This is a genomic window from Tepidicaulis sp. (assembly GCF_965222285.1).
Classification (GTDB): domain Bacteria; phylum Pseudomonadota; class Alphaproteobacteria; order Parvibaculales; family Parvibaculaceae; genus Tepidicaulis.
Window position 1 is genome coordinate 2184786 of sequence record NZ_OZ244942.1, and the last position, 227009, is coordinate 2411794.

General features: G+C 61.3%; 207 protein-coding genes, 3 tRNA genes, 2 other RNA genes and 1 pseudogene (2 of these 213 cut by a window edge). 99 read left to right on the plus strand and 114 right to left on the minus strand.

Annotated features, from left to right (window positions below):
• Positions 1 to 994: the 3' portion of a prenyltransferase gene (locus ACOQOT_RS10475; RefSeq protein ID WP_420559219.1), read on the plus strand. The gene continues 92 nt to the left of window position 1, outside the view; only the last 994 of its 1086 coding nucleotides appear in the window; its start codon lies beyond the left edge, outside the window; the stop codon is at positions 992 to 994.
• On the opposite strand, the gene ACOQOT_RS10480 is transcribed toward ACOQOT_RS10475, so the two are convergent.
• A complete protein-coding gene (locus ACOQOT_RS10480) occupies positions 962 to 1594 on the minus strand; it encodes a class I SAM-dependent methyltransferase (RefSeq protein ID WP_420559220.1) in 633 nt (210 codons plus the stop codon). The genes ACOQOT_RS10475 and ACOQOT_RS10480 overlap by 33 nt on opposite strands.
• Positions 1595 to 1797: 203 nt before the next feature.
• Positions 1798 to 2643, minus strand: coding sequence for a fumarylacetoacetate hydrolase family protein (locus ACOQOT_RS10485; protein WP_420559221.1), 846 nt, complete (start codon positions 2641 to 2643; stop codon positions 1798 to 1800).
• A gap of 153 nt (positions 2644 to 2796) precedes the next feature.
• On the opposite strand from ACOQOT_RS10485, the gene ACOQOT_RS10490 reads away from it, so the two are divergent.
• The 5 genes from ACOQOT_RS10490 (at position 2797) to ACOQOT_RS10510 (ending at position 8248) form a co-directional block, all read left to right on the plus strand.
• Positions 2797 to 3714 (plus strand): protein phosphatase CheZ, encoded by a 918-nt coding sequence (locus ACOQOT_RS10490; protein ID WP_420559222.1) that lies wholly within the window; start codon positions 2797 to 2799, stop codon positions 3712 to 3714.
• Between the two features lie 107 nt (positions 3715 to 3821).
• A complete protein-coding gene (locus tag ACOQOT_RS10495) occupies positions 3822 to 4601 on the plus strand; it encodes an enoyl-CoA hydratase (protein ID WP_420559223.1) in 780 nt (259 codons plus the stop codon).
• A 155-nt stretch (positions 4602 to 4756) separates the two neighbouring features.
• Complete coding sequence (locus ACOQOT_RS10500; RefSeq protein ID WP_420559224.1) at positions 4757 to 6502, plus strand: N-acyl-D-amino-acid deacylase family protein; 1746 nt, start codon at positions 4757 to 4759, stop codon at positions 6500 to 6502.
• A 249-nt stretch (positions 6503 to 6751) separates the two neighbouring features.
• Positions 6752 to 8011 (plus strand): ATP-binding protein, encoded by a 1260-nt coding sequence (locus ACOQOT_RS10505; protein WP_420559225.1) that lies wholly within the window; start codon positions 6752 to 6754, stop codon positions 8009 to 8011.
• Between the two features lie 161 nt (positions 8012 to 8172).
• Positions 8173 to 8248: transfer RNA gene (locus tag ACOQOT_RS10510), tRNA-Lys, on the plus strand.
• Between the two features lie 33 nt (positions 8249 to 8281).
• Here ACOQOT_RS10510 and rodA read toward each other — a convergent pair.
• From rodA to purT, 8 genes are all read right to left on the minus strand, one after another.
• Positions 8282 to 9436: a rod shape-determining protein RodA gene (gene rodA / locus ACOQOT_RS10515; RefSeq protein ID WP_420559226.1), complete on the minus strand. Its 1155-nt coding sequence runs from the start codon at positions 9434 to 9436 to the stop codon at positions 8282 to 8284.
• Between the two features lies 1 nt (position 9437).
• Positions 9438 to 11312 (minus strand): penicillin-binding protein 2, encoded by a 1875-nt coding sequence (gene mrdA / locus ACOQOT_RS10520; protein ID WP_420559227.1) that lies wholly within the window; start codon positions 11310 to 11312, stop codon positions 9438 to 9440.
• A gap of 28 nt (positions 11313 to 11340) precedes the next feature.
• Positions 11341 to 11874, minus strand: a complete 534-nt coding sequence (gene mreD / locus ACOQOT_RS10525; protein ID WP_420559228.1) for a rod shape-determining protein MreD — start codon at positions 11872 to 11874, stop codon at positions 11341 to 11343.
• The gene (mreC, locus tag ACOQOT_RS10530; protein WP_420559229.1) at positions 11871 to 12863 is read right to left on the minus strand and encodes a rod shape-determining protein MreC; all 993 of its coding nucleotides are present in this window, start codon (positions 12861 to 12863) and stop codon (positions 11871 to 11873) included. Before mreC ends, mreD begins: the two co-directional genes overlap by 4 nt.
• A 92-nt stretch (positions 12864 to 12955) precedes the next feature.
• A complete protein-coding gene (locus ACOQOT_RS10535) occupies positions 12956 to 13996 on the minus strand; it encodes a rod shape-determining protein (protein WP_045444724.1) in 1041 nt (346 codons plus the stop codon).
• 230 nt (positions 13997 to 14226) lie between these two features.
• Positions 14227 to 15210 carry a LysR family transcriptional regulator gene (locus ACOQOT_RS10540; RefSeq protein WP_420559230.1) on the minus strand — a complete coding sequence of 328 codons (984 nt, stop codon included), beginning with the start codon at positions 15208 to 15210 and terminating at the stop codon, positions 14227 to 14229.
• A gap of 95 nt (positions 15211 to 15305) precedes the next feature.
• A complete protein-coding gene (locus tag ACOQOT_RS10545; RefSeq protein ID WP_420559231.1) occupies positions 15306 to 16205 on the minus strand; it encodes a hypothetical protein in 900 nt (299 codons plus the stop codon).
• 2 nt (positions 16206 to 16207) lie between these two features.
• Positions 16208 to 17413, minus strand: coding sequence for a formate-dependent phosphoribosylglycinamide formyltransferase (purT, locus tag ACOQOT_RS10550; protein WP_420559232.1), 1206 nt, complete (start codon positions 17411 to 17413; stop codon positions 16208 to 16210).
• Positions 17414 to 17595: 182 nt separating this feature from the next.
• Here purT and ACOQOT_RS10555 point away from each other — a divergent pair, with 182 nt between their 5' ends.
• The 3 genes from ACOQOT_RS10555 to ACOQOT_RS10565 are packed head-to-tail and all read left to right on the plus strand — an operon-like array spanning position 17596 to position 19558.
• On the plus strand, positions 17596 to 17907 hold the full coding sequence (locus tag ACOQOT_RS10555; protein ID WP_121879773.1) for a metalloregulator ArsR/SmtB family transcription factor: 312 nt from the start codon (positions 17596 to 17598) through the stop codon (positions 17905 to 17907).
• Entirely contained in the window at positions 17907 to 18899 is a 993-nt protein-coding gene (locus ACOQOT_RS10560; RefSeq protein WP_420559233.1) for a cation diffusion facilitator family transporter, read from the plus strand. Before ACOQOT_RS10555 ends, ACOQOT_RS10560 begins: the two co-directional genes overlap by 1 nt.
• A gap of 11 nt (positions 18900 to 18910) precedes the next feature.
• Positions 18911 to 19558, plus strand: a complete 648-nt coding sequence (locus ACOQOT_RS10565) for a cation transporter (RefSeq protein ID WP_420559234.1) — start codon at positions 18911 to 18913, stop codon at positions 19556 to 19558.
• On the opposite strand, the gene ACOQOT_RS10570 is transcribed toward ACOQOT_RS10565, so the two are convergent.
• From ACOQOT_RS10570 to miaA, 7 genes are all read right to left on the minus strand, one after another.
• On the minus strand, positions 19550 to 20221 hold the full coding sequence (locus ACOQOT_RS10570) for a hypothetical protein (protein ID WP_420559235.1): 672 nt from the start codon (positions 20219 to 20221) through the stop codon (positions 19550 to 19552). The two genes, ACOQOT_RS10565 and ACOQOT_RS10570, sit on opposite strands and share 9 nt — an antisense overlap.
• An 84-nt stretch (positions 20222 to 20305) precedes the next feature.
• Positions 20306 to 20473 (minus strand): hypothetical protein, encoded by a 168-nt coding sequence (locus tag ACOQOT_RS10575; RefSeq protein WP_420559236.1) that lies wholly within the window; start codon positions 20471 to 20473, stop codon positions 20306 to 20308.
• A gap of 22 nt (positions 20474 to 20495) precedes the next feature.
• The gene (gene ilvD, locus ACOQOT_RS10580; protein ID WP_420559237.1) at positions 20496 to 22352 is read right to left on the minus strand and encodes a dihydroxy-acid dehydratase; all 1857 of its coding nucleotides are present in this window, start codon (positions 22350 to 22352) and stop codon (positions 20496 to 20498) included.
• Positions 22353 to 22470: 118 nt separating this feature from the next.
• On the minus strand, positions 22471 to 23490 hold the full coding sequence (gene ilvC, locus ACOQOT_RS10585; protein WP_121879778.1) for a ketol-acid reductoisomerase: 1020 nt from the start codon (positions 23488 to 23490) through the stop codon (positions 22471 to 22473).
• 143 nt (positions 23491 to 23633) lie between these two features.
• Complete coding sequence (gene ilvN / locus ACOQOT_RS10590; RefSeq protein WP_045444748.1) at positions 23634 to 24143, minus strand: acetolactate synthase small subunit; 510 nt, start codon at positions 24141 to 24143, stop codon at positions 23634 to 23636.
• A gap of 119 nt (positions 24144 to 24262) precedes the next feature.
• The gene (locus ACOQOT_RS10595; RefSeq protein ID WP_420559238.1) at positions 24263 to 26020 is read right to left on the minus strand and encodes an acetolactate synthase 3 large subunit; all 1758 of its coding nucleotides are present in this window, start codon (positions 26018 to 26020) and stop codon (positions 24263 to 24265) included.
• 137 nt (positions 26021 to 26157) lie between these two features.
• Positions 26158 to 27135 (minus strand): tRNA (adenosine(37)-N6)-dimethylallyltransferase MiaA, encoded by a 978-nt coding sequence (gene miaA / locus ACOQOT_RS10600; RefSeq protein ID WP_420559239.1) that lies wholly within the window; start codon positions 27133 to 27135, stop codon positions 26158 to 26160.
• On the opposite strand from miaA, the gene serB reads away from it, so the two are divergent.
• Entirely contained in the window at positions 27134 to 28021 is an 888-nt protein-coding gene (gene serB, locus ACOQOT_RS10605) for a phosphoserine phosphatase SerB (RefSeq protein ID WP_420559240.1), read from the plus strand. The genes miaA and serB overlap by 2 nt on opposite strands.
• 63 nt (positions 28022 to 28084) lie before the next feature.
• On the opposite strand, the gene ACOQOT_RS10610 is transcribed toward serB, so the two are convergent.
• The 4 genes from ACOQOT_RS10610 to hflK form a co-directional block, all read right to left on the minus strand.
• Positions 28085 to 29524, minus strand: a complete 1440-nt coding sequence (locus ACOQOT_RS10610) for a DegQ family serine endoprotease (protein ID WP_420561936.1) — start codon at positions 29522 to 29524, stop codon at positions 28085 to 28087.
• Positions 29525 to 29760: 236 nt separating this feature from the next.
• The gene (locus tag ACOQOT_RS10615; RefSeq protein ID WP_420559241.1) at positions 29761 to 29946 is read right to left on the minus strand and encodes a DUF2065 domain-containing protein; all 186 of its coding nucleotides are present in this window, start codon (positions 29944 to 29946) and stop codon (positions 29761 to 29763) included.
• 25 nt (positions 29947 to 29971) lie between these two features.
• Positions 29972 to 30868, minus strand: a complete 897-nt coding sequence (gene hflC / locus ACOQOT_RS10620) for a protease modulator HflC (RefSeq protein ID WP_420559242.1) — start codon at positions 30866 to 30868, stop codon at positions 29972 to 29974.
• Positions 30868 to 31950, minus strand: coding sequence for an FtsH protease activity modulator HflK (hflK, locus tag ACOQOT_RS10625; protein ID WP_420559243.1), 1083 nt, complete (start codon positions 31948 to 31950; stop codon positions 30868 to 30870). Before hflK ends, hflC begins: the two co-directional genes overlap by 1 nt.
• 189 nt (positions 31951 to 32139) lie before the next feature.
• On the opposite strand from hflK, the gene ACOQOT_RS10630 reads away from it, so the two are divergent.
• Positions 32140 to 33258: an Mrp/NBP35 family ATP-binding protein gene (locus ACOQOT_RS10630; protein ID WP_420559244.1), complete on the plus strand. Its 1119-nt coding sequence runs from the start codon at positions 32140 to 32142 to the stop codon at positions 33256 to 33258.
• A 73-nt stretch (positions 33259 to 33331) separates the two neighbouring features.
• Here the strand turns inward: ACOQOT_RS10630 and ACOQOT_RS10635 are convergent, their stop codons facing one another.
• From ACOQOT_RS10635 to ACOQOT_RS10670, 8 genes are all read right to left on the minus strand, one after another.
• On the minus strand, positions 33332 to 33673 hold the full coding sequence (locus ACOQOT_RS10635; RefSeq protein WP_420559245.1) for a hypothetical protein: 342 nt from the start codon (positions 33671 to 33673) through the stop codon (positions 33332 to 33334).
• 127 nt (positions 33674 to 33800) lie between these two features.
• The gene (locus ACOQOT_RS10640) at positions 33801 to 34718 is read right to left on the minus strand and encodes an SMP-30/gluconolactonase/LRE family protein (RefSeq protein WP_420559246.1); all 918 of its coding nucleotides are present in this window, start codon (positions 34716 to 34718) and stop codon (positions 33801 to 33803) included.
• Between the two features lie 227 nt (positions 34719 to 34945).
• Entirely contained in the window at positions 34946 to 35779 is an 834-nt protein-coding gene (gene fghA / locus ACOQOT_RS10645) for an S-formylglutathione hydrolase (RefSeq protein WP_420561937.1), read from the minus strand.
• Between the two features lie 8 nt (positions 35780 to 35787).
• The gene (locus ACOQOT_RS10650; RefSeq protein ID WP_420559247.1) at positions 35788 to 36897 is read right to left on the minus strand and encodes an S-(hydroxymethyl)glutathione dehydrogenase/class III alcohol dehydrogenase; all 1110 of its coding nucleotides are present in this window, start codon (positions 36895 to 36897) and stop codon (positions 35788 to 35790) included.
• Between the two features lie 101 nt (positions 36898 to 36998).
• A complete protein-coding gene (locus ACOQOT_RS10655) occupies positions 36999 to 37397 on the minus strand; it encodes a hypothetical protein (protein WP_420559248.1) in 399 nt (132 codons plus the stop codon).
• 138 nt (positions 37398 to 37535) lie between these two features.
• Complete coding sequence (locus tag ACOQOT_RS10660) at positions 37536 to 37934, minus strand: DUF1499 domain-containing protein (RefSeq protein WP_420559249.1); 399 nt, start codon at positions 37932 to 37934, stop codon at positions 37536 to 37538.
• A 20-nt stretch (positions 37935 to 37954) separates the two neighbouring features.
• Positions 37955 to 38677, minus strand: a complete 723-nt coding sequence (locus ACOQOT_RS10665) for a dihydrofolate reductase (protein WP_420559250.1) — start codon at positions 38675 to 38677, stop codon at positions 37955 to 37957.
• A 219-nt stretch (positions 38678 to 38896) separates the two neighbouring features.
• On the minus strand, positions 38897 to 39691 hold the full coding sequence (locus tag ACOQOT_RS10670; protein WP_420559251.1) for a thymidylate synthase: 795 nt from the start codon (positions 39689 to 39691) through the stop codon (positions 38897 to 38899).
• Positions 39692 to 39821: 130 nt separating this feature from the next.
• Here ACOQOT_RS10670 and ACOQOT_RS10675 point away from each other — a divergent pair, with 130 nt between their 5' ends.
• Positions 39822 to 40988, plus strand: coding sequence for a dipeptidase (locus tag ACOQOT_RS10675; protein ID WP_420559252.1), 1167 nt, complete (start codon positions 39822 to 39824; stop codon positions 40986 to 40988).
• A gap of 9 nt (positions 40989 to 40997) precedes the next feature.
• Here ACOQOT_RS10675 and ACOQOT_RS10680 read toward each other — a convergent pair whose 3' ends face one another.
• A complete protein-coding gene (locus ACOQOT_RS10680) occupies positions 40998 to 41660 on the minus strand; it encodes a DUF1287 domain-containing protein (protein ID WP_420559253.1) in 663 nt (220 codons plus the stop codon).
• A gap of 152 nt (positions 41661 to 41812) precedes the next feature.
• Between ACOQOT_RS10680 and ssrA the strand changes: the two genes are divergently transcribed.
• The 4 genes from ssrA (at position 41813) to ACOQOT_RS10700 (ending at position 44696) form a co-directional block, all read left to right on the plus strand.
• Positions 41813 to 42176: a transfer-messenger RNA gene (gene ssrA / locus ACOQOT_RS10685) on the plus strand.
• Positions 42177 to 42379: 203 nt separating this feature from the next.
• Complete coding sequence (locus ACOQOT_RS10690; RefSeq protein WP_420559254.1) at positions 42380 to 42874, plus strand: SspB family protein; 495 nt, start codon at positions 42380 to 42382, stop codon at positions 42872 to 42874.
• A 154-nt stretch (positions 42875 to 43028) separates the two neighbouring features.
• Complete coding sequence (fumC, locus tag ACOQOT_RS10695; protein WP_420559255.1) at positions 43029 to 44420, plus strand: class II fumarate hydratase; 1392 nt, start codon at positions 43029 to 43031, stop codon at positions 44418 to 44420.
• Between the two features lie 21 nt (positions 44421 to 44441).
• Entirely contained in the window at positions 44442 to 44696 is a 255-nt protein-coding gene (locus ACOQOT_RS10700; RefSeq protein WP_420559256.1) for a ribbon-helix-helix domain-containing protein, read from the plus strand.
• Positions 44697 to 44701: 5 nt separating this feature from the next.
• Here ACOQOT_RS10700 and ACOQOT_RS10705 read toward each other — a convergent pair whose 3' ends face one another.
• Positions 44702 to 48199 (minus strand): AsmA family protein, encoded by a 3498-nt coding sequence (locus ACOQOT_RS10705; RefSeq protein WP_420559257.1) that lies wholly within the window; start codon positions 48197 to 48199, stop codon positions 44702 to 44704.
• A 102-nt stretch (positions 48200 to 48301) separates the two neighbouring features.
• Between ACOQOT_RS10705 and ACOQOT_RS10710 the strand changes: the two genes are divergently transcribed.
• The 3 genes from ACOQOT_RS10710 (at position 48302) to ACOQOT_RS10720 (ending at position 50635) form a co-directional block, all read left to right on the plus strand.
• A complete protein-coding gene (locus ACOQOT_RS10710) occupies positions 48302 to 48682 on the plus strand; it encodes a DUF4169 family protein (protein ID WP_420559258.1) in 381 nt (126 codons plus the stop codon).
• Positions 48679 to 49887: a CaiB/BaiF CoA transferase family protein gene (locus tag ACOQOT_RS10715; protein ID WP_420559259.1), complete on the plus strand. Its 1209-nt coding sequence runs from the start codon at positions 48679 to 48681 to the stop codon at positions 49885 to 49887. The genes ACOQOT_RS10710 and ACOQOT_RS10715 overlap by 4 nt, the downstream gene beginning before the upstream one ends.
• Before the next feature lie 106 nt (positions 49888 to 49993).
• Positions 49994 to 50635, plus strand: coding sequence for a TetR/AcrR family transcriptional regulator (locus ACOQOT_RS10720; protein ID WP_420559260.1), 642 nt, complete (start codon positions 49994 to 49996; stop codon positions 50633 to 50635).
• Positions 50636 to 50640: 5 nt separating this feature from the next.
• Here ACOQOT_RS10720 and ACOQOT_RS10725 read toward each other — a convergent pair whose 3' ends face one another.
• Positions 50641 to 52041: an FAD-binding oxidoreductase gene (locus tag ACOQOT_RS10725; RefSeq protein ID WP_420559261.1), complete on the minus strand. Its 1401-nt coding sequence runs from the start codon at positions 52039 to 52041 to the stop codon at positions 50641 to 50643.
• A gap of 134 nt (positions 52042 to 52175) precedes the next feature.
• Between ACOQOT_RS10725 and ACOQOT_RS10730 the strand changes: the two genes are divergently transcribed.
• The 6 genes from ACOQOT_RS10730 to ACOQOT_RS10755 all read left to right on the plus strand — a co-directional run bounded on the left by ACOQOT_RS10730 (position 52176) and on the right by ACOQOT_RS10755 (position 60184).
• Positions 52176 to 52685 carry a thioesterase family protein gene (locus tag ACOQOT_RS10730; RefSeq protein ID WP_420559262.1) on the plus strand — a complete coding sequence of 170 codons (510 nt, stop codon included), beginning with the start codon at positions 52176 to 52178 and terminating at the stop codon, positions 52683 to 52685.
• Positions 52686 to 52692: 7 nt separating this feature from the next.
• Positions 52693 to 53217: a pentapeptide repeat-containing protein gene (locus ACOQOT_RS10735; protein ID WP_420559263.1), complete on the plus strand. Its 525-nt coding sequence runs from the start codon at positions 52693 to 52695 to the stop codon at positions 53215 to 53217.
• A 72-nt stretch (positions 53218 to 53289) separates the two neighbouring features.
• On the plus strand, positions 53290 to 54981 hold the full coding sequence (locus ACOQOT_RS10740) for a chloride channel protein (RefSeq protein ID WP_420559264.1): 1692 nt from the start codon (positions 53290 to 53292) through the stop codon (positions 54979 to 54981).
• A 75-nt stretch (positions 54982 to 55056) separates the two neighbouring features.
• Positions 55057 to 57390, plus strand: coding sequence for a UvrD-helicase domain-containing protein (locus tag ACOQOT_RS10745; RefSeq protein ID WP_420559265.1), 2334 nt, complete (start codon positions 55057 to 55059; stop codon positions 57388 to 57390).
• Between the two features lie 3 nt (positions 57391 to 57393).
• On the plus strand, positions 57394 to 58320 hold the full coding sequence (locus tag ACOQOT_RS10750; protein WP_420559266.1) for a 50S ribosomal protein L11 methyltransferase: 927 nt from the start codon (positions 57394 to 57396) through the stop codon (positions 58318 to 58320).
• Positions 58321 to 58366: 46 nt separating this feature from the next.
• On the plus strand, positions 58367 to 60184 hold the full coding sequence (locus ACOQOT_RS10755) for an aminopeptidase P family protein (RefSeq protein WP_420559267.1): 1818 nt from the start codon (positions 58367 to 58369) through the stop codon (positions 60182 to 60184).
• Between the two features lie 13 nt (positions 60185 to 60197).
• Here the strand turns inward: ACOQOT_RS10755 and ligA are convergent, their stop codons facing one another.
• From ligA to rnpB, 21 genes are all read right to left on the minus strand, one after another.
• Entirely contained in the window at positions 60198 to 62315 is a 2118-nt protein-coding gene (gene ligA / locus ACOQOT_RS10760) for an NAD-dependent DNA ligase LigA (RefSeq protein WP_420559268.1), read from the minus strand.
• Positions 62312 to 63991 (minus strand): DNA repair protein RecN, encoded by a 1680-nt coding sequence (gene recN / locus ACOQOT_RS10765; protein ID WP_420559269.1) that lies wholly within the window; start codon positions 63989 to 63991, stop codon positions 62312 to 62314. The genes ligA and recN overlap by 4 nt, the downstream gene beginning before the upstream one ends.
• 8 nt (positions 63992 to 63999) lie before the next feature.
• Positions 64000 to 64782 carry an outer membrane protein assembly factor BamD gene (locus tag ACOQOT_RS10770; RefSeq protein ID WP_420559270.1) on the minus strand — a complete coding sequence of 261 codons (783 nt, stop codon included), beginning with the start codon at positions 64780 to 64782 and terminating at the stop codon, positions 64000 to 64002.
• A 200-nt stretch (positions 64783 to 64982) separates the two neighbouring features.
• On the minus strand, positions 64983 to 66014 hold the full coding sequence (gene lpxC / locus ACOQOT_RS10775) for a UDP-3-O-acyl-N-acetylglucosamine deacetylase (RefSeq protein ID WP_420559271.1): 1032 nt from the start codon (positions 66012 to 66014) through the stop codon (positions 64983 to 64985).
• Positions 66015 to 66365: 351 nt separating this feature from the next.
• Positions 66366 to 68075, minus strand: a complete 1710-nt coding sequence (ftsZ, locus tag ACOQOT_RS10780) for a cell division protein FtsZ (protein WP_420559272.1) — start codon at positions 68073 to 68075, stop codon at positions 66366 to 66368.
• Positions 68076 to 68249: 174 nt separating this feature from the next.
• Complete coding sequence (gene ftsA, locus ACOQOT_RS10785) at positions 68250 to 69560, minus strand: cell division protein FtsA (protein ID WP_420559273.1); 1311 nt, start codon at positions 69558 to 69560, stop codon at positions 68250 to 68252.
• Positions 69557 to 70564, minus strand: coding sequence for a cell division protein FtsQ/DivIB (locus ACOQOT_RS10790; RefSeq protein WP_420559274.1), 1008 nt, complete (start codon positions 70562 to 70564; stop codon positions 69557 to 69559). Before ACOQOT_RS10790 ends, ftsA begins: the two co-directional genes overlap by 4 nt.
• Positions 70552 to 71478, minus strand: coding sequence for a D-alanine--D-alanine ligase (locus tag ACOQOT_RS10795; protein WP_420559275.1), 927 nt, complete (start codon positions 71476 to 71478; stop codon positions 70552 to 70554). The genes ACOQOT_RS10790 and ACOQOT_RS10795 overlap by 13 nt, the downstream gene beginning before the upstream one ends.
• Positions 71475 to 72392, minus strand: coding sequence for a UDP-N-acetylmuramate dehydrogenase (murB, locus tag ACOQOT_RS10800; RefSeq protein WP_420559276.1), 918 nt, complete (start codon positions 72390 to 72392; stop codon positions 71475 to 71477). Before murB ends, ACOQOT_RS10795 begins: the two co-directional genes overlap by 4 nt.
• Positions 72389 to 73807, minus strand: a complete 1419-nt coding sequence (murC, locus tag ACOQOT_RS10805; protein WP_420559277.1) for a UDP-N-acetylmuramate--L-alanine ligase — start codon at positions 73805 to 73807, stop codon at positions 72389 to 72391. The genes murB and murC overlap by 4 nt, the downstream gene beginning before the upstream one ends.
• On the minus strand, positions 73804 to 75024 hold the full coding sequence (murG, locus tag ACOQOT_RS10810; protein WP_420559278.1) for an undecaprenyldiphospho-muramoylpentapeptide beta-N-acetylglucosaminyltransferase: 1221 nt from the start codon (positions 75022 to 75024) through the stop codon (positions 73804 to 73806). The genes murC and murG overlap by 4 nt, the downstream gene beginning before the upstream one ends.
• Positions 75021 to 76169, minus strand: a complete 1149-nt coding sequence (ftsW, locus tag ACOQOT_RS10815; RefSeq protein ID WP_420559279.1) for a putative lipid II flippase FtsW — start codon at positions 76167 to 76169, stop codon at positions 75021 to 75023. The genes murG and ftsW overlap by 4 nt, the downstream gene beginning before the upstream one ends.
• Entirely contained in the window at positions 76166 to 77593 is a 1428-nt protein-coding gene (gene murD, locus ACOQOT_RS10820; protein ID WP_420559280.1) for a UDP-N-acetylmuramoyl-L-alanine--D-glutamate ligase, read from the minus strand. Before murD ends, ftsW begins: the two co-directional genes overlap by 4 nt.
• A gap of 18 nt (positions 77594 to 77611) precedes the next feature.
• Complete coding sequence (gene mraY / locus ACOQOT_RS10825) at positions 77612 to 78703, minus strand: phospho-N-acetylmuramoyl-pentapeptide-transferase (RefSeq protein ID WP_420559281.1); 1092 nt, start codon at positions 78701 to 78703, stop codon at positions 77612 to 77614.
• The gene (locus ACOQOT_RS10830; protein ID WP_420559282.1) at positions 78700 to 80127 is read right to left on the minus strand and encodes a UDP-N-acetylmuramoylalanyl-D-glutamyl-2,6-diaminopimelate--D-alanyl-D-alanine ligase; all 1428 of its coding nucleotides are present in this window, start codon (positions 80125 to 80127) and stop codon (positions 78700 to 78702) included. The genes mraY and ACOQOT_RS10830 overlap by 4 nt, the downstream gene beginning before the upstream one ends.
• Entirely contained in the window at positions 80124 to 81593 is a 1470-nt protein-coding gene (locus tag ACOQOT_RS10835; protein ID WP_420559283.1) for a UDP-N-acetylmuramoyl-L-alanyl-D-glutamate--2,6-diaminopimelate ligase, read from the minus strand. Before ACOQOT_RS10835 ends, ACOQOT_RS10830 begins: the two co-directional genes overlap by 4 nt.
• 11 nt (positions 81594 to 81604) lie before the next feature.
• Positions 81605 to 83335: a peptidoglycan D,D-transpeptidase FtsI family protein gene (locus ACOQOT_RS10840; protein WP_420559284.1), complete on the minus strand. Its 1731-nt coding sequence runs from the start codon at positions 83333 to 83335 to the stop codon at positions 81605 to 81607.
• The gene (gene ftsL, locus ACOQOT_RS10845) at positions 83335 to 83694 is read right to left on the minus strand and encodes a cell division protein FtsL (RefSeq protein WP_420559285.1); all 360 of its coding nucleotides are present in this window, start codon (positions 83692 to 83694) and stop codon (positions 83335 to 83337) included. Before ftsL ends, ACOQOT_RS10840 begins: the two co-directional genes overlap by 1 nt.
• Positions 83691 to 84665, minus strand: a complete 975-nt coding sequence (gene rsmH / locus ACOQOT_RS10850; protein ID WP_420561938.1) for a 16S rRNA (cytosine(1402)-N(4))-methyltransferase RsmH — start codon at positions 84663 to 84665, stop codon at positions 83691 to 83693. Before rsmH ends, ftsL begins: the two co-directional genes overlap by 4 nt.
• Before the next feature lie 35 nt (positions 84666 to 84700).
• On the minus strand, positions 84701 to 85228 hold the full coding sequence (locus tag ACOQOT_RS10855; RefSeq protein ID WP_420559286.1) for a division/cell wall cluster transcriptional repressor MraZ: 528 nt from the start codon (positions 85226 to 85228) through the stop codon (positions 84701 to 84703).
• A gap of 318 nt (positions 85229 to 85546) precedes the next feature.
• An RNA gene (gene rnpB / locus ACOQOT_RS10860) (RNase P RNA component class A) lies at positions 85547 to 85929 on the minus strand.
• Between the two features lie 146 nt (positions 85930 to 86075).
• On the opposite strand from rnpB, the gene ACOQOT_RS10865 reads away from it, so the two are divergent.
• Positions 86076 to 87038, plus strand: coding sequence for a quinone oxidoreductase family protein (locus tag ACOQOT_RS10865; protein ID WP_420559287.1), 963 nt, complete (start codon positions 86076 to 86078; stop codon positions 87036 to 87038).
• A gap of 53 nt (positions 87039 to 87091) precedes the next feature.
• On the opposite strand, the gene ACOQOT_RS10870 is transcribed toward ACOQOT_RS10865, so the two are convergent.
• The 3 genes from ACOQOT_RS10870 to ACOQOT_RS10880 all read right to left on the minus strand — a co-directional run bounded on the left by ACOQOT_RS10870 (position 87092) and on the right by ACOQOT_RS10880 (position 89568).
• On the minus strand, positions 87092 to 87823 hold the full coding sequence (locus ACOQOT_RS10870) for an N-acetylmuramoyl-L-alanine amidase (protein ID WP_420559288.1): 732 nt from the start codon (positions 87821 to 87823) through the stop codon (positions 87092 to 87094).
• Positions 87820 to 88701, minus strand: a complete 882-nt coding sequence (locus tag ACOQOT_RS10875; protein WP_420559289.1) for a DMT family transporter — start codon at positions 88699 to 88701, stop codon at positions 87820 to 87822. Before ACOQOT_RS10875 ends, ACOQOT_RS10870 begins: the two co-directional genes overlap by 4 nt.
• Before the next feature lie 162 nt (positions 88702 to 88863).
• Complete coding sequence (locus tag ACOQOT_RS10880) at positions 88864 to 89568, minus strand: TerB family tellurite resistance protein (RefSeq protein WP_420559290.1); 705 nt, start codon at positions 89566 to 89568, stop codon at positions 88864 to 88866.
• A 112-nt stretch (positions 89569 to 89680) separates the two neighbouring features.
• Between ACOQOT_RS10880 and ACOQOT_RS10885 the strand changes: the two genes are divergently transcribed.
• Positions 89681 to 93298 carry a hydantoinase B/oxoprolinase family protein gene (locus tag ACOQOT_RS10885; RefSeq protein ID WP_420559291.1) on the plus strand — a complete coding sequence of 1206 codons (3618 nt, stop codon included), beginning with the start codon at positions 89681 to 89683 and terminating at the stop codon, positions 93296 to 93298.
• Between the two features lie 440 nt (positions 93299 to 93738).
• On the opposite strand, the gene ACOQOT_RS10890 is transcribed toward ACOQOT_RS10885, so the two are convergent.
• Positions 93739 to 94293, minus strand: a complete 555-nt coding sequence (locus ACOQOT_RS10890) for a carboxymuconolactone decarboxylase family protein (protein WP_420559292.1) — start codon at positions 94291 to 94293, stop codon at positions 93739 to 93741.
• Between the two features lie 94 nt (positions 94294 to 94387).
• Between ACOQOT_RS10890 and ACOQOT_RS10895 the strand changes: the two genes are divergently transcribed.
• Positions 94388 to 94792: a winged helix-turn-helix transcriptional regulator gene (locus tag ACOQOT_RS10895; protein WP_420559293.1), complete on the plus strand. Its 405-nt coding sequence runs from the start codon at positions 94388 to 94390 to the stop codon at positions 94790 to 94792.
• Here ACOQOT_RS10895 and metH read toward each other — a convergent pair.
• From metH to ACOQOT_RS10910, 3 genes and pseudogenes are all read right to left on the minus strand, one after another.
• Positions 94789 to 98538 (minus strand): annotated as a pseudogene (metH, locus tag ACOQOT_RS10900) (methionine synthase). The gene ACOQOT_RS10895 and the pseudogene metH overlap by 4 nt on opposite strands.
• A 10-nt stretch (positions 98539 to 98548) precedes the next feature.
• Entirely contained in the window at positions 98549 to 99466 is a 918-nt protein-coding gene (gene metF, locus ACOQOT_RS10905; RefSeq protein ID WP_420559294.1) for a methylenetetrahydrofolate reductase [NAD(P)H], read from the minus strand.
• Entirely contained in the window at positions 99463 to 100446 is a 984-nt protein-coding gene (locus tag ACOQOT_RS10910; protein ID WP_420559295.1) for an ArsR/SmtB family transcription factor, read from the minus strand. The genes metF and ACOQOT_RS10910 overlap by 4 nt, the downstream gene beginning before the upstream one ends.
• 362 nt (positions 100447 to 100808) lie before the next feature.
• Here ACOQOT_RS10910 and ACOQOT_RS10915 point away from each other — a divergent pair, with 362 nt between their 5' ends.
• Entirely contained in the window at positions 100809 to 101594 is a 786-nt protein-coding gene (locus ACOQOT_RS10915) for a VacJ family lipoprotein (RefSeq protein WP_420559296.1), read from the plus strand.
• 83 nt (positions 101595 to 101677) lie between these two features.
• Positions 101678 to 102421: an MlaC/ttg2D family ABC transporter substrate-binding protein gene (locus tag ACOQOT_RS10920; RefSeq protein WP_420559297.1), complete on the plus strand. Its 744-nt coding sequence runs from the start codon at positions 101678 to 101680 to the stop codon at positions 102419 to 102421.
• A 76-nt stretch (positions 102422 to 102497) separates the two neighbouring features.
• Here the strand turns inward: ACOQOT_RS10920 and ettA are convergent, their stop codons facing one another.
• A complete protein-coding gene (gene ettA, locus ACOQOT_RS10925; RefSeq protein ID WP_420559298.1) occupies positions 102498 to 104156 on the minus strand; it encodes an energy-dependent translational throttle protein EttA in 1659 nt (552 codons plus the stop codon).
• Between the two features lie 349 nt (positions 104157 to 104505).
• On the opposite strand from ettA, the gene ACOQOT_RS10930 reads away from it, so the two are divergent.
• The 4 genes from ACOQOT_RS10930 (at position 104506) to ACOQOT_RS10945 (ending at position 108332) form a co-directional block, all read left to right on the plus strand.
• A complete protein-coding gene (locus tag ACOQOT_RS10930) occupies positions 104506 to 106050 on the plus strand; it encodes an HD domain-containing phosphohydrolase (RefSeq protein WP_420559299.1) in 1545 nt (514 codons plus the stop codon).
• Between the two features lie 95 nt (positions 106051 to 106145).
• Positions 106146 to 106222 (plus strand) — tRNA-Ile (locus tag ACOQOT_RS10935).
• A gap of 144 nt (positions 106223 to 106366) precedes the next feature.
• Complete coding sequence (locus ACOQOT_RS10940; RefSeq protein WP_420559300.1) at positions 106367 to 107104, plus strand: SIMPL domain-containing protein; 738 nt, start codon at positions 106367 to 106369, stop codon at positions 107102 to 107104.
• Positions 107105 to 107225: 121 nt separating this feature from the next.
• Positions 107226 to 108332 carry a DJ-1/PfpI family protein gene (locus tag ACOQOT_RS10945; RefSeq protein ID WP_420559301.1) on the plus strand — a complete coding sequence of 369 codons (1107 nt, stop codon included), beginning with the start codon at positions 107226 to 107228 and terminating at the stop codon, positions 108330 to 108332.
• A gap of 22 nt (positions 108333 to 108354) precedes the next feature.
• Here the strand turns inward: ACOQOT_RS10945 and panD are convergent, their stop codons facing one another.
• Both panD and ACOQOT_RS10955 read right to left on the minus strand, forming a co-directional pair.
• Entirely contained in the window at positions 108355 to 108702 is a 348-nt protein-coding gene (gene panD / locus ACOQOT_RS10950) for an aspartate 1-decarboxylase (RefSeq protein ID WP_420559302.1), read from the minus strand.
• 137 nt (positions 108703 to 108839) lie between these two features.
• On the minus strand, positions 108840 to 109706 hold the full coding sequence (locus ACOQOT_RS10955) for a LysR family transcriptional regulator (RefSeq protein WP_420559303.1): 867 nt from the start codon (positions 109704 to 109706) through the stop codon (positions 108840 to 108842).
• Positions 109707 to 109853: 147 nt separating this feature from the next.
• On the opposite strand from ACOQOT_RS10955, the gene ACOQOT_RS10960 reads away from it, so the two are divergent.
• Positions 109854 to 111494, plus strand: coding sequence for an acyl-CoA dehydrogenase family protein (locus tag ACOQOT_RS10960; RefSeq protein WP_420559304.1), 1641 nt, complete (start codon positions 109854 to 109856; stop codon positions 111492 to 111494).
• Positions 111495 to 111551: 57 nt separating this feature from the next.
• Here ACOQOT_RS10960 and rpoD read toward each other — a convergent pair whose 3' ends face one another.
• The 4 genes from rpoD to ACOQOT_RS10980 form a co-directional block, all read right to left on the minus strand.
• Positions 111552 to 113552, minus strand: a complete 2001-nt coding sequence (gene rpoD, locus ACOQOT_RS10965) for an RNA polymerase sigma factor RpoD (protein WP_420559305.1) — start codon at positions 113550 to 113552, stop codon at positions 111552 to 111554.
• A gap of 184 nt (positions 113553 to 113736) precedes the next feature.
• Positions 113737 to 113946, minus strand: a complete 210-nt coding sequence (locus ACOQOT_RS10970) for a hypothetical protein (protein WP_420559306.1) — start codon at positions 113944 to 113946, stop codon at positions 113737 to 113739.
• 146 nt (positions 113947 to 114092) lie between these two features.
• Positions 114093 to 116009, minus strand: a complete 1917-nt coding sequence (gene dnaG, locus ACOQOT_RS10975) for a DNA primase (protein WP_420559307.1) — start codon at positions 116007 to 116009, stop codon at positions 114093 to 114095.
• A gap of 166 nt (positions 116010 to 116175) precedes the next feature.
• Positions 116176 to 116631 carry a GatB/YqeY domain-containing protein gene (locus ACOQOT_RS10980; RefSeq protein WP_420559308.1) on the minus strand — a complete coding sequence of 152 codons (456 nt, stop codon included), beginning with the start codon at positions 116629 to 116631 and terminating at the stop codon, positions 116176 to 116178.
• A gap of 366 nt (positions 116632 to 116997) precedes the next feature.
• Between ACOQOT_RS10980 and carA the strand changes: the two genes are divergently transcribed.
• Positions 116998 to 118158, plus strand: a complete 1161-nt coding sequence (gene carA / locus ACOQOT_RS10985; RefSeq protein ID WP_420559309.1) for a glutamine-hydrolyzing carbamoyl-phosphate synthase small subunit — start codon at positions 116998 to 117000, stop codon at positions 118156 to 118158.
• Positions 118159 to 118305: 147 nt separating this feature from the next.
• On the opposite strand, the gene ACOQOT_RS10990 is transcribed toward carA, so the two are convergent.
• Positions 118306 to 118644: an endonuclease domain-containing protein gene (locus ACOQOT_RS10990; protein ID WP_420559310.1), complete on the minus strand. Its 339-nt coding sequence runs from the start codon at positions 118642 to 118644 to the stop codon at positions 118306 to 118308.
• A 39-nt stretch (positions 118645 to 118683) separates the two neighbouring features.
• On the opposite strand from ACOQOT_RS10990, the gene carB reads away from it, so the two are divergent.
• Both carB and greA read left to right on the plus strand, forming a co-directional pair.
• Positions 118684 to 121992 (plus strand): carbamoyl-phosphate synthase large subunit, encoded by a 3309-nt coding sequence (gene carB, locus ACOQOT_RS10995; protein WP_420559311.1) that lies wholly within the window; start codon positions 118684 to 118686, stop codon positions 121990 to 121992.
• 197 nt (positions 121993 to 122189) lie between these two features.
• Complete coding sequence (greA, locus tag ACOQOT_RS11000; RefSeq protein ID WP_420559312.1) at positions 122190 to 122663, plus strand: transcription elongation factor GreA; 474 nt, start codon at positions 122190 to 122192, stop codon at positions 122661 to 122663.
• Between the two features lie 41 nt (positions 122664 to 122704).
• Here the strand turns inward: greA and ACOQOT_RS11005 are convergent, their stop codons facing one another.
• Entirely contained in the window at positions 122705 to 123199 is a 495-nt protein-coding gene (locus ACOQOT_RS11005; RefSeq protein ID WP_420559313.1) for an Lrp/AsnC family transcriptional regulator, read from the minus strand.
• Between the two features lie 228 nt (positions 123200 to 123427).
• On the opposite strand from ACOQOT_RS11005, the gene ACOQOT_RS11010 reads away from it, so the two are divergent.
• The 7 genes from ACOQOT_RS11010 to ACOQOT_RS11040 all read left to right on the plus strand — a co-directional run bounded on the left by ACOQOT_RS11010 (position 123428) and on the right by ACOQOT_RS11040 (position 129183).
• The gene (locus ACOQOT_RS11010) at positions 123428 to 124438 is read left to right on the plus strand and encodes a mitochondrial fission ELM1 family protein (protein ID WP_420559314.1); all 1011 of its coding nucleotides are present in this window, start codon (positions 123428 to 123430) and stop codon (positions 124436 to 124438) included.
• Between the two features lie 24 nt (positions 124439 to 124462).
• Entirely contained in the window at positions 124463 to 125092 is a 630-nt protein-coding gene (locus tag ACOQOT_RS11015) for a 2OG-Fe(II) oxygenase (protein WP_420559315.1), read from the plus strand.
• A gap of 113 nt (positions 125093 to 125205) precedes the next feature.
• On the plus strand, positions 125206 to 127170 hold the full coding sequence (locus tag ACOQOT_RS11020) for a hypothetical protein (protein ID WP_420559316.1): 1965 nt from the start codon (positions 125206 to 125208) through the stop codon (positions 127168 to 127170).
• A gap of 29 nt (positions 127171 to 127199) precedes the next feature.
• The gene (locus ACOQOT_RS11025) at positions 127200 to 127499 is read left to right on the plus strand and encodes an HdeA/HdeB family chaperone (RefSeq protein WP_420559317.1); all 300 of its coding nucleotides are present in this window, start codon (positions 127200 to 127202) and stop codon (positions 127497 to 127499) included.
• Positions 127500 to 127505: 6 nt separating this feature from the next.
• Positions 127506 to 128042 (plus strand): hypothetical protein, encoded by a 537-nt coding sequence (locus tag ACOQOT_RS11030; protein ID WP_420559318.1) that lies wholly within the window; start codon positions 127506 to 127508, stop codon positions 128040 to 128042.
• A complete protein-coding gene (locus ACOQOT_RS11035) occupies positions 128039 to 128608 on the plus strand; it encodes a hypothetical protein (RefSeq protein ID WP_420559319.1) in 570 nt (189 codons plus the stop codon). The genes ACOQOT_RS11030 and ACOQOT_RS11035 overlap by 4 nt, the downstream gene beginning before the upstream one ends.
• A 137-nt stretch (positions 128609 to 128745) precedes the next feature.
• Positions 128746 to 129183, plus strand: coding sequence for a YbaY family lipoprotein (locus ACOQOT_RS11040; RefSeq protein ID WP_420559320.1), 438 nt, complete (start codon positions 128746 to 128748; stop codon positions 129181 to 129183).
• Here the strand turns inward: ACOQOT_RS11040 and ACOQOT_RS11045 are convergent.
• A complete protein-coding gene (locus tag ACOQOT_RS11045) occupies positions 129180 to 129731 on the minus strand; it encodes a nucleoside 2-deoxyribosyltransferase (RefSeq protein ID WP_420559321.1) in 552 nt (183 codons plus the stop codon). The two genes, ACOQOT_RS11040 and ACOQOT_RS11045, sit on opposite strands and share 4 nt — an antisense overlap.
• A gap of 279 nt (positions 129732 to 130010) precedes the next feature.
• Here ACOQOT_RS11045 and ACOQOT_RS11050 point away from each other — a divergent pair, with 279 nt between their 5' ends.
• The 7 genes from ACOQOT_RS11050 to ACOQOT_RS11080 all read left to right on the plus strand — a co-directional run bounded on the left by ACOQOT_RS11050 (position 130011) and on the right by ACOQOT_RS11080 (position 136010).
• Complete coding sequence (locus ACOQOT_RS11050; protein WP_420559322.1) at positions 130011 to 130988, plus strand: calcium/sodium antiporter; 978 nt, start codon at positions 130011 to 130013, stop codon at positions 130986 to 130988.
• Between the two features lie 51 nt (positions 130989 to 131039).
• On the plus strand, positions 131040 to 131807 hold the full coding sequence (locus ACOQOT_RS11055; protein ID WP_420559323.1) for an SDR family oxidoreductase: 768 nt from the start codon (positions 131040 to 131042) through the stop codon (positions 131805 to 131807).
• A gap of 29 nt (positions 131808 to 131836) precedes the next feature.
• Entirely contained in the window at positions 131837 to 132253 is a 417-nt protein-coding gene (gene folB / locus ACOQOT_RS11060) for a dihydroneopterin aldolase (RefSeq protein ID WP_420559324.1), read from the plus strand.
• Positions 132254 to 132661: 408 nt separating this feature from the next.
• Positions 132662 to 134572: an excinuclease ABC subunit UvrC gene (uvrC, locus tag ACOQOT_RS11065; RefSeq protein WP_420559325.1), complete on the plus strand. Its 1911-nt coding sequence runs from the start codon at positions 132662 to 132664 to the stop codon at positions 134570 to 134572.
• Positions 134573 to 134661: 89 nt separating this feature from the next.
• Positions 134662 to 135279 carry a CDP-diacylglycerol--glycerol-3-phosphate 3-phosphatidyltransferase gene (gene pgsA / locus ACOQOT_RS11070; protein ID WP_420559326.1) on the plus strand — a complete coding sequence of 206 codons (618 nt, stop codon included), beginning with the start codon at positions 134662 to 134664 and terminating at the stop codon, positions 135277 to 135279.
• Positions 135280 to 135287: 8 nt separating this feature from the next.
• Complete coding sequence (gene moaD / locus ACOQOT_RS11075; protein ID WP_420559327.1) at positions 135288 to 135539, plus strand: molybdopterin converting factor subunit 1; 252 nt, start codon at positions 135288 to 135290, stop codon at positions 135537 to 135539.
• Between the two features lie 18 nt (positions 135540 to 135557).
• The gene (locus tag ACOQOT_RS11080) at positions 135558 to 136010 is read left to right on the plus strand and encodes a molybdenum cofactor biosynthesis protein MoaE (protein WP_420559328.1); all 453 of its coding nucleotides are present in this window, start codon (positions 135558 to 135560) and stop codon (positions 136008 to 136010) included.
• Positions 136011 to 136024: 14 nt separating this feature from the next.
• On the opposite strand, the gene ACOQOT_RS11085 is transcribed toward ACOQOT_RS11080, so the two are convergent.
• On the minus strand, positions 136025 to 136912 hold the full coding sequence (locus ACOQOT_RS11085) for a branched-chain amino acid aminotransferase (protein WP_045447934.1): 888 nt from the start codon (positions 136910 to 136912) through the stop codon (positions 136025 to 136027).
• A gap of 193 nt (positions 136913 to 137105) precedes the next feature.
• On the opposite strand from ACOQOT_RS11085, the gene ACOQOT_RS11090 reads away from it, so the two are divergent.
• From ACOQOT_RS11090 to ACOQOT_RS11105, 4 genes are all read left to right on the plus strand, one after another.
• Entirely contained in the window at positions 137106 to 137705 is a 600-nt protein-coding gene (locus ACOQOT_RS11090) for a MarR family transcriptional regulator (protein ID WP_420559329.1), read from the plus strand.
• A gap of 20 nt (positions 137706 to 137725) precedes the next feature.
• Positions 137726 to 138454, plus strand: coding sequence for a response regulator (locus ACOQOT_RS11095; protein WP_420561939.1), 729 nt, complete (start codon positions 137726 to 137728; stop codon positions 138452 to 138454).
• 39 nt (positions 138455 to 138493) lie between these two features.
• On the plus strand, positions 138494 to 139873 hold the full coding sequence (locus ACOQOT_RS11100) for an ATP-binding protein (protein WP_420559330.1): 1380 nt from the start codon (positions 138494 to 138496) through the stop codon (positions 139871 to 139873).
• A gap of 67 nt (positions 139874 to 139940) precedes the next feature.
• Positions 139941 to 140309: a nuclear transport factor 2 family protein gene (locus ACOQOT_RS11105; protein WP_420559331.1), complete on the plus strand. Its 369-nt coding sequence runs from the start codon at positions 139941 to 139943 to the stop codon at positions 140307 to 140309.
• Here ACOQOT_RS11105 and ACOQOT_RS11110 read toward each other — a convergent pair.
• From ACOQOT_RS11110 to ACOQOT_RS11125, 4 genes are all read right to left on the minus strand, one after another.
• Positions 140300 to 140929: a hypothetical protein gene (locus ACOQOT_RS11110; RefSeq protein WP_420559332.1), complete on the minus strand. Its 630-nt coding sequence runs from the start codon at positions 140927 to 140929 to the stop codon at positions 140300 to 140302. The genes ACOQOT_RS11105 and ACOQOT_RS11110 overlap by 10 nt on opposite strands.
• A gap of 76 nt (positions 140930 to 141005) precedes the next feature.
• The gene (gene proC / locus ACOQOT_RS11115; protein ID WP_420559333.1) at positions 141006 to 141836 is read right to left on the minus strand and encodes a pyrroline-5-carboxylate reductase; all 831 of its coding nucleotides are present in this window, start codon (positions 141834 to 141836) and stop codon (positions 141006 to 141008) included.
• Positions 141837 to 141885: 49 nt separating this feature from the next.
• The gene (locus ACOQOT_RS11120) at positions 141886 to 142389 is read right to left on the minus strand and encodes a YbjN domain-containing protein (protein WP_420559334.1); all 504 of its coding nucleotides are present in this window, start codon (positions 142387 to 142389) and stop codon (positions 141886 to 141888) included.
• Between the two features lie 245 nt (positions 142390 to 142634).
• Positions 142635 to 142916: an accessory factor UbiK family protein gene (locus ACOQOT_RS11125; protein WP_045447916.1), complete on the minus strand. Its 282-nt coding sequence runs from the start codon at positions 142914 to 142916 to the stop codon at positions 142635 to 142637.
• Positions 142917 to 143106: 190 nt separating this feature from the next.
• Here ACOQOT_RS11125 and lgt point away from each other — a divergent pair, with 190 nt between their 5' ends.
• From lgt to ychF, 8 genes are all read left to right on the plus strand, one after another.
• The gene (lgt, locus tag ACOQOT_RS11130; protein ID WP_420559335.1) at positions 143107 to 143955 is read left to right on the plus strand and encodes a prolipoprotein diacylglyceryl transferase; all 849 of its coding nucleotides are present in this window, start codon (positions 143107 to 143109) and stop codon (positions 143953 to 143955) included.
• Positions 143952 to 145043: a class I SAM-dependent methyltransferase gene (locus ACOQOT_RS11135; protein ID WP_420559336.1), complete on the plus strand. Its 1092-nt coding sequence runs from the start codon at positions 143952 to 143954 to the stop codon at positions 145041 to 145043. The genes lgt and ACOQOT_RS11135 overlap by 4 nt, the downstream gene beginning before the upstream one ends.
• Positions 145044 to 145066: 23 nt before the next feature.
• The gene (gene pgeF, locus ACOQOT_RS11140) at positions 145067 to 145831 is read left to right on the plus strand and encodes a peptidoglycan editing factor PgeF (protein WP_420559337.1); all 765 of its coding nucleotides are present in this window, start codon (positions 145067 to 145069) and stop codon (positions 145829 to 145831) included.
• 96 nt (positions 145832 to 145927) lie between these two features.
• Positions 145928 to 147064 carry a hypothetical protein gene (locus ACOQOT_RS11145; RefSeq protein ID WP_420559338.1) on the plus strand — a complete coding sequence of 379 codons (1137 nt, stop codon included), beginning with the start codon at positions 145928 to 145930 and terminating at the stop codon, positions 147062 to 147064.
• Between the two features lie 205 nt (positions 147065 to 147269).
• Positions 147270 to 148202, plus strand: a complete 933-nt coding sequence (locus ACOQOT_RS11150) for a ribose-phosphate pyrophosphokinase (RefSeq protein ID WP_420559339.1) — start codon at positions 147270 to 147272, stop codon at positions 148200 to 148202.
• A gap of 205 nt (positions 148203 to 148407) precedes the next feature.
• Positions 148408 to 149055, plus strand: coding sequence for a 50S ribosomal protein L25/general stress protein Ctc (locus ACOQOT_RS11155; protein WP_420559340.1), 648 nt, complete (start codon positions 148408 to 148410; stop codon positions 149053 to 149055).
• A 29-nt stretch (positions 149056 to 149084) separates the two neighbouring features.
• Positions 149085 to 149705, plus strand: coding sequence for an aminoacyl-tRNA hydrolase (pth, locus tag ACOQOT_RS11160; protein ID WP_420559341.1), 621 nt, complete (start codon positions 149085 to 149087; stop codon positions 149703 to 149705).
• A gap of 5 nt (positions 149706 to 149710) precedes the next feature.
• The gene (gene ychF, locus ACOQOT_RS11165) at positions 149711 to 150808 is read left to right on the plus strand and encodes a redox-regulated ATPase YchF (RefSeq protein ID WP_420559342.1); all 1098 of its coding nucleotides are present in this window, start codon (positions 149711 to 149713) and stop codon (positions 150806 to 150808) included.
• Between the two features lie 12 nt (positions 150809 to 150820).
• On the opposite strand, the gene ACOQOT_RS11170 is transcribed toward ychF, so the two are convergent.
• Complete coding sequence (locus ACOQOT_RS11170) at positions 150821 to 151183, minus strand: bleomycin resistance protein (protein ID WP_420559343.1); 363 nt, start codon at positions 151181 to 151183, stop codon at positions 150821 to 150823.
• A 105-nt stretch (positions 151184 to 151288) separates the two neighbouring features.
• Between ACOQOT_RS11170 and ACOQOT_RS11175 the strand changes: the two genes are divergently transcribed.
• Genes ACOQOT_RS11175 through ACOQOT_RS11185 form a run of 3 tightly spaced genes read left to right on the plus strand, consistent with a single transcriptional unit; the run spans position 151289 to position 152939 of the window.
• Positions 151289 to 151762 (plus strand): MaoC family dehydratase, encoded by a 474-nt coding sequence (locus ACOQOT_RS11175; RefSeq protein ID WP_420559344.1) that lies wholly within the window; start codon positions 151289 to 151291, stop codon positions 151760 to 151762.
• Entirely contained in the window at positions 151759 to 152265 is a 507-nt protein-coding gene (locus ACOQOT_RS11180) for a MaoC family dehydratase (RefSeq protein ID WP_420559345.1), read from the plus strand. Before ACOQOT_RS11175 ends, ACOQOT_RS11180 begins: the two co-directional genes overlap by 4 nt.
• Complete coding sequence (locus ACOQOT_RS11185; protein WP_420559346.1) at positions 152262 to 152939, plus strand: dienelactone hydrolase family protein; 678 nt, start codon at positions 152262 to 152264, stop codon at positions 152937 to 152939. The genes ACOQOT_RS11180 and ACOQOT_RS11185 overlap by 4 nt, the downstream gene beginning before the upstream one ends.
• A gap of 155 nt (positions 152940 to 153094) precedes the next feature.
• On the opposite strand, the gene ACOQOT_RS11190 is transcribed toward ACOQOT_RS11185, so the two are convergent.
• From ACOQOT_RS11190 to petA, 7 genes are all read right to left on the minus strand, one after another.
• Positions 153095 to 153772, minus strand: coding sequence for a class II aldolase/adducin family protein (locus ACOQOT_RS11190; RefSeq protein WP_420559347.1), 678 nt, complete (start codon positions 153770 to 153772; stop codon positions 153095 to 153097).
• Positions 153769 to 154872 (minus strand): S-methyl-5-thioribose-1-phosphate isomerase, encoded by a 1104-nt coding sequence (mtnA, locus tag ACOQOT_RS11195; RefSeq protein WP_420559348.1) that lies wholly within the window; start codon positions 154870 to 154872, stop codon positions 153769 to 153771. The genes ACOQOT_RS11190 and mtnA overlap by 4 nt, the downstream gene beginning before the upstream one ends.
• A complete protein-coding gene (locus ACOQOT_RS11200; RefSeq protein ID WP_420559349.1) occupies positions 154873 to 155400 on the minus strand; it encodes an adenine phosphoribosyltransferase in 528 nt (175 codons plus the stop codon). It lies immediately after the preceding gene.
• A gap of 22 nt (positions 155401 to 155422) precedes the next feature.
• Positions 155423 to 156301, minus strand: a complete 879-nt coding sequence (locus ACOQOT_RS11205; protein WP_420559350.1) for an S-methyl-5'-thioadenosine phosphorylase — start codon at positions 156299 to 156301, stop codon at positions 155423 to 155425.
• Between the two features lie 120 nt (positions 156302 to 156421).
• Complete coding sequence (locus tag ACOQOT_RS11210) at positions 156422 to 157261, minus strand: cytochrome c1 (protein ID WP_420559351.1); 840 nt, start codon at positions 157259 to 157261, stop codon at positions 156422 to 156424.
• Between the two features lie 18 nt (positions 157262 to 157279).
• A complete protein-coding gene (locus ACOQOT_RS11215) occupies positions 157280 to 158701 on the minus strand; it encodes a cytochrome b (protein ID WP_420559352.1) in 1422 nt (473 codons plus the stop codon).
• Between the two features lie 11 nt (positions 158702 to 158712).
• A complete protein-coding gene (gene petA, locus ACOQOT_RS11220; RefSeq protein WP_420559353.1) occupies positions 158713 to 159288 on the minus strand; it encodes a ubiquinol-cytochrome c reductase iron-sulfur subunit in 576 nt (191 codons plus the stop codon).
• Positions 159289 to 159594: 306 nt separating this feature from the next.
• Between petA and ACOQOT_RS11225 the strand changes: the two genes are divergently transcribed.
• The gene (locus ACOQOT_RS11225; protein WP_420559354.1) at positions 159595 to 160065 is read left to right on the plus strand and encodes a tRNA (cytidine(34)-2'-O)-methyltransferase; all 471 of its coding nucleotides are present in this window, start codon (positions 159595 to 159597) and stop codon (positions 160063 to 160065) included.
• Here the strand turns inward: ACOQOT_RS11225 and hemN are convergent.
• Positions 160062 to 161387, minus strand: coding sequence for an oxygen-independent coproporphyrinogen III oxidase (hemN, locus tag ACOQOT_RS11230; protein ID WP_420561940.1), 1326 nt, complete (start codon positions 161385 to 161387; stop codon positions 160062 to 160064). The genes ACOQOT_RS11225 and hemN overlap by 4 nt on opposite strands.
• A 246-nt stretch (positions 161388 to 161633) precedes the next feature.
• Here hemN and hemF point away from each other — a divergent pair, with 246 nt between their 5' ends.
• Positions 161634 to 162521 carry an oxygen-dependent coproporphyrinogen oxidase gene (gene hemF / locus ACOQOT_RS11235; RefSeq protein WP_420559355.1) on the plus strand — a complete coding sequence of 296 codons (888 nt, stop codon included), beginning with the start codon at positions 161634 to 161636 and terminating at the stop codon, positions 162519 to 162521.
• A 13-nt stretch (positions 162522 to 162534) separates the two neighbouring features.
• Positions 162535 to 163011, plus strand: coding sequence for a YbaK/EbsC family protein (locus ACOQOT_RS11240; RefSeq protein WP_420559356.1), 477 nt, complete (start codon positions 162535 to 162537; stop codon positions 163009 to 163011).
• Between the two features lie 154 nt (positions 163012 to 163165).
• Here the strand turns inward: ACOQOT_RS11240 and ACOQOT_RS11245 are convergent, their stop codons facing one another.
• The 4 genes from ACOQOT_RS11245 to ACOQOT_RS11260 all read right to left on the minus strand — a co-directional run bounded on the left by ACOQOT_RS11245 (position 163166) and on the right by ACOQOT_RS11260 (position 166100).
• A complete protein-coding gene (locus ACOQOT_RS11245) occupies positions 163166 to 164413 on the minus strand; it encodes a CCA tRNA nucleotidyltransferase (protein WP_420559357.1) in 1248 nt (415 codons plus the stop codon).
• Between the two features lie 135 nt (positions 164414 to 164548).
• Entirely contained in the window at positions 164549 to 164812 is a 264-nt protein-coding gene (locus ACOQOT_RS11250; protein WP_420559358.1) for a DUF6111 family protein, read from the minus strand.
• On the minus strand, positions 164809 to 165441 hold the full coding sequence (locus ACOQOT_RS11255; protein ID WP_420559359.1) for a CoA pyrophosphatase: 633 nt from the start codon (positions 165439 to 165441) through the stop codon (positions 164809 to 164811). The genes ACOQOT_RS11250 and ACOQOT_RS11255 overlap by 4 nt, the downstream gene beginning before the upstream one ends.
• Positions 165438 to 166100 (minus strand): DUF1285 domain-containing protein, encoded by a 663-nt coding sequence (locus ACOQOT_RS11260; protein WP_420559360.1) that lies wholly within the window; start codon positions 166098 to 166100, stop codon positions 165438 to 165440. Before ACOQOT_RS11260 ends, ACOQOT_RS11255 begins: the two co-directional genes overlap by 4 nt.
• Before the next feature lie 208 nt (positions 166101 to 166308).
• Here ACOQOT_RS11260 and ACOQOT_RS11265 point away from each other — a divergent pair, with 208 nt between their 5' ends.
• Genes ACOQOT_RS11265 through ACOQOT_RS11280 form a run of 4 tightly spaced genes read left to right on the plus strand, consistent with a single transcriptional unit; the run spans position 166309 to position 173213 of the window.
• Positions 166309 to 167307, plus strand: a complete 999-nt coding sequence (locus ACOQOT_RS11265) for an AAA family ATPase (RefSeq protein ID WP_420559361.1) — start codon at positions 166309 to 166311, stop codon at positions 167305 to 167307.
• Positions 167308 to 167333: 26 nt separating this feature from the next.
• Positions 167334 to 168323, plus strand: coding sequence for a DUF58 domain-containing protein (locus ACOQOT_RS11270; RefSeq protein ID WP_420559362.1), 990 nt, complete (start codon positions 167334 to 167336; stop codon positions 168321 to 168323).
• Positions 168324 to 171137: a DUF4159 domain-containing protein gene (locus ACOQOT_RS11275; RefSeq protein WP_420559363.1), complete on the plus strand. Its 2814-nt coding sequence runs from the start codon at positions 168324 to 168326 to the stop codon at positions 171135 to 171137. It abuts the gene before it with no gap.
• A gap of 9 nt (positions 171138 to 171146) precedes the next feature.
• Positions 171147 to 173213 (plus strand): hypothetical protein, encoded by a 2067-nt coding sequence (locus tag ACOQOT_RS11280; RefSeq protein WP_420559364.1) that lies wholly within the window; start codon positions 171147 to 171149, stop codon positions 173211 to 173213.
• A 20-nt stretch (positions 173214 to 173233) separates the two neighbouring features.
• Here ACOQOT_RS11280 and ACOQOT_RS11285 read toward each other — a convergent pair whose 3' ends face one another.
• Both ACOQOT_RS11285 and ACOQOT_RS11290 read right to left on the minus strand, forming a co-directional pair.
• Complete coding sequence (locus ACOQOT_RS11285; protein WP_420559365.1) at positions 173234 to 173749, minus strand: GNAT family N-acetyltransferase; 516 nt, start codon at positions 173747 to 173749, stop codon at positions 173234 to 173236.
• 159 nt (positions 173750 to 173908) lie between these two features.
• Positions 173909 to 174280 carry a hypothetical protein gene (locus ACOQOT_RS11290; protein WP_420559366.1) on the minus strand — a complete coding sequence of 124 codons (372 nt, stop codon included), beginning with the start codon at positions 174278 to 174280 and terminating at the stop codon, positions 173909 to 173911.
• Positions 174281 to 174509: 229 nt separating this feature from the next.
• Here ACOQOT_RS11290 and ACOQOT_RS11295 point away from each other — a divergent pair, with 229 nt between their 5' ends.
• Positions 174510 to 175424 (plus strand): SDR family NAD(P)-dependent oxidoreductase, encoded by a 915-nt coding sequence (locus tag ACOQOT_RS11295; RefSeq protein ID WP_420559367.1) that lies wholly within the window; start codon positions 174510 to 174512, stop codon positions 175422 to 175424.
• 75 nt (positions 175425 to 175499) lie between these two features.
• On the opposite strand, the gene ACOQOT_RS11300 is transcribed toward ACOQOT_RS11295, so the two are convergent.
• Positions 175500 to 176417 carry a LysR family transcriptional regulator gene (locus tag ACOQOT_RS11300; protein ID WP_420559368.1) on the minus strand — a complete coding sequence of 306 codons (918 nt, stop codon included), beginning with the start codon at positions 176415 to 176417 and terminating at the stop codon, positions 175500 to 175502.
• A 159-nt stretch (positions 176418 to 176576) separates the two neighbouring features.
• Between ACOQOT_RS11300 and wrbA the strand changes: the two genes are divergently transcribed.
• Positions 176577 to 177173 carry an NAD(P)H:quinone oxidoreductase gene (wrbA, locus tag ACOQOT_RS11305; RefSeq protein WP_420559369.1) on the plus strand — a complete coding sequence of 199 codons (597 nt, stop codon included), beginning with the start codon at positions 176577 to 176579 and terminating at the stop codon, positions 177171 to 177173.
• Between the two features lie 34 nt (positions 177174 to 177207).
• Complete coding sequence (locus ACOQOT_RS11310; RefSeq protein ID WP_420559370.1) at positions 177208 to 178209, plus strand: glutathione S-transferase family protein; 1002 nt, start codon at positions 177208 to 177210, stop codon at positions 178207 to 178209.
• 12 nt (positions 178210 to 178221) lie between these two features.
• Here ACOQOT_RS11310 and ACOQOT_RS11315 read toward each other — a convergent pair whose 3' ends face one another.
• On the minus strand, positions 178222 to 178614 hold the full coding sequence (locus tag ACOQOT_RS11315; protein ID WP_420559371.1) for a hypothetical protein: 393 nt from the start codon (positions 178612 to 178614) through the stop codon (positions 178222 to 178224).
• Between the two features lie 102 nt (positions 178615 to 178716).
• Positions 178717 to 179697, minus strand: a complete 981-nt coding sequence (locus tag ACOQOT_RS11320) for a calcium/sodium antiporter (protein ID WP_420559372.1) — start codon at positions 179695 to 179697, stop codon at positions 178717 to 178719.
• A 138-nt stretch (positions 179698 to 179835) separates the two neighbouring features.
• Here ACOQOT_RS11320 and ACOQOT_RS11325 point away from each other — a divergent pair, with 138 nt between their 5' ends.
• Positions 179836 to 181263, plus strand: coding sequence for an amidase (locus tag ACOQOT_RS11325; protein ID WP_420559373.1), 1428 nt, complete (start codon positions 179836 to 179838; stop codon positions 181261 to 181263).
• Between the two features lie 15 nt (positions 181264 to 181278).
• On the opposite strand, the gene ACOQOT_RS11330 is transcribed toward ACOQOT_RS11325, so the two are convergent.
• Positions 181279 to 181716, minus strand: coding sequence for an NUDIX domain-containing protein (locus ACOQOT_RS11330; protein WP_420559374.1), 438 nt, complete (start codon positions 181714 to 181716; stop codon positions 181279 to 181281).
• A gap of 132 nt (positions 181717 to 181848) precedes the next feature.
• Between ACOQOT_RS11330 and ACOQOT_RS11335 the strand changes: the two genes are divergently transcribed.
• From ACOQOT_RS11335 to ACOQOT_RS11365, 7 genes are all read left to right on the plus strand, one after another.
• Complete coding sequence (locus ACOQOT_RS11335; protein ID WP_420559375.1) at positions 181849 to 182709, plus strand: class I SAM-dependent methyltransferase; 861 nt, start codon at positions 181849 to 181851, stop codon at positions 182707 to 182709.
• A gap of 96 nt (positions 182710 to 182805) precedes the next feature.
• Positions 182806 to 183462: a hypothetical protein gene (locus ACOQOT_RS11340; RefSeq protein WP_420559376.1), complete on the plus strand. Its 657-nt coding sequence runs from the start codon at positions 182806 to 182808 to the stop codon at positions 183460 to 183462.
• Positions 183463 to 183598: 136 nt separating this feature from the next.
• Positions 183599 to 184132, plus strand: coding sequence for a response regulator (locus tag ACOQOT_RS11345; protein WP_420559377.1), 534 nt, complete (start codon positions 183599 to 183601; stop codon positions 184130 to 184132).
• A gap of 16 nt (positions 184133 to 184148) precedes the next feature.
• The gene (locus ACOQOT_RS11350) at positions 184149 to 184715 is read left to right on the plus strand and encodes a hypothetical protein (RefSeq protein WP_420559378.1); all 567 of its coding nucleotides are present in this window, start codon (positions 184149 to 184151) and stop codon (positions 184713 to 184715) included.
• Between the two features lie 14 nt (positions 184716 to 184729).
• Positions 184730 to 185236 carry a response regulator gene (locus ACOQOT_RS11355; RefSeq protein ID WP_420559379.1) on the plus strand — a complete coding sequence of 169 codons (507 nt, stop codon included), beginning with the start codon at positions 184730 to 184732 and terminating at the stop codon, positions 185234 to 185236.
• A gap of 175 nt (positions 185237 to 185411) precedes the next feature.
• Positions 185412 to 186545, plus strand: coding sequence for a ferritin-like domain-containing protein (locus ACOQOT_RS11360; RefSeq protein ID WP_121879945.1), 1134 nt, complete (start codon positions 185412 to 185414; stop codon positions 186543 to 186545).
• 142 nt (positions 186546 to 186687) lie between these two features.
• A complete protein-coding gene (locus ACOQOT_RS11365; protein WP_420559380.1) occupies positions 186688 to 187680 on the plus strand; it encodes a DUF2971 domain-containing protein in 993 nt (330 codons plus the stop codon).
• Positions 187681 to 187743: 63 nt separating this feature from the next.
• On the opposite strand, the gene ACOQOT_RS11370 is transcribed toward ACOQOT_RS11365, so the two are convergent.
• From ACOQOT_RS11370 to ACOQOT_RS11380, 3 genes are read right to left on the minus strand one after another with little or no spacing between them, the layout of a single operon-like run.
• A complete protein-coding gene (locus tag ACOQOT_RS11370; protein WP_420559381.1) occupies positions 187744 to 188244 on the minus strand; it encodes a GNAT family N-acetyltransferase in 501 nt (166 codons plus the stop codon).
• An 18-nt stretch (positions 188245 to 188262) separates the two neighbouring features.
• Positions 188263 to 188688, minus strand: a complete 426-nt coding sequence (locus tag ACOQOT_RS11375) for a DUF1801 domain-containing protein (RefSeq protein WP_420559382.1) — start codon at positions 188686 to 188688, stop codon at positions 188263 to 188265.
• A gap of 15 nt (positions 188689 to 188703) precedes the next feature.
• Entirely contained in the window at positions 188704 to 189345 is a 642-nt protein-coding gene (locus ACOQOT_RS11380) for a TetR/AcrR family transcriptional regulator (protein ID WP_420559383.1), read from the minus strand.
• Between the two features lie 70 nt (positions 189346 to 189415).
• Here ACOQOT_RS11380 and ACOQOT_RS11385 point away from each other — a divergent pair, with 70 nt between their 5' ends.
• The 12 genes from ACOQOT_RS11385 to ACOQOT_RS11440 all read left to right on the plus strand — a co-directional run bounded on the left by ACOQOT_RS11385 (position 189416) and on the right by ACOQOT_RS11440 (position 199354).
• Positions 189416 to 190036 carry a hypothetical protein gene (locus ACOQOT_RS11385; RefSeq protein ID WP_420559384.1) on the plus strand — a complete coding sequence of 207 codons (621 nt, stop codon included), beginning with the start codon at positions 189416 to 189418 and terminating at the stop codon, positions 190034 to 190036.
• Between the two features lie 147 nt (positions 190037 to 190183).
• Entirely contained in the window at positions 190184 to 191812 is a 1629-nt protein-coding gene (locus tag ACOQOT_RS11390; protein ID WP_420559385.1) for an acyl-CoA synthetase, read from the plus strand.
• A 140-nt stretch (positions 191813 to 191952) separates the two neighbouring features.
• Positions 191953 to 192537 (plus strand): hypothetical protein, encoded by a 585-nt coding sequence (locus ACOQOT_RS11395; protein ID WP_420559386.1) that lies wholly within the window; start codon positions 191953 to 191955, stop codon positions 192535 to 192537.
• 125 nt (positions 192538 to 192662) lie between these two features.
• The gene (locus ACOQOT_RS11400; RefSeq protein WP_420559387.1) at positions 192663 to 193850 is read left to right on the plus strand and encodes an acyl-CoA dehydrogenase family protein; all 1188 of its coding nucleotides are present in this window, start codon (positions 192663 to 192665) and stop codon (positions 193848 to 193850) included.
• Between the two features lie 46 nt (positions 193851 to 193896).
• Positions 193897 to 195039: an acyl-CoA dehydrogenase family protein gene (locus ACOQOT_RS11405; protein ID WP_420559388.1), complete on the plus strand. Its 1143-nt coding sequence runs from the start codon at positions 193897 to 193899 to the stop codon at positions 195037 to 195039.
• 175 nt (positions 195040 to 195214) lie between these two features.
• Positions 195215 to 195448 (plus strand): AMP nucleosidase, encoded by a 234-nt coding sequence (locus tag ACOQOT_RS11410; RefSeq protein WP_420559389.1) that lies wholly within the window; start codon positions 195215 to 195217, stop codon positions 195446 to 195448.
• Between the two features lie 65 nt (positions 195449 to 195513).
• The gene (locus ACOQOT_RS11415) at positions 195514 to 195948 is read left to right on the plus strand and encodes a hypothetical protein (RefSeq protein WP_420559390.1); all 435 of its coding nucleotides are present in this window, start codon (positions 195514 to 195516) and stop codon (positions 195946 to 195948) included.
• 39 nt (positions 195949 to 195987) lie between these two features.
• Positions 195988 to 197166 (plus strand): NAD(P)/FAD-dependent oxidoreductase, encoded by a 1179-nt coding sequence (locus ACOQOT_RS11420; protein ID WP_420559391.1) that lies wholly within the window; start codon positions 195988 to 195990, stop codon positions 197164 to 197166.
• 44 nt (positions 197167 to 197210) lie between these two features.
• Positions 197211 to 197435: a SlyX family protein gene (locus ACOQOT_RS11425; RefSeq protein WP_420559392.1), complete on the plus strand. Its 225-nt coding sequence runs from the start codon at positions 197211 to 197213 to the stop codon at positions 197433 to 197435.
• 28 nt (positions 197436 to 197463) lie between these two features.
• A complete protein-coding gene (gene arfB / locus ACOQOT_RS11430) occupies positions 197464 to 197889 on the plus strand; it encodes an alternative ribosome rescue aminoacyl-tRNA hydrolase ArfB (RefSeq protein ID WP_420559393.1) in 426 nt (141 codons plus the stop codon).
• The gene (locus ACOQOT_RS11435; protein WP_420559394.1) at positions 197879 to 198550 is read left to right on the plus strand and encodes an RluA family pseudouridine synthase; all 672 of its coding nucleotides are present in this window, start codon (positions 197879 to 197881) and stop codon (positions 198548 to 198550) included. Before arfB ends, ACOQOT_RS11435 begins: the two co-directional genes overlap by 11 nt.
• Positions 198551 to 198586: 36 nt before the next feature.
• Positions 198587 to 199354: a GNAT family N-acetyltransferase gene (locus tag ACOQOT_RS11440; RefSeq protein WP_420559395.1), complete on the plus strand. Its 768-nt coding sequence runs from the start codon at positions 198587 to 198589 to the stop codon at positions 199352 to 199354.
• On the opposite strand, the gene ACOQOT_RS11445 is transcribed toward ACOQOT_RS11440, so the two are convergent.
• The 3 genes from ACOQOT_RS11445 to ACOQOT_RS11455 all read right to left on the minus strand — a co-directional run bounded on the left by ACOQOT_RS11445 (position 199348) and on the right by ACOQOT_RS11455 (position 207250).
• Positions 199348 to 203589 carry a translocation/assembly module TamB domain-containing protein gene (locus tag ACOQOT_RS11445; protein ID WP_420559396.1) on the minus strand — a complete coding sequence of 1414 codons (4242 nt, stop codon included), beginning with the start codon at positions 203587 to 203589 and terminating at the stop codon, positions 199348 to 199350. The genes ACOQOT_RS11440 and ACOQOT_RS11445 overlap by 7 nt on opposite strands.
• Before the next feature lie 145 nt (positions 203590 to 203734).
• Entirely contained in the window at positions 203735 to 205591 is a 1857-nt protein-coding gene (locus ACOQOT_RS11450) for an autotransporter assembly complex protein TamA (RefSeq protein WP_420559397.1), read from the minus strand.
• Positions 205592 to 205750: 159 nt separating this feature from the next.
• Positions 205751 to 207250: a flavin-containing monooxygenase gene (locus ACOQOT_RS11455; protein WP_420559398.1), complete on the minus strand. Its 1500-nt coding sequence runs from the start codon at positions 207248 to 207250 to the stop codon at positions 205751 to 205753.
• A 187-nt stretch (positions 207251 to 207437) separates the two neighbouring features.
• Between ACOQOT_RS11455 and ACOQOT_RS11460 the strand changes: the two genes are divergently transcribed.
• A complete protein-coding gene (locus ACOQOT_RS11460) occupies positions 207438 to 210155 on the plus strand; it encodes a bifunctional acetate--CoA ligase family protein/GNAT family N-acetyltransferase (protein ID WP_420559399.1) in 2718 nt (905 codons plus the stop codon).
• Here the strand turns inward: ACOQOT_RS11460 and cobA are convergent.
• The 11 genes from cobA to ACOQOT_RS11515 all read right to left on the minus strand — a co-directional run bounded on the left by cobA (position 210152) and on the right by ACOQOT_RS11515 (position 224565).
• On the minus strand, positions 210152 to 210913 hold the full coding sequence (gene cobA / locus ACOQOT_RS11465) for a uroporphyrinogen-III C-methyltransferase (RefSeq protein ID WP_420559400.1): 762 nt from the start codon (positions 210911 to 210913) through the stop codon (positions 210152 to 210154). The genes ACOQOT_RS11460 and cobA overlap by 4 nt on opposite strands.
• 13 nt (positions 210914 to 210926) lie before the next feature.
• Positions 210927 to 213590 (minus strand): molybdopterin-dependent oxidoreductase, encoded by a 2664-nt coding sequence (locus ACOQOT_RS11470; protein ID WP_420559401.1) that lies wholly within the window; start codon positions 213588 to 213590, stop codon positions 210927 to 210929.
• A complete protein-coding gene (nirD, locus tag ACOQOT_RS11475; RefSeq protein WP_420559402.1) occupies positions 213590 to 213949 on the minus strand; it encodes a nitrite reductase small subunit NirD in 360 nt (119 codons plus the stop codon). The genes ACOQOT_RS11470 and nirD overlap by 1 nt, the downstream gene beginning before the upstream one ends.
• Positions 213946 to 216393, minus strand: a complete 2448-nt coding sequence (nirB, locus tag ACOQOT_RS11480; protein ID WP_420559403.1) for a nitrite reductase large subunit NirB — start codon at positions 216391 to 216393, stop codon at positions 213946 to 213948. The genes nirD and nirB overlap by 4 nt, the downstream gene beginning before the upstream one ends.
• The gene (locus ACOQOT_RS11485; protein WP_420559404.1) at positions 216390 to 217187 is read right to left on the minus strand and encodes an ABC transporter ATP-binding protein; all 798 of its coding nucleotides are present in this window, start codon (positions 217185 to 217187) and stop codon (positions 216390 to 216392) included. Before ACOQOT_RS11485 ends, nirB begins: the two co-directional genes overlap by 4 nt.
• A gap of 9 nt (positions 217188 to 217196) precedes the next feature.
• Entirely contained in the window at positions 217197 to 218132 is a 936-nt protein-coding gene (gene ntrB / locus ACOQOT_RS11490) for a nitrate ABC transporter permease (RefSeq protein WP_420559405.1), read from the minus strand.
• A 9-nt stretch (positions 218133 to 218141) separates the two neighbouring features.
• Entirely contained in the window at positions 218142 to 219587 is a 1446-nt protein-coding gene (locus tag ACOQOT_RS11495) for a CmpA/NrtA family ABC transporter substrate-binding protein (protein WP_420559406.1), read from the minus strand.
• Positions 219588 to 219626: 39 nt separating this feature from the next.
• Complete coding sequence (locus ACOQOT_RS11500) at positions 219627 to 220862, minus strand: hypothetical protein (protein ID WP_420559407.1); 1236 nt, start codon at positions 220860 to 220862, stop codon at positions 219627 to 219629.
• 268 nt (positions 220863 to 221130) lie between these two features.
• Positions 221131 to 221727, minus strand: coding sequence for an ANTAR domain-containing response regulator (locus ACOQOT_RS11505; RefSeq protein ID WP_420559408.1), 597 nt, complete (start codon positions 221725 to 221727; stop codon positions 221131 to 221133).
• A gap of 118 nt (positions 221728 to 221845) precedes the next feature.
• Positions 221846 to 222454: a molybdenum cofactor guanylyltransferase gene (mobA, locus tag ACOQOT_RS11510; protein ID WP_420559409.1), complete on the minus strand. Its 609-nt coding sequence runs from the start codon at positions 222452 to 222454 to the stop codon at positions 221846 to 221848.
• The gene (locus ACOQOT_RS11515) at positions 222451 to 224565 is read right to left on the minus strand and encodes an ATP-binding protein (RefSeq protein ID WP_420559410.1); all 2115 of its coding nucleotides are present in this window, start codon (positions 224563 to 224565) and stop codon (positions 222451 to 222453) included. The genes mobA and ACOQOT_RS11515 overlap by 4 nt, the downstream gene beginning before the upstream one ends.
• Positions 224566 to 224842: 277 nt before the next feature.
• On the opposite strand from ACOQOT_RS11515, the gene ACOQOT_RS11520 reads away from it, so the two are divergent.
• On the plus strand, positions 224843 to 225469 hold the full coding sequence (locus ACOQOT_RS11520) for a GNAT family N-acetyltransferase (RefSeq protein ID WP_420559411.1): 627 nt from the start codon (positions 224843 to 224845) through the stop codon (positions 225467 to 225469).
• On the opposite strand, the gene ACOQOT_RS11525 is transcribed toward ACOQOT_RS11520, so the two are convergent.
• From ACOQOT_RS11525 to ACOQOT_RS11535, 3 genes are all read right to left on the minus strand, one after another.
• Positions 225448 to 225524 (minus strand) — tRNA-Met (locus ACOQOT_RS11525). The genes ACOQOT_RS11520 and ACOQOT_RS11525 overlap by 22 nt on opposite strands.
• A 93-nt stretch (positions 225525 to 225617) precedes the next feature.
• A complete protein-coding gene (locus tag ACOQOT_RS11530; RefSeq protein ID WP_420559412.1) occupies positions 225618 to 226475 on the minus strand; it encodes an ion transporter in 858 nt (285 codons plus the stop codon).
• 58 nt (positions 226476 to 226533) lie between these two features.
• Positions 226534 to 227009, minus strand: partial view of a class I SAM-dependent methyltransferase gene (locus ACOQOT_RS11535; protein ID WP_420559413.1) — the 3' portion only. It continues 256 nt past the right edge of the window; the window shows 476 of its 732 coding nt (coding positions 257–732); its start codon lies beyond the right edge, outside the window; the stop codon is at positions 226534 to 226536.

Consider the following 227009-nt stretch of genomic DNA (forward strand, 5'->3'; position numbering starts at 1 on the left):
GATCCCCTGGTATGACGGCGGGGTGATCGACCCATGGAACCACACCGAAGCGGCGATGGGTCTGGCAACCCTGGGCGAGACGGAGGCCGCGCGCCGCGCCTTCCGTTATCTCATGGAAACCCAGCTCGAAGACGGCTCCTGGCACGGCGAGCTTGGCAGCGCGGTGCCGATGGACGAAGAAGAACAGCGTTTCACCGGCGATGAGGAAGACGTGCCCGATCCCATAAGGGACACGAATTTCGCCGCCTATATCGCAACCGGTGCCTGGCATCATTATCTGCTCGACGGCGATCTTTCCCATCTCAAAACGCTTTGGCCGCATGTCAAAGCTGCCATCGACTGGGTGGTCGCCCATCAAAGCCCCCATGGCGACATTCGCTGGGCGGCTGACGAGCCGCGCACGCCCGAAGACGATGCGCTGATCACCGGCTGCTCGTCGATCTATAAGAGCCTCGAATGCGCTATCTTCATTGCCCAGCGTCTTGGCGAGCCGAGCCGCCACTGGGCCGAAGCGCGCATGAAACTCGGCGAGGCCTTACGCGAAAAACCCCACCGCTTCGACCGCACCTGGGAGCCCAAAGACCGCTTTTCCATGGACTGGTATTACCCGGTGCTGGCCGGCGTCTTTACCGGCCAGGCGGCGCGCGACCGGCTCGCCTCAAAGTGGGATATTTTCGTTGCCGAAGGCAAAGGCTGCCGCTGCGTGCTCGACCAGCCCTGGGTGACGGTCGCCGAATCCGCCGAGCTGTGCCTGGCGTTGCTCGTTTCCGGCGAGCGCAAAAAAGCCGAAACGCTGCTTTCCTGGATCCATCAATGGCGCGCCGATTGCGGGGCTTATTGGATGGGCTATCAGTTCGAGAATGCCGTTGCCTGGCCGGATGAAAAACCGGCCTGGACCGCCGCCGCCGTCATTCTGGCGACCGATGCCGTGATCGGCATGACGCCCGCCGCGCCGCTTTTCTCAGGCCGCCACCTGGCCGAGGCGGCGGAGTAAGCGCAGCGATTTCACCGCAGAAATTTCCTCGAAGAAGTTCGACGCCAGCGCCATCTTGTAAATCTCATATGGCGGGCGCCCGCCATCTTCCGGGTTCGGAAAAACATCGTGAATGGCGAGAATGCCGCCCGGCTTCACGAACGGTGCCCAGAGCCGGTAATCGTTCAAGGCGTGTTCCATCGCATGGCCGCCATCGATGAACACCATGGCAAGCGGTGTCGCCCAGCCGCGCGCCGCAACCGTTGACGGCGCGACCAGCGGCACGACGGTATCTTCAAGCCCCGCCCGGCGCAGCGTTTGGCGGAAGAGCGGCAGCGTATTGAGCAGCCCGGTCTCGGGATCGTAAAGCTCGCTGTCGTGATGCTCCCAGCCGATCTGGTTTTCTTCCGACCCGCGGTGGTGATCGAGCGCGAAAAGCACCGAGCCTGCCTTCTGGCAGGCGGCGCCGAAATAGACCGTCGACTTACCGCAGTAAGAGCCGATCTCCAAGCAAGGCCCGAGCGCACCAGCCTCCAGCGCCGCGCCGTAAAGCGCTTCGCCTTCTTTCGGGTCGAGAAACCCTTTCACGCTTTCTGGATCGATGGGCAGAGAAATACTCATAGAAGTGCTTTCGAAGATTTTTGCGGGGTTTTTAATACGTCATCCCGCGACTTGTTCGCGGGATCCATTGGCCTTTCAAGACATAAAAGAACAGGTGATTTCGAGCAGCATCGCAGCGTTTACACTCGTTTTCCCCCAACCAGCCGGAATGCGAGTGGACCCCGCGAACAAGTCACGGGGTGACGGTGACATTTTATGCCCCCTCACCGGTCCGCCACCAGGCGGGCGCGCTGTTCCCCGAGCCCGTCGATGCTCATGACGATCTCGTCTCCTGCTTTCAGAAATTGCGGCGGCTTCATGCCCGCGCCCACCCCGTCCGGCGTGCCCGACGCGATGATGTCGCCGGGCAAAAGGCTCATGAATTGGCTAAGATAGGAAACGAGCTTGGCCACCGAATGCAGCATATCGCTTGAGCGGCCGTTCTGGCGCACTTCGCCGTTCACCAGCGTGCGCAGCGTCAGGTCCTGCGGATCGGCAATCTCATCCACCGTCACGAACCAGGGGCCGATGGGGCAGAACGTGTCGCAGCTTTTACCCTTGGTGAACTGGCCTGCCCGGTTCTTCTGAAAGTCGCGCTCGGAAACATCGTTGAGGATGACATATCCCGCGACATGGGACAGCGCCTCTTCTTCGCTCACATATTTTGCAGGCGCGCCGATCACCACGCCGAGCTCGACTTCCCAGTCGGTCTTCGTGGAGGTCCGCGGAATGACGATATCATCATAAGGCCCGTTAATGGCGCTCACGGCTTTCTGGAAAAGCAGCGGCTCGCTCGGCACGTCGGCGCCGGTCTCGCTTGCATGCATTTTGTAATTGAGGCCGATGCAGAGAATTTTGCCGATCCCCGTCACCGGCGCGCCGAGGCGCTGGCCTTCCGGGGCAAGCGGCAATTTCGCCGGATTGATCTTGGCGAGCTTCGCAAGCCCTGCCGGCTCGAGCACGCAGCCGGCAATGTCGTCCACATGGCCGGAAAGGTCGCGGATGCGTCCTTCTTCATCCAGAATACCGGGCGTCTCATCGCCGCGTTTGCCGTAGCGCACCAGTTTCATCCGACGCCCTTTCTTAACCGTTTCTTACCAAGAAGACCGTTGCAAAAGCCGACTTTCCGGTTTTGCCCGCCCCTTTCTCCCGTTTCATCAACCAAAAGGCAAGAAAATCAAAGTTTACTATGAAAAAGCTTACATGGTTCGAGAGGATCCGCCATGTCTGAACCGGCAGCCGCCCGGAAGGCGCAAAGGTCAGAAGATGCAGAGTTCGAGGCGATCGAACAAGCCGTGCTGGACACCCCGCGCGGACGCTGGTTTCTGAAAGAATATGCACGGCGCAACCGCCATGCCGATACGCGCGAACTTGCCAGCGCCATCGAGAAGCTGGGCCGCGCGGCACTCGTCTCCGCAGAGCAGACCCATCTCGACGTGATGCGCCGAGAGCTGCAGGAAATGAGCGCATCGATCCAGCAGACGCGCTCTGAGATTGCCGCCATCAAACCGGCGGACGAGGCCTCCGAAAACCGCATCATGGCGGCGACCGAGGAACTCGACGCCATCGTCACCGCAACCGAGCGGGCCACATCCGATATTCTGGGCGCTGCCGAACGGCTGCAGGAGATCGGCGAGAAGCTGCGCGCACAAGGCGTCGATGAAGAGCTTTGTGAGGAGATCGACACCCACGCCACCAATATTTTCATGGCCTGCTCGTTCCAGGACATTACCGGCCAGCGCACGACGAAAGTCGTCAATGTGCTGCGCTATCTCGAGCAGCGCGTGAATGCGATGATCCAGATCTGGGGCGTCTCCAACAAAGACGGCCTGCAGGCGCCCGAAATCCGGGATCTGGACCAACGCCCCGACGCGCATCTGCTAAACGGTCCGCAAGCCGAAGGCCAGGGCGTGGATCAGGCTATGATCGATGCCATGCTGGACGGCGATGCCGCGACGCTGGAAGAAAAGATCGACAAAGTGGCGGCCGCCATGGAAGCGGCTGCACCCGAGACGCCAGCCCAGGTTCAGGTCCCGGCCCCTGCCGCAGCGGAAAAGGCGCCTGCGCCTGCCGAGGCCAAACTGCCTGCCGAGGAAGATACGCCGATCGATCAGGACGATATCGACGCCCTCTTCGACTAAGGTCTTCTCCCGGCCAATCAATCCCTGACAGCAGCCTTTCGGCTGGCTCTCCCGCCTGCTATCAAAGGGCATTGCAATGCTCATAAGCAGAAAACAGGGAGAGCCCCATGTCCGACACCCTTCTCGTGGAAAAAGAAGGCGGTATCGCCACCGTCACGCTGAACCGCCCCAATGCCATGAACGCGCTGTCGCGCGAGCTGCGCGCCGCGCTTGCAACCACTTTCGATGAACTGGAAGCGGACCCTGAAACCCGCGTCGTCATTCTGACCGGCGCCGGCGACCGTGCCTTTACCGCCGGTCTCGACCTGAAGGAACTGGGCTCAGGCGGCGGCAATTTCTCCACCCAGGCCACCATTACCGATAAAGACCCCGTTACCTCGATCGGCAAGTTTTCCGGCCCGGTCATCGGCGCCATCAACGGCGTGGCTATTACCGGCGGCTTTGAAATCGCCCTGGCCTGCGATGTGCTCATCGCCTCGGAAAATGCCCGCTTCGCCGACACCCATGCCCGCGTCGGCATTTTGCCGGGCTGGGGTCTCTCGCAGAAGCTCTCCCGTCTGATCGGCATTTACCGCGCCAAAGAGCTTTCGCTCACCGGCAATTTCATCGGCGCCGAGCAGGCCGCCGAGTGGGGCCTCGTCAACCGCGTCGTGCCGCATGACGAACTTCTGCCCACTTGCCGCCAGCTTGCCACCGACATGCTCTCGGTCGTGCCCGAATGCCTGCCCGCCTATAAAGCGCTGATCGATGAAGGTTTCGCCCAGAGCTTCGGCGAGGGGCTGAAAACCGAAGCGCGGGTTTCCGGGGAAGCGAATACGAAAGTGTCCTCCTCCGCCATCGAGGAGCGGCGCGAAGGCATCCGCCAGCGCGGCAAGTCCCAGGCTTAAGCCCCTCCCGGCAGAAAGCCTTACGCAGCGTCACCCTGCCTTGAGGCAGCACGGGCCGTCCTTCGGGACGGCCCGTTTCGTTTCGGCCCTCTTTCCTCTAAACTCTCTTCAAAAGAGAGCAGCCGGTCACCGGCGCCAATTGGAGGAGAGGTTTCATGTACGATCTGGTTATCCGGGGCGGCACCGTTTATGACGGCACCGGCAGCGCGCCTTTCAAAGCCGACATTGCCGTTAAAGACGGCCTTATCGCCGAAATCGGTGAGGTTGCGGCCAGGGGCAAAGAAGAGATCGATGCCGCAGGCCAGATCGTGACCCCCGGCTTTGTCGATGTGCATACTCATTATGACGGCCAGGTCACCTGGGACCCTTATCTGCAGCCATCCACCTTTCACGGCGTCACCACGGCAGTGATGGGCAATTGCGGCGTCGGCTTCGCCCCCTGCCGCCCGGACCGGCATGACTGGCTGATCGGCCTGATGGAGGGCGTCGAAGATATTCCCGGCACGGCACTTGTCGAAGGCATCAAATGGAACTGGGAAAGCTTCCCGGAATATATGAATGCGGTCGAAGCCTCCCCGCTTGCCCTCGATGTCGGACTGCAGGTGCCGCACGGAGCCCTGCGCGCCTATGTGATGGGTGAGCGCGGCGCACGGCTCGAACCGGCAACGGCTGAAGATACGGCTGAGATGGCGCGCCTCGTCAAGGAAGCGCTGGAAGCGGGCGCGCTTGGCTTCTCCACCTCACGCACAGAAAAGCACCGCGACAAACACGGCGAACACACCCCGACTTATAAAGCCGAGCAAGACGAGCTGCACGGCATCGCCAAGGCCATGGGCGAGAGCGGCAAAGGCGTACTGCAACTCATCGCCGACTTCCGCGATGTCGACCGGGAATTCGCCATGCTGCGGGGCATGGTGGAAATCTCCGGCCGGCCCATGTCCATGACGATCGAGCAGGACGACCGCTACCCCGACACCTGGAAGAACGTGCTGCGCAATATCGAAGAGGCTGCCGAAGCGGGACTTCCCGTCAAAGGCCAGGTGCCGCCGCGCCCGACCGGCGTGCTGCTCGGCCTTTCCTCCTCGCTCAACCCCTTCCTAATGCACCAGACCTTCCGCGAGATTTGGCACGCCCCGCTTGAAAAGCAGGTGGAGGCGCTGCGCGATCCCGCCTTCCGCGCCCGGCTTCTGGCTGAAGAGCCGGACTATCCGGCAGGTGAAATCGTCACCATGCTCTGCACCGCCTATCACAAGATGTATGAGCTCGGTGATCCGCCGAACTACGAGCCCTCGCCCGAAGACAGTGTCGGCGCCATGGCGGAGCGGGACGGCAAACCGCCGCGCGAAGTGCTGCTCGATCTCATGCTGAAGCGGGACGGCCATGCACTGCTTTACTTCCCGCTGATGAACTATACCGGCGGCAGCCTCGACGATGTTTATAAGATGATGACCCATAAACACACCGCCTTCGGCCTTGGCGATGGCGGCGCGCATGTGGGCATTCTCTGCGATGCGAGCTTCCCCACCACCATTCTCACCCATTGGGGCCGGGACCGCACACGCGGGCCGAAACTGCCGCTCGAATGGCTGATCAACCGGCAGACACAGGCCAATGCCGAACTGGTGGGCCTGCTCGACCGGGGTGTCCTGGCGCCGGGCATGAAAGCGGACATCAATGTCATCGATTTCGATGGGCTAAAGCTGCGCGCACCGGAGATCGTTTACGACCTGCCCGCCGGCGGCAAGCGGCTCATTCAGAAGGCGGAAGGTTATACCGCCACGATCATCTCCGGCACCATTGCCTTTAAAAACGGCGAGCCGACCGGCGCGCTGGTGGGCAAACTGCTGCGCGGCGCAAAGCCCCGCCCGCAAGGGGCCCGGATCGGCGCGGCTGCCGACTAACCCGCAGCTTTCATTCCTATCGCGAGTGGCGGCTTCTTAGGAAGCCGCCATTCTTTTGCGTAACGCGACAAATGCGCAGATTGCGAGCCCATGGCTACACCGGAAAACGGATTTTAACCTTTGGTAAACTATCGCAAATCACAGTTTCACCTGAGGCAAAGCGTAACCGAAATTTCAACGAGGGCTTAAAGCGGGGCATCGAAACTTTCCGGCAAGCGGCACCATTGGGGGTGCCCTTGGGAGATTGTCATGCTTTCGTCAGTATGGAATTGGCTGACCGCTGAACAAGGGTATACCCCGCACGGGTTTTGCCTCGTCTGGGACCCTGCGCTTGTCTGGATTCACGTCGTCTCCGACGCGCTGATTGCCCTTGCTTATTTCTCCATTCCCGCCGTCCTGTTCATCGCCGCGCGCCGCCGCCCGGACATGAACCCCCACGGCGTGCTTTATCTTTTCAGCGCCTTCATCATCGCCTGCGGCGTCACCCACCTTTTCGGGATCGCCACGATGTGGAGCGCGCTTTATGCGGCCGAAGGGGTGGGAAAAGTCATTACGGCCACGATTTCCGTCATCACGGCAATTCTGCTCTGGCCACTGCTTCCACCGCTCCTCAATTCCCCTTCCCGGGCGGAATTGAAGAAAGCCCATTCGGACCTTGAAGCGCTGAATGAAAATCTAGAGCGCATGGTCGAGGAGCGCACGCAGGCCCTTCAGGAAACCTCTCAAAAGCTGGAAGCGGCGCTCGCTCAGGCCAAGCAAAGCGCGCAGGAGCGCACCTTGTTCTTCGCGACGATGAACCATGAGCTGCGCACCCCGCTCAATGCCATTGTCGGCTTCACCGATATGCTGGAGACCATGTGGGACAAGCTGCCCGAAGACCGGCGCCGCGATTATCTGAGCGACATTCGCGCCGCCGGCCTGCGCCTTAGCGGGCTCGTGACCGAAATTCTGGAAATCGAACGGCTGAAGGAAAGCCCGCGCGCCGCCAAGGAAGGCATCCGCTTCTGCGTTGCCGAAGCCGCCGCCAACGCGGTGAAACTGCTGGAAGGCCCGATCGGCGCAAGCCGGGCCCGTATCACCCTCGACATTCCGGATAACATCGAGCTGGAGGGCTTTCCGCAGGATTTCGAGCGGATTTTGACGAACTGCCTTTCCAACTCGATCAAATATTGCGACCGGCAGCCGGAGGTCGAAATCACCGCGCGCCTGACGCCCGACGACCGCGTCCGGGTCATCGTCTCGGACAATGGCATCGGCATCCCGAAGAAAAACTTGCGGGAAATCTTCGAGCCCTTCCGCCGGTTCCACGAACAGACCCACCCCGGCATCCAGGGAACCGGGCTCGGCCTGCCGCTGATCCGCGAGCTGACCGGCCAGTTTGGCGGCACGGTGAGCTACCAAAGCACGGAAGGCAAAGGCACCGCGGCGATCCTCACTTTCCCGCGCTGCGAGGAGCCCTCTCCCCGTTCCGCCGCGAACGATACAGCCTCCCCGGCGCTGCCGGCCTGAGCCGGTCAGATCTGAGCCGGCCCTGCGCCGCCCGGCGGGCCCCGTCTAAGGATTAGCAGGCCCGTCTAAGGATTAGCAGGAAAGACTGCGCCAGATGATGGCTGGACAGCGCCCGGCGCCTTTGCTATATCGCGTGCCTCTCCGCCGCTTAAGCGGCATGGGGGCGCATAGCTCAGATGGTAGAGCAGCTGACTCTTAATCAGCGGGTCCAAGGTTCGAGTCCTTGTGCGCCCACCACTTCCCTCCCCAAAGACAAAAGCCGGACTGGCCCTACCAGAAGGCGCTGGGATTGCGGGTAATTTCTGTATTCCGGTGAATATAGACGCTCATTAGAAGGCCGAAGCCGAACAGCAGCGTCAGCATGGCCGTGCCCCCATAAGAGACGAGCGGCAGCGGCACGCCCACCACCGGCAACATCCCCATGACCATCGCCACATTAATGCAGATATAGAGGAAGAAGTTGATGGTCACGCCCATGGCGATGAGCCGGCCGAACTGGTTGCGGGTCTGCAGAGAGACACTAATCCCGAAGAACAGCACCATCATGTAAAGCCCGAGCAGTGCGATACCCCCGGCAAGGCCGAGCTCTTCGGCCAGCATCGTGAAGATGAAGTCCGTATGTTTTTCGGGGAGGAAATTGAGATGCGCCTGCGTGCCTTCCATGAAGCCCTTGCCGAAGAGCCCGCCCGAGCCGAGCGCGATCTTAGACTGGAGAATGTGATAGCCCGCCCCTAGAGGATCGCTTTCCGGATCAAGGAAGGTGAAGACGCGCCGCTTCTGATAATCATGCAGCATGTTCCAGGCGATGGGGAGCGCGGCAAGCGCGCCCACCCCGGTAATGATGAAATAGCGCCAGGCAAGACCGGCGAGGAACAAAAGCGCGACGCCGACCGCCCCGAGCAGCACGGCCGTGCCAAGATCCGGCTGCTTCAGGACAAGCGCCACCGGCGCGCCGAGCAGAACCGCAGGCACGAATAGATTGCGGACGCGCGACACTTCTTCATGGGTCAGCCCGTGAAAATACCGCGCCAACGCCAGGATCAGCGTGATCTTCATGAGCTCCGACGGCTGCAACTGAATGATCCCGAGATTGATCCAGCGCTGCGCGCCCATGCCCTTGAAGCCGATGAACTCCACCGCCACAAGCAGCAACAGCGCGCCGGTATAAGCTGGATAAGCAAGGTTCATCCAGAGCCGGATATCGATAAAGGCGGCTACGAACAGAATGACGAGGCCGATGCCGAAACGCACCATCTGCCGCGACGCCCAAGGATCGAAACTGCCATCGGCCACCGAATAGAGCATGGCAAAGCCGAGGCTCGAAATCGCGAAAAGCAGCAGTAGAAATCCCCAGTTGAACTCCAGGAACTTGTCTTTCAGGCTGAGGTCGCGCCCGCCGCCGGATGAGAAAAACGCATCGACCATCTCAGCCCTCCCGCCATTCGTTGGACCGGCGCATCGCGATCTCGCGCTGCGGGTGGCGTTCCAAAACTTTTTTCATGACATCGCGCGCAATAGGCGCCGCTGTGCCCGAGCCTGACGAACCATGCTCGACGACAACCGAGATCGCATAACGCGGTGCATCCACCGGCGCGAACGCAATGAAAAGCGCGTGGTCGCGCTGGCGCCATTCCAGATCTTCATTCTTGAGCACGCCGGATTCGCGTTCGGCGCGGGAAATACGGCGCACCTGCGCCGTGCCCGTTTTACCCGCAAGCTCCATGCCCTCTTCGGTGATGCGCGAGCGGTAGGCCGTGCCGCCCGGCACGTTGGAAACCGAATCCATCGCTTTACGTACCAGGGCAAGACCAGGCTGGGAAAAGCCGAGTTCGGGGTAAGGCCCATGCTGGTCAAGCTCGCTGCCCACTTTGCGCACGATGCGCGGCGTGACGGCCTTGCCGCCATTGGCAAGACGCGCCGTCATAACCGCAAGCTGCAAGGGTGTCGTCAGAAGGAAGCCCTGCCCGATGCCGGCAATCAGCGTCTCGCCCTGATGCCAGGGCTCGCCGCGTGTCGCCCGCTTCCAGCCTTGGCTCGGCACGAAACCTTTCTTCTCGCCCGGCACTTCAAAGCCCAGCGTATCGCCCAGGCCGAAGCGGCGCGCCATCGCCTCAATCCGGTCGATGCCGATGCGTTTGGCGACTTCGTAAAAGTAAACGTCGCAGGAATGCATGATCGCGTCATGCATATCCATGGCGCCGTGACCGTGTTTCTTCCAGCAGTGGAAATCGTGGCTGCCGAGCGAATATTTGCCCGAGCAGAAAACCTTGTGATTGGGGTCGATCATCCCGCTTTCGTAAGCGGCCAGCGCCACCACCGGCTTGAAGGTGGAGCCCGGCGGATATTGCCCGGCAATAGACTTGTTCAAAAGCGGGTTGTAAGGATCGTTCAGCAGCGCATCCCACTTCTTTTGCGAGATGCCGACATTGAAATCATTGGGATCGAAGCCGGGCGCGGAGACGATGGCAATCACATCGCCGTTGTAAATATCCATCACAACGACACTGGCGGATTCCCCGCGCAGCCGCTCCGTCGCCAGTTTCTGTACTTCCATGTCGAGCGTCAGCGAGACTTGCGCACCCGGCACGCCGGGGTCTTTCGCCAGCTCGCGGATCACCCGGCCATAGGCGTTGACTTCCACATGGCTCGCCCCGGCCCGCCCGCGCAGCTCCTGATCGAGCTCGCGCTCAATGCCGCTCTTGCCGATGCGGAAACCGGGCAGTTTGAGCAACGGGTCGTCCTTGCCTTCAAGATCCTTTTCCGAGACGGCCGCCACATAGCCCACCACATGAGCAAGATCGGGCCCATAAGGATAATGGCGCGTATCGCCCACATCCGGCACGATGCCCGGCAAATCGGGCTCGTGAATATTCACTTCCGCAAAAGTTTCCCAATCGAGGTTCTCCGCCACAAGAATGGGCAGGAACGAGGGAGAGGTGCGCGCATCCTTGATGATACGCGCGCGCTGACGGTCCGGCAGCGGCACGATGCGGGAGAGTTTATCCAGTGTCGCTTCGATATGCGGCGTCTGCTCGGGCACCAGCATGACACGGAAGTTCTGCCGGTTGGAGACGAGCACATCGCCGAAGCGGTCCACGATCTCCCCGCGCAAGGGAGCAAGCAGACGTTTATTGATGCGGTTTTCCTCGGCCAGCATCGTGTACTCGCCGGACTTGATGATCTGCAGGTAATACATGCGGCTCGCCAGCGCGGTGAAGGCGGCAAATTGCAGCCCGCCGATCAGCGCGGCGCGGCGGGAAAACGTCTTGTAACGGACGTTATCCTTGCCATCCATCAGCATGAAACCCGGACCCTCCTGAACTCAACTATCAAATCGACGGCGCCAGTATGCGCTCGACGCGTGCAAAAAGTGTAGCAAAGATCGGAAACAGCGCCACTGTGACGATTAACTGTAACAATACCGGCCCCGGCGGCAGCACCCGGCCATAATAAAGCGAGGCAACGCTCCAGGCGATAGTTCCGGCCAGAAGCGCGGTCAGCGCGAACCCGGTCCAAAGCACCAGCGGCACGCGCCCGGCAAAGACCAGACGCTGCGTCTGCACCACCCCGTAAATCACCACATAGGTAAATGCCCAAAGGCCTATGGGCCCGGCGCTGAGCAAATCCTGCAGCAGCCCCACCGCAAACACCGCGTAAGGGGGAAAGGTTTCCGGCTGATGCGCCGCCCAGAAATAAACAGCCATCAGCGCGAAGGCCGGGGCAACTTCGATCCCGACGATAGACCCCAGCGGCACGAAGGTCAGAAAAACGCAAAACAGCCCGACCAGAAACGGCAGGGTCAAAAGCGCCAGCTTGCCGGCCCGCGCGGCGGGCGTCGGGCCGATTGTCTCTTTCGGCTTCATTGGCCAGCCCCCCCGGCACCGGCAAGCGAGCCGCGCACCGCAGCGCCGCCTGCAGGACCGCCAACCGAACCGTTTTGACCGGCAGCGGAAGGCTGGCCTTCTTCCCCTTCTTCGCCGGGCACCGGCGCCGTCAGTTTGGCGGGCGGGTTCTGTTCCGGCACATCCATGGGGAAGCGGTATTGCAGCACACGGACCATATCGAGCCGGTTACGGTTCGAGAATGTCTGGACGCGCAGATCGCCGTTTTCGGTCTGGATCACCGTGCCGACCGGCAGCCCCGGCGGCATTAGCCCGCCATGGCCGGAGGTCACCACATGGTCACCAGGCACGACGCCGGAGCCGGCGGGCAGAAATTCCAGTTTCGGCCAGACCGTGTTGTCGCCGGAAAGCACCGCGCGCTGACGTGTCGGTTCGATGGTGACGGGCACCCGGCTGTTAAGGTCGGTGAGCAAAAGGATGCGGCTTGCCCGCTCGCCTGAGGAAACGATACGCCCGATCAAGCCTTCGGAATCGACCACCGCCTGGCCGCTTTCAACGCCGTGCTCATGACCGAGATTGACGATGAAGGTTTCAACGAACGGCCCGCCCGTATCGCCGATCACCCGGCCCGTGACGTAATTGATGGAGGGGTCGAGCTGCACATTGAGCAGCGCTTCATAGCGGGCAAGACGCGCCTGCAGCTTCAGCGCCTTTTCCTTCCATGTCAGAAGTTCGGCATTTTCCTGGCGCAGGCGTTCGTTCTCGTCAAAGACATAGGCGAACTCATCCGTCCGCTCGACAAGGCGTCGGCCGGCGGCGACGGGGCGCGAGCCCAGCTCCAGCACCGGCGCGGCAAGGTCAGTGACGACCTGGCGGGCCTGATCGAACACATAGGTTTCCGCCCGCCCCAGCAGCAAAAGCGCCACGGCGAGCGTCACCATGAAAATCAAAGAGACGCGGTTGGAAACCCCGAGGATCGGCGGTGCTGGCCGGCTAAATGAATCCTGCACGGATCACCATCCCCCATGCTTATCAGGAAACAACGGCTGGCCTTCCCCGGGTCAGGGCCCGAGCGAGGGCCCGCATGAGGATCAGTTCCCCGTCAATAAACGGAGCTGAGCACGTGTTTCATCGTCTTGATGTGTTCCAGCGCTTTGCCCGTTCCGAGCGCGACGCAGGAAAGCGCATCATCGGCGATGGAAACAGGCAGGCCCGTTTCTTCACGCAGTACCTGATCCAGATTGGTCAACAAAGCGCCGCCGCCCGTCAGCACGATACCCTTATCCACGATATCGGCCGCCAGTTCCGGCGGAGTGGCTTCCAGCGCCACTTTCACCGCTTCCACAATAGCACCGACAGGCTCTGCCAGGCTCTCGGCAATTTGTCGCTGGCTGATTTTGATTTCCTTCGGCACGCCGTTCATCAAGTCACGGCCCTTTATCTCGATCGCCATGCCTTCCCCATCGGCGGGAATGGCGGCGGAGCCGACTTCCTTTTTGATCCGCTCGGCGCTCGATTCGCCCACAAGCAGGTTATGGTTGCGGCGGATGTAAGCGATGATCGCCTCGTCCATCTTGTCGCCGCCCACACGCACGGAGCGCGCATAAACGATGCCGCCGAGCGAGAGCACGGCCACTTCCGTCGTCCCGCCGCCGATATCGACGACCATGGAGCCGGTAGGCTCGGTCACGGGCAGGCCCGCGCCAATGGCCGCAGCCATCGGCTCTTCGATGAGATGCACGCGCCGGGCGCCGGCGGACAGTGCCGATTCCTGAATGGCGCGCCGCTCCACCGCCGTCGAACCCGAGGGCACGCAGACCACGATCTGCGGATTGGCGAAAGAGCGCCGGTTATGCACCTTACGGATAAAGTGCTTGATCATTTCCTCGGCGACTTCGAAATCGGCAATCACCCCGTCGCGCATGGGGCGGATCGCCTGAATGTTGCCGGGCGTGCGGCCCAGCATCATCTTGGCCTCGTCGCCGACGGCCAGAACCTGTTTTTTGCCACCTTTTTCGATGATCGCAACGACCGACGGCTCGTTCAGAACGATTCCGCGTCCTTTGACGTAAACCAGCGTATTGGCGGTGCCCAGATCGATCGCCATATCGGCGGAGAGCATTCCGAGAAGACCGGAGAGCATATTCTTATCGTTCCCCAAAATTTTGATGGCCAGGGAGGCCTTCGGACAGACGGAGTCGACCGCCGTAAATTGCGAGTCAGTTTCGGCAATTATGGTGGCTAAATGGTTAATAAGCTAAAAAAGACGGCATAAAAAGGGCCGTTCGCGGATTTTATCTTCCGCAGCGAAAAAGAATCCGTTCTTTCGTCTTTCCGCTCATCACGTTCACGCGAAGCACGCCCGTGATTAGATCAGGACGCAGCCTGCTGTCCGGCCGCCCGTCCCTGCACGCCGTCAAGCGGGATCTCCGTCACCTGGCCGCGCCCTTCAAGCTCGCCCCGCTTGGCTTTCAGTTCGCCGACGAGGAAGTCCATCACCGTGCGCACATGGCCGAGCTGAGCAAGATCGTTGCGTGTCAAAAGCCAAAGCTCGAGGGAGCCGACAATCTCCGGCCCGAAAACCCGTTCAAGGCCCGGGTCTCTATCGCCCAGAATGCAGGGAAGCGCGGCAAGCCCGCAGCCTGCCCGCGCCGCTTCCGCCCGCGCCGCCGCGCTGGAGGAACGAAAGAGCGTATTGGCGGGCTTTTCCGCCCGCGACAGCCACCAAACGGGCCCAAGCGGCGTTTCGGAGCGGGGAAAACCGATCACGTCATGACCCGCCAGATCGCCCATTTTACCGGGCCGCCCGCGCTCGGCGAGATATTCCGCGCTCGCATAAAGGCCGAAGGCGAGATCACCCACCTTGCGCATCAGCATATCGCCCTGGGTGGGCCGCGCGGCGCGGATCGCGACATCCACATCTTTAAGCGGATTTGCGATGCGCGGGGCGGCGGAAGCGCCTGAGAGCATCGGATCGGTCAGAAGCTCGATATCAAGCCCGTCATGCTGATCGCGGAAGGCGCGCAGTGCCGGAGCAATAACGGAGGCGGCAATCACCTCACCCGAGGCAAGGCGCACCGTGCCCTGCGTGCCTGCGGAAGCCGACGCCGTGAAATCACGCTGCAGGGAAGAAAGCCGCCGATCCACCGGATCAAGCGCCTCCATCAGCTTTTCCCCTTCCAGGGTCAGCCGGTAGCCGGTGCGCTCGCGCTCGAAAAGCCGCGCGCCCAGATCCTCTTCCAGCGAGGAAACACGCCGCAAGACCGTGGTCGTGTTGACGTTGAGCTGCTGCGCCGCGCCCGACAGGCTGCCAGCACCCGCCACCGCCAGAAAAAACCGCAAATCGTCCCAGTTCATTGCCCGGCCCTCATTGATCGTGCCGCGGCAAGCCTAGCGCGCGGGCCGGGCCTCTTCACTCGATTTTTGCAATAAAGGTTATGCGTTTATGCAAATCAGACGAAATCGGGGTTTTTGGCAAGGTTTTCCGCCGCTTTTGCCTCCGCTTTAAGGCGCCTGAGCAGGGAAAACCCCTCTCTCAGCAGCTTCTGCTCCACCTCTGCGGCTGCCGAAACAGGCAGGAAGACCCCAAGTTCCAGCACCGCCTGACCGGCCGCCGTCAAATGCAGGTTGAGCTCCGGCTCGACGGAGAAGACGGTGGAATCGGTCCGCTTGGCCAGACGCTTGGCATGGGCCTCGGCCTGCGCGCGGTAGGGTGTAACGGCCTTGGCCGCGATCTCGCGTAGGCCCTTTTCCGCCGCTGCCGGGTCCACCTCATCGGCCAGCGGAAACTCGACGCTGTGGCGGATGAAATCCCCGACAAAACTGTAGCGCTTGACCGGCGAGGTCAGAAAAACGCTGTTGGGCAGCGTAACGATGCGGCCCGTATAGCGGCCGATCTGCGAGCCTTGGCCCACTTCCAAAAGCGTGGTGGTGAGAAGATGCCGCTCCAAGACCTCGCCCCGGTGCTCGCCGATGCGCACTACCTCGCCAGGCTCCGCCGCCTCGCCGCTGCCCCGGATCACCGCGCCTGCAAAACACATGAGGAGTTCTTTCGTAGCAATCGCGATGGCGGCGGCCACGGCGGCAAGCGAGAGCGCGAAGGTGCGCAGCTCCGGCGCCCAGATGATGACGATGCCGATAACGCCGATCACCAAAAGGCCGAGACGGAGCTGGTCCTGAATACGCCGCTTCATCTGCCGCGGCAGGCGCTGGCGGCGGCGCAGAAAATGCCCGGCAATAGCGCGGATCGCCAAAAGCGCGCCGATCAGGATCAGCGTATTGAGAAGCTGCGGGCCCCCTTCGGTGAAGAACCGCCAAAGCCCCTCGCCTATCCCTGCGATCTCCCGTTCCATGCTTACTTCGCCCCTTTCACCGGACGTACCTTGCCTGCGGCAAGAACAGCGCGGGCGCGCGCTTCGTTCACATCGCTCCCGCGCGCCAGCGCCACGCCCATGCGGCGGCGCTCGAAGGCTTCGGGCTTGCCGAAGAGCCGGATATCGGCGCCGGGTACGCCAAGCGCTTCCTCGACGCCTTCAAAGGCAATGCCTTTTTCTTCCAGGCGGCCATAAATCACCGCGCTGGCGCCCGGCTCACGCAAGGACGCGTCGACCGGCAGCCCCAGAATAGCGCGGGCATGAAGCGCAAACTCGCTTTGATATTGCGTGGCCAGCGTCACGAGCCCCGTATCATGGGGGCGCGGGCTCACTTCGGAAAACCAGACGTCTTCGCCTTTGACGAAAAGCTCGACACCGAAAATCCCCCGCCCGCCGAGATTGGCGGTCACTTTGCGTGCAATTTCTTGCGCCCGCTCGCGCGCCTTTGCCGGCATCGCCTGGGGCTGCCAGCTTTCCACATAATCGCCCTTCTCCTGGCGGTGCCCCACCGCGTCACAGAAAAAGGTCTCCACTTCGCCCGAGGCGCCAAGCGCGCGCACGGTGAGCTGCGTGATTTCATAATCGAAATCGACAAGCCCCTCGACGATGACGCGCGGCCGCGCCACGCGCCCGCCTGCCATGGCATAATCCCAGGCGGCCTCGAGGTCCTCTTCCCGCGTCACAAAGGATTGCCCCTTGCCGGAAGAGGACATGACGGGTTTGACGAAACAGGGGCAGCCGATGCCGCCCTTCACCGCCGCTTTCAGCTCTTCAGCGCTCGAAGCGAACGCATAGGCCGAAGTCGGCAGACCGAGCTCTTCGGCGGCGAGCTTGCGGATGCCTTCCCGGTTCATGGTGAGCTGCGCGGCCCGCGCCGTCGGAATGACCTCGGCAAGGCCTTCCGCTTCGATCTCCGCCAGCATGTCCGTCGCAATCGCCTCGATCTCCGGCACGATGAGATGCGGGCGCTCTTTTTCCACCAGCGCGCGGATCGCCGCCCCGTCCGTCATGTCGATGACATGGGCCCTATGCGCCACCTGATGCGCGGGGGCATTTTCATAGCGGTCGACGGCAATCACCTCCCCGCCGAGACGCTGCAATTCGATCGCTACTTCTTTGCCAAGCTCACCCGAGCCGAGCAGCATGATCTTCGTCGCCGACGGGCTAAGCGGTGTTCCGATACGCATAAGGCCTCCTTCTGTTGCCCCTCTTTTACCCAAGGGAAAAGAAAGGGGCCAGCAGGCCGTTGCGCTTATCGCTCTTTCTTGCCCTCACCATTCCATGAGGATGCCGCATGGACCCCGGCCAACCCTTGACTCTCCGATCAAAACCAACATATAAACACCTATTCATATATCGAGAGGTCGAGATGTTGAAACCCCTCACCCAATTGGCCGATGACCACACCGCCGTCCTTGCGGATATGTTCAAGCTGTTGGGCGATCCCTCGCGGCTGAAAATCGTCATCGCGCTTTTGGACGGGCCGCTTTCCGTCGGCAGCATTGCCGAACGGCTCAGCCTCTCCCCCTCTCTCGTCAGCCACCATCTGCGTCTCCTGCGCGCCGCGCGCATCGCAAGCCACGAGCGCCGGGGCCGGCAGATGCTCTATAGCGTTCACGACCATCACATCCGCTGCGTTATCGAGGACATGGTCGAGCATGTAACGGAAGGCGCGGATTGATGGCAGCCGAACTCGGCCACACCCATAGTCACGGGCACGATCATCATCACGGCCATGACCATGCCCATAGCCATGGGGGGCACAGCCACGCCCCGCAGGTCAGCCACGAGAATGAGCGGCGGGTTTTCTGGGCCATGCTGCTGACCGGCGGCTTTATGGTTGCGGAAGTTGTGGGCGGTCTCATGTCAGGCTCCCTCGCGCTGATCGCCGATGCCGGGCACATGGCAACGGACGCCGCCTCGCTGCTGCTTGCCTGGTTCGCCTTCCGCCTTTCCCGCCGCCCGGCGGACGGCGCGCGCTCCTACGGCTTTTACCGGGCCGAAATTCTGGCCGCCTTCGTCAACGGCCTCGCCATGATCGCGCTTGTCATCTGGATCGCTTATGAGGCCGTCACCCGCTTCTTCCAGCCCGTGGAGGTCCTGGGCGGCCTGATGCTCGCCGTTGCCGCCGCAGGTCTCCTCGTCAATATCGCCGCCTTCGCCCTTCTTCATGGCGGGGCGGGCGACAATCTCAACATCAAGGGCGCCGCCGTCCACGTCATGGGCGACCTTCTGGGCTCGGTCGCCGCTATTGCCGCTGCCGGCATCATCCTTTGGACTGGCTGGATGCCGATCGACCCATTGCTCTCACTTCTCGTTGCCCTGCTCGTGCTGCGCAGCGCCTGGTTCATCACCAAGCAGTCCGCGCATATTCTCATGGAAGGCACGCCGAGCGATCTGAACCTCACCGAAATGCGCAACGACCTTTGCGGTCATGTTGAAGGCGTGGAAGACGTGCACCATCTTCATGCCTGGTCCCTGACGCAGGAACGGCCCGTCGTCACCCTTCATGCCCGCATCAGCGAGGCGGCGGATGGCGACAAGGTTTTGCGCGACATCAACACCCGTCTTGCCGAGGTTTTTTCCGTGAGCCATGCCACCGTGCAGATCGAGCGGGAAAGCTGCGAGGGAGATTGCGCCCCGCCCCCAGAGACGGCAAAAGCCGCACATTGAAGGAGCCTCCCATGTCCGCTGGATGCGATGATTGCTGCGCCGCCCCCACTTCGGGTGAAATCGACAAACCCTTTCGCCGGGCCTTGTGGATCGCGCTTGTGCTGAACGGCGTTATGTTCGCGGTTGAGCTTTATAGCTCCTTCCTCGGGCGCTCCGTTGCGCTGCAGGCCGATGCGATGGACTTCCTCGCCGACGCCGCGAACTATTCCATCTCGCTTTTCGTGCTCGGCATGAGCCTGCGCGCCAAGGCCATGGCCGCGTTCATCAAGGCGGGCACGATGAGCCTCTTCGGCCTTTGGGTGCTGGGCATGGCGCTTTACCGCGTGCTGCAGGGCGGCGCGCCCGAACCGTTCATCATGGGGCCCGTCGCGCTCCTGGCACTTACCGTCAATGTCGGCGTCGCCTTTCTTCTCTTCGCGCACCGTGAAGGCGATGCGAACCGGCAATCCATTTGGCTCTGCTCGCGCAATGACGCCATCGCCAATCTCGCCGTCTTCGCCGCCGCCGGCCTTGTCTGGACGACGGGTCAGGGCTGGCCCGACATTCTGGTCGCCGTGCTGATCGCCGCCCTCGGCCTTTCTTCCGCCTGGCGCGTTATCCGCCAGGCAAAGGGCGAATGGCGGGAGGGCGCAAGCCCTGCCCCGCACCCTTCAGTGTAATGCACCGAGCGCCGCCTTGAAGCCGCTTTCGGGGCTGGAGAGAACCGGGATGCCGCCTTCGCCGAGCAATGCAGCGGCGGGCGCCATGGAGGCTTGCGCCAAAAGGATCGCCTGGCAGGAACAGCTTGCCTCCCGCAGCCGGGCCGCGATGGCGGCGTGATAATCGCCGAGCGCGCCCTTCTGGAAAAGCGGCCAAAGATCGAAAAAGACATGGCCGGAAACCTCGATCTCCTTGCCCGCCGCCTTGGCCGAAGAGCGCACCAGCTCCATGGTCGGCTCTAGCGTCGCCTCCAGGCACGCGGCAACGGCAATGCGCCCGCCCTTGCCCGCCGCTTCATCCGCCATCGGCCGGTCGATGCGCATGATGCGCGTGCCCTCGAATGACACTTCCTCGGCGACGGGCGCGAGCGTCGAGCAGGTGAGAACCACCACATCCGCCCCGCGCGCCGCTTCCTTGAGTAAAGCCTCGCCCGTGTGAATGCGCAGCGCCGGCGTCAGCCCGCCCGCCTTTTCCGCCTGTTTAAGCAGATCTTCCCGCACCACATGGCGCAGTTTCAGCCCCGGCGCCAGCCGGTCGCGCAAGTTCTCGAACGTATTTATGTGCAAGGGCGAGGTATGTAAGAACGTCACGCGTTCCGGTGTGCCCCTATCAGGCGGTGTCATCTTTTTCTCCATCGGCTCAAAGAAAAAGCCCGCCGCGATCATCGCGGCGGGCCTTTATTCCAGTGTCGGCTCTGCGTGATCGCGCTATGGGGCGGCTTTGCCCGCGAGTTTAACGGCGGCGAGTTTCACTGCCGTTACAATGGCGATCACGGTTTTGGCGGCCAAAAGGCGCGCGGAATGGGCAGCTTCGCTTTTCAGCGAGCCGTTCAAAGACCGGGGCGCAAAGGCGCCATATGCCCATTCCTGTGTCATGAAGCGCAATCTGCACTAAAACTTACTTGCGTTCAATCTGAGAAACGTCCCGCACCGCACCGCGCGCGGCATTCGAGACCATCGCCGCATAGGCGCGCAGTGCCTGCGAGACCTTGCGCGGGCGCTCCTCGGCAGGTTTCCAGGCATCGGCGCCCTTGGCTTCCATGGCCGCGCGGCGCTTGGCAAGTTCCTCGTCCGAAAGCTTCACATTGATCGAGCGGGCGGGAATATCGATCTCGATCAGATCGCCCTCCTCGATGAGCCCGATATTGCCCCCTTCCGCCGCTTCCGGCGAAGCATGGCCGATGGAAAGGCCCGAGGTGCCGCCGGAAAAACGCCCGTCGGTGATGAGCGCGCAGTCTTTCCCGAGCCCCATGGATTTGAGGTAGGAGGTCGGATAGAGCATTTCCTGCATGCCCGGCCCGCCTTTCGGGCCCTCATAGCGAATGATCACGACATCGCCCGCCTTGATGTCGCGCTTGGTGATGCGCGTAACCGCCTCTTCCTGGCTTTCGCAAACCCGCGCCAGACCGGAAAACTTCCAGATGCTTTCATCGACGCCCGCCGTCTTCACGATACAGCCTTCCTCGGCGATATTGCCGAAGAGCACGGCAAGGCCGCCTTCTTTCGTGAAGGCTTTTTCCACCGAGCGGATGACGCCGCTGTCCCTATCCGTGTCGAGATCGAGATAGCGGCTCTGCTGGCTGAAGGCGACCGTGGTGCGCACCCCGCCCGGCGCCGCCTTGAAGAGCGTGCGCACCTCTTCGGAATTCGTGCGGGAAATATCCCACTTGTCGAGCGCCGCGCTCATGCTCGGCTCATGCACGGTGGAAACATCGCCGTGGATAAGCCCGCCGCGCTCGAGCTGGCCGAGAATGGACATGATGCCCCCCGCCCGGTGCACATCCTCGATATGCACGTTCTGAACGGCGGGCGCGACTTTCGAAAGACACGGCACTTTGCGCGAAAGCTCGTCGATATCCTTCATCGTGAAATCGACGCCCGCTTCATTGGCAATGGCGAGCAGGTGCAGGATGGTATTCGTCGAACCGCCCATGGCAATGTCGAGCGTCATTGCGTTTTGGAAGGCCTTGAAGGTCGCGATGCCGCGCGGCAGCACGCTTTCATCGCCCTGCTTGTAATAGCGGTCGGTCAGCTCGACGATCTGCCGGGCCGCGCGCAGGAAAAGCTCCTTGCGGTCCGCATGGGTGGCAACGATCGTGCCGTTTGCCGGCAGCGCAAGACCGAGCGCTTCGGCAAGGCAGTTCATGGAATTCGCCGTGAACATGCCCGAGCAGGAACCGCAGGTCGGGCAGGCGTTTTTCTCCAACTCATCCACTTCCTCGTCCGAGCGGTTGGGGTTCGCCCCTTCGATGATCGCATCGATGAGATCGACCGCGATCTCCTTGCCGTCGACCACCGCCCGGCCCGCTTCCATCGGCCCGCCGGTCACGAAGATCGTCGGCACATTGAGGCGCATGGTCGCCATCATCATGCCGGGCGTGATCTTGTCGCAGTTGGAAATGCAGACCATCGCATCGGCGCAGTGGGCATTGACCATATATTCGACCGAGTCCGCGATGAGATCGCGCGAGGGCAGCGAATAAAGCATGCCGTCATGGCCCATCGCGATCCCGTCATCGACGGCGATGGTGTTGAACTCCTTGGCAACGCCGCCCGCCGCCTCGATCTCCCGCGCCACCATCTGGCCGAGGTCCTTGAGGTGCACATGGCCCGGCACGAACTGGGTGAAGGAATTCACCACCGCGATAATCGGCTTGCCGAAATCCTCATCCTTCATGCCTGTCGCACGCCACAAACCGCGCGCGCCGGCCATATTGCGGCCATGGGTCGTCGTTCGGGAACGGTAAGGGATCATCTTCGCCTCTGTCGATTGCGGGTTGCCGGTATTAAATAGGGCCGGTCCGGTTTTGAAAAAGGCCCGCCGCGCTCTTAGCGGGCGGGCCCTGTCCATAAAAGGCTGCGCCGTAAGAGCGTCAGTTCTTTTCCTTGTCCACCATCTTCGTCTCGGCAATCCAAGGCATCATGGCGCGCAGCTTCTCGCCCACTTCTTCGATGGGGTGCGCGGCATTGCGGGCGCGGATCGCTTTGAACGAGGTCTGGCCGACTTTGTTTTCCAGCATCCAGTCGCGGGTGAAGCGGCCGGTCTGAATGTCCGTCAGCACTTCTTTCATCGCCGCTTTCGCTTCAGGGCCGACAACACGCGGACCGGAAACATATTCGCCGTACTCGGCCGTGTTGGAGACCGAATAGTTCATGTTGGCGATGCCGCCTTCATAGATCAGGTCGACGATCAGCTTCACTTCGTGCAGGCATTCGAAATAAGCCATTTCCGGCGAATAGCCGCCTTCGGTCAGCGTTTCGAAACCGGCTTTGATGAGCTCGACAAGACCGCCGCAAAGCACAGCCTGCTCGCCGAAAAGGTCGGTCTCGCATTCTTCCTTGAAGGTCGTCTCGATGATGCCGGCGCGGCCCCCGCCAATGGCGGACGCGTAAGAAAGGCCGAAATCATGGGCATTGCCCGAGGCATCCTGATGGATGGCGATGAGGCAGGGCACGCCCGCGCCGCGCTGATATTCGCCGCGCACCGTGTGGCCGGGGCCTTTGGGCGCAACCATCAAAACGTCGATATCCGCGCGCGGTTCGATGAGATTGAAATGCACGTTGAGGCCGTGGGCGAAGAGCAGCGCCGCACCCGGCTTCATATTGTCTTTCAGGTGCTCGTTATAGATATCGGCCTGCAGCTCGTCCGGCGTCAGCATCATCAGCGCGTCGGCCCATTTGGCGGCGTCGGCAACCGACATGACCTGCAGCCCCTCGCCTTCGGCTTTCTTTGCCGAGGACGAGCCCGGACGCAGCGCCACGGCCACTTCCTTCACGCCGCTGTCGCGCAGGTTCAGCGCATGGGCATGGCCCTGGCTGCCGTAACCGATGATGGCGACTTTCTTGCCTTTAACGAGGTTCACGTCCGCATCGCGATCGTAATAAACGCGCATGGCTCCTATCCTTCCAATTCTCCGCCGGACTTACCCGGTCAATTACCGCGCGAAGCGGCGCTCTTTCATCTTCACATCTCATGAGGCGGCAGGCCGCCCCCGAATTCTCTCATCTCTAATTCTGCCGTCTTTCACCCGGCCGCTTACATGGCTTCCGGGCCGCGGGCGATGGAGACAACGCCGGTCCGCGTCACATCCACCAGGCCAAGACCCCGCATCAGCCCCACGAAAGCGTCGATCTTTTCCGGCGTGCCCGTCACTTCGAAAATGAAGGACGTATGGGTCGTGTCGATCACGCGGGCGCGGAACGCATCGGAAAGGCGCAGTGCCTCCACCCGCTTCTCGCCCGTGCCGGCAACCTTCACCAACGCCATTTCCCGCTCGACGGAGGGCGCCTGCACGGTCAGATCGACCACCTTGTGCACCGGCACCAGCCGTTCGAGCTGGGCCTTGATCTGGGCGATGACCATGGGCGTGCCCGACGTTGCAACCGTAATGCGCGAGGTATGCTCGGCATGGTCCACTTCGGCCACGGTCAGGCTTTCGATATTGTATCCCCGGCCCGAAAAGAGCCCGACCACACGCGCCAGGACCCCTGCCTCGTTGTCCACGAGGACGGCCAATACATGGCGTTCTGATTTTTCTTCACTCATGTTCAGTCCTGCGATCGGCCCCAAGCGGGCTCTTCTTCATCGTGTGGTCCGCCCCATCGGGGGCCGTCCCGGGCGGCTTATAGCCCATTCATCTTGGAAAGCGAAGCCTTGCCAGCCCGTCAGACCAGCATCTTGCCGGCTTCCGTCACCGTCGCCCCTTCCGGATCGTCGCCCAGGATCATTTCGTTATGCGCGGCCCCGGACGGGATCATGGGGAAGCAGTTTTCCATCTTCTCCACCACGCAGTCGAAAATCACCGGGCCCGGCGTTTCGATCATTTCCATGATCTTGGCATCGAGCTCGTCCGGATGCGTCGCCCGGATGCCGTGCCCGCCATAGGCTTCGGCCAGTTTGACGAAATCGGGCAAGGCCTCCGAATAGGAGTGCGAGTAGCGCCCGCCATGCAGAAGCTCCTGCCACTGGCGCACCATGCCCATATATTCGTTGTTCAGGATGAAAATCTTCACCGGCAGCATGAACTGCACCGCCGTCGACATTTCCTGCATGTTCATCAGGATCGAGGCTTCCCCGGCAATGTCGACCACCAGCGCGTCCCGGTGCGCAACCTGCGTGCCGATCGCCGCCGGCAGGCCGTAGCCCATCGTGCCGAGCCCGCCCGACGTCATCCAGCGGTTCGGTTCCTCGAAATGATAATGCTGCGCCGCCCACATCTGGTGCTGGCCGACTTCCGTGGTGATGAAGGTCTTGCGGTCCTTCGTCAGCTCGTAAAGCCGCTCCACCGCATATTGCGGTTTGATGGAGGTCTCGCTTTTGACATAGGCCAGCGACTTGCGCCCGCGCCAGGTCTCGATCTGCTTCCACCAGGTCGAAAGCGCGCTCTTATCGGGCTGGCTGACTTTCGACTTCCAGACCCGGATCATGTCTTCAAGCACATGCGCGCAGTCGCCGATGATCGGCACATCCACATGCACGTTCTTGTTGATCGAGGAGGCGTCGATATCGATATGGATCTTCTTCGAATGCGGCGCGAACGCATCGAGGCGGCCCGTCACGCGGTCGTCGAAACGCGCGCCGACGCAGATGATAAGGTCGCTATCGTGCATCGCGTTATTGGCTTCGTAGGTGCCATGCATGCCCAGCATGCCGAGCCATTGCGGATCGGCCGCCGGATAAGCGCCGAGACCCATCAGCGTCGAGGTGATCGGATAACCCGTGAGCTTGACGAACTGGCGCAGAAGCTGGCTTGCCATGGGGCCGGAATTGATGACGCCGCCGCCGGTATAAAAGACCGGCTTCTTCGCCGCCGCGATCAGGTCCACCGCCCGGTTGATGGCGCTCATGTCGCCTTTCACCTGCGGGCGGTAGGTCTTGTGAGACACCTGCGCCGGGGTCTTGTATTCGGCAGTCTGGAACTGGACGTTCTTCGGAATGTCGATGACGACGGGTCCCGGCCGGCCATGGGTGGCGACATGGAAGGACTCGTGCATGACCCGCGCCAGTTCATCGGCGGAATTGACGAGCCAGTTGTGCTTCGTGCAGGGCCGGGTAATGCCGACCGTGTCGCATTCCTGGAAGGCGTCGGTGCCGATGAGATGGGTGGCGACCTGCCCGGTCAGGCAGACGAGCGGAATGGAATCCATCAGCGCGTCCGTCAGGCCCGTCACGGCGTTCGTCGCGCCGGGGCCGGAGGTGACGAGAACGACGCCCGGTTTGCCGGTGGAGCGGGCATAGCCTTCGGCGGCGTGAACCGCGCCCTGCTCATGGCGTACTAGAATGTGCTCGATGTCGTTCTGCTTGAAAAGCGCATCATAGATGGGAAGCACCGCGCCGCCCGGATAGCCGAAAATCACTTCGACGCCCTGATCGACCAGAGCTTTGACGACGATTTCTGCACCTGTCATTTCACGGGCGGCCATGGGTCTTTTCCTTTGAAGCGCGGCGGAAGAACACCCTTCCGCTCAAACAAATCTCCGCGGCCCCCGGTGACGGTTAACCCCGCGAATTCCGGGGTTTTCCGGCACTCAGCCGCGGAAAACGGGCGCAACCTACCCCCTCACCCGGAGGGGGTCAACCCAAAATCGTCAATAAATGAAAAGATTTCCTGAATTTGACTTTCCATTTCTTGCGCAGAAAGTCTTTTCCACGAAATCATCTGATGCCGAAACCAGGTGCTCTGGCGCTTGGCATATTGCTTTGTCTGGGTCTTGGCCTGCTCGATGGCCGCTTCCAGCCCAAGCTCCCCGGCTATATGCGCCAGCAGCGGCGGCACGCCGAGCGCCTTCATGGCGGGCAGGTCCGGGCTGAGCCCCCGCTCGAAAAGTGCCGCCACTTCATCGAGCGCGCCCTCCCCGATCATCTGATCGAAACGCCGGTCGATCCGCGCCCGCAGCCAGGTGCGGTCCGGATCGAGCACGAACCCGGCGCTCGCCCCGTCAAAAAGCGGCGCCCCCTTCTGCTTTTGCCAATGGGAAATGGGTTTGCCCGTCGCCTCCAGCACTTCAAGCGCCCGGGCGGTGCGCTGCGGGTCGGTCGGGGCGATCTTTGCCGCAGCCTCCGGGTCGGCGCCCGCAAGCCGCGCATGAGCGCGGGCAAGGTTCTCGGCGACTTCCGCGCGGATGGCGGCGCGCACCTCTTCTGGAATGGCGGGCATCTCGGAGAGCCCTTCCACCAGCGCTTTGAAGTAAAGCCCTGTCCCGCCCGCAAGGATGGGCAGCTTCCCCCGTCCCTCGATCTCCGCGATCTTGGCCGCAGCCATTTCCGCCCAGCGCTGCGCCGAGCAGGTCTCGGCAGGATCGAGCACACCGTAAAGATGATGCGGCTGCTGCGCCTCTTCGGCGCGCGAGGGCCGCGCCGTCAGCACGCGAAGCCCGTCATAAACCTGCATGGAATCGGCATTGACGATTTCCCCGCCGAGCCGGGCGGCCAGTTCCAGCGCCAGCGCGGACTTGCCGCTGGCGGTCGGGCCTGCAATAAGGAGCACGCGGGGCCGCGGCCCCTTTTCCTCATTCCCTATTTTCGGATCCGGCTTCATGCGCAACGTCCTGACACTAATCGGTTCACCTAGGCAAGCCCTGACGCAGGATCATAGTAAAGCCGTTGCCGCTGCGCTGAACCTGGGTGCGGAACCTGCCTGGCTGAAAGAGGGTTACGCCTGCGACTTTACGCTGGAAGGCATGGAGGCCGAAAGCAGCGAGGAAAAAGCGCGCCAGGCGCTTGCGGGAGAGGCCATCGACGTGGTGGCGCAGCCCCTCGCCCACCGGCGCAAGAAGCTGCTGGTTGCGGATATGGATTCCACCATCATCGAGCAAGAATGTATCGACGAGCTGGCGGACGCGCTCGGCATCAAGGCGCAGATCGCCGAGATCACCGAGCGGGCGATGCGCGGCGAGCTTGAATTCGAACCGGCGCTGCGCGAACGGGTGGGCCTTCTCAAGGGCCTCGGCATCAGCGAGCTTGAGCGCGTGCTGGAAAACCAGATCACCGAAATGCCGGGCGGCCGGGCCCTCTGCGCGACGATGCGCGCCCATGGCGCGACCTGCGCTCTCGTCTCCGGCGGCTTCACCTTCTTCACCTCCCGCATCGCCGAGAAAGTCGGCTTTCAGCACAATCAGGCCAATGTGCTTTTGATGGAAGACGGCAAGCTGACCGGCAAGGTGCAGGAGCCGATCCTCGGCCGCCAGGCAAAGCTCGACGCGCTTCTGTCTTTCAGCGCCGAGCTGGGGCTCAAGCCGGAAGAAACACTGGCCGTGGGTGACGGGGCAAACGATCTTGCCATGATCGAGAAGGCAGGCATCGGCGTTGCCTATCACGCCAAGCCCGTCGTGGCCGCCGCTGCGCCGGCCCGTATAGATCACGGCGATCTGACTTCTCTGCTTTATCTGCAAGGCTATAGCGAAGCGGAAATCACCGGCCTCTGATCCCGCGCCAAAGAAAAAGGCCCCGCGATGCGGGGCCTTTCTTTTAGCTCACGGCAGAAAGCCTCAGCCTTCCTCGATCCTGACCGCGATGAAGCGCAAGTCCCCGGCGGTCGAGACCAGCAGTAGAACCGAGCGGCGGCCCTTTTCCTGTTCCGCCTTCACCTGTTCCACCACATCGGACGGCGATTTCACTTTTTCCTGCGCCACTTCGACGATCACATCGCCGGGGCGGATGCCTTTTTCCGCCGCAGGGCCCGCCGGATCGACGGAGGTGACGAGCACGCCGTCCACATCGTCGGTCAGGTTGAAGCGGCGGCGGCTATTGGCATTGAGCTCACCCAGGGCAAGGCCGAGCGTCAGCGTCGGCTCATTGCTCTTTTCCGCGTCGGGTTTTGCGCCTTCCGCTTTCGCTTCGGCTTCCTCAAGGCGGCCCACCGTCACGTCGAGCGTCACCTTGTCGCCGCCGCGCAGCACCGTCGTTTCCACTTCTTTGCCGATCTTCGTATCCGCCACGATGCGGGGCAGATCGCGCATGCTCGGCACATCGTTGCCGTTAAAATCGAGGATCACGTCACCCGCCTGAATGCCCGCTTCTTCCGCCGGGCCGCCGGGGGTGACTTCCGCCACCAGCGCGCCTTTGGCTTCATCCATGCCAAGGCTCTCGGCGATCTCATCCGTCACGGTCTGAATGCGCACACCGAGCCAGCCGCGCCGCGTCTCGCCATATTCCTTCAGCTGCTCGATAACCGGCATGGCCGTTGCCGAGGGAACGGAAAAGCCGATGCCGATGGAGCCGCCCGAGGGAGAAATGATCGCGGTGTTCACGCCGATCACCTCCCCTTCGAGATTAAAGAGCGGGCCGCCGGAATTGCCCCGGTTGATGGAGGCGTCCGTTTGAATGAAATCGTCATAAGGGCCGGCATTGATGTCGCGGTTGATCGCCGAGATGATGCCCGCCGTCACCGTGCCGCCGAGACCGAAGGGGTTGCCGATCGCCACCACCCAGTCGCCGACGCGCGCTTTCGTCGAATCGCCCATCTTCACGAAAGGCAGCGCGCTGTCGGGTTTCACCTTCAGAACCGCAACATCGGTTTTGGGATCGCTCCCGAGCACTTCCGCCGCCAGCGTCGTGCCGTCGGAGAAGTTCACCTTGATCTCGTCGGCCTGCTCGATGACGTGATTATTCGTGATGATGATCCCGTCCGGGTCGATCACGAAGCCGGAGCCGAGCGACTGCACCTTGCGCGGAGCCTGGGCACCCGGCTGGCGCTGAAGAAAATCTTCGAAGAATTCATTGAAGGGCGAGCCTTCCGGCAGGCCCGGCACCGCGCCGCCCGGCACACCCGTTTTCAGGGTCTGCGAGGTGGAGATATTGACCACCGCCGGGGACAGCTTTTCGGCAAGATCGGCGAAACTTTCCGGCGCCCCCCGCGCAAAAGCGGGAGCGGCATAAAGCGCCAACACGATTGCCGTCAGAGCCGCGAGCGCGGTCAGCACACGCATGATACCGGGCGCAGCATCCTGCCGTTTTGCCACTGCCGAAGTCTTCAACCTTGCCATAAACACATCTCCTGATTGCGGCACTCGTCATACTAAGCCGCTATGCCGGCCCGGGAATAAATGGGGAGATCGGAAAGCTAGACACCGGAAAGCCGAATACGCCCCCGTGCCCTGCTGGCCAGCCCCTGCCCGTTCACTTGCCCATCCTGGGACAAAATATGGACGAAATGAGGCAGAGCCTACCCCCGCACCAGCCAGACGATCAAAAAACCGGCACCGAGCGCCGTCAGCCCGGCGAAACGCAGATTGGCCTCGGGCATCTCTTTCGCCCGCTCCATCATCCGCTTCACGCCGCCCGGAAAGGCGGCATAAAGGGCTCCTTCCAATGCCAGAAAGAGCCCTATTGCTGCCCATAGGTCACTCATGACCGGGGTTTCCCATGGTTAAGGATCACCGGCGCCCCTGACCTTCCTCATCCTTGAAATATTGGAAGAAGTCGGACTCGGGCGAAAGAATGAGCGTCGTGGAATCGCCCTTCAGACCGTCCCGGTAGGCTTGCATGGACCGGTAGAAGGCGAAGAAATCCTCGTCCTGGCCAAAGGCCTGGGCAAAGGTGCGGTTCCGCTCGGCATCGCCCTCACCGCGAATGCGTTCGGCATCGCGCTGGGCTTCGGCCAGAAGCACCGTCACATCGCGGTCGGCGCGCGAGCGCACACGCTGGGCCGTTTCCTGGCCTTGCGCGCGGAACTCGGCCGCTTCCCGCTCACGCTCGGTACGCATGCGCCGGTAGATCGCTTCACTGTTTTCGGTCGGCAGGTCGGCCTGGCGGATACGCACATCCACCACTTCCACACCGAATTCCTGAGCTGCCTGATTGAACTTTTCTTCGATCCGCTGCATGAGCTCGGCCCGCTCGTCACGCACCAGCGCTTCGAGCGTCGCTTCACCCAGAACGTTGCGCAGATTAGAGAGGAAGATCGGCTGCAGCTTGTCGCTTGCCTGCCGCATATCGCGCACGGACTGATAGAATTTCAGCGCGTCCACAATGCGGTAACGGGCAAACGCATCAACCACCAGCCGTTTCTGGTCGGAGGTGATGATCACCTGTCCGCCTTCCCCGCCGATCTGGCGCGAGGAGGTCAGGTTCAGAACGCGCTTGTCGATGTAAACCACGTTCTGAATGAAGGGCAGTTTGAAATGCAGGCCCGGCTCGCGTTCCTGATGTTTCACATCACCGAACTGAATGACGAGCGCCTGCTGCGTCTCATCGACCGTATAAACGGAGGAGAGCCCGATAATGACGGCGGCTGCGGCAACAATGGCCGCGACGATTGCGCTGGCTTTCATTACTGAGCCTCCTTCTTCTGCGATGCGCCGGGCGAAAGCTGGTTAAGGGGGAGATAGGGAACGGGACCGGCGCCGCCTGCCTTCGGATCGACGACGATCTTGTTCATGCCGCTCAGCACCCCTTCCATAGTTTCCAGATAGATACGCTTACGTGTGATGTCCTTAGCGTTCTTGTATTCGTTATAGATCGCCAGGAAGCGGTCCGCCTGACCTTGCGCCTCGGCAACAGTCTGCTCTTTATAAGCTTCGGCTGCCTGAAGGATCTGATCGGCTTCACCGCGCGCCCGCGGCACCACTGTATTCGCGTAAGCTTCGGCCTCGTTGCGCAGCCGCTCCTGGTCGGCGCGCGCTGCCTGCACATCACGGAAAGCATCTTCCACGGGCTTGGGCGGGTCGACCGACTGAAGCTGCACTTCGACGATCTGAATGCCTGCGCCGTAGTCGTCCAGCGTCCGCTGCACCAGTTCCTGCACTTTCTGCTGCACTTCGTTACGCTGGGTGGTCAAGAGCACCTGCAGGCCGGAAGAACCGACAATCTCGCGCATGGCGCTTTCCGCCACCGCTTTGACGACCGTATCCCGGCCTTCCACATTGAAGAGATAGTCCTGCGCGCTTGCGATACGCCACAACACCACGAAATCCACATCGACGATGTTTTCATCGCCCGTGAGCATCAGGCTCTCATCGGCGCTGTCGCCGATATTGACCCGGTTCACCTTGGTCACGGAGGGGGAATAGACCGTCTCGATCGGATAAGGCAGCTTGAAATGCAGCCCCGGACCCGCCGTGCGCACCGCCTCGCCGAAGCGCAAGACCACGCCCTGCTGGTCCGTATCGACCCGGTAAAAAGAGCTCCAGCCCAGAAGGCCGAGCAGAATCAGCCCGACCACGATGAGGCCGCCGCCCCCGCCGCCACCGGACGGCAGAACGCCCTTGAGCCGCTCCTGGCCTTTGCGGATCAGATCCTCCAAATCCGGCGGCTCCTGCCCGCCCCGGCCGCCGCCGGAAGGAGGTTGACCCCAAGGCCCACGATTGCCGCCATTTTGCCAGCCACCGCCGCCGCTCTGATTGTTCCAGGGCATTCAGCTCTTCCCTTAAATGTTGCGCTGTCGGTTCCGTTCGCTTGCCGCGCCCGGCCGGTTTCACCCCGCCGGACCGCACAAATTCTTATGCTGCCTTTGGAAAAAGGCCTTGAGGGGTTATATGACAGGCAGACCACCCGCGCAATCAAAGCCCCCTTCAGGGATATAGGAAGAGGACCGGCAATATCCATGTCTGTAACACGGGAAGACGTCCTAAAAACCCTATCGACCGTTACCGACCCCGAAACCGGTAAAGACGTCGTGAGCGCGGGCATCGTGCAAGGCGTCGTCGTTAAGAACGGCAATATCGGTTTCTCCCTCGAAATCGACCCGAAAGAGGCCGAGGCGAAGGAACCGCTCCGCCGTGCCTGCGAAGAGGCGGTCAAGCAGATCAAGGGTGTCCTCTCCGTGACCGCGGTTCTGACCGCCCATAGCGACACCCCCTCCGCCTCTCGCCCGGCGCCCGCCGCACCGAAACGTGCGCCATCGGCACAACCCGGCCCGCAAAACATTCCCGGCGTCAAAGCAATCGTCGCCGTGGCGAGCGGCAAAGGCGGCGTCGGCAAATCGACGCTTGCGGTTAACCTCGCCCTGGCGCTCGGCCATCTCGGCATGAAAGTCGGCCTGTTGGACGCGGATATTTACGGGCCCTCAGTGCCGCGCATGATGGGCCTTTCCGGCAAGCCGCAGGTAAGCGAAAACAAGAAACTCCTGCCGCTCGAAGCTTACGGCATCAAGACCATGTCCATCGGCTATATGGTCGATGACAGCACCGCCATGATCTGGCGCGGGCCGATGGTGCAATCGGCGCTGACGCAAATGATGAGCGAGGTCGACTGGGGCGAGCTTGACGTGCTGATCGTGGACTTTCCCCCCGGCACGGGCGATGCGCAGCTGACCATGGTGCAGCGCGTGCCGCTTGCCGGCGCCGTCATCGTGTCGACGCCGCAGGAAATCGCGCTGATGGATGCGCGCCGCGGTATCGCCATGTTCGAGAAAACCCATGTGCCCGTCTTCGGCATCGTGCAGAACATGGCTTATTACGAAGCGCCAGGCTCGGGCGAGAAGACCTATATTTTCGGGGAAGGCGGCGCAAAGCGCGTGGCCGAGGAACTGAAGGCCGATTTCCTGGGCGATGTGCCGCTCGTGCCGGACATTCGCGCAGGCATGGACGAGGGCAAGCCCATCGTTGCCACCGATCCGGGCAGCAAAGCGGCAACGCCCTTCATGGATATCGCAACGCGCCTTGCCGCCAAGCTTTATGAGGAAGGCGGCGCACGTAAGCCGCCAAAGATTTCCATTTCATGAAGCGCGCCCGCTCAAAAGAAAACGGCCGGTCCCGCAAAGGACCGGCCGTTTCGTTTTGTAGTAGCCCGAAAGATCAGCGCCCTTCTTCGAGCGATGCCGTTTCGGTTACGCCCGCCGGGTTCGTCAGCTCCCACGTATCGCCAACGGAACGGCTTTCCGCCGAGGTGCAGTAAGGCTCGTTCTCGCCGGACGTGAAGCAAACCTCCTCGCCCTTCATTTCCCAGGTGCCTTCGACGCTAGTGCCGTCGGCCAGTGTCTGACTATAGGTGCCGTCTTCATTGATATGCACCTGGCGCTCGCCGCTTTCCGGATTATTCACGACCACGGTGTTGCCGTAGAAACTGGCCATCGGATCGGCCATGGCAATGCCGGTCATGGACGCAAACGCAAACACAAGAGCTACGATGAAACGCATCTCTTTCCTCCTCGGTTTATCCTGGATTTCCCCCAAAAACGCGAGGCATGCTGACATGCGTTAACCATAAGGACAAGGGTAAATCTGCACCCGGACGAAACAAATCCGGGTGCAGCGTTTTTCGCGCTTACTTGTTATGGAAGTTGAGCGGCAGCCCGGCGCGCGGCCAAGTGCATTTCACAAGACGCCCCGTGGACGACAGCGTCAGATACGCCGTCTTCAGGTCCTTACCGCCGAAACAGATATTCGTGGTGATGAAATCGCCGGTCGCGAAATGCTCGATCTTCGCACCGTCCGGCGAAATGGAGGTAATGCCGCCATTGAAAATCGTCGCGACACAGACATTGCCTTCCGCATCGACTGCCAGCGAGTCGAAGAAATTGAGCCCCTGCGGCGCGCCAACGAAATTGCCAGGCAACGGCCCGTCACTTTTCTTGATGACGCCCGGCTTTTCGATGTCGAAGCCCCAAAGCCGGCCCGGCACCGTGTCGGCCACATAGACGGTCTTTTCATCCGGCGAAAGGCCGACCCCGTTGGGGCTTTCGAGCGGAAACACCGCTTCGGTGATCATCGACCCGTCGGGTTTTGCATAATAAAGCGCGCCGCGGTCCTTGATGCGCCCGCGCGACTTGCCAAGATCGGTGAACCAGAACCCGCCTTCCTTATCGAAGACGATATCGTTCGGCCCGTTCAAGGGATTGCCGCCGCATTCGGTATAAAGCGTGTCGACTTTGCCGGTGGCCAGATCGACGCGCTCGATGCGCCCGCCCGAATAATCCGGAGCGATGTCACCCGGAATGGTCAGCCCGTCCCGGTGATGCCATTCAAAGCCGCCATTGTTGCAAACATAAACCGCACCGTCCGGCCCGATCGCCGCGCCGTTCGGCCCGCCGCCGAGATCGGCGATGACGTCGACTTTGCCGTCTTCGCTGACGCGGCTGAGCGTACCGCGCTCGATCTCCACCAGAATGACGCTGCCATCATCCATGGCGATCGGCCCTTCGGGAAATTTCAGACCGCTGGCAATTTCTTCCATCTCGAGCATGAAGCCCTCCCTGATTTTTGTGTTTATAGGAGGCATTCTGTCAGGCCGCTGCGCTAATGACTAGGGGAGCGGACGCCACAACCATTTGCGGCGCACTATGGACCCCGGGACAAGCCCGGGGTGACAACTGTGCGGGTGAGAGGCACTGCTCCGCTGCACACACCAAGTGTCACCCCGGGCTTGTCCCGGGGTCCATACGGCCTACGCCCATGCCGCAGCGTAAGAGATCAGCTCAGCCGCACGCGGTGAAATTCCAGATGATCTTCGATGAAGGACTGAATGAAGAAATAGGAATGATCATAGCCTTCCTGCCGGCGCAGGATGAGGCGCTGGCCCGCCTTCTCGCAGGCTTCCTCGAAAAGCTCGGGCTTCAATTGTTCTTCGAGAAACCCATCGGCAAGCCCCTGATCGATGAGAATTTCATCGAAGGCATAGCGCGCCGCGCCGCTCTCCATCAAAAGCGCCGCATCATGCGCGGCCCAGGCGGCCCGGTCCTTACCGAGATAGGCGCTGAACGCTTTCTCGCCCCAGGGGCAGCGCGTCGGCGAGACGATAGGCGCAAAGGCGGAGACGGAGCGGAAAAGATCCGGATGTTTCAGCGCAAGCGTCAGCGCGCCGTGCCCACCCATGGAATGGCCGGAAATTCCGCGCCGTTCCATATCGAGCGGAAAGTTCGCGCTCAGCACATCCTGCAAATCGCGGGTGATGTAGCTTTCCATTTTGAAATGCGCCGCCCAGGGTGCCTCGCGCGCATCGAGATAAAAGCCCGCGCCCTGGCCGAGGTCATAAGCCTCGTCATTCGCAACGCCCTCGCCGCGCGGGCTCGTATCGGGCGCGGCAATAGCAAGGCCAAGCTCACTTGCCTTGCGGTAAGCGCCCGCCTTGTTGGTGAAATTATCTTCCGTGCAGGTAAGGCCCGAGAGCCAGACAAGCAGCGGGAACGGCCCCTCCCCCTCCGGCAGGAAAAGCGAAAAGCGCATGGACGTGCCCGTTGCCGCCGAACCGTGGCGGCAAATGAGAACGCGCCCGTCAAAACAGCTGTGCTCTTCGAGAATTTCCAGATCGCTCATCAGTAAACCACGACGGAACGGATGGAATGGCCCTCATGCATGAGATCGAAGCCTTTGTTGATCTCTTCAAGCGGCATCGTATGCGTGATCAGATCGTCGATATTGATCTTCCCGTCCATATACCAATCGACGATTTTCGGCACGTCCGTGCGCCCGCGCGCGCCGCCAAAGGCCGAGCCTTTCCAGGTCCGCCCCGTAACGAGCTGGAAGGGCCGCGTCGAAATTTCCTGGCCCGCGCCCGCAACGCCGATGATGACACTCTCACCCCAGCCCTTATGGCAGCATTCGAGCGCCTGGCGCATCGTGTCCGTGCGCCCGATACATTCAAAGCTCCAATCCGCGCCGCCGCCCGTCAGTTCCACAAGATGGGCGACAAGATCCCCGCTCACTTCTTTCGGATTGACGAAATCGGTCATGCCGAATTTTTCAGCGAGCGGTTTCTTCGCCGGATTGATATCGACGCCGACGATCTGATCCGCGCCCACCATCCGCGCGCCCTGAATGACATTGAGCCCGATGCCGCCGAGCCCGAACACGACGACCCGCGCGCCCGGCGTTACCTTGGCGGTGTTGACCACCGCGCCGATGCCGGTCGTCACGCCGCAGCCGATATAGCAAACCTTGTCGAAGGGCGCGTCCTCACGGATTTTCGCCAGCGCGATTTCCGGCAGCACCGTGTAATTGGCAAAGGTCGAGCAGCCCATGTAGTGAAAGATGGGCTTACCCTTATAGGAAAAACGGCTCGTGCCGTCCGGCATCAGGCCCTGGCCCTGTGTCGCGCGGACCGCCTGGCAGAGATTGGTTTTGGGATTGAGGCAATACTCGCACTCCCGGCACTCGGGCGTATAAAGCGGGATGACGTGATCGCCCGGCTTGAGCGAGGTCACGCCCGGCCCGCATTCGACGACAACGCCCGCCCCTTCATGACCGAAGATGGAAGGGAAAAGCCCTTCCGGGTCCTCGCCCGAAAGCGTGAAGGCGTCGGTATGGCAAATGCCGCTCGCCTTGATCTCCACCAGAACTTCGCCGGCTTTCGGCCCTTCCAGTTGAACCGTCTCGATCTCAAGCGGTTTTCCTGCTTCGAAAGCGACTGCCGCGCGCACGTCCATGGGGGCTCTCCCTAATTGGGTTCTGATTCCGGCGGGCATTGTCGGCAGCCAGCCCTCAACATGCAAGGCCGGGTCTTGGGCAAAGAGGCGAAAAGCGCGCGCTACCAGACCGTCTCGAAACTTTCTTCCAGATAACCGAGCCAGCTTTCCACCCGGTATTTGTTGCCGCCGAAATCGGGCAGCGCCGTTTCGGAGCGCGAATAAATGGCGATGCTGGATTTGCCCTCGCCTTCCGCGCAGGCCTGGAAGGTCACGATCTCGGGCAGATTGAGAAAGAAGGAGCGCTGCACATAAGTGTGCTGGCCTTCTTCTTTGTCCTGCAGCCGCTCGATCATGCCGGGCTCGAGCTTGATAAGCCGGAGAAGCCGTTCCTCAAGCGCTTCGGGCGGCGCACTGAAAACGGGTGAATATCGATGCGGCACCGCCGCCTGGCAAAGGCCTTGCGGCGCGACGAGGTAATGGCTGGCGGCAAAAGGAAGGGTCAGTGTTTCAAATTCCATGGGGCACGCGCTCTTGTCTAAAGGCGCGGCAGGCCACCACGAACTGCCGGATCTGTTGCGGAAACTCTCTCTACGCACACGTTACGCACTGATACCCGCGCTCTTAATGTGGCGCTTGTCCCAGCCGGCGCGGACCTCTCACCCCTGCCGCCGCACTGTCTCTTCCAGCTTGGCGAGCCAACCGTCGATCCGCTTCTTATTCGCCCCGAGGTCAGACCAACCATAGACCGAGCGGCTGTAAAGCGCGAGGGTGGATTTGCCGCCCTCCACTTCCAACGCCTCGAACGTGATCCAATCGGGAAAACCGAGAAGCGCCGTGCGCTGAACGAATTCATGCTGGCCAGGCGCCGTTTCCACATTGCGCCGGCGCGTGCGCGGCTGCTTGAGAACAAGATCGCTCATCAACGCGTCGAGCTTTTCGCGGCTCATGGAAAAAACCGGGGCCGTGCGATGGGGCGTCGCGTTCTCGCAAAGCCCTTCCGGGGCGACGAGATATTGGTTGGGAGAGGGCTTGAGTTTTAGAACTCGAAAATTCATGGATACGAATTCGCCCACGCTTATGTGCCGGTCAAAAGTTCCGATAATACACCTTGAGCACTCTCTTCCTCACGAACGCCACAGGAGTTTGCTGGTAACGCTTGATGCGATTTCAGGAACTCAATCATCTCACTGCTATCAGTAAGGAACTCTTCAGACCAACGCCGGCGGTCACGTTTTACCTTTCGTTCAAACACGATATACCGAGTTGGATAGTCATCGTTTTCAGAGGCTGGCAACTCGTCTTCTTGCGTGGCCTTCCATTCCTTTGCTTCAAAGGAATAATTAAAATGCGCATCGCCTTCTATGTTGTCTGCCAACACTTCTGTTAGATGAATCTTGTTAAACAAGTCATGAAAAGCCTTATAGATCTCAGCGCCTCCAATAACGAAAAATTCGTCCTGCCCATGCAACATTGTATAAACGTCTGCGAAGAACAGAGCAGACTCTCGATCTTTTGCCCAAATTAAGTTGCAGTCTTTCCCCCACAAACTTTGATGTTGATCAAAGCCAGCAGTTCTCGACAAAACAATATTCAATCGGTTTGGTAGAGGCCGCCCGATAGACTCCAAAGTTTTACGACCCATGATAATGGCGTGATTGGACGTTATTTTTTTGAACCTCTGTAAATCGGTTCTCAAATGCCATGGCATCGAGTTCTCACAGCCAATCACATGCCCGGGAGCACTTCGCGCAACTACGTACGCAATAGATGGCATTGGTATTTGAACGTTTTTTACCATGAATGTGCCGCGCCCCTAACTTTGAATAGCCCCCCATTTGGCTACCAAAGCCGCCCCTCTCTGCAGGCAAATAACGATAGCATAATGGTAGCGATTCATAGAGCGATTCGAGACAAAAAACCGCCTAGACCGCCAAATGCTAGCTGCTCGGAGGAAAACAAAGAATTACTAGCCGCTCGGCTAGCAGATAAACGAGGCAAAATAAACTGAAAAATCAGTCTAAACCGCGACCGGGGCGGCGATATGCGGGTGGGGGTCGTAGCCCACCAGCTCGAAATCATCATAGGTGAAGTCGAAAATGCTCTTCACATCCGGATTGATCTTCATCTGCGGCAAGGGGCGCGGGTCGCGCTGAAGTTGCTTGTCCGCTTGTTCCAGATGATTGAGATAAAGATGCGCGTCGCCGAATGTGTGGATGAACTCGCCGGGCTTGAGCCCCGTTACCTGTGCGATCATCATGGTGAGCAGCGCGTAAGACGCGATGTTGAAGGGCACGCCGAGGAAAATATCCGCCGAGCGCTGATAGAGCTGACAGGAAAGCTTGCCGTCCGCCACATAGAACTGAAAGAGGCAGTGGCAGGGCGGCAGCGCCATGTGGTCGACATCGGCGACATTCCAGGCCGAAACGATAAGCCGGCGCGAATCCGGGTTGTTCTCGATCTGCTGAATGAGGTTCTTGATCTGGTCGATCTTCGTGCCGCCCGGCGCGGGCCAGCTGCGCCATTGATGGCCGTAAACGGGACCGAGATCGCCGCTCTCATCCGCCCATTCATCCCAGATGCGTACGCCGTTCGCTTTCAGATAGGCGATATTCGTGTCGCCCGCCAGAAACCAGAGCAGCTCGTGGATGATGGATTTCAGATGCAGCTTCTTCGTCGTCACCAGCGGGAAGCCCTCCGAAAGATCGAAGCGCATCTGGTGGCCGAAGACGGAGCGCGTGCCGGTGCCGGTCCGGTCGGACTTTTCCACCCCTTTGTCGCGCACCAGCCGCATCAGATCGAGATATTGCTGCATCGGGCCCTTCCTGATTCTTTCGCCCGCCAGTCTAGCGCCCCCGCTCCGCTTGAGCCAGAATGGCGGCCAGCAGAGGGGCGCAAGAAATGCCCCGCCCGGCAAAAAGCTGGGGAAAAATGGGGAGCAGAAAGTGAAAAAAGCAGTTTTGATCGGGCTCGGCCTTGTGGTGGCCGCCGCCGTCGCCGCCCTTGCCATCGTGCCGGGCTATCTGGAAAGCACCACGAATGTGGTCGAGGAACACGCCCCATACGAGATCGGGGAGGCTTCTTCCGCGCTGCATGAAAGCCTCGTCATCGCCGATCTGCACTCCGACACGCTGCTCTGGGCCCGCGATCCCTTGTCGAGAGCCGATCGCGGCCATGTAGATGTGCCCCGCCTCGTGGACGGCAATGTGGCGCTGCAGGTCTTTTCCGTCGTCACCAAAGTGCCCCAGGGCCTGAACTATGACGAGAACACCGCTGACAGCGACCAGATCACCCTGCTTGCCATGGTCCAGCGCTGGCCGGCCCGCACCTGGCGCAGCCTTCTGGAGCGCGCGCTTTATCAGGCGGACAAACTAAAGGCCGCAGCAGAAGACGCCCCCGAGGCGCTGAAAGTCGTGCGCACGAAAGCCGATCTGGAAGAAGTTTTGAGCGCGCGGGCCGAAGGCAAGGAGATCGTCGCCGGGCTGCTGGCGACCGAAGGCCTTCATCCGCTGGAAGGCGATGTCGCCAACGTCAAAGTGCTTTACGACGCAGGCTACCGGATGATGGGCCTGCATCATTTCTTCGACAATAAGCTGGGCGGCTCGCTGCACGGGCTTTCGGGCGCCGGGCTGACCGATTTCGGCAAGGAGGTCGTGCGCGAGCTGGAAGCGCAAGGCGTCATGATCGATGTCGCCCATTCCTCCCCCGCCGTGGTGGAGGATGTGCTGGCGATGACGGATGGCCCGATCTTCGTGTCCCACACGGGCGTTAAAGGCGCCTGCAACACCGCGCGCAACCTCGAAGACGATCTGATGAAACGCATCGCCGAACGCGGCGGCGTCATCGGCATCGGCTATTGGGACGGCGCGGTCTGCAAGATCGATCCGGCGAATGTCGTCAAATCCCTGCGCTATGCCGCCGACCTTCTGGGCGCCGATCATGTCGGCCTCGGCTCGGACTATGATGGCGGCACGACGGTTCTTTTCGACACATCCGAACTTGCCATCCTGACGGAGGAAATGCGCAAGGCCGGTTTCACGGATGAAGAAATCCGCAAGATCATGGGCGGCAATGTCATCCGCGTCTTCAAGGAGCAATTGCCTGCGGGCTAAACCCGCCCGTCAAACGGCAAGCGTGCGGAAACGGAAATGGCCCGTCTCGGGGAAAAGCCCGAGCCAGTCGCCATATTCCGTGCCGCGGCCCATGTTGTGAATGATGCGCCGGCGCCCGGTGAGCGGTGAGGTTTTCGCGCTCACCACCACGATATGCGGGCGGCCGAAGACGTTCTGCGTGACAAGATCGCCGGGCTTGTAACTCCCGTCTTTCACCTCCGCTCCCTGGCGGGCGAAAAACGCGGCAAGGTTCGGCACGCGCCGGTGGTCGATATTGGGGTCGGGTTTTTTCAGACCCCAATGGGGCGGATAGTCGGCAAACGCGGCGCGCATGTCCTCATGCACGAGCTCCTGCAAATCGAGGCCGAGCCCGGCCCGGTAGGCGCGGATCACCACGTCTGTGCACACGCCCCGCTCCAGCGGCACATCGCCGCCCGGATAATCGAGCCGGGCATAGGAAGGATCGTAGCGCCGGGTGACGCCGATCTGGGCCTCCGCCGCGATGATGAGCTGGCGCGCGGGTTCTGGCAGATCCTCACCCAAAACCGCGCCGGGCGCGTCCCCCGCCTCGGACGAGCCGGCGCAGCCGGGCATGGAAAAAAGCGCGCCGCCCGTCAAAGCGCCGCTGAAAAGAGTGCCGAAGCCGCTGAGAACCTTCCTGCGCGTTATCATCGCACCGCCCTTTATTCTTAAAGTCAGTGCCCCGCGCCCGAAGGCATTCAAACGGCGGGAAATGGCGGCAATGGGGAGCAAAAACGGCAAGAATGTGCCGGGCGCAGGCTTGTTGCAGAAAGCACAAGACTTCCTTCGGTCAGGCGCCCTTCACCCTTTATTTGCGGCTCATGATGCTTATATTACGGCTGTCGGCATTGCCGACTATGGCGATAAACGGACTACGCAATAAGCCTATCGGACCCGGGGGCAGTACCCGGCGCCTCCACCAATATCCCCGCGCTTGAAACGGTTTTGCGGGCTTCAGGGGGGCGAAACAGGATCGACGAGGGTGTAAAGGTAGTTTTTTCGCTCGGCATGGTAGCCACCGTTATCGGGCCAAACTTGATAGTTGCCAACGACAACTATGCTGAAGCACGTCTCGCTGCCTAAGCAGTGCGACAGCTTCGAATTAAGCCCTAGCCGTTAGCACGGTTAGGCGGGGTTCGAGGGCACCTGGCAACAGAAGCCCTCACTTAATTTCCCTCCGGTTTTGCGCGCGCCTAAGCGTCTTTCGGCAATTTGCGGCCTATATAAGGTTAAAGCTGTGGCCGCGCGGCAACGCCGCTTTGACACCGCTGCCCGGATGCACTAGCTCCCTTGCCAGCCCGCCGGGGGCAAGGCAGGCTTGCAAAGCGGCAAAATCGGCAGATTCGGCAAAAGGTTGAGGTTGAACACCCATGGCTGACACCCCCTCCCAAGATCTCATGCGCTACGATTTGATGGCGCAGGAAGCGCTGAAAGGCGTGGTGCGCAAATCGCTGGAGATTGCGGGCAAGGAAGGGCTGCCGGGCGAGCACCATTTCTACATCTCCTTCCGCACCGATGCGCCGGGCGTGCAGATCTCCGACCGGCTGAAAGAGCAATATCCGGAAGAAATCACCATCGTGCTCCAGCACCAGTTCTGGGATCTCGACGTCTCCGAAAAGGGATTCTCGGTCAATCTCTCCTTCAACAAAGTGCCGGAACGGCTGGTGGTGCCCTTCTCCGCGCTTCTGGGCTTTTTCGACCCTTCCGTCCAGTTCGGCCTGCAATTCGCGCAAGGCGAGGACGCTGCGGCGGATGAGGAACTGGAACCGGCGCAAGAGCCGGGCACCGAGGATGCCGAAAGCCCGGCGCCCGGTGAAGCGGGCGGCGACGTGGTCAGCCTAGACGCCTTCCGAAAGAACAAATAACGCGCCCGCTTGGGCTCTCTCCCTACCCGCCGGCAAGGCAGCGCACGGTCCCCCGCTTGGCGCTCCCGCTCCTGCGTGCTAAATCAGCCTCCAAAATCGCCCATCCGCCTGGTGCGGGAGGGCCATGACGCCGTATTTCAGGGAGATCCCACTCATGAGCAAGACCCGCACCGAGACCGATTCCTTCGGCCCGCTTGAAGTGCCCGCCGATAAATATTGGGGCGCGCAGACGCAGCGCTCCCTCGGCAATTTCAAGATCGGCGGCGAAACCATGCCGAAGCCGCTCGTACGGGCGCTCGGCGTCATCAAGCGTTCGGCGGCGCTCGCCAATATGGCGCTCGACAATATCGACCCGAAAATCGGCCAGACCATTGCCGAGGCCGCGCTGGAAGTGGCCGAGGGCAAGCTCGACGATCATTTCCCCCTCGTCGTCTGGCAGACGGGCTCGGGCACTCAGTCGAACATGAATGCGAATGAAGTCGTCTCCAACCGGGCGATCGAAATGCTGGGCGGCACGATGGGCTCGAAAGACCCGGTCCATCCGAACGATCATTGCAACCGCTCGCAATCCTCGAACGACACCTTCCCCACCGCCATGCATATTGCAGCGGCCGAAGAGATCACGCACCGCCTCGTGCCCGCGCTGCAGCAGCTGCGCAATTCGCTGAACGACAAGGCAGAAGCCTTTAAAGACATCATCAAGATCGGCCGCACCCACACCCAGGATGCAACGCCGCTGACGCTCGGCCAGGAATTTTCAGGCTATGTGGCGCAGGTCGAAAACGGCATCCGCCGCGTGGAAGCGGTTCTGCCCGCGTTGCTGGAACTTGCCCAGGGCGGCACGGCGGTCGGCACCGGCATCAACGCCAAGATCGGCTTTGCGGAAAAGTTTGCCGAAGAAGTGGCGAACTTCACGAAGCTGCCCTTCATCACCGCGCCGAACAAGTTCGAAGCGCTGGCAACGCATGATGCCTGCGTGGAAGCCCACGGCGCGCTGAACACCGTTGCCGTTTCGCTCTTCAAGATCGCCAACGATATCCGCTTCCTGGGCTCCGGCCCGCGCTCGGGCCTCGGCGAATTGCAGCTGCCCGAAAACGAGCCGGGCTCGTCCATCATGCCGGGCAAGGTGAACCCGACCCAGTGCGAAGCCTTGACCATGGTCTGCGCGCAGGTGATGGGCAACCACACGACGGTGACCTTCTCCGGCAGCCAGGGCCATTTCGAGCTCAACGTCTTCAAGCCCGTGATCGGTTACAATGTGCTGCAGTCCATCCGCCTTCTGGCCGATGCGAGCGTCAGCTTCGCGGAAAACTGCGTGGACGGCATCGAAGCGAACCGCGATCGCATTGCCGATCTCATGGAACGTTCTTTGATGCTTGTGACCGCGCTGGCGCCGAAGATCGGTTATGACAACGCCACGAAAATCGCCAAGACCGCGCATAAGAACGGCACGACGCTGCGCGAGGAAGCGGTGAAAGGCGGGTATGTGACGGAAGAAGAATTTGACCAGACCGTGCGTCCGCAGGATATGATTGCCCCTCAGTAATTCAGGGCAAAGGGAGCGGGTTTGAGCAAAATCGTCAAACGCTCGGTCAGCATTGCAGGCCACCGCACCAGCATTTCTCTTGAGCGTCCCTTTTGGGAAGGCTTGAAGGAACTGGCCTGCTCCCGCAAGGTTTCGGTCAACGAACTGATCCGCCAGATAGACGCGGGGCGCGAGGAAGAGGAAAACCTCTCAAGCGCGCTCCGCGTTTTCGTTTTCAAGGAAATAGTGCCGGCAAGAGCGTGCGCTGCGCCTGAAGAAGACGGTGAACCCGGCTAACGCCTTCAAGACGCCTTGTCGGGCCGGGCCTGCGGGCGTGGCGCTTCGGGCAAAGTCCCTTCATCGGACGACACATCGCTTGAAGGCGCATTGTCATTTGCGGCTTCGGGCGAAGCCGCTTCCGGTTTTTTCTCCGGCGTCTCGATCAGTTCTTTTAAATCTTCCGGCAAGTCTTCCACGCCCGCATCCTCTATCTGCTTTTCGAGCAGGCGCCGCGCCATGAAGGCCTCCACCGCCACGGTATCGAAGCGGCTTTGCAGCGCGCGCAAGGGCCCTGCGGAAACGAAGCCAAGTGCGGGCACGCCTTCGGGCGCGGAGAGCGGCAGGGTAAGTTCCGTGTCGCCATGAAGACGCGGCAGATCGATATAGGTTTTACCGGTGGCGCCGGGGCTGAGCGGGATATCGAATTCGGCATCGACCGTTTGCACCAGTCCCTGCTCGACATTGAGCGGCGCGGCAATGCGCGTTACCGCCGTTTGCCCTTCCTCGAGCGTGCGCTCTTTCAATGCCGCGAAATCTTCTATGTCTTCCAGCTCCGCAAGCCCCATCGAAAAGGCGTCGAGATCGAAACCGTTGAAAACGCCATTCTCGAAAAGCAGCTGACCGCTGCCGCCGAGCGAGGAGACGAGCGCGAGCCAGGAGCGCCCCTTGCCTTCCATCTGAAGACTGAGGCCGAGCTCGCCGCGCCCGGCGCTTTCCCCTAAGGCAAGACCTGTGGCCTGCGCCGCATCCGCCGATTCCAGCGATAGCGTCACGCCGATACCGGGCTCGCTTTCCCCGCCTTCAAAGCGCATGCCCATGGTAAGCCGGCTATCGGCAAAAGTGCCGGTGAAAGGGGTGAGCGACAGCACGCCGCTTTCGACACTCGCCCGGCTTTCCGCGTCCCCGATGCGCAGACCCGCAAGCTCCAGGAGGTCTGCTTTCACATTGAGCTCGGCGGTAAAATCCCCCAGCACCGACCAGTCGAGCGGCGTTGTCGGCCAAACATCGCCGGGCGCAACGCCTTCGGCGAAAACCGGATCAAGCGACAGACGGGAGAGTTCGATATTGCCGGAAAGGTGGCCCGGCGTTTCGCCCGCCGCCATTTTCCAGCCAAGCGTGCCCGAGGTGCGGAACGTGCCCGCTACCGCCTCAAGCCCTTCGACCTGAAACGCCCCTTCTTCAAGCGCCACATCGCCGCCGGCAACGACGCCGCCGCCTGCCCCATTACGGGTGAGCAGCCGCATCAGGCCCGCCGCCTCGCCTTCGTTCCAGCCGAAGCCTTGCACCAAAGCCTCAAGGCGCGGCGCGGAAATATCGACGCGGCCATCAAATTTTTCCGGCGGCCAGGCGAGCGCGCCGCCAAGCTTGCCTTTGGAAGATATATGAAAGCCATTGGCCGTCAGCCGTGCGCCAACCTCGTAAGAGCCGCCTTCCTCGCCTGCCCCTTGCAGACGCAGCTCGCCGTTTTCGCTGACCTCTGCACCGGGCGCAAAGCCGAGCTGGCGCAGCAGCGCGGCGCTGCTTTCATTGGTGAGCGAGAGAACGCCATCATAAAAGGCTTTGCCTTCTTTTTCACGGCGGCGCTTGATCAGCGCTTTCAAGGAGCTTTCAGCCACCCGCCCTTCAAGATCGATGCTGGTGAAATGGCCTGCGCCGTCATCCCCGGCTTCGGCTTGAGCTTCGAAATAGACCGACAGTGGCGCGTAGCCCGCCTTCTGCCAATTCTCATCGATCAGCCCGAAAAAGGAGGTGCCGGCCTGCGGCGCATCGATGCGGCCCTGCAGCGCGCCGAGCGGTTCATCCTCGATCCCGGCAAGGCGGCCGGAAAGCGACAGCGACGCGCCGCTCGGATCGGCAAGGCGCACATGATCGATGGCAAGCGCGCCTTGGCGGAGCGCTGCTTCCGCATCAAGCTCGGCAGCCTGCCAGTCTTCGAATGTCACGTTCTGCCCCGTCGTCACGAGGCTGATATCGCGCTCGCTTGCCATCTCGCGCGGGTCTTCGGGCAGAAGCGCAAGGAGGGGCGCAAGCGGGGTCAGGTCCACATCGCGCCCATGCGCCTCGATGCTGAGCGCCTGACGCTCGACACGGGCAAGCGAAAAGCCGCCGCGTAAATTTTCTTCCACCGCCCCGCTCTCGCCCGCAGGACCGAGTGCGGCCTCGATATTATAAAATTGCCAAAGCGTATCGGAGAGGGCGAGCGTGCCTTCCAGATTGAGCGCCGCGGCCCCGCCATTGCCGTTAACCGGCGCCGTGCCTGCAAGCCAGGATGAGAAGAGCTGCGCGTTGGGCGCGCGCAAATTGAAGGTACCGTCATAACGGGTCTTGCCGCCCGCTGCCTCACTGCGGCGCCCGCGCATTTCAAGGCGCGCGTCATGGGGCAGTTTGAGCGCAGCTTCCGTCAACCGCCAGACACCTTCTTCCCGCATCAATTGCGCCGAAAGCTCTTTTGCGGAGCGCTCGCAGTAAAGCACACCGTCAGCTTTTATCGCGGCCTCGAAATCCATATCGGCAGGCAGATAAGACAAAAGCCCGGCGACGGCTTCACCGGTTTCGGGACCTGCAAAATAGGGATCGAGCGTGAGGGAGACGGCGGAAAGATCGAGCGCAGCGCGCGGCGTGCCGGACAGGCTGAGCACCGCCTCGCCTTTCAGCGTGCCGCCCGGAAGGTCTGCCACAAGCGTGCGCAGGCGCGCTTCGTTTTCCCCGGCAACGAGCCCCGCGTTGACGTTGACGAGCGGCTCGCCCTTTTCCTTCATTCCAGCCTGGGCCTGGAAAGCGCCGTCGAGCCGGCCCGCACGCGAGAACTCAGTCGCGATGCCCGAAAAGCTGAGACGCGAGCTGATTTCCGGATATGAGAGCGCCGCAGTAACGGGAAAGGCTTTCGTGCCGGCAAACTCGCCCACCGCAAGCTCCACCTCGCCTTTGGTACCGCCTTGCGTGAAAGCGACATCCGCCCGGAGCGGCCCTTGCAGCGAGGCGGCGGAGAAAGTGCCGTTGATGCCGGCAAAGCTCACCTCCCGCCCGGAGCGCAAGTCGCGGTACTGCAACGTGCCGCGCTCGAGCTGCGCGCTGGTCAGGCTGACCGATTTGGGATCGACATAACTGTCTGCGCCGGGATCGGAAACATTGATGGGCGAGCTCCAGTCAAGCCGCCCGTCTTCATCCACTGTCACATTCAGCGAAAAATCGGAAAGGCGCACATGCGTCACCTCGACATCGCCGCGCAGAAGTGGGGCCAGCGCCACTTCCCCTTCCACGGAGCCGATGTCGGCAAGCGGCGCGGCCTCGGCTGCAGCATCAGCCTCGCGTAAGGCAAGACCGCCAAGCTGAAAACGCGGCGCGGGCAAAAGCACGAAATGAATGTCACCGGAAACTTCCGCCTGCCAGCCCGTGGCTTCGCTCAGACGGCTCTCGATTTCACCGCGAAAAGAATTCCAATCGACGAAGCTCGGGCCGATCAGCGCAGCAAAGAGAACGACAACGATAAACGCGGCAATATAAGACAGTACGGAATTCACGCGCCCTCCCCGACTGTCATCGCAAGACGACCCCTTCGGTCCGGTCTATGGATTTGAAGGTGGCGGCCCCCACAACCTGCCACAGACATTCAACGCCCCTATATGCAGGGCCCCTTTTATTCAGAGCCCTTGTATTTGGCAAAGCCCGGCTTGATGGTATGTCAGATGCCGGTCTTCAGCGGGGAAATTATGGGTTCTGACAAAGGAAATATAGTTAATTTCTCGGATTTCCGGCAAAAATCCAAAAAATCCGGCAAGAAAGAGACCCGCCAGGAAAAAGCGGCGAAGGCCGCCGCCAACCGCGTGCGCACCGGGCGCACGGGCGCGGAAAAGAAAGCGGCCAAGCTGCTCAAAGAAAAAGAACGCCGCCTGCATGAAGGCCGCCGCCTTACCCCGCATGGCGACCTGCAAGGAGAAACGGCGAAAGTGCCCGCAAAGAGCGCGAACCCTGAAGACGAATCGGGAGGAACCGAAGAGACATGACAAAGGCGCAAACCTCGCCAGCGGAACCCGCCGCAGGCCCGCTTTCGGGCATCAAGATCATCGATCTGACCCGCGTGCTTGCCGGGCCCTACTGCACCATGGTGCTTGCCGATCTCGGCGCCCGCGTCATCAAGGTGGAACTGCCCGAACGCGGCGACGATGCGCGCCATATCGGCCCCTTCATCGACAAGAAGTCGGCCTATTTCATGTCCGTCAACCGGGGCAAGGAATCCATCGCGCTCAACCTGAAGCTCGAAGAAGACCGGGAGATTTTCGAAGCGCTTTTGGAAGATGCCGATGTGCTGGTGGAAAATTACCGCCCCGGCACCATGGAAAAACTGGGCTATGACTGGGAGCGCCTGCATAAGCGCTTTCCCCGCCTCATCTTCGCCTCGGCAAGCGGCTTCGGCCAGACCGGCCCGTACCGGGAAAAGCCCGCCTATGACATGGTGGTGCAAGGCATGGGCGGTATCATGAGCCTGACGGGCCATCCGGGCGGCGAGCCAACGCGGGTCGGCACCTCGATCGGCGATATTGGCGCGGGGCTTTTTACCGCTCTTGGCATCGTCAGCGCACTATACGAGCGCACAAAGAACGGCACGGCCGGCGGAGAGGGCCGCCGCGTCGATGTTTCCATGCTCGATTGCCAGATCGCCATGCTGGAAAACGGCATTGCCCGTTATTTTGCGACCGGCAAGGTGCCGGGCCCGCTCGGCGCGCGCCATCCTTCCATCACCCCGTTTCAGGCGTTCAAGGCGAAAGACGGCTATCTGACCATCGCGGCTGGCAATGACGCGCTTTTCACCAGGCTTTGCGAGCTATTGGGATTGCCCGGCCTTGCAGGCGATGCGCGCTTTACCTCCAATGAAGCCCGCTGCCAGAACGTCGAGGCGCTGACCGCGGCGCTCGAAGCGCGGCTGACCGGCGAACCCGCCCGCCATTGGCTGACGCTGCTCGGGGATGCGGGCATTCCCTGCGGCCCCATCAACAATGTCGAGCAGGCGCTGAGCGACCCGCAAGTTCTCTTCCGCAATATGGTGGTTTCGACCGAAGACCCGGATGTGGGCGAGGTGCGCATGGCGGGTAATCCCGTCAAAATCTCCGGCTTTGCGGACCCGGCGGCCCGCCCCCCCGCGCCCGAACTCGATTCCGGCCGGGAGCGGCTTCTGGCCGAGCTTAAAGCCCGGAAAAAGGCCGCCGAATAGCGCAAAAATGAGCGTTTCCTTGCGAAAATCCGCCCTTCCCGTAGGTGACTGACCAGTCAGTAACATGTATGATCGGCCCCGTAATCCAAAACCGGGGATGGTCGCCATGGAATACAAGGACAGGGTGGAAGCGGCATTGGGAAAAGGCACGGTGCGCCGGCGCAGCGACAGACCGCAGGCCATTATCTCCGCGGCGATCCGGCTGGTGGGAGAGCACGGCTTCGCCAATACCCGCCTTGAAGACGTGGCCGAGGCGGCAGGCGTGTCCAAAGCCGCGATCTATCTTTATTTCGAAAGCAAGGAAGACCTGTTCTTCGCCCTGGTGCGCGAAGGCGCCCTGCCCACCGTCGCGGACACCAATGCTGCCGTTGCCCGCCATGAAGGCTCGCTCTCCGATCTCCTGCAAGAAATCATTCTCGGCATCGGCCATCTCATGGCGCATACGGAGCTCGGCACGATCGTGAAGATCGTCGCCGCCGAAGCGCGCAATTTCCCCGAGCTCGTCACCTATCACCGCGACGAGGTGGTGGCGCGCGCCATGACCACGATCTCAGGCGTTATCGAAAAAGGGATCGCCACGGGCGAGTTCCGTCCCTGCGATGCGCGCGCCCAGGCCGCGCTGTGCATATTCCCGGTACTGATGAATGGGATCTGGATGAATTCCATCGGGCCCGATCCCAGTATCGTCGATCCCGATGCGCTTTTGAAAGCGCATGCCGAAACCTTTATCAGGGGCCTCGCCGCTTAAGCGGCTCAAAATCCGGCAAGCTTGCCGGGATTGAGCAGGTTTTCAGGATCGAGCGCCTGCTTTACCGCCCGCATCAAGGGCAGCGTGTCGCCATGCTCTTCGGCAAGAAAGCCTTGCTTGCCCGAACCGATGCCATGCTCGCCGGTCGAGGTACCGCCAAGCGCGAGCGCCCGTGCCACCATCCGGTCGTGCAGGCGCTTGGCTTCCGCCACCTCCCCCGCATCGTCCGGATCGATCAGCATGATCGTGTGGAAATTGCCGTCCCCCACATGGCCGACCAGCGGCGCAAGAATGGAAGAAGCATCGAGATCGGTGCGCGTTTCACGGATGCAGCGGGCAAGCTGGGAAATCGGCACACAGACATCCGTCACCATGCCGTTCTTGCCGGGCGCCAGCGCGCGGGCGGCGTAATAGGCATTGTGCCGGGCTTCCCAGAGCCGGTTTCTGTCTTCCGCCTTCACCGCCCAATCGAAACCGCTGCCGCCATGGGCCGAAGCGATCTCCCCGAACTGAGCGGCCTGTTCCTCGACGCTTTTCGCCGAGCCGTGAAATTCCAGAAAGAGCATCGGCTGTTCAGGCAAGGAAAGTTTGGAATAAGCGTTGCAGGCGCGCACCTGCAACGCATCCAGGATTTCGATCCGCGCCACCGGCAGGCCGCATTGAATGGTCTCGATGACGGAGGCGACGGCGCCTTCAATATCCGTAAAGGCGCAAACGGCGGCAGCCATGGCCTCCGGCACGCCATAAAGTTTCAGCGATACTTCGGTGATGAGACCGAGCGTGCCTTCCGAACCGATAAGCAAATGCGTCATGTCATAGCCGGCGGCGGATTTGCGCGCCCGCCCGCCCGTCTCGATCACCTCGCCCGCCGCCGTCACGGCTTTGAGGCTGAGCACATTCTCACGCATTGTGCCGTAACGCACCGCATTCGTGCCCGAAGCGCGCGTTGCCGCCATGCCGCCCAGTGTCGCATTAGCGCCGGGATCGACGGGAAAGAAAAGGCCTTTATCGCGCAGCTCTTCATTCAGCTGCTTGCGCGTAACGCCTGCCTCCACCCGCACGTCGAGGTCTTCTGCATTGACCGCCAGCACCCGGTTCATGCGCGTAAAATCGAAAGAGATGCCGCCGGAAGGTGCAGCCACCTGCCCCTCGAGCGAGGTGCCTGCGCCAAAGGCGATGATGGGCGTGTTATGCGCGCGGCAAAGTTTCACCGCTTCGGCCACTTCTTCAGTGCTTTCTGGATAAAAAACACCGTCGGGCGCTGCCGGGATATGCCAGCTTTCATCGCGCCCATGCGCCTCGCGCTGCGCGGCGTTGCGGGAAAACCGCTCGCCAAAGCGCGCGGCAAGCGCCTCAAGCAAGGCGGCCGGCGCATGGCGATTTTCTGCGGCGGGGTGAATGTTCATCGATAACTCCTGCGGGCAGGCTAATCCCTTCGCGCGCCGCGGCCAAGCACGGATGAAACCTTGCACCCGCCCATCAAACTCCCCACTTTGACAAGGCGCCTGCGCCCGCAAAAGATAGACAAAAGGAGCCAACCATGCCGGACCAAGCGAATTCTCCCGCCGCACCCTATGTAACGCCGACCCGCAAGGTCGAACCGGCATGGATCGATTATAACGGCCATATGAACATGGCCTATTACAACCTTCTCTTCGACAATGCGCTCGATGCGCTGTTCAACGATCTCGGCATCGGCTGGGACTATACGAAAGAGGGCAAGTTCTCCTGCTTTATCGGCGAGATTCACGTGACCTACGCCCAAGAACTCAAAGAAGGCGACCCGGTGCGCATCGAATATCAGCTTCTCGACTGGGACGAGAAACGCATGCATTATTTCGGCAAGATGTATCACGCCGAAAAAAATTATCTCGCCGCGACCTCCGAGCAGATCAGCCTCCACGTCAGCCTGGAAACCCGCAAGACCGCGCCTTTTCCGGCCCATGTGCAAGAAAAACTGGAAAGTCTGATGGATCGGCACAAATCTCTTCCCGTCCCTGCCGAAGTCGGCCGTGTGATCGGCATCCGGCGCAAGAAAGAGAGCGCGTAACCTGCCCATGAGACTGTTCCCCGCTGCATCGCTTCTGACCTTTGCTTTTTTCCTGGCGCTAACGGGGGCCGGATTTGCGCCGAAGGCGGAGGCGCTGGCCAATTGTTCCGCCCCGCCTGCGCCGGGTGTGGATTGGAGCCGCTGCGTCTTCGGGGAAGTCGCCTATGAAGAAGCGGACCTTTCCGGCGCGCGGCTGGTGGGCGCGCGGCTGAAACATTCCGCCTTCCCGGGCTCCAATTTCACCGATGTGGAAGCGCGCGGCGTGAAATTCGTCAGTTCCGATCTGAAAGGCGCGCGCTTCGACAAGGCTGACCTGACGGATGCGGACATGACGAAAGCAAAATTGCAGGGCGCGAGCTTCAAAGGCGCCAAACTGCGCCGCACCCGCCTTTTCCGGGCGAACCTGCAGGGCGCGGATTTTACGGCCGCCAATCTCGATCAGACCGACTTCCTCCATGCCGACCTGACGGGCGCCACCTGGACCGACGGCAAGCATGTCTGCGGGGAAGGCTCCATCGGCCGGTGTAAGTAAGCTGCCGAAAAATCTTGCAAAGACCTCGCTAACCCCTTTCAGCTAGGGTAAACCTCCTACTGGAGGTTGCGGATGGGTGAGCAGCGGACCGATTGGCTGAAACGGGCAGCAGACCGGCTCAAAGGTCTGTTCCGCCCGTTCCTCAACATGTTTCTCGACCGGCCGATCGAGGAAAATCTGCGTGAATTCTGGGCCGAGCGGCATGTGGTCGTTTGGCTGGCCGCGCTCGCCGCCGGCATCATCGCCGCCTACGGCACCATCGCCTTCCGCTTCGCCATTGCCGGCGTGCAGTTCTTATGGATCGGTAGCGGGCGGGAAGCCATCACCTCTCTTCTTTATGAAACGCCCTGGTGGCAGGTCATGGCGGGGCCCGTGGCCGCCGGTCTTCTGGTCGGCCTCGTCATTGATTTCTGGCTGCCGGGCAAACGCCCGCGCGGTGTGGCGCAGGTAATCGAGGCGGCGCATCTGAATAGCGGGCGCATGCCCTTCCGCGAAGGAATGGTAAGTGCCGGTCTTGCCGCCATATCGCTCGGCGCTGGCGCAAGCGCGGGCCGCGAAGGTCCTGCGGTGCATCTGGGCGCAACACTGACGTCCAAAATCGCAACCTACCTCAAGCTACCGCCAGACATGAGCCGCGTGCTGCTTGCGTCCGGCGTTGCAGCGGCGGTCTCGGCCTCCTTCAACGCGCCGCTTGCGGGCGTGCTCTTTGCCCATGAAGTGATCCTTGCCCACTACGCCCTGCGCGCCTTCGTGCCGACCACCATCGCCTCCGTCGTCGGCACGGCGATCGTGCGCTTTCATATCGGCGATCAACCCGCCTTCTCCCTGCCTGACTATGTAATCATGTCCTACTGGGAGTTTCCGGCCTTTGCGCTGCTCGGCGTCGTCTGCGCTGTCGTTGCCATCAGCTTCATGATGTCCTCTTTCGTGGCCGATCATATTGTAGGCAAGATCCGCATCCCGCTCTGGACGAAACCGGTTATCGGCGGGTTTCTGATCGGCGCCATCGGCCTGCTCTTTCCCGAAGTGCTGGGGGTCGGCTATGAAGCCACCGACAATGCGCTGAAACAGAATTACGGGCTCTGGCTGCTTATCGCCCTTGTGGCCGCCAAGATCATCGCCACGGCGATCACGCTTGCCGCCCGGTTCGGCGGCGGCGTCTTCAGCCCCTCGCTCTATCTCGGCGCCATGGCGGGCGGTGCCTTCGGCATTGTGGCAGCCAGCATCTCTCCCGGCCTTGCCTCCGAACACGGCGTATATGCCATTGTCGGCATGGGCGCGGTTGCCGCCGCCGTCCTGGGCGCGCCGCTTTCTTCCACCATCATGGTTTTCGAGCTGATCGGCACTTATGAGGTCGCCGTGGCGCTCCTCCTTGCGAATTCCATCTCCACCGCGCTGACACAGGCCGTGATCGGCAAGAGCTTTTTCCATTGGCAACTCGAACAGCGCCATCTGCACCTGCATGAAGGCCCCCACCGGCGCGTGCTTCTTTCCCTTCATGTGCGCGATCTCATGACATGGTATGACACGCCGCGCCCGCAATCGGACCTCGAAGAAGACAGCGAATCGCCGAAGCCCCCACGTCTCGTGCCGAGCGACAATCTGGGCAAGGCGCTGGGCCTCATGGAGAACCGGGAGCTGAGCACCTATCCCGTCTCCCATCCCGACGATTCCGGCATGATTGTCGGGGAAATTACCGAAAAACGGGCGCTTCGCGCCTTCAATGACGCGCTGATCATGGCAACCCGCGAAGAGCACCATTAGGCCCTTCCCGAAGAGGCCCTAAAGGGGCCGCCGCAAGCTGGTTTTCCGCGCCGGAAATGAGTAAGGTCCGGCATCATGCCGCAAGACGATCCCTTTGACCTTGGCGCGATCCCGGAAGAGGAAACCGCCCGCTCCATCAGCGCCGCTGCCAGCGCCGGCATGCGCCCGCGTTATCTGCAAGGGCTGAACGCCGAGCAGCAAGCCGCCATCGAGGCGCTGGAAGGCCCGGTTCTGGTTCTGGCCGGGGCCGGCACGGGCAAAACGCGGGTTTTGACGACCCGCCTTGCCCACCTGCTTGCAACGCGCAAGGCCTGGCCGGGGCAAATCCTCGCCGTGACCTTCACGAACAAGGCTGCGAGGGAGATGCAGGAGCGCATCGGCCGGCTCATCGGCGGGGTGGTGGAAGGCATGCCCTGGCTCGGCACGTTCCACTCCATCGGCGCGAAAATTCTGCGCCGCCATGCCGAGCTTGTCGGCCTGCGCTCCGATTTCACGATCCTCGACACGGACGATCAAATCCGTCTGCTCAAGCAGCTCATCGAAGCGGAAGGCATTGACGAGAAGCGCTGGCCGGCGCGCCGCCTTGCCGCCCATCTCGACACATGGAAGAACCGCGGGCTGACGCCGGACCAAGTGCCCCAGGGCGAAGCCTTTGCTTATGCCAATGGCAAGGGCGCGGAGCTTTATGCCGCCTATCAGGCGCGCCTTAAAGTGCTGAACGCGGCCGATTTCGGCGATCTTCTGCTCGAATGCCTGCGCCTCTTTCAGGAGAACCCGGATGTACTGGCGGAATATCAAAACCGCTTCCGCTACATGCTGGTCGATGAATATCAGGACACCAATGTCGCCCAATATCTCTGGCTGCGCCTGCTTGCCCAGCAGCATAAGAATATCTGCTGCGTGGGCGATGACGACCAATCGATCTATGGCTGGCGCGGGGCGGAAGTCGACAACATCCTGAAATTCGAACAGGATTTTCCTGGCGCGAAAGTCATTCGCCTCGAACAGAATTACCGTTCGACGCCGCATATTCTGGGTGCCGCCTCCGGCCTTATCCGCGCTAATGAAAGCCGGCTCGGCAAAACGCTCTGGACCGAGCTTGATGAGGGCGAGCGCGTCACCGTGCAAGGGGTCTGGGACGGGGAAGAGGAAGCCCGCCAGATCGGCGAGAAAATCGAAGACATGATGCGCGAGGGCCATCCCTTGCACGAGATCGCCATTCTGGTGCGCGCGAGCTTCCAGATGCGCGAATTCGAAGACCGCTTCATCAATCTCGGCCTGCCCTACCGGGTGGTGGGCGGCCCGCGCTTTTACGAGCGCATGGAAATTCGCGACGCCAACGCCTATTTCCGCCTGATCGCGCAGCCCGATGACGACCTGGCCTTCGAGCGGATCGTCAACAAGCCGCGCCGGGGCCTTGGCGACAAAGCCGTTCAGACCCTGCGCCAGCTTGCCCGCGCGCAAAACATCTCACTGATGCGCGCGGCCCGTCTTCTCATTCAGTCCGAAGAGCTGAAACAGCCGGCGCGGCGCAACCTCACCGCCTTTATCGAAATGGTGGACCGCTGGCGCCATCTCATGGCCAGCATGCCGCATACGGAGCTTGCCGAAATCGTGCTCGATGAATCGGGCTATGCCGAGATGTGGCAGAACGACAAATCCGCCGATGCGCCGGGCCGCCTCGACAACCTGAAAGAACTCGTGCGGGCGATGGAGCATTTCGAGAACCTGCTGGGCTATCTCGAACACATTTCCCTTGTCATGGATGTGCAGCAGTCGGAGAGCGAAGACAAAGTCAATCTCATGACGCTCCACTCGGCAAAGGGGCTGGAATTCGACACGGTTTTCCTGCCGGGCTGGGAGGAAGGGCTGTTCCCGCACCAGCGCGCGCTCGATGAATCGGGCCTGGCGGGGCTGGAAGAGGAACGCCGTCTTGCCTATGTCGGCATCACGCGGGCGAAGAAACGCGCCCATCTTTCCTTTGCCGCCAACAGACGCATTCACAATCTCTGGCAAAGCGCCATTCCCTCCCGCTTCATCGACGAGCTGCCGCGCGAGCATGTGGAAGTGCTGGAAGCGGAAACGGGATACGGCTCCTATCAAAGCTTCGGGCAAAGCCGTTTCGAACACAGCTTCGAGACAAGCGATTATGGCAGCCCCGGCTGGCGGCGCGCCCAGGCGCAGGCCCATGGCGGGGCGATGCGCACGAGGGCGCCGCAGATCGAAGCGCAGGCGGAACTTGTCGCTACCTCCGATCCCTCGGCCTCGCGCTATGAAGTGGGTGAGCGCATCTTCCACCAGAAATTCGGTTATGGCCGCATTCAGCTGATCGACGGCAACAAGCTGACCGTGAATTTCGAAAAAGCTGGCATCAAGAAAGTCATCGACACGTTCGTGGAGCGCCACTAGGCCATGTCATCCCTACCGCAAGAGACCGAAGCAAATGCCGGTCAATGGAAAGCCACTCTGGTGCTGGGCGCGGACCTCATCAAAGAAAATCTTGCCGATGCGCTGTCCGATTTCTGGCAATGGATGGTGGAGCCGGAGCCCGTCGCCCTTTCGCTTGTAGAAGTCGAAGAAAATGCGAGCTGGGCCGTCGAGGCCTATTATCTCGATGCGCCGGACGAAGAAGCGCTCACAAAAGCGCTCTCGCCTTTCTTTGACGAACATGGCGCGGCGATGCCGCCGCTGAAGGTCGAGCAATTGCCCGACCTCGATTGGGTCGCCCGTTCCCTTGAAGGGCTGACACCCATCGAAACCCAGCGCTTTTTCATTCACGGCGCCCATAACCGCGATGTGCGCCCGGCGGGCAAATATACGCTTGCCGTGGAAGCAGGCCTTGCCTTCGGCACGGGGCATCACCCGACGACCTATGGCTGCCTGACCATGATCGAGGAAATCGCGCGGCGCCGCCCTATCACGAACGCGCTGGATCTCGGCTGCGGGACGGGGCTTCTCGCCCTTGCTCTTGCCCGCCTGACACGGCGCAAAGTGCTGGCGAGCGACATCGACCCCGTGGCGGTCAAAGTGACGAAGGAAAATGCGGCCGCCAACGATCTCGGCCCTTTTATCGAGGCGGTAACGGCGCGGGGCTTTGCCCATGCGCGGATCACCCAGAAAGCGCCCTTCGATCTCATCGTTGCCAATATTCTCGCCCGCCCCCTCGTTTCCCTTGCAAGGGACATGGAGCGGCATCTGGCGCCGGGCGGGGAGATTATCCTTTCCGGCATTCTGGAAACCCAGGAAAACATGGTGGCGAGCGCCTTCCGCGACCAGGGGCTGCACCTTTTCCGCCGCCAGATTATCGGCGATTGGGTGATCCTGCATCTGAAAGGCTAAACGCCTCCCTCTTGACCTGCCAGCCGCCGGAGCACACTTTATTCTCATGTTTCAGACATATGATGACAGTGCAGACCCCACCCTCGGCGCGGCGCGTGTTGCCCGCCTGCGCGCCCTTTTAAAGGAAGAGGGCCTTGCGGGTTTTCTCATTCCCCGCGCCGACGAGCATCAGGGCGAATATGTGCCCCCGCGCGCCGAGCGCCTGAAATGGCTGACCGGCTTTTCCGGGTCCGCCGGCATGGCCGCCGTGCTGGAAGAAAAGGCTGCCGTCTTTGTCGATGGACGCTACACACTGCAGGTACGCGAGCAGGTCGACACGGAGATTTTCGAGACATGCCACATGGTGGATATGCCGCTCGGTACCTGGCTCGCCAAGCACCTGAAAGGTGGCGCAAAGCTTGCCTATGATCCCTGGCTGCACACGGTGGACGGCGTAGCGCGGCTGAAAAAAGCGCTGGCCGAAACAGGCGCCGAGCTTGTGCCTGTTACCGAAAATCTCATCGACCATATTTGGGAAGATCAGCCCCCGCCCCCCGCCGCAAAAGTTGAAGCCCATAGCACGGAGCTTGCCGGGGAAGCGGCGCAGGAAAAGCTGGCGCGGGTGGCCAAGGTGCTGGAAGGCAAGAAGGCCGATGCCGCGGTCCTCACCATGCCGGATTCCATTGCTTGGCTTTTCAATATTCGCGGCGGCGACGTTTCCCATACGCCATTGCCGCTTTCCTTCTCCATTCTGCAGGCCGATGGCAGCGCCGATCTTTTCATCGACAGCGCCAAGCTGAGCGATGAGACGCGCGCGCATCTGGGCAATGTCGTCACGCTGCACGAGCCGGACGCGTTTGGCGTCAATCTCGGCGAGCTCGGGGAAAGCGGCGCCCATGTGCAGATCGATCCGGCTAGCTGCGCGGACTGGATCAACGACAAGCTCATCGCTTCCGGCGCCAAAGTGCAGCACGGCGCGGACCCTTGCGAGCTGCCGAAGGCCTGCAAGAACGAGCGCGAGGTGAAAGGCGCGAAAGACGCCCATGAACGGGACGGCGCGGCGCTTGTCCGTTTCCTCGCCTGGCTCGATGCCAATGCCCCGCTCGGCGAAGTGGATGAGATCTCGGCGGCCAAGCAGCTGGAAGCTTTCCGCGCAGAAACGGGGGCGCTCAAAGACATCAGCTTCGACACGATTTCAGGGGCGGGCGAGCACGGCGCCGTCGTCCATTACCGGGTAACGGAAGGCACGAACCGCAAGCTCGATGTGGGCGAGCTCTATCTCGTCGATTCCGGCGCGCAATATCTCGACGGCACGACGGATGTGACGCGCACCATCGCCATCGGCAAACCGTCGGCGGAAATGAAAGACCGCTTCACCCGCGTCCTCAAAGGCCACATCGCCCTTTCCATGGCCCGCTTTCCGGAAGGCACGACCGGCGCGCAGCTCGACGCGCTTGCCCGCATGGCCCTCTGGCAGGCCGGGCTCGACTTCGACCATGGCACGGGCCATGGCGTCGGCTCTTATCTGTCCGTTCACGAAGGCCCGCAGCGCATTTCAAAGGCCGGGCACGAGCCGCTCCGCCCCGGTATGATCGTCTCCAACGAGCCGGGCTATTACAAGACCGGGGCCTACGGCATCCGCATCGAAAACCTGCAAGTCGTCACCCCCGCGGCCATGATCGATGGCGGCGAGCGGCCCATGCTCGGGTTTGAAACGCTGACCCTTGCCCCGATCGACCGGCGGCTGATCGACCCGGCGCTTTTGAACACGGATGAACGCGCCTGGCTCAACGCTTATCACGCGCGGGTGGAAAAGGTGCTGACGGAGAAACTTACAGATGAGCAGGAACGGGCATGGCTGAGCGAGGCCTGTCGCCCTGTCTAGGCTCTCTTGAAAGTCAGTGGCCTTCGATCAGATCGAGCCAGCCCTGCTCGTCCAATATCTGAATATCGAGCTCCTGCGCCTTTTTGAGCTTCGAGCCTGCGCCCGGCCCGGCTACCAGAATATCGGTCTTGGCCGAAACGGAGCCTGAAACCTTGGCGCCAAGCGATTCAGCTTTGGCTTTGGCTTCCGAACGGGTGAAAAGCTCCAGCGAGCCGGTAAAAACAACGGTCTTGCCGGCAACGGGCGAGCCCGTTTCCTGCGCCTCGAGCGGCTCGGGCGCAACGCCTGCGGCAAGCAGCGCCTCCACCGCTTCGCGGTTATGCTCTTCCTGGAAGAAATCGACGACTGCCTCGGCCACCACCTCACCGATCCCGTCGATGGATAAAAGCTCCTGATAGGCTTCGCTCCCGGGGGCGCTCGCCTCTTTCATCGCCGCCATCAATGCTTCGATGCTGCCATAGGAACGGGCAAGCAGCCGCGCCGTCGTCTCGCCGATATGGCGGATACCGAGCGCGAAAAGGAAACGGTCGAGCCTGACCTTCCGCCGCTCCTCAATGGCCGCGAAAAGGTTCTTGGCGGAGGTATCGCCCCAGCCTTCCTTGTCCTTCAGCTTTTTCAGGCTTTTCTTGTCCCGCTCTTCCAGCGTGAAAATATCCGCCGGGCGCATGATCCGCCCGTCATGATAAAAAGCCTCAACCTGCTTAGCGCCCAGCCCTTCGATATCGAAGGCATTGCGCGAGACGAAGTGCTTCAGCCGCTCCACCGCTTGCGCCGGGCAAACAAGGCCGCCCGTGCAGCGGCGCACCGCATCGGGCTTGCCGGTCTTCGGGTTGATCTCCCGCACCGCATGAGAGCCGCATTCGGGGCAGGTCTCGGGAAACTCATAAGGCTTTGCCCCTTTCGGGCGATGTTCTTCCATCACCCGCACGATCTGCGGAATGACATCGCCTGCCCGCTGCACCACCACCGTGTCGCCGATGCGCACGTCCTTACGGGCAATCTCGTCTTCATTATGGAGGGTCGCATTGGAAACGACGACGCCGCCAACGGTGACGGGCTTGAGCCGGGCCACCGGCGTCAGCGCGCCGGTGCGGCCCACTTGAATGTCGATAGCCTCCAGCACCGTCACGGCCTGCTCGGCGGGGAACTTATGGGCGATCGCCCAGCGCGGGCTGCGCGAGACGAAACCGAGCCGGCCCTGCAGGTCCAGCCGGTCGACCTTGTAAACGATCCCGTCAATGTCATAGCCGAGCGTGGCGCGCTGCTCTTCAACCTCGCGGTAAAAGGCGAGCATTTCTTCCGCACTGGCGCAGCGGCGCATCAAGGGGTTGGTAGCAAAGCCCCAGCGGCCCATCGCCTCGATAACACCCATCTGCGTGTGAGCCGGCAGACCGCTCACATCGCCCCAGGCATAAGCGAAAAAGCGCAAGGGCCGCTGACGGGTGATGCTGGAATCGAGCTGGCGGAGCGAGCCCGCGGCGGCATTGCGCGGATTGGCGAAAATCGGCTTGCCGTCTTTTTCCTGACGCTCGTTCAACGCCGCAAAATCCGCGTGGCTCATATAAACCTCGCCGCGCACCTCGAAGACCTCCGGCATGTCCCTAGCCTTCACCTCCAACGGAATATCGCCGATGGTGCGCAGATTGGCGGTAACGTTCTCCCCCTCCCGCCCATCGCCGCGCGTTGCGCCAAGCACGAACTTGCCCTTCTCATAGCGCAGCGAGGCGGAAAGCCCGTCGATCTTGGGCTCGGCGGTAAGGAAAAGCTCTTCGCCTTCCTTAAGGTTCAGGAACCGGCGGATGCGGGCGAGAAAATCTTCCAGGTCTTCATCGGAAAAGGCATTGGAAAGAGAAAGCATCGGCACCTTGTGCACGACTTTCTCGAATTTTTCCGATGGCGCCGCGCCGACACGCTGGCTCGGACTGTCCTCACGGATAAGGCCGGGAAAACGCTTTTCGATTTCATCGTTGCGCTGACGCAGCCGGTCATAGTCCGCATCGGAAATCTCCGGCGCATCCTCGCCGTGATAAAGCGCATCGTGCCGGGCGATCTCTTCGGCCAGCCGCTCGAGTTCTCTCGCCGCTTCTTCTTCGGAAAGATCGGCAACTTTTATTTTTTCTTCCACGCTCACTCCGCGCTCCCGATCAGCCTGTCCGCGGCAGCGCGCGCTTCTTCCGTCACCGTGGCGCCGGCCAGCATACGGGCGATTTCCTCACGCCGGTCGGAGCTTGAAAGGCGGGCGACCTGCGTTGCGACCGGCGCGTCCTTGGATTTGCCCTTTGCGGCTTTGGAAATGCGCAAATGGTGGTGCGCCCGCGCGGCCACTTGCGGTGAATGGGTGACGACCAGTACCTGAGCTGTGCGGGCAAGCTCGGCAAGGCGCACGCCCACGGCTTCCGCCACCGCGCCGCCGACACCGCTATCCACCTCATCAAAAATCAGCGTCGGCGCGCTGCCTGCCGAGGCAAGCGCGACTTTCAGCGCCAGGATGAAGCGCGACAGCTCACCGCCCGAGGCGATCTTGATCAACGGCCCGAGCGGCGAGCCCGGATTGGTGGCAATGAGGAAGGACACACGGTCTATGCCCTCCGCCCCGCCCTCTTCCGGCGGCAGCGTTTCCACCCGCGTATGGAAAGTCGCTTTTTCAAGTTTAAGAGGCACAAGCTCGCGGGCGACGATCTTATCGAGTTTTTCCGCTGCCTTAACGCGCTTGTCGGAGAGAAGCTGAGCTGCCTTGGCATAGGCTGCTTCCGCCTCGCCCACGGCTTTTTCATAACGCCCGAGCGCTGCCGCCCCATCGTCGATATCGGCAAGCTCGGCGGCCATGCGCTCCTGCAACGCAGGCAGCTCGTCGACCTGGACATTGTGTTTGCGGGCAAGCGCGCGCAGGGCAAAGAGCCGGGTTTCGGTATGTTCCAGCCTGTCGGGATCGAATTCGAGCCCGCGCACTGTATCATCAAGCAGCGCTTCGGCCTCGCTCGCCTCGGCCAGCGTGCGCTCCAGCGCGGCAAGCACCGGTTCGAGCCGCCCGGCAGCCTGAGGCGCGGCCCGCTCCAGCCGGCGCATGGCAAGGTTGATACGCGCGTCGAGCCCCGCATCGCCGGCCAGCGCCTGTTGCGCAGCAACCAGTTCCTCGGAAATCTTTTCCGCATGCATCAGCAAGGAGCGTTCTTCGGCGAGTTTTTCTTCTTCGCCCTCTTCCGGCGCGAGATCGGAGAGCTCTTCGAGCGCATGGGTGAGGAAAGCGCGCTCCGCTTCCGCACGCTCAAGGCGGGTCCGGTGAGCGTTCAAAACCGACTGGGCTTCTGACATCGCCTTGTAGGCGCTGCGCACGGCCTGCGCTTCTTTCTCGCAATGGGCAAAAGCATCGAGCACCGCACGGTGGCCCGACACATCCAGAAGGCCGCGCTCATCATGCTGGCCGTGAATTTCCACAAGCCGCTCGCCCACCTCACGCAGCAGCGCCACACTGACCGGCTGATCGTTGATGAAAGCGCGGGTGCGTCCATCCGCCGTTTGCACCCGGCGCAGGATAAGATCGCCGTCGCTGGAAAGCTCCTGGGCAGCCAGAAGCGCGCGGGCGGGATGATCGCCGCCCACGTCAAAGATAGCGGTGACGGAACCCTTGTCCGTGCCTTGCGCCACAAGCCCCGCATCGGCGCGGGCGCCCATGGCAAGGCCGAGCGCATCGAGAAGAATGGATTTACCTGCGCCCGTCTCACCCGTCAGCGCGCAGAGCCCGCCTTCAAGCGTAAGATCGAGCCTATCGATCAAAACGATGTCCCGGATGGACAACGCGACAAGCATGTCCGCCCCTAAAAAACGGATTTCCACGCCTGGCTGATCCAGGACGCTTCGTTTTCCTTCGGCTCAAGTCCCTTATCGGCCAGCAGCGCATAACTGTCTTCATACCAGCGGCTGCCGGGGAAATTGTGCCCCAGGATCGCCGCCGCCGTTTGCGCTTCCGGCGCAATGCCGAGCGAGAGATAGGCTTCGGTGAGCCGGTGCAGCGCTTCGGGCGTGTGCGTCGTCGTCTGGTAATTCTCGATCACTGCACGAAAGCGGTTGATCGCTGCCAGATAGTTGCGCTGATTGAGGTAATAGCGCCCGATCTCCATTTCCTTGCCCGCAAGGTGGTCGATCGTCAGTTCCAGCTTCAGCTGCGCATCGCGGGAATATTTGCTGTCCGGATACCGGCGCAGCACTTCCAGAAGCGCGGCATAAGCCTGCTCGGTAATCTTCTGGTCGCGGCGCACATCCGAAATGCGCTCGTAATAGGAAAGCGCGACAAGGTAATGGGCATAAGAGGCCTCATCGCCGCCCGGATAAAGCGCAATGAAACGCTGGGCGGCGAGAATAGCCGTGTCGTATTCATTGATCTTGTAATAGGTATAGGCGGCCATCAGCATGGCCCGGCGCGCCCAAACCGAATAGGGGTGCTGGCGCTCCACCTCGTCGAACTCGGTCGCAGCGCGGCGGTAATCCCCCGCTTCCAGGTAATCGAGCGCCTTATTGTAAATGGCCTCGACGGGGCGCTCTTCATAGGCGATTTCTTCTTCACCATCGGAGGAGCAGCCGGCAAGCACGAGCGCGGCCATTACGCAGAGCACAGCCGGAAACAAACGGCGGCCTGCCCCACCCCTCAAGAAATCAAAATACGGCACGTAACGTTTCCATTCGTTGCTGAAACGGGAATCGGGTGCATCGCCCCTTCGAGGGCGCGACTATAGCAGGGCTGAGCGCCGCGCCATAGAGCCCGCAAGGGCCGTTTTGGGGGATTTTGAAGGGAAAGCCCGGCTCAGTCCGCCGAAACTGCGGCAGCCAGGGCCTCAAGGCCTTCTTCGGCGCGGGGGGTCAGCGCCACGAATTCCCAGGCATCCGGCGCGGCAAAAAGCGCCCGCAGGATCTGGTTGTTGAGGGCATGGCCCGCGCGCACGCCCCGGTAGCGGCCGATCAGCGGGGCACCGGCCAGCGCGAGGTCGCCCACCGCGTCCAGCACCTTGTGGCGCACGAACTCGTCGGCAAAGCGCAGGCCTTCTTCGTTCATCACTTCTTCGCCGTCGATGACCACGGCGTTTTCCAGCGAGCCGCCCTTGGCAAGGCCCATGGATTTGAGAAGCTCATAATCCTTGTAGAAGCCGAAGGTGCGGGCTTCGGAAAGCTCCTCGGCAAAAAGCTCGGCATTGATGTCAGCCGTATAGCTCTGCTGCCCGATCACCGGATTGTCGAAATCGATGTCGAAGGAGATGGAGAACCCGTCTGCCGGAAGAAGCTCGGCCTTTTTCAGGCCCTCTTCCAGGATGACGGGCTTCAGAATACGGATGGCAAGGCGCGGCGCGTCCAGCTCGCGGATGCCAGCCTGGCGGATCGCCTTGACGAAGGCGGCGGACGAGCCGTCCATCACCGGCACTTCCGGCCCGCTCACTTCAACGATCAGATTGTCGATGCCGCAGGCGGCCAGCGCCGCCATCAAATGTTCGACCGTGGCAACGGTCGTGCCTTTTTCATTGCCCAGCACCGTGCACATCGTCGTCTCGCAAACCGCATCGAAGCGGGCGGGAATATCGGTGAGCGTGCGGTCGATGGAGGAAAGGTCGGTGCGGCGGAAAACCACGCCGGTATCGGCAGCGGCCGGTTTCAGCACCAAACGGGCGTCCTCGCCCTTGTGCAGGCCGATGCCTTCAATCTCGATTGCGCGGGAAAGCGTGGTCTGGAAAGCGGAACGGTCCAGCGATGCAGCGGAAGGGGTTTCGACGGAAGCCGGGGCACAGGCTGCGCCTGCGCTGCCTACCGGTTCGATCCCGTTCATGTCCATTTCCGTCTTACGCACGCTCGTCGTCCTTTCGCCGCCGGAAGCGGCACACTTACTCATTCAGCTTGTGGGCTTGAGGTTTTCACCCAATGCCGCCCGACCCTTCGTCTTTCGGTCTTTATGACCCGACTGCAAGTCAAGCTCGCTGCCCCCTCGCGCCCGGCACCTGCCCCCGCAGATCCTTACCGGGCACTCTTCTTGTAACAATCCGGCACAATCGCCTCAAATAACTCTTTATTTCGATATGTTACACTTCGAACTAACTCATAAGCCTTTGATTTTAAACAATAATGGCCTGGTCCGGAGCGGCATCCGAACCAGGCCATCAGGCTGACATGGAGAGCAAGCCCCCCAGGTTTGGCGCGCGGCTTAGTTAGCCTGGCGCCGGAGGAAGGTTGGAATTTCCAACTGGTCTTCCTCATAGCTGGGCTGAATGAGCCCCTCTTCGGAGGGAACAGCCCGTTTTTGTTGCACCGGCTCGCGCCGGGTCTCCGTATCGCGCACCGCGTCGGGAGAGATCACGGGCTGGGCAGCCGTAGCGCGGGCGCGCACCGGCGTTCCCTGGCCCAGAACCGGCTCGCGCCGCGGGGCTTCGTTTTCGGTTTCCTGGCGGCTCTTACGCCCGCCGGCCAGACGCTCGAAGAAGCTGGGCGCCCGTTTCACCGTCCGGCTCTGCGGCACCGGCTGGGGCCGCTGGCCGAGGAAGGACGGCATGTCGTCCTTCGCCGTGCCTTCCACCCGGTCGAGCCCTTCGGGGATATAGGGCCGCTTCGGCGCCTTTTGCTCGGAAAGCGAGCGCGGGGCTTCACCCGGCTTGTGGATGATCACCTCGGCCTCGAATTCCTTCGGGTCGAAATACGCATCGTTCCGGCCTTCCGTTTCCGACTGAACGTGATCGGCAACCGCTGAGGCCACTTCCCGGAAGGAGGTTTCCTCTTCCCCTGCACTCTCATACTCCGGTTCGGGCGTGGAAGCGGCAGGCGCTTCCTGCATCCGAACGTCTTCCGTCCGTTCTTGCGGCGCCTCAGGAGCCTGAGCGGCCTGAGGAGCAGCCTGCTGGCGGGCCACCGCTTCCACCGGCCGGCTTTCGCGCGGCTGGCCCAGCATGGCTTCTTCCACATCGATGCCTGTCGCCACGACGGAGACGCGCATGGAGCCGTTCAGATTGCTGTCGAAGGTCGAGCCGACAATGATATTGGCATCCGGGTCCACCTCGGAGCGGATGCGGTTTGCCGCTTCATCCACTTCATAGAGGGTCAGGTCCATGCCGCCGGTGATGTTGATCAGCACGCCGCGCGCGCCTTTCATCGAAACTTCGTCAAGCAGCGGGTTGGAAATGGCCGCTTCCGCCGCTTCGATGGCCCGCTTCTCGCCTTCGGCTTCACCCGTGCCCATCATGGCTTTGCCCATCTCGTTCATCACCGTGCGCACATCGGCAAAGTCGAGATTGATGAGGCCCGGCTTCATCATGAGGTCGGTAATGCCGGCCACGCCCGAATGCAGCACCTCATCGGCCATGCCGAACGCGTCGGCAAAGGTCGTGCGCTCATTTGCCACCCGGAACAGGTTCTGGTTCGGGATGATGATCAGCGTGTCGACATATTTCTGAAGCTCTTCGATGCCCTCTTCGGCAATGCGCATACGGCGCGAGCCTTCGAACTGGAAGGGCTTGGTGACGACACCGACGGTCAAAATACCAAGGTCGCGGGCCGCGCGGGCAATGACGGGGGCGCCGCCCGTGCCCGTGCCGCCGCCCATGCCGGCCGTAATGAAGACCATATGGGCGCCTTGCAGATTGTCGTTGATCTCCGCCATGGCTTCTTCGGCCGCCGCGCAGCCGATTTCCGGACGCGAACCTGCGCCCAGACCTTCGGTGATGTTCTCGCCGAGCTGAATGCGCCGGTCGGCAGAGGACATCTGCAGCGCTTGGGCATCCGTGTTGGCGACAACGAAGTCGCAGCCTTCAAGGCCGGCCTCGATCATGTTGTTGACCGCGTTCCCGCCGGCACCGCCGACACCGAATACGGTAATTCTGGGTTTCAGTTCCTGGTTCTTCGGGACAGTGAGATTGATGCTCATGTCAGCCTCCTCGTGAGTATCAAAAGTTCCGGATGCTTTTATGGGGTGCCGCCGCCGCGGCGGCCTTTCCCGCACATCCGATGCCGCAATCAAAACTTCCGTCAGTTCGCCCCGGCGCTGTTTTTGCCGCTTCACAGCAACCGGAAGCAGTCGCGTTCCGGGTGGGACGTTCCATTAGAAGTTCTCCTTCAACCAGCGGCCCAATCGCCGCAATTGCCCGCCGGAATGTTCCGGATCGGGGTCTTCACCGCCCGAGAGAATCTCGAGCGGAGAAACTTGTGAATAGGCAAGAAGCCCTGCGCATGCCGCAAAAGCCGGTCCTGCCGTGGATTCGGCAAGGCCCGTCACCTTCAAGGGGTGGCCGACCCTTACCTGCTTGTCCAAAATCCGGGCGGCGAGCTCGCGCGCGCCATTGAGCTGCGCCGCACCGCCCGTCAGCACCACACGTCGCCCCGCGATGCGGCCGTAACCGCTCGCCTCGAGCCGGTCACGGACAAGCTCGAGCGTCTCTTCGAGTCGGGGCTGGATGATCCCCGTCAGCATGGAACGGGGAATGTGATTGGCGCCGTCTGAATCGGATTCTCCCACCTGCGGCACGTCGATCAGTTCCCGCTCGTCCGAGGGGCTCGCCAGCGCGCTGCCGTAAAGAGTCTTCATTCTTTCCGCATGCGCGAGCGGCGTCGACAAACCGCGTGCAATGTCGTTTGTAATGTGAATACCCCCAATTGGAATCACATCGCAATAGACCATTACACCTTCGAAGAAAACGGCGAGCGATGTCGTGCCGCCGCCCATATCGATCAGCGTTACGCCGAGGTCTTTTTCGTCTTCCACCAGTGCCGAAAGCCCGGCGGCATAAGGCGCGGCGGCAATGCCGGCAATGTCGAGATGGCAGCGTTCGATGCAAAGCGCCAAGTTGCGCAGCGGTCCTTTGACCGCGCTGACCATATGCACTTCAACGCCGAGCTGTTCACCGAACATGCCCTGCGGCGCGCGCACTCCCCGGCTGCCATCCACCGCGTAATTGACCGGGATGGCGTGCAGCACGTCGCGTCCTTCGGGCTTATAATGCACGCGGGCATGGGCAAGCAGGCGCTGCACGTCCTCATCGCTGACCGCCTGACCCGTGAGCGAGGATTTGACCGCCACGGTCTGGCTTTTCAACTCGCCGCAGGAGACCGAGACGACGACCTCCTTCACCGTGATCCCGGCCATGCGTTCGGCGGCATCGACGGCAACGCGGATCGCCTCTTCGGTCTCGTCCATGTTGACCACCGCCCCGCCGCGCATCCCGCGCGAGACCTGATGGCCGATACCGAGCACCCGCACCGGGTGCAAACCGTCGGCCATGCGCCCCGGCTCGATCTTGGCGATGAAGCAGGCGATCTTACTGGTGCCGATATCCAGCGCCGTGACGATACCCGGCCGGCTGGAGGAAACGGGACGGCCCTGCATGTTCTTATTCCCGAGGCTCATCATATTCATGTCGCGCTCCCCTTGGCACGCTCGCGCCCAAGATCGTTCACGCCGGAAGCGGCACGGCGGGCCGCTGCATCGGGAGTGAGACGGATGGTAAAGCGGTCGGGCAGACGCAAATCGATTGCCTCGATATCGCGCGCCAGCACCCGGTGGCTGTTTTCGATGGCAACGAGTTCGGCAAGCGCGCGTTCCACATGCCGCTCGGGCAGAAGCACATCGACACCGTTTTCAAGGCGCAGGTTCCAGCGCCGGTCCCCCACCCGCACGGCCGCGCGCACCCGCGAATGCAGCGCCGGCCATTGCGCCAGAAGTTCCTGAATGACGGGCGCCTCATCGGCGGCCCCATGACCGACGACAAGCGGCAGATGGGCATAATCCTCGATATGGTTTTCGGTGATCGGCTGACCTTCCCTGTCCACAATGGCAAGACGCCCGCCCCGCTGCCAGACGGCATAGGGCACACGTTCGTTCAGTTCCACGTGAATACGGTCCGGCCAGAAGCGCGTGACGCTGGCCGAGGCCACCCAGTCAAGCCGCTCGAGCCGTTCGCGCGCCGCTTCCACATCGACAAGGAAGATCGACATGCCGCGCTCGACATTGAGCGCCTGCATGACATCACGCACCGGTGTGCGGTCACGCCCCTCCACCGTCACGTCCTGCACGGAAAAGCCTGCGCCCGCGATCATGCGGTGCGTGCCGGCCACAAGAGAGCTGCCGGCGGCTGCGAAATGCCCGCCGACCATGAGCCCGTAAAAGACGGCAAAGACCACCAGCATGCCTGCCAGCGCGGCAAGCGGCATGGCCGAAACATTGCCGCTGCGCAGCGCCGAGAAGAAACGCGACAGACGGCTCGGCGGACGCTGTTTACGCCGCCCAAATTCACGCGCCTTTTTACGCGGCTTGCCCGGCGCTGCCGCGCTCACCTTGCGGCGGTTCGCCGTGCCCCCTTTGCGGGTGCGCGGGCTTGCCTGCGCTTGGCGCTTGCTGGTTGAGCGTGTCACCGGCGGCATGACGCATCCTCCACCATCCAGGAAACCAGATCTTCGTAGGAATAACCGGCGCGGGCGGCGAGCTCGGGCACGAGCGAGGTCGGCGTCATGCCCGGCTGCGTGTTCACTTCCAAGAGCACCACGCCGCTCGCACCTTTCGTTTCATCGAACCGGAAATCGGCCCGGCTGACACCGCGGCAGCCCAGCGCCTCATGCGCGGCTTTCGTCACCGCCTGCACATGGGCATAAATATCCGCCTCGATGGGCGCGGGCAGAATGTGATCGGAACCGCCCGCCTTGTATTTCGCCTCATAATCGTAGAAAGCGGTATTGGCGACGATCTCTGTCACATCGAACATTTCCTCGCCCATCACGGCGCAGGTCAGCTCGCGGCCAGGGATATAACGCTCCACCATGACGAGCTCACCGAGGTTCCACTTCTCCGAGCTCAGCTCCGCTGGCGGGCGGTTCTCACCCTGACGCACAATGTGAACGCCGACGCTCGAGCCCTGATTGACCGGCTTGATCACGTAAGGCGTGTCCATGACATGACCCTTGGCCGCTTCGGCGCGCGTCACGACAACGCTTTCCGTGACGGGCAGGCCCGCGGCGCGGAAAATGTGTTTGGCCATCTCCTTGTCCATGGCAAGCGATGAAGCCAGAACGCCGGAATGGGTGTAAGGCAGCTCCAGAATTTCCAGGACGCCCTGCACGCAGCCATCCTCGCCCCACTCGCCGTGCAGCGCATTGAAGACCACATCGGGGCGCAACTCCTGCAAAACCGCCGGCAGGTCATGACCCGCATCGATCTCGCTCACCCGGTAGCCTGCGCGGCGCAGCGCATCGGCACAGCCCTTGCCGGAGGAAAGGCTGACTTCCCGCTCCGCGCTCCAGCCGCCCATCAGAACGGCGACATGGGTGTTCTTCCCGCTCATGCAGCCTCTCCGATGCGTTTGATTTCCCAGTGCAGCTCGATACCGCTTGTCTTTTTCACCCGCGCGCGCACTTCCTCGCCCAGCGTTTCGATATCGCGGGCCGTCGCATCGCCGGTATTGATGAGGAAATTGCAGTGCATTTCCGATACCTGCGCGCCGCCGACTTTCAGCCCCCGGCATCCGGCGGCATCCACAAGTTGCCAGGCCTTGCCGCCTTCCGGATTCTTGAAGGTCGAGCCGCCCGTGCGCGATTTGATGGGCTGCGCGTTTTCCCGGTGCTCCTGCACCTCCGCCATGCGTTTGGCGATGGCGTCTTTGTCTCCCTTGCGCCCTTCAAGGATCGCGGAAGTGAAAATCAAATCGCCCGCTACGTCCGTATGCCGGTAGGAAAAGCCCATATCGGCGGGCGTAAGACGAATGATCTCGCCCTGCCGCGTCACGGCTTCCGCCTCGACGAACACGTCTTTCGTTTCCCCGCCATGGGCGCCCGCATTCATGCGCAGCGCGCCGCCGATGGAGCCCGGAATACCGCGGTAAAATTCAAGCCCTTCAATGCCCGCTTCCATGGCCGCGCGCGAGACCATGGCATCGAGCATGGCCGTGCCGACTTCCAGGCGCGTTTCGCCGATTTTGCGTGCACCCGCAAAGGCGCGTCCGAGACGGATCACCACCCCTTTGACGCCGCCGTCGCGGACCAGAAGGTTGGAGCCGACACCGATAACCGTCACCGGCACATCCGCCGGGCAGCCTTTCAGAAAAGCGGCAAGGTCATCCCGGTCCGCCGGGCGGAACAGCACTTCGGCAGGCCCGCCGACACGGAACCAGGTAAACTCGGCCAGCGGCGCGTTCTCGGTAAGCTCGCCGCGCACCTGCGGCAGCCGCGCCATCAGGGAAGAAGCCTGAACAGCATTCATGCGCCCCCTCCCTTCAGTTTTTTCAAATCCTCGGGCAGCGCATTCGCCCATTGCGTGATACTGCCCGCACCGAGGCAGACCACCATGTCGCCGGGCTGGGCCATATCGGCGATGAGGCCCGGCAGCTCTTCCGGTCCTTCGAACGCCATCACGTTCCGGTGGCCCCGGTCCCGCAGGCCTTGTACGAGCGCGGCGCTGTCAAAGCCTTCGATCGGGCTCTCGCCTGCCGCATAGACCGGCGCGACCAGCACCGTGTCGGCATCGTTGAAGCATTGGCAGAATTGATCGAAAAGATCGCGCAGGCGTGTGAAACGGTGCGGCTGAACGACAGCGACGATTTTACCCTCGGCCGCGGAGCGGGCGGCCTGCAGCACGGCGGAAATTTCCACCGGGTGATGGCCGTAATCGTCATAGACCTGCACGCCGTTCCATTCACCCGTGCGGGTGAAGCGGCGCTTGACCCCGCCGAAACCTTCCAGCGCCTTGCGGATCGTTTGGCCGGGCACACCCATTTCGCTGGCCGCGCCGATGGCCGCAAGGCTGTTGAGCACATTATGCGTGCCGGGCATGGGCAGTTTCATGCCGGGCATCTCGATCACCTCACCCGTGCGGCGCTTCGTGATCGTGACGTCGAAGACGCTGAAGCCGTTTTCCGTGCGGATATTGCTGGCGCGCACATCCGCCTGCGGGCTCGTGCCGTAAGTCACGACCCAGCGGTCTTTCACCTTGCCGATCAACGCCTGCACTTCCGGATGGTCGATGCACATAACCGCAAAGCCATAGAAGGGCACGCTTTCAACGAAATTCAGGAAGGCCTGACGGATCGCATCGAAACTGCCGTAATGGTCGAGATGTTCCGGATCGACATTCGTCACGACCGCAATGGTCGAGGGCAGTTTCAGGAAAGTGCCGTCGGATTCGTCCGCTTCCACCACCATCCAGTCGCCGTCGCCAAGGCGTGCATTGGTGCCGTAAGCATTGATGATGCCGCCATTGATGACCGTCGGGTCGAAATCCGCCGCATCCAGAATGGAGGCGACCATGGAGGTTGTCGTCGTCTTGCCGTGCGTGCCGCCAATGGCAATGCAGGATTTCAGCCGCATCAGCTCGGCCAGCATTTCCGCCCGGCGCACGATGGGCATCATCCGGGCGCGCGCTTCCACAAGCTCGGGATTGTCCGGCTTGATCGCCGTGGAGACGACCAGCACCTGCGCTTCGGCAATATTCTCCGCTGCATGGCCGATATCGACCGCAATGCCGAGCGCGCGCAGGCGCTTCACGTTGGCGCTGTCGGCCACGTCGCTACCGCGCACCTTATAACCGAGATTGTGCATGACCTCGGCAATGCCGCTCATGCCGATGCCGCCAATCCCCACGAAATGGATGACGCCGATATCAAGAGGTGCCGGCTTCATCGCGCATACTCCTTCACACTGATCCGTTTGAGGGCGTTCTCGCCCGCATCTTTGCCGCCGGGCAGCGCCTTCGCCGCGCCGCGCGTGCCAAGACGCTGTGTTTTTCCAAGCGCCAGACGTTCGACCAGATCGGCAAGGCGCGTCACCGCATCGGGCCGGCCCTGCTTCAGGGCCGCCGCTGCCGCCGAGGCCAGCACATCCGGGCTGTTCATCAGTTCGGTGAGCCGTGCAGCCAGCGCGCCGGGCGTGAAAACCTCTTGCTCGATCATCCAGCCCGCTCCACTCGATGAGAGAAGCTCGGCATTCGCCTTTTGGTCCTGATCGATGGAATGGGGGAGCGGCACGAGGAGCGAGGGACGGCCGATCACCGCAAGCTCGCTTACCGTCGAGGCCCCTGCCCGCCCGATCACGAGATGGGCGCGGGCAATGCGTGCCGGCATGTCATCGAAGAAGGAAGAAAGCTCCGCCTCGATCCCGGCTTCCTCATAAGCGGCTTTGACGCGGGCGAGATCTTCTTCCCGCGCCTGCTGCACGAGTTTAAGGCGATTGCGCAACACTCCCGGCAGCTGAGTAAGTGCCGCCGGCACCACATCGCTCATCACCCTTGCGCCCTGACTGCCGCCGGTAACAAGCAAATGGAAAGGTTCATCCGCGCGCGGCGCCTGATAAGGCGCGCCCGCTTGGGCCATGGCCGCATCGCGCACCGGATTGCCGGTCACTTCGACCTTATGAGCATCCTGCGCGCGCAGATATTTCGGCGCTTCAAACGTGGAGGCCAGCGCATCGACGAAACGCGCGGCGAGCCGGTTCACGCGGCCAAGTACCGCATTCTGTTCATGCACGCATGTCGGGATACGCCGCGCAGCAGCCGCCAGAACCGGCGGCAGCGTCGGATAGCCGCCAAAGCCGATAACGGCGCTCGGTTTGATGCGCCCGTAAATCGAATAGGACTGCGCGGTGCCGGAAAAGATTTTCCAGAGCGAGGAGAGCACCCCGGCAAGACCGGGCCCGGCAATCGTTGCCGCCGGCACCGCATAAATATCGGCCTGCGGGAACCAGTGCTCGAAACGCTGTACGCGTTCATCCGTCAAGAGCACCACCTCGTGGCCGCGGCGGCCGAGCTCCTGCGCCAATGCCTGACCGGGAAAGAGATGGCCGCCAGTGCCGCCCGCGGCGATCACGATGGGTCCGGGAAGGTGAAGCTTATCCGCCGTCATGCGAACGCCCTCCCCATTGCCATGGGCTGGGCGAGAGATGCGCCCGCCCGCCGCCGGGTGAGCGCCAAAAGCATACCGAGCGTCAGCGCCACCGCCAGAAGCGAAGAGCCGCCATAAGAAATGAAAGGCAGCGTCATGCCTTTGGCAGGCAGAAGGTTGACGTTCACCGCCATATTGATGAGTGCCTGCACGCCGATCAGAAGCACGAGGCCTGAGGCTGAAAGCTGCACGAAAAGATCGCTCTCGCCCCGCGCCCGCATCAACGTGCGCACCACGATGAAACCGAAAAGGCCGATGATCAGAAGTCCGGCAAAGACGCCGTATTCTTCCGCCGCCACCGCGAAAATAAAATCCGTATGAGCGTCGGGCAGAATGCGCTTCACCTCGCCCTCGCCGGGCCCGCGCCCCAGAAAGCCGCCTGCCTTGAAGGCATCGAGCGCCCGGTCGATCTGATAGGTGTCGCCCGATTCCGGGTTGATGAACCGGTCCACACGGCTCGTCACATGCGGCACGAAGCTATAAGCCATAAGCGCACCGGCCAGCGCCACCGTGCCGATGGAGCCGATCCAGAACCAGGAAAGACCGGAGAAGAAGAAGAGCGCCACCAGAATGATCGTGAGCAGCGAGAGCTGGCCGAAATCGGGCTGCATCACCAGCACGAAGGCCGTCGCCCCGTAAAGACCAAGCGCAAAAGGCACGCCTGCGATCTTCTTGCGCGCGCCTTCGGCAAAGAGCCAGGCGACCAGCACCACGAAAGCCGGCTTCATGAATTCCGACGGCTGGATCGAGAACGGTCCGATGCTGAGCCAGCGCGTTGCGCCCTTGATCTCGGGGCCCACAGCGAGCGTCGCCAACATAAGAAAGAAAGCCCCGCCAAAAACGATGAGCGCAAGGCGGCGCACCTGGCGGACGGAAAGCATGGAAACGCCGATCAGGATGATCAGCGCCGGCACCAGGAAAATCATCTGGCGATAGACGAAATGGAAATTCGGCAGGTTGAGCCGCTGCGCCACCGCCGGGCTTGCCGCCAGCGAGAGCACGATGCCGAGCACGATGAGCCCGCCAATCGCCAGCAAGGTCCAGCGGTCGACGGTCCACCACCATTCGCTAATCGGCGTGCGGTTCGTGCGGGAAAGGCGCATCATGGCGTCACCTCCCCGGCCGTTCCGGCTTCTGCCTTGCCAAGCCGCGCCAGCACCGCCTTGCGGAAACTGTCGCCGCGTTCTTCGAAATTGGCGAACTGATCGAAGGAAGCGCAGGCTGGTGCAAGCAGCACGACTTTGTCCATGGGCGCCGCATCACTCGCCGCATCGGCATGGGCTTTGGCGACGGCACTGCCGAGCGTACCGGCCAGCACCGTTTCCACCTTGCCGCTCAAGGTTTCGGCGAAAGCTTCCGCCGCCTGGCCGATCAGATAGGCCTTGCGGATACGCGGAAAGAACGGCTCGAGCGGCGCGATACCGCCTTCTTTCGCCACGCCGCCCGCAATCCAATAAATATTGTCATAGGTGCCGAGGGATTTTTCCGCCGCATCCGCGTTCGTCGCCTTGCTATCATTGACGAAACGCACACCCGCCTCTTCGGCCACGATTTCCATCCGGTGGGCAAGACCGGCGAAGCTTTCGAAGGAATCGAGGATCCGGTCGCGCGGGAAGCCAAGGCTGCGCCCCACCGCATAGGCAATGGCGGCATTCTGCCAGTTATGCGCGCCTGCCAGCGTTTTCATCGGTTTCAAATTGCCGACGGTGACACACTGCGTGCCCGTATTGTCGTATAGCACCCCGTCGAGCACATAGATGCCCCGGCCGATCGCCTTGCCGACGGAAACCGGCACCACCCGCTGCAAGCCCTTACCGAGGAGACGTGAACAGATTTGCGCGCTGGCAGGCGTGTCGATGCCGATCATCGCATCGTCCCCTGCCGCCTGACGGGCGAAGAGTTTCTCTTTGACCGCCGCATAGCCATCCAGCGAGCCATGACGGTCGATATGATCCGGCGTGATGTTCGTCAGAATGCCGATGCTCGGGTGCAGATGCGGAGCAAGGTCGATCTGATAAGAGGAAATCTCGATCACATAGACCGTATTGGGACGCGGCGCGGTAAGCTCCAGCACGGGCTTGCCGATATTACCGCCGACCTGCGCATCGCGCCCGCAAAAAGCCGCCATATGCCCGATCAGCGCCGTGGTCGTCGATTTGCCATTCGTGCCTGTAATGGCAATGAAAGGCACTTCCGTCTCTGCCGCATCGAGCGCCATCTGAAAAAGCTCGATATCGCCGATGACCGGCACATTCAGTTTCTTCGCGCGCTTGACGACGTCATGGGGCTCGGGATGCGTGAGCGGCACGCCGGGGCTGAGAAGCAGCGCCTCGATGCCGTGCCAGTCGCCCGAATAAAGATCCTTGACGGCAAAGCCTTCCGCTTCCGCCTCCGCGCGCCGCGTTTCATTGTCATCCCAGACCAGCACCTCCGCCCCGCTTTCACGCAAGGCGCGCGCGCTCACTAGCCCCGAGCGGCCAAGCCCGAAGACGGCGATACGCGATCCTTGATATTGCGGCACGTTAAGCATGGGACTGAACGCGGACTCCTATCTAATCTTCAACGTGGCAAGGCCGGCAATGGCGAGCACGACGGCGATGATCCAAAAGCGGATCACGATGGTCGGCTCGGCCCAGCCTTTTTGCTCGAAATGGTGATGCAGCGGCGCCATGCGGAAGACGCGCTTGCCGGTAAGCTTGAAAGAAGCGACCTGCACGATGACGGAAACGGCCTCGAGCACGAAAAGCCCGCCGATGATCGCCAGCACGATTTCGTGCTTCGTTGCCACGCTGATAGAGCCGATGGCCCCGCCCAGCGACAGCGAGCCCGTATCCCCCATGAACACCATGGCAGGCGGGGCGTTGTACCAGAGGAAACCGAGCCCCGCGCCGAGGAGCGCGCCGCAGAAGACGGCAAGCTCGCCCGTTCCCGGCACGAAATGGATCTGCAGATAATCGGCAAAGACGCCGTTACCGACGAGATAGGCGATAAAGCCGAAGCTCGCCATGGCGATCATCACCGGCACGATGGCAAGCCCGTCGAGCCCGTCCGTCAGGTTGACCGCATTGGAAGCGCCGACAATCACGAACACGCCGAAGAGAATGAAGCCGAAAATGCCGAGTGGCAGCAACACATCCTTGAAGAAAGGAATGGCAAGCGAGGTGGAAAGCGGCGATGCGCCCACCCGCGCGATCGCATAGACCGCGGCGAGCGCGATCATCGCCTCGAAGAAAAGCTTGATCTTACCGGGAACGCCCGCCGTGTTGACCTTGGCGACTTTCATATAATCGTCGGCAAAGCCGATGGCCCCGTAACCGAGCGTGACGAGCAGCACGATCCAGACATAAGGATTGGCAAGATCGCCCCAGAGCAGAACCGCCGGCACCATGCCGAGCAGGATCAAAAGTCCGCCCATGGTCGGCGTACCCTTTTTCGTCAGAAGATGGGACTGCGGCCCGTCTTCGCGGATGGGCTGACCCTGGCTCTGTCGCGCGCGCAGCCCCTCAATCACCATGGGGCCGAGCAGAAAGCTGACAAGTAATGCCGTAAACATCGCCGCACCCGTGCGGAACGTGATGTAGCGGAAGACGTTGAAGACGGATACTTGATCCGCATAGTCGGTAAGCAAGTGATAGATCATGCGCGGCCCCTTTCCGGCAGATCCCTGCCATCCCCATTCAGCTCACTCAGCGCGGCAACGATCACGGCCATTTTCGAGCCGAGCGAACCTTTGACCATCACGGCATCGCCCGCGCGCAGCTGCGCCAGAAGCGGCTCGACGAGCCCTTCGGAAGTTTCCGTATGGAAGACATCGATGGCGCTGCCTGCCGCATCGCAAAGTTTTTTCATGTGAGGGCCGCAGGCATAAAGCTGCGCCACACCAGCCTCAGAAAGCGCACCCGCGAGGCCCGCATGCAGCGCGTCCGACTGCTCCCCAAGCTCCAGCATGTCGCCCAGCACCGCAATGCGCCGGCCCTGCCCGCGCGGCTGCGTTTGCCCTAGGGCGGCGAGCGCGGCGCGCATGGAAGCGGGGTTGGCGTTATAGCTCTCATCGATCAGCAGGAAATCGTATTTGCCGCCTTTGATATGCCGGCGCCCGCCGCGCCCGGAAGGCGGCGTCAGATCGGCCAGCTTCAGCAGCGCGCGCGCCATATCGCCCTCCACTGCCTTGACGGCGCCGAGAACGGCCAGCGAATTGAGAACGATATGCTGCCCCGGAATGCCGAGCTTATAGGTCACCCCTTCCCCGGCAACGGACGCGCAGACGCAGGAACAGGCTTCATGCAGCACAGACTTTTCAAGATGGATATCCGCTGCCTCATCCGCCCCGAAGCTGAACAGGCGGACATTCGGCACTTTCTCCGCCACCGCCTTCAGCCGCGCAAAATGCGGATTGTCACGGTTTAGAATTGCCGTGCCGCCCGCCTTAAGGCCTGCAAAGATTTCCGCCTTTGCATCGGCGATTTCTTCAACGCTGTTGAAGAACTCAAGGTGCACCGGCTCGACCGTCGTAATGATGGCGACATCGGGCTCTACCATTTTCGAGAGCGGGGTGATTTCCCCGGCGTGGTTCATACCGATTTCGAAAATGCCGAATTCCGTTTCCTCAGGCATGCGCGCCAGCGACAGCGGCACACCCCAGTGATTGTTGTAAGAGGCTGCCGACGCATGGGCCCGGCCCTGACCGGCGAAAATATGCAAGAGCGCTTCTTTCGTGCCCGTCTTACCGACGCTGCCCGTCACCGCGATGATCTTGGCTCTGGCGCGCGCGCGGGCAGCCCGGCCGAGCGCCTGAAGCGCGGCAAGCGTATCCTCGACGATAAGAAGCGGACCGGCGGCGCGCATTGCATCGGTCGGGCGCGAAACAAGCGCTGCCGCAGCCCCCGCTTCGAAGGCTTTGCCGACATAAGCATGGCCGTCGCTATTGTCGCCGTCGAGCGCCACAAAAAGATCGCCCGGCTCCAGCGTACGCGTGTCGATGGAAACACCGCTTGCCGAGAACGCCGCCGTCAGCTCGCCGCCTGTGGCTTTCACTGCCTCCTCACCGGTCCAAAGCGCGCTCATGCCTGCCCTCCCATTTTCTGAAGAGCAGAAGCAACCGCTTCATGATCGGAAAAAGGAACGGTCTTCGCACCGATCGTCTGGCCCGTTTCATGGCCTTTACCGGCAACGACAAGCACATCGCCCGTGCCAAGCGCTTCCATGGCAATGCGGATCGCCTCGGCCCGGTCGCCGATCTCCACCGCCTCCGGCGCGCCTGCCATAATTTCCGCGCGGATCGCAGCCGGTTTTTCGGAACGCGGATTGTCGTCGGTCACGAAGACACCGTCGGCAAGTTCGGCGGCAATCCGGCCCATTTCCGGGCGTTTGCCTTTATCCCTGTCCCCGCCGCAACCGAAAACGGCAAGCAGCCGCCCCTTGGCATGGGGGCGCAGCGCGTTCAGCGCATTGGCAAGCGCGTCGGGCGTATGGGCATAATCGATGAAGACGCTGGCGCCGTTTTCAAGATGCGCCGCCTCTTCCAGCCGCCCGCGCACACCGCGCAGCGAGGAAAGCGCTTCGAATGTTTTGCCTGCTTCCGCGCCGCAGCCGATGACGAGCCCGGCTGCGACAAGCGCGTTCGATGCCTGAAACTCACCGACCAGCGGCAGATCGATTTCGTAATGTTCGCCCTTATGGATGATCTGCAGCGTCTGGCCGCGCGGATGCGCGCGCACGCCTTCAAGGCAAATGTCCTGCCCGCGCCGCCCGACCGCAATGATCCGGTGCCCGCGCGCCCAGGAGACGGCTTCGAACTCGGCAAACTGATCGGCATCGGCATTGAGCACCGCCACGCCGCCCGGCCCCATCACCTCGCCGAAAAGCCGGAGCTTGGCGTAAAGGTAATCGCCGAACGTGGCGTGATAATCCATATGGTCGCGGGTGATATTCGTGAAGGCTGCCGCCGTGATTTTCACCCCGTCCATGCGATGCTGTGCCAGCCCGTGGCTTGAGGCTTCCATAGCCAACATAGCGATGCCTTCGCCTGCCAGCGCCGCGAGTTCTTTTTGAAGGCGCACCGGGTCCGGCGTCGTAAAGCCAAGCGGGCGCGTCTCGCCCGCCGCCTCGATGCCGAGCGTGCCGAGGCTTGCCGCCTTCAGCCCCTGCAGTTCCCAGAGCTGGCGCGTGAAAGAGGCAATGGAGGTCTTACCGTTCGTGCCCGTGACAGCCGCCACCGTTTCAGGCTGAGCGCCATAAAAGCGCGCCGCCATCAGCGCAAAGCGCCGGCGGGGATTGCGGTCGATGAGATGCGGCACAGTCAATGCGTCGGCGCCGGTCTCAGGCCCGCTCAGGATCGCGGCGGCGCCTTTATCCAGCGCATCGGCAATGAACTTGGCGCCGTCCACATTCACGCCGGGCAGAGCCGCGAACAAATAGCCGGGCGCGACCTCACGGCTATCCGCCGTCAGGCCGGCAATGTCCACCCCGTCCCCATTGGGGAGGGCGGCGCCCGGTCCTATCAGTTCGTTCAGCTCCATGACCTGCGTCATTCCTTTCAGCTTCATTCAGCCCGGATCAGGCTGGCTTCCTGCACCGGCGACACCCAGCGCTCGGTGGGCTTCACGCCCAGGAGCGGGGCAATACGCTGCACGATGCGCCCGGTAAGCGGGGCGGCATTCCAACCAGCCGTTGCATATCCAAAGGTTTCCTTCGTGCCTTTCGGCTCATCCAACACAACCAACATGGCAAATTGAGGGTCATTTGCGGGGAAAGCGGACAAAAATGAGGTGATGAGAGACTTTTTCGAATAGCCGCCCGCCACAGCCTTTTCCGCCGTGCCGGTTTTCCCCATCACCGGATAACCCGGCACATCCGCATTGCTCCCGGTGCCTTCTTCCACGACAAGGCGCATCAGCGCGCGCATCGCAAGACTGGTCTTTTCTGAAATGACCTGCGGGCCTGCCGCCGGCACCTTTTGGCGCAGGAAGGTCGGTGTCACCTTGTAACCGCCATTGACGAGCGTCGCGCCTGCCGCCGTGACCTGCAGCGGGGTAACCGAAAGCCCGTGCCCATAGGAAATCGTCATCATCGAGATATCGGTCCAAGGATGGGGCAGAAGCGGCGTACCCGATTCCGGCAACTCGATCCCCGCGCGCGTCAACAGGCCGAGCTTACCCAGGAAAGCCCGGTGCTCTTCCCGGCCCACATCCATAGCCATTTTCGCAGTGCCGATATTCGAGGAATGCATGAAGATTTCCGGCACCGACATCCAGCGGCGCTGGGCGTGATAATCATTGATCGTGAAACGAGCAACACGGATCGGCTCGCGCGCATCATATTCCTGGGCAAGGCTCACCCGCCCGCTTTCAAGTGCCGCCGCCGTGGTGAAAGTCTTGAAGGTCGAGCCCATCTCATAAACACCGAGGCTTGCCCGGTTGAAGCGGGCAAAATCGCTTGAGGCCGTGGGATCGTTCGGGTCGAAATCGGGCAGCGAGGCCATCGCCATCACCTCGCCAGAGCGCACATCGACAACGACACCGGAAGCCGCCTTGGCGGAAAAGGTTTTCATCGCCTCCGACAGCTCGCCGGTCAAAATGTGTTGCACACGCAGATCGATGGAAAGATCGACGGGCTTGCCCTGCTCTGCCTCCGCGCGCGTGTCGAGATATTTTTCGATGCCGGAAATGCCGCGATTGTCGATATCCACATAGCCGAGCACATGAGCAGCAGCGCGGCCGTTCGGATAGACCCGCTTCAGCTCGCGGCGGAAATCGATCCCCGGAATACCGAGATTATGAATGGCATATTGCTGGCGCGGCGAAAGATCCCGCTTCAGCCAGACGAAGGCGCGTCCGCTGGAAAGATCGCCGCGCAGCTTTTCTTCATCGAGTTCCGGCAGCACACGGGCGATCTGGCGCGCCGCTTCCACAGGAGAAAGCACCTTGCGTGCATCGGCAAAAAGCGAAGCGGTGATGATATCCGTCGCCATGATCTCGCCGTTCCGGTCTACGATATCGGGCCGGGCGGCCTGCACGGGCGCGGGCGGCACATAAGCATGGCGCACATCGGCGTCAGAAGCTGCGCCCAAAAGCGTAAGACGCCCCGCCACAACGGCGAAGGCGCCGACAAAAAAGACGAGAGCCAGCGAAAGCCGCCGCCGCCCACCATCCAGCACCCGCGCTTCGGGCTCATATGCGCTGGAGGAAGCAAAATCCGGCCGGGCGATCATGTCATAGCCGATACCTGCAACCCGCGGCCCACGCCCTTGCTGAGAAGAAAATCCGCGCGCCATCACTGCACCCCCGTGCTTGGGGCAATGCCCGCATAGCCGCCGAGCGCCCGGCGCCCGGCCGGACCGAAGAAATCTTCATCGCGCGGCGGCATCGGCAAATCGTCGAAGGTGGCGATCTGCGAGGCATGGAGCGGCGCAAGCTGCAAATGGCGGTCGGCCAATGCCTGCAGGCGGTCAGGCTGCGTCAGATAGGAATGCTCGGCCCGCAACACGCGGATCGCGTCTTCCTCGTTCAAAATATCCTGCTGCAGCTTCGCCTGCGCATTTTCCTGCGCATCGATGCGGTACTTCACATTGTAAAGCACCACCGAGAGCGCGATGACGAGGATGAAGGAAAGAGCGTTCAAGAACCGGATCATAGCGCGCCCTCCAGTTGCGGCGCTTTGCCAAGACCGAGCGAGGCAAAGTCGAGCGGCAAGGCCGGTGCGCCGCTGCGTACACCTGCGCGCAGCTTCGCCGAACGGGCGCGGGGATTATCCTGAGCCTCCGCTTCGCTTGCCGCCCGCGCGCCGCGGAAGAGCAGCGAGAAGGAAGCCGGCGCCCCCTCTTCGGGCAGCGGCATATGCCGGGAGACGGCGCGCTGCGCGCTCGACCGCTCGGCCAGGAATTTCTTGACGATCCGGTCTTCCAGCGAGTGGAAAGCGACAACGGCAAGGCGTCCGCCTTCGCGCAGAAGATTCTCCGCGCCGCTCAAACCCCGTGCCAGCTCGCGCAGCTCGTCATTGACGAAAATACGCAAAGCCTGAAACGTGCGCGTTGCCGGGTGAATGCGCGAAGCGCCCCGCCCGCCCACGGCGCGCGAGACGATCTCGGCAAGCTCGCCCGTGCGCGTGATCTTTTCCTTGCCGCGCGCCTGCACGATGGCGCGGGCAACGGCGCGGGACTTCTTTTCTTCGCCATAGATGAAGATGATGCGCGCAAGCTCGGTTTCTTCGCATTCATTGACGACATCGGCCGCGCTCGGCCCGGCGCTCGCCATGCGCATGTCGAGCGGCCCGTCGGCCATGAAGGAAAAGCCGCGCTCGGCCTGATCGAGCTGCATGGAGGAGACCCCCACATCGAGCGCGACGCCATCCACCGCCGCGACGCCGCGCTCGTGGAGCAAGGCCTCCATATCACCGAAACACCCTTCAACGAGGGTGAGACGGCCGCCAAATTCCTTTTCGATCACGCGCCCGCGCGCCAGCGCTTCCGGGTCGCGGTCGATCGCATAGACCTTGCAATCAGCTTCTTCGAGAATGGCCCGCGTATAGCCGCCTGCCCCGAAAGTTCCATCGACATAGATCCCGCCATCTTTGGGCGCCAGACAGTCGAGCACATCGCGAAGCATCACCGGCACATGAAGGGCGGATGGTTCACGTTCGCTCACTGCGCACCTCCACTCTGGCCGCCACCTTGCCCGCCGCTGCTGGGCGGCTGCACGGTGCGCGAGCCGGTCAGCGCAGAAAAAGCGTCGGACAAGAGCCCCGTATGGCCGCTTGCCTGGCGCAGCGCCTCGGCGCGGAAGGCCTCATAGCCGCTCGGGCTCCAAAGCTGGAACTTGTTGGTCATGCCCACAAAGGTCACCTGATCCGTGATCCCGGCGTGATCCATAAACTCGCGCGGCAGCACCACGCGCCCGTCCCCGTCGAACATCAGATCGACCGCGTTACCCACCAGAATGGCGGCGAGCTGGTCCCGCTCCGGCGAGAACGGCGGCAGCTTGTTCAAAATGGCATCGATTTCTGCGGTGAAGGCCGGCCCGCCCCCTTCCAGGAACTGCCCGAGGAAGGAGGGAAAACACGTCATGCCGTTGAAACCCTGGGCCGCAACGACCGCACGAAATTTGGCGGGGACGGAGACACGGCCCTTGGCGTCAACTTTATTCGTGAATGTGCCGCGAAAGGACTCCATCGCCCGCCAAATCCCCCATTCCGGGTTGAAGGCTCCCCCCGCCTACAGAGCCCGGTCTACCGCCCCTCGTACGGGACATCATGGGATACCATGGGAAATCATGGGTAGTCAATGGGATTGGATAGGTATTCGGCGGATTTCTGCGGGTTTACACTGTCTTAACGAAGATGGCAAAACGCAATATATTTGAGAACATAAATAGAACAAAAGAATAGATTCTATGAGCGCCCATAGCGTCCCGGCCCGGGCCATGGATGCCCGCCCGTTACCGCGGCCGCCCGCTAAAGGGCAGTTCCTTGCCGTTTTATGGAAAAATCAGGCGTCAGATGGCCTGTAAGCCGGGTTCTGTGCCGGCAAGCCGGCGACGGCCATTCATCTGGGACACCCGTTGCCGGATGCCTCGCGCGACCAACCCGGATGGAGCCTGAAAACGGGCTTGCTCATTGAAGAGCTCCATCCCTATTAGGTCTTGCTCCCGGTGGGGTTTACCGTGCCGCCCCTGTTGCCAGGCGCGCGGTGCGCTCTTACCGCACCCTTTCACCCTTACCCCGCCTTGCCCGAAGGCTACGCGGGGCGGTTTGCTTTCTGTGGCACTTTCCCTGGGGTCGCCCCCGCCGGGCGTTACCCGGCACCGTGTTTCCATGGAGCCCGGACTTTCCTCCCCGCCCCTTTCGGAGCGGAGCGGCCGTCCGGCCATCTGACGCGGGGGGAAAGTGGGCTGCCCTGCCTTCCGCGTCAAGCGCCAGCGCAGTTTCCCTTGCGTAAAATTCGGCTCTATTGGTTGCGCTTTGCAACCTGCCGCCCCACATGAGCGCCATCCAATTATCAATCAACACGAGGAAACACCATGAAAGCTGCTGTGCAATATGAACTCGGCGGGCCCGATGTGCTGCGCTATGAGGAAATCCCCGATCCCGTCTGCGGCGAAAACGATGTCCGCATCCAGGTCGAGGCGGTCTCCATCGAAGGCGGCGACACGCTGCACCGGGCCGGCACGCCGCTGCCCGCCAAACCCCATGTCGTGGGCTATCAGGCCGCCGGCGAGGTCATCGAAATCGGCAAAAACGTCAAAGGCTACGAACTCGGCCAGAAGGTCGTCACCGTCAATGCCTTCGGCTCCCATGCCGAGCAGCGCGTGGTGCCCTATCTCACCGCCTTTCAAATTCCGGACGGCCTCTCGGTGGAAGAAGCGGCCACCGTGCCCATCCCCTTCGGTACCGCCCATGACTGCCTTTTCGAATTCGGTCACCTGAAGAAAGGCGAGACCGTCCTCATTCAGGCGGGTGCCTCCGCCGTCGGCCTTGCCGCCATTCAGCTTGCCAAGCGCGCGGGCGCGACGGTCATCGCCACGGCGTCGGATGAAAAGAAACTCGAAACAGCAAAGAAACTCGGCCTCGATCACGGCATCAATTACGTCACCCAGGACCTCGTGAAAGAAGTCATGCGCCTCACGGACAACAAAGGCGTCGATCTCGTCGTCGATCCGGTGGGCGGCAGCACGCTGGAAAAGAGCATCGCTTCGCTCGGCCATCGAGGCCGTATCTCCTGGATGGGCAACGCCGGCCGGGAAAAGATCACTTACGACCTTTCTTCCCTTTCACAAGGCAACCGCTCCATTACCGGCATCTTCTTCGGCGGGGAAATCATTACCGACCGCGTGCAAAAGCTGGTGCGCGATCTTCTGGCCGATATCGCTAAAGGTGAGCTGAAAGTCGTGCTCGACAAGACCTTCAAGCTTTCAGAGGCTGCCGAGGCGCATAGCTATATCGAAAGCCGTAAAGCGGTCGGCCGTGTGCTGATGAAACCCTAAAAAGCTGCGCCGCGCCTTGCGCCGGAAGGTGTGAGGCGCGGCTGCGCTTTTCATTACCCTGCCAGCGCGTCACGCAGCAGCCGGAGCGTTGCAACCGTCGACACATCGGCAATGCCATCGACCTGCGCCGGGCGGAAATGGCGCTGAAAAGCCTTCACCACCGCTTCGGTTTTTGCATCGAAGACGCCTAGTACCTCAATCCCATAACCATAATCGGCAAGCTGAAACTGCAGCTCGGCCACCGTATCGCCCCTATCGCCCCGCTGCAGCACGGGACCGTCCACGATGTCCTGAGGCGCGACCCAATGACCGACCCCGGCCTTTGCAAGCCGGGCCCAGGGAAATTTTTCACCGGGGTCCGCCTTGCGCTCCGGTGCGACATCGGAATGACCGAGCACCCTCGCGGGCGTGATTTTGTGGCGCACTAGAATATCGAGACACAGCATCTCGACAGCGGCGACCTGCGCGACCGGGAAATCCGGATAACCGAAATCATGGCCGCCATTGACGATTTCGATGCCGATGGAACAACTGTTAATGTCGCTTTGCCCGCGCCAGCTTGCAACACCCGCATGCCAGGCGCGGCGCTCCTCAGGCACAAGGCGCAAGACACGGCCGTCTTCTTCCACGAGATAATGCGCGCTCACCTTTGCGCTTGCATCGCAAAGCCGCTCCCGCGCGGCCTCGCCCGTCTCCATGCCGGTGTAATGCAGAAGCAGCATGTCGATGGGCGCACGCCGTTCTTCATGGTTCGGCGACGGGCACTCGGTGATCTGGAGGCTCATGCCTTGGACTCCATTGCCGTCGGCACACCTTTCTTTGCCTGGCGCAGCGTCACGATGAAGACGCCGACCAGTGCCACCGCCGCGCCGATACCCATGCGCAGCGTCAGCGTTTCCCCGAGCAACAGCACCGCAAAGGTCACGGTAAAGAGCGGGGCAAGCAGCGTCAGCGGCGCGGTTTGCGAGACCTCATAGCGTTGCAGCAGATAATAAATGCCCGCATGGCCGACCAGGCTGGAGGCAAAGGCCACATAGAAAATGCCCGACCATTCCAGCAGCGAGGCCGAGGTAATAGTGGCGAGCTGATCCTGCTCAGCGACAAGCGAGCCGGCCAGCAACAGCGGACAGGCGATGACCGCCACCCAGGCCTGCATTTCGAAAACGCCGACATTCTTGATCTGCCGCTGGAAGATCGTCCCCACCCCGCCCACAAGCGCGGAAAAGAACAGCACGATAACGCCGGTCAGATAATTGAATACCGCAGGATCGAAGCTGATGATGGCGATGCCGCCGAAAGAAAGCGCAATGCCGGCCCAGCGCCGCCAGGTGATGAGCTCTTTCAAGAAAATCACGGACAGGATGGTGGATATCGGCACGCCGAGCTGCGTGACGATGGCAACGACGGAGGCATCCGCGAGCGACAGACCGATAAAGAAAAGCCCGAAGCCCAAGGGCCCCGCGCAGAGCGCAATGATAATGACATCGCGCATGCGCCCATGGTGGATCTTCAAGAACGGGAAAAGCACCAGAATGATGAGCCCGAAGCGCAAGGCGGCAAAAAGAAACGGCGGAAAATGCCCGAGACTCACCTTGCCCGCGATCAAGGCAAAGCCCCAGATCAGGTTGATCAGCACCATAAACGCAAGGTGTTGAGGGGTCATGGGCGCACCGGCAGGGAGAGAGGAAAAGACGCTCGCGCTCTCCCCCGCGCACGGCGCCGAAAACAAAGCCCCGGGGCATGCCCGGGACCGGTTCTAAGCCTTCTAGCCTGTCGCCGCGCCAAGCGCAAAGCCTGCGCGGCAGAAAACCTGGAATTGGTCCCCTTAAAGCCCGCGGGATTTGGCGATGCGGCTATAGGCTTCCGTGATCTTCTTCAACTTTTCTTCCGCCATGTCGACGAATTCCTGCGGCACCCCGCGGGCGACCAGCGTGTCGGGATGGTTTTCCCGGGCAAGGCGCCGATAGGCCTTTTTCAGGTCCTCATCGGAAATCTCCGGCGTGACCCCGAGGATCATATAGGGATCGTCGCTCTCCCCGCCAATATGCGAAAGCTTGATGCGCTCGAACTCGAAATCGGAAAAGCCGAAAATATCGGCCACCGCATAGAGGAAATCGAGCTCGCTCTGCAGCACTTTATTGTCCGCCTTGGCGATGTGAAAAAGCGCATCCATCACGTCTTCCAAAACGCCCGGATTGGCCTTGTAGATGGAAGCGACCTGCCGCGCATAAGCCTCGAAGCCCGCCACATCCTGCTGCGCGATCTTATAGACCCGCGCGACATTCGCCCGCTCTTCCGGCGGCACCTTGAAGACTTCCTCGAAAGCGCGAATCTCCGACGGCGAGACGATGCCGTCCGCCTTGGCCATTTTGGCGGAAAGCGCAATGAGCGCGACGGCAAACACGACCTCGTCGTCCCGCAAGGGGCGGTCGATCACATAATGACCGGCCACCACGCCTAGCAAGGCTCCGAGGGGCCCGCCCGCAGCCAAACCGGCAGCGGCACCCGCGACTTTTCCCCAAATCGACATGAGCGGGACATTAATGCGATTTGCCGCAGGGTGCGACTGCCAATTGGCCGCACTTTCCGCCAAAGATCCTTCCATATTTGCACGGGCCCCAAGCTGTGGCAGGTTCCGCCTCATGAACCGGCAAAACGCATCTTCCCGCTGGGATTTCTGGATCGACCGGGGCGGCACCTTCACGGATATCGTGGCGCGCCGGCCGGACGGCACGCTGACGACTCACAAGCTGCTCTCGGAAAATCCGGGCCAATATGAAGATGCCGCCCTGCAGGGCATCCGCGATCTTCTGGGGCTTGAAAAAGAGGCCCCTATCCCCTCCGAGTGCATCGGCGCCGTGAAGATGGGCACCACCGTCGCCACCAACGCGCTTTTGGAGCGCCGCGGCGAGCCGGTACTTTTTCTCTCCAATAAAGGCTTTGCCGATGCGCTGGCGATCGGCACCCAGGCGCGCCCGCATCTTTTCAAGCTGAAGATCGAAAAGCCCGAAATGCTTTACGCGAAGGTGGCCGAAGTGCCGGGCCGCATGAGCGCGGAAGGTGAAGAGCTCGAAGCTTTCGATGAGGCGGAAACACGCCGTGTGCTGCAGGAAGCCTATGACGAAGGCCTGCGCGCCCTCGCCATCTGCTTCATGCATGCCTACCGCTATAGCGACCATGAAAAACGCGCGGCCGAGCTTGCCCGCGATATTGGCTTTACCCAGGTCTCGGCGAGCCACGCGGTCAGCCCCCTCATGAAATTCGTGCCGCGCGGGGACACGAGCGTGGTCGATGCTTATCTCTCCCCCATTCTGCGCCGCTATGTGGACCGGGTGGCGGGCGCTATCGGCGAAAAGGACGATGCCGATTGCCGCCTGATGTTCATGCAATCCTCCGGCGGGCTGACGGATGCGCATTTCTTTCAAGGCAAGGACGCGATCCTTTCAGGTCCTGCGGGCGGGGTCATCGGTGCGGTGGAAACGAGCGCCATGGCCGGCTTCGACAAGATCATCGGCTTTGACATGGGCGGCACCTCCACCGATGTCTGCCACTACGACGGCGCGCTCGAGCGTTCTTTCGATACGGAAGTTGCGGGCAGTCGCCTGCGCGCGCCGATGATGCAGATCCATACCGTGGCGGCGGGCGGCGGCTCGCTTCTGACATTCGATGGCGCAAGGCTGCGCGTCGGTCCGGCCTCCGCCGGCGCCGATCCCGGTCCCGCCTGCTACCGCAAAGGCGGCCCCCTTGCCGTGACGGACGCCAATGTCATGACGGGTAAATTGTTGCCGGAGTTTTTCCCGAGCGTCTTCGGCCCGAACGCAGATGAACCCATCGACCGGCAGGCGGCGGCAGAAAAATTCCGCGCGCTGGCAAAAGAGATGGGCAGCGGCATGAAGCCGGAGGAACTTGCCGACGGGTTCCTCGCCATTGCCGTTGAAAACATGGCCCAGGCGATCAAGAAGATTTCCGTGCAGCGCGGCTATGATATTTCCGATTACGCGCTGACCTGTTTCGGCGGCGCGGGCGGCCAGCATGCCTGCCTCGTTGCCGATGCGCTCGGCATGTCGAAAATTTTCTTCCATCCTTTCTCCGGCATTCTTTCGGCCTATGGCATGGGCCTTGCCGATCTCAGCGCTTCGCGCGAGCAAGCCGTGGAAAGGCCGCTTGCGCGCGAGAGCGAGGCAAAGCTGGACGCGCTTCAGGCGGAGCTGGAAGCCGCCGCCCGCGCCGAAATCAAAGCGCAAGGCATTGCGGGGGGCCGCAACACCGCGGCCTGCCGCCTGCACCTGCGCTATGAAGGCACGGACACCGCCCTTCTCATTCCCCGCGCGGGGCTTGCCGAAACCAAAGCCCGCTTCGAAGAAGCGCACCGCCAGCGCTTCGGCTTTCTCACCCCCGACAAAGCCATCATCGTCGAAGCGCTTTCGGTGGAATGCGCCGGGCGGGACAGCCAGGTTGAAGAAAAACTCGAAGCCGATACCCCCCGGCACGGCCCGCTCCACCCCGCCGCCGAAACCGAGTTCTTTTCCGGCGGTGCCTGGCACGGGGCAAAGGTCTTCCGGCGCGCGCAGATGCGTCCCGGCGATGATGTAGAAGGCCCTGCCATCCTGATCGAGGATCACCAGACCATCATCATCGAGCCCGGCTGGAAAGGCACGGTGACAAAGCATAATCACATCGTGCTGTCCCGCACGGCCGCGCTGCCTAAAAGGCGCGCCATCGGCACGAAAGCCGATCCGGTGATGCTAGAGATTTTCAATAACCGTTTCATGTCCGTTGCCGAGCAGATGGGTTTTACCCTCGAAAAGACCGCCCATTCGGTAAACATCAAAGAGCGGCTCGATTTTTCCTGCGCCATTTTCGACAAGACCGGCGCGCTCGTCGCCAATGCGCCCCATGTGCCCGTGCATCTGGGCTCGATGGGCGCCAGCGTCGAAACCGTTATCGCGCAGAACCCGGATATGGCGCCGGGCGACGTCTTCGTTCTGAATGCGCCTTATAATGGCGGCACGCATCTGCCCGATGTGACCGTGATCGCCCCCGTCTATGATGAGGCGGGCAAAGAAAAACTCTTCTATGTCGCAGCGCGCGGCCACCAGGCTGACATTGGCGGTATCACGCCGGGTTCCATGCCTGCCCATTCAAAGTCCGTGGAAGAAGAAGGCATCCTGATCGACAATTTCAAACTCGTGGAAAAAGGTACCTTTCGCGAGGAGGCGATCCGCGAGCTTTTAAGCAGCGGGCCCTATCCTGCCCGCAGCCCCGATCAAAATATCGCGGACCTGCGCGCGCAGATCGCGGCCTGCGAAAAAGGCGCACAGGAACTGCGCAAGCTTGCTGCGCAATTCGGCCTTGAAACGGTGAATGCCTATATGGCCCATGTTCAGGACAATGCCGAGGAAAGCGTGCGCCGCGTTATCACGCGCCTCAAAGACGGTTCCTTCGAACAGGAAATGGACGACAGCGCGCGCATCAAAGTCGCCGTCCGCGTCGATGAAAAGGCCCGCAGCGCCTCTATCGACTTCACCGGCACGAGCCCGATGCAACCGACAAACCTCAACGCGCCTTCCGCCGTGGCGCGCGCCGCCGTGCTTTATGTCTTCCGCTGCCTCGTCGACGATGAAATCCCGCTGAATGAGGGCTGCCTGAAACCGCTGGAACTCATTATCCCGGAAGGCTCGCTTCTCTCCCCCACCTATCCGGCAGCCGTTGTCGGCGGCAATGTGGAGACGAGCCAGGCCGTAACGGACGCGCTGTTCGGCGCGCTCGGCACCATGGCAGCCGCGCAAGGCACGATGAACAATCTCACCTTCGGCAATGCGCGCTATCAATATTATGAAACGATCTGCGGCGGGGCGGGTGCGGGCCCGGATTTTCCGGGCGCCGATGCCGTCCACACCCATATGACGAATTCGCGCCTCACCGATCCTGAAATTCTGGAATGGCGCTTTCCCGTCATCCTGGACGGCTTTTCCATCCGCCAAGGCTCGGGCGGTGAAGGCGCGCAGCGCGGCGGCAACGGCATCGAGCGGATCATCCGTTTCCGCGAGCCCATGGATGTTGCGATCCTCGCCACGCACCGGCGCATTCCCCCCTTCGGCATGGCGGGCGGGGCGCCCGGCGCGCTCGGTGAAAACGCGCTGCGCCGCGCGGGCGGCAAGGAAGAGCCGCTCGCCGGCGCCGTGCAGGTTTCCTTGCAAAAGGATGAGGCCATCATCATCCGCACGCCGGGCGGCGGCGGTTATGGGCCGCCCCGCTAGGCTTTTCCCGTTAACCTCTGCCGATTAACGGGGTCCGTTAAAGCCCAGCCGCCCCTTAACACTTTCCGGCAAATTGCCGCAGGGTCCGCACCCCGCTCCCGTTGAATCAAGCACTTACCGCGCCTGCGAAAATTAGGGTCCTCCCCCTCCGGCAGCGCAGCAACGAATCTGTTTGGAAAGACAGGGTTAACCATGCACACTTCTGGGGCGACAATGCGCAACCAACCGAGACGGGAGTCCCCCATGAGAAACATGCTCTCGATTCGAGTTGAGTACCTATTCCCCTGCATGGTCATGGTGTTTATCGGCGCTGTGACAGTCGGGTTCATTTGATCTACCCCTGAGGATTTACCTCTGACGGGGCATCTCGCAGAACAGCTGAAAGGGCCCGGAGGCATGCCGGGCCCTTTCTCTTTGGGCCTTTCGCTCTAGGACTTGGCTCAAGCGCTTTCGGGAAAGCGCGCGGCATACGTCTCAAGCGGCAGTTTGAGCCCGTTCACCACGAACGACACCATGTGATAAAGCCCGGCAAGCACCACCATTTCGATCAGCTGCTCGTCGGAGAAGGCCTCTTTCAGCCGCGCCCACAGCCCATCGCTTAGCGTCTGCGTGCGGTGCAGCTCATCCACCAGTTCCATGATCAGTTTTTCCTCCCCGCTCCAGCAGGAAGCGGAGGCGCCGTCCGCTGCCACAGTCGCGGCGATTTCTTCAGCGCCGAACCCCACTTTCTCGGCAAAGAAGGCGACATGGACGCCCCACTCATATTCCCCGCCGCAGAGCCCGCAGGCCCGGTCGATAACAATTTCCCGCTGGCGCATCGTCAGCGTGCCTTTGTCGAGAAGGCCGCCCGCCATAAAACGGCGGAAGACGCGCGGGTTGCGCGCCAGCGTGCGGAACAACACCAGTGGCTCCACGCCTTCCGGCATCAGCCGGGATAGCGTTTCTTCCATGTCTTTTTCATATGGCTGCACGGCCGGGTCGATACGGGTATTCATTGCATGCTCCATTGCTACGTTTTAAGTAGCAAAAGATTTACGCTTCTTTTTCCGTAGCGCAAGACCTAAAATGCCGGAAACAGGAGAGGACGAGATGGCACCGCCCGGAAAAGCCCAAAAAACAGCGAAGAAACCCGCGCCGAAAGCCGGGAAGAAATCCGCCCCCCGGCCCGGCCGCCCGGTCCGCGGCTCGGCGACGGGCCGGCCCGTCATGGCGCTGATCGACCTCATCGGCCGGCGCTGGGTCCTGCGCATTCTCTGGGAACTGCGCGGCGCGCCCCTCACCTTCCGCGCTTTGCAGGAGGCATGCGGCGGCATTTCGCCGAGTGTTCTCAATGCGCGCCTTGCCGATCTGAAGGAAACCGGACTGCTTGAACATGAAGAGGCCGAAGGCTACCGCATGACGCAATTGGGGCGCGAGCTGACCGAGCAGCTCACGCCCCTAACAGGCTGGGCGGAACGCTGGGCCCGCCAACTCGAAAAATCGCGGAAGCCTTAAGCGGCGACTTCCTCGCCCGGCGTGTAATTGAGGATCGGGGCAAGCCAGCGCTCGGCATCTTTGACGCTCATGCCCTTGCGCTTGGCATATTCCTCGATCTGATCTTTCTCGACTCTGCCGACACCGAAATAATGCGCCTCCGGGTGCGCGAAATAGAGCCCGCTGACCGACGAGCCCGGCCACATGGCAAAGCTTTCGGTAAGCTCGATGCCCGCATTCTGTTCAGCGTTCAAAAGGTCGAAAAGAATGCGCTTTTCCGTGTGATCGGGCTGAGCGGGATAGCCCGGCGCCGGGCGGATGCCCTGATATTTCTCTGCGATCAACTCTTCATTCGTCAGCGTTTCATCCGGCACATAGGCCCAAAACTCCTTGCGCACGCGCTGATGCATGCGCTCGGCAAAGGCTTCGGCAAACCGGTCCGCCAGGGCTTTGAGGAGAATGGAGCTGTAATCGTCCTTTGCTTCTTCAAAACGCCGGGCAATCTCGTCTTCCCCGTGGCCCGCCGTCACCGCAAAGCCGCCGATATAATCGGCAATGCCCGTGGCCTTGGGCGCGATGAAATCGGCAAGCGCGATATTGTAGCGGCCTTCTTTCTTCGCCATTTGCTGGCGCAGCGTATGCAGCACCGCCAATTCCCCGCTCCGGCTTTCATCCGTATAAAGCGCGATATCGTCCTCGCCCACCTGATTGGCCGGCCAGAAACCGATCACGCCTTTCGGATGCATCCATTGTTCCGAAACGATCTTCTCCAGCATCTCCTGCGCGTCTTTGAAGAGCGCGCGCGCCGCCTCCCCGCGCGTGGAATCATCGAGGATCGCCGGATATTGCCCCTTGATTTCCCAGGTCGAGAAGAAAGGCGTCCAGTCGATATAGGGGATGAGTTCTTCGAGCGAATAATCCTCGAAGACTTTCACCCCCGTGAAGCTGGGCTTCACCGGCTGATAGCCGTCCCATTTCACCGGATAGCGGTTGCGCCGGGCTTCGGCGAGGCTCGTGCGCGGGCCGCGCGCGCGCTGGCTGGCATGAGCCTCAGCCATGCGCTCATATTCGGCGAGAATTTCCGCGCGGTAAGCCCCGCCTTTTTCTTCTGAAAGAAGGTTCGAGCAAACGCCCACGGCTTTCGACGCGTCGGGCACATAGACCGCCTGGCCGCGCTTGTAATTCGGGTTGATCTTAACTGCCGTGTGCACCCGGCTCGTTGTCGCCCCGCCGATAAGCAGCGGAATATCGAAATCCTGCCGTTCCATTTCAGCAGCCACATGGCACATCTCATCGAGGCTCGGCGTAATGAGACCCGAAAGGCCGATAATATCGACCTCTTCCTTCTTCGCCGTCTCGATGATTTTCGCCGCCGGCACCATCACGCCGAGGTCGATCACCTCGTAATTGTTACATTGCAGAACGACGCCGACGATGTTCTTGCCGATATCGTGCACATCGCCCTTTACCGTCGCCATCAGGATCTTGCCTGCCGCCGAGCGGCTGTCGATACCGAGATCCTTTTTCTCTTGCTCCATGTAAGGCATGAGATGAGCCACAGCCTGCTTCATCACGCGGGCGCTTTTGACAACCTGCGGCAGGAACATCTTGCCCGAGCCGAAAAGATCGCCCACCACATTCATCCCCGCCATGAGCGGACCTTCGATGACATGGAGCGGGCGTTCGGCTTTCAGCCGCGCTTCTTCCACGTCCTCTTCGATATATTGGGTAATGCCTTTGACGAGCGCATGCTTCAGGCGCTCTTCCACCGGCGCCTCGCGCCAGGACAGGTCTTCTTCCTGCTTGCGCCCGCCCTCGCCTTTATATTTTTCCGCCGCTTCCAGAAGCCGCTCGGTGGCATCTTCCCGCCGGTTGAGGATCACATCCTCGACCAGCTCGCGCAGTTCCGGTTCGATCTCTTCATAGATCGCAAGCTGCCCGGCATTGACGATGCCCATATCCATCCCCGCCTGAATGGCGTGGTAAAGGAAAACGGAGTGCATCGCCTCGCGCACTTTCTCGTTCCCGCGGAAAGAGAAGGAGACGTTGGACACACCACCTGAAATATGAGCATGCGGCAGGTTCTGTTTGATCCGGCGCGTGGCATCGATGAAATCCACCGCATAATTATTGTGTTCTTCGATACCCGTCGCCACAGCGAAAATATTGGGATCGAAAATAATGTCTTCCGCCGGAAAGCCGACTTCCTCAGTCAGAATTTTGTAAGAGCGTTCGCAAATCTCGTATTTGCGGTTCGCGGTATCCGCCTGCCCCACTTCATCGAACGCCATCACCACCACGGCGGCGCCATAGCGTTTGATCTTGCGCGCTTGCTCGACGAAAGGTTCCTCACCTTCCTTCAGGCTGATCGAATTGACGATCGCCTTGCCTTGCACGCATTTCAGTCCCGCTTCGATGACCGACCATTTGGAAGAGTCGATCATGATCGGCACGCGGGCGATATCGGGCTCGGAGGCGATGAGATTGAGGAAGCGCACCATGGCCGCTTCCGAATCCAGCATCCCCTCATCCATGTTCACATCGATGATCTGCGCACCGTTTTCCACCTGGGAGCGGGCAACGGCCAGCGCTTCTTCATAATCCCCGTTCAGGATCAGCTTTTTGAATTTCGCCGATCCCGTCACATTGGTGCGTTCACCGACATTGATGAATGTTGCTGTCGCCTCGGTCATAAAAAGCTCGATCTGTTACGCGTGAACGAAGGGTTCGAGACCCGAAAGTCTCATCTTTGTTTCGGGGTGCGGAATTTCACGCGGCGGCACATTCGCTACCGCCTCCGCAATCGCTTTGATATGTTCCGGCGTCGTGCCGCAGCACCCGCCGACGATATTCACCAGGCCCGCCTCGGCAAACTCGCCCACAAGCTTGGCCATATATTCCGCCGACTGGTCATATTCGCCGAACTCGTTCGGCAGGCCCGCATTGGGATGGGCGGAAACATTCGTGTCGGCAACGCGGGACAGCTCTTCCACATATTGGCGCAGCTGCTCGGCACCAAGCGCGCAATTAAGCCCGATGGAGAAGGGCTTAGCATGGCGCACCGAATACCAGAAGGCTTCCGGCGTCTGACCGGAGAGAATGCGGCCCGCCGCATCCGTGATCGTGCCGGAAATCATCACCGGCAGCTCGAAGCCCTGCGCATCGAAAATGTCCTGCAGCACATAAAGCGCCACTTTGGCATTGAGCGTGTCGAACACGGTTTCGATCATGATCACGTCCGCCCCGCCTTCGATAAGCCCTTCGGCGGCATCCTTATAGGCGGCGTAAAGATCGTCAAACGTGACATTGCGGAAGCTGGGATCGTTTACATCCGGCGAGATGGAAGCCGAACGCGGCGTTGGCCCGAGCACGCCGATCACCCAGCGCAGCTTGCCGTCTTCGCTTTCGGCAATATCGGCTGCCTCACGGGCGATCTGCACGCTTTTCACATTCATTTCGCGCGCCAGATGCTCAAGATCGTAATCGGCCTGCGCGATCACTGTGGCGCCGAATGTGTTCGCCTCGGCAAAATCCGCGCCCGCCCGGTAATAGGCCAGGTGAATGTCGCGCAGAATATCCGGGCGCACGAGGCCGATCAGTTCGCTATTGCCTTTCACGTCCTTGGGATGGTCTTTCAGAATATCGCCGCGGTAATCTTCTTCCTGCAGCTTATAGCCCTGGATCATCGTGCCCATGGCGCCGTCCAGTACAAGAATGCGCTCCTTGACCGCTTTGTAGAGTTCTTGAATGCGTTCTTCGCGTGTCATCGCGCGTCTCCTATTCGGCCGCTTTCAGGCCGGGCGTCGGTTTCGTCGAGGGCTTGAGGCCCAGAATGTGGCAGATCGCATAAGTCAGATCCGCCTGATTGAGCGTATAGAAATGAAAGTCCCGGAAGCCCATGCGCTCCAGATCGTGCACTTGCTCCACCGCCACGGCAGCGGCGATGAGCTTGCGTGTCGTTAGATCATCGTCGAGCCCTTCATAATAATCGGCGAGCCAGCCGGGCACGGTGGCGCCGCATTTTTCGGCCATGCGGCTGATGCCTTTGAAATTCGTGGTCGGCATGATGCCCGGCACGATCGGCACGTTGATCCCGGCTTTTTCGGCCCGCTCCATGAAAGTGCCGTAGATCGAGGAATCGAACGTGAACTGCGTAATGGCGCGGGTGGCGCCTGCCTCGATCTTTTCCTGCAAGAGCCGCAAATCCGCATCCCCATCGGGCGATTCCGGATGGCGCTCGGGATAGGCGGAGACCGACACTTCAAAGTCACCGATCGCCTTGATGCCGCGGATCAGCTCCGGCACGCTTTGATAGCCTTTTTCGTGGGGCTTATAGGGCGCGCCAAGCTCGGGCATATCCCCGCGCAGCGCCACGATATGGCGGATACCCGCATCCCAATAGGCCTGCACCACCTCATCCACCTCATCGCGCGAGGCGCCGACACAGGTCAGATGCGCGGCAGGCTTCAGCAAAGTTTCCTTGACGATCCGCGCCACGGTCGCATGGGTGCGCTCGCGCGTCGAGCCGCCCGCGCCATATGTCACCGAGACGAAATTGGGCTGCAAAGGCTCCAGCCGCTTGATGGACTCCCAAAGCGTTTCTTCCATCTTTTCCGTTTTCGGCGGAAAGAATTCGAAGGAAACGCGCAGGTCCTCCCTGCCCCGGATTTTATCGCCCAGCCTTACCATACTCATGCCTCCTCAAGCCGGCGCCCTGCTGCGCGCGCCGGTTGCTTCCTACCGCCGGCAGCCGGTTTTTCCGCCGCCCAAATCAATACCGTCAGTTTCGCCTCACCGCCTTCAGGCGGCAGTTCGATAATGTCGCCGCCCGCAAGGCCTGCCCGCGCGCACCAGGCGCTGACTTCCTCCGGCGCAAAGCCGAGCCGGCGGTGCGCCTGTTCCTCGCGCAGGAAATCGAGCTCATGAGGCGCAAAATCCGCAATGAGCAGCCGCCCGCCGGGCCTTAGCACCCGGGCCGCCTCCGCCAGCGCCGCGGCCGGGTCATCGAGATAATGCAGCACCTGGTGCAGCGTCACGAGATCCTGGCTGTCATCGGGCACCGGCAGATCAAAAAGATCGCCCTGGCGCACCTGGCAATGGGTCAGCCCCCCCTCTTCCAGCTTTGCACGGGCAAAGGCCAGCATTTCCGGGCTCATGTCGAGGCCGATACCGCTTTCCACTTTCCCCGCGAAAACCTCCAAAAGCCGGCCCGTACCGGTGCCGAGATCGAGCATATCGCCGATGCGGGTTTCGGGGACAAGTTCCAGCAGCGCCGCCTCCACCCGTGCCTCGGGCACATAAAGCGCGCGGATGCGGTCCCATTCTTCCGCATTCTCCCGGAAGAAAGCCGCCGCCCGCTCGGCCCGGCCCTGGCGCACTTCCTCCAGCCGCTCGATATCGCGCGTCAGAACGGGGTCGCCCGCCGGCAGCAGCGCCATCAGCGCCTGGGCAAGCTCGGCGCTCTGGCCAAGGCGGGCCAAACGGTAAAACACCCAGCTTCCCTCGCGGAAGCGGTCGAGCAGCCCCGCCTCACATAAAAGTTTCAGGTGGCGGCTGACGCGCGGCTGGCTTTGCCGCATGATCTGGGTGATCTCGCTCACCGTTAGTTCGCTTTGGGCAAGCAGGGCCAGAAGGCGCAGCCGGGTAGGCTCGCCTGCCGCTCTCAATCCTGTCACGAGACCGCCCATGGTCCGGCTTGCTCCATCGTCGCCAATAGGCCAAAGGCCGCTTTTGGCGGCCTGCTGTTGCGAGTTATATAAATATATCTTTATGTCTGCAAGTGATTTCACGGTTCGCGTCATTTTCGCAACAGCTTTGCGATTTCAGAAAAGTGAAACGCGGGGCCGCTGGTTATGCCCAAGCCCCTGTGATAGCTAAAAATTCTGGGGTTAACCGCGATTCTGACGCGCTTGGCGCGGGCGTTCATATGCCCTTAAGAGCGCTGCGGTTAAGGATTGCGTTCCGCCTTTGCTCCGGCAAATACCTGGAAGCAGAAATAAGGCGCTTATATATGAGCGTGCCCATAGCAGGAGCAACTATGACCGAGCTCGTGAATAACAAGGTAAACAAGGCGCTGGCCCTGGTTCTTGGCGTCTCTCTCTTCGCTGCAGGCTGCGCCACGGCGCCGGACCCGGCGGATGAGGCGGCGGTTGCCGCTTATGAGGAAGCCAACGACCCGCTGGAGCCGATGAACCGTTATTTCTTCGAGCTCAACCGGTTTGCCGACATCATTCTGCTGCGCCCGGCCGCTGAAATTTACGACGGGGTGCTGCCGCGCCAGGCCAAACAGGGCGTGCGCCATTTCCTCGACAACCTGCGCGCGCCGGTCATTCTGGCCAACGACGTGCTGCAGGGCGAATGGAACCGCGCCGAAACCACGGCAACGCGCTTCGGCATCAACACGACCGTCGGTGTGCTCGGCCTCGACGATCCGGCCACAGATTACGGCTATACCCGCCACGGTGAGGATTTCGGCCAGACGCTTGCCGTTTACGGCGTCAATGAAGGCCCCTATCTCTTCCTGCCCGTTCTGGGCCCGGCCCCGCCCCGCGACCTGACGGGCGTCGTGGTCGATCAGTTCTTCGATCCTTTGACCTATATCTTCTGGGATGACGGCTACACCGTGCCGGTGACACGCTTCGTGCTGAACGGCGTGGACCTTCGGGCGCGTAACCTAGAAGTTCTCGACGAAATCGAGCGTACGTCCGTGGACTATTACGCCACCATTCGCAGCCTCTACCGCCAAAGCCGTGCGGAAGAGATCGCAAATGGTCAAACAAATGTCGAAGATTTGCCCGATATCTCGAATATCAGCTTTGAGTAGCTCTTCAGTTTAAGCGTACGTCCTGAAGACGCAGCACCTTCGAATAACCAACAGGAGGGCCCGTTTCGGCGGGCACAGCGACCATGACCACGTTTTCTGAGGCCGTAGCTCCCTCGGCCCGCCCCCTCGCAAACCTCTTTGCCGGCGCGGCCCTTGCCGCCGGGCTGCTGATCGCCGGTTTCGCGCCTGCTTTTGCAAATCCGAAAGAGGAAGCAAAAGCCTATGTGCAGCAGCTGGCCGATGAGACAATTGCCATTCTCTCCAAGGACGGTCAGACGCCGAGCGAACGCGAAGCCGCCTTCCGCGAACTCTTCACCGAGAATCTGGATATTCCCCGCGTGGCAGGCTTTGCGCTTGGCCAATATGCCCGCCTGCCCTCTCCTGAGGAGAAAAAGGAATATATCCAGCTCATCGAAGAGTTCATCGTCAAGGTCTACGCCAACCGGCTCTCCGCCTATACCGACCAGACCTTCCATGTGAACGGCGCCGTGGAAAAAGGCTCCAAGGGCAAGGAAGTGATAGTTGAAAGCAAGATCGAGTTTGCCAGCGGCCGCGAGCCGGTGCCGGTGGACTGGTGGCTGCTGCGCCAGGATGAGGGCTTCAAGGTCTTCGACGTGAAGGTGCTCGGCATCTGGATGGCGCAGGAACAGCGCGACACGTTCATCTCGGTCATCCGCAACAATGGCGGCAAGTTCGAGCCGCTGCTGAAACATCTGCGCGCCCAGATCGGCCAGGCGGAAGAAGAAATCCAGCAGAAACTGACCGGCGAAGCCCAGCCGCAGCCCGGCGACACCCCGGCCGAAGAAGAAGCGCCGGCAAGCGAATAAGCCCGCAGCTCTTCAATTCAAACACAAAAACGGCGCCCCGCGGGGCGCCGTTTCTTTATCCGGAAAACCAGACCACTCAGTCGCGGCTAAAGCGCTTGTATTTGATCCGGTGCGGGACGATTTCTTCATCCCCAAGACGCCGCTTCCGGTCTTCCTCGTAATCGGCATAGTTACCTTCGAACCATTCGACATGGCTGTCGCCTTCAAAGGCCAGGATATGCGTGGCGATACGGTCGAGGAACCAGCGATCGTGGCTGATGACGACGGCGCAGCCGGCGAAATCCACCAGCGCATCTTCCAGCGCCCGCAGCGTATCGACGTCGAGATCGTTAGTCGGTTCGTCAAGCAGCAAGAGATTGGCGCCCGATTTCAGCATCTTGGCCAGATGCACCCGGTTGCGCTCACCGCCCGACAGCAGGCTGACTTTCTTCTGCTGATCGCCGCCCTTGAAATTGAAGGCGCCGACATAGGCTCGGCTCGGCATGGTCTGCTTGCCAAGCTCCAGCACATCCAGCCCGTCCGACACCACCTCCCAAACGGTTTTGTTCGGGTCGAGATCGTCGCGGGTCTGATCGACATAGCCGAGCACCACCGTGTCCCCGACACGCATCGAGCCGGCATCCGGTTCCTCCTGACCCGTAATCATACGGAAGAGCGTCGTCTTACCGGCGCCGTTCGGACCGATCACACCGACAATACCGCCGGGCGGCAGCGAGAAGGAGAGATCCTCGATCAGAAGCCGGTCGCCATAGGCTTTGGAAAGCCCCTCGGCTTCCAGCACCAGGCTGCCAAGACGGGGGCCTGCCGGAATGATGATCTGCGCCTTGCCGTCCTGCGCCTTGCCGGCGCTCGCCACCAGCTCGTCATAGGCGCGGATACGGGCCTTGTTCTTGGCCTGGCGGGCTTTGGGCGACGCCTTGATCCATTCAAGTTCCCGGTCGAGCGTGCGCTGGCGGGCTTCTTCCTGGCGCCCTTCCTGTTCGAGACGCTTTTTCTTCTGCTCCAGCCAGGACGAATAATTGCCTTCGTAAGGAATGCCTTGGCCCCGGTCGAGCTCCAGAATCCAGCCTGTTACATTGTCGAGGAAATAGCGGTCATGGGTAACGAGCACGACGGTGCCCGTGTAATCGCGCAGGTAATGTTCGAGCCAGGCAACCGATTCCGCATCGAGATGGTTGGTCGGCTCATCGAGCAGGATCATGTCCGGCTCGGAAAGCAGCAGCTTGCAAAGCGCGACGCGGCGCTTTTCCCCGCCCGAGAGCTTGGCCACTTCCGCGTCGCCTGCCGGGCAGCGCAGCGCGTCCATCGCCATTTCGATCTGGCTGTCGAGATCCCAGAGGTTCTGCGCGTCGATTACGTCCTGAAGCTGCGCCATTTCATCGGCCGTCTCGTCCGAATAATTCATGGCAAGCTCATTATAGCGCTCCAGCATGGCTTTCTTTTCCGCCACACCGTCCATGACATTACCGAGCACGTCCTTCTCGCCGTCGAGCTCCGGCTCCTGGGGCAGATAACCGACCTTGACGCCCTCCGCCGCCCAGGCCTCGCCGGTATACTCGCTGTCCTGCCCCGCCATGATTTTCATCAGCGTGGACTTACCCGAGCCGTTCACCCCCACAACGCCGATCTTGGCGCCGGGCAGGAAGGAAAGGCGGATATCTTTGAGCACCTGCTTGCCGCCCGGATAGGTCTTGGACAAGCGGTCCATCACGTAAACATATTGATACGACGCCATGAATTCCCTCTGCTCTGCCTGATGCTTGGCCTGGGCCAGGGCTGAAACCGCCCGCCGCCGGCCATTGACTTGGGGCAGAGTAGTAACGGATTGCGCTGCCCGGAACAACGCCGGATAAACCCCGCCCTTCCCTGCCTTTTTCACGCCGGAGGGCGGCACGCCCCGCCTTGCCCTGTCCTGAAAAGGGGCAAAACCCAGTGCAAACTAAGAGGGCCTTAACCAATTCGTTTAGGGCTTGTTTAAAACACCCTCACCTATGGTTGAGCCGTGGGGTTGGGCATTTGCGCCCGCGGAAAACGCGGCGGCATTTCCAAACCGATAGATGAACGTGAGCCAGAAAGGTTCCAGCATGACGTTCGCGCCAAGCGAAGAGAGATTTCTGTTTGCCGAGGAACGGCCGGCGGAAGTCCCCCATCACGGGGTTTGGAAAGTTCTCATCGTCGACGATGAACCGGAGGTGCATTCGGTCACGCGCCTTGCGCTGCACGACGTTGTCTTTGCAGGGCGCGGTCTGGAGCTGATCTCGGCGCACTCCGCGTCCGAAGCCGAAGACATTATGCGCCGCCACAGCGACATTGCCGTCATCCTTCTCGACGTGGTGATGGAAACCGACAATGCCGGGCTCGAGCTTATTCGCCGCATCCGCGATACGATGCGCAATACCGCAACGCGCATCATCCTGCGCACCGGCCAGCCGGGCCAGGCGCCGGAGCGCGATGTCATCATCCGCTACGATATCAACGATTACCGTGAAAAGACCGATCTGACGTCTTCTCATCTCTTCACCGCCATTTACGGCGCGCTGCGCGCCTACCGCGACATCAATGCGCTCGAGCATCATCAGGAAGGGCTGGAAGAAGTCATTGCCGCCACCTCCGCCCTCTTCGAATGCCAGAGCCTGAGTGCCTTTACCCGCACCGCCGAATACCGCTTCCCCAAACTACTGGCCAAGACGACCGCGAGCCGCGCCACGAATATCGACATGATCTGGGCCAAGCGCGTCGACGGGGACAATCTCGACGTGATCGCGGCTACCGGCGCGCTCCGCCCGCTTGCCGGCTGCACAACCGTCTCGGACCTGCCGGAAATCTTGCTGCAACGTTTCGACGAGCTTGAAAAAGCCGGCTCTATCGTCACCGGCACCTGGCTTGGCGGGCTCTACCGTGAAAGCGCCACGCTCGAATATGTCTTCTACATGGAAGGCCTGCATGCGCTGACGCCGACGGACCGCAACCTGCTCGACGTTTATATGCGCCAGGCGACCAGCGCCTTCGACAATCTGGTTCTCAGCCAGCAGCTCGACGAAACCCAGCGCGAAATCGTCTACCGGCTGGGCGAAGCGGTGGAAAGCCGCTCCCAGGAGACCGGCAACCACGTCAAGCGTGTGGCGGAAATCAGCCGCCTGATTGCGCGCGGCGCAGGGCTCTCACCGCGGGACTGCGACATTATTTTCCACGCCTCGCCCTTGCACGATGTCGGCAAGATCGCCATTCCCGATGCGATCCTCAACAAGCCCGGCAAGCTGACGGCGGACGAATGGGAAATCATGAAAACCCATGCCACCAAGGGATATGAGATGCTCGCAAATTCCGAGCGCCCGATCCTGAAAGCGGCAGCCGTGATCGCCCGCGACCATCACGAAAAATGGGATGGCTCGGGTTACCCGGAAGGACGCCGGGGCGAGGAGATCGACATTATGGGCCGCATCACGGCGGTAGCGGATGTTTTCGATGCCCTGGGCTCGGACCGCTGCTACAAAAAAGCCTGGCCGCTCGACAATGTCCTGGACCTCTTCCGCCGGGAAAGCGGCAAGCATTTCGACCCGAAGCTCGTCGACATTCTCTTCGACAATCTGGACACGATCAAAGAAATCCAGCAGCGCTATTCCGACTGACGCCGCCCTTTGCCCCTGCCGGACCCTCAGCAGGCGCTTCCGGTCCCCGCCAAGTTCTGCTATACGCCCCTTGATGTCCTTCTGGATGTCTTTGGGGGCCTGTAGCTCAGTTGGTTAGAGCGAACCGCTCATAACGGTTTGGTCGCAGGTTCGAGTCCTGCCGGGCCCACCATCCTCTCTTTTCCCGTTTTTCCGCCGCAATGACCCCATATCTTGGCTTAAGACAAAGGGCCATAAACGCCGCATTTTTGTCTCAATCGGCAGCCATGCTGCGCGCGTCACGAAACGGGTCCGCGACAATCCAAAGGGGTTTCCCATGCAACAGACGGCGCATAAAAATACGGCAAAAATCCTTAGCGCTTTTGCTGCTCTCATCATCCTTGCCGGCGGAACGCTGGCGGCGCATGCCGACGATACGCCTTTCCGCCGCACCATCCAGGTTTCCGGCGAAGGCAAGATCAACGCCGTGCCCGATACCGCTCATATCAATTCCGGCGTCGTCACCGAGGCGAAAACCGCCCGCGAGGCGCTGACCGCCAATACCGAGGCCATGAACAAAGTCTTCGCCGCGCTGGAAGAAATCGGCATCGAAAAGCGCGACATCCAGACCTCTCAGTTCAACATCAACCCGGTTTACACCTATCCCGAGCGCGGCTCGAACGAAGTGCCGACCATCAAATCCTACCGCGTGACGAATGCGCTTTCCGTGCGCCTGCGCGATACGGACAAGATCGGCGCGGTGCTGGACAAGCTCGTCACCGTCGGCTCGAACCGGGTGAGCGGTGTCGGCTTTGAAGTTTCCAACGCCAAAGCCATGTTGGACAAGGCGCGCGAGGATGCAGTGAAAGACGCGCTGCGCAAGGCGAAAGTCTATGCCGCCTCCGCCGGCGTGGTGTTGGGCCGGGTGCTCACCATCAATGAAGGCGGCAGCTATGTGCCCCAGCCGAAAATGATGATGCGCGCGGCGATGGAAGATTCAGGTTCCGCCGTTCCCATTGCCTCGGGCGAGCAGGAATTGACGGCGAGCGTCAACCTCACCATCGAAATCGAGTAAGACAATATTTGCCCCGGTTTCCGCACGGGCCCCGCGCCCGGCGGAAATCGAGGGGCAATTGTCCTTGTCCCCCGCCCGCTCTCCCCGCGATGCTGGCTCCGCATAAACCTGGAGCCCACCGATGAGAGCCTTTGCCGCCCCCCTTCTGACCTTCCTTATTCTCTGCACATGCGTTCTTAGCTTGCCGGTAAAGGCTGCGGAACGGGTCACGCCGAAGCATGGCCGCGCGGAGCTTGTCGTTGCCATTCTCGCGCAGAACGACGGGACCGAGATCACCGATTTCCTCGTGCCCCATGCGCTTCTGTCCGAAGCTCCCGGCACGAAGGTTCTTGCCGTTGCAGAAGAACCGGGGCCCATCTCCTTCTGGCCGGCACTGAAAGCCGAGCCCGACATGGATCTTGCAAAATTCGATGCCGCCTGGCCGGAAGGCGCAGACCTCATCGTCGTGCCTGCCGTGCACGATCCCCAGAACGCGCGCCTGACCGCCTGGCTCCGCGCGCAGGCCGCCAAAGGCGCCTTTATCGCCTCGATCTGCGATGGCAGTCTCCTCCTCGCAGAAAGCGGCGTGCTCGACGGACATGAAGCGACAGGGCACTTCTATACCAAAGACAATCGCCGCACCGACTACCCGCACGTCACCTGGCATGCCAACAGGCGCTATGTGGAAGACGGCCGTTTCCTCACCTCTTCCGGTGTGAGTGCCTCACTGCCCGCCTCCTTGCGCCTTGTGGAGCGGATCGCAGGACCCGCGGAAGCGCAAAAGCTTGCGGCGCGCTACGGCATTGCATCCTACGGACCGCAGCACAATAGCGACCGTTTCAACATCGGCTTGCGCGAGATTAGCACCGCGCTTACGAACTTGCTTTTCGGCTGGCCGCGCAGCACCTACGCCGTGCTGGGCAAAGACGGCATGGATCAGGTGGACCTTGCCTTCGCCGTCGATATGGGCGCGCGCAGCTGGGAATCCGCCTCCTCGCTTGCCGCAGATGGCACCGAGCTTAGAACTGCGCAAGGTCTGCGCTTTTATCCGGACATGAGCATGGAAGAAGCGCAGAGCGCGCTCACCCTCGCCCTGCCCGGTGACGCCCGCAGCGCCGATGTCACGCTTTCAAGCAGCGCCAGCTTGCGCAGCGATATGCTGAAACTTCTTGAAGAAACCCACGGCGCGGCAACAGCTAGCTTCATCGCCACGCAAATCGAGTACCCGCTGGAAACGCAATTGCCTTGACCGGACGCGGTAATGGCACGCCTTAAAGCGGCTCGTTGCCCTCACCCATCAGCACGACGCGGGGCTCATGGGTTTCCGCTTCCGCCGCGCTCATCTGCGCATAAGCGATGATGATGACGAGATCGCCGACCTGCGCCTTGCGAGCGCCCGCGCCGTTAATGCCGATCATACGTGAGCCGGCCGGCGCTTCGATGGCATAAGTCGTGAACCGCTCACCATTATTGATGTTGAGTACATCCACCTGTTCGTTCGGCAAAATACCGGAACGCGCCAGAAGATCCTTATCGATGGAGATCGAGCCTTCATAATGAAGATCGCATTGCGTCACCACCGCGCGGTGCAGCTTGGCTTTCAGCATGGTGAGATTCATCGAGGCACTCCCAAGGGTCCAGACATACGCGGCGGGCACCGCCCCTTGCGCAAACGCGGCGCACCATATAGCCGCCCCGCCCCCGCCGCAACCGTTTCAAGCCTGCATAAATGCCCACACTGCTGCAGGCCTGACGGTCAAAAAGAAAATGCAGAGAAAAGCTCGTCCCATATGGGATCACGCCAGGACAAAACGATCTCGCGCATCAGATCCACCCCGTCGACACGCCGCCAGACGGCGCCTTTGCCCAAATGCGCACGGGCCACGCTCTCTGGCATAAGGCAAACCCCTGCGCCCGCTGCAACAAGTCCCGCCGCCCATTCATCGCTCGTGACGCGCGCAACAACGAAGGGATTGGCATGCCCGCGCCGCAGCAGTTCCGTCGCCGCCCGGGTTTCCTCGCTATGCATGCGCACGATCATCGGTTGGCCGTCGACCTCGGCAAGCGTCAGCATTTTCTTCTTGGCAAAGGGCGCGCTTGCGGGAACGGCAAGCCCATGCGGTTCTCTCACCAGACACCGCTCGCGGGTCTTCTCCTGCGCGGCGCTCTTAGCCGCGCGCTTCTCGGCAGCATTCTTGTTGGAACGCCGGACCGGCGCCCGCGCATCCAGCGCCAGACGCGTGGTCAGCACGGCATCTGCCCGTGCCCGTGCCAGCAGTCCGCCGCCCTCGTCCGGCTCCATCTCCAGAATGCGGCATTCGCCAATTTCCCCGTTTGCAAGCACCCCGCCGATAAAAGCCGACAGAAAATTGCCCGGCACGGCACGCGCCGCAGCAAGACGCAGGTACTGCCGCGCAGGCTCAGCCGAACCTGCCGCCCGCAGCGCATTGACCCGGTGTACGATCTGCCGCGCAGGTTCCAACACCTGCTCCCCCAGCGGCGTCAGCGAGACGCCCCTTCGGCTGCGCTCCAAAAGCCTGCCGCCAATTTCCTGCTCAAGCGCAGCAATACCCGCCGAAAGGGTCGGCTGGGTCACAAAACAGCGCCGTGCGGCGGCTGTCATGCCGCCTTCCTCCACCGCCGCCAAAAAGAAGCGCAGATGCGTCACATTCATAGGCAAATACTATGGATAATATCAATATTATCAATTTTTCTTATTTAACTCACGCTCCTAGGCTGGCCCCGATTTTGACAAGTGACGGGAAAGCTCATGTTCACAGCCTTGGAAGATCTGCCAAGCCGCAACCAGCCCGCGCCCCTGAGCGGCTATAACGCCTATGCCAGCCACAAGGCGCTGCGCGAAGCCATTAGCCGCGAAGCACCAGGCGCGGACGATACCCGGCTGCACGAGCTGGGGGCGACCGTCGGCAGCGCCGAGGTACAGGAACTGGTAAAGCGCGCCCATGAAAACCCGCCCCGCCTCCTTGCCCGCGATGCGGCGGGCGCGCGGCTCGATGAAGTGATCTTTCATCCAGCCTGGCACGACTGGATGCGCATCTGCATCGGCTCCGGCGCTCATTCACTCGGTTGGACCGATGAGCGGAAAGGTTCCGATGTCATCCGGGCGGCCCTCTTCTTGCTGCTGAACGAAGCTGATCAGGCAATAGCATGTCCGCTTGGCATGACCCATTGCTGCATTCCGGCGCTGGAAACCGACAAAGAGATCGCCGCCCGGTGGCGCCCGCGCATCACCTCCACCGCCTATGATCCGCGCAGCCTGCCTGCCGGCGAAAAAACCGGCCTGCTCATCACCATGGCTGTGACGGAACAGATTGCCGGCACCGACCTTAAGCAAATCGAGACGCAGGCCCTCCCCGATCCTGCAACGGGCGGCTATCTGCTGAGCGGACGGAAATGGTTCTATTCCGTCCCCCAGGCGGACGGCGCGCTGGTGCTCGCCCGCACCAAGAGCGGCATCAGCTGCTTTCTCATGCCCCGGTTCCGGCCCGATGGCACGCGGAACAGCATTTATCTGCACCGCCTGAAAGACAAAGCCGGCGACAGAGCCAATGCCTCAAGCGAAGCGGAACTGAAAAACGCCTGGGCACAGCGTCTTGGCGCCGAAGGGCGCGGCTTTGAAGTGATGTTCAAAATGATCCAGAACACCCGCTTCGATGTTGCCCTCTCATCGCTGGGGCTTATGCACCAGGCGGTTGCCCAAGCGCTCCACTATGCCGGCGGACGCATGGCATTCGGCGCACCGCTCAAAGACCTGCCGCTCATGGAAAACGTGCTGGCAGACCTGTCTCTTGAAAGCGAAGCCGCGCTCGTTCTGGCCATGCGCACGGCCCGCGCCATCGATGATGCCAAACACGGCGACAAACAAGCGGCACGCTTCGCCCGGATCGCCGTCGCTCTACATAAATATTGGACCTGCAAGCGAACGCCCTGGGCAGCTTTCGAAGCGATGGAAGTGTTCGGCGGTAACGGCTATATCGAAGACCGCCCCATGGCCCGGTTATACCGCCAAGCCCCCCTCAACAGCATTTGGGAAGGTTCGGGCAATGTGCTTTGCCTGGATGTATTGCGCGCCATTCGCCAGGACGGTGAAGCCTATGCCGCCGTGCTTGGCGAAATCGCATTGGCAAAATCCCACTGCGCCCTCCTCGACGATATACTGCGCGAGCTGGAGACATACCGCAGAGCACCGCCGGAAGAAGCCGCCGCGCGCCAATTCACCGAGAAACTGACGCTTGCGCTCCAGGCCTCTCTTCTCATCCGGTTTGCCCCGGCTTTTGTGGCCGATGCGCTTTGCGCCTCCCGCCTTGCCGCTTCATACCGCGGCGCCTTCGGCACCTTGCCGCATGGATGCCGAAACGGAGAGATCGTCGCCCGCGCGGCGCCTACCTAACAAAAAACCCCGGCGCTGCGAAGTGCCGGGGTTTTTTGCTTGCCGTTGCAGCAAGGATCAATTGTCGAGGAAGGAACGCAGTTTGCGGCTGCGGCTCGGGTGCTTCAGTTTGCGCAGCGCCTTTGCTTCGATCTGGCGGATACGTTCGCGCGTCACCGAGAACTGCTGGCCGACTTCTTCCAGCGTGTGGTCGGTATTCATGCCGATGCCGAAGCGCATACGCAGCACGCGTTCCTCGCGCGGGGTGAGCGAGGCGAGAACCCGCGTCGTCGTCTCGCGCAGGTTCGAGTGAATGGCCGCATCGATGGGCAGCACCGCATTCTTGTCTTCGATGAAATCGCCGAGGTGGCTGTCTTCTTCGTCACCGATGGGCGTTTCGAGGGAAATCGGCTCCTTGGCGATCTTCAGCACCTTGCGCACTTTTTCGAGCGGCATGGCGAGCTTCTCGGCCAGCTCCTCCGGCGTCGGCTCGCGGCCGATTTCGTGCAGCATCTGGCGCGAGGTGCGCACCAGCTTGTTGATCGTCTCGATCATATGCACCGGAATACGGATGGTGCGCGCCTGGTCGGCGATCGAACGGGTGATCGCCTGACGGATCCACCAGGTCGCATAGGTCGAGAATTTGTAACCGCGGCGGTACTCGAATTTATCCACCGCTTTCATCAGGCCGATATTGCCTTCCTGAATGAGATCGAGGAATTGCAGCCCACGGTTCGTGTATTTCTTGGCGATGGAAATCACGAGGCGGAGGTTCGCTTCCACCATTTCCTTCTTGGCCTGGCGCGCCTCGCGCTCACCCTTCTGCACCGTGTGGACGATGCGTCGGTATTCGGAAATGTCGAGACCGGTTTCCTGCACCAGTTCCTGAATTTCCGCGCGCAGGTTTTCCAGCGTGTCTTTTTCTTCCTTGGCGACGGAAGACCAGCCCTTGGCTTTCAGCTTGGCCACGCGCTCGACCCAGTTCGGGTCCATCTCGTTGCCGTAATATTGCGTGAGGAATTCCTGGCGCTTGACGCCGTGGCTTTCGGCAAGGCGCAAGAGGCGCCCTTCCAGCATCATCAGGCGTTTGTTGATGGCGTAGAGCTGCTCGACCAGGGAGTCGATACGGTTGTTGTTGAGCGAGAGGCTTTTGACTTCCTCGACGATCTCATCGCGCAGCTTCTTGTAGCGCTTCACCTGCGCCGAAGAGAGATCTTCGTTCTGCAGCACCAGCTCGTGCTTCTGGTCCTGCAGCTTGCGCAGCTTCTTGTAGTTCGAGGCGATGGCGTCGAAAGTTTCCAGAACTTTCGGCTTCAGTTCCGCTTCCATGGCGGCGAGGGAGAGCGAGTTCTCGTTATCCTCGTCGTCATCGTCGTCGTTTTCCTGAACCTCGTATTGCTCTTCGACCTCGCGGCCTTCGGCTTTCGCCTTCTCGCGTTCGAGCGCGGCCTGACTGCGGTCGATCTTTTTCGCGTCGGGCCCGGCATAGGTCGCATCGAGGTCGATAATATCGCGCAGCAGAATCTTGCCGTCATTCAGCTCGTCGCGCCAGATGATGATAGCCTGGAAGGTCAGCGGGCTTTCGCAGAGCCCGGCGATCATGGTTTCGCGGCCGGCCTCAATACGCTTGGCAATGGCGATTTCGCCTTCACGCGAGAGAAGCTCGACGGAGCCCATTTCACGCAGATACATGCGCACCGGATCGTCCGTGCGCTCCAGCGTGGTCGACGTGCTTTCGCTTTTGGTAACGGCGGAGGAGGCAGCCTTGGCGGGCACGCCGGCTTCTTCGTCCTCGTCGTCTTCTGCCGCGCTTGCTTCTTCGCTGCTGTCTTCGGTTTCGTCGTTCTCCACAACGGTGATGCCCATCTCGGAGAGCATCGCCATCGTGTCTTCGATCTGTTCGGAGGAAAACTCTTCGGACGGCAGAACTTTGTTCAATTCGTCATAAGTGACCCAGCCGCGCGCCTTGGCGGCTTTGATCATCTTCTTCACGCCAGCATCGGACATATCCAGAAGCGGGCTGTCGCTGCTCTCCGCCGAGGATTCCGTCTCTGCCGTTTCCGCCGTCTTGCTCGCCATTCAACGATCTCCGATCATGCACCATGGATCATGACCATAAAGCACAAGGCCTTTCGCGACCCTTTATGTGGACGATCTAGTCCGGTCGCGCACGCTTGCCAGTTGTGCCGTGTGGTTTAAGGCTTGTTCCCAACCCCTCCTAGGAATAGCCCGTTATATTTCATGACCCGCAGCTATGTTGTGCCTATTCGCTGTTCGAGAATCCGCCAAGCTCCGCCTGCACGGCTTTAAGCCTTGCCAGATTCTCTTCGGTCATCTCCTCAGCCAGTGCTCGTTCAGCCGCCTTCAATTCGGTTTGTAAATCCGATGCGTGCCTGTGCCGGTGAAGCAAGTGAAGGAACCCGTGTTCCGCTTCTTCAACCGAGGCATCGATCCGGGCAAACCGTTCGCTCATAAGCGAGGGCGCGTGCGTCAACCGCCGGGCGAGTTCCGAAAAAACCCCTGTGATTCAAGTGGTCCCCCAGCACTTCCCTTTCAAGAGGCGCATGGAGGGCGGCTATATCTATGATTTCATTGCGTATTTTGTCAAGAAAAAGAGAATCACGACGCCATGGCATTTAAATCTGAAGTTCCGGCCCGCTGATCGGCCTCAACCTTGCGCTTTCTATATTCAGCGCCAACGAAATAGAAATGCCCATCGTACCCTCTTAGGGAATTATTCCTAAGCTCTGCAGCTAACCAATTAACTCGATTGCAGAAATCTTTAAGATGCACCTCAGAGTCGGTCAATTGCAGTGCCTCTTCGTTAATCTCATAAAATTGCCCCCAGGCAATCAACAACTGCAACGTAGCTAGAAAAGATTCTTCTGCCTCCTCAAAAGGCCTATCTTGTCCGGCCTTTAGCTGCGCAACAACGGACGACCGTATCCGATAAATAATTCCATCAAGCCCCCGCCCTTTTAGCGTTCGCAGTAGAATATCAGGATCGGTGATCTCCAATATTACACTTGCACGTACGATCTCATTTACAAGATTCCTGAGGCCCGAAGTTCGAAAGGCAACCCTCTCCAGTGCTTCGAAATATTCAGACGCAATCCGGGGATGATTGAGTGCGTGAGCAACCAAATCGACCTCTGTCCGTTCGAACGGATCGGGGATTTTTGACCTAGCTTGCTTGCCGACAATATCGAGTTGCGGAGGCTTTCTTTTATCTTGCCCGATCTTTTGGCGAACATTCCAGCCAAAAACATCAGCAAAATGCTGCCACAACTTGTCCTTCAGAGTTCGTTTGTAGTGCCGTTTAATGCGGTCGTCGGCAATAGTTTCAAGAATGCCCTCAAGCTTTGTCTCCAACCGCACTCGATCATCTGGTGTCTGAAGTCTTTCTCCCTGAACAACCCAGTTGCCAACCAAATCAGAAAGCGGAACGGCTGCCTGAAGCAAATCAGACATTTGCTCCGCCCCCCCTCCGCGAATGATGTCGTCGGGATCGTTCCCATCAGGCAAAAGAGCAACTCGCACCGAGTGCCCAGGCTTCAACAAGGGAAGTACTCTCTCCATTGCTCTAAAAGCCGCCTTCACCCCCGCTTTGTCCCCGTCGAAACAGAGAATGGGTTCGGGCGCCAGACGCCAGAGAAGATCGATCTGGTTTTCCGTCATCGCCGTGCCGAGCGGGGCGACCGCGTGTTCAAAGCCGGCCTGCGCGAGCGCGATGACATCCATATAGCCTTCGCAGGCGATCACGGTGCCCGCGTCATAAGCGGCTTTGCGCGCGCGGGCGTAATTGTAAAGCACATGGCCTTTGTGAAAGAGCGGCGTTTCGGGCGAGTTCAGATATTTCGCCCGCGCATCCGGATCGAGCGCCCGCCCCCCGAACGCAATGACGCGCCCGCGCGCATCTTCGATGGGAAACATCAACCGGTTGCGGAACCGGTCGTAAGGCTCCTTGATGTCCTCACCGCCGATAATGAGCCCGGCTTCGATCATCTGGGAAATCTTGACGCCCTGCGCCTGCAGCGTTTTCAGGAGCCCGTGGCGCTGATCGGGCGCATAGCCGAGCCCGAAGCGCTCCACCGTCTCTGCTTTCAGCCCCCGGCGCTGCAAATAAGCGCGCGCTTCGGCGCCGTGCCCGCGCGTCAGCCCGGCGCGGAAATAATCCTGCGCCATTTTCATCACGTCGATGAGGCCGGTTTGCTGTTTTTCCCGCTCGGCGGCGCGCGGGTCGCGCTGCGGCATTTCAAGTCCGGCTTCGCCCGCCAGCCGCTCCACCGCTTCCAGAAAGCTCAGGTTCTCGGTCTTTTCCAGAAACTTGATGACGTCGCCATGCTCGCCCGTCGAAAAGCAATGATAGAACTGCTTTTCGTCATTCACCGTAAAGCTCGGTGTCTTTTCATTGGAAAAGGGCGACAGCCCCATGAACTCCCGGCCATGGCGCTTGAGCTTGACCTTCCGGCCGACCACGTCCGACACACGGACACGGGCCTTCAGTTCCTCAAGAAATGACTTCGGGAAACTCATCAAACACTCCAGATACGGCTATTGGCCGACTTGCAACAACGCTAGCCAGCTTGCCCAATAGACTCGTTTAGGATCGGAGTGTAACGAGCGGCAATGCCATTGAAAAGTAAGACAATGCCGCTCAGAAAATCACCAAAAACCGCACTTTCTCAAGAACTGGAGCACCTCAGGCGCTCAAAATCGCTTTGACCGAGGCCCCCGCCTTGCCGAAATCCATCTGCCCGGCATAGCGCTTTTTGAGCTCGCCCATCACCTTGCCCATGTCTTTCAGGCTTTCCGCGCCAAGATCGCTGACGACGCCCTGCACCGCTTCCTTCACTTCATCTTCGGAAAGCTGCTTGGGCAGGAATTCCTGAATGATGGCGATTTCCTCGCGCTCCTGCTCGGCCAGTTCCAGGCGCCCGGCCTGCTCATAGGTCGCAACGGATTCGGTACGCTGCTTGATCATCTTGGCCAGGATATCGAGGATTTCCTCATCCGAGACGCCGTCGGGCTTGCCCGCGGTGCGCGCGGCGATATCGCGGTCCTTGATCGCGGCCTGCATCAGGCGGAGCGTCGCAACGCGCCGTTTATCCTGCGCCTTCATGGCTTCTTTCAGCGCCGCATTAAACTGGTCGCGCATTCCCTGCCTCTCGCTCTCATGCCCGCCGCCCCCGAAAAGGGATTAAAGACTCACCGGCAGGCTCCAAAGGAAGCGAGAAAGCTATCTCAAACCGGGCGCTGGCGCAATCCGCCAAGGTCCCGCTAAGCAATTGGAATTAAAGAGTTTTTCTTTTCGCTTAGAGGGTTGACGCTTTGCCCGGCTTCCCTTAGGTTCCGCGCAATTTGCGCTTGGGGGCAGCCTGGCTCCCGCCCCTCCTCAGGAGAATAGTATGATCGGCCCGAAGCCACAGATGCGGGAACCCGTTTGCGAGGTTTCCCGGCAGAGTCGGCTGCCCGGATGCCGGACGCTCCAGGGCAGCGCCCATAAAGCTCAAGGAGACAGAACATGACGAAGCGGCTTCCCACAGCCCTTCTGGTCCTGAAGGACGGCACCGTCATTGAAGGCATGGGCCTGGGCGCGACCGGCAGCGCGGTCGGCGAAGTCTGTTTCAACACCGCGATGACGGGCTACCAGGAAATCCTCACCGACCCTTCTTATGTCGGCCAGATCATCACTTTCACCTTCCCTCATATCGGCAATGTCGGCGCCAATGACGAGGATATCGAAACCTCGAACCTGGCGGCCGCTTCCGGCGTGCGCGGCGCGGTGCTCAGAGCCGACATCACGAACCCGTCGAACTACCGCGCGGCCCTGCATTTCGATGAATGGCTGAAGCGGCGCGGGATCATCGCCATTGCCGGGATCGACACCCGCGCGCTGACCGCGCGCATCCGCGAGGAAGGCATGGTCGATGCCGCCATCGCGCATGATCCCACGGGCAAATTCGACAAGGACGCGCTCCTGAAGGAAGCACAGGGCTTTCCCGGTCTTGAAGGGCTCGATCTTGCAAAGGAAGTGACCTGCGGCCAGTCCTATAGCTGGGATGAAACCCGTTGGGCCTGGAACGAAGGATATGGCCGGCTCGAAAATCCGCGCCATCACGTCGTCGCGCTCGATTACGGCGTCAAACGCAACATCATGCGCTGCCTGGCGAGCACCGGCGTCAAAGTCACGGTCGTGCCGGCAACGACGAGCGCGGATGATGTGCTTGGCCTGAAGCCCGACGGGATTTTCCTTTCCAACGGACCGGGCGATCCCGCGGCAACGGGCGCATACGCCGTGCCGGAAATCCAGAAACTCGTGGAAAGCGGCAAACCCGTTTTCGGCATTTGCCTCGGCCATCAGATGCTTTCCCTCGCGCTCGGCGCGAAGACCGTGAAGATGCGCCAGGGCCATCACGGCGCCAACCACCCGGTGAAGGACTTCACCACCGGCAAGGTGGAAATCACCTCGATGAACCACGGCTTCACCGTGGACCGGGACAGCCTGCCCGCCAGTGTCGAGGAAACCCATGTCTCCCTCTTCGACGGCACCAATTGCGGCATCCGCCTGAAAGACCGCCCGGTCTTTTCCGTGCAGTACCACCCCGAAGCCTCCCCCGGCCCCCAGGACAGTCATTACCTCTTCGACCGCTTCGTGCGGATGATCTCGGAGGCGAAGGGCTGAGGCATGACGGCACGCGGCGCAACATACGGCACGCACCCCCTCACCCAACCCTCTCCCCCAAGGGGGAGAGGGCTTGGACAATACGTTCCCTCGCCCCTCCGGGGAGAGGGAGGGGCCCGCTGCCGCAGGCAGTGGGAGGGTGAGGGGTCAGCCTCTCAACTCGGCAGCGATCTGCTGCAATACGCCGCCGATATTTCCAAGCACCTCATGGTTCCAGAAACGGATAACGCGAAAACCGCGCGCCAGAAGAAAATGCGTGCGCGCCTTGTCACGCGCCGCCTGGAACGCGTGCTGCCCGCCATCCAGTTCGACGACGAGCCGGGCTTCAAGACAGACGAAATCGGCAACAAAGCTTCCAACGGGAAACTGCCGGCGGAACTTTGCGCCTTCAAGCTGACGGCTTCGCAAATGCCGCCAAAGCAAGCGTTCGGCATCCGTCAGGTTGCGGCGCAGCGCCCGCGCTTTGGCCGTCCCGTCTCTTTTCATTCTTCCCAATCCCTTATCTCTAGCGCGACAGTGTAACCCATGCCCAAACGCACCGACATTCACTCCATTCTCATCATCGGCGCGGGACCCATCGTGATTGGGCAAGCCTGCGAGTTCGATTATTCCGGCACCCAGGCCTGCAAGGCGCTGCGCGATGAGGGCTACCGGATCATTCTGGTGAACTCGAACCCGGCGACGATCATGACCGACCCGGATCTGGCCGATGCGACGTATATCGAGCCGATCACGCCGGAGGTCGTTGCCAAGATCATCGAGAAAGAGCGCCCCGATGCGCTGCTCCCCACCATGGGCGGGCAAACCGCGCTCAACACCGCTTTGGCGCTCGCCGATAACGGCACGCTCGCCAAATTCGGCGTGGAAATGATCGGCGCGAACCGCGATGCCATCTCCAAGGCCGAAGACCGCCATCTCTTCCGCCAGGCCATGGACCGCATCGGCCTTGAAAACCCGCGCGCCTCCATCATCGCCGCCCCGCCCATCAAGGACGAGAGCGGCCAGATTATCGATTACGACCGCAATGCGGGCCTGCGCGAGGCGATGGCCGTGCTCGATGAAGTGGGCCTGCCCGCCATCATCCGCCCCGCTTATACGCTGGGCGGCACCGGCGGCGGCGTTGCCTATAACAAGGAAGAGTACGAGCAGATCGTGCGCTCCGGCCTCGACGCTTCGCCCATGGCGCAGGTGCTGGTGGATGAAAGCCTGCTCGGCTGGAAAGAATACGAGATGGAAGTCGTCCGCGACAAAGCGGATAATTGCATCATCATCTGCTCGATCGAAAACATCGACCCGATGGGCATTCATACCGGCGACAGCATCACCGTTGCCCCCGCCCTCACCCTCACCGACAAAGAATACCAGATCATGCGCAACGCCTCCATTGCGGTGCTGCGTGAAATCGGTGTGGAGACCGGCGGCTCCAACGTACAGTTCGCGGTCAATCCTGAAGACGGGCGTCTCGTCGTCATCGAGATGAACCCGCGCGTCTCGCGCTCTTCTGCGCTTGCCTCCAAGGCGACGGGCTTTCCCATTGCCAAGATCGCGGCAAAGCTTGCCGTCGGCTATACGCTCGATGAATTGATGAACGACATCACGGGCGTGACGCCCGCCAGCTTCGAGCCCAGCATCGACTATGTCGTCACGAAGATCCCGCGCTTTGCCTTCGAAAAATTCCCCGGCGCGCAGCCGCTGCTGACCACCGCCATGAAATCGGTGGGCGAGGTCATGGCGATCGGCCGCACCTTCCAGGAAAGTTTTCAGAAAGCGCTGCGCGGTCTTGAAACCGGCCTGACCGGCATGAACGAGACGGCCATTCCCGGCGCCGGTGAAGGCGATGATAAGAACGCCATCCGCAAGGCGCTCGGCACGCCTGCGCCGATGCGCATTCTGCAGATCGCCCAGGCCATGCGCATGGGCCTCGACGACAAGCAGATCCAGTCGCTTTGCTCTTTCGATCCCTGGTTCCTGGAACAGATACGCGAGCTGGTGGAAACCGAAGAAGAAGTGCGCAAGAACGGCCTGCCGGAAGATAAAGACGGCCTCCTGCGCCTCAAAGCCATGGGCTTTTCCGATGCAAGGCTCGGCGAGCTGTCGAATTTGAGCGAAGAGGACGTGCGCGCCCGCCGCCAGGCGCTGGGCCTGCGCCCCGTCTTCAAGCGCGTCGATACATGCGCGGCCGAATTCAAATCCGAAACGCCTTACATGTATTCGACCTATGAGACGGATTTCATGGGGCAGGCCCGCTGCGAATCCGAACCGACGAACGCCAAGAAAGCCATCATCCTTGGCGGCGGCCCGAACCGGATCGGCCAGGGCATCGAGTTCGATTATTGCTGCTGCCATGCCGCCTTCGCGCTTGCCGATATCGGCATCGAAAGCATCATGGTCAATTGCAACCCGGAAACCGTCTCCACCGACTACGACACGTCCGACCGGCTTTATTTCGAGCCGCTGACGACCGAAGACGTGCTGGAACTGATCGAAACGGAAAAGAGTAACGGCACGCTCGCCGGTGTCATCGTGCAGTTCGGCGGCCAGACACCACTGAAGCTTGCCAATGACCTGGAACGCGCAGGCGTGCCCATTCTCGGCACCTCGCCCGATGCGATCGACCTGGCCGAAGACCGCGACCGCTTCATGGCGCTCTTGAACAAGCTGAACCTCAAGCAGCCGCCGAACGGCATTGCCCGCTCGGGCGAAGAGGCCAAGGCGATTGCCGAGCGGATCGGCTATCCCGTCGTCATCCGCCCCTCTTACGTTTTGGGCGGCCGGGCGATGGAGATCGTGCGCGATACACCGCATCTCGAACGCTACATCAACGAGGCCGTCGTCGTGTCCGGCAAGAGCCCGGTGCTGATCGACGGCTACCTGCGCGATGCCATCGAGGTGGATGTCGATGCGCTGTGCGACGGCAAGGACGTCTTCGTTGCCGGGATCATGGAGCATATCGAGGAAGCGGGCGTGCATTCGGGCGACAGCGCCTGTTCGCTCCCGCCCTATTCCCTGCCCGCCGAGACGATCGAGGAGATCAAACGCCAGACCGAGGCCATGGCCAAAGCGCTGAATGTGGGCGGCCTGATGAACGTGCAATATGCCGTTCAGGGCAAGGACATCTATGTGCTCGAAGTCAATCCGCGCGCCTCGCGCACCGTGCCCTTCGTTGCCAAGGTGATCGGCGAGCCGGTGGCCAAGATCGCCGCCCGCATCATGGCAGGCGAGCCTCTGGCAAGCTTCGCGCTCACCAACAAGACGCTCGATCATATCGCCGTGAAGGAAGCCGTCTTCCCCTTCGCCCGTTTCCCCGGCGTCGACACGGTGCTCGGCCCGGAAATGCGCTCGACTGGCGAAGTGATGGGCCTCGACCGCGATTTCGGCGTCGCCTTTGCCAAAAGCCAGCTCGGCGCGGGCGTCAAAGTGCCGACCAAAGGCACCGCCTTCATTTCCGTGAAGGATGCGGACAAGACCCGCATCGTGGAACCGGCACGCAAACTGCTCGGCCTCGGCTTCAAGATCATCGCCACCAGCGGCACGGCCCGCTTCCTGGAAGAAGCCGGCCTTGAGGTGAAAACCATCAACAAGGTGCTGGAAGGCCGTCCCCATATCGTCGATGCGATGAAGAACGGTGAAGTGGCACTCGTCTTCAACACGACGGAGGGCGCGCAGGCGCTGGCCGATTCGAAATCCATCCGCCAGACGGCGCTGATGTCGAAAATTCCCTATTACACGACATTGGCAGGCGCACGCGCGGCCGTGGAAGGCATCGCCGCCATCCATGCCGGGCAGCTTCAGGTGGAAGCGCTGCAGGCTTACAACGGAGCCGCATCAGCTTAACCGGGGCGGCGGCGCGCTCTTGCCCGCCCCCGCGCTTGGAAGCGGCGGCAAACTTCCTACATATGTCGCTCTACGGGAGGGAAGTGGCGGAAATCGTCATTGACCCTCCCGAAAACCTGCTCAAAGATAAGCATATAGGCCGGTCGCCGGGGTCCCCGGTTAACCGGCCAAAACACGTTAAGGAAGACCGTCAGGACATGGATAAATATCCGATGACTTCCGCGGGTCACACGGCCCTGGAAGAAGAGTTGAAACGTCTCAAATCCGTTGAACGCCCCCGCATCATTCAGGCGATTGCGGAAGCGCGCGCCCATGGCGACCTCTCGGAAAACGCGGAGTATCATGCTGCCAAAGAGCAGCAGGGCATGAACGAAGCGCGGATCAACGAGCTGGAAGACAAGATCGCCCGCGCGGATGTGATCGACGTGTCCAAACTCTCCGGCAGCACGGTCAAATTCGGCGCTTCCGTTACCGTGGTCGATGAAGACACGGATGAAGAGCACGTCTACCAGATCGTCGGCGACATGGAGGCAGACGTCTCCAAGGGGCGGATTTCCATTTCCTCGCCCATCTCCCGCGCTCTAATCGGCAAGGAAGAAGGCGACAGCGTCGAGGTCAACACCCCCGGCGGCGGCAAATCCTACGAAATTCTCAAAGTAGAATACAAATAAGCACGAAAAAGGCAGCGCTTTCAGAAGCGCTGCCGGCCCGCCTAGCCTTCCAGCATCTCTTCCAGCATTTCCACGGGCACACCCGGCAGATATTTCGACTGCCGGATGGTCAGCGATGTGCGCACGCTTTCCACATTGGGCGCGGGCGTCAAATGCTCGGTCAAAAAGCTCTGGAACGTGGCAAGGTCGGGCGCCACGCATTTCAAAATGAAATCGATCTCGCCGTTCAGCATATGGCACTCGCGCACCAGCGGCAGGCCCATCACATAAGTCTCGAAGGCTTTGAGGTCCGATTCGGCCTGGCTGTGCAGCCCCACCATGACGAAGACCGTCACCTCGAAACCGAGCGCCTTCGGCTCGACATCGGCGTGATAGCCGCGAATGAAGCCCGCCTCTTCCAGCGCCCTGACCCGGCGCAGGCAGGGCGGCGCGGAAATGCCGACCTTTTTGGCCAGATCCACATTGGTAATCCGGCCGTCCTCTTGCAGGGCCGCCAGAATTTGCAGGTCGATCGTGTCGAGCTTGGACCGCTTCATCGGTAAATCACTTCTCTTCTTGGCCGGGCCGCCTCGGCGCCAGCGGGGCTGGGCGCGGCCATTTGCCGTCTGGTGCGGGCCGCCCGCGCCTCATAGAAGGGGCGGCGGCCAGAACCGGAGACATTCGGCTCTCAATGCCTTATTACTCAGGCGGAGCGATAATTTCAGTAATAAAATTACCCGCTCGCGCATGATTATAACCCAAATGAGCCCGTTTCCATCCCGCCTATGACTTTTTCTGCTGCCTCTGCCGCCTCTTCTTCCGATGACAAAGACCTGACCCTGCCTGAGGGCACGCGCTGCTGGGTGCTTTCCAATGGCAATGCGGGCTATGAGGTTCAAGGCATCGGCCTGGCCGAAATGATGGGAGTGGTGCCGGAGATCAAACGGGTCAGCCCCGGCGCGCCGGGCAAGTGGCTTGCCCCTTGGGGGCCCGCCATGAAAGACCCGGCCATCGCCGCGCCCTGGCCCGATCTTCTCATCGCCGCCGGGCGTCAGGCCATTCCTTATGCGCGGATGATCCGCAAAGCCTCGGGCGGACGCACCTTCGTTGCGGTGCTGCAGCACCCGCATGTGCGCCCCTCGAAGTTCGATTTCGTCTGGGTGCCCGCCCATGATCGCCTGAGCGGGCCGAACGTGCTTTCCACGCTCACCTCCCCCCACCGCATTACACCGGAAAAACTCACCGCCGAGGCAGAAGCCTTCGACGCGCAGGTAGCGCATCTGCCCCGCCCGCGCGTCTGCGTGCTCATTGGCGGCACGAATAAGGCTTTCACGCTGGATGAAGCGCGCATGGAGACGATCTGCGCCGAACTGAAAGCGGTGATGGAGGGCGGCGCAAGCTTGATGGTGACGCCTTCACGGCGTACCGGCGAGGCGCAGACCGCCATCTTGAAACGCGAGCTTGAGGGCCCGCGCGCCGTCGTCTGGGACGGGAAAAGCGACAATCCCTATTTCGGCTTCATGGGCCAGGCCGATGCCGTGATCGTGACCTGCGACAGCGTCAATATGGTCGGCGAGGCGACGGCCACGGGCAAGCCGGTGCATGTCATCGAACTGCCCGCGATTTCCCCCATCAAGGCTTCCAAATTCCGCCGTTTTCTCGATGCACTTTACGCGGAAGGCGCGGCGCGGCCCTTTGCGGGACGGCTTGAAAGCTGGGATTATCGCCCCTTAAATGCTACCAAAGACGTCGCGCGCGAGATCGTGCGCCGCTACCGCGCACGGCAACAAGGTTAACAGGTCCGGTTCAGGAAAAACCCGATGAGCTTGCTCGATCTTGAGGCGTTGAAAAACACAACGCGCAAATCCGATCCTTACGATTACCTCGTGGTGGAAAACTTCATCCGCCCGGAAGTCTTCGCCGGGGTCGTGCGCGATTATCCGCCTATGACGACGACGGGCTCCGTCCCCCCTTCCGAGCTCGAGATCAAAGGCGCTTTCGCCGAGTTGCTCGATGAAATGAACGGGCCGGATTTCCGCGCGCTCATCGAAGAGAAATTCGATCTGGACCTGAGCGCCTATCCAACCATGTTCACCGTGCGCGGCCATTGCCACAAAGGCAACGGCAAGATCCATACCGATACGGAATCGAAAATCATCACCGTGCTGCTTTACATGAACGAGCGCTGGGAAGCCGATGGCGGGCGCCTGCGCATCCTGCGCAGCGGCGATGATCTGGAAAATTATGCCGAGGAAGTCCCCCCTTACGGCGGAACGCTGCTCGTCTTCCGCCGCTCGGAAAAATCCTGGCACGGCCATGAACCTTTCGAAGGGCCGCGCCGGGCGATACAGATGAACTGGGTGACCAGCGACAAGGTGGTGGATAAGGAACAGCGCCGGCACCGCTTCACCCAGCGCCTGAAAAAGCTCAATCCCTTTGCAGCCGATTGAGCCATAGATGACCGAGATCAAAGCGGGAGGGAAATAGCGCCCTATCGTGACGAGACCCGCCATGCGGGCCGAGGGCGCGCTTTCTCATAAAAGAAAAACCAGCGAGTTTGCCGATGCTGAATATCGAAACCTTTCAAAACGCGGACCTGTCCCATGGCTGGCGCCCCGGCAACAATGCCGGCGGCTCGACGCTGTTCAAGGCTTTGGGCCATCCGCTAGCCGCGCGCAAAGGCCGCGCGCTGGTGGAAGGGCTGAAAGGCGAAGGTCCCGTCGCCATTTACGATCCCACCGGCATGATCGGCAATTTCAATTCCTATTTCGATCTGAAGCAGCTGGAGATCGAGGGCTATTACGTGCAGCGCGTGGAAGACCTGGAAGGCACCTTCCTCGGCCACAAGGCCCGCCCGCTCAGCCAGATGAAAGAGAGCAAGGCCGCAGCCGTGCTGGTTCTTCTTTTCGATGCCAAAGGTGTGCTTGCCCCCCTTACCCATCTCTTCCCCAAGGGCGCGGATGTGCGCACGCTCGATGAGATGCGCATCCCCGATGAGATGCTCACCAATCAGAAGAAATATCTCGACCCGATGAATTTCGCGACGAACTTCGCGCTGCTGCGCGAGCGTAAAGGCGCGAACGGATCGGACGGGCTGCACAGCACCGTTGCAACCGCCAATTACTGGTCGATGCACGGCGCCGCCAATCCAGAGCTTTGGCTCTGCCTTTTCGATGAGGGCGGCAACCAGCTTGCCGAATGGACAGAAGGGCTGCCGCAAGCCGGCGCACCTTTCACCCTCGACAGCCAGAAAATCCGCGACCGTTTCGGCCTCGATGATTTCACCGGCTCGCTCTTCATCCATGCGGTGCGCATCGCCGGGCATGATGTCGTCAAATACGCGCTCGATGTTTATGGCGACAATGGCAAGAGCCTGACTTGCTCGCACGATGCCAATGCCTGGCCCGCCGATTATTACGCGGGCATGCCGGCGGGCGAAGAAGACGAAGAAGTTCTTCTCTATATTCAGAACTCCCACCCCATGCCCATTCCGCCCAAATCTATCGGGCTCAACATCATGGGCGCGCAGGATGTCGCCTGGTACGAAGAGGAAATTCCGCCCTTCGCCACCCACGCGCTGAACGTGAACGCGCTTCTGCCGCAGGCCAAATGGCCGGATCAGGTGGAAGTGACCGCCGGGCGCTTTTTCGTGCGCCCGCGCTATGAAGTCCGGCACAAGGAAAATGGCCGCCGCCGCATCGCCCATGCGAATGTGGAGCGGATCGACCTGAAAGCCGACCCCAACATCCCCGCGCTTTCCGAGACGATGGGCAAAGGCTACATCATGCCGCTGCCCGTTCTCCCGCAAGCGCTGTTCACCACCACCGTACTGCCGACGCCCATGGCGCGCGACGAAATGGAAATGCCGCTGCGCATCGAGCTGATGGACGGGGACGGCACGCTCGCCGCCTCGAAATATCTGGGCCGCATTCCCCGCCGCGAAAGCGTGGCGATCGATATCGATGCCTGGATCGCGGAAGAAAGCGCGAAACTTCCCTCCGGCTTCGGCCATGTGGAGTTCCTCTACGACTTCCGCGAGGGTGGCGAGGCAAATGGCTGGCTGCACGCCCTTGGCCGCTTTGAGCAGAAAGCATCGGGCCACCGGGCCGAGACGATTTTCGGCGCGCATATCTACAACACGCCGATCATCTATAAGGACGAGCCGCAATCTTACACGAACAAGCCACCGGGGCTTACTACGCGGCTTTTCCTGCGCCTTGCGCGCGGCGGCGAGGACACGATGTGCCATCTCGTCTATCCCGCCTCCCTGCCCTGGCATGAGAAGAGCAGCACGAAACTTATCCTGCACAATGGCAAGGGCGAGCCCGTGGCGGAACGGGCCATCGAGATCGCTTGCGGCGGCTCGCATTTCTGGCGCTACAAGGAAATGTTCTCAGAAGAAGAACGCGCGAAGGTGGACGGGCTCGGCTATGTCATCGTGCGCGACACGACCTGCCGTCTCTTCGGTTTCCACGGCCTTCTGAATGGCGAGGAAAGCTTCTGCCTCGACCATATGTTCGGCTTCTAAAGCGCCCCGCGAAAATCAAGAACACGCATATGAAAAAGAAACAGACCGCCGCGCCGGCCGCCACCCTTCTCCTTACTCTGATGCTGGCTTTCATGGCCCCGCCCGCCGGTGCGCAGAATATCGCCCAGCTGAGATGCGCTGACGTCGACGAGGAAAAGATCGTACCGCTCGCTATCTGGCTCGACGGATACCGCGCCGCGCATATGAAAAGCACCGAGGCGGATGAAAGCTGGATGACACACGTCAGAGACAAGCTTCTGATGGAGTGCGAAGAGACACCGCAAGCGCTTATCCTGCCCGTGATCGACGAAATGATCCGGCGGTACTGACGCGCCATGCGCAAGGCCCTTCTCATCGGTACGACGGGCATGCTCGCTCAAGCGGCGGGTGAACTGGCGGCAGGTGCAGGCAAAACTGTCCTTGCCGCGCGCAACGCGTCGGCCTTCCGCTTCGCCAATCCGCGCCTCGATGCCGGGTTACGGAAAATAGACGCCGACTACGCGCGCCCTTCCCGCTTCCTAGGCCTGATTCGCCCCGAAGCGCCTTTCGACATGGCGCTGACCTGGATTCGTCCCCAGGCGGAAGAAATGCGCAATGCCATTGCCCGGATGATGGCCAAAGACGCGCTTTTGGTGGAAGTCATGGGCTCGGGCGCCTCCCGCCCCGGCGGCTTTGCCGATAAACGGGCGAAAGCCATGCGGCTTTTCCCCCATATCCGCTATGCTCAGGTCATTCTCGGTTTTGTGATAGAAGACGGGAAAAGCCGCTGGCTGACCCATGAGGAAATTTCTTCGGCGGCGATAAAAGCCATAAGAAGCGGCGACAAGCGCACCATTGCCGGACGGCTCGAACCCTGGGAGAAACGACCTTGAAATATATTCTTGCCGTTCTGCTCTGCCTTACGGGCGCAGGAAGCGCCATGGCGGCGGACTGCAGCAAGGCGCCCTTCTGCGAAACCCGCGCATACTTTACCGATTGGCTGGCCGCCTGCCGCCCCGGCGAGCCGCGCTATTGCAGCGTCAACACATACGTACACAACCAGTCGGCACCGGCCGGCATCGACTATCAATTACGCGTGGCAAGGCCCGACCCGCAAAGCCCGCTCAACGTCTCGCTCATCGCCGTCGAACGCTTCGCCACGACCTCGAAGGAAATGATTTTCGACATTCCGGGTGAGGCCAATCTCGTCGTCGCGCCTGAAAAACTTTCAACGCCCGAATCCGTCAACGAATATGTGGTGAAAGACCCGGCCATCGTCGCCGAACTCGTGGACGCGATGAAGAAAGGCTATACGCTCGCCATCCGGTTTACCGATGAAGACGGCAATCCGGCCTCGGCGCATTTTTCCCTGATGGGCTTTACCCTCGCGCTTTCCTTCATCGATGAGGAGGCAGACGTTCCTTCTCCTGCGCGCCAGGCCCGTTCCGAGGCCAATTGAACCTGGCAATCCGTAGGGATTTCCGGCGATCAAGAAATTGCCATTTTTTCCGCTTTTTATAAGCCCGCCTGCAAAGCACGTTCCTTGCTGGTATCCGGGTGGTGGGGGCCGCTCCATGTGGGAAAGCTGGAAATCCGATGAAACCGCTGCCTTCTGCCCTCTCGCTCTTGCTCTTATCCGTTTTTCTTGCCGCCTGCGGAGACGGGAAAACCGCTGCCCTGAGCGGCACCGTTTCTTACAAGGAACGCATCGCGCTGCCGCCTGAGGCGGTCATCGAGATCGTATTGCTCGATACCTCCCGCATGGATGCGGGCAGCGCGCGCATCGCCCGACAGACCGTTACGACCGGCGGCGGGCAGCCCCCTTTTGCCTATGAGCTGCGCTACGATCCGGCCAATATCGAAGAGGGCGGATCTTATGCCGTCGCCGCCCGCGCCTTGATCGATGATGAGGTACGTTTCGTCTCACAGACCCATGCCGCGGCCTTGAACGAGCCGGAGGCCGGACGCACGATTATCGACATTGTGCTCCGCCCGGTTCCCGCCACTGTCCCCGGCGCCGGGGATATGCCTTAAACGCCAAGCACTGCAGCAGCGCGGCGCACACATATCTCGAAAGCGGCAAGCCCCGCAAAACCGGCGTCATCCGCCTGTTGCTCGACCCCGTATCCCGCCTGAAAGACCGCGCCGTCGATCATCAGATTGTCGGTGAGCCCGAAATCCTCGATGAGAAGCCCCTCCCCATCCCGCTCGCCGCTGACGCCGCAATGGGCCCGCGTGCGCTGGGCAAAATCACCGGCCGCATTGGAATAAGCAAAGACGGGTTTGCCGAGCCCGCGCATATGGCCGATCTCATAGGCCGTACCCGGATCGAGCGAAGGACCGCGGAAAGGCGTCACGTTGGCGATGCAGGCATCCGCCGCCTCGATCAGCGCGATATTGGCCTCATAAATCGCCAGGCCCGCTGCCTGAGGCTCAAGCCCGCTCAAATCGAGCCCCGCATCGAGCGGAAAGAGCCCGCGCAAGCCATGCGCCGCGCAGATGGCTTTCTTCCGATCGGCGATTTCAACCGCTTCGCGCAAAAAGACTTCCGGCCCGGCGAGATAAATCTTCTTATGTTCCATTTTCGTTCTTCTACTCCCGGCCGCTAAAAACCCCACATCCATGCGGATACACTTTTGCACCTAGCACATCACCGCGCTGCACGGGCCGGAAAATCGGTACCTTTGCGATTGCCGCGACAGGCTTTATAAGAGGGCACCCGCGAGGCTAATGAACAGAATTAATGGAGAGACCCATCCGACCCCGTCCTTCCTTCAGCTCGTGTTCTTCCGGCCTTCGCCTTACCGGTTCCTTCCGGCATTCCCCCATCACTTTCAGCCCCGTCTGAAAGGCAAGCAGGCATGATGATGTATCTGGCTCTTGCTGGCGGGTTGCTTGTATTGCTGTTTTGCGGCGATCTTCTGGTGCGCGGCGCCGTTGCCCTGGCGGTGCGGCTCGGCATTCCTTCCATCATTATCGGTCTGACGATCGTCGCCTTCGGCACGTCCGCGCCCGAACTCGTCGTCTCTATTCACGCGGTTCTGAAAGGCGCGCCGGGCATCGCCATCGGCAATGTCGTCGGCTCCAATATCGCCAATATCCTTCTCGTGCTGGGCTTGCCGGCGATTATCTATCCAACGCTCTGCAACCAGCCCTCCATCCGGCGCAATACATTCCTGATGCTGGGCACGAGCGTTCTCTTCGTCGTTCTGTGCTTTTCCGGCGCGCTGCATTTCTGGCAAGGCGCGCTACTTTTTATTCTGCTGCTGCTCTTCCTTGCCTATTCCGCCTATTACGCAAGCCGCTGCCCGGAAGCGGTGGATGATGAAGTCGAAGAACTTTTGGAAGGCGACGCACTGCCCACGAACGGGCTGAAGATCACCGCCTATATCACCCTCGGTATTCTCGGCCTGCCCCTCGGCGCCCATCTTTTCGTTCTGGGCGGCACCGACATCGCCCGCGCCTTCGGCGTCTCGGAAGCAGCCATCGGCCTCTCGCTCATCGCCTTCGGCACCTCCCTGCCCGAGCTTGCCACCACGGTTGTTGCCGCCCTGCGCAAGCAAGCCGATGTCGCCGTCGGCAATGTCATCGGCTCCAACATCTTCAACCTGCTCGGCATTATGGGCGTGACGGCGATGGTGGGAACCGTACCGATCCCGGTCAATTTCCTCTGGTTCGATCTTTGGGTCATGCTCATTGCCGCGCTGCTCATCGTGCCTTTCGCCATGGCGCGTACGACCATCACGCGCAGCGCCGGGGCGGTTTTTGTCGCCGGCTATTGCAGCTATATGTATTTCCTGTTTCTGGCGGACCGGGCGGCCAGCGCCGTTACCCCTTAAAAGGCGCCCGCCTCCGCCACGCTTTAACAGGCTTCACAGGACCCTGATCTCATGCCCGACAGCCAGCCCGGCACCGTTCTGATTACTGGCGCAGCCAAGCGCGTCGGCCGCGCCATTGCCGAGGATCTGGCAGCGCGCGGGTTTCCCGTCGCAATCCATTATGGCGGTTCGGAAAAAGAGGCTGCCGGCCTTGCCCGCGACATCGAGGCAAAGGGCGGCAAAGCCGCCGCCTTTCAGGCCGACCTAGCGGACAGCACCGCTCTTTCCGGCCTCGTTGAGGCGGCCGCGGCAAAACTCGGCCCGCTTACCTGTCTCATCAATAATGCCTCCGCCTTTGAAGACGACACGCTGGAAAGCCTCGATGAGGAAAGCTGGGCGCTGCATCTCGACACCAATCTGAAAGCCCCGGCATTCCTCGCGAAGGCCTTTGCCGCACAGCTGCCTGAAGGCGCACAAGGTAATATCATCAACATCATTGACCAGCGCGTCTGGCGCCTCACGCCTCGCTTTTTTTCCTACACGCTCTCGAAAGCCGGGCTCTGGACCATGACGCAGACGCTGGCCCAGGCGCTCGCCCCGCGCATCCGCGTCAACGGTATCGGCCCGGGCCCCACGCTGAAAAATGCCCGCCAGGAGGAGGCCGATTTCGCCCGCCAGCAGGAGGCCCTTATTCTGCGGCGCGGTCCCGATCTCGGGGAAATTACCGCCGCCATACGCTTTATCCTTGAATCTCCCTCCCTGACGGGCCAAATGATCGCACTCGACGGGGGCCAGCATCTGGCCTGGGAAACGCCGGATGTGGTGGGCATCCCTGAATAGACCGGGAAACGCCCCCAGAAAGGTCGCTTGTGACACAGAATTCCAACATGCCGGGCAATGTGACCCCCCTGCGGATCGCCGATCACGCGCGGGCCATTCGTCACGTTTTCGTGCGCGACCTGCTCCTGCAGGCCGATATCGGCGTCTACGCCCATGAAAAAGGCCTCCAGCAGCCGCTGCGCTTCAATGTGGACCTGACGGTCTCCGAAGCCGCCCATTCCGACGAGCTTTCCAACGTGGTCTGCTACGAGGAAGTGGTGAACCGGATCAAGGCACTGGTCTCCGGCGACCGGGTCAATCTGGTCGAGACCCTGGCCGAGAAAATCGCCGCCGGCTGCCTGGAAGATGCCCGTGTGCTCGCCGCCCGGGTGCGGGTGGAAAAACTCGCCGCCATCCCCGAAGTTGCCAGTGTCGGCGTCGAGATCGAGCGCAGCCGCCTCGATTGACGCGCGCAGCTGCCCGCGATTCGCACGCCAAAGGCGCAGAGTCCTGCGGTCACGCAATCTGACCGCGATTCCCGCCCGCTTCAGGGAAGTTCTGCACACGGTCTGTCAAGCACGATTAACCACGGGAATTTCGCCCGATTTTATTGTTCCGTGCACGGAGTCGGCAAAAAGAGAGAAAAAACCCTTTAAAATCAAAGGCTTGAAATATGACGAAAATTTCACCCGTGTCACAAAAGGTAATTATTACAAGGGTTTGCTGAATCCACTCCGAAATCATCAACAAACTTATCCACAGGCTTCCACCCACTCCCCTTTTGTGGACAAAACAAGAATAACCCCAATAACTTAAAGGCCGCCGTACCCTCGATGGAGGGTTTGAGAAACGCCGAACGCGGCTACATTAGGCTCATGACGGACACCCGAACATCTGCGCCCCGCGGGGTGGATCTGATTGCCGAAAAGGTCAAAACCCTGCCCGAAAGCCCCGGCGTCTACCGCATGATGGGCACGGACGGCGAGGTGCTTTATGTCGGCAAGGCGCGCAATCTGAAGCGCCGGGTGACGAATTACACCAAGCTCGCCGGCCAATCGAACCGCATTGCCCGCATGATCACCTCCACCGCCGCGATGGAATTCATCACCACGGCGACGGAAACCGATGCGCTGCTGCTCGAAGCCAATCTGATCAAGCGCCTGCGCCCGCGCTACAATGTGCTGCTGCGCGACGACAAATCCTTTCCTTACATCCTTCTGACCGGCGACCATGATTTCCCGCAGGTGCTCAAGCATCGCGGCACGCGCAAGCGCAAGGGCGATTATTTCGGCCCCTTCGCCTCTGCCGGCGCCGTGGGCCGCACGCTCAACGCGCTGCAGAAAGCCTTTCTCCTGCGCTCCTGCTCCGACAGCGTCTTTGAAAGCCGCTCGCGCCCCTGCCTCCTCTATCAGATCAAGCGCTGCTCGGCGCCCTGCACCGGCGAGATCGACAAGCAAGGCTATGCGGAGCTTGCCCGCGAAGCCCATGACTTCCTGCTTGGCCGCTCCCGGCGCACCCAGGACATGCTGCTGAAGGAAATGGAGAAAGCCTCCGCCGATCTCGATTTCGAGCGGGCAGCGATTTACCGCGACCGCATCCGCGCGCTCACCCAGATCCAGTCTCACCAGGGCATCAACCCGCACACCGTCTCGGATGCGGATGTCTTTGCCATTGCCGAACAAGGCGGGCAGACCTGCATTCAGGTGTTCTTCTTCCGGGCGGGGCAGAACTGGGGCAACCGCGCCTATTTCCCCCGCCATGACAAGGAAATCGAGGCAGGCGACGTGCTCGATGCGTTTCTTGCGCAGTTCTATGACGACCGCCCGCCGCCCAAGCTCATTCTCCTGAGCCAGGATGTGCCGGGGCGCAAATTGCTGGCCGAAGCGCTTTCCATCCGCGCGGGCCACAAGGTCGAGGTAACGATGCCCCAGCGCGGGGAAAAGCGCGAGCTGACCGAACACGCGCTCACCAACGCGAAAGACGCGCTGGGCCGCCGCCTTGCCGAATCTTCCACCCAGCGCCGGCTTTTGGAAGAAATGGCCGAGACCTTCGGCCTCGATGCCCCGCCCGAGCGCATCGAGATTTACGATAACAGCCACATTTCCGGCACGAATGCCGTGGGCGGCATGGTGGTGGCGGGGCCGGAAGGTTTCATCAAAAACCAGTACCGCAAATTCAACATCAAGGACGAGGAAACCGAGCCGGGCGACGATTACGCCATGATGCGCGAAGTGCTGACCCGCCGCTTCTCCCGCCTTTTGAAAGAAGCCGGGCCCAAGGGCGATCACGAACGCGAAGAGATCAGCGGCAGGCCCGCCGAATGGCCGGACGTCATTTTGATCGACGGCGGCGCGGGCCAGCTCTCGGCAACCATGGAAGTGATGCAGGATCTCGGCATCGAGGATGTCGCCGTCATTTCCATCGCCAAGGGCCCGGAGCGCGATGCAGGCCGCGAGCGTTTTTTCATGCCGGGGCGCGAGCCTTTCATGCTGCCGCCGAAAAACCCCGTGCTCTATTACCTTCAGCGCCTGCGCGATGAGGCCCACCGCTATGCCATCGGCAGCCACCGCGCGCGGCGGAAAAAGGCGGCAACCGCCAATCCCCTCGACGAGATCGCGGGCATTGGTCCGGCCCGCAAGCGCGCGCTTCTGCATCATTTCGGTTCAGCCCGGGCCGTCGCCCGCGCTGGCCTCTCCGATCTTGCCGGGGTGGAAGGGATTAATGAGAAAGTCGCGCAGATCGTTTACGATCACTTTCATGGCACACCGGAGCAGCCAGCCAAATAGCCGGTTTACCCTCGGCGTGCCTGCCGCCTGTGTTATGATGATGTGAGTAAGGGGTCTTGCCCCAAGCAAGCAGTAAAAACGGTACGCCCATGCTGACAAGCCTCCCCAATCTTCTGACCTATGCCCGCATCCTGATGGTGCCGGGCCTTGTCGGCGCCTTTTATCTGGAAGGCGACGTAGCCAATTGGACGGCGCTTACGCTTTTCGTACTTGCCGCGGTTACGGATTATTTCGACGGCTATTTCGCCAGAGCCTGGCATCAGGTCTCCGCGCTCGGGCGGATGCTCGATCCCATTGCCGACAAGCTGCTTGTCTCCGCCGCGCTTTTCATGCTGGTCGCCAAGGGCACGATCGGCTGGGATTCGGTGCTCGCGGCCATCGTCATTCTTTCGCGCGAAATTCTTGTCTCGGGCCTGCGCGAGTTTCTGGCAAGCGTGCGCGTCTCCGTGCCCGTCTCGCAGCTGGCAAAATGGAAGACCGCCATTCAAATGATTGCCATCGGCTTTCTCCTCGCGGGCCCTGCCGGCGACAAGCTCGTGCCTTACGTCACGCAAACGGGAACGGCCCTGCTTTGGATTGCCGCCCTTTTGACCCTATATACGGGCTATGACTACCTGAATGCAGGCCTGCGCCACGTCATTCAGGAAGATGAGAGCGCGGCGGGAAAAACCGGCCCAGCCTCCAACAAACCAGCTTCCAACGGATAGGTGCCCTTGTGAAGATTCTCTATTTCGCCTCGCTGAAAGAAAAGATCGGCCGCAGCGAAGAGGATATCGACTGTCCGCCCGAAACGAAGACCGTGGGCGATTTGCTCGGCTGGCTGCAGGGGCGCGGTGAAGGCTATGCCCATGCTTTTGAAGACACCGCGCTCATCAAGGCGGCGGTCGATCAGGAACATGCAACACTCGATGTGCCCATCACCGGCGCGCGCGAGATTGCCTTCTTCCCGCCCGTCACCGGCGGCTGAGCCCGCAAGGGGAGCCCCATGAGCATTTCTGTTCAGCTTGAAGATTTCGACATCAAGGCCGAAACGGAAAAAGTAACGGCGGGACGCACCGATATTGGCGCGCTCGTCACCTTTACCGGCCTCGCCCGTGATCATGCGGGAGCGAAAACCGTCGAAGCGATGGAGCTTGAACATTATCCCGGCATGACCGAGCGCGAGTTGGAGCGCATCGAAAAAGAAGCGCATGACCGCTGGCAGCTGCAGGCAAGCCGCATCATCCACCGCTATGGGCCGCTGCATCCGGGCGAGCAGATCGTGCTCGTCATCACCGCCTCGGCCCACCGCAAGGATGCGTTCGAGGCGGCGGAATTTCTCATGGACTGGCTCAAGACAAAGGCCCCGTTCTGGAAAAAAGAAACGGGGCCTTCGGGTACGCATTGGGTCGATGCCAAGGCAAGCGACGACGAAGCCGCCGCCCGCTGGCAGAAATAATCAGCCAACCATAGTCAGGCGGCGCCCTTTTTCGGGTTCACTTCCGCCGTGTAGTCGTCCATCAGCACTTTGGTGATCTCACCCGGCGTGAAGCGGTGCGGGCCGATTTCGGCAACCGCCGTCACTTCCGCCGCCGTGCCGGTGATGAAGCATTCGGAGAAATCGTCGAGCTCTTCCGGCTTGATATGCCGCTCGATGATTTCATAGCCGCGCTTGCGGGCGAGATCCATCACCGTACGCCGCGTGATCCCATCGAGGAAACAGTCCGGCGTCGGCGTGTGGATGACGCCGTCCTTCACGAAGAACATGTTCGCGCCCGTCGCTTCCGCAACATAGCCGCGGTAGTCGAGCATCATCGCGTCCGCATAGCCTTTCGCTTCAGCGGCATGTTTGGAGATCGTGCAGATCATGTAAAGGCCGGCCGCCTTGCTCTTGCAGGGCGCAGTTTCGGGCGAGGGACGGCGGTATTGGGCGATATCCATGCGGATGCCCTTCAGCCGCTGCTCGGGATCGAAATAGCTCGGCCATTCCCAGGCTGCCACCGCCACATTGATGCGGTTGTTCTGTGCCGAAACGCCCATCATCTCGCTGCCACGCCAGGCGACGGGCCGCAGATAGCCGTTCGTCAGCCCCTGCGCCTTCACCGTTTCGATGCAGGCCTTGTCGATGTCCTCGACCGTATAGGGAATTTTGAAGCCGAGAATTTCCGCCGACTTGAACAGCCGCTCGGTATGTTCGCGCAGCTTGAAAATCTCGCCATTGTAAAGACGCTCGCCCTCGAACACGCAGCTCCCGTAATGCAGACCATGGGTCAGCACATGCACCTTCGCGTCCTTCCAGGGAACGAGTTCGCCATTGTACCAGATCCAGCCATCACGCTGATCGAACGGTATGTCCGCCATGAGCCTTGTATCCTCAAAAGTCCAAGCCGGTTCGGCATGCCTGCCATGTGCTCAGCACATGTTTGCCGGATGCCTCCGCATAGGTCAAAATAGGGAAATCAGATTTCCAATACGCGCAGAGTACAAATCTGTCGTTTTGATTGCTCTAAACGTAACATCTGAACGAATATATGTCAACATGGCTGACCTAAAAATGAGCACGGCTCCCCCCGCCCCTGGCAGCGCCCCTACCGGTACGCCGGCCGATTCTGCCGGAAAGCCCGCAGAATCAGAGGCTTCCGCTGCCACGGACACGCCGCAAAGCGAGCCTCCCGCCCGCTCCCCTGCCGAAACCCGCGAACTGGTGGAGGCGATCGAGTGGCTGTTTTTCGCCTACCGGGACTTCACCAGCGACCCGGACGAGATTCTCCACGAATATGGCTTCGGGCGCGCCCATCACCGGGTCATTCACTTTGTCGGCCGCCATCCCGGCATCACCGTTGCCGATCTTTTGAATATTCTGCGCATCACCAAACAAAGCCTCTCGCGCGTCCTTAAGGAGCTCGTCGGCCAGGGCTATATCGTGCAGAAGACCGGCACGAAGGACCGCCGCCAGCGCCTGCTTTATCTTTCCGACAAGGGCATGGAGATGGAGCGCCGCCTTGCCGGCCCGCAGCGCGAGCGCGTAGCCAGAGCCCTTGCCACCGCCGGGCCGGACGCACAAAAAGCCTGGTGCGCGGTGCTTGCCCATCTCGTCAACGAAGATGACAGGCGCGCCGTCGAAGCGCTGATTTCCAACGGATATGTATCGTGAGCGATAATACCGCCCGTCTCATGGAAACACCCGCCGAAGGCGCCGCCGCGCAAAACAAGACGCCGCGCCCCGATGACAATGCGCCCCATATTCTGGTGGTGGATGACGACCGGCGCATCCGCGAGCTTTTGAAGCGCTATCTCGGCGACAATGGCTTTCGCGTTTCCGTGGCCGGCACGGCGGAAGAAGCGCGCGCGCGCCTCTCGGGCCTTGCCTTCGACCTTCTGGTGCTCGATGTGATGATGCCCGGCGAAACGGGGCTGGAGCTGACCGCCGCTTTGCGCAGCACCTCCGAAATCCCCATCCTGCTTTTGACGGCGCGGGCGGAAACCGAACACCGCATCGAAGGGCTCGAACAAGGGGCGGATGATTATCTGCCCAAGCCGTTCGAGCCGCGCGAATTGCTGCTGCGCGTCAACACGATCCTGCGCCGCACCCGCAAGGAAGAGGCGGTGGAAGCGGAACTCTTCTTCGGCGATTGCCGTTTCGAGCGCAAATCCGGCCGGCTCTGGCGCGATGAAATTCCCGTCCGCCTGACCGAACGCGAAGTGCAGCTCATGCAGCTTTTCACCGGCCGGATGAACGAAACGCTGACGCGGGACGATTTGCGCGACGGGGAAAACGCCGGCAGCGAACGGGCGATCGATGTGCAGATCAACCGCCTGCGCCGCAAGATCGAACATGACCCGCGCAACCCGCTCTATCTGCAAACGGTGCGCGGTATCGGCTATATTTTCAAACCGGATTAAGTTATCCGGCGGCACCGGCAAGGCATCCACTAGGCACTCATGACTGTAGACAGTATCGAAAACGATCATCGAAGCGCCCCGCTGCCCCGCCCCGGCTTCAGCCTGTCGGCGCAGATCAAGGCGCTTTTGCCGCGCGGCCTTTACGGGCGCTCGCTCATCATCATCGTCGCGCCCATGGTGCTGCTGCAGCTCGTCGTCTCTTATGTCTTTCTCGAACGGCACTGGCAGATGGTGACGGAAAAACTCTCTGCCTCCGTCGTTGCCGATATCGCGCTTCTCACGCGGCAATATGAAATTCTCGATGACCCGAAAGAATTGCAGCTCCTAACGGAAGCGGCCTGGAAAGAGCTCGATATGAGCGTCGCCTTCCGGCCCAAGGAAGGCCTGCCGGCGGAACCGGCCGAGCCCGGCAACTTTCTGCTTGAGCAATCCTTGCGCTCGGAAATCGAGGAACGCGTCGCCCGGCCCTTCTGGATCGATACGGTCAGCTATTCCGATTATGTGGATATCCGCATCGCGGTAAATGGCGGGGTTCTGCGTGTGCTGCCGCTGCGCAGCCGCGTCTATGCCACCAATTCGCATATCTTCCTTGTCTGGATGGCGGGAACCTCGCTCGTGCTGCTCACCGTCGCGGTGATTTTCCTGCGCAATCAGATCCGCCCCATTCAGCGTCTTGCCCAAGCGGCCGAAGGCTTCGGCAAAGGCCGGGACGTGCCCGATTTCCGCCCGCAAGGCGCCTCGGAAGTGCGCCGGGCCGCTGCCGCCTTCCTCAATATGCGCGAGCGCATTCAGCGCCAGATCGACCAGCGCACGGCCATGCTGGCCGGTGTAAGCCATGACCTGCGCACCCCGCTCACCCGCTTCAAACTGCAGCTCGCCATGCTGGGCGACGGGCCGGAAGTGCAGGACCTGCGCGCCGACGTCAAAGAAATGGAGCGCATGCTCGAAGCCTATCTCGCCTTTGCCAAGGGCGATCAGGACGAAGCGGTGGTCGATGTGGATATTGCAGCATTGCTTGAAGAAATCCGCTTCGATGCGGGCCGCAACGGCGATGCGGTCGACGTTACCGCCGAAGGCGACTTGACCCTGCCGCTGCGCCGCCATGCCTTCAAACGCTGCCTGACGAATCTCATCGAAAACGGCTGCAAATATGCCGACCATGTGGCGGTTACGGCGACGCGCGCGCCGCATCTCATCACCATCTTCGTGGATGATGACGGCGAAGGCGTGCCGGAAGATCAGTATGAAGAAGTCTTCCGCCCCTTCCACCGCCTCGATCAGGCGCGCAATCTCGATGAAGGCGGCACCGGGCTCGGCCTTGCCATTGCCCGCGATGTTGCCCGTTCCCATGGCGGGGATATCGTGCTCATGAAAAGCCCGCTCGGCGGCCTTCGCGCGCAAATCAATTTGCCTGTTTGAAGACTGGCGCTTGAAAAAGACCGGCGCAATGCTCAGCTTCCGTAAAAATGGAACAACGGAGCTCGGCATGTCGTCTTCCATTCCCCTCATGGCCACCCGCTGGAAAGAAGCTTGGGAAAGCCTCGATCCCAACCGCATCGCCGCTCTTTATGCGCCGGATGCCAAACACAAAAGCTCGGTCGTCGCCCGCCTGGCCCCCGAGGCCAAGGACAATACGCTGAACGGGCGCGAAGAAATCCACGCCTATGCGAAAAAGGTGGCGGGCAATATCAGCTCTTTCCGCGCCGACATCATTGGCGTCGTGACGGAAGGCAACAAGGCCGCCGTCGAATATTGGCGCGTGCGCAATGGTGAGGAAGCGCAGCGGGCGCGCGTTCTGGAGCTGATCGAATGGGAGGGGGAGTATCTAACGGACGTGCGCGTCTATCACGAGTGAAGCGGCTGCCCGCCTCCGGCACGAGCGGAAGCACCCTGCCGGGCACCGCGCCTGCCGCGCAGCATGGTCAGCCATTTCTCGCCCTGCGCAAGGCGGTTGTCGAGTTCGGCCATGACCTTGTTGAGATCGTCCTCGCGCAGCCAGACCCGGAACGCAGCAAGCCAGACGAGCCCGAGGCCGCGCCGGCGCGCAGCCCCCACTAGCCCCTCCGCATCGATCTGCGCAGCAGCAAGCGCCCAGCCCATGGACCGGTCGATCGTCTCCGCCTGTGAAAGCGCGCCGAGCGGATCGCGCTGCATGGACTGCGCGATGGAGCGCACGGCGGCTTTATGGTCTTCGAGAATTTCAAACCGCGTCATCAGCACGTCGAAGAGCCGGTCGCGCGGGCGGGCCTCCTCGAACTCCTCTGGATCGATGCTGGCCAGAAGCTCGGCATCCACACGGCTGATGAACGCGCTGACAATGGCCGGCTTGCTGTGGAGAGAAGGCGGCAGCTTGGCGAGCGTCAGACGGGCGGATTTCAGAATGTCCTGAAAGGAAATCTCCTCCCACGGCTTTTTGGCCGCAAGGCGCATCGCGGCATCCACCAGCCGCTCTTCCGCTGTCCGTTTCGCGCTCATAAAAAAAATATAGGAACCCTGTCTCACGGTTTCGAGAGCAGGCGCGCAATATTCTCCGAAAATCGGCTGGAAAAACTCAGCTTCCAAGCTCGCGGGAACGGTCCCGGGCTGCCGTCATGGCCCCTTCCACAAGCCGGGAAAGGCCATCATCGCCCATCAGCACCTTCAGCGCCGCCTCGGTCGTCCCGCCGGGAGAGGTCACATTCTGGCGCAATTTGGCGGCGGGAAGCTCCGAGCGGTGCAGCATTTCCCCGGCCCCTGCCACCGTCGCGCGGGCAAAGGCCATGGCCATCTCGGGCTCAAGACCGAGCTTTGCGCCCGCCTCCGCCATCGCCTCCACCATATGGAAGACGTAAGCCGGGCCGCTGCCCGAGAGCGCGGTCACCGCATCCATCAGTTCCTCGGAGGCGAGCCAATGGGCTTCACCCACCGCCGACATGAGCGCCGTGACATGGGTCTGTGCCGCCGCATCCACATGCTCATTGGCAATCAATGCCGTCACCCCGCGCCCAACGGCGGAAGGCGTGTTGGGCATGGCGCGCACGATTTCGGCCTCCGCGCCCAAAAGCGCCTCAAGCCGGGCAAGGCTGATGCCCGCGGCAATCGAAACGAAAATGGTGCCCGGCGCCACGAGCGGTTTCAGCGCAGGCAGCACATCTCCAAACATTTGCGGTTTGACGGCCAGAAGCACAATGCGGGGGCGCCGCGCCGCCAGCGCCTCGATTTCCGGGTTGAGCGAAATGCCGTGCTCGACGATCAGCCGGGAAATCTCCGGCGGGGCCGCCGGGTCGCGCACGATCATCTGGCTGCCCGGCAGGCCGAGCGCCAGCCAGCCGTCCATAAGCGCGCCGCCCATTTTGCCCGCCCCGATCAAGGCCACCGGCCCGCCGACTTCAAGCTCGCTCATCTTCTGTCTCACCGAAAATCAAACTGTCCCGGGCTTAAAGGCTTTAAGCTCACGCCGTGCCATGGGTCTCAAACAGACAGGCTTCCACCGCCTCGCGCGGTTCCTTGCCCGCCCAGATCACATATTGGAAAGCCGGGAAAAACCGCTCGCAGGCTTCCAGCGCAAGGCGCAGCAATGTTTCGCATTGCTCCGGTGTTGCCGTCGCCCCGCCGCAAAGCAGCAGCGAGTCGCGGAACAGCACCGTGCCGTCCTCCAGCCACATGTCGAAATGCCCGGACCAGAGCTGCTCGTTGACAAGCCCCATCACCTCGCGCACCGCGCCGCGCTTGTCCGGGGAAACCCGCAGGTCGAGCGAACAGGCCATGTGCAGGCCGGAAATATCGTCCCGCCAGTTCAGCGAGACATGATAGTCCCGCCACTCACCCGAAAGGGCGAGATTGAGTTCCTGATCGTGGCTGCGCTCGCATACCCAGTTACGCAGATCCGCCACCTGCTCGACGAGATCGAGCGGATTGGAGTCCACATAATCGGCTTCCATGAGAATTGCTGTCATCGCTGCACCCCGCCTTTGCCGCACCCGGTCTCTGGCGAGAGCCGGTAACAGCTTGTCTGGCACCCGTTCGGCACCCGCACGGCACCTTATGAGAGCGCTGCGACCGCCACATATAGTGGTGACTGGCCGTCCTATCACAAGCAGCGTGCATGAACAGGTGAGTCGGCGCAAGAGCGCACGCCTCTCCCATAAGCGAATTTTGTGTGAATAAAATCCACGCAGACCGGCGCCGATGGCGGCAGCACTTAGTCCGTCTTTTTGGCTTTTGCCGCAGCCGGTTTCTTCTGCGCCGCTTCCAAGGCTTCGATCCGTGCGCGCAGCGCCTCGTTTTCTTCACGCGCCAGCGCCGCCATATCGCGCACCGCCTCGAATTCTTCACGCGAAACGAGATCGAGATCGGCAATCATGCGCTCGAAATGCGCCCGGAAAAACGTCTCCGCTTCCTGGCGCACGCCCTGGGCTGCGCCCGCTGCGGATGTGAACAGCTTCGCCATATCGTCCAGAATGCGGTTTTCATACTGCGCCATGGCATTCTCCTCAAATGGCACTCACCAGATCCGGCACACACCATAACGCGGCGCCGGTAAAAAGCGAGAGGCGAGACGCCGCAGCCTCTTATGGGCTCACACGGGCCCCGCCCGCCCCCTGCGCTTGACTTACCCCGCGCCGCGGTGAGACTAGCGGCACGGCCCATCCATTCACTTTCTCAGGCGCCCCATGCCCTTTCCCGATATCGATCCGGTGCTCATTCAAATCGGCCCCTTCGCCATCCGCTGGTATGCGCTGGCCTATATTGCCGGGCTGCTTCTGGGCTGGCGCTATATCGTGCGGCTGACGGAGACGAGCGCGCTTTGGGGCGGCAAGGGCCCGGCAACGCGCGAGGAGATCGACGATCTTCTGCTCTGGGCGGCACTCGGTGTCATTCTGGGCGGCCGCCTCGGCTATGTCCTCTTCTATAAACCTGCCTATTACTTCGCCAATCCGGGGGACATTATCGCGGTCTGGGAAGGCGGCATGTCCTTCCATGGCGGCTTTCTCGGCGTCGTGCTGGCCATCGTGCTTTTTGCCCGGCGCAAGGAAATCACGCTCTGGCCGCTCGGCGACATGGTGGCGGCGGCAACGCCCATCGGGCTCTTTTTCGGCCGCATCGCCAATTTCATCAATGCCGAGCTTTGGGGCCGCCCCTCGGATGCGCCCTGGGCTGTGGTCTTTCCGACCGACCCGCTAGGCCTCCCCCGCCACCCCAGCCAGCTTTATGAGGCCGCCCTTGAAGGCATCCTGCTTTTCATTCTGCTGCGCTTTCTTACGCACCACACAGACGCTTTGAAAAAACCGGGCACGATCGTCGGCGCCTTCATCACCGGTTATGGCGCCTCGCGCATCTGCGTCGAATTCTTCCGCGAGCCCGATGCCCATATCGGCTATTACGCCGGTATCTTCACTCAGGGCATGCTGCTGTCGCTGCCCATGGTATTGATCGGCCTTGCCATCATCTTCTGGGCGCAGCGCCGCATGCCGCAGCCCCAAGCAAAACCTGCAAGCAAAAAGCCGCGTAAAAAATCATGAACCCGCTTTCCGACATGATCGCCACCCTGATCGCCAATCAGGGCCCGCTCGCCATTTCGGACTATATGGCGCTGGCGCTCGGCCATCCGCAGCACGGCTATTATATGAAGCAGGTGCCGCTCGGCGAGAAAGGCGACTTCACCACCGCGCCGGAAATCAGCCAGATGTTCGGCGAGCTGATCGGCATCTGGTGCGCGGATACCTGGCAGCGCATGGGCGCGCCCGCAGAGATCGCGCTGGTGGAGCTCGGCCCCGGCCGCGGCACCCTGATGGAAGACATCTTGCGCACCCTAAAAGTCGTGCCGGAACTTCTGGAAGCCGCCGAAGTGCATTTCGTCGAAACCTCCCCCGCCCTGATGGCGGAGCAGCGCGCCCGCGTGCCGCAGGCCACCTGGCATGCCAGCATCGAAAGCTTGCCGGAAAAGCCGGTGCTGCTTATCGCCAATGAATTTTTCGATGCTCTGCCCATCCGCCAGTTTCAGCGCACGGAGCAGGGCTGGCATGAGCGCTGCCTCGGCCTTGTGCCGCAGGAAAACGGCGGCTGGGATTTCGCTCTGCAGCTTGCCCCGGACCCTATTCCGAATACCGCGCTCTTACCCCTGAACGTCCTCGATGCGCCGCCAGGCTCCGTTGCGGAAACCTGCCCTGCCGCGCAAAGCATTGCCGAAACGCTGGGCGCGCATTTGAAACGCCATGGCGGTGCCGGCCTCATCATCGATTACGGCCACGGCGAAAGCGCGCCGGGCGACACGCTGCAAGCCGTGCGCGCTCATGATTATGCCGACCCCTTTGCCGATCCCGGTGAGGCAGACCTGACCGCCCATGTGGATTTTGCCGCCCTTGCCCAGTGCTTTGCCAAAGGCGGCGCGAAGATCTGGCCGCTGACGACACAAAGCGCCTTTCTTTCCATGCTGGGGATCATTCAGCGCGCCAAGAAATTACAGGCAAGCGCGACACCCGCTCAAAGCCGGGACATTAAGGCCGCCCTGCACCGCTTGACCGACCCGGGCGAGATGGGCACGCTTTTCAAAGTGCTGACCATCACCGCGCCCGACATGGCCCCGCCTGCCGGTTTCGACCGCGCTTAACGCGCCTGAACGAAAGAGCCGTCATGATCGAGAGCAAGCTTCTGAAAGCCCTGCCCCATATCCACCACGGCTTTTTCACCCGTGAAGGCGGTGTCTCGGGCGGCATTTATGAAAGCCTGAATTGCGGCCCGGGCTCGAAGGACGATCCCGAACATGTGCGCGAGAACCGCGCCCGCGTCGCCGCCGCAATGGAGGTTGCCCCCGGCGACCTCCTCACCCTCTACCAGGTGCATTCGCCCGATGCCGTTTATGCGGCAAGCCCATGGAATAGCGACACACGGCCCGAGGCCGATGCCATGGTGACGGGCGAAAAGGATCTCGCGCTCGGCATTCTGACCGCCGACTGTGTGCCCGTGCTTTTTGCCGACAAGGAAAAACCCATTGTGGGCGCCGCCCATTCCGGCTGGAAAGGCGCGATCGGCGGCGTCCTGGAAAGCACGCTTGCCTTGATGGAAGAACAAGGCGCGAAACGCGAGCGCATCATCGCCGCCATCGGCCCGGCCATCCGCCAGAAGAACTATGAAGTGGGCGCCGAGTTCCGCGATACCTTTCTAAAAGAGAATGGGGGGAACGCGCGCTACTTCATCCCCGGCGAAAGAGAAGCGCATTTTCTTTTCGATCTGACAGGCTTCGTGCGCCAGCGTCTTGCAGACGCAGGCATCGCGCAGATCGATGATTTGCAGCTTTGCACCTATGAAGACCCGCAGCGCTTTTTCTCCTTCCGCCGCACCACGCACAGAAAAGAGCCTGATTACGGGCGGCAGATTTCCGTCATCCGAATCGCTTAGCGCTTAAGTCTGCAAAGCCCCTCCTCTACGGCGCCTCGCTCAAAACGCGCGAATCGCATAGAAAGAACTGGCACAGCACGCGAGCGAGGGGACCTGATGGCGCGGCCGGCTGGATATTATTCTGGAAAAGCGCAAGCGCTTCTCGCCGCTCTGACACTTGCTCTGCCGCTCGCCGCCTGCTCGGACGATGGCTGGTGGATATTCAGCGAAGATGACGCGTCTGAAGAAATCACCGGCTCCCTTTCCGTCCGCCCGTCGCCGCAAGCCGCCCCCGAAGCACCGCCCATCACGCGCCAGAGCGTCGAGATCGAACTGCCGCAAGGCGCGCCCTCCGCCCTCTCAAACAAGCTGCAGGAAGAACTGCGCGTGGCATTGGCCCGCCAATCCGTCACCGCGTCCAGCCTCGATACATTGCAAAGCGCCTTCAAGTTGAAGACGGCAGTAAAAGCCGCGGCCAATGCCTCCGGCATCATCGTGCTTTTGGTCGCGGATATGGAAAACCGCCAGGGAGAACGCCTCCACCGCGCGGTGATCGAACAGCGCTTGCCGCCTTCTCCGTCTGCAAACGGCAATGTCTGGCAGGCGCTTTCCGAAGAAGACATGCAGCGCCTCGCCGGAGAGACGGTCAACAAGCTCGGCGCCTGGCCCCGCTTCGCCGAATTGAAGGGACCAGGCTTGGCGCCCGCCGAAACACCGCGCGCGCTTTATGCCGAAGCCGAAGACCTTCTGGAACTTGGGCCGGAGATAACTCCCGCAGGCTTTGACGACCCTGCCGCTCTTACCGCCGACGACCGGCTTGCAACGGCAAGCACCGCGCCTGCTGCTGCCCCTGCCGCTACTTTGGCAGGGGAAACGCGCTTCCTGGTGACGGTGCGCGCCGCAAATGCGCAAGAAGGAGCGGCCGGCCGCAGGGATGGCACCACCCTTGCCCGCGCACTGCGCCAGGCGCTAACGGAAAAAGACCGGCAGGCAGGCAGACGCCTTGAAGCTGAAGCGGGTTATTTCGTGACCGGCAACATAAAAACCGCCCCGCGCGGCGAAGGCCGCACGCAGGTGGAAATCGAATGGCAGGTTGCGGCCAAGGACGGCACGCCGCTCGGGCTCGTGCGCCAGGCCAATGACGTCGCCAATAGCGAGATCGACCGGTCCTGGGGCCTGATCGCCGAGGCGGCGGGCAAAGCCGCCGCCGACGGGATTTTAGAGCTTCTGGCACCGCAAAAGGCGCGCTCATAAGCCCCTTTGAGCGGCACCGGGAGCCACAGGGATAACAGGGGGTAAAGGGGAGCCCCGCGCAGGGCTTTGAATGTTTACAGGCCCCGGCCCCCCTGTTAAAACGCGCCCGCCGACAGGGCTGACCGCAATTTGCGCGGCCCGCGCCGGGGTGGGGAAAAGTTAGGCATCAAACGGCCCGATAAAGCGGGCCGAGAGGGTTGACCAGATGAAACTTGTCGCAGGCAATTCCAACCGGGCGCTTGCCGAAGCTATCGCAGCTTATCTCAACCTTCCCCTGACAAAATCTGTCGTCCGCCGCTTTGCGGATATGGAAGTCTTCGTCGAAATCCAGGAAAACGTGCGCGGGGAAGATGTCTTCGTCATCCAGTCGACGTCCTATCCGGCGAACGACCACCTGATGGAACTGCTGATCATCATCGATGCGCTCAAACGCGCCTCCGCGCGCCGCATCACCGCCGTCCTGCCCTATTACGGCTATGCCAGGCAGGACCGCAAACCTCAGGCCCGCACGCCCATATCGGCGAAGCTCGTGGCCAATCTCATCGTCACCGCCGGCGCCGACCGCGTTTTGACCCTGGATCTCCATGCCGGCCAGATTCAGGGCTTTTTCGATATTCCGACGGACAACCTCTTTTCCGCTCCCGTCATCACCCGCGATATCCAGTCCCATTATGAGGGTCAGAACCTCATGATCGTCTCCCCGGACGTGGGCGGCGTGGTGCGCGCGCGGGCCATCGCCAAACGCCTCAATGCGGACCTTGCCATCGTCGATAAGCGCCGCGAGCGGGCCGGCGAATCGGAAGTCATGAACATTATCGGCGATGTGAGCGGGCGCTCCTGTATCCTCGTCGATGACATCGTGGACAGCGCAGGCACGCTCTGCAACGCCGCCCAGGCGCTGCTCGATGCCGGCGCGACGCAGGTTTCGGCCTATGTGACCCACGGCGTCCTGTCCGGCGGCGCGGTTGCCCGTGTCTCCTCCTCCGCCCTGAAAGAGCTGGTGATCTCCGATTCCATCCATGCGACGGAAGCGGTCCGGGTGGCGCAGAACATCCGCACCATCACCATCGCCCCGCTGATCGGCGAGGCCATGCATCGGACCTCCGAAGAACGTTCGGTTTCCAGCCTTTTCGACTGAAAAACCGGCCTTTCCGGCCCCTTTTCCCGTCCCGCTTAAACCGCGCTTCCGGCGGCTTCTCCTACTTGAGTTTTTGGGGCTTGAGGGCTATAACCCGCCTCACCTGACCGCCGACACCCCTGGAGGAGGCGGTTTTTTGCAAGGCTTACGGGTCCTTTGCGTCGCCTAATTGCGCTAAGGGCCTGTTTTTATTGGAGAATATGACATGGCCGAGGTAAGAACCCTCAAGGTCGACACCCGCGAACGGGCCGGTAAGGGGGCAGCCCGTGCAGTTCGCCGTGGAGGCCGTATCCCCGCCGTTATTTACGGCGACAAGAAAGCGCCCGAGCTGATCTCGCTCGCCAAGAACGAAATCGAACGTCTCTGGAACACCGGCACCTTCATGAGCCACCTGCTCAATCTGGATGTGAACGGCAAGGTCGAACGCGTCATTCCCCGTGACGTCCAGCTCGATCCGGTGCTCGACTTCGTCACCCATATCGATTTCCTGCGCCTCGGCAAGGATGCCTCGATCGCTGTGGAAGTGCCGGTGCACTTCATCAACGACGAAGCCTCTCCCGGCATCAAGCGCGGCGGCGTTCTGAACATCGTGCGCCACGAAGTGGAACTGAACTGCCCGGCAGAATCGATCCCCGAATTCATCGAAGTGGATCTGACCGGCACGGATGTGGGCGATTCCATTCACATCTCGGCCATCAAACTGCCCAAGGGCGTGACGCCGACCATTACGGACCGCGACTTCACGGTTGCAACCATCGCCGCCCCTGCCGGCCTCGTCTCTGCTGAGAACGAAGCCGAAGAAGGTGAAGAAGGCGGCGAGGAAGCCAAGGAAGAAGAGGGCGGCGAAGAGTAAGCCGTCCGGCAACGACGGAGACCGGCTCAATGAAACTCTTCGTCGGGCTCGGCAATCCGGGTACGAAATACGCCCGGAACCGCCACAATATCGGGTTCATGGCGGTGGATGGCATCATCCGCCGCCATTCCTTTTCTCCCGAACGCCAGAAATTTCAGGCCCTGATGTGCGACGGGCTGATGGGCGGGGAGAAGGTCGTGGCGCTGAAACCCCAGACCTATATGAACGAATCCGGCCAATCGGTCGGCGAAGCCATGCGCTTTTTCAAGCTGGAGCCGAAAGACGTCATCGTCTTTTACGACGAGCTTGATCTGGCGCCCGGCAAGATCCGCGTGAAACTGGGCGGCGGGGCCGCGGGCCATAACGGCATCCGTTCCATCACCCAGCATATCGGCGCGGACTTTATCCGCGTGCGGCTCGGCATCGGCCATCCGGGCGACAGGGCCCGCGTGCATTCGCACGTCCTTTCCGACTTCGCCAAGGCCGATCAGGACTGGCTCGACAAATTGCTGGATGCGGTCGCCGCCGAAGCCCCGCTGCTGGCCGAGGGCAAGGACGCGACCTTCGCCAATAAAGTACATCTCGCGCTCAACCCGCCCCGCGCGCCGAAAGCCGCGCCGGGTGAGGGTGAGCCGAAGACAAAGGAGTAACCCAGATGGGGTTCAAATGCGGAATTGTGGGCCTTCCCAATGTCGGTAAGTCCACGCTGTTCAATGCCCTGACCCAGACCGCCGCCGCCCAGGCGGAAAACTACCCCTTCTGCACGATCGAGCCGAATGTGGGCGAGGTAGCGGTGCCGGACCCCCGCCTCACTGAGATCGCAGGCATTGCCGGATCGAAGGAAATCATCCCGACGCGGCTGACCTTCGTCGACATTGCCGGTCTCGTGCGCGGCGCCTCACAAGGTGAAGGGCTGGGCAATCAGTTCCTTGCTCATATCCGCGAGGTGGACGCCATTGCCTATGTGCTGCGCTGCTTTGAGGATGAAGACATCACTCATGTGGAAGGCAAGATCGACCCGCTCGCCGATGCCGACACGGTGGAAACGGAACTGATGCTTGCCGATCTCGACAGTCTGGAAAAGCGCATTCCGAACCTGGAAAAGAAAATCCGCGGCCAGGACAAGGAAGCAAAACTCCAGCTCGATCTCGTCAACCGCGCCCTCGCCCTCCTGCGCGAAGGTAAGCCTGCACGGCTGCTGGAAGTGAAAGACGAAGAAAAACGCGCCTTCAAAGGCCTGCAGCTTCTCACCTCCAAACCCACGCTTTACGTGTGCAACGTCGATGAAGGCTCAGCCGCGACGGGCAATTCCTTTTCGGAGACGGTGAAGAAACGCGCGGAAGCAGAAGGCGCCGAATGCGTCATCATTTCCGCCAAGATCGAAGCCGAGCTTTCCCAGCTTGAAGATGAAGAGCGCCAGGAATATCTCGCCGAGCTCGATCTTGCCGAAGCCGGGCTCGACCGGCTGATCCGCGCCGGCTATTCCCTGCTCGACCTCATTACCTATTTCACCGCCGGGCCGAAGGAAACCCGCGCCTGGACGATCCAGAAAAACACCAAAGCGCCGCAAGCCGCCGGTGTCATTCATACGGATTTCGAAAAAGGCTTCATCCGGGCCGAGACGATCGCCTTTGACGACTATGTCACGCTGAAAGGCGAACAAGGCGCGAAGGATGCCGGCAAGATGCGCCTTGAAGGCAAAGACTATGTCGTCCTTGACGGCGACATCATGCATTTCCGCTTCGCAAATTAGAAGCGGCACACCTCAGGCCAAGGCATTCGCCTCTTCCGGCGCGCAGCCGAATTTCAACAGATTGCCGTGCGGGTCATGAACATAAAACTCCTTCATGTTCCAGGGCCGCACGGCGAAATCGCTCAGCCGCTCCACACCGCGCTTTAAAAATTCCTCGTAAAGCGCCGGCACCTCCCCGCCCCTGATATAGCAGGACGTGTTCTCGGCAATGTGGCGCTCCGTGCAGGCCCAGAAATGTATCTCGATCTCGCCGCGCTGGGCGATCACATAATCGCCGTACCGATCGACCTTGCAACCAAGCTGATCGGCATAAAAAGCCGCCGTCTCATCGAGATCGAGCGAGGCAAGAACCGGAATTGCACGGGCATAGTCCATATCTGATCACCTGATTTGGGGCGCGGGGGTTTTCGCGCCCTGCCGCATCTGTATTCTGAACGATAAGAAAAGAGGCAAAGCCCCACAAGAACAGGGACGCATTTTATGGCAGATCCGCATTATGACTGGGAGGACCTGACGCCCGGCTTCACCTTCACGACGAAAAGCCGGCACGTCTCCAAGGAAGAAATCATCGAATTCGCCAGCGAGTACGACCCGCAGCCTTTTCATCTGGATGAAGAGGCGGCGAAAGACTCGATCCTGGGCGGGCTCTGCGCGTCGGGCTGGCATAGCTGCTGTATCGCCATGCGCCTCGTTGCCGATGATTTCTATCCCCATTGCACGCCCTTGGGCTCGCCCGGCATTGAGGAAACCCGCTGGAAGCGTCCGCTCTTTGCCGGCGAAAGCGTCTCCGTCACGCTGGAGGTCACCGAAAGCCGCGCCTCCAAAAGCCGCCCGGCGCTCGGCCTGACGCGCTTCCTCTGGACCATGAAAAACAAGGCCGACGACGTCATTATGACATCGGACTGCTGGGTGATGCTCGCCCGCCGCCCCAATGAAAAAAAAGGAGCGGCATGATGGCTTGGTTCGAGGATATTGAAACCGGCACGGTGAGCGAGCTCGGCTCCTACACCTTCACGAAAGAGGCAATCATCGCCTTTGCCGAAAAATACGACCCGCAGCCCTTTCATCTCGATGAAGAGGCTGCCGCCAAAACCCATTTCGGCGGGCTCGTCGCCTCGGGCTGGCACACAGCGGCCATCTGGATGAAACTGATGATCGCCGCGCGCCAGAACGCCCCGGAAGAGAGGGTGGAACCGGCACCGGACGGGCGCCCTGCCCCTAAAGGCGGGCCTTCGCCCGGCTTTCTCGACATGAAATGGCTGAAACCCGTGCGTCCCGGCGATAAGCTCACCTATCGCAGCACCGTGATCGAAAAAATCGATCTGAAAAGCCGGCCCTTGCTCGGCATCGTGCGCGCGCGCAATGAAGGCATCAATCAGGATGGCGAGCTCGTCTTTTCCTTTATCGGTCAGGGCCTGATCGAGCGGCGCGAACCATATCAGGGAGGAAGCACATGACACATAAAGGCAGCATGAGCGCAATCAAGGGATCGGGCGGCGACGAACTGGCCGCTTATTTCGTAGAAGCGGAAGGCACGCGCAAAGGCGGGCTCGTTCTCATTCAGGAAATTTTCGGCGTCACCGATCACATCAAAGAGCTATGCGACGGGTTTGCCGCCGACGGCTACGATGTCATCGCCCCCTCCATGTATGACCGCGATTACAAGAACTGGCAGGCCGAATACACCGAAGAAGGCATGCAGCAATCGATCAAGCTGGCGCAGGGGACGGGCCTGACTTACGCCAAGGGCGATGTGCAGGCGGCCATCGATTTCCTGAAAGCGCGCGGCAATGAGCGCGTGCACATCACCGGCTATTGCTATGGCGGGTCCGTCGCCTGGTTCGCCGCCTGCAATTGCGAGGGCCTGACCTCGGCTGTGGGTTATTACGGCCGGCTCATCATGGAAATGGACACGCAAAAGCCGCGCTGCCCTACCATGCTGCATTTCGGCGAGAAGGATAAATCGATCCCTATCGACTGGGTGCGCAAGTTCAAGGAAGAACGCCCCGACATCACCGTGCATATCTATGATGCCGATCACGGCTTCAACTCGGACCGGCGTCAACACTATGACCCCGAGGCCACGAAGCTGGCGCGGGAGCGCACGCTGGACTGGTTCGAGAAAGCGTGAGTGTCTTCAAGGCGTCACCCTCGGGCTTAATCCGAGGGTCTATCAGGCTGCGCAACATGCCGCAGCGTTAAATAGACCCCGCTCAGAGGCCGGGGTGACGCTGAATTTGACGCAAGGCAATGCCTCCGCCTCCACACGCCTAACTCAGAAAAACCTCAATCCAGCTGCTTGCCGTAGGATTTGAATTTTTCGATCACCCGGACCATTTCATCCTCGGCAAGCAGCGGCGGCTCGCCAAGCTCGCAGGCAATCACATAATGGCGGGCGAGATTTTCCACTTCCTCGGCAAGCTCCAGCGCTTTTTCGAGGCTGGGCCCGCAGGCGATCTGGCCGTGATGACCGAGAAGGCAGGCCTTGCGCCCCTCAAGCGCGGCAAGCGCATGGGCGGCAAGCTCCTCCGTCCCGAATGTCGCATAAGGCGCGCAGCGGATATCCGCCCCGCCCGCCACCGCCACCATGTAATGAAAGGGCGGGATGCCTTTTTCATGCACGGCCAGCGCCGTCGCATAAGCTGAGTGCGTGTGGACGATGGCCCGAATATCGGGCCGCGCGCGATAAATCGCGCAGTGAAAATGCCATTCCGATGATGGCAGCCGCCGGCCCGACAGCACCTCGCCGTCAAGCGACAGCGGCACGATATCGCCCGGAAGAAGATCGGGATAAGCCATACCCGTCGGCGTAATGAGCACTTGGGAGATATCATCCATGTCAAAGCGCACGGAGACATTGCCCGAGCGGCCGGGCGAGAGCCCCGAACCCGACATGGCGAGCGCCGTGTCGATCACCGATTGGCGCGCCCATTCTTCGTCCATGGCAAGGCTGAGATCGCTCATGAGGCTTCGCGCGCCCTTTCCGGATAAAGCGAGAGGAGCCCCTCACGGCTTGCATCGCACAGCCCGCGCTCGGTCACAAAACCGCTGACGAGGCGCGCGGGCGTTACATCGAAGCCGTAATTCGCCGCGGGGCTGCCGGGCGCGGCGATATCGACTTCCACCACCTCCCCGCCCGGAATGCGCCCGGCCATGGCCGTCACCTCGCGCCCATCCCGCTCTTCGATGGGGATATCGCGCAATCCGTCTTCAAGCGACCAGTCGATGGTGGAATGCGGCAGCGCTACATAGAAGGGCACGCCATTGTCAGCAGCGGCCAGCGCCTTCAGATAGGTGCCGATCTTGTTCGCCACATCGCCCGTCGCCGTCGTGCGGTCGGTGCCGACAATGCAGAAATCCACCTTGCCCTTCTGCATCAAATGCCCGCCCGCATTATCGACGATGATTGTATGCGGCACGCCTTCCTGGCCAAGCTCGAAAGCGGTCAGAAAAGCACCCTGATTGCGCGGGCGTGTTTCATCCACCCAGACATGGACGGGAATTCCTTCATGGCAAGCCTGATAGATGGGCGAGGTCGCGGTGCCCCAATCGATGCAGGCAAGCCAGCCCGCATTGCAATGGGTAAGAATATTGACGGGCGCGCCGTCTTTCTTTTCGGCAAGCGCGCGGATGATCTCCAGCCCATGCGCGCCGATGAGGCGGCAGGTTTCCACATCCTCATCGCAGATTTGCGCGGCCCGATCATAGGCCAGATCGAGCCTGTCCGAAGGACTTGCCGCGCCGAGGCGCGCTTTCATGTCATTGAGCGCCCAGTGAAGATTGACCGCCGTCGGGCGCGTTGCGCCGAGCACTGCAACAGCCTCTTCCAGCGAGGCATCGCTTGCATCCTCGCGCATGGCAAGCGCCACGCCGTAAGCGGCCGTCGCCCCGATCAGCGGCGCGCCGCGCACGGCCATCTGCGAGATCGCCTGTGCCGCGTCTTCCATGCTGCGCAGCGCCGCCACCTCGAAAAGATGCGGCAGCTTCGTCTGGTCGATGATTTCCACCGACCAGCCATCCGCGCCGACCCAGATGGTCCGCATGGGGCGCCCGTCGATCCTCATTCAGTCTCCTTCAAAACTGCAAAGCGACAGCACTTCGATATCGTATGCCTCAAGACGTGAACGTCCGCCAAGGTCGGGAAGTTCGATCACGAAACTGGCGCCGAGCACATTGCCCCCCGCCCGGCCGATCAGCTTGACCGCCGCTTCCGCCGTGCCGCCCGTGGCGATGAGATCGTCGACAAGCAGCACCCGTGCGCCGTCGAAAACCGCATCCTTGTGGATTTCCACCTTGTCGGTACCGTATTCCAGCTCATATTCTTGGCTGATCGTCTCGGAAGGCAGCTTGCCCTTCTTACGCACCGGAATGAAGCCTTTGCCGAGCTGGTGCGCCACCGCCCCGCCGAGAATGAAGCCGCGCGCCTCGATCCCCGCCACGAGATCGATCGCATCGCCCACATGAAGCTGCACCAGCGCGTCCACCGCCTTGCGGAACCCGCGTGCGTCGGAAAGCAGCGTCGTTACGTCCCGGAAAAGAATACCCGGCTTCGGATAATCGGGAATGGTGCGGATATAGTCTTTCACGTCCATCGTCTAAGGCCCCTCGGCTTTCTTATCTGTTCAGAACGCGGCCAGCCACCGCTTCCAGTTTTTTCATCAGCGCCGCATCGCGCGCCTCGGGCGGCGTGATGATGGCGAAATCCAGCACCTTGTCGAAACCCATCGGGCACGGTGCGCGCTCGCCCGGTCCGATCTGACCGACGATATGCTTGAGCATGTCCTGCGCCTTTTCCGCGTTCTGCCGCAGCACCTCGACCACATGGGTCACCGAGACATCGGGCTCGTCATCATGCCAGCAATCATAATCGGTCACCATGGCGACGGTTGCGTAATTGATCTCCGCTTCCCGGGCGAGTTTCGCTTCGGGCATGTTCGTCATGCCGATCACAGAGCAGCCCCAGGAGCGGTAAAGATGGCTCTCCGCGCGCGAGGAAAATTGCGGGCCTTCCATGACGATATAGGTGCCGCCGCGCTTATGGGCGATGCCAAGCTCCTTGCAGGCCTTTTCCGCATAATCACCAAGGCGCGGACAGACCGGATCGGCCATGGAAACATGGGCAACGCAGCCCGGCCCGAAAAAGCTTTTCTCGCGGGCAAAGGTGCGATCGATGAACTGATCGACAATGGCGAAGGAGCCTGGCGGCAAATCCTCGCGCAGCGAGCCCACGGCGGAAACGGAAAGAATATCCGTCACCCCTGCCCGCTTCAGCGCATCGATATTCGCCCGGTAATTGATGGAGGACGGCGTCTGCCGGTGGCCGCGCCCGTGCCGGGGCAGAAACACCATGTCCACGCCGCCGAGCGTGCCCATGCGCAGCTCGTCCGAAGGCGCGCCGAAGGAGCTTTCCACCTTCTCCCAGCGGGCATTTTCAAGCCCTGGAAGATCATAGACCCCGCTGCCGCCGATTACGCCGAGAACCGTCTTTGCCATGCGCGCGCCTTTCCTGGAGATTTCCGCCCAAACCCGGGCGCGAACCTATCAAAAATGAGAGGGATGACCATAAAAAAGGGCCCCTCAGGGGCCCTTTTCAACGCGTATGGAACGCGAGTATCAGTGCTTGTCGGCCCAGAGCTTACGGCCGGCGAAGTAAAGCAGGCCTGCCAGAACCGCCAGGAAGACCATCACCTGGAAGCCGAGCTCGTGGCGCGCTTCCAGCTTCGGCTCGGAAGCCCAGGTCAGGAAGGCCGCCACGTCGCGGGCATACTGATCGACCGTCATGGGCGTGCCGTCTTCATATTCGACAATTTCGTCGAACAGCGGGTTCGCCATGGCAATCTGATGGCCGCCGAAATAGGCGTTATAATTCATGCCAGGTGACATCGGGAAACCCTGCGGAGCTTCTTCATAGCCCGTGAGCAGCGAATAGATGTAATCGGCGCCGCCGGAACGGGCTTTCACGATCACCGAGAAATCCGGCGGATAGGCGCCGCCATTGGCCGCGCGGGCGGCGTTCTCATTCGGGAAAGGCGCCGGCATCGGATCTTTCGGCTCGCGCGCGCGGGTGAACATGTCGCCATATTCATCCGGGCCGTCCTCGATCTCATATTCGGCTGCGAGTGCCTTTACCTGTGCCTCGGAAAATTCCGGCCCGCCTTCTTGGGCAAGGTTGCGGAAATTGACGAGGTTCATGGAATGGCAAGCTGCGCAGACTTCCTTATAGACCTTGTAACCGCGGCGCAGCTGGCTGCGGTCGAACGTGCCGAACGGCGCATCGAAAGACCATTCGGCATGTTTCAGCTCGATATCGCCGCCGGCGGCCTTCGCCGGCACGCTGGCAAGAAACATCATGCCAAGAGCCGTGATCGCCGCCGTCGCAATATAGGGTGCCACGCGCGACAAGCGCGTGAACACACAAGGACGGGAGGCTTGGTTCAGAGCTTCGTTTTTCATGATCATCCCTCAGCCCCCTTACGCATCTTTCTCGGCCAGAACGGCCTTGGAAATGCTTTCAGGAAGCGGCTTGGTCTTTTCGATGAGCCCGAGCAGCGGAAGCAGGATCAGGAAATACGCGAAGTAGAGGATCGTCAGCACCAGGCTGAGCGCCGCCACATCGAAAGCGTAATCCACCCGCTCGACTTCCACGCCGTAGACACCGCCCTCGATCACGTCATGCTTCTTGAACATGTCGGCCGTGGCGTCCGTCTGGCTCACCGCTTCTGCGATCGCCGCATCGGCTTCACCGGCGCTCTCATAGGTACCGATCACTTCGCTGCTCGTGAAGATGGTGCGGTCGGGCGACTGCCCGCCTGCCCAGCCGAGGCCGAGGCACACCACCACGAAGAGGAAGAAGAACTGGCGGAACAGCGGGCGGAAGCGCGCCGAGCGCACTTTCGACGTGTCGAGCCAGGGCAGCACAAAGAGAATGGCGATCGAACCGAACATGGCGATGACACCGCCCAGCTTGGAGTCGATCGGGCCGATATCGAACGTGATCGCCCGCAGGATTGCGTAGAACGGCAACAGATACCATTCCGGCACGATATGCGGCGGGGTCTGCAGCGGATCGGCTTCGATATAGTTATCCGCGTGGCCCAGCACATTCGGGTTGTAGAACACGAAATAGGCAAAGAGCAGGAGGAAAACCGTCAGGCCCAGAGCATCCTTCACTGTCATGTAAGGATGGAAACTGACCGTGTCCTGCTCGTCCTTCACCGAGATGCCGAGCGGGTTGTTGTTCCCCGGCACATGCAGCGCCCAGATGTGAAGAACGACAACGCCCAGAATGATGAAGGGAATGAGGTAGTGCAGCGAGAAGAAGCGCTGCAGCGTCGGGTTGCCGACCGCAAAGCCGCCCCACAGCCATTCGCGGATGGCATCGCCCACCAGCGGAATGGCGCCGAAGAGGTTCGTGATCACCGTGGCACCCCAGAAGCTCATCTGGCCCCAGGGAAGCACATAGCCCATGAAGGCCGCTGCCATCATGAGGAGATAAATGATCACGCCCAGGATCCAGAGCACTTCGCGCGGCGCCTTGTAGGAACCGTAATAAAGGCCGCGGAACATGTGGATATAGACCGCCAGGAAGAACATGGAGGCGCCGTTCGCGTGCACGTAACGGATCAGCCAGCCATAGTTCACGTCGCGCATGATGTGCTCGACGCTATTGAAGGCCAGGTCCACATGCGGCGTGTAATGCATCACCAGGATGATGCCGGTCACGATCTGCGTCAGAAGGCAGAAAGTGAGAATGCCGCCGAAAGTCCACCAGTAGTTGAGGTTCCGGGGTGTCGGATACTCAAGCATATGGTGGGCGAGGCCCATAATGGGCAGACGCTCGTCGAGCCAACGGGTAAAGGCGTTCGACGGCGTATAGGTGATTTCATGGCTCATAATACGCCCCCTCAGCCAATCTTGATCCGGTCGTCGGACAGGAAGGAATAAACCGGCACTTCCAGGTTCTTGGGCGCCGGGCCCTTCCGGATACGTCCGGCCGTGTCGTAGTGCGAGCCGTGACAGGGGCAGAACCAGCCGCCGAAGTCACCCTTGGCATCGCCGACCTTCTGGCCCTTGGGCACGCAGCCCAAATGGGTGCAGATACCGACCATGATTAGCCATTCTTCATGGCCTTCGGCAGTGCGGTTATCGTCCGTCGCGGGGACGTCACCCAAAAGATTGTCGTTGCGCGCGATCGGGTCCGGCAGGGTTTCCACCGGGACCGATTTGGCTTCTTCCACTTCCGCGGCCGTACGGCGGCGCACGAAGACGGGTTTACCGCGCCACTGCACGGTAATGCTCTGTCCGACTTCGATGGAAGAAAGGTCAACTTCGATGGATGCCAGCGCTAGCGCCGATGCATCCGGGTTCATCTGATCGATCAGCGGCCAAATGGCTGCCGCGCCGCCGACTGCTGCAAAAGCGCCGGTCGCGACATAAAGAAAATCGCGCCGTGTCGGCTCATCCGTGTCGATGTGTGCCACGGTTGAGGTCTCCCTGATTCATCACTTAAGGGCACCCGCCGGCCCGGGATGTCTTCCCTGACACAAACGCCACCCCATCCGAACTGCACGGCACGAGCCCTTGCCCTCCCAAGCTCAGGCCGCCCAGCACCCGCATATGTGCGGCGTTTGTGGCACTGTCTTCACAGATTGTCCAGACCCGCCATCGGGAAATGTGGCAGGATGCCGCAAGCGGCAGGGCCAAGGGGCAAGCTGGGCGCAACCTGCGCCCCCTGCTCACTTTTTTCCATTTGGCGGTCCGCCCCGCGCTGGGCTATGGAACGGTCCATGCGACTGGCCCTTTACCAACCCGACATTCCGCAGAATACCGGCACTATTCTTAGGCTCGGCGCGTGTCTCGGCGTGGGCGTGGATATTATCGAGCCCTGCGGCTTCCCCTTCTCCGACCGGGGCCTGAGGCGGGCGGGAATGGACTATGTGTCGCATGCCGAAATCCGCCGCCATGCCGACTGGCAGGCGTTCCAGAGCGCCCGGAAGGCGGAAAACCGGCTGATTTTGCTCACCACCAAGGCCGCCGAGCCCTATACGGGCTTCCGATTCGCCCCCGGCGACACGCTGCTTCTGGGCCGGGAGAGCGCCGGGGTACCGGACGAGGTCCACGCCGCCGCCGATGCCCGTCTTCTTATCCCGCTAAGCCCCGGAGCCCGCTCTCTCAACGTGGCGGTCGCCGCCGCCATGGTGCTGGGCGAGGCGCTGCGCCAGACGGACGCCTTTCCGCTGCGCGGAGAAGAAGCCTAGACCGCCTTGGAGTGGCGGACCTCCTCCCCATTATGCAAATAGCCATCGAAGAGCGAGGCGACGATGCGCACGAAAGGCCGCCCCTTCTCGGTGATGCGGATAAAGGTACCCTGGCGGACCACCAGCCCGTCTTCCACAAGCGGCGCCAGCATCTCGACCGTATCCGGGCTCGAAACCGGGGCGATATTGGCTTCCATATGGCACATAAGCTCGTTGATGATGTCGCGCCGCACCCGGTCTTCCGAACTGAGCACCGCGCCGCGCACCACCGGCAAGCGGCCTTCCTTGACCTCTTCCATATAGCGCCCGATAGCCGGCTCGTTCTGCACATAGCCCTTGGGCAACTGCCCGATGGCCGAGGCACCGAAACCGATCAGGACATCGGCATCATCCGACGTATAGCCCTGGAAATTGCGCTGCAACGTGCCCTCGACCAGCGCCTGGGCAAGACTGTCCTCGCGGCGGGCAAAATGGTCGAAGCCGATCGCCACATAGCCGAGCGCGCGCAACCGCATGGCCGCCGCCTGGCTCTGCTCGAACCGCTCGCCGAGCCCCGGCAACGCCGCCTCGTCGATAAGCCGCTGATGGGTCTTCATCCAAGGCACATGGGCATAGCCGAAAAGCGCGATCCGGTCGGGCGCCAACCCATGGGCAAGATCCACCTGCTCCAGAACCGAGTCCACCGTTTGATGCGGCAGCCCGTACATCAAATCGAGATTGACGGACTTGATGCCTGCCGCCCGCACCTCTTCCACCGCCTTGGCGGTCATCGCATAGGGCTGAATGCGGTTGATGGCGCGCTGCACTTCTTCGCGGAAATCCTGCACGCCGATACTCACCCGCGTCACCCCGCTCTCGCCGAGCGCTGCAATATAATCCGTGCTCGCCGTGCGCGGGTCGATCTCCACCGCCAGCTCGCTTTCCTCATCGAAGACAAAGCGCGAGCGCACATGCGCCACCATGCGCAGCCAGTCTTCCGCGCTCAGCATACTCGGGCTGCCGCCGCCCCAATGCGCGTGCGCCGCGCGCATGGGCCCCGGCACAGCTGCCGACACCAGATCGATTTCACGCAGCAATATGTCGAGATAGTCCCCGACAGGCGCATACCGCCGCGTTGCTTTCGTGTGGCAGCCGCAGAACCAGCACATCTCCCGGCAATAGGGGATATGGAAATATAAGGAGAGCGGTTGTTCCGGACGCAGCGCCGCAAGCCAATTGCGGTACACCCCTTCGCTCACCGCCCGGCTGAAATGAGGCGCGGTCGGATAGCTCGTATAGCGGGGCACGTTCACGCCGTATTTGACGGCAAGCGCCTCGTTCATTCTCGCTGTTTCCGGCATCCCAACCTCACTCGGCTTACTGTCTTTGCGCTGCACCGGCATTCCGCCGCGCGAGGGCCTTGCGGCCCGCAAGCTGATAGGGGAAAGTAGCGCCGCTTTTCAAAAGGCGCCTTGATCCAGGTCAGACTGCCGGGAGAAACCCGGCTGCGGCGAAAAAGCGCGCCTTATCTTTCATTGCGCAGACCTTGCGCCATCTTTCACTGCGCAGGCCCTGCGCCCAACGCCCGGATGAACGACGTGCCCGATATCGAAAACGCAAAAAGCCGTGCCCGCGACTGGTTCGAAACGCTGCGCGATGAGATTTGCGCCGAGTTCGAAAAACTCGAAGACGCGCTGGAAGGCACCGCCTTTGCCGGTGAGGCGCCGGGCCGTTTCGAGCGCAAACCCTGGACACGCGGCGACGGCAGCGAGGATCAGGGCGGCGGCACCATGTCGATCATGAAGGGCCGCGTCTTTGAAAAAGTGGGGGTGCATACCTCCACCGTTTACGGCGAATTTTCCGAAGAGTTCCGTGCGCAAATTCCCGGTGCCGACAAGGACCCGCGCTTCTGGGCCAGCGGCATTTCGCTCATCGCCCATATGCAAAACCCGCATGTGCCCGCCGTGCATATGAATACGCGCATGCTGGTGACGCAGGACTGGTGGTTCGGCGGCGGCGCGGACCTCACGCCCGTTCTCATGGCGAACCGCACGCAAGACCATCCCGACAGCGTGGACTTTCACGCCGCAATGAAAAAAGCCTGCGATGCGCATGGGGACGATTACCATGCCCGTTTCAAAAAGTGGTGCGATGAATATTTTTTCCTGCCCCACCGGAACGAAGCGCGCGGCATTGGCGGGATTTTCTACGACCGCCACAATACCGGCGACTGGGAAAAGGATTTCGCCTTCACGCAGGATGTGGGCCGCGCCTTCCGCGATATTTATCCCGTGCTCGTGCGCCGCCACATGAATAAAGATTGGAGCGAGGCGGAGCGCGAGGAACAGCTCATCCGCCGGGGCCGCTATGTGGAGTTCAATCTGCTTTATGACCGGGGCACCACTTTCGGGCTGAAGACCGGCGGCAATGTGGACTCGATCCTTTCTTCCATGCCGCCTGCGGTGAAATGGCCGTAAGCAGGTAACGGCAATGGCAAAGGGCGAAACGGCGGCACAGCGCTTTACCCGCCTTAACGGCATTCCCGCCACGTTTCACGAAATCGGTGTGCCGAAAGACCGCAAAACCTCCGCGCTTGAAATGGCTAAGGCAAGCGGCCTCGACCCTGCCCGGCTTTTCAAAACGCTGATCGTGCTGGCCGACGCCAAAACCTTCGCCATGGCCATCGTGCCCGCGGACAGAGACCTCGACCGCAAGGCGCTCGCCCGGCTCATGAAAGCCAAACGCGTCGATCTTGCCCCGAAAGAAAAAGCCATCAAGCTGACGGGCTATCAGATGGGCGCCTGCGCGCCGCTCGGCCAGAAGAGCGCGCTTCCCGCCTTTCTCGATGAAAGCGCGTTCGGCTTTGCCAGCATCTATGTCAGCGGCGGCGCTTACGGCCTAGAACTTGAAATCGCGCCGGATGTTTTGCTGGAAGCGGTGAAGGGGACGAGGGCAGTAATTGCCTGAGCGCCTTCACCTGCCGCAATGGACCCCGGCTCGGGGGCCGGGGTGACGGCTTTTATTTGTGGCGACGGCCTTGCCAATTCCCGAAGCTGTCACCCCGGGCTTGTCCCGGGGTCCATGCAGCCTCACCGCATGAAGAAAGCCAGCCGCATAAGCCTCAATAAACCGTCGCCTGCACCACCGCCTTCAGGCGTTCGATGATCGAGAACTCATCCTCGATGAAATCCGCATCGACCCACCACTCCTCGACCTCGCGCATGACGCGGCCGATTTCCGGCCCGTCGGGCACGCCGGCGGAGCGGACCATCTGGCCCGTCAGCGGCAGCTGCGGTTTTTCCCAGCTATCGGCCATGGCCAAAAGCGCGCGCCATTGCACGGAATTGGCGAGCTTTTTATCCGCCGCCCAGCCCAGCATGACGCGGTCCTTGAAAAGCTCCGGGCCCATCCAGTAAAGCGCGCGGCGCATCTCACGCATCGACATGTAAGAGACGATCTTTGTTTGATCCGTATGCATGCGGATCAGACGGTCCCGCTCCTTGTTGGAAAGACGAAGCCGCTCGGCAAGCTTGCGGATGCCCGCTTCATCGAGATCGATGAGCGCGCCGAGCCGCATGATGGGATCGGAGATAAAAAGCTGATCGGTTTCGATCGCAACCACACGCTCCAGAAGCTCGGTGCGTTCGGCCTCCGGCAGCACTTTGGAAAGAATACCGCTTGCCGCCATCTGGCGGATCGCGGCCGGCGCATTGTCCGCGCCCAGAATTTTCAAAAGCTCCATGCGCACGCGCTCGCCCGAAAGCTGAGAAAGCCCGTCCTTTTGCGCGGCGCAGGCTTTCAGCCCTTCGGCATCGGGCTCGCCCTTGCCGTATTGCGCGTGGAAGCGGAAGAAGCGCAGGATGCGCAGATAATCTTCCTTGATGCGTTCGGAAGCATCACCGATGAAACGCACGCGGCGCGCTTTCAAATCCTCGCGCCCGCCCAAAGGATCGTGCACCGTCCCGTCGCTATCGGCATAAAGCGCGTTCATGGTGAAGTCGCGGCGCTTGGCATCTTCCAGCCAGTCGCCGGTAAAGGCGACATCGGCGCGCCGCCCATCGGTTTCCACATCGACACGCAAGGTGGTGATTTCGAAATGCCGCCCGTCCGTCACCGCCGTCACGGTGCCATGGTCGATGCCGGTGGGGATGACCTGCACGCCTGCTTTTTCCAGCCGGGCGATCACTTCCTCAGGCTTGAGCGCCGTTGCGATGTCGATATCGACGACGGGCTCGCCCAGAAGCGCGTTACGCACACAGCCTCCGACGAAACGGGCCTCGCCCTCGCCCAGCGCCTGCATGATCTTCACCGTCGCCGCATCGCGGATCCAGGTTGCCAGTTTCAGCTCGCCCTTGTTTGCCTCGCTCACGTCACACCTCCTATGCGGCGCCTGACCCTGAGCATGCCTTTAGAACGTCCCCAGACCGGCGGCCTTATCCTTGATTGCTTCCACATATAAGCCCTTGGAAGGCGGGGCGAAAGGACCGCAATTGCCGCAGGCAGCTTAGCGGAAACCGCCCGGCACGATCTCGCCGTTTTCAAGGCGTGCAGGCACATATTCCTTGCCAACTTCCGAACCGTCGAAAACCGCAAAAAGCCCGATCGAGGCGAGCACGAGCCCGATCCCAGCCAGCACCAGCCAGGCATGGGGCGGAGCTTGATCCGCGTCCCGGCTCATCCAGCCGAGCCGGCGGGCGGCGAGCACATAGAGCCCGTACAGCATGAAAGGCAGGAGAAAGAGAAAGGCGTTGAGAAGCAGGCGGCTCATGGCGCGTATACCCTGTCATACATGTTTTTCAGCATTCCCGCCGTCGCCCCCCAGATGTAATGACCCTCATAGGGCATGGCGTAATAAGCGCGCCGCTTGCCCCGCCACATGACGCTATGGCGTTCATGGTGGTCCGGGTTCATGAGAAAAGACAAGGGCACCTCGAAAGCCTCTGCCACCTCATTGGGATCGATCTTCAGCGTGAAATCCGGTTTGACGAAGCCGACAACGGGAAGAATCCGGAAGCCCGTGCCCGTTTCATATGGATCGAGGAAGCCCGCGATCTCCACGAGCGAGGGATCGAGGCCGACTTCTTCCTCCGCCTCGCGCAGCGCCGCTTCCGCCGGGCTTTCCCCTTCTTCCACCTTGCCGCCTGGAAAGGCGACCTGGCCGGAATGGGAATTGAGATGATCCGCGCGCCGGGTGAGCAGCACGAAGACGCCCTCTCCCCGCTCGATAAGCGGCACCAGTACGGCAGCAAGGCGCAGGTTTTTACGTTCTGAAGGTTCCACCCATTCATCCGGATTGAGATCGTGATCACCGCGCGTCTTCACGCCGTTCAGCACGATGTCGGCAGGCGGCATGTCCCGGTCGATCGCGCCGAGGATCTTTTCCCGGTAAGCGTTCATTGGGCAGGCCCGTTCACATCGGCGGCAAGGGCGATGGGAAAAAACGTGCCGCCGCTCCAGACGCCGAACCAGCGCGCGCCTTCCCAATCTTCTTCCGTGCCGATTTCCACAAGGTCGTAAAAGACAGCACGGTTGATCAGCGCGTCAAGATCGGCGCGCACATGCACATAAGGCGCAGGCTCGCCGCTTTCCTCGTCGATGACGAAACGCATCGGGTGTTCGGGCCCCGCTTCCGTTTCATCGCCCACATTGGTGGTGAAGGTCAGGCGCTGGTCCTTGCCCTCCCCTTCCACCTGCATCGCCACGGCGACGAAGGGCGCGTCATCCACCGTAATGCCGATCTTTTCCACCGGCGTGACGAGATAATATTTGCCGTCATCATCGTGACGTAAAACCGTCGAAAAAAGCCGCACCAGCCGCTCCCGGCCGATGGGCGTGCCGAGATAGTGCCAGCTGCCGTCGCGTTTGATTCGGATGTCGAGTTCGCCGCAATAAGGCGGGTTCCACAGATGAACCGGCGGCAGGCCTTTTTTCTTTTTGCCGCCCGTCTCTTTATTGGCTTCTTCCGCCGCGCGGGTGATCTCTTTCAGCGCATCGCCGGGATTGCCGCTCAAACCGGCAGAACCGGCAGGTTTTTCGCCGCTCTTGGCCTCTGCCATCGGTTTTGCCTCCTCTCGCTTCCATTCTACAGCCGTTTACACGGCTTTACGTGGGCATCTCACGCCTGCTTGACTAGGCGCGTGCGGGCTCCAACGTCATAATCGGGCCATAAAGACCGCGAAAACTGAGCAAATTGGGGCTTTTCGCCCATAAGCGCCCCGGCGCATGCTTATCCACCGCAACGCTCTTCAGGATATATGTAGGACAATGAACACGGTCAGTGAAGCAGAGGGCGATATCGTCCGCGAAGTCGAAACGGCCGGTGCCCGCATCGCAGAAGCGCGCAGCGCCGTCAATGACGTGATTTTCGGACAGACGAAAGTCGTCGAAGAAACCTTCATCACGCTGCTGGCCGGCGGCCATGCGCTGCTTGTCGGCGTGCCGGGCCTCGCCAAGACCCGCCTCGTGCACACAATGGGCGTTGTGCTGGGCATGGAAGACAAGCGCATCCAGTTTACCCCCGATCTGATGCCCGCCGATATTGTGGGCTCGGAAGTGCTGGAGGAAAACGAGCAAGGCCGGCGCAATTTCCGCTTCATCAAGGGTCCCGTGTTCTGCCAGCTTCTCATGGCCGATGAAATCAACCGCGCCAGCCCGCGCACCCAGTCCGCGCTCTTGCAGGCGATGCAGGAACAGCATGTGACGGTGGCCGGCCAGCGCTATGAATTGCCGCGCCCCTTCCATGTGCTGGCAACGCAGAACCCGCTGGAGCAGGAAGGCACCTATCCGCTGCCTGAAGCCCAGCTCGACCGCTTTCTTTTGCAGATCGACGTGGACTACCCGGACCTTGCCGCCGAGCGGCGCATGCTGCTCGCGACGACCGGCCTCGATGAAACGCCGGTGCGCCAAATTTTGAGCAGCGAGGAACTGCGCAGCGCCCAGCGTCTGGTGCGCCGCATTCCCGTCGGCGAGCAGGTAGTGGATGCCATTCTGGAACTTGTGCGTTCCGCCCGGCCCGAAGAAGCCAATATCGCCGAAGTGACGGAGCATGTCGCCTGGGGCCCAGGTCCGCGCGCAAGCCAGGCCCTGATGCTGGCGGTGCGCGCAAGGGCGCTGACCGATGGCCGTTTCTCGCCCTCGATCGACGATGTGGCCGCCCTCGCCGCGCCGGTGCTGCGCCACCGCATGGCGCTCAATTTCGCCGCGCGGGCCGAAGGCATTACCATACCCGGCGTGATCGACCGGCTTGTGCAGCGGCTGGGCTGAGCAGGCCGTTTTAAAGACGAGACCAGATGAGCGAAGACGCCCCCCTTTCCGGCGGCCCGAAAAGCCCCCGCGCCGAGAAGGCCCGCAGCACGCAGGCCGCGCCTGCGCGTGCGGGCTTGCGTGCCCAGGCGGAACGTCTGGCCGAGGCGCTGCCGCCGCTCCTCGTGGAAGCTGAACGCGTCGCCAATACCGTTGCGCAAGGCGTGCACGGACGCCGCCGCTCGGGCGCCGGTGAAAGTTTCTGGCAATACCGCCGCTACCGCGCAGGCGATGCCGCTCAGCGCATCGATTGGCGCCAGTCCGGCAAATCCAGCAAGCTTTATGTGCGCGAGACGGAATGGGAGGCAGCCGAAACGCTCTGGCTCTGGCGCGATGCCTCCGCCTCCATGGATTACCGCTCGTCCTTTGCACAAATCTCCAAGAAAGATCGCGCCACCGTGCTCGGCCTCGCACTTGCCAATCTTCTGGTGCGCGGCGGCGAGCGGGTGGCGGCGCTCGGCAGCGATATTCCCCCTGCAACCAACCGGATGGGCCTGCGCCGCCTCGCGCATCATTATCTTTCCGAAGAAGAGAGCCTGCCGGAAAGCCTGCCCCCCGGCGCCCATGTGCCGCCTTATGCCGCTATGGTCTTCCTCAGCGATTTTCTCTCCCCGCCCGACGCGCTTGCCAAGGCGCTGCAGCCTTATGCGCACCGGGGTATCGGCGGTCATATGGTGCAGATCATCGACCCGGCCGAAGCTGACCTTCCTTTTGAAGGACGCACGGAATTCGTCGGCGTGGAAGATCCGCGCCGGCTTCTCGTCGGCAAGGCGGAGAGCCTGCGCAGCGCCTATCACCGCCGTCTTGAAGAGCATCAGGACGCGCTGCGCCAAATCGCCCGGCGGCTCGGCTGGCACTTCACGGTTCACCGCACGGACAGACCCGCCGAGACCTGCCTTCTCAGCCTTTACGGCCAGCTTGCCGGTATGAACCGGGGCCCCGGACGCGGCACAGCGGCTGCCAGGCAGGGAGGCTAGATGCTCGACCTCGGCCTTATCGGCTTTGCCCAGCCGCTCGTCCTTGCCGGTCTTGCGCTTTTGCCGGTGATCTGGTGGCTGCTGCGCGTCACCCCGCCCGCGCCCCAGCGCGTTGCCTTTCCCCCGCTCCGCCTGCTCTTCGGCTTGCGCCAGGATGAAGAAACCGCCTCGCGCATTCCCCTTTGGCTGCTGATGCTGCGCCTTGCCTTGGCGACGCTGCTGATCCTTGCTCTGGCAGAGCCCGTCTGGCGCCCGGCAGGCGACACGGGCCGCAGCCGCCCGCTTCTTCTCGTGCTCGATGATGGCTGGGCCGCCGCCCATAGCTGGGACAAACGTATTTCCTTTGCCCGCGCGCTGATCGAAGGAGCGGGCAACGACGACCAGCTCGTCGCCCTTGCCGCCACCTCGCCGCAAGTAAAGGCCGAGCCGCCCGTCTTTTTAGCGGCGGATGAGGCGCTAGCAAAACTGAAAGCCTTAAGCCCGCTTCCCTTGGGCCCCGCCCGCCTCGAGCTTGCCGCCCGGCTCGGCAAAATGGAAAAACCGCAAGAGGCCATCGATATCGTCTGGATCGCCAACGGGCTCGATCATGGCGAGGCGGCCAGCTTTGCCGGAAAGCTGGAAGAAATCGCCAGCGGCGGCGCGCTGAAACTCGTCACGAATGCGCCCGGCGAAGTGCCGCTCGTCCTCACCCCGCCCGCGCAAGGCGAGGACGGGCTCGAAGTCACGATCCGCCGCCTTGAGGTGCCGGAGCTGCGCGATGGCAGGGTGGAAGCGCGGGCCGAAGATGGCCGCCTTCTCGCCGAGGCCGAGTGGCAATTGCCCCGCCTTGCCACCGCTACCAAAGCCCGGCTCGACCTGCCGCTCGAATTGCGCAATGAAGTACACACGATCTCGGTCACGGGCGAGCGCTCGGCGGCAAGCAAGGTGCTTATCGATGAGCGCTGGAAGCGCCGCGCCGCGGGGCTCGTCTCCGGCAATTCTTTCGAGGCCGACCAGCCGCTTCTTTCCGATCTTTACTACCTTGAACGCGCGCTGCGCCCCTTTGCCGATATCCGAAAAGCAAACCAGGGAGAGGCACGGCAGGGCGAGACGCAGGAAGGCGAGCGCAGTCAGATCGAAATGCTGCTTGCCGATCCGCTATCCGTGCTCTTCCTCGCCGATATCGGCACTTTAAGTGAGCGCGATGCAACGCTGGTGCGCAACTGGGTGAAGGAAGGCGGTACGCTGGTGCGCTTTGCCGGGCCGCATCTGGCCGCGCAAAGCGACGATCTTATCCCCGTTTCCTTGCGCAGCGGCGGACGCAGCCTCGGCGGTGCGCTGTCCTGGACGGAGCCGCAGCACCTTGCGCCCTTCGAAGAAAGCAGCCCCTTTGCCGGGCTCGATCTGCCGGGTGATGCGACGGTGAGCCGCCAGGTGCTGGCCGAACCGCGCGATCTTGCCTTTGCCGAAACCTGGGCGCGGCTGGAAGACGGCACACCGCTCGTCACCGCCGCACGCGAGGGAGAGGGAAGGCTCGTCCTCTTTCACATCACCGCCAATACGGATTGGTCGAACCTGCCGCTTTCCGGCCTTTTCGTTTCCATGCTCCAGCGCATCCTCGATCTTGCTCAAGGGGTCGCCGCGCAAAACGAGGGAGCGGAAGGCGGCCTTCTGATGCCGCGCCAGGTGATGACGGGCTTCGGCACCTTCACCTCCCCGCCCCCTTATGTCACGCCCATTCCCTTTGCCGAATGGACGAAGACGCGCCCGAGCGCCGAGCACCCGCCGGGTTTTTACGGCATGCAGGGCGCAGCCCGCGCGCTCAATCTCGGCAATGAAAACCTCGTACTTGCTCCGCTGCCCGCCCTGACCGGCCTCACCCGGCAGGAGGGCTTTGGCGATGCCGCCCATCAGGCGCTGCGTCCCCTGCTCCTCACTCTGGCGCTCATTCTCTTGATCGCGGATGGTTTTGCCGCGCTTTATCTGACCGGCCGCCTCAATGCGCCGCATCAGCGCCCGCGCGGCCCCCGCGTGGCAGCGCTCCTGCTGGCCGGTCTCCTAAGCGCGCCGCTCGTTGGCGGTCATGTGGCCCCCGCCAAAGCCGCCGATGACGCTTATGCGCTGAAAGCCACCAGCGAAACGCATCTGGCTTATGTGGAAACCGGCGACAAGGATCTCGACGGGCTCTCCCATGCCGCGCTTTCAGGGCTCACCAAGCGCCTGCGCGAGCGCACGGCGCTCGAGCCAGGCGAACCCATGGGCGTCAATATCGATCAGGACGAGCTCGCTTTCTTTCCTTTTCTTTACTGGCCGGTCGCGCAGAACGCCCATGTGCTGAGCGATGCCACCGCGGCAAAGATTTCCAGCTACATGCAAAATGGCGGCATGATCCTTTTCGACACGCGCGATCAGGACCGGGCGATTTCGGGCCTGCCCAATGAAGCAAATGAAGCCCTGCGCCAGGTGCTCGCCAAGCTCGATGTGCCGCCGCTCGAGCCGGTGCCCGCCGACCACGTGCTCACCAAAAGCTTTTATCTTCTGCAAAGTTTTCCCGGCCGCTGGGACGGGGGGCAGGTCTGGGTGGAAGCGGCCAATCGCGGGCGCGCGCAAACCAATGACGGCGTCTCGGCCATCATCATCGGCTCGAACGATTTTGCCGGTGCCTGGGCGGAAGACCCGAACGGGCGCCCGCTCCTGCCCGTGGCGCCGGGCGGCGAGCGCCAGCGCGAATATGCCTACCGCTTCGGCGTCAATCTCGTCATGTATGCGCTGACCGGCAATTACAAAGCCGATCAGGTGCATGTGCCCGCCCTTCTCGAACGGCTCGGCCAATAGGAGCGGCGCATGGGATTTTCCTTCACCTTCGCGCCGCTGCTGCCGCCTCTCTGGCTGGGGCTGCTGGCGCTTGCCTGCGCGGGGCTCAGCGCGCTTTTCATCTGGCGGCGCATGCGGGTCGGCATCTGGCGTATTCTTGCCATGGCACTGCTGCTCGCGCTCATTGCCAATCCGTCCGTGCGCCAGGAAGAGAGGGAAACCGTTCCCGATGTCGCCCTTCTCGTGGTCGATACCAGCGCCAGCATGCGCCTTGAAGAACGCGCTCAGACGGCGAAAGCTGCCAGCGAAACATTGCAGCGCGAACTCAGTAAATTCTCCGATCTTGATCTGCGCACCATCTATGCGGGCAGCGCGCCGGGCGGTGACGGCACGGCGCTTTTCACCAATATCGCTTCCTCCCTTGCCGATGTGCCCGCCGAGCGCGTGGCAGGCATCGTGCTTTTGACGGACGGGCAGGTGCATGACGTGCCCGGCAGTCTTGAGGCGTTCGGCTTCGATGCGCCGCTTCACACCGTCACGATCGGCGATCCGGGCGCTTATGACCGGCGCCTTGTGATCGAGGAAGCCCCGCGCTTCGGCATTGTGGGCGAGCCTGTCTCCATTGCCTTCCGTATCGAGGAAACGGGCCCCTCCCCCGGCAATGAGCCCGTCACCGTCACGCTGCGGCTCGACGGGGAAGATGTCGCCACCACCTTTGCCCGCCCCGGCGAGCGCGAGCGGGTGAGCGTCACGCTGCCTCATGGCGGCACGAATGTCATCGAGCTGCAGGCGGCAGGCGATGCAAGCGAGCTGACGCTGCAGAACAACCGCGCCGTGACCACGCCTACCGGCATCCGCGACCGCCTGCGTGTGCTGCTCGTCTCCGGCGAACCTCATGCGGGCGAGCGCACCTGGCGCAATCTGCTCAAAGCTGATCCAGCAGTCGATCTCGTTCACTTCACCATTCTGCGCCCGCCGGAAAAACAGGACGGCACGCCGATCAACGAGCTTTCGCTTATCGCCTTTCCGACGCGCGAGCTTTTCTCGCTGAAGCTCGACGAATTCGATCTCATTATCTTCGACCGCTACCGCCGGCGCGGTGTGCTGCCCATCGTCTATTTCGACAATATCGCCCAGTACGTGGCTGAAGGCGGCGCGGTGCTGACGGCGGCAGGCCCGCCTTTCGCAGGCCCCTTCAGCCTTTACCGCACGCCTCTTGCGAGCATTCTGCCTGCCCAGCCTTCCGGCACGGTGACGGAGGAAGGTTTCAAACCGGAGCTTTCGGAAAGCGGACGCAGACATCCCGTCACCGCCGAGCTGACCGGCGGGCAAAGCACACCGCCCTCCTGGGGGCGCTGGTTCCGCCTGATCGACACACTGCAGGACAGAGGTGAGATGCTGATGAGCGGGCCGGAAGGCAAGCCGCTCCTCGTGCTCGACCGGGTGGGCGAAGGCCGGGTGGCGCAATTCATGTCCGACCAGGGCTGGCTCTGGGCGCGCGGCTTTGAAGGCGGCGGCCCGCAGGCGGAACTTCTGCGCCGCACCGCGCACTGGCTGATGAAAGAACCCGACCTTGAAGAAGAACGGCTGAGCGCAAGCGGCAAGGCGGGCCGTCTTCTCATCGAGCGCCGGACCATGGGAGCGGCGACGCCGCCTGCCGGCATCACCTATCCCTCCGGCGCGCGCGAAGAGGTACCGCTGAAAGAGGATCAGCCCGGGCTTTTCAACGCCGCGCTCGAGACGGATGAAATCGGCCTCTACCGGATCGAGCAAGGCGGGCTCACCGCGCTCACCGCCATCGGCCCGGCCAACCCCAAGGAATATGCGCAGGTCGTGACCAGCGATGAGAAACTGCGCCCTTTGAGCGAAGCGTCGGGCGGGGGTATTTTTAATCTCATCCTGCCGGAAAACGAACCCCCGCAAGTGCGCCGGGTGCGTGCCGGGCGCGACACGCAGGGAAGCGACTGGATGGGCTTCCGCCGCAACGAGTCTTACATTCTGCGCGCCGTGACGGACGTGCCGCTCTTGAGCGGTCTGCTCGCCGCCATTGCGATGCTGGGGCTTCTACTTTTCGCCTGGTGGCGGGAGAGCCGGTAAGGCCCTCCCCCGCACCCCGCTCAGATCGCCGTGCCGAGCGGCGGTTTCGTCACCGCCCCTTTGACATGGGAAAACGCGCCGAGATCGAGCTCGCGGTAAAGCAGCCGCGAGGGGTCCACCGGCCCCGGCATGGTGAGCCGGCCCGGCGGCACCGGCCCGAAGCCGACCCGCGCATAATAAGGCGCATCGCCCACCAGAATAACGAGCCGGTAGCCCATGGCCTTGGCATCGGCAAGGCCTCTTTCCATCAGTTTGATGCCGCAGCCCTTGCCGCGCAGCTGCGGTTTGACCGCAAGCGGGCCGAGCATCAGCCCCGGCTCGCCGCCGATCAGGATCGGCCAGAAGCTGAGCGCGCCGATCATCTCGCGCGCCTCCCCCTCGCCCGCATAAGCGACATAGGAAAGTTCGGGAATGGAGGTATTGCCTTCCCGCAGCCGCTGGGCGGCTTTGGCATACCGGCCCGGGCCGAAGGCATCATCCAGCAGCGCCTCGATTTCGGGCGCATGTTCGGGCCGTTCAAGTTCGATCGTAAACATGTTTTCTCTCAGTGCGTCGGGTCATCGGAACAAGGCTCCCCTCATCCCGCACACTGATTGCCAGCTTAGCAGGACAAAGACGGCCCATGGCAAATGGCGGGCAGATGCCGGCCAGTTGCGCCGCTTCGTCGTCGCTGGATGAAAACCCGGGCAAGCACCTTAGCCATGGCGGGGCGTGCTCCTGTAAGCAATGATGAACGCGACAAGGAGCAGCGCGTCGATGAGGCCGCCAAGCACCACGCCGCCCGCCACGCGCCCTTCGCCGTAAAGCCAGGCAACGGGCAGAGCGAAGGCAAGCTTTTCGAGAAAGGTAATAGGCATCAGCGCTCTGTAGCGCACCGGATCGGAGGCGATGAGCAGGAAAAGCACCTGCCAAACAAGCGCCGTGCCGATAAAGCCGTAATAAAATTCAGGATGGGTGATGGCCGGCGGATTGAGCGCGCCGACCTGAGCTTCCATGAAAAGCTGCGGCGCGAGCACCACGATCCCATAGACCGCGGCCACGATATAAATCCAGCGTGCCAGTTTCATCGCTCATCCCTCCCCGGCGGGCGCAAAAGCCCCCCAAACCGGCAAGGCGATTAGCACGCACAGGACGCAGGGTCCAGCGGAACTTGCCCGCTCGCGCCCTCCCGCCCTGCCGGTAAAGGCCTAAGAAAGCGCTGGCCCGCGCGGAAAACTGCCGCTAGCTTGCCCTCGAGCCAAGGGCGGCCCAGACCGCCGAGGGATGAGAAGCGGAACAGAAAACAGGGAGAGCAAAATGGGATTGCTTGACGGAAAAGTCGTTCTCGTAACCGGTGCCGGGCGCGGCATTGGCCGGGACTGCGCGATTATCGCGGCGGCGCAGGGCGCAAAGGTTGTGGTGAACGATCTGGGCGGCGGCGTGGCCGGCGGCGATGCGGGCGATGTGGGCCCGGCGCAGGAAGTCGTCAACGAAATCACGAAAGCTGGCGGTGAAGCCGTCGCCAATACCGATTCCGTCGCCATCAAGAGCGGCGCGGAAGCCATGGTCGAACAGGCGCTCGACACATTCGGCGGCCTGCATTCGGTGATCAGCCCGGCAGGTATTCTGCGCGACGGCATGTTCCATAAAATGGCGGATGAAGACTGGCATTCGGTGATCGATGTGCACCTTAATGGCAGCTACAACGTCACGCGCGCCGCCATCAATCATTTCCGCGAGCAGGAAGAAGGCAATTTCGTTCTCTTCACCTCGACGAGCGGTCTGATCGGCAATATCGGCCAGGCGAACTACGCCGCCGCGAAAATGGGCATTGCCGGCCTTTCCCGCATCATCGCCATGGAAGGCGAGAAAAAGAACGTGCGCTCCAACATCATCGCGCCCTTCGCCTGGACGCGCATGATCGCCACCATTCCGGTGAAGGACGAAGCCTCCGCGCAGCGCGTGGAACGCATGAAAAACGCCATGCGCGCCGATCAGGTCGCGAAAATGGCCGTGGCGCTCGCCGCGCCTTCTTGCGAAACCTCGGGCCAGATCTTCGCCGTGCGCGGCAACGAGCTCTTCCTCTTCAACCAGCCCCGCCCCGTGCGCGGCATGGCGCGGCTGGAAGGCTGGGAGCCCGACACGATCCTCTCCCATGCGCTACCTTCCATGAAGGCGGACATGACCGATCTCGGCGCCACCGCCTCGGTCTTCCCCTGGGAACCGATTTAAGCATCAGCTGCATACGAAACGAAAAGGCCTTCGCTCCGGCGGGGGCCTTTTTGTTTCCGCTACACCCCAAGCCCTCTACACCCCAAGCCAGGGCGCGCGGCCTTCGCCGTATTTCTCCACCATGAAGTCCACAAAGGCGCGGACCTTGGAGGGCATGTGCCGCCGGTCGGCATAGATGAGATGAAGGCGCACTGCATCGTCGACCTCCTCTTCAAGAACGCGGACAAGCGCACCGCTTTTCAAATGCCGGTAGGCAATGAAGTCCGGCACATGCTGGAGCCCGAGCCCGGCCAATACCACCGGCTGAATGGCAACAGAGGTATTGGCGATGAAGCGGCCCGAGACGGGCACCGAGACGACCTGCCCCTGGCCATTGCGCAAGGTCCAATAAGAGCGGTCGGGAAGCTGGCTATTGATGATGCAGGCATGATGGCTGAGATCATCGAGCGTGCGCGGCGCGCCGAATTTTTCGATGTAAGACGGCGCGGCGCAGATGAAGCGGTGCACCGGGGCAAGCTGGCGGGCGATGAGACTTGAATCCGCCATGCCCGAAATCCGGACGCCCACATCATAGCCCCCCGACACGAAGTCGATCATGTGATCGGCAAGATCGATCTCCACCGTCAGGTCCGGATAACGCTCCATGAATTCGGGCAGCGCCTCGCCGAACTCATACTGCGTGAAGGAAATAGGCGCGCTGACTTTCAAGACGCCCGTCACCTTGCCCGAAAGCTCACTTGCGGCAGCCGCGGCAAAACGCGCCTCATCCACCGCCCGCTTGGCGTGATCGAGCACCGCCGCCCCTTCCCGCGTCAAAGACAGCGTGCGGGTGGTGCGGTTGAGGAGCCGGGCGCCCAGCGCCTCCTCCAGCGCCGTGACCTGGCGGCTGACCGCGCCTTTTGAGATGTGCAGCCGCTCGGCGGCCCGCGTGAAACTGCCCGCCTCCACGACTTCCGTGAAAATCCGCAAGAGATTGAGGTCGGGCAGGCTCATTTCATTGCATCCGTTATCGAAACAATATGTTTCTAGATACGTATATTATCATCATGAACGAAACAAACTAAATATCGCCCATGAGAGACAGCGCAACGGCGCGTTGCGGACCGGCCCGGCGGATTTCCTGCCTTAGGGCTTTCACAAAGGGGATGAGCGATGACCAAAATTCTCGTGCTTTATCACAGCTCTTACGGGCATATCGAAACCCTCGCCAAGGCGGTTGCCGAAGGCGTGACGGATGGCGGCGGCGAAGTGACGATCAAGCGCGTGCCCGAAACCATGGACAAGGAAACCATGGCCAAGGCCGGCATGAAAACCGAGCAGGAAGCGCCGGTCGCGCAACCTTCCGAGCTTGCCGAGTATGATGCCATCATCTTCGGCACCCCTACCCGCTTCGGCAATATGTCCGCGCAGATGCGCCAGTTCCTCGACATGACGGGCGGGCTTTGGGCGCAAGGCAAACTGATCGGCAAGCTGGGCTCCGTCTTCACCTCCACAGGCACGGGCGGCGGCCAGGAAACGACCATTACGTCGTTCCACTCGACGCTGCTGCATCACGGCATGGTCATCTCCGGCGTGCCTTACGGCATTCCCGAGCTTGCTGACATCTCGCAAGTGCATGGCGGCAGCCCTTACGGCGCAGCTACCCTTGCCGGTGCCGATGGCAGCCGCACGCCGACGCAGCAGGAGCTTGCCATTGCCCGCCACCAGGGCAAGCACGTTGCCGGCCTTGCCGCAAAGCTCGCCGGCTAACAGACACGATCACACGCATTAAAGGAGGCCCGCCATGGGCAAGCTCGTTGACGGTATCTGGCACGATGTCTGGTACGACATGGAAAAAACCAAGGGCAAATTCGTCCGCTCCGAAAGCCAGTTCCGCAACTGGGTGACGGCGGACGGCGCGCCCGGGTCCGGCGGTACGAGCGGCTTCAAGGCGGCCTCCGGGCGCTACCATCTTTATGTTTCCTATGCCTGCCCCTGGGCGCACCGGACGCTGATCTTCCGCGCGCTCAAGGGACTGGCGCCTCATATCGGCGTCACCGTCACCGATCCCTTGATGCTTGAAGAAGGCTGGACGCTGAAAGGCGAAGATGGCGGCGAGAGCGACCCGCTTTACGGCAAGCAACGCCTCTACGAACTTTACACGAAAGCCGACCCCGCCTACTCGGGCCGCGTGACGGTGCCCGTTCTATGGGACAAGGAAACGGAAACCATCGTCTCCAATGAATCGGCCGAAATCATCCGCATGTTCAACAGCGCCTTCGACGATTTGCCGGGCGTTAAAACCGGCCTCGATTTTTATCCGCAAGAGCTGCGCGAGGAGATCGACGCTATCAATGCCCGCGTTTATCGGGACGTGAATAACGGCGTTTATAAAGCCGGTTTCGCAACGAGCCAGGAGGCTTACGAAGAAGCCGTCACGGCGCTTTTCGATGCGCTTGATTGGCTTGAAGGCATCCTCACCCACAACCGCTATCTTTTGGGTGGACGGTTGACGGAGGCTGACTGGCGGCTTTTTACGACGCTCATCCGCTTCGATGCGGTCTATGTCGGGCACTTCAAATGCAACATTGCGCGGATCGAGGATTATCCGGCGCTGTCAGGCTATCTGCGTGAGCTTTATCAGGTGCCCGGCGTGCGCGAGACCGTGCATTTCGATCACATCAAAAAGCACTATTACGGCAGCCACAAAACGATCAATCCGGCGGGCGTCATACCCGCCGGACCGAAACTTCACCTCGACACGCCGCCCTGGCGCGAGCATCTGCCCGCCCGCTCGGCGGCATAAGCGAAAGGCATATTATTCCGCCAATGTGCCTTGCGCTTTGAAACGCTGCTTAACGAGCGCCCAGCTGCGGTTCTGGTCGTATTTGCCGTCCCGTGACAGCGCGTTATGGAAGGCCTTGAGCTCCGGGGAAGCACCCGAGGCGATATAGGCTTCCATATCCGCGATCACACAAGGACCGCCGATCACGACATCCGGGCCGCCTGCCGAGCATTGCCTGCCGATCCGGCGTAATTCGCGCAAGTGCTGCTCATGCAGCGCTTTCAGCTCTTCTTCCGAAGAAGGCAGCACCGTGGCCTGAGCGTTCATTTCAGTGGAGGCCGAACCATACTCATCGGCAATGGCCGGCATATAAATCGCTCCGAGCGTGATAGCGAACGCGTATAGAGCGGAAAACAAAATGCGCATCGCATCTCTCCCGTTTGACATTGTTCGCTGCATTAACGGGCAGCCGCCCAAAAGGTTCGCAAAGCGGAAACACCCTGCCCAGACCCTTTCGCACGGCGTAAATTATGCCGTAAGCGCAATGACATAGGCCGGCAGGCCAAGATAAAGGCTGGCGATGTAAAGCGCGAAGAAAATCACGAACACCGCCCCCTCGCTCCGGCTGATCACCCGCCCCGTCACCATGACAGGCAGAAGAACGAGCGCGGCGAGCACCATGATCCAGGCATCGTAAGCGGCAATCTGGCGCGTCACCGTCAAGGGTTCAACGAGCGCCGTGCCGCCGATAATGAGAAGAATATTGGCGATATTGCTGCCGATAATGTTGCCCACCGCAATGTCGCCCCGCCCCCGGTAAGCGGCAATGGCGGAAACGGCAAGCTCCGGCAGCGAGGTGCCGATCGCCACGAGCGAGAGGCCGATCACCGCCTCAGCCACGCCGAGAGCACGGGCAATGGACGTGGCACCTGACACCAAAAGATCGGCACCGAGCACGACACCGGCCAGCCCCGCCAGAAAAAGCGGAAAGGCAACGAGAAGCCGGGGCGGCAATCCGCCATATTCATCCGCTTCCGTTTCATGGCGCGCGGCAACGGGCGAGCGGTTGGTGCTTTCCACCCAATAACAAATGCCGATATAGACGCCGAGCAATGCGATAAAGAGCGCGCCCTGCAGCGAGCCGACCATGCCGGTGAGACAAAGCGCGGCCATGGCGATTGTGACGGCGAACATAAAAAGCCCGTCCCGCACCACAAGCTGGCGTTCGGGACGCAGCGGCTGAATGAGTGCGGTCACCCCGAGGACAAGAAGAATATTCGCAATATTGGAGCCGACGACATTGCCCACGGCGATATCAGGCTGGCCCACCAAGGCCGCGCTCAAGGAGACGGTGAATTCCGGCGCCGAAGTGCCGAAGGCAACGATCGTCAGCCCCACAATGATTTGCGAGACATTGAAACGCCCCGCAATCGCGACGGCCGCGCGCACCAGCACCTCCCCGCCCAGAAAAAGCAGCGCCAAGCCCGCCAGCACCGACAATACGTCCATGAAATCCCCCGGAAGACCGCCGCTGAGCCCAAGCTTGTGATCGGGCGCGGCGAAAGATAGTTTTGCTGGGCATAGATAAACACGAATAAAGCGCCGTCAAAAGCCCCGCAGAGGGCAGACGGAATAAAGGAGACGGGGATGGGCCGCTTTACCGAATATGGCGACTATGATGGGCTTGGCCTTGCGCGCCTTGTCAAAGACAAGGAAGTGACGCCCGGCGAATTGCTGGATGAAGCATTGGCGCGCACCGAAGCGCTCAACCCGAAATTGAATGCCATCGTCATCGAGAATTACGAAGAAGCCCGCCGCCTCGTCGAAAAAGGCGTGCCCGATGGCCCCTTCGAAGGCGTCCCGTTTCTTCTGAAAGATCTGCACTTGCTCTGGGAAGGCACGGAAACGACCTTCGGCTCCGATGCCTGGAAAGGCTATATCGCCGATCATAATTCGACGCTGACGGAGCGCTATCTTGCCGCCGGTCTCGTGCCCTTCGGCAAGACCAATTCGCCCGAACTTGGCCTGACCGGCACGACGGAACCCAGAGCCTACGGCCCGACGCGCAATCCCTGGAACCTCGAGCGCTCGCCCGGCGGCTCATCGGGCGGCGCAGCAGCTGCGGTTGCCGCCGGCATTCTGCCCCTTGCCAATGCCAGCGACGGCGGCGGCTCGATCCGTATTCCCGCTGCCGCCTGCGGTCTTTTCGGCATGAAACCGACCCGCGCCCGCACACCCATGGGCCCCGACAGGGGCGAGGGGTGGGGCGGCATGTCCATCTCCCATATCGTCTCGCACAGCGTGCGCGACAGCGCCGCCATGCTCGATGCAACAGGCGGCGAAGCGCCGGGCGATCCTTATGCCGCGCCCGCGCCGGAAGGCCCTTATCTGGCCGAGACGGAGCGCGAGCCCGGCGTTCTCAAAATCGCCTTCAACACGAAACGCGCCGACGGCAGCGAAGTGGAAGCGGAAGTCGCCGAAGCCATCAAACGCACGGCGATCCTGTGCGAGTCTCTCGGTCACATCGTCGAAGAAGCCGCCCCCCGCCTCGACCCGCAGGAAATGTCCACCCATCAGGCAACGCTCATCGGCGCGAATGTCGCCCTGGCGCTCAAGCAGCGCGGCGAGGCGCGGGGCCGGGAGATCGGCCCGGACGATGTGGAACTCATCACCTGGCTCATCGCGGAAGGCGCAAAAAGCCGCACCGCCGTCGATTATGCCGCCGCGACATTGTTCATCCATCAGATGAGCCGGCATCTGGCCCGCTTCATGAGCGGCTATGACGTTTATCTTTGCCCCACCATGGGCGCGCCTTCCATTCCGCTCGGCGTGCTCGACATGATGAACGAGGATGTGGGCGCCTATATGCAGGCCATCACCCACTACATGCCCTTTACCGGCCTTTTCAACATGACCGGCCAGCCTTCCATGTCCGTGCCGCTTTTCTGGTCGCAGGACGGCATGCCGATCGGCTCGATGTTTACGGGAAGGTTCGGCGATGAGGCCACGCTGTTCCGCCTCGCCGCCCAGCTTGAAAAAGCCCAGCCCTGGAAAGACCGGCGCCCGAATATCTAAACGCGCGCTAAGAGTTCAGGGGGCCCACATGGCAGGGGGCGTCAGCCCCTTGCTGATCTCCTCGATGCGTGCGCGGGTGGCCCCGCTCGTACCCTCCGGCAGGGCGTCCGGCGGAAAGAACCCGTATTCGGCAATCTCAAGGCTGCGCCGTGCTTCGCGCTCATAAGTGCCCGGCGAAACGACATAAAGCGCCACATGGTCGGATTTGAATTCGCGGAAATTGGCGTAAAGACCGAAAAGCCGGGGCAGTTCGCGCAGCAAAATACCCGCTTCCTCGTCAAGCTCGCGGGTAACCGACTGCAATGTGGTCTCGCCCCGCTCCACCCCGCCGCCCGGCAGATACCAGCCGCGCATATAAGAATGGCGCACGAGCAGCACCGCGCCCTGTTCATCGAAAACCGCCGCCCGGACCCCCATGGTGAGCGGCCGGGCAAGGCGCCAATAAATCCGCATCAAGGCATGGATGGATCTTCTGAGAGGATCGGGCTTTCCCGGGTCTTGCTGCACATCTTGCATGATTGGCGCTTGCCTTACAGGAGGGGGAAGCTTCTAGACTGTGCAGGCAGCATAACGGGAGGAAGACGCATGAGCCAACAGGCCGCCCTTAATCAGGATCAGATCGAGTATTGGAACGGTGAGGCCGGCGCCTCCTGGACCCGCAATCAGGAACGGGTGGACCGCTTTCTGGCGCCCATCACGGCAAAGGTGCTGGATGCGGCAAAGCCCACGCGCGGCGAGGCCATTCTGGATATCGGCTGCGGCTGCGGGGAAACGACGCTCGCGCTTGCCGAAGCCGCAGGTCCGGCGGGCCGCGTTACCGGCGTCGATATCTCCGCTCCCATGCTGGAACGGGCCCGCGAGCGGGCGGCGGCCAAAGGCCTTGCGCCCGAATTCATAAAAGCCGATGCCGCCTCGCACGATTTTGCGCCGGAAAGTTTCGATCTCGTCTTCTCCCGCTTCGGGGTCATGTTTTTCGATGAACCGGCTGCCGCCTTTGCCAATATCCGCAAAGGCATGAAAAAAGGCAGCCGGCTTTCTTTCGTCTGCTGGCGCGAGGCAAAAGAAAACGACTGGGTCTTCCGCCCGCTCGTTGCCGCCCTGCCTCACATCACCCCGCCCGAGCCGCCCGCCCCCGGCACGCCCGGCCCCTTTGCCTTTGCCGATGAAAGCCATGTGCGCGGCCTCCTCGAAAAAGCCGGCTTCGAGAAAATCCATCTCGACCCGCTCGACATCGATCTGACCATGGCCGAGGGCGGCAAAGATATGCTCGATCAATCCATCGATTTCGTTCTGGAAATCGGGCCGGTCGCCCGGGCGCTCAAAAGCGAAGATGCGGCAGTAAAAGAAAAAGTGATCGGCGCCGTGCGCGAAGAGCTCGCCAAGTTCGAAACCGCTAAAGGCCTCGTTCTCAAAGGCGCCTGCTGGATCGTCAGCGCCCGCACCTGAGGGCGGGCGGGGCCTGCCCATCCGCCGCGATTCAGCATTCTTCAACCATAGGCGCCTAATCTCATAAGCCTCATTCACTTTGCTGTGGAGGCTTTCATGGGATTGCTGTCGCGCTTTCGCTCACCGCGGGAAGACCGCTTCGCCGCTCCCTTGCCTGCCGCACCGCACGCGCGCGCCGAAACCGGCAATGAAGCCGGCAATGGCGCCATTCAAGGCGCGATTTCGCGGGCTCTGCGCCCCTCCATAGCCGGTATGAGCGAGACGGCGGAAACCGCCGAACGGCTGAGCGGCGCGCTGCACATGCTTGAAGCGGCCATTCTGGCCATCGACCATCTGACCGAACTTCTGGCCGAAGGCACCGAGCTTTGCGAAAATGCCCGCGAGGCCGTCAACACCGCCAAACGCGCCGCCATTGCCGAGCGCTACAGCGCGCTTCTGGAGCGCATCGACGCTTATGTCATGAACATCGCCGAGGGCGAGGCCAATCTTATCGACGGCAGCCGCAAGACCTGCGAAATCACCCTCGATGCGGCAGGCCAATCCCGCGTCGTCCTGCATGTCGCCAACCTGACAAGCGGGCCGAGCGGCCTCGACCTTTCCGCCCCGAGCGAAGCCTTTGCCAGCCTCAGCGCCATCGACCGCAGCCTTGCCGAGCTTACCGTCGCCAAAAACGTCGCGTTGCACACGGCGGACCTCTTCGCCGACAGCGCCGCAGTGCTCTCCGAACGGCTTGGGCGCCTGAAAACGCTCTAAAGCCTTAACGCGCGTTAAGATAAATCCGCCTTAAGGAAAAGAATTCCTTAGTTCCATTGCGAAATTTTTAACGAAGCGGCTCTAGCCTTTCCCGTATTGCAACAGCGCCTTTTGCAACCGGGGGAGACACCGCGCCGTGTTCGCACCAACATCCGAAGCCATCAAGCTGTTCTCCAAGCTCAGCATCCTCGTCGTCGAGGACAGCGCTTATATGCGCAAGCTGCTTGGCGAGCTTCTGCATGCGCTGGAAGTCGGCACCATCCTGGAAGCGGAAAACGGGGAAGATGGCTGGGCCAAGTTTCAAGATTACGTGCCCGACATCGTGCTGACCGACGCCGCGATGGAACCGACCAACGGCTTCGACCTTCTGCGCCGCATCCGCGCGGCGGAAGACCCGCGCCTTGCCACCGTGCCCGTTGTCATGATCACCGGGCATTGCGAGCGCGAAGCGGTTGAGCTCGCCCGCGATCTCGGCGTTACCGAATATCTTGCCAAACCGGTCACCCCCGTCGGGCTTTATTCGCGCCTCGTGGAAGTGGCCGCGCATCCGCGCCCCTTCGTGCGCGCTGATGGGTTCTTCGGGCCCGACCGGCGCCGCCGCGCCACCAACAAATATGACGGGCCCGAGCGCCGCCGAGGCCGCACGCGCTCCGCCCTGCTCGACATTTGAGAGGAATTCAGCCGCCATGCCGCACTCTCAATATCCCTCCGACCATGCCCAAGTGGGAATGCAGGTGAACAGCGGCGCCGACGGCGTCGAAGTCGTTCAGCCGCCCTCCATCGTCACCCGCAAGCTGGGTCCCGGCGCCGTTTTGCCCATGCGTCTCGATCCGCGCGTATTGCAGCGCATGGAACGGGCCATCGAAAAAATGGCCGACAGCTACGAGAAATCGCTGAAAACCGAAATCCGGCAAATGCTGCTTTCCCATGACGAATGGCAATCGGGCAAACAGGAAGCCATTCACGCCATCTATGCGCTTTCCCATGACATTCGCGGGCTCGCCGGCACCTTTTCAAGGCCGGTGACAGGGCGCATCGCCAACGCGCTGTGCCAATATCTCGAAGCCCTGCCCAATCTCGATGCCGCCGACGGCGCGGTCGTGCGCCTGCATGTCGATGCCATGTTCGCCGCGGCAACCGACGCGCAGGAACCGAGCGAGGAAGTCGCCAAGGCGACGCTTGCCGGGCTCGACCGGCTTGTCGGGCGGGCGCTCGAACATTACCGGCCCTCCGCCGCCCCGCTGCGCGGCTGAGACAGGCAGAGCGCATGAGCACCACCAATCCCATCGACAAACTCTCCATTCTCATCGCCGATGACAGCGAGACGGTGCGCCGTCTTCTTGCCTCGCTCCTCGCCGCGCTCGGCGCAGGCCGCGTCTTTATCGCCAATAATGGCAGCGAGGCGCTGACCACATTCTTCCGCTATTGCCCGGACATCATCATCACCGATGCCGCCATGGCCCCAATCGACGGCTATGAACTCGTGGACACGGTGCGCACGCATCCGGAAAGCCCGGACCCCAATGTACCGGTCATCATGCTCTCCGCCCTATCGGGAGATGCCCATGAAGCGCGGGCCGAGCAGATGGGCGTCAGCATTCTTCTTTCAAAGCCGCTCGTACCCGAAGCGCTTTACAAAGCCATCAGCGAAGCGCTGGCAAGCGCGGAACGGCGCGCTTGGCTGGAAGAAGCAGCGCTGAAAATCGCCGATCCGAGCCCCCTTCCCGCCGACAAACAGCCCCTGCCCGCCGGCCGCTCGCGCATGCTGCACTGAGCCTTGCCGTTAAACCTTTGTTTTCCAAAGGTGACACAGGCGTCATTTTCTTTGATTTTTGCGTAGTTCCCCTCTATATTTACCTTAGGGAATGTCCTTCATGTGTTGGCACAAGAGCGCCTAAGCGCCGCCGGCCAAGACATGACGAGGGGACAAACGAACTGGAGGAAACCGCATGACATCGAAAGACGGCAACATCACTGTCGATACGGCTTATGAAGCCGTCGACCCCAAAGACTTTCCGGCGATGATGGATGTCGAACGCTACGGCAACCGCTCGACCGCGTTCGACAAGATCATTTCCGCCACGCACGACCATTTCTGGGATCCGCTGGATACGAAATATATCGACTTCTCCCTGCCCTTCGACATGGAGAACGAATATCTCATCGAGCCGAGCCAGAACATGGAGCTGAAAACGGCGGTCGCCGACAAGCTCGATGAAAAGCAGAAAATCCAGCTCGTGAACATGAACGTGCATTGGTCGCTCTCCTCGATCCTGCACGGCGAGCAGGGCGCGCTGGCGCTGTCGGCGAGCCTCTGCCACATCCTGAAAGACCCGGGCGCGCAGGAATATGCGGCGAACCAGACCCGCGAAGAAGCCCGCCACGTCACCGGCTTCACGAACTACATCAAGGCCCGCTGGGGCAAGCCTGTGCAGGTCGGCCCGGCGCTCGGCGATCTTCTGACCGAGCTCGTGCTCTCCCCGCTCGTCTGGAAGAAACTCGTGGGCATGCAGATGCTCGTCGAAGGCCTCGCCATGGGCGCCTTTGCGACCTTCTACAAATTCTCCCGCGACCCGCTGATGGTCAAAGTCATGCAGCTGACCATGACGGACGAAGCCTTCCACCATAAGTTCGGGAAAATCTGGGCGGACCGCACCATTCCGAAACTGTCGGAAAGCGAGCGCAACCAGATCGAAGACTGGGCCTGGGAAGTCTTCCAGGTGCTGCTCTATAACCTGGGCAGCCCGGAACAGAAGAAATGGATGTATGAGCGCATCGGCCTCGATTGGCAGTGGGTGCAGAGCGCCTTCATGGAAGCCATGACGGACAGCAACATCCGCGAAGACATGCAGGAATCGACCAACATCTTCCGCGTGCTCATCAAGACGCTGCTGAAAGCCGGCATCATCACCGAGCGCACTTCGGGCAACTACGCCGCCTTCATCGACATGAAGGAACTTTACGGCGAAGGCGACCGCATGGTCGGCGACGACATTGCCGAGGAAGGCATCAAGTTCCTGCGCAAGCTGAACGGCAACAATGGCGCCTATATGTCCCTCGACAGCATGACGGCTGCCGAATAAGCAGGCTTCGCACTTGTTGAATTTAAAGGGCGGTCTTCGGGCCGCCCTTTTTCTTTGCAGACAAAAATTTGATCAAAAAAAGCGTGAATCGCACCTAAGCTGTAATGGCGCTACGCAACACCTTTCGCGAACGAGATGAAAGATGCTGGAAATTGATAACGCTCTCAGTTTTCTATCGCCAATAGAATTGGAATCATTCCAAACTTTTTACCCGTTTGCTTACAAGAAGATCACAAACATCATCCACAGCAAAAAGCGGTTCGTGCATTATTCAACCGCCGAAGCGGCTGTATCTATAATACGAAACAAAGAAGTCTGGATGCGACAGGCATCTACGATGAACGATTTCCAGGAAATCGAGCATGGTCGGCATTGTCTTCAGCAGGCGCTGAAACACCCTTCGGGTGAAAAGCTCAAAAAACTATTGGAAGATTTGTTTCCTGGGCTTTGGAGCAAGCTGTTTGAATTCCTAGAGGGCTGGTACGGTGATTTTAGAAATGAGACATACATTGCTTGTATTTCAGAGCATGACAGTCCTAACGAAGATTCTATCGGACGCCTTTCGATGTGGCGCGCTTATGGAGGAACAGTTGGAGTAGCACTTGTCCTCAATCCGTATGCTTTTATAGCTCCCTCAAACGCACTTGATGCTTACACCAGTCCCGTCGCATACCTATCACCCGCCGATTTTATTACACACTTTGTAGATCTCGTATCGAGCTTGGAATGCAAGAAGGAACTGCTGATCGAATTACAAAGAGAGACCGTTCTGAATCATCTATTCAACATATTCAAACTAGCATTGCTGAGCACCAAGCATCCGGGGTTTCATGAAGAAAAGGAGTGGAGAATTATTCATTCCCCTACACTCCAGAAATCCGTACGCTTGAAAAAAGAGATTCATTCCATTCGAGGGGTCCCGCAAAAAATATACAAAATCCCTCTTGCAAACATTCCAGAAGAAAACTTGCTTGGGGTGGAACCAGACCAACTCTTAGAACGAATAATAGTAGGCCCCTCAGATCAACCTTATGAAATAAGGGAAGCCTTTATCGAACTTCTGGAAGAAAACGGCGTGACTAACGCATCAGACAGAGTGACCGTCTCAACCATCCCATTGCGGACCAGGAGTTAGGTATTCTAGATATGGGAAGCAACGCTTCCAGGATCGTCGAAGGCCAGAACGCGACATAACAAATCACCCCTCCAGCCGCTTTTCCATCGCATAATTATGAATGGCCGTGCCGCGCAGATCGAAGTCGCGGCGCTTGACGACGGTAAACCCCCGCCGCTCGAAAAGCCGCTTTGCCGCCTCGCTTGCTTCCACATAAAGCCGCGCCATGCCTTGAGCGCGCGCATGGGCCTCGAGCGCAGCATAGAGCGCGGAGGCAACGCCTTTGCCCGCGGCATCCGGATGCGCATAAAGATGATCGATATGCCCGTCCGCCTCGAGATCGCCGTAGGCCAGCAGCCGGCCTTCTTCATCTTCGGCAATGAGAAAGAAGCGCCCATCCGCCGCTTTTTCGATATAGGTCTCGGGGGAAAGCGGCTTCGGCGCCCACGCCGCCACCTGCTCGAACGTATAATCGCGGCTGCCCACTTCATGAACGGAGGAAAAGAACAGCGCGGCAAGCGCCGCCGCATCCTCTCGCCGGAAGGGGCGCAAGGTGAATGTCAAACCGTCTGCGGTTTCAGGCATGGCGCGCCTCTTTGTTACTTATTTCCGGGGCCGCTTTTTATATGTGAGCGCCAGTTGAATGCAATGGCGCAGCTCGTCTTCCGGCAAAGCTTCATCCGGTTTGAAATGCAGCGCGCGATTTCCCTCGAAGGTAAAAACATCCGGGTAATGCGTGCGGAACATCTCGGCGAGGCGCGTCTGACAATGAACGTAAAGCGCCCAGGTTTGCCCGTCCTTCGAGACGCCGAGGCGGATCGTGCTGCCGCTTTTCGTTTTAGAGGTGAGGTAAGAAGGCTGGCCCCATTTCAAACATTCCTCAAGCGGCCCCACGCCTTCGGTCGCCGCCGCCGTTTCAAAAACCAGCGCGCGCAGTTTCAAAAGCGGACGGCGCAGCTTTGCGGGGAACGCGCCGAATGCCGCCTCGACGCCTTTGTCTTTGAATGGCGGTGTTGCGCGCATGTTCATCGCCCCCTCCTTCGCTCACATATTGGACGGCCCGGCCAGACGTCGCAAAAGCTGCGCCAGGCTTTCGCCGTAAATCTTGCGCGCCGCCGCCGGGTCCTGCGCATTGGCAATGGCAAGCGCCGCCTGCATCGCCGCGCCTGAAATCACATCCGCCAAAGGCTCGAGCGGCTGATCCGGGATCAAGCCTTCATCCACCAGATGCTCGAGCGCGTGGCCGATCAGCGCCAGATGGAAGGGCCGCTGCACCTCGCGCCAATCCGCCCAGCCCATCACCACCGGCCCGTCGAGCAGCAAAATGCGCTTCACCTCGGGCCGAGAGAAAATATCGAGCATGACCTGCGTGCCCACATGCAGATCCTCGCGGTCATGTTCGATGCCCTGCATCGTCTTTTCAAAGATTTCCTGTCCGCATTCGGTCAGCATTTCCTCGAAGACCGCCCGGAAAAGATCCTCCTTATCGGCGAACTGATAATAAAGCGCGCCGCGGGTAATCCCGGCGGCCGCGACGATTTCCTCGGTCCCGGTTTCCGCATAGCCCTTCTCGCCGAAGAGCCTGCGGGCCACTTCCAGCAGTTTGACGCGGTTTTTCGAGGGCCGTTTTGCCCTTGATTTTGCCTCTTCCGGGGCTTTGACGGGGGGCGTCGTTTCAAAACTCATTTCATACAGCTTGTATAATTTATAAATCCGGCTTATTTAATCATACAGCCTGTATGAAAAGGAGCAACCAATGGCCGCTTCACCTTCCCGTCAGATCCCCTGGTGGCTCTTTGCGCTGGTGCTGGGGCTGAATGCGCTCTGGCTGTGGCTCTACATCGTGCCTGCGGGCCGGAGCGAAGCCGGATTGCTCGAAATCACCCGCCTGACGGCGCGCCTTTCCGTGCTGCTCTTCTTTTTGACCTTTGCCGCTTCAGCCCTCTTCAAGCTCTGGCGGAGCGCAATGACGCGCTGGCTCCTCGCCAACCGGCGCTATATGGGCCTTGCCTTTGCGCTTTCCCATTTCATCCATCTGGGCGCGCTCACCGCCTTCTTCCTCGTCAGCCCGGAAGAACCGGCACTCGTTGCGGTCATCGGCGGGGGCATCGGCTATGCCTTTATCGCCGCCCTGGCGCTTACTTCCAATGACCGGGCGCAGCGGGCGCTGGGTGCGAACTGGCGCAGGCTGCACCTCACGGGCAGCTGGTATCTCTGGGCGATCTTCCTGAATTCCTATGCCGGCCGGGTCGGCGAAGGGCGCGAGCCGGAATGGCTTTTCCTAAGCCTGACGGGGCTTGTCCTTTCCATCGCCCTCTTGCGCCTTGCGGCCTGGATGAAGCTGCGCTGGCGCCGCCTTGCCCGGCAGGCTGTCTGACAGGCCGGCTGACCCGGCAAGCAATTGACACAACTGTCAGTGATTTTCGCCGCGTCTTCTCCCCTTCTAGGGTAGACACGCGTGAGAGATGACGGCGGACGCCAAAAAGGTATGATGCCTCCCATAAGAACTCATCAATGAGATCACTTGAGGGAGGAAGACATCGTGGGTTGGAATTACGGCGATATTCTCGATCAGATCGCAACCGTTCTGCCGGGCGATGCGCCCGCGCTTATTCACGGCGAGCGCATCATAAACTGGAAAGACATGACGGCGCGCTCGAACAATCTTGCCCGCGCCCTGCATGCGCGCGGCGCCAAGCCCGGCGACAAGATCGCCTTCTATATGCGCAACCGCCCGGAATATATGGAAACGCTCGCCGCTGCCTTTAAAGGCCGGCTGACCCATGTGAACGTCAATTACCGTTATAAGGCAGACGAAGTCTTTTACATCTTCGACAATTCCGATGCGCAGACCGTCATCTATGGCTCCGAGTTCCGTGACACGATTGCCCAAATCAAAGACAAGCTGACCAAGGTCGGAACCTTCGTGGAAATCTCCGATGACGGAACGGTTGCCGATTTCGCCGTCAATTACGAGACCCTGGTGAAGGAAGGCGATGGCAGCCCGCTCGGCATCGAGCGCAGCGGCGATGACATGCTCTTCATCTATACGGGTGGCACGACGGGCATGCCCAAAGGCGTGATGTGGACGCATACGGCGCTGCGCGAGGCACAGCTTGCCGCGCTCCGCCGTCTCGGCCCGGTGCCTGAAACCATGCCCGCACTGCTTGAGGCAATCAAAGAAGCAGGGCCCGGCGGGCGCATCATCCCCGCCTGCCCGCTCATGCACGGCACGGGACTTCTCACTGCCATGGGCCATATGATGAATGGCGGCTGCATCGTTACGCTGAAAGCGGCTTCCATGGATGCCGAAGAAATCTGGCAGACCGTGGACCGGCATCAGATCGACACGATCGCCATCGTGGGCGATGCCTTCGCCAAGCCGCTCCTGCGCGAGCTGGAAGAACATCCGGGCAAATACGATCTTTCCAGCATCGTCACGCTCATTTCCTCCGGCGTGATGTGGAGCACGGATGTGAAGAAGGGCCTGCTCAAGCACATGCCCCAGGCCATCATGACGGACAGTTTCGGCTCTTCCGAAGGGCTCGGCTTCGGCTCCTCGCTGATGACCGCGGACGGCGAGATTCAAACAGCGAAATTCCAGATCGGTGACACCTGCAAAGTCTTCGACGAAGAAGACAACGAAGTCGTGCCGGGCTCCGGCAAACCGGGCTTTATCGCCATCCCCGGCAATATTCCCGTCGGCTATTACAAGGACGAGGAAAAAACCGCCAAGACCTTCCGCACCGTGGGCGGCGTGCGCTACTCGATCCCCGGCGACTGGTGCACCGTGGAGGAAGACGGCTCGCTCACCCTGCTCGGGCGCGGCTCCGTCTGCATCAACACGGCCGGCGAGAAAGTCTATCCGGAGGAAATCGAGGAAGCGCTTAAAACTCATCCGAGCGTCGAAGACGCGCTGGTCATCGGCGTGCCGGACGAAAAATGGGGCCAGGCCGTCACCGGCATCGTCAAAGTCTCCAATGGCGCCGACTTCTGCGAGGACACACTGCGCGCCCATGTGCGCGGCCAGCTTGCCGGCTATAAAACGCCCAAACGCATCCTGATCGGCACCGTTCCCTTCCGCGCGCCCAACGGCAAAGCGGACTACAAGGGCGTTACAGCTTTCGCCAAAGAAGAACTTGGCATAGCCTGAGTTATTCTTTTAATTTACGCCATTACTTAAAGATTTTCGGAAGCGGCACATTGAAAAATGTGCCGTTTTTCTTTTTTATTCACTTTCAATAAAGATATTATCGTTTCAATATACATATAAGACTGGGATGGGGACGTATCGTGACGGCAAATTTGGGCACAGGCCGTACTGCATTGATCGAGCATGCCCGCCGCACGGGCGCGCCGATCGGCCGCGCTAAAGCCGAGGAATGGGTAAAGGCCATTCCCCTCAACACCTGGGAACTCGATCCGGTTTTAACCTCCCCCAGACTAACCCGGGCACTGGAGCACTGGCAGCGCATGGCCGAAGACGGGCTCTGCCCCCGCCACGGCGACCTTTTCCTGCCCGATCTCGCCGAAGCCGTGGAAAACGCCTTCATGGTGGAGTTGCAGGCCGAAAGCACCCGCGAAGGCCGGGACGATTACCGCTGCGTCTATATGGGCAAGGAGCTCGTGGAGCTGGTGGGCGTGGACAATACCGGTCAGCTCGTAAGCGAATGCATGCCGCCGCTCTTCGTCGATCAGTACAACGCCATCAACCGCCTGGTGCGCTGCTGGCGCCGGCCCATCCGCGGCCATGGCACGTTCGAAGCCTGGCAGGGTATGGACAATGTCCGTTTCGAATCTCTCGTCATGCCCTGGAGCGAGGATGGAGAGGTCGTCACCCGGCTCTTTACCTGTTTGGAATTCTCGCCCGGCTCCTAACAAGATGCAGAAAACCCAAGCCTAATCGCGCCCGGCCCCAGCAACTAGTACATCAATTTTACGACTTGTAAGCAGGCCGCTCACTGCTATGCTCCCGCCATCACAATTCATGAGGGAGTAAACGAATGGACGCGCTCGAAAAATTCCGCGCCGAGACCCGCGAATGGCTGGAGGCCAACTGCCCTGCCTCCATGCGCACCCCGATGAAAGACGGCGAAGAGCCCTGGGGTGGGCGCAACGCGGTCTGGAAAAACCCGGATTCGAAAGTCTGGATGGAGCGCATGGCCGAGCGCGGCTGGACCGCGCCGACCTGGCCGAAGGAATATGGCGGCGGCGGCCTCTCTAAAGAAGAAAACATGGTGCTCCAGCAGGAACTACGTCGCATTCATGCGCGCACCCCGCTGATGAGCTTCGGCCTCTGGATGCTTGGCCCGGCACTTCTGGAATTTGCCAATGAAGAGCAGAAGAAAGAGCACATTCCCCCGATCGTGCGCGGTGAAATCCGCTGGTGCCAGGGCTATTCGGAACCGGGCGCGGGCTCGGACCTTGCCGGTCTTCAGACCAAATGCGAAGACAAGGGCGACCATTACCTCGTCAACGGCCAGAAGATCTGGACGTCTTATGCAGACAAGGCCGACTGGATTTTCTGCCTGGTGCGCACCGACACCTCCAAGAAACATGAAGGCATTTCCTTCCTGCTGATCGATATGGACCAGCCAGGCGTGGAAGCGCGGCCCATCTCCATGATTTCCGGCGCCTCGCCCTTCTGCGAAACCTTCCTGACGGATGCCAAAGCGCCGAAGAAGAACCTGGTGGGCGAACTCAACAAGGGTTGGACCATCGCCAAGCGCCTGCTGCAGCACGAACGCGCCATGATTTCGGGCATGGGCCTTGGCGGCGGCGGGGGCGCAGGCCCCGGCATCGAACAGGCCGCCAAAGACTATATCGGCGAAGAGAACGGGCGCATTGCCGACCCGTCCGTGCGCGACAAGATCGTGCGCCAGAAAATGGACAGCCAGGCTTTCGCGCTGACCATGCGCCGCTCCGCCGAAGAAGCCAAAGCAGGCCAAGGCCCGGGCGCGGCCTCTTCCATGTTCAAATATTACGGCACGGAACTGAACAAGCGCCGCTACGAGCTGCTGCTTGAGGTGATGGGCATTCAGGGCCTTGGCTGGGAAGGCGAAGGCTTCAGCGACGACGAGCTGACAACCACCCGCGCCTGGCTGCGCTCGAAAGGCAATTCCATTGAAGGCGGCACGTCCGAAGTGCAGCTCAATGTGATCGCCAAGCGGGTTCTGGAACTGCCGGAATAACCGGCCCTGCCCTTCAAGCAACATCAAGAAACGAAAGAGACAGGACATGGCGTTGGTATTGAACGAGGAGCAGGCCCTCCTCAAGGAAACCGCAGAACAGTTTTTTCAGGAAAAAGTTCCCGTCGCCAATTTCCGCAAATTGCGCGACAGCAAGGACGAGAACGGCTACGACACCGCCGTGTGGCGCGAGATCGCCAATCTCGGCTTTGCCGGCATCATGGTGCCCGAACAATATGGCGGTACGGATTTCGGCCCCGTCGGCCTCGGCCTCGTGCTGGAACAGGCCGGGCGCACGCTGGCGGCAACGCCGCTGATCTCCACCGTGCTTTTGGCGGGTTCCGCCATTCAGCACGGCGGCACGTCGGCTCAGCGGCAAAAATATCTGCCGCTGATCGCCTCGGGCGAAATCGTCATGGCGCTGGCGCTGGAAGAAGGCGCCCATCACAACCCCTGCGCCATTGCCACGAAAGCGGAAGCGGCGGGCGATAATTTCAAGATCACCGGCAAGAAAGTCTTCGTGCTGGACGGCCATGTCGCCGACGTGATGATCGTCGCCGCGCGCACCTCCGGCGGGCCGAAGGACACAAGCGGCATCACGCTTTTCCTCGTGGATACGAAAAACACGGACGGGCTGAAAATCACCCGCACCCACATGGCCGATCACCGCAATGCGGCCATTGTGGAGTTCGACGGCGTGAGCGTGCCCGCCGCCAATGTACTCGGCTCCGTCGATGGCGGCTGGGACGTGCTGGAACCGGCGCTCGATATCGGCCGGATCGGCATTGCCGCCGAAACGCTGGGCCTCATTCAGCAGGTCTTCGACACCACCGTGGAATACCTGAAAGAGCGCAAACAGTTCGGCAAGGTCATCGGCTCCTTCCAGGCGCTGCAGCACCGCGCCGCCGAGCTCTTTTGCGAAGTGGAACTGTGCCGCTCCGTGGTGCTCGAAGCCTTGAGCGCCGTCGAGGAACGGCGCAACGACGTGCCGAAGCTTGCCAGCCTTGCCAAGGCCCGCCTTGCCGAAGCCTCGCGCCTCATCACCAATGAAGGCCTGCAGATGCATGGCGGCATCGGCATGACGGACGAATATGACGTCGGCCTTTTCATGAAACGGGCGCGTGTCGCAGCGGCAACCTTGGGGGATGCCAATTTCCACCGCAACCGCTACGCCGAGCTCGACGATTACTGAGCCTTTTAGGGCGGAAACACGGGATCGGGGCGGCCTTGCGGGGCCGCCCTTTTTTTGCCCGCCCACTCGACAAACTCCCCCCTCAAAGCCCATACTGCGGCCAGAAAAGCCCATGAGTCGGCCCGCCGGCCGGGCTTGCCGTCCCAACCGCCCATGCAGGAGCGAGACCAGCCCCATGTCCGACGATAACAAGGAAAACCCCGAGCGCATCACGGTGTTGGCGAAAGACTTCACGCCTGCTGCGATGGAGTTTCACCGCCGGAACATGAGCGCGAAAGGCTACCGGATGGAAGGCCAGATCGTGCCGCGCAAGTTCATGATGATCGAAGGCATGGGCGAGCCCAAATCCCTGTTCGAGGGCGAAGCCTTCTACGCCGTCACCTTCGTGCGCAAGTCGGCGGACGAATAGAACCGGCAGGGGCTTTCAGTGATGCGCTTGCCAAACTCAGCGCCTACCCGGCCAAGGCGAGTGACATGAGCGACCCTTCCTCAGATGACCGCCCGGAAACGTCCGAACATCTGCCCGAGACCGCCGCAGATGCGCGCTGGATATTGCTGCGCGATCTTTTCGTTTTTCAAGGCAAGCTGATCCTGGACGGGTTGCGGGACCTTCTCCTCAGCCCCCTTTCCTTTATCGCGGCGGCCATCGACCTTCTGTCCGGCCCGCGCAGCCAGAACTTCTACGAGCTTCTGGAGATGGGCCGGCGCAGCGAGCACTGGATCAACCTTTTCGGTGCGGCAAACCCTGAGAAACCTGCGGAAGGCACCCGCAGCGCCGATGATCTCGTCGATCAGATGGAAGAGCTGGTCAAACGCCAATATGAAAAAGGCGGCATGACTGCCAATGCCAAATCCGCCATCGACAAAGCGCTCGATGCCTTGCAGAAAAAGGCGCGCCGGGATAGCTAATCCCCTTTCCGGGCAGTCTCAGACGGCGCAGGACAAGTTTTGCAGCATTTCGACGTGATCATTATTGGCGCAGGCGGCGCGGGCCTGATGTGCGCCATCGAGGCGGGACGCCGGGGCCGGCGCGTGCTGCTGCTCGATCACGCGAAAAAACCGGCGGAGAAAATCCGCATTTCGGGCGGCGGGCGCTGCAACTTCACGAACCTGCATGCGGGCCCCAAAAACTTCCTCTCCCGGAACCCGCATTTCTGCATCTCCGCGCTGAAGCGCTACACCCAGCAGGACTTCATCGCCAAGGTGGAAACCCATGGCATCGCCTATCATGAGAAAACCTTAGGCCAGCTTTTCTGTGACGGCTCCTCGCAGCAGATCATCGACATGCTGATCGGCGAAGCCAAAGAGGCTGGCGCGGAACTCTGGCTCGGCGAGGAAGTGACGGGCATCGAGAAAAGTGCCGAGGGCTTTCGCCTCTCTTTCGGCGAGACGGGATTGAGCTGCGCCTCGCTTGTTATTGCAAGCGGCGGCAAGTCCATTCCCAAAATGGGCGCCACTGGTTTTGGCTATGAAATCGCCAAGCAGTTCGGTCTTAACATCGTGCCGACCCGCGCAGGCCTTGTGCCGCTGACCTTCAAGCCGGAGCTCCTTTCCCGTTTGAAAGAGCTTGCCGGTGTCGCGCAGGATGCGGCGGTGAGCTGCGGCAAGACACGCTTTGAAGAGGCGCTCCTTTTCACGCACCGGGGCCTCAGCGGCCCGGCCATCCTGCAAATTTCTTCTTATTGGCGCGAAGGTGAAGAAATTGCCGTCAACCTGGTGCCGGGCCGTGACCTTTTGGCGGAACTTAAAGACGCGCGCCAGGCCCAGCCGAAACAGGAACTGCGCACCGCCCTTTCCCAGATCCTTCCCAAACGCCTTGCCGAAAAACTTTGCGAGCTTCACGGGCTCGACGGCCGGCTTGCCGATCTGTCCGACAAATATCTTGCCCGCGCCGCGCAAAGTCTGACCGATTGGCGTATCCTGCCGAACGGTACCGAGGGCTACCGGACGGCGGAGGTGACGCTGGGCGGGGTCGATACGGACGGTCTTTCCTCCCGCACCATGGAAGCGCGCGAGGTACCAGGGCTTTATTTCATCGGCGAAGTGGTGGATGTGACGGGGCATCTCGGCGGTTTCAATTTTCAATGGGCCTGGTCCTCCGGCCATGCGGCAGGCCAATATGTGTGAACGGCACAGCAAAGCGTTGGGGGCGAAGCGATGAGGGCAAAGCGATGAGTGAAATGGCAGACCTGGAAGCGCGGCTGGCAGATCTTGAAAGCCACCTCGCGCATCAGAATGAAACCGTGACGGGCCTCAATGACGTCGTGACCGAACAATGGCAGCAGATCGACCGGCTGACCCGGCAGGTCAAACAGTTGATCGAACGTTTATCGCTGGCCGAAGAGGCGCTGGAAAAGACGCAAGGGCCGGCGCATCAGCGCCCACCCCACTACTAAAAGCCGGCGAAATACCTATAGTGCCGCCATGATACCCGTTACCCCGCATATCTCACTGCCGGAAGAAGAGATCAGCCTGAGCTTCATCCGCGCCTCCGGGCCCGGCGGGCAGAACGTCAACAAGGTCGCAAGCGCCGTGCAATTGCGCTTCGATGCGCGCGCCTCCCGCGCTCTGCCTTACGAGGTTAAAAGCCGCCTTTCCTCTATCGCCGGCTCGCGCATGACGAAAGAAGGCGTGATCGTGATCACCGCCAACCGCTTTCGCACCCAGGAAGCGAACCGCGAGGACGCAATCGAACGCTTGAAAGAACTGATCGCCCGCGCGGCTATAAAGCCGAAACCGCGCATCCCAACCCGGATCAGCCGCAACCAGAAGAAAAAACGGCTCGAGGAAAAAACCAAACGCGCGCAAATCAAACGCGCCAGAAGCGGGAAGATCCGTTTTGACGACTAGCAGCGAGCGCCCCTTCATCTATGCCCCGCCCGTAGAGCCCTATCTAACGGTGCTGCATAAGGACGAAGATATTCTCGTACTCGACAAACCGTCGGGACTCTTAAGCGTGCCGGGGCGCCCGCTCGAGCACCGCGACTGCCTCGCAAGCCGGGCACAGGAACAATTCCCAAGCGCCACGGTCGTTCACCGGCTCGACCTCGACACGTCCGGTGTCATCGTCATGGCGCTGCACCGCAAAGCGCACCGCCATCTCGGCCTGCAGTTCGAGCGGCGCAAAACGCAGAAAACCTACATCGCCCGCGTTTGGGGGCAGGTCGAAAAAGACGAAGGCCGGGTCGATTTGCCGCTCACCATCGACTGGCCGAACCGGCCCAAGCACATTGTCGATCATGAAACGGGCCGGCCCTCGCAAACCGACTGGCAAGTCATGGACCGTGAAGCGGTGGCAACGCGCATGCGCCTCACCCCTATCACCGGGCGCTCACACCAGCTGCGCGTTCACATGCTCGCGCTCGGCCACCCGATTATCGGCGATCCGCTTTATGCACCCGATGACGCCTTTCATGCCGCACCGCGCCTGCAGCTTCATGCCGAAAGCCTGACGCTGCATCATCCGAAAGACGGCGAGCTCGTCACCTTCACCGTGCCCTGCCCTTTTTGATTGCCTGAAAAGCGCCGCCTCCCTTAGCATCCTTCGATGAAAGATAATGATCTTCTGTGGCGCGCCGAACGCGCCTGTCTCGATGCCTGGCCGGCGGAAACGGAAGCAGCGCAGCTAGGCTGGCTCCTGCGCCATTCGGGCGGCCCGACAAGACGCCCCAACTCCTTGAACCCTACCCGCAGCGCGGCACACGAATGCGGCGCGCTGATCGACGCAGCAGACGCTTTTTACACCGCGCGCGGGCAGCGGCCGATCTTCCGCCTACCTAAGATCGGTCCCGATATCGGAAAGGAACTCGATAAAGCAGGGTATGGCGGTGAAGAAGGCTGGTCGCTCACGCTTCTGGCTGAAGAGATCACCGTCCCGCCAGATACGCCCTGCCATAAAGTCAGCCTGTCACCGGCGCCGTCGCAAGACTGGATTGCCTCCCGTCACACCTTGAGCGGCACACTGCCGGAAGACCAACCCTTCTATAACAGGATGCTTACACTGATCCGCGGCCCGGTCTGCTTTGCCGCGCTGGAGGTAGAGAGCGTGCCCTGCGCGCAGGCCTATGGAACCATCCAGCAGGGCCTTCTCGTGCTGGAATCGGTAGTCACGGATGCTACCTGCCGGAACAAAGGCTATGGGCGTGCTGTGGTCGGCGCCCTGCTCGGCTGGGGCAAGAAAATGGGCGCCGAAGCGGCCTGCTTGCAGGTCGTAGCAGGCAACGATCCGGCGCTGGCGCTTTATGCACGGCTCGGCTTTTCCAAGACGCTTTACGGCTACCATTACCGCAGGAAAGAAAACGCGCCTGCTCAATAGTCCCAATTGAACTCGACGCCGACATCGTTCTCGCCCGTCACGCCGGTTTCACTGCGCAGGGAAATATTGGGGGTGACTTCCACTTCCACGGAGACCGCGCCAGTATTGTCCGTCAGGCCTTTTTTCAGCCCGATATAAACGTCCTCGCTGACATAGGACCCGGCTTCCACTGCCGCGCCTTTCTCCGCTGCGCCGCCCGATTCAACCCGCAAGACGTCGACGCCCAAGGCACCGCGCGCAAAATCGAGAACGCCCGGCCCGCCGCCCGTTGCGCCTGTAAGCTCGCCCACCGCAAGAGCAAGCTGCGCGGCTTCCAATGCCGAAAGGCTCGCCCGGCTTTTGCCGAAAAGAACGCGCGAGACGATCTCTTCTTCGGGCAGAGACGGAACGGAACTGAGAGTGATTGAAGGCCGCGAGGTCGGGCCTTGCGCGCGCGCCGTCACGGTCAGGCCGTCGCTTTGATGTTCGGCCACCACATCGATGCGCGGGGCGATGGGCTGGTTGCCCTGAAAATCGATCTTCCCGCTTTTCAGCGTGAATTCTTTCGTCAGCACGCTTAAGAACCCGCGCACGAGGCGCAGCTCACCGGTCAGGCGCGGCTCTTCGCCTGAACCTTTGACCTCAAGCGCGCCCTCCCATTCTGAATCAAGCCCGCGCCCGCGCACGAAAACGCGTTTCGGCATCGTCACCGCAATATCGAGGGAAAGATCGAAAGCCTCCCCTTCATCGCCTTCGGTTTTGCCCTCCGCCCCGCGCACTTCCTTTACATTCAGCACCGCAACTTCCGGCGGAAACTCTTCCGGGATGCGCACCAAGACGCCGTCCGTGCGGACTTTACCGGCAATCGTCGCCGCCGCCGCATCCCCTTCGATTTCCAGCTCACCGGAGGCCCGCGCGGTAATGTCATCGCGGCGCATGGCGGCAAATTGCGAGAACGACATATCAAGCTCAAAGGGAAAGCCGCTTTCCGGTGCGATCTCTGCCATACCGCGCGCGGAGAAATTTCCCTTCTCTCCATCGGCGCCGGAAAGCTGCGTCACCTCGATACGGCTTTCTTCAAGCGTCGCCTCCAAAACGAGCGATGTGATGAGCGTACCGGTATCGAGATTTTCATAGGCCCCCTCTTCGATACGAAGGCTGCCGGTAACTTCCGGCCGGTCCAGCGTGCCGCTTGCCTGTGCGCTGAGCCGCGTTTGCCCTTTCAGACGGTGCGCATCGAGCGGCGCAAGCGCCCACAAGGTGCCGACTTCCCCCTGCCAGTTCAAAGATGCATCGAGCCGTCCATTGCCCGGTACCTCCGGCAGCCAGCCTTTTGCCGGCATGCGCAGCGGCAAGCTGATACGTCCGGCAGGCGAAAGCGCCTCCTCGCCTTGAGCAAAGCGCAGCTGCGTACCGAGCCGCCCCTCTTCCCAATCGGAAAGAAGTTCGATCGTGGAGCGCGGCATTTCCTCTTCCTGCGCGCGGGCAAGATCATCAAGCCGCAATTGCACACTGCCCGAGGGCCGCGCGCGCGTGCCCGAAAGCGACAAGGTGCCCGACATCGTGCCGTTCAAATCGCCCGTCGCCCAGAAGGGATCAAGCGCGCCCATGGGAAGCGCGCTAAGGCTAAGTGTGCCATCCAGGCGGGGACCGAGCCTCAGGCCACCCTTTAACTGCCCCGCCCCATAGCTCATATCGAGCCCTTCAACGCGAAGCGCACCCGGCGCGCTGACAAGGCGGGCAGGCGCATGAAGCGCCAGCTTCCTGCCGGCAAATCGACCGGTAAGGTTTTCAAGTTCCAGCACCGTGTCATTGCCTTGCAGCGTAAGCTTGCCGTTTATTTCCATCGCAAGCGGCCCGCGGAAGCGGCCTTTGGCGCTGCTGCCGAAGGTAAAGGCATCGAAGCCCCCATCGGCGGTGAAGGTCAATGTCTCCAGCCGCACGCTACCCGCATCGAGCCCCTTCGCCGCGACTTTGCCGGTAAAGCGCGGCGTTTCCATCAGGTCCCAGGCGCTTATTTCAAGATCGGCCCGCGCGGCCTCAAACAGCACATCGTTCGTATCCGTAAGAGCGAAGTCGCTCATCTGCCCTTTAAGGCGCGCGTTCTGCCCGCTTTTTCCGTCTTGCGGGCCGGAAAGAGCAATCTCGGCGTCAAGCGCGCCGCTGCCGCCAAATCCGGCCAGCGACAACCAGGGCGAAAGCGCCGGTATATCCACCGTGAAATTCCCTTTGGCGGGCGCCCCGCCCAGCGGCACGGTAGCGGCGCCGGAAAGACGACTTTCCCCTGAGGTAAATGAGAGATCGCTTAGCGCGAGCCTTTCACCTTCCAGCACGTAAAGAAAATCGCCGACAAGTGGCCCGAGCGACGTGCCGCCACTCAGCTCGACCTTGCCCTCCGGCGCACGTAAAATCTCGCGGGCGGTAAAGCGGATTTCCCCCTCTTGCACTGAAAACCCATCCGCGTCCAAAGACGGAAGCTGCGCCGTGCCACTGAGACGGGGCGCCTCGAAGGAGCCAGCCAGCGCGCCTTCCACCTGCAAGGGGCCGGAAAGCTTCACGCCGAGCGCCCCGGAAAGAACATCCGCCTCGGGAAGCGTGAGCACATAATTGCCCGCCGCCGCGCCGCCTTCCGGCATATCGGCAGAGGCATCGAAGGTGAGATGCGGTGTGGTGAGTGTGAGCTTGCTGAGCGAGAAGCGCCCAGGCCCGCGGGAAAGCGCGGCATTGATATCCGCCTTGCCGGACAAAAGGAGGTCCGGAATTTCCGCACCCAGCGCGAGCTGCTCAAACCCGGCATCGAGCTCCGCTTCGAGCACCTCCCCGCCCTCTTCAAAGCGCGCCGCGATCCTTCCCTCCCCGCGCCCGGAAAGACCGGTACCGGCCAGTGCGGCAAGAGGGGAAAGATCACCGCTTTCAAACTCAAGATCAGCGCGGCCCTCTTCTTCCTGCAGAGCGTAACCCGCAGAGCCGGTGAACTGCACGAACGGCGCTTCAAAGGAAATGTCCTGCGCGTCGACTTCCGTCTTTTCCCGGTCGAATGTGCCTTCCGCGGCAAGGCGCCAGAGCTGACCGGCAATATCGGGCGCATCTTCATTTTGCATACGCACGTCTTCCGCCTTGCCGGCAAGCGAGAAACGGTGCGAGGCGCCCGTGGAAAGCAGGCCCTGCTCGTCAAGATCGAGCTGCGTTTCGATGCGCGCCGCGCGGAAGGCGCCGCTGCGGAAATCATCGAGCCTGATCGTGCCGCTCAAGGCCGGGAAAGACAGCTCGCCGGAAACATCCCCTGCAAACTCGATACGCGCTGCCTCTGCGCTGGGCAGTAAGGCGCTTGCTGCTTCTTTGTCCGCGATGCCCGCTTCGATCCGGCCCTCAAGCGCGCCGCCCGTCAGGTCCGCTTCGCCGTCGAAGCGGGCGTTCAGTTCCTTGCCCTTCACTCTCAACGTGCCAAGCGTCAGCGTGCCGCGCTGCGACCAATCGCCCGCCAGATAAAACCCGGGCTCCGTACCGAAAAGGGCCGTAAGGTCGCCTTCACGCAGGGCCGGGGCGGAAAGCTTCCCTTCCAACGCAAAGCGCGGGCCTTCATCTTCCCGCAGTCTTAGGTCTGCACCCAAATTGAAAAGCCCTTCGGCGCGCAGATCGAGCCCGCCATTCCAATTCGAGAGCGGCCCCTTGCCTTTTAGCGCGGCGGAAAACGCGGCGCCTTCTCCAAGGCCGAGCGCGCCTGCAACCAGCCCGCCCTCCGGCTCCTCGATGCGAAAAGCAATCTCGAGATAGGCGTCGCTCAGCCGGTAAAGCGATTGCCAGGTAAACGTATCGGCTTTGCCGTCGAGCCGCTCCACTTCAAGGGACGTGCGCAGCGCGCCCTCCTCCGGGCGGGTTTGCGCGGTAAGGCGCAAGATCGCGGCTTCCCCGATCACGTTTGGGCCAAGACCGAGCTTTTCGACTTCCGCTTCTTTTAAAGAAAGCCGGGCAAGAAGAGGGAGCGGCAGGGAGAAACCTTCCTCGCTTGCCGTCTCTTCCGGCACGTCCGGCAGGCGCGGCAAATCCACCCGCCCGGCATGCAGCCTCTCGATGGAGATATCTCCGGCAAGAAGCGCCAGCGGGTTCCAGTCGAGCGCAACCCTTTCCGCGCTCAGCCAAACACCGGCCTCATCTTCCGCTTCGATCTTTTGAATGCGGATGGCATGAGGCAGATGGCCGTCCAACCCCGTGATATGATAGGTGGTACTCTCATCGCTCAGCGCTGCTTCGGTCATGGCGGCAAAACGCGCCTTGCCCCACCCGGTTTGCAAAGCGCCGTATGCAAGGACGGCAAACAGAAGACACAGCGCAAATACCGCCAACAAGCCAACACCCGTCCAGCGCGCTGCCTTGCGTGCTATGTCGGCGCGCCAATCCATTCTAAAACGCCTGCCCTATGCTGATATAGAATTGAAAATCATCATCGAAATCGCGTTTGTTGAGCGGCACGGCGACATCGAGACGGATCGGCCCAAAATCGGTGAAATAGCGAAGCCCTAACCCCGCCGCCCAGCGCAGCTTTTCCTGAAAGTCGGGATAAGCGGAATCGAATGCCGACCCGCCATCGACAAAAGGCACAACACCGATGCTTTCCGTCGCCTTGATGCGCAATTCGCTTTTCACCTCGAAGAGCGAGCGCCCGCCAAGCGGATCGTTCTGCGCATCGAGCGGCCCGGCGCTTTGATATTCAAAGCCGCGCACGGAGCCGCCCCCGCCGGAATAGAAACGTTTATTGGCGGGGATTTGATCCGTCTCCTCGCCCAAAATCGCCCCGGCGCGCACCTGCCCTGCCAGCACGTAGCGCTTCTCCTCATCGAGCGCATGATAAGCAGAGCCCGTGGCGGAGAGTTTCGTGAAGGCCAGCGCGCCGCTTCCCGTCCCCGCATAAGGCGTGACATTCAAGGTAAGGCGCGTGCCTTCCGTGGGGTTCAGTGCATTGTCGCTCGTGTCGCGCGCAGCGGTCAGCGGCAGGCCGAAAAGCTGGAAGGTCGTGCCGGAAAATTCATCCTTCAGATAAGTATATTCGCCGACAACCCCGGCGCTGAGGCGCCAGTTCTCACGCCAAGGCCGCTCGATACCGATACCGGCGGTGAGCCCTTGTTCATCGAAAGCTTCGGTATTACGGTTTTTCAGCGTGGCTTCCGCCGTCAGCTCCTGACCCGGCTCCAGAAAGCGCGGCTTCTTGAAGAGAAGGCCAAGCGATTGCTCGAGCTCACTTACCGTTAGCGAGGCGCGCAGCCTTTCATTGCGCCCGAAAAGATTGCGGTGCTCCCAGGACGCATCGGCACCCGCCCCTTCACTGGTGGAATATTTCGCCCCGAAGCCGATGGAGCGCGGCGGCGCTTCGCTAAGCTTCACGTTCATCGGCAATTTGCCGTCCGCGCCCACTGCATCGCCTTTTTCAATACCGATGGAACTGAAAAGCCCCGTAGAAGCGAAAGACCGGCGCGTTGCTTCCACCGCCTCCTCGTCATAGATCGCGCCTTCTTCCCAGGTGACGAGGGCGCGTTTGTAATCTTCTTTCACATCCGGCGCGCCTTCGATGCCGGTTTCCCCGAACGCCGCCTCCGCACCTGCGGCCACGCGCAGCCGCACGCGCATGGTTTTCTCCTCTCGGTTGATGATGGCGCTACGGTCTTCAATTTTGGCAAGCGGGTGGCCGTGGCGCTCCAAAAACCGGAGGAGCGAGGCTTCCGCGCCCAGAATTTCCGGCGCGCGGGCGGGCTTTTCCAAACGAATGCCGAGGTCGGAAAGCGCAGGCCGCTCATCCGGCACTTCCCCCCCATAATCGATATCGAAATCGGCGAGCGTGTAAACGGGGCCCGGCTCCACCACAATATCGACCATGGCTGGCTCGCTTTTGCCCGTCACGGTGATATCGACCGCGCCGTCATAATAACCTTCGGACTTCAGCGCGGTTTTGAGGCGCTCGGTATCTTCATCGGCCCGGCGCCGGAGTGCGCCGAGCGAGCGCGGCAAGCGCTCTTCAAGCGCGATAAGCTGCGAAGAGCCGCGCAGGATTTCCCGCAGCCCCTCTTTCTCCACCCCGTGCAATTGCGTGGTGTAGGGCACGCCGCCCGTATCGGAGAAAACCGGTGCGCCGCCAAGCTCGCCTTCTTCGCCCCCGCCTGTGAGCCGGTCAAGCAATCCGCCCGAAGCGCAGCCGGAAAGAAACACAGCCAGGAAAAGAAGAGAAAGGATGCTGACGAGGCGCTTGTTTTGAAAGAATGCTGTCATTCTGACGCCTGGATCAGGCCTCCGGAACCGTCCGGCGCAGATGCCGGGTGAATGCCGCAATGTTTAAGCTCAGCCTCAGCTTCTTGCTACCATGATAACGCAAAGGCGTCCAGCCGCAGCAGGCAGCTGAACGCCCTTTTAATTCATGATTTCAGGGACTTAGCTCGCCACGGCAACCTTGGCAGGCTGCGGCGCGGCGCCCGCCTCGGGATTGGAGAATTCCATCACCCCGTCTTCCACATTACCGAAACGCAAGGACATGAGGTCGAGCGCATAGTTCTGATAAAGCTTCCAGGGTTTCTTGCTGCCCTGGCGCGGGAACTGGTCGATGGCCCGCTGCACATAGCCGGAGCTGAGATCGAGCCAGGGCTCTTCTTCCATATTGGGATCGGTGGCGCGCGGCGTTGCCTGGCGCAGCCCCGTTTCTTCCATATGATTCAGAAGCCGGCAGACATACTCGCAGGTCAGATCGCATTTCAGCGTCCAGGAAGCGTTCGTATAGCCGAAGGACGAGGCAAGGTTCGGCACATCGCTATACATCATGCCCTTGTAGTTGAAGGTTTTGGAGAGATCCATCACCTTGCCGTCCACCTCGACTTCAAGGCCGCTGAGCAGCTGCATATTGAGCCCCGTCGCGCTAACCACGAGATCGGCTTCGAGTTCCTTGCCCGATTTCAGCTTGATGCCCTTGGGCGTGAAGCGGTCGATATGATCGGTCACGACCGAGGCCTCGCCTTCCTTCAAGCTTTCAAAGAGATCGCCATTTGGCACCAGGCACAGACGCTGATCCCAAGGGTTATAGCTCGGCGTGAAATGCTCGATGTCGAAATCGGGGCCGAGCTGCTCGCGCACCCCGTCCAGGATCAGCTTCTTCACCTTTTCCGGTTTGCGCCGGCACATATTGTAGAAATACATGCCGAGCAGCACGTTCTTCCAGCGGATGAGCCGGTAGGCAATTTTCGCCGGCAGCTTGCTGCGCAGCCAATTGGCAAGCGCGTCTTCGGCCGGGCGCGAGACGACATAAGTCGGCGAACGCTGCAGCATCGTCACATGCGCGGCTTTCTTCGCCATTTCCGGCACGAGCGTTACCGCCGTCGCGCCGCTGCCGATCACCACGACTTTCTTGCCGTCATAATCAATGTCATCCGTCCACTTTTGCGGATGAACGAGGCGGCCCTGATAATCTTCCACACCGTCGAAATGCGGCATGTAGCCCTGGTCGTAATTGTAATAGCCCGAGCACATGAAAAGGAAATTGCAGGTATAGCGGCGCGTCTCGCCGGTATCCGTCAGCTCGGTTTCCACCGTCCAGCATGCCTTATCGCTCGACCAGGCGGCGCGTTTAACGTGATGGCCGTAACGGATCTTCTTGTCGATGCCGTTTTCTTCCGCCGTCTCTTTCAGATAGTTCAGGATCGAAGGGCCATCGGCGATGGCTTTCGCTTCCTTCCAGGGTTTGAAGGAATAGCCGAGCGTATACATGTCCGAGTCCGAGCGGATGCCGGGATAGCGGAACAGGTCCCAAGTGCCGCCAAGACTCTCGCGCCGCTCTAAAATGGCGTAAGTCCGGTTCGGGCTGTTGGCCTGAAGGTGATAGCCTGCGCCGATGCCGGAAATACCCGCACCGACAATGAGCACGTCAAAATGTTCGACTGTCATGAAACCTGCCAACTCCCCAATTTATTCTCTCTGCCAATGGGCCATTTTTCCCGGCGCCATCATTTCTGACATTATATCAGTTTTTCGCACCCCCGTAAGTACGTCGGGGAAACGTCAAGAATTGCATAGTAAAATCATATAGTTAAAGATCGTCTGAGAGCCCCGGAAAACAGGAGCGCGCGTCTTCATGAGCATTCGCAACCTGGACAAGATTTTCCTGCCCCGTTCCATCGCGCTGATCGGCGCCAGCGGCAGAAAAGGCGCCCTCGGCCATATCGTGCTGACCAAGCTGCGCGAGGCAGGCTTTAAAGGGGAAATCTGGCCGGTCAATCCGGGGTATCGGGAAATATCGGGCCTGACCTGTTTCAAGGACATCGCCGCCCTGCCCGGCACGCCGGACCTTGCGATCATCGCCACACCTGCGCCAACCGTACCGGGTCTCATCGGCGAGCTGGGCGAAGCCGGCACCCGCGCCGCCGTGGTCATCACCGCCGGGCTCGGCGCCAATGAAGAAGGCACGCTCAAACGGCAGATGCTGGAAGCCGCCCGCCCGCATCTCATGCGCATCATCGGGCCCAATACGCTCGGCCTCATCGTGCCGCCCATCGGCCTGAATGCGAGCTTTGCCGACACGCCCGTTGCAAGCGGCGATCTCGCGCTCATCTCCCAGTCCGGCGCCGTCATCGCCACCATGGCCGACTGGGCCAACAGCCGGAATGTCGGCTTTTCCTCCATGGTCTCACTCGGCGATATGTCGGATGTGGACTTCGGCGATCTTCTCGACTGGTTTGCCGCCGATACGCGCACCCGCGCCATTCTGCTTTATGTGGAATCCGTCACCCATCCGCAAAAATTCATGTCCGCCGCCCGCTCCGCCGCGCGCGCCAAACCCGTCATCGTCATCAAATCGGGCCGCCATGAAGAAGCGGCAAAAGCGGCGGCCTCTCACACAGGCGCGCTTGCCGGCTCCGATGCGGTTTACGATGCCGCCTTTCGCCGCGCGGGCCTTTTGCGTGTTTTCGATCTCGATGAGCTTTTCTCGGCCACCGAAACACTCGGCCATGTACAGCCCTTCCGCGGCGACCGGCTCTCCGTGCTCACCAATGGCGGCGGCACCGGCGTTCTTGCGGTCGACACGCTGGCCGATCTCGGCGGCAAGCTGGCAAAGCTCGATGAGGACACCTTAAAGGCGCTGGACGGCGTACTGCCCGCCACCTGGTCCCGCGCGAACCCGGTCGATATTATCGGCGATGCGGATGAACACCGATATAGCGCCTCGCTGGATCACCTTTTGGGCGACAAGAACACCGATGCCGTGCTGGTGATGAACTGCCCGACCGCCCTTGCCTCCAGCGAAAAGACCGCAAAAGCCGTGGCGGATGCCATCGGCGCTTACCGCAAGGCCCATCCCCGCGCCAAGCCGGTTTTCACGTGCTGGCTCGGCGGGGCGGCAGAAGAAAAAGCGCGCGGTATTTTCGAGCCCCTGCATATTCCGAATTTTTCAACACCGGGTGATGCCGTGCGCGGCTTCGTTTATCTGACCCGTTATGCCGCCGCCCAGGAAGCGCTCATCCGCATGCCACCGAGCCTGCCCGGCGACTTCAAACCCGACCGCGCCCGCGCGCAGAAGAGAGTGCAGCGCGCCATCGAAGAGGGAAAGAAATGGCTGGATAGCGGCGACATTAGCGAGATATTCGCAGCCTATGACATTCCCTATGTCGCGCCCCGCTTTGCCGCAACGCCGGAAGACGCAGGCAAAGCCGCCCGCGATCTTCTGCAGGATCATGAAGCCTGCGCCCTCAAAATCGTCTCTCCCGACATTCAGCACAAATCCGATGTCGGCGGCGTAAAGCTGAACATCACCAGCGCGACAGCCGCCGAAGAATGCGCCCGCCAGATGATGGAAGACATAAGCGCGGCCTATCCTGATAAACGCATCGAAGGGGTCAGCCTCGAACCCTTGATCGACCGGCCCGCCGCGCGCGAGCTCATTCTCGGCCTTGCCGACGATAAACTGTTCGGCCCCGTGGTACTTTTCGGCCAGGGCGGCACGGCGGTTGAGGTGATCAGCGACAAGGCGCTGGCGCTGCCGCCACTCGATCTCACCCTCGCCCGCGACCTCATCGAGCAGACGCGGGTGGCCAAGCTTTTAAAATCCTACCGCGCGCAAGCCGCCGCAGATATCGGCGCCGTGGCGCTGACGCTCGTGAAGATCTCTCAGCTTGCCGCCGACATTCCCGAGATCCGCGAGCTTGATATCAACCCGCTGCTTGCCGATGAAGACGGCATTATCGCGCTTGATGCACGCATGCGCGTTGCCGAGGAAAAAAGACGCGACCGGCATGGCGGCAATCCGCGCTTTGCCGTGCATCCTTACCCTTCTGAATGGGAAGGGGAGCTGGAACTTCTGGATGGCAGCAAAATCATCGCCCGACCCGTGCGCCCGGAAGATGAAGTGCTTTATCAGGAGTTCTTCGACCATGTGACACCGGACGATGCGCGGCTGCGGTTCTTCTCTCCGAAGCCCGAGCTATCCCACAAGCTGATCGCCCGCTTCACGCAGATCGACTACAACCGCGCTATGGCCTTCGTGGCGCTCGATCCGGAAACGGGCGCGTTGCTCGGCGTCGTGCGCCTTCATGCCGATGCCAATGGCGAGATTGCCGAATATGCCATTCTCGTGCGCTCGACGATCAAGGGCAAAGGGCTCGGCTGGGCGCTTATGACGCTGATCATCGATTATGCGCGCAAGACCGGCCTTAAAAAAGTTTACGGCGATGTGCTCCGCGCCAACACTGTCATGCTGCGCATGTGCGGTGATCTGGGCTTTGCTCAAAGCTTCGACACGGATGATCCCGCCATCGTCCATGTCGAGCTCGACCTAAGAGAGGAAAGACCCGCTTAGGCGCAATCAGAAAGCGCGGGCGCGCGGGTAAGGCGCTTTTGCGCATGCGCACCCAGCGCGTGGCCGATCATCAGCAAGACGGGCTGGGCGGGATCGGCGGTCAGTGCGCCTGCCCCCACCTCCGCCAAAGTCGCCGCCCGAATGCGTTCTTGCGGCATCGAGACGGCTTCCACGATCAGCACCGGCATGGAAGAGCGCATGCCCGCCGCCGCAAGCCGGCGCGCAATCCGCACAAGCGCGCTGCGGGCCATATAGAAAGCGAGTGTTTCCTCACCCCCGGCAAGCCTGCCCCAAGCCGGATCGTGCGGCTCTTCAGGGCAAGAGGCCGTGGTGAGAAAACGCACGCCGCGCACTTTCCCGCGCAGCGTCAGCGGCACACCGGCGGACGCCGCCGCAGCAGAAGCCGCCGTAATGCCGGGGCATATGTCATAGCCGATGCCATGCGCGCTGAGCGCCTCTACTTCTTCTTCGAGCCGCCCGAAGATCGCCGGATCGCCGCCTTTAAGACGGATGACGCGTCCGCCGCGCCGCGCCTCCGCGACGAGGCGGCGGTTGATTTCACTTTGCCCCATGGAATGGCACCGGGCCCGCTTGCCGGCCGAGATGCGGCGCGCGCCGGGCCGGATCATTTTCAATATTTCAGGCCCGACAAGCGCATCATAAAGCACCGCATCGGCCTCATTAAGAAGCCGGGCGGCACGCAACGTCAAAAGTTCGGGATTACCCGGCCCCGCGCCGACGAAATGAACATGTCCCATCTTTCTCATCCTTTCACTCCGCCGCTTCTTTCATAAAGGCCCGCTCGAGCAGGGCCGCAATTTCGGGGCGGCAGGAGCCGCAATTGGTGCCGGCCTGCGTTGCCTCACCGACCGCCCGCACGCTCGTCAAATTCTTTGCGGCAATGGCCGCAAGGATGGCTTTTTCCGAAACGCCGAAACAGGAGCAAACCTTGCCCCCGCCTTGCGAAGGGTCCATGGGCGCGGCGGCGATGAGCGCCTGGCGCGCCGCCCCTTCCGCGCGCCTGCCAATCTGCTCGGAAAGCCAGGAAGGATCGGGCACGCTGCCCGCGGGACCTGAAAAGAACGCGGCGACCGGCACGCCCTCTTCCAGGAGCACCCGGCGGAATGTGCCCCGCGCTTTGTCTTCCACCGCCAGCACATCACCTTTCCAGGCGCGCGCTTCTTCCTCCAGCCGCGCGAACGGCGCGGCGTCTTCAAGCGCTGCCAGATAAAAAAGCTCGCCCTCTGCGACAGGTACCCGCGCCCAATAATCGAACCCCTCCGGCGTGAAGGCCGTGCGGCTGAGATAGAACCCGGCGCGCACGGGACACACCGGCCTCACGCGCACGGGCGTGTGCTTGAATTCAGGCTGGCCGGAATGAGGATCGGTGACGGGATTAACAAGCGCGCCCACCGTGCCCGCCGCCGACATGTGCCGCGTCCAGTGAATGGGAATGAAAATCTCCCCGCGCCGCAGCCCGCCGTCCGCTGCCACACGGAAAAGCCCCCGCCCCCACCTCGTTGCCGCTTCCGCAAGCCCTTTCGGGGAAAGAGCGAAAGCTGCCATGTCCTCCGGATGGCAATAAAGCACCGGCTCCTTCACATGGCTCATGAGGCGGGATACCGCGCCCGTGCGCGTCATGCTGTGCCATTGATCGCGCAGGCGGCCCGTATTGAGGAGAAGCGGGAAATCGTCATTTGCACCGTGAATGGGCAGCATGTCTTCAAGGGGAAGAAACCGCGCGCGGCCATCTTCATGTGCGAATTTTCCATCCGTAAAAAGCCGCCCGTCTGTTGCCGCCTTTTCTTTATTCCCCTTCCGGGCAGGCCAGAGAAAGGGCGTCATCGCCTCATACCCGGCATCCGAAATATCCGCATAAGCGGAAATATCGAAACACCGCTCGCCCTTGTTCTCGAAGCCGGAAAGGGCCGCATGTTCGCGGAAAATATCCGCCGGGCCCTCATAAGAAAATGCTGCGCCGAAGCCCATGCGCCGGGCGACTTGCATGAGTGCCCACCAGTCGGGCTTTGCCGCGCCGGGCGCGGCTTGCAGACGGCGCTGGCGGGAAATGCGCCGCTCCGAATTCGTCACCGTGCCGTCTTTCTCGCCCCAGCCTTCGGCAGGCAGCGCCACATCGGCATAAGCCAGCGTGTCGGAACTTGTCATGCAGTCAGAGACGATAACGAGCTCGCATTTTTCAAGGGCGGCGCGCACCCGCCCAGCATCGGGCAGGCTGACAGCAGGATTGGTCGCCATGATCCAAAGGGCTTTGACCTTGCCTTCATGCACCGCCTCGAACAAATCGACGGCTTTCAGCCCGCCTTTTTCCGCCATGGAAGGCGCGTTCCAGAAGCGCTCCACTTTTTCCACCGCTTCCGGCTCGAAGGAAAGATGCGCGGCAAGCTGATTGGCAAGCCCTCCCACTTCCCGCCCGCCCATGGCGTTGGGCTGGCCGGTAATGGAAAAAGGACCCATACCGGGCTTGCCGATACGGCCCGTCAGCAAATGACAATTGATGATGGCATTGACCTTGTCGGTGCCGCGGCTCGACTGATTGATACCTTGCGAGAAACCGCTCACCCAGCGCTCGTTTTCCAGCACTGAGGTAAAAAACTGCCGCACCAGCTTTTCTTCAAGCCCGCAGCGCGCCGCGACATGGGCAAGCTCCGTCTCGGACGCATTGAGAAGCGGCAAAAGCTTTTCGAAATCCGCCGTCGAGCGAGCGATGAAGCTTTCATCCGCCGCCCCTTCCTCGCAAAGGAAACGGAAAAGCCCGTTGAAAAGCGCTACATCGCTGCCCGGCTTGAGGGGAAGGTGAAGATCAGCGGCCTGCGCCGTTGCCGTTTTGCGCGGATCAATGACGATAAGGCGGGAGCCACGTTTTTCCCGCGCCGCTTCGAAACGCTGAAAGAGTACCGGATGGCACCAGGCCGCATTCGCCCCGGCCAGAACGAGAAGATCCGTCTCCTCGAAATCCTCATAAACGCCCGGCACCACATCCTCGCCAAACGCGCGCCGGTGGCCGGCAACGGCTGAAGACATGCATAGGCGGGAATTCGTATCCACATTGCCCGAACCGATGAACCCTTTCATCAGCTTGTTCGCGGCATAATAATCTTCCGTCAGAAGCTGGCCCGACAGATAAAAGGCAATGGCATCCGGGCCATGCGCCTCACGGATATGCAGGAAACGGTCGGCGATATGATCGAGCGCCCGCTCCCAGCTCACCCGTTCTCCTTTGATCAGAGGATAGGAGAGCCGGTCCTTGGCGCTCACCGTCTCACCCAGAGCCTGCCCCTTGCCGCATAATTTACCGAAATTGGCCGGATGCACCGGGTCGCCCTTCACCCGCACGCGGCCGTCCCGGGCGCTGGCAAGCACACCGCAGCCAACCCCGCAATAGGCGCATGTGGTGCGGATGGGCGCCGGCCGCATTACTCCGCCTCCACCGCAAGGCTTGCCTCAGGCGCCGCCTCGTTTCCGATCAGCGGCCCGAGATAGACGGCGCTGCCGCGCAGCTCCACGGCAAAGCGTTTCACGCAGCCCTCGTCCGGCCCGCGCGCCAGCCCGCTTCCCAGATCGATAATCCAATTGTGCAAGGGACAGGCAACGCCCCTGCCCTGCACAATCCCATCCGACAGCGGACCCTGCTTATGCGGGCACTTGTCCTCAAGGGCGAAAAGCTCGTCCTCGCCCGTTCGGAAGATGGCAATGTCGCAGCCCAGGGCCTCGACCTTCCGCGCGCCGCGGCGCGGAATATCCTCAAGCTCGCCGATATAAACGCTCTTGCTCATGCGATCACTTTCTGACGAAGGGGGCTATAGTTGCGCCGCGTGCCGGGGTCCCCGGCCTGTTCGGCCCAGGGGTCGCGCTGCGCATATTTCTGGGAGAGGAAGAACCGCTCGCTCAAAGCGGCGCGGCCTTCCGCATCGTCCGCGATCTTTTCTTTCACATGATCGAGGCCCACCCGCTCAATCCAGGGCGCGGTGCGCTCCAGATAGCGGGCCTCTTCGCGGTAGAGCTGAATGAAGGCGGTGCAATATTCGATCACCTCTTCCTCGCTTTCGACTTTGCAGAGGAAATCGGTGACGCGCACCTTGATGCCGCCATTGCCGCCCACATGCAGCTCCCAGCCGGAATCGACCGCAACAATGCCGAAATCCTTGATCGTCGCTTCGGCGCAATTGCGCGGACAGCCGGAAACCGCCATCTTGAACTTGTGCGGCATCCAGGAACCCCAGGTGAGCTTTTCAAGCGTCACGCCCATGCCGGTCGAATCCTGCGTGCCGAAGCGGCACCATTCGGACCCCACGCAGGTTTTCACCGTGCGCAGCGCCTTACCGTAGGCATGGCCGGAGACGAGGCCCGCGCTGTTGAGATCGTTCCAGATATCGGGCAGATGTTCTTTGCGCGCACCGAGCAGATCGATGCGCTGCCCGCCCGTCACCTTCACGGTCGGGATCTCATATTTATCCGCCACATCGGCAATCGCCCGCAGCTCGTTGGGATTGGTGAGCCCGCCCCACATGCGCGGCACGACGGAGAAAGTGCCGTCCTTCTGAATATTGGCGTGGTGGCGTTCATTGACGAAGCGGCTCTGCGCATCGTCCACATATTCCCCGGGCCAGGCGCAAAGGAGATAGTAATTGAGCGCCGGGCGGCAGGAGGAACAGCCATCAGGCGTTTCCCATTCCAGCGCCTGCATCACCTCCGGAATGGTTTTCAGGCCATGGGCCAGAATGAGCCTCCGCACCTCGTCATGGCCGTGATGGGTGCAGCCGCACATCGGTTTGACGGCGGGCGCGCCGGAATACTCATCACCGAGCGACATGGCCAGAAGCTGTTCGACCAGACCCGAGCACGAGCCGCAGCTTGCCGAGGCTTTGGTATATTGCTTCACCCCGTCAATATCCGTGAGCCCATGTTCGGCAATGGCCGAGGTGATCGCCCCTTTGCACACGCCGTTACAGCCACAGATTTCCGCCGTGTCGGGCAAAGCTGCAACGGCGCTAAAAGGGTCCGTGTCGGCACCGGCCAGCGCCTGACCGAAAATCATACGGTCGCGAATATCGCGCACCACCTCGCGCTCTTTCAGAAGCTGGAAATACCAGGCCCCGTCCGCCGTATCCCCGTAGAGCACGGCGCCGGCCACCTTGTCGTCCTTCAGAACAAGGCGCTTATAGATGCCGCGCGCCGCATCCCGGTAAACGATATCCTCGGTGCCGTCCCCGGTGGAAAAATCCCCGGCGGAGAAGACATCGACGCCCGTTACTTTAAGCTTCGTGGAAGTTTCGACCGGCTTGAACGCCGCTTCCTCGCCCGTCAGCGTTTTCGCCGCCACCCGCGCCATATCGTAAAGCGGCGCCACGAGGCCGTAGCAGACCTCGTTATGCTCGGCGCATTCGCCGAGCGCCAGAATGTCGGGATCGGAAGTGACCATCGCATCATTCACGACAACGCCGCGTTCCACATGGAGCCCCGCATCGACGGCAAGACGTGCCTCGGGCCGAATACCCGCCGCCATGACCACGATATCGGCGGGATAGACCGTGCCGTCTTCCAGAAGCACGGCTTCCACATGCTCCTCACCAAGGATCGCCTTCGACTGCGCCTTGCAATGCACCTTAATGCCGCGCCGCTCAAGCTCGCGCTGCAGAAGATGCCCAGCCGAGGCATCGAGCTGCCTATCAAGAAGATGCTCCATCAGATGCAGCACGGTCACTTCCATACCCCGTGCCTGAAGGCCCGCCGCCGCTTCAAGGCCGAGCAGCCCGCCGCCGACAACAACGGCCCGCGCGCCCGGCTTTTCCGCCGCTTTCGACATGGCGTCCACATCATCGAGGTCGCGAAAGACGAGAACGCCGTCAAGCTCTTTACCCGCAATGGGAATGATGAAGGGCGCCGAGCCCGTTGCCAGCACCAACTTGTCGTATGGCGTCTCGCCCGCGGCTGTATGAACCTGCTTGGCTTTCCGGTCGATGCCCGTCACGCTCTCGCCAAAGCGGCAGGTCACACCGTGCGTCCGGTACCAGTCCTCATCATGGGTGACGATTTCCTCGAACGTCTTTTCGCCGGAAAGGACGGGCGAAAGCATGATGCGGTTGTAATTGCCGCGCGGCTCCGCCCCGTATAGCGTCACGTCATAAGCCTCGGGCGCCGCCTCGAAAAGATGCTCCAGCATCCGCCCCGACGCCATGCCCGCGCCAACGACAACGAGTTTTTGTTTCTGCGTGCTCATGCTGCCACCTCCGAACGATGCTCATGCAGGAAGCGAAGAACGGCGGCCCGGGCGCTGAGATAATCGGGATCTTCCACCAGCTCCACCCGGTGGCGCGGCCGGGGCACATTGACCGTCGAAATTTGGCCGATGCCCGCCGCCGGCCCGTTCGACATCATGATGATGCGGTCGGAAAGAAGCGCCGCTTCATCCACGTCATGGGTGATCATGATCACCGTGTTGCCGAGCCGGGCATGAATTTCCATCACGCTGTCCTGAAGATGCCCGCGCGTGAGCGCATCGAGGGCACCGAAAGGCTCGTCCATCAAAAGCACCTTGGGTTCCATGGAAAGCGCCCTTGCAATGCCGACGCGCTGCTTCATCCCGCCGGAAATTTCCGCCGGGCGCTTATGGGCGGCATGCTCCATGTTCACGAGTTCGAGATTGGCCATCACCCAGTCATGGCGCTGCCCATCCGTGCGCTTGCCCGCAAAGACTTTGTCCACCGCCAGGCGCACGTTCTCGTAGACCGTCAGCCAGGGAAGCAGGGAATGGTTCTGAAAAACCACCGCCCTGTCGGGTCCCGGCCCCTTGATGATCTGCCCATCAAGGCTGATCGCGCCGTAAGAGATGGGTTCGAGCCCGGCCACGAGATTGAGCAAGGTGGACTTGCCGCAACCCGAATGACCGATGATGGAAACGAATTCGCCTTTCTCGATCGACAGGTCGACATCGCGCAAGGCTTCATACTGCCCCGACGAGGTTTTGAAGATTTTGCCGACTTTGGAAATGCGTAGATGCTCTTGAGTATCCATGGGCTGCTCCTATGCGTTGCCATAGTCGAAACGGCGCTGCACCAGCTTCATCAGCGCTTCAAGGGCAATGCCCACGACGCCGATAATGCCGATCGCCACGATGATGGAAGGCACCGAAAGGTTGTTCCATTCGTCCCAGATGTAAAAGCCGATGCCGATGCCGCCGGTCAGCATTTCCGCCGCCACGATCACCATCCAGGCAGTGCCGAGCGAAAGCTGCATGCCGGTCAGAATGTAAGGCATGGTGGCGGGGATATAGATTTTGCGGACCATTTCCGAGCGATTGAAATTCAGCACCCGCGCGACATTCGTGTAATCGGCCGGAACGGCGCGCACGCCCACCGCCGTATTGAGAATGATCGGCCAAATACTGGTGATGAAGATCACGAAGACGGCGGAAGGATCGACCGACTTGAAAAGCAATAGCCCGATAGGCAGCCAGGCGAGCGGGCTGACCGGCCGCAATATCTGAATGAGCGGCATCCAGGCGGTTTCGAATACCCGGCTCGTGCCGATCAGAAACCCGACGGGTAGCCCGACAAGAACGGCAAGCGCAAAGCCGGAGAGCACCCGCGCCAGCGAATACATCACCTGCCAGGCAACGCCCATATCGTTGGGTCCGTAGACATAAAAAGGATCGGAGAAAACCTCCACCGCCTTGGCCCAGGTTTCCTGCACCGTGGGAAGCTCAGGCACAAGCGAGGCTTGCACCATGCTCCATGCCACCAGAACCAGAAGAAAGGTCACGGCAGGCAGGACGATAGCGGGAACAGCCATAGCCAGAAAATCCCGAAGCCAGGCCGGACCTGAATCCGGCCAGCCCTTGGGCACCTCGCCGAGCTCCGGCGGCGGGGCCTGCCCGCCAGCCGGTTCTGCGGAACCGGCCTTAAGGTCGTCTTCGGCAGTCGGCGCATCTGAAACCAGGCGCAAAGCGGCATCCGTCATGACGGCTCCTTAAGCGTTGAGTTCCGCAAGCTTTTCCAGCGGAACCTTAAGATTGGAAATGTCGAAGCTGCCGACATATTCGGCGATCTTGGAAGGATCGAATGTCTGGCCGTTGAAGAAGCGGTCCGGGCCCATGTCGATGGGCGCGCTCGCATCTTCCAGCACCCAAGGCGCGTCATGCGTGCCTTCGATCTTCATGTCCGAATTCGGCACCGGCACGCCCATGCCCGCGACAGCTTCGCGGTAGATATCCGGCCGGTAGACCTGATTGGCGACCTGACGGATATCCATGGGTGTTTCGATCTGCCCCCAGCGGTACATTTGCGAAATGAACCACATGGCGTGGCTGCGCCAGGGATAGGTCGCGGCATAGCGGTAGAAGACGTTGAAGTCCGGCAGCGGGCGCGGCTCTTCGCCTTTCACATATTGGAACGTGCCCGTCATGGACATTTTCACCACATCGACCGGCGCGTTGACGTAGGATTTGCGGGAAATAATCTCCACAACTTCCAGCCGGTTTTCCGGCTTGTCCATCCACTGCGCCGCTTCCACCATGGCGCGGATGATCGCCTTGTGGGTCTCCGGATAGTTTTCCGCCCAGTCGAGATTGACGCCAAACACCTTTTCCGGATTGTTGTTCCAGATTTCGTAATTGGTGATGAGCGTGCGCCCGAGACCCGCCTTCACCGCCCGCTCGTTCCAGGGCTCACCCACGCAGTAGCCCACGATATTGTTGGCGCGCAGGTTTGCGACCATCTGGGGCGGCGGAATAACGATGAGGCGCACGTCATTGTCCGGATCGATGCCGGCATCGGCCATCCAGTAACGTAGCTCATAATTATGGGTGGAAACGGGGAACACCATGGCGAAGGTCATGGGATCGCCGCCTTTAGCCTTATTGGCGTCGATCACTTTTTTTAGCGCACGGGCCGAAACCGGCCGCTCGGCCATGGCTTCCGGGTCCGCTTCCACCATGCGTTCATAAAGCTCGTTGGAAACGGTGATGCCATTGCCGTTGAGGTCCATGGAGTAAGCGGTAACTGTCGGCTTTTGCAGCGCGCCGACGCCGAGGCTCGCGGCAATCGGCATGCCGGCCAGCATATGCGCCCCGTCAAGTTCGCCCACCGACACCTTGTCGCGGATATTCGCCCAGGAGGCTTCTTTCGAAATCGTGGCGTTGACGCCGTGCTTCTGAAAGAAGCCCTTTTCCTTGGCGATAACGATGACGGCGCAGTCGGTCAGCGGAATGATGCCGAGCTTTACATCCGGCTTTTCCAGATTGCTGCTGCCTGCGGCATAGGCGCCGCCCGGAACTACCAGGCTTGCGGCTTTCAAGAGCGCGGCAGTGCCGAAAAGTTTCGCGCCTGCATTCAGAACGGAGCGCCGGTGATAAGGCGTCTCGAGCGAGGCGCTGCGCTTTACTGCCGGGGGAGTTTTGTCGTCATGATCGGACATCTCTTGTCTCCTTGATGAAAGCGGGAGGTAAATCGTTTCTCAGTAGGTGTAAGCGACTTGGAACCAGAGTTTTTCCCGGTCCGCCGGCCCGGCGCTGCCCCCATCGAAGGAGGCGTATTTCGCGGTAAGCTTGATGCCGTTATCGAGCGCTGCGGAAAGCACCGCATCCACCTCATCGCCGAGCGAGGCGCCCGTGCGCTCCGCCTCGAAATCGTGAAAGACGATGCCGGAGGTGATTTTCGTGAACGGCCCGAAAGCCGGCAGCGCATAAGTCAGCGAGGCGGAAAGATCTTCGATCCCATCCACCGGCGTCGTCAGGAACGCATCCGCCCAGCCCTGGAACTTATGCAGCGTGGCAAGCGGGGTGGAGAAACCTGTCGTCCCGTCCCCTTCCAGCACCTCATAGCCCGCACCGAAGGAAAGCGGCCCGTAGCTTGCCCCCGCATCCACCGAATAATAATCGAGGGAGAAAGATGCGGGATTACTTCCATATTCGCTTTGGCGGGCATAGGAAGCAGCCCCCTTCAGCGACCAGTCTTCATTGAGCGCTGTCTTGTACGCCGCCCGTGCGCCGTAGGTTTCGCTTGAGGCGCCGGCCGCATTATCGAAATCCAAGAGATAGGCAAAGCCCGTAAGCGTCAGGCCTTCGATCCCGCTATAGCCCAGATTGATGAGATGGCTGTCGCTGTCGAAATTGCCGATCGGGCTCTTGTCGGAAAAAATCCGGTGCACTTCCTCGATATAGGCATAGGTCGCTGTGACACCGGGAAGCGTGCTGTTGCTGATCAGCGCCGCGTCGAAGGTCTGCTCATTCTGCCGCCAGCCCACATTGCCGACAAAGCGCGCATCATCGAGGATGATTCGCTGGCGCCCGGCAACGATCTTCGTACCCGGAATGCCTTCATAAGTAAGCTGCAGCCGGTTGAGCTCACTTGCCTCCGGGTCCGCAACGACGGGATAGGCGGTGCGCCCGTTCGCCGTGCTGTTGAAATCTTCCGGACCCAGCGCCTGCACGGATTCGATTTCCGCCAGAAGCGAGAAACCGTAAAAGCTGCCCGTCTCAAAGCCGACGCGCTCGCGCAGCGTGTAAGCGCGCGCATCATTGGCAAAACCGTCCTGATCGACGAATTCCGCCCGCGCGCGGAGGTCGATCAGCGGTTTCGTTTCAGCCAGCGCCGCGCCCAAATCATCGGCATGCGCTCCTGCTACCGGCAGCGCGCAAAGCACCGCCAATGTCCCCGCCACCATTTGCCGTGTCATCTTCGATGTCGTCATCTGCTCACCCCATCGGCAAAAGAAAAGGCGCCCGCCGGCGATTTTCATCGCCATGCGGACGCCTTTGCCCGTGTTTCAATTCTCGCAGTCAGCCGCGCTCTGCCGCCCTTGGCAATCCGGCCTTTGATGCTGAGCCTTCATCGGCCCGGCATGAAAACTCTAAAAACTATTTTTGCTGCAGCGCAACAAGTAATTGATATTAAAGATAATTTTTCTCATATCCTGCATAATGCTTGATCACGCTGCCCGCGTTTTTCACAGCAATCGCTCAACCTTTGAGCAATTTGGCGACTGCCAAAAGATTGTCCGCAATCTGAAAAATCGGTTTTCCTTCGTTCATCGCCGTCTTGCGCAAAAGCTGATAGGCCTCTTCTTCTGAAAGACCGCGCTGCTGCATCAAAACGCCTTTGGCTTTCTCGACAACCTTGCGCGCGGCAAGATCGGATTTGGCTTTAGCGAGTTCGTTTTGCAGGCCCTGATACATTTGAAAACGGGCGATGGCGACCTCGACGACGGGGCGCACACGGGAAGATGCAAGGCCATCGACAATATAAGCGCTGACCCCCGCCTGCACCGCCTTGCGCGCGCCGTCCGGCTCATCCTTTTCGACAAACATGACGACGGGCCGCGCCCGCTCGCCCGAGACCTCGCCCATGCTTTCCAGAATGTCGCGGTCTGGGCTGTCGCAATCGACGATCACGACATCCGGGTCGAATCGCTCCACCGCGCCATAAAGCCCGATGCCGGATTTGACGCGCATAAGCTCGCAGGCACCCGATTGCGCCAGGCCCTGCTCGACTATCAGCGCCCGCGCATCGTCGGGATCGACAAGCAACACACGCAATCGCTCAGAAGCGGAAGACATACACAAACATTCTTTGCTGGCTTGGCCGGGAACCACTAAAGCCTAATCAGCAAAAAAAGGGCCAGAGAAAAACCGCTTTAAAAGAGGCATTCTGCGCATAATCTGCGCGGCCATCTGCTCATTTGCCGGGCGGCCTGTCCAAATAAGCGTCAGCCTTTGCCCATGCCGCCGTGTCATTGACGTTCAAAAAGGCATCGGCCTCCTGGCCGGGAACGTCTATGGGCACGGCGTCCAACTCCTTAAGCGCCCCCCAAACCGCCTGGCGGCCCGCGCCAAGCAGCCCGTCTAGTTTCTCAAAATGCGAAACATGCCAAAGCGCCAGAAGGTTCTGGTCCCGCCCTTCAAGGCGCAGCACCGCAGGCCGCGTGCCTTTCCGTCCCGCCCAAAGACGCGCAGCATAATCGGCAGGCAAAAACGGCACGTCGCACGGCGCCGTCACCAACCACTCCCCGCCTTCTTCCTGCAACCAGGCAAGGCCGGCGCGAATACCGGCAAGCGGTCCTGCCCCCGGAAAAGGCCCGTCATCCAGATGCGTGAGCTCGGCCCGCCAGCCAAGTGCGGTCCCGCCCTCGGCAACGGCAAGGGCCTGAACCTGCGGGCGCAGCCGTTCATAAACACGCTCGATAAGCGGCTGCCCGTGCAAGGGCCGGAGCGCTTTTTCTCCGCCGAACCGCTCCGCCTTGCCGCCCGCCAGAATGAGCCCGCTTGTCTGCGCTCCCCCGGTCACAGGCCCTGGCCCGCCCGGCCGGTTTTGCTGCTGGCCGCGCCGGTTTCCGCATTTTCGGACAGCGCTTCAGGATCGAATTCCAGCGGCAGGTCGCACCAGAATATGCTGCCCTGCCCTTCCTCGCTTTCAAAACCGATGCGCCCGCCCATCTTCTCCACCAGCAGCCGGGCAAGGCTAAGGCCGATCCCCGCCCCGCCGCCGGCCACCATGGCATCCGGGTGAAGCCGGGTGAACGTCTCGAACACCTTGTCCTGCTTGGCTTTAGGAATCCCGATACCCGTGTCGGAAATGGAAAGACGGAAGAACCCGTCGCTCGTGCGCTCGCCGCTAATGCGCACCCTTCCTCCGTTTACATTATATTTTACGGCATTGGACAAGAGATTGATGATGATCTGCTTCAACCGCTGCCGGTCCGTTTCAAGCAGCACCGGCACGTCGCGCGGCAGGCGGTCCTCGATGGATACCTCGCCGCGCTCGGCCAATTGCGCAACTTGCGCGATGCACTCGCTCACCGCCTCGCCCACATCCACCTTCTCGACCGAAACCCGCAAATGCCCGGCTTCGATGCTGGAAAGATCGAGAATGTCGTTGACGAGATTGAGAAGCTGCTCGCCCGCCATGAGAATGAAACTGATCCGTTCCATTTGCGAGGCATTGAGCGTGCCGCCCGCCGTCATCTGCATGACTTCGGCGAACCCGATAATCGCGTTGAGCGGCGTGCGCAGCTCATGGCTCATCGTCGCAAGGAATTGCGATTTGGCCCGGCTTGCCTCCTCCGCGCTTTGTTTGGCGCGTAAAATGGCCCGCTCCGATTTCACCTGCCTTGTAATGTCATGACAGGTGCCGAAAATTTTGACCGCCCGCCCCTCTTCATATTCAATGACGATATTCGCCTCCACGAACATCACCGCCCCATCTTTGCTGCGCAGACGGTAAGTTTCGGGGCCAAGCGTACGCGCGCCCTTCGCCGCGCCTTCCAAAATCCAGTTGAGAACCCATTCGGAATCATCCGGGTGATGGATGTCGGCAAGCACCGTGTCGAGATTGACTTCCAAATCCCCATCATAGCCGAGCAGGCGGCGCATACCCTCGGACCAGATCACCTCGTTGGTGCGCAGGTCCCAGGCAAAATCGCCGACACGGGCAATAATCTGTGCACGGATTAGCTTTTCCTCGCTCAGGCGCACAGCCTGTGTCACCTGCGCCACCTGCCGGCGTAAAAGCGCAACGACGCCCGCACCGGCAAAGAGCAAAAGCGCCGCGCCGCCGATCGCCCAGATCACCCAGGCCGGCAGCGCAGGCTCCCCCGCAGGCGACATCCATTTTTCCAAGGCCGTGAAATAAGCCGACTGCGGATCGGTTTTCATCGCCGCCATATGCCGGTCCACTTCGGCAAGCAGCCCATCCGGCGTGCCGGGCGCAAAGGCGAAATAAAGCGCGGTCGGCTGAAAAACGAATTGCGAACGCGTCAGATCGAACCCGCTCTGCAGTGCCTCGCCCAAAGACTGATTGACGATGCCGAAATCGGCGCGCCCCGCCGCCACCGCTTCCAGCGTCTCATTGTGCCGGGCGGTCGGCACGATCTCGAAGGACAGTCCCTGCTCCTTACGCATCTCGGCAAGCTTGCCATGTTGCACGCTGTCCCTGAGCACCGCCACGCGCCCGCCCGCTACGTCCTCGAAGTTTTGCACGATCGTGCCGGGGCGCGAATAGATGTAAGACCAGCTGCGCAACACCGGTACCCGATTGAACTTGAAAAGCGCCTCGCGCTCCGGGGTCGGCGCGACATCGGGCATGAGATCGATCTCACCCGCTTCAAGCATGACAAGACAATCCGCCCAGGCGCAGGGGTGATAGGTCACAGCCCATCCGGCCTTTTCACTCAGGGCAGCAAGCACATCCGGAAAAAGCCCGGCCGGTACACCTTCTTCATCGAGAAATATTTTCGGCGGGTTTTGATAGATGCCGGCTCTAAGCTGAAGGCGCTCCCCTTCCGGCTCATCTACCGGCGCGCCAGAAGGTGCCTGCGCCCCCGCGCCGGCAAGCAGGAGCGGCAGCAAAACAATGCCCAAAGAAAAACGGATCACACTGCTTTTCAAGCGCACGCTCATCCCCAAAGCTTGGCCATAGCCGCATCCGCCTGGCCCGCAGCCGCCCCGGCCGGTTGCCCGCCCGTATAATCTAGGCCCCTAGCCTAGACCGGAAAGCCGCAATAGGAAAACTCTCCCCTTACTTTGCTCGCCCTTCGAAGGGCTTCAAATGCGGCGCCGGGGCACCGCCATTTCCTCAGCTCGGCCATTTGGGGTAGCCTTTGCGGCAAGCTCCCGGGGAAATGGGCCGCTGCGCCCCCGCCTCCCACCCATCGTCTTTCAGCGCCGGTCCGCCCTTATGCCCGACACTTTGCATGACAGCTCCCCGCCTCAGCCGAGAGAAGAGTATTTTCTGGAACTGACCGCCGGGCTTGAGACATCGCGCTTTCGGCTCACGCCGCTGGAGACGCGCGATGCCCCCGCCCTCCTGACGCATTTCAAGGACCCGCGCGTCACTGAATTTATGGATATCGATCCCTTCACCCGCACCGAGGAGGCCGAGGATGTTATCGGCTGGGCGGAGAGTTTGCGCGCGGCCGCACAAGGGGTCCGTTGGGCCATCCGCGAAAAGGGACGAGACGGCGAAGCGGGCAACTTTCTCGGCACCTGCGGCTTCAACACCCTTCTCTATGAGCGCGCCCGGCGCGGCGAAGTCGCCTATGATCTGTCGCCTGCTCACTGGGGAAAAGGCGTCATGGCCGAAATCATGCCGCAGCTCATCGCCCTCGCCGCAGGTCCCCTGGCTCTGCGCCGCCTCGAGGCCATGGTGACCCCCGGCAACATCCGCTCCATCCGCCTTCTTGAGCGGCACGGCTTTGAAAAAGAAGGCCTCCTGCGCCAGCACGCCTATTGGAAAGGCCGCTTCTGGGACCAACTCATTTTCGGGCAAGTGTTGGAGGGAAATGGTAGCGGAGGAGGGACTTGAACCCCCGACACGCGGATTATGATTCCGCTGCTCTAACCAGCTGAGCTACTCCGCCCCAAAGGCATCGCGGGCCAGGCGGCCCGCGGAAAGTGAGGGGATATAAGGCCCCTGCCCCGCCCTTGTCAAGCAAGGCGTGGCGGGCTGCGCACTACTCCCGCCTTTCGGCCAGGGCGGCCCGCAAATCGCGGATTTCGCGCTTGATATCGGCCAGATCCCGGGCCATTGCCGCCCGTTCCTCATGGGCGCGCCGCTCGATCGTCTCGCGCTCCGTATGGGCCTCGCTCTCGTGAATCATCTGCATGGAATCGACGATGATGCCGATGACGAGATTGAGCACCATGAAGGTCGTAAAGAGAATGAACGGCACGAAAAACGCCCAGGCCCAGGGATAGACCTCCATCACCGGGCGCACGATGCCCATGGACCAGCTTTCCAGCGTCATGATCTGGAAAAGGGAATAGAGCGTGCGCCCGATCGTGCCGAACCATTCGGGAAAGGCCTCGCCGAAGAACTCGGTGCCGAGCACGGCGAAAATATAGAAAATCAGCAACAAAACACCCGCCACCGAGCCCATGCCCGGCAACGCCATGAGCAGCGACTGCACCACCTTGCGCATGGAGGGAATGACGGAGAAAAGCCGCAGCACACGCAGGATGCGCAGCGCGCGCAGCACCGAGAGGGGCCCCGCCGCCGGCACCAGCGCAATCGCGACGATGGCAAGGTCGAAATTGTTCCAGCCGTTCTTGAAGAAGGAAAGCCGGTAGGCCCAGAACTTCAGAAGCAGCTCGATGACAAAGATCGACAGCGCCACGCGGTCGATCGCCACGAGAAGGCCGCCCGCCCGCGCCATTGCTTCGGCGGAGGTTTCAAGGCCGAGCGTCACGGCATTGATGAGAATGACGGTGATGATGAAGCGTTGAAACCAGCCCGCCTCCACCACACGCAGCGCAAAACCGCGCCCCGCGCCGCCTGCACGTGAAGAAGAAACGCCATTTGTCGATGTCATCGCGTCAGCCCGCTGCGCTGCCCGTCACCGGAAGAAGAGATAGGAAAGGCGCCGCGCTTTAAAAGGTGGCCGAAGCGCCGGCTTCCACTTCGCCGGAAATTTTCGGCGCCGTGCGCTGGGTCTTGCCTTCGCTCTGGTGGTCGGCAGCTTCCTCGCCCGCCGGCTTCTGGAAGCGCAGCATGGTGAAAAGACCCATCGGGTTCAGCGGCTGGGTTTCCTGCAGGTCGAGCTTGGTGATGCCCGTGATCGTTTCGACCTTGAAGTCGGGATGCCAGCCAAGGGCGCGGGAAGCCGGCGCCATCCAGCGCTCGATGCGCCCGCGCATGCCGTGATCCTGGGCAAAGTGATTGACGATGAAGACCTGGCCGCCCGGCGCGCAAACGCGCTCAAGCTCGCGCATCACTTTTTCCGGCTCGGGCACCACCGTCATCACATACATGGCGACCACGGTGTCGAACTGCCCATCGGCAAAGGCAAGCTCGGAGGCATCCATCTCGACGATCGCTTCCACATTGGTGAGGTTCTTTTCCTTCA

Bases quoted from the DNA above. Each gene is read 5' to 3' on its own strand.
- ACOQOT_RS10690 (WP_420559254.1), top strand. From the start codon at position 42,380: ATGGCTGACACCCCCTCCCAAGATCTCATGCGCTACGATTTGATGGCG.
- miaA (WP_420559239.1), bottom strand. From the start codon at position 27,135: ATGAAGCCGGATCCGAAAATAGGGAATGAGGAAAAGGGGCCGCGGCCC.
- ACOQOT_RS10535 (WP_045444724.1), bottom strand. From the start codon at position 13,996: ATGCTCTCCGGTCTTCTCGGAATGCTCTCCGCCGATATGGCGATCGAT.
- rpoD (WP_420559305.1), bottom strand. From the start codon at position 113,552: ATGGCGAGCAAGACGGCGGAAACGGCAGAGACGGAATCCTCGGCGGAG.
- lgt (WP_420559335.1), top strand. From the start codon at position 143,107: ATGCCCTTTCCCGATATCGATCCGGTGCTCATTCAAATCGGCCCCTTC.
- ACOQOT_RS11405 (WP_420559388.1), top strand. From the start codon at position 193,897: ATGGCGTTGGTATTGAACGAGGAGCAGGCCCTCCTCAAGGAAACCGCA.
- ACOQOT_RS11290 (WP_420559366.1), bottom strand. From the start codon at position 174,280: ATGAAACTGGCACGCTGGATTTATATCGTGGCCGCGGTCTATGGGATC.
- ACOQOT_RS10960 (WP_420559304.1), top strand. From the start codon at position 109,854: ATGTTCACAGCCTTGGAAGATCTGCCAAGCCGCAACCAGCCCGCGCCC.
- murB (WP_420559276.1), bottom strand. From the start codon at position 72,392: ATGAATGCTGTTCAGGCTTCTTCCCTGATGGCGCGGCTGCCGCAGGTG.
- ilvD (WP_420559237.1), bottom strand. From the start codon at position 22,352: ATGATCCCTTACCGTTCCCGAACGACGACCCATGGCCGCAATATGGCC.
- rsmH (WP_420561938.1), bottom strand. From the start codon at position 84,665: ATGCTTCGCGATGTGCTCGACTGTCTGGCGCCCAAAGATGGCGGGATC.
- ACOQOT_RS11170 (WP_420559343.1), bottom strand. From the start codon at position 151,183: ATGGACTATGCCCGTGCAATTCCGGTTCTTGCCTCGCTCGATCTCGAT.
- mreD (WP_420559228.1), bottom strand. From the start codon at position 11,874: ATGAAGCCGAAAGAGACAATCGGCCCGACGCCCGCCGCGCGGGCCGGC.
- pth (WP_420559341.1), top strand. From the start codon at position 149,085: ATGAAACTCTTCGTCGGGCTCGGCAATCCGGGTACGAAATACGCCCGG.
- ACOQOT_RS11450 (WP_420559397.1), bottom strand. From the start codon at position 205,591: ATGACAGCATTCTTTCAAAACAAGCGCCTCGTCAGCATCCTTTCTCTT.
- ACOQOT_RS11265 (WP_420559361.1), top strand. From the start codon at position 166,309: ATGAACACGGTCAGTGAAGCAGAGGGCGATATCGTCCGCGAAGTCGAA.
- ACOQOT_RS10955 (WP_420559303.1), bottom strand. From the start codon at position 109,706: ATGACAGCCGCCGCACGGCGCTGTTTTGTGACCCAGCCGACCCTTTCG.
- murG (WP_420559278.1), bottom strand. From the start codon at position 75,024: ATGACGGCGGATAAGCTTCACCTTCCCGGACCCATCGTGATCGCCGCG.
- ACOQOT_RS10740 (WP_420559264.1), top strand. From the start codon at position 53,290: ATGGGTGAGCAGCGGACCGATTGGCTGAAACGGGCAGCAGACCGGCTC.
- hflC (WP_420559242.1), bottom strand. From the start codon at position 30,868: ATGAAAGCCAGCGCAATCGTCGCGGCCATTGTTGCCGCAGCCGCCGTC.
- ACOQOT_RS10830 (WP_420559282.1), bottom strand. From the start codon at position 80,127: ATGAGCGCGCTTTGGACCGGTGAGGAGGCAGTGAAAGCCACAGGCGGC.
- ettA (WP_420559298.1), bottom strand. From the start codon at position 104,156: ATGGCGTCGTATCAATATGTTTACGTGATGGACCGCTTGTCCAAGACC.
- ACOQOT_RS10870 (WP_420559288.1), bottom strand. From the start codon at position 87,823: ATGAGCCTCCAGATCACCGAGTGCCCGTCGCCGAACCATGAAGAACGG.
- nirB (WP_420559403.1), bottom strand. From the start codon at position 216,393: ATGAGCACGCAGAAACAAAAACTCGTTGTCGTTGGCGCGGGCATGGCG.
- ACOQOT_RS10610 (WP_420561936.1), bottom strand. From the start codon at position 29,524: ATGCGTGTGCTGACCGCGCTCGCGGCTCTGACGGCAATCGTGTTGGCG.
- ACOQOT_RS11505 (WP_420559408.1), bottom strand. From the start codon at position 221,727: ATGTCTTCCGCTTCTGAGCGATTGCGTGTGTTGCTTGTCGATCCCGAC.
- ACOQOT_RS10920 (WP_420559297.1), top strand. From the start codon at position 101,678: ATGACCACGTTTTCTGAGGCCGTAGCTCCCTCGGCCCGCCCCCTCGCA.
- ACOQOT_RS11400 (WP_420559387.1), top strand. From the start codon at position 192,663: ATGGACGCGCTCGAAAAATTCCGCGCCGAGACCCGCGAATGGCTGGAG.
- ACOQOT_RS11425 (WP_420559392.1), top strand. From the start codon at position 197,211: ATGAGTGAAATGGCAGACCTGGAAGCGCGGCTGGCAGATCTTGAAAGC.
- ACOQOT_RS10945 (WP_420559301.1), top strand. From the start codon at position 107,226: ATGAGAGCCTTTGCCGCCCCCCTTCTGACCTTCCTTATTCTCTGCACA.
- ACOQOT_RS11310 (WP_420559370.1), top strand. From the start codon at position 177,208: ATGGGCAAGCTCGTTGACGGTATCTGGCACGATGTCTGGTACGACATG.
- ACOQOT_RS10875 (WP_420559289.1), bottom strand. From the start codon at position 88,701: ATGACCCCTCAACACCTTGCGTTTATGGTGCTGATCAACCTGATCTGG.
- ACOQOT_RS10575 (WP_420559236.1), bottom strand. From the start codon at position 20,473: ATGACACAGGAATGGGCATATGGCGCCTTTGCGCCCCGGTCTTTGAAC.
- ACOQOT_RS10990 (WP_420559310.1), bottom strand. From the start codon at position 118,644: ATGAAAAGAGACGGGACGGCCAAAGCGCGGGCGCTGCGCCGCAACCTG.
- ACOQOT_RS11085 (WP_045447934.1), bottom strand. From the start codon at position 136,912: ATGGCGGACATACCGTTCGATCAGCGTGATGGCTGGATCTGGTACAAT.
- ilvN (WP_045444748.1), bottom strand. From the start codon at position 24,143: ATGAGTGAAGAAAAATCAGAACGCCATGTATTGGCCGTCCTCGTGGAC.
- ACOQOT_RS10555 (WP_121879773.1), top strand. From the start codon at position 17,596: ATGTTGAAACCCCTCACCCAATTGGCCGATGACCACACCGCCGTCCTT.
- ACOQOT_RS10890 (WP_420559292.1), bottom strand. From the start codon at position 94,293: ATGAATACCCGTATCGACCCGGCCGTGCAGCCATATGAAAAAGACATG.
- dnaG (WP_420559307.1), bottom strand. From the start codon at position 116,009: ATGAGTTTCCCGAAGTCATTTCTTGAGGAACTGAAGGCCCGTGTCCGT.
- ACOQOT_RS10750 (WP_420559266.1), top strand. From the start codon at position 57,394: ATGTCATCCCTACCGCAAGAGACCGAAGCAAATGCCGGTCAATGGAAA.
- ychF (WP_420559342.1), top strand. From the start codon at position 149,711: ATGGGGTTCAAATGCGGAATTGTGGGCCTTCCCAATGTCGGTAAGTCC.
- ACOQOT_RS10980 (WP_420559308.1), bottom strand. From the start codon at position 116,631: ATGCGCGACCAGTTTAATGCGGCGCTGAAAGAAGCCATGAAGGCGCAG.
- ACOQOT_RS11010 (WP_420559314.1), top strand. From the start codon at position 123,428: ATGACTTTTTCTGCTGCCTCTGCCGCCTCTTCTTCCGATGACAAAGAC.
- ACOQOT_RS11530 (WP_420559412.1), bottom strand. From the start codon at position 226,475: ATGACATCGACAAATGGCGTTTCTTCTTCACGTGCAGGCGGCGCGGGG.
- nirD (WP_420559402.1), bottom strand. From the start codon at position 213,949: ATGAGCAAGAGCGTTTATATCGGCGAGCTTGAGGATATTCCGCGCCGC.
- ACOQOT_RS10940 (WP_420559300.1), top strand. From the start codon at position 106,367: ATGCAACAGACGGCGCATAAAAATACGGCAAAAATCCTTAGCGCTTTT.
- ACOQOT_RS11200 (WP_420559349.1), bottom strand. From the start codon at position 155,400: ATGGACGTGAAAGACTATATCCGCACCATTCCCGATTATCCGAAGCCG.
- ACOQOT_RS10770 (WP_420559270.1), bottom strand. From the start codon at position 64,782: ATGGCCGCGCTCGTGCTTGCCGGCTGCTCCTCCGATGGTGAAGAAGAA.
- ACOQOT_RS10710 (WP_420559258.1), top strand. From the start codon at position 48,302: ATGCAGGGCCCCTTTTATTCAGAGCCCTTGTATTTGGCAAAGCCCGGC.
- ACOQOT_RS10505 (WP_420559225.1), top strand. From the start codon at position 6,752: ATGCTTTCGTCAGTATGGAATTGGCTGACCGCTGAACAAGGGTATACC.
- murD (WP_420559280.1), bottom strand. From the start codon at position 77,593: ATGCTTAACGTGCCGCAATATCAAGGATCGCGTATCGCCGTCTTCGGG.
- ACOQOT_RS11190 (WP_420559347.1), bottom strand. From the start codon at position 153,772: ATGAGCGATCTCAGCCTTGCCATGGACGAAGAATGGGCGCGCCAATCG.
- ACOQOT_RS11030 (WP_420559318.1), top strand. From the start codon at position 127,506: ATGCGCAAGGCCCTTCTCATCGGTACGACGGGCATGCTCGCTCAAGCG.
- ACOQOT_RS11340 (WP_420559376.1), top strand. From the start codon at position 182,806: ATGGGATTGCTGTCGCGCTTTCGCTCACCGCGGGAAGACCGCTTCGCC.
- ACOQOT_RS11020 (WP_420559316.1), top strand. From the start codon at position 125,206: ATGCTGAATATCGAAACCTTTCAAAACGCGGACCTGTCCCATGGCTGG.
- hemN (WP_420561940.1), bottom strand. From the start codon at position 161,387: ATGAACGAGGCGCTTGCCGTCAAATACGGCGTGAACGTGCCCCGCTAT.
- ACOQOT_RS11240 (WP_420559356.1), top strand. From the start codon at position 162,535: ATGGCAAAGGGCGAAACGGCGGCACAGCGCTTTACCCGCCTTAACGGC.
- ACOQOT_RS11495 (WP_420559406.1), bottom strand. From the start codon at position 219,587: ATGTCCGATCATGACGACAAAACTCCCCCGGCAGTAAAGCGCAGCGCC.
- ACOQOT_RS10485 (WP_420559221.1), bottom strand. From the start codon at position 2,643: ATGAAACTGGTGCGCTACGGCAAACGCGGCGATGAGACGCCCGGTATT.
- ACOQOT_RS11285 (WP_420559365.1), bottom strand. From the start codon at position 173,749: ATGTTTACGATCGAACTTGAACGGCCCGAACATGCGCCCGAAATCGAG.
- ACOQOT_RS10885 (WP_420559291.1), top strand. From the start codon at position 89,681: ATGAACCGGCAAAACGCATCTTCCCGCTGGGATTTCTGGATCGACCGG.
- ACOQOT_RS11320 (WP_420559372.1), bottom strand. From the start codon at position 179,697: ATGGACGTATTGTCGGTGCTGGCGGGCTTGGCGCTGCTTTTTCTGGGC.
- ACOQOT_RS11225 (WP_420559354.1), top strand. From the start codon at position 159,595: ATGCGACTGGCCCTTTACCAACCCGACATTCCGCAGAATACCGGCACT.
- ACOQOT_RS11470 (WP_420559401.1), bottom strand. From the start codon at position 213,590: ATGCGGCCGGCGCCCATCCGCACCACATGCGCCTATTGCGGGGTTGGC.
- ACOQOT_RS11365 (WP_420559380.1), top strand. From the start codon at position 186,688: ATGCTGGAAATTGATAACGCTCTCAGTTTTCTATCGCCAATAGAATTG.
- ACOQOT_RS11095 (WP_420561939.1), top strand. From the start codon at position 137,726: ATGGAAACACCCGCCGAAGGCGCCGCCGCGCAAAACAAGACGCCGCGC.
- ACOQOT_RS11355 (WP_420559379.1), top strand. From the start codon at position 184,730: ATGAGCACCACCAATCCCATCGACAAACTCTCCATTCTCATCGCCGAT.
- ACOQOT_RS10835 (WP_420559283.1), bottom strand. From the start codon at position 81,593: ATGACGCAGGTCATGGAGCTGAACGAACTGATAGGACCGGGCGCCGCC.
- ACOQOT_RS10865 (WP_420559287.1), top strand. From the start codon at position 86,076: ATGAAAGCTGCTGTGCAATATGAACTCGGCGGGCCCGATGTGCTGCGC.
- rodA (WP_420559226.1), bottom strand. From the start codon at position 9,436: ATGGTCGATGCGTTTTTCTCATCCGGCGGCGGGCGCGACCTCAGCCTG.
- panD (WP_420559302.1), bottom strand. From the start codon at position 108,702: ATGAATCTCACCATGCTGAAAGCCAAGCTGCACCGCGCGGTGGTGACG.
- ACOQOT_RS10660 (WP_420559249.1), bottom strand. From the start codon at position 37,934: ATGAATTTTCGAGTTCTAAAACTCAAGCCCTCTCCCAACCAATATCTC.
- ftsA (WP_420559273.1), bottom strand. From the start codon at position 69,560: ATGAATATGATGAGCCTCGGGAATAAGAACATGCAGGGCCGTCCCGTT.
- ACOQOT_RS11110 (WP_420559332.1), bottom strand. From the start codon at position 140,929: ATGAGCGCGAAACGGACAGCGGAAGAGCGGCTGGTGGATGCCGCGATG.
- ACOQOT_RS11250 (WP_420559358.1), bottom strand. From the start codon at position 164,812: ATGAGCCGCCTGCTTCTCAACGCCTTTCTCTTTCTCCTGCCTTTCATG.
- ACOQOT_RS11045 (WP_420559321.1), bottom strand. From the start codon at position 129,731: ATGGAACATAAGAAGATTTATCTCGCCGGGCCGGAAGTCTTTTTGCGC.
- ACOQOT_RS10715 (WP_420559259.1), top strand. From the start codon at position 48,679: ATGACAAAGGCGCAAACCTCGCCAGCGGAACCCGCCGCAGGCCCGCTT.
- ACOQOT_RS10880 (WP_420559290.1), bottom strand. From the start codon at position 89,568: ATGTCGATTTGGGGAAAAGTCGCGGGTGCCGCTGCCGGTTTGGCTGCG.
- ACOQOT_RS11330 (WP_420559374.1), bottom strand. From the start codon at position 181,716: ATGCGGATTTATTGGCGCCTTGCCCGGCCGCTCACCATGGGGGTCCGG.
- serB (WP_420559240.1), top strand. From the start codon at position 27,134: ATGCGCAACGTCCTGACACTAATCGGTTCACCTAGGCAAGCCCTGACG.
- ACOQOT_RS10670 (WP_420559251.1), bottom strand. From the start codon at position 39,691: ATGCAGCAATATCTCGATCTGATGCGGCTGGTGCGCGACAAAGGGGTG.
- hemF (WP_420559355.1), top strand. From the start codon at position 161,634: ATGAACGACGTGCCCGATATCGAAAACGCAAAAAGCCGTGCCCGCGAC.
- carA (WP_420559309.1), top strand. From the start codon at position 116,998: ATGACGAAGCGGCTTCCCACAGCCCTTCTGGTCCTGAAGGACGGCACC.
- ACOQOT_RS10795 (WP_420559275.1), bottom strand. From the start codon at position 71,478: ATGAGCGGGAAGAACACCCATGTCGCCGTTCTGATGGGCGGCTGGAGC.
- uvrC (WP_420559325.1), top strand. From the start codon at position 132,662: ATGACGGACACCCGAACATCTGCGCCCCGCGGGGTGGATCTGATTGCC.
- ACOQOT_RS11520 (WP_420559411.1), top strand. From the start codon at position 224,843: ATGCCCGACACTTTGCATGACAGCTCCCCGCCTCAGCCGAGAGAAGAG.
- pgsA (WP_420559326.1), top strand. From the start codon at position 134,662: ATGCTGACAAGCCTCCCCAATCTTCTGACCTATGCCCGCATCCTGATG.
- ACOQOT_RS11025 (WP_420559317.1), top strand. From the start codon at position 127,200: ATGAAAAAGAAACAGACCGCCGCGCCGGCCGCCACCCTTCTCCTTACT.
- ACOQOT_RS11280 (WP_420559364.1), top strand. From the start codon at position 171,147: ATGGGATTTTCCTTCACCTTCGCGCCGCTGCTGCCGCCTCTCTGGCTG.
- fumC (WP_420559255.1), top strand. From the start codon at position 43,029: ATGAGCAAGACCCGCACCGAGACCGATTCCTTCGGCCCGCTTGAAGTG.
- carB (WP_420559311.1), top strand. From the start codon at position 118,684: ATGCCCAAACGCACCGACATTCACTCCATTCTCATCATCGGCGCGGGA.
- mtnA (WP_420559348.1), bottom strand. From the start codon at position 154,872: ATGAGGATCGACGGGCGCCCCATGCGGACCATCTGGGTCGGCGCGGAT.
- ACOQOT_RS10730 (WP_420559262.1), top strand. From the start codon at position 52,176: ATGCCGGACCAAGCGAATTCTCCCGCCGCACCCTATGTAACGCCGACC.
- recN (WP_420559269.1), bottom strand. From the start codon at position 63,991: ATGCTTGTCGCGTTGTCCATCCGGGACATCGTTTTGATCGATAGGCTC.
- metF (WP_420559294.1), bottom strand. From the start codon at position 99,466: ATGAGTATGGTAAGGCTGGGCGATAAAATCCGGGGCAGGGAGGACCTG.
- ACOQOT_RS11515 (WP_420559410.1), bottom strand. From the start codon at position 224,565: ATGAGCGTGCGCTTGAAAAGCAGTGTGATCCGTTTTTCTTTGGGCATT.
- ACOQOT_RS11335 (WP_420559375.1), top strand. From the start codon at position 181,849: ATGAGCCAACAGGCCGCCCTTAATCAGGATCAGATCGAGTATTGGAAC.
- ACOQOT_RS10680 (WP_420559253.1), bottom strand. From the start codon at position 41,660: ATGATAACGCGCAGGAAGGTTCTCAGCGGCTTCGGCACTCTTTTCAGC.
- ACOQOT_RS10480 (WP_420559220.1), bottom strand. From the start codon at position 1,594: ATGAGTATTTCTCTGCCCATCGATCCAGAAAGCGTGAAAGGGTTTCTC.
- ACOQOT_RS11315 (WP_420559371.1), bottom strand. From the start codon at position 178,614: ATGCGCATTTTGTTTTCCGCTCTATACGCGTTCGCTATCACGCTCGGA.
- ACOQOT_RS10665 (WP_420559250.1), bottom strand. From the start codon at position 38,677: ATGGTAAAAAACGTTCAAATACCAATGCCATCTATTGCGTACGTAGTT.
- ACOQOT_RS11015 (WP_420559315.1), top strand. From the start codon at position 124,463: ATGAGCTTGCTCGATCTTGAGGCGTTGAAAAACACAACGCGCAAATCC.
- ACOQOT_RS11175 (WP_420559344.1), top strand. From the start codon at position 151,289: ATGGCAGATCCGCATTATGACTGGGAGGACCTGACGCCCGGCTTCACC.
- ACOQOT_RS10545 (WP_420559231.1), bottom strand. From the start codon at position 16,205: ATGGAACGGGAGATCGCAGGGATAGGCGAGGGGCTTTGGCGGTTCTTC.
- ACOQOT_RS10790 (WP_420559274.1), bottom strand. From the start codon at position 70,564: ATGCCGCCGGTGACACGCTCAACCAGCAAGCGCCAAGCGCAGGCAAGC.
- ftsZ (WP_420559272.1), bottom strand. From the start codon at position 68,075: ATGAGCATCAATCTCACTGTCCCGAAGAACCAGGAACTGAAACCCAGA.
- ACOQOT_RS11360 (WP_121879945.1), top strand. From the start codon at position 185,412: ATGACATCGAAAGACGGCAACATCACTGTCGATACGGCTTATGAAGCC.
- greA (WP_420559312.1), top strand. From the start codon at position 122,190: ATGGATAAATATCCGATGACTTCCGCGGGTCACACGGCCCTGGAAGAA.
- ACOQOT_RS11105 (WP_420559331.1), top strand. From the start codon at position 139,941: ATGTCGTCTTCCATTCCCCTCATGGCCACCCGCTGGAAAGAAGCTTGG.
- ACOQOT_RS11445 (WP_420559396.1), bottom strand. From the start codon at position 203,589: ATGACCGAAGCAGCGCTGAGCGATGAGAGTACCACCTATCATATCACG.
- mraY (WP_420559281.1), bottom strand. From the start codon at position 78,703: ATGATCTATCACTTGCTTACCGACTATGCGGATCAAGTATCCGTCTTC.
- ACOQOT_RS11455 (WP_420559398.1), bottom strand. From the start codon at position 207,250: ATGACAGTCGAACATTTTGACGTGCTCATTGTCGGTGCGGGTATTTCC.
- ACOQOT_RS10970 (WP_420559306.1), bottom strand. From the start codon at position 113,946: ATGAGCGAACGGTTTGCCCGGATCGATGCCTCGGTTGAAGAAGCGGAA.
- ACOQOT_RS11375 (WP_420559382.1), bottom strand. From the start codon at position 188,688: ATGAACATGCGCGCAACACCGCCATTCAAAGACAAAGGCGTCGAGGCG.
- murC (WP_420559277.1), bottom strand. From the start codon at position 73,807: ATGAAGCCGGCACCTCTTGATATCGGCGTCATCCATTTCGTGGGGATT.
- ilvC (WP_121879778.1), bottom strand. From the start codon at position 23,490: ATGCGCGTTTATTACGATCGCGATGCGGACGTGAACCTCGTTAAAGGC.
- ACOQOT_RS10720 (WP_420559260.1), top strand. From the start codon at position 49,994: ATGGAATACAAGGACAGGGTGGAAGCGGCATTGGGAAAAGGCACGGTG.
- ACOQOT_RS11185 (WP_420559346.1), top strand. From the start codon at position 152,262: ATGACACATAAAGGCAGCATGAGCGCAATCAAGGGATCGGGCGGCGAC.
- ftsL (WP_420559285.1), bottom strand. From the start codon at position 83,694: ATGATCCGGTTCTTGAACGCTCTTTCCTTCATCCTCGTCATCGCGCTC.
- ACOQOT_RS10540 (WP_420559230.1), bottom strand. From the start codon at position 15,210: ATGAACTGGGACGATTTGCGGTTTTTTCTGGCGGTGGCGGGTGCTGGC.
- ACOQOT_RS11125 (WP_045447916.1), bottom strand. From the start codon at position 142,916: ATGGCGCAGTATGAAAACCGCATTCTGGACGATATGGCGAAGCTGTTC.
- pgeF (WP_420559337.1), top strand. From the start codon at position 145,067: ATGATCGAGAGCAAGCTTCTGAAAGCCCTGCCCCATATCCACCACGGC.
- ACOQOT_RS10570 (WP_420559235.1), bottom strand. From the start codon at position 20,221: ATGACACCGCCTGATAGGGGCACACCGGAACGCGTGACGTTCTTACAT.
- ACOQOT_RS10930 (WP_420559299.1), top strand. From the start codon at position 104,506: ATGACGTTCGCGCCAAGCGAAGAGAGATTTCTGTTTGCCGAGGAACGG.
- ACOQOT_RS10500 (WP_420559224.1), top strand. From the start codon at position 4,757: ATGTACGATCTGGTTATCCGGGGCGGCACCGTTTATGACGGCACCGGC.
- ACOQOT_RS11180 (WP_420559345.1), top strand. From the start codon at position 151,759: ATGATGGCTTGGTTCGAGGATATTGAAACCGGCACGGTGAGCGAGCTC.
- ACOQOT_RS11055 (WP_420559323.1), top strand. From the start codon at position 131,040: ATGCCCGACAGCCAGCCCGGCACCGTTCTGATTACTGGCGCAGCCAAG.
- mrdA (WP_420559227.1), bottom strand. From the start codon at position 11,312: ATGCTGATGGATGGCAAGGATAACGTCCGTTACAAGACGTTTTCCCGC.
- ACOQOT_RS11210 (WP_420559351.1), bottom strand. From the start codon at position 157,261: ATGAAAAACGAAGCTCTGAACCAAGCCTCCCGTCCTTGTGTGTTCACG.
- ACOQOT_RS10650 (WP_420559247.1), bottom strand. From the start codon at position 36,897: ATGGACGTGCGCGCGGCAGTCGCTTTCGAAGCAGGAAAACCGCTTGAG.
- ACOQOT_RS11440 (WP_420559395.1), top strand. From the start codon at position 198,587: ATGAAAGATAATGATCTTCTGTGGCGCGCCGAACGCGCCTGTCTCGAT.
- ACOQOT_RS10565 (WP_420559234.1), top strand. From the start codon at position 18,911: ATGTCCGCTGGATGCGATGATTGCTGCGCCGCCCCCACTTCGGGTGAA.
- ACOQOT_RS11385 (WP_420559384.1), top strand. From the start codon at position 189,416: ATGGCCGCTTCACCTTCCCGTCAGATCCCCTGGTGGCTCTTTGCGCTG.
- ACOQOT_RS10630 (WP_420559244.1), top strand. From the start codon at position 32,140: ATGTCTGTAACACGGGAAGACGTCCTAAAAACCCTATCGACCGTTACC.
- ACOQOT_RS11260 (WP_420559360.1), bottom strand. From the start codon at position 166,100: ATGGCAGAGGCCAAGAGCGGCGAAAAACCTGCCGGTTCTGCCGGTTTG.
- ACOQOT_RS11370 (WP_420559381.1), bottom strand. From the start codon at position 188,244: ATGCCTGAAACCGCAGACGGTTTGACATTCACCTTGCGCCCCTTCCGG.
- ACOQOT_RS11150 (WP_420559339.1), top strand. From the start codon at position 147,270: ATGAAACTTGTCGCAGGCAATTCCAACCGGGCGCTTGCCGAAGCTATC.
- ACOQOT_RS10745 (WP_420559265.1), top strand. From the start codon at position 55,057: ATGCCGCAAGACGATCCCTTTGACCTTGGCGCGATCCCGGAAGAGGAA.
- purT (WP_420559232.1), bottom strand. From the start codon at position 17,413: ATGCGTATCGGAACACCGCTTAGCCCGTCGGCGACGAAGATCATGCTG.
- ACOQOT_RS11090 (WP_420559329.1), top strand. From the start codon at position 137,106: ATGAGCACGGCTCCCCCCGCCCCTGGCAGCGCCCCTACCGGTACGCCG.
- ACOQOT_RS10840 (WP_420559284.1), bottom strand. From the start codon at position 83,335: ATGGCGCGCGGATTTTCTTCTCAGCAAGGGCGTGGGCCGCGGGTTGCA.
- ACOQOT_RS10735 (WP_420559263.1), top strand. From the start codon at position 52,693: ATGAGACTGTTCCCCGCTGCATCGCTTCTGACCTTTGCTTTTTTCCTG.
- ACOQOT_RS10635 (WP_420559245.1), bottom strand. From the start codon at position 33,673: ATGCGTTTCATCGTAGCTCTTGTGTTTGCGTTTGCGTCCATGACCGGC.
- ftsW (WP_420559279.1), bottom strand. From the start codon at position 76,169: ATGATGCGCCTTTCCCGCACGAACCGCACGCCGATTAGCGAATGGTGG.
- ACOQOT_RS10755 (WP_420559267.1), top strand. From the start codon at position 58,367: ATGTTTCAGACATATGATGACAGTGCAGACCCCACCCTCGGCGCGGCG.
- ACOQOT_RS10855 (WP_420559286.1), bottom strand. From the start codon at position 85,228: ATGGAGTCCTTTCGCGGCACATTCACGAATAAAGTTGACGCCAAGGGC.
- ACOQOT_RS11270 (WP_420559362.1), top strand. From the start codon at position 167,334: ATGAGCGAAGACGCCCCCCTTTCCGGCGGCCCGAAAAGCCCCCGCGCC.
- ACOQOT_RS10560 (WP_420559233.1), top strand. From the start codon at position 17,907: ATGGCAGCCGAACTCGGCCACACCCATAGTCACGGGCACGATCATCAT.
- ACOQOT_RS10495 (WP_420559223.1), top strand. From the start codon at position 3,822: ATGTCCGACACCCTTCTCGTGGAAAAAGAAGGCGGTATCGCCACCGTC.
- ACOQOT_RS11135 (WP_420559336.1), top strand. From the start codon at position 143,952: ATGAACCCGCTTTCCGACATGATCGCCACCCTGATCGCCAATCAGGGC.
- ACOQOT_RS10655 (WP_420559248.1), bottom strand. From the start codon at position 37,397: ATGGAATTTGAAACACTGACCCTTCCTTTTGCCGCCAGCCATTACCTC.
- ACOQOT_RS10895 (WP_420559293.1), top strand. From the start codon at position 94,388: ATGGCACCGCCCGGAAAAGCCCAAAAAACAGCGAAGAAACCCGCGCCG.
- ACOQOT_RS11485 (WP_420559404.1), bottom strand. From the start codon at position 217,187: ATGGATACTCAAGAGCATCTACGCATTTCCAAAGTCGGCAAAATCTTC.
- cobA (WP_420559400.1), bottom strand. From the start codon at position 210,913: ATGGGACATGTTCATTTCGTCGGCGCGGGGCCGGGTAATCCCGAACTT.
- ACOQOT_RS11295 (WP_420559367.1), top strand. From the start codon at position 174,510: ATGGGATTGCTTGACGGAAAAGTCGTTCTCGTAACCGGTGCCGGGCGC.
- hflK (WP_420559243.1), bottom strand. From the start codon at position 31,950: ATGCCCTGGAACAATCAGAGCGGCGGCGGTGGCTGGCAAAATGGCGGC.
- ACOQOT_RS11415 (WP_420559390.1), top strand. From the start codon at position 195,514: ATGAGCGACCCTTCCTCAGATGACCGCCCGGAAACGTCCGAACATCTG.
- ACOQOT_RS11050 (WP_420559322.1), top strand. From the start codon at position 130,011: ATGATGATGTATCTGGCTCTTGCTGGCGGGTTGCTTGTATTGCTGTTT.
- ACOQOT_RS10725 (WP_420559261.1), bottom strand. From the start codon at position 52,041: ATGAACATTCACCCCGCCGCAGAAAATCGCCATGCGCCGGCCGCCTTG.
- ACOQOT_RS11275 (WP_420559363.1), top strand. From the start codon at position 168,324: ATGCTCGACCTCGGCCTTATCGGCTTTGCCCAGCCGCTCGTCCTTGCC.
- ntrB (WP_420559405.1), bottom strand. From the start codon at position 218,132: ATGACGGATGCCGCTTTGCGCCTGGTTTCAGATGCGCCGACTGCCGAA.
- ACOQOT_RS11005 (WP_420559313.1), bottom strand. From the start codon at position 123,199: ATGAAGCGGTCCAAGCTCGACACGATCGACCTGCAAATTCTGGCGGCC.
- ACOQOT_RS11350 (WP_420559378.1), top strand. From the start codon at position 184,149: ATGCCGCACTCTCAATATCCCTCCGACCATGCCCAAGTGGGAATGCAG.
- wrbA (WP_420559369.1), top strand. From the start codon at position 176,577: ATGACCAAAATTCTCGTGCTTTATCACAGCTCTTACGGGCATATCGAA.
- ACOQOT_RS11325 (WP_420559373.1), top strand. From the start codon at position 179,836: ATGGGCCGCTTTACCGAATATGGCGACTATGATGGGCTTGGCCTTGCG.
- ACOQOT_RS10615 (WP_420559241.1), bottom strand. From the start codon at position 29,946: ATGAGTGACCTATGGGCAGCAATAGGGCTCTTTCTGGCATTGGAAGGA.
- ACOQOT_RS11080 (WP_420559328.1), top strand. From the start codon at position 135,558: ATGAGCATTTCTGTTCAGCTTGAAGATTTCGACATCAAGGCCGAAACG.
- ACOQOT_RS11120 (WP_420559334.1), bottom strand. From the start codon at position 142,389: ATGACAGCAATTCTCATGGAAGCCGATTATGTGGACTCCAATCCGCTC.
- ACOQOT_RS11300 (WP_420559368.1), bottom strand. From the start codon at position 176,417: ATGAGCCTGCCCGACCTCAATCTCTTGCGGATTTTCACGGAAGTCGTG.
- ACOQOT_RS10595 (WP_420559238.1), bottom strand. From the start codon at position 26,020: ATGGCCGCCCGTGAAATGACAGGTGCAGAAATCGTCGTCAAAGCTCTG.
- ACOQOT_RS11100 (WP_420559330.1), top strand. From the start codon at position 138,494: ATGACTGTAGACAGTATCGAAAACGATCATCGAAGCGCCCCGCTGCCC.
- ACOQOT_RS11040 (WP_420559320.1), top strand. From the start codon at position 128,746: ATGAAACCGCTGCCTTCTGCCCTCTCGCTCTTGCTCTTATCCGTTTTT.
- ACOQOT_RS11155 (WP_420559340.1), top strand. From the start codon at position 148,408: ATGGCCGAGGTAAGAACCCTCAAGGTCGACACCCGCGAACGGGCCGGT.
- ACOQOT_RS10915 (WP_420559296.1), top strand. From the start codon at position 100,809: ATGACCGAGCTCGTGAATAACAAGGTAAACAAGGCGCTGGCCCTGGTT.
- ACOQOT_RS11380 (WP_420559383.1), bottom strand. From the start codon at position 189,345: ATGAGTTTTGAAACGACGCCCCCCGTCAAAGCCCCGGAAGAGGCAAAA.
- ACOQOT_RS10490 (WP_420559222.1), top strand. From the start codon at position 2,797: ATGTCTGAACCGGCAGCCGCCCGGAAGGCGCAAAGGTCAGAAGATGCA.
- ACOQOT_RS11145 (WP_420559338.1), top strand. From the start codon at position 145,928: ATGGCGCGGCCGGCTGGATATTATTCTGGAAAAGCGCAAGCGCTTCTC.
- ACOQOT_RS11255 (WP_420559359.1), bottom strand. From the start codon at position 165,441: ATGAACGCTTACCGGGAAAAGATCCTCGGCGCGATCGACCGGGACATG.
- ACOQOT_RS10640 (WP_420559246.1), bottom strand. From the start codon at position 34,718: ATGCTCGAGATGGAAGAAATTGCCAGCGGTCTGAAATTTCCCGAAGGG.
- ACOQOT_RS11205 (WP_420559350.1), bottom strand. From the start codon at position 156,301: ATGGCAAAGACGGTTCTCGGCGTAATCGGCGGCAGCGGGGTCTATGAT.
- ACOQOT_RS11410 (WP_420559389.1), top strand. From the start codon at position 195,215: ATGTCCGACGATAACAAGGAAAACCCCGAGCGCATCACGGTGTTGGCG.
- arfB (WP_420559393.1), top strand. From the start codon at position 197,464: ATGATACCCGTTACCCCGCATATCTCACTGCCGGAAGAAGAGATCAGC.
- ACOQOT_RS11215 (WP_420559352.1), bottom strand. From the start codon at position 158,701: ATGAGCCATGAAATCACCTATACGCCGTCGAACGCCTTTACCCGTTGG.
- ACOQOT_RS11500 (WP_420559407.1), bottom strand. From the start codon at position 220,862: ATGACGACATCGAAGATGACACGGCAAATGGTGGCGGGGACATTGGCG.
- proC (WP_420559333.1), bottom strand. From the start codon at position 141,836: ATGAGCGAGCTTGAAGTCGGCGGGCCGGTGGCCTTGATCGGGGCGGGC.
- ACOQOT_RS11460 (WP_420559399.1), top strand. From the start codon at position 207,438: ATGAGCATTCGCAACCTGGACAAGATTTTCCTGCCCCGTTCCATCGCG.